This window comes from Enterobacter sp. 118C5 (assembly GCF_034107645.1).
In the GTDB taxonomy this organism is placed as follows: Bacteria; Pseudomonadota; Gammaproteobacteria; order Enterobacterales; family Enterobacteriaceae; genus Enterobacter; species Enterobacter nematophilus.
Window position 1 is genome coordinate 230,687 of sequence record NZ_JAWNEU010000003.1, and the last position, 225,428, is coordinate 456,114.

Genomic DNA, 225,428 nt, shown 5'->3' on the forward strand with positions numbered 1-225,428 from the left:
CCGGCTGCATCTGGCCGAGGTTTGGCTCGTCAATGTAGGCGCGCACCCAGACCGGACGGGTCAGGGAGAGCGTTAAGACGGTGCTGCCCGCGCTGAGCATGCTGCCCGGCTCCACCGCGCGGGTCATCAGCGTGCCGTCAGACGGGGCGGTTAAGGTGGTGTCGTGCAGATCCAGTTCCGCCTGAGCCAGCTGCGCCTGCGCCTGCTCAAGGCTGGCTTTCGCCTGGGCAATGTCCTGCTCGCGGTTACCGGAGCGGTACTGGCTTAATTTATCCTGCGCGGATTTCAGCGTTGCCTGCGCCTGGTCCCGGGATGACCGGGCGTTTTCCAGATCGTTGGCGGAAATGGTGCGGCTTTTCCACAGTCCCTGCTGGCGGTTGTAGAAGTTCTGCGCGTAGTCGTAGGCGGCCTTGGCCTGCTTAACGGCGGCAGCGGCCTGGGCAATCTCTTCATCGCGATAGCCCGCCAGCATCAGGTCATACTGCGCCTGCGCGACGGAAACGCCGGCTTTGGCCTGCATCAGCGCGTTCTCAAAGGGGGCTTTATCCAGCATCCCCAGCGTCTGCCCGGCTTTGATGGCATCGCCTTCGTCAACGTTCAGCGAGGCGAGACGCCCGCCAACCCGGAAGCTCATATTCACAGTACGAATATCCACGTTACCGTACAGCGTCAGGCCCCGATCCTGCTGGCTCTGATACCACAGCCAGCCACCGATTCCCGCGGCAAGCAATACAACAACCACCAGAACGATGGCGACAGGTTTTTTCATGACTTCAGGCTCCTTTGCGTTAAGCCTTGCAGGATCAGATCGAGATGACAGGTGATGACCTGGATAATCTGCGCGGCTTTATCCTCATCGAATTGTGTCCAGCCCGTGCGTAACAGGATGGTCTCACGCCCCAGACGGAAGGCGAGAATTTCGCCCAGCAGGGCGTGGGTATGCAAAATGGTGTCGGTATCGCTCGCGTCCCGTCCGGTGTAGGCGGCAATCAGCCGGGTCAGATGGGTGTGCATTGGGGCAATCACCTGATCGTGTACCAGCTGGTAGGCGGCGGTGGGGGAGAGCTGCTCGCGGGAGATAAACTTGCTCAGGTTGAGCGTATCGTCGTGCGTCAGCAGGCGGATCATATTGTGACAGGCATTGAGAATAAGCTGCCTGATAGCGGTACGATCCGGCGTCGGCTGGCTCAGCAGCCCGCTGGCCTCCTCAACGTGCGGGCGAAAGTTGGTGCCGATAAAATCGGCAATCCACTGGGCGCAGGCGAGGTATAAATCCTCTTTTGAGCCAAAATAGTAGGTAATGGCCGCAATGTTTTGCCCGGCCTGGGCGGCGATATCCCGCGTGGTGGCATGCAGGCCATACTCGCCAAACTGCGCCAGCGCGGCGGCGATAAGCTGGCTTTTGGCCTGTTCACCTTTGGTTGTCGTCGGTGTCGTATTCATGGTGGTATTAAAAATTAATCAATCGATTGATTAAAATTATACCTGAATCGCTAATCCGTCGAGGGATACGACAGGGATATTTTATGCGCCACGTCACAAAAGCTGCTACACTCCGCACCTTCGCGACATTGTGGTTTTTGTCCTTCTATTCGTGATATCTCCCTGAAAACTACACCTGTGATGGTCGGGGCGGTTCGGAGTTTTTATGTCTTTTGATTCCCTTGGCCTGAACCCGGAAATTCTGCGCGCGATCGCAGAGCAGGGCTACGTTGAGCCAACCCCTATCCAGCAGCAGGCTATTCCGGCCGTGCTTCAGGGCCGTGACCTGATGGCCAGCGCCCAGACCGGTACCGGTAAAACCGCGGGCTTTACGCTGCCGCTGTTAGAGCTGCTGGTAAAAAACCAGCCGCATGCCAAAGGCCGTCGTCCGGTGCGCGCGCTGATCCTCACCCCAACCCGCGAGCTGGCGGCCCAGATTGGCGAGAACGTGCGTGAGTACAGCCGCTACCTCAACATCCGCTCGCTGGTGGTTTTCGGTGGCGTGAGCATTAACCCGCAGATGATGAAGCTGCGCGGCGGCGTGGACGTGCTGGTGGCAACGCCGGGCCGTCTGCTGGATCTGGAACACCAGAACGCGGTGAAGCTTGATAGCATTGAAATTCTGGTGCTGGACGAAGCCGACCGCATGCTCGACATGGGCTTCATCCACGATATTCGTCGCGTGCTGGCTAAGCTGCCGCCGCGTCGCCAGAACCTGCTCTTCTCCGCGACCTTCTCCGATGAGATCAAGGCGCTGGCGGAAAAGCTGCTGCATAACCCGCTGGAAGTGGAAGTAGCGCGCCGCAACACCGCCTCCGAGCAGGTGACGCAGCACGTTCACTTTGTGGATAAAAAGCGCAAGCGGGAGCTGCTCTCCCAGATGATCGGCCAGGGTAACTGGCAGCAGGTGCTGGTCTTCACCCGCACCAAGCACGGCGCGAACCACCTGGCGGAACAGCTGAATAAAGACGGCATCCGCAGCGCGGCGATCCACGGCAACAAGAGCCAGGGCGCGCGTACCCGCGCGCTGGCGGACTTCAAATCCGGCGACATCCGCGTGCTGGTGGCGACCGACATCGCTGCCCGCGGCCTCGATATTGAAGAGCTGCCGCACGTGGTGAACTACGAGCTGCCGAACGTCCCGGAAGATTACGTTCACCGTATCGGCCGTACCGGCCGTGCGGCGGCGACCGGTGAGGCGCTCTCTCTGGTCTGCGTGGACGAGCACAAGCTGCTGCGCGACATCGAACGTCTGCTGAAGAAAGAGATCCCGCGCATCGAAACCCCGGGCTACGAAGTGGACCCGTCCATCAAAGCCGAGCCGATTCAGAACGGTCGTCAGGGCGGCGGTCGCGGTCAGGGCGGCGGCGGTCGCGGCCAGCAGCCGCGTCGTGCCGAAGGCGGCGCGCCGAAGTCATCGGGCAAACCGCCGCGTCGTAACAGCGACGGCAAGCCGGCCGGTGAAAGCCCGTGGCGCAGCGGGGAAGGGAAACCGGCAGGGGAAGGGCAGCGCCGACGCCGCCCGCGCAAGCCTGCTAACCCGCAGTAATCTGGAAGCCCGGTCGTAAAGCCGGGCTTTTCTTTTTGCCGCAGCGAAGAGAAAGTGCCACAATAGTGGCTGTTTATACAGTATTTCAGGTTTCCCGATGGCTTTAACCGCGGCGCTGAAAGCGCAAATTGGCGCATGGTATAAGGCGCTACAACAGCAGATCCCCGATTTTATCCCCCGAGCGCCGCAGCGGCAGATGATTGCCGACGTAGCAAAAACGCTCGCCGGGGACGACGGGCGACATCTGGCGATTGAAGCCCCGACCGGCGTCGGGAAAACCCTGTCGTACCTCATTCCCGGCATCGCGATAGCGCGGGAGGAGGACAAAACGCTGGTGGTCAGCACCGCCAACGTGGCGCTGCAGGACCAGATCTTCAGCAAAGATTTACCCCTGCTGCGCAAAATCATCCCCGACCTCCGGTTTACCGCCGCCTTTGGACGCGGGCGCTACGTATGCCCGCGTAACCTGGCGGCGCTGGCCAGCAGCGAGCCCTCGCAGCAGGATCTGCTCGCCTTTCTGGATGATGAGCTGACGCCAAACAACAAGGCAGAGCAGGAGCAGTGCGCAAAGCTCAAAGCCGAACTCGACGGCTATAAGTGGGACGGGCTGCGGGATCACACCAGCCTGGCGATTAGCGACGACTTATGGCGCAGGCTCAGCACCGATAAAGCGAGCTGCCTGAACCGCAACTGTCACTACTACCGCGAGTGCCCGTTCTTTGTCGCCCGGCGCGAGATCCAGGAAGCCGAAGTGGTTGTCGCCAACCACGCGCTGGTGATGGCCGCGCTCGAAAGCGAAGCGGTGCTGCCGGAACCCAAAAACCTGCTGCTGGTGCTCGACGAAGGCCACCATCTGCCGGACGTGGCGCGGGACGCGCTGGAGATGAGCGCTGAAATTACGGCGCCGTGGTTCCGCCTGCAGCTCGATCTCTTCTGCAAGCTGGTGGCGACCTGCATGGAGCAGTTCCGCCCGAAAACCACGCCGCCTCTAGCGGTCCCTGAGCGGCTGAGCGAGCACTGCGAAGAGGTCTATAGCCTTATTTCGTCCCTGAACAACATCCTGAACCTCTATCTTCCCGCCGCCCAGGAAGCGGAACACCGCTTTGCGATGGGGGAGCTACCGGAAGAGGTGATGGAGATTTGCCAGCAGCTGGCAAAGCATCTGGAAAAGCTGCGCGGACTGGCGGAGATGTTCCTGAACGACCTCAGCGAGAAAACCGGCTCGCACGACGTGGTGCGTCTGCACCGCATCCTGCTGCAGATGAACCGCGCGCTGGGGATGTTCGAAGCGCAGAGCAAGCTCTGGCGGCTGGCCTCGATGGCGCAGGCCTCGGGCGCGCCGGTCACCAAATGGGCCACCCGCGAAGTGCGGGACGGGCAGGTGCACCTCTTTTTCCACTGCGTGGGCATCCGCGTGGCCGATCAGCTCGAAAAGCTCATCTGGCGCAGCGTGCCGCACGTGGTGGTCACCTCCGCGACCCTGCGCTCCCTGAACAGCTTCTCCAGGCTACAGGAGATGAGCGGCCTGAAGGAGAAAGCGGGCGACCGTTTTGTGGCGCTGGACTCGCCGTTTAACCACTGCGAGCAGGGCAAGCTGGTCATTCCGCGCATGAAATTCGAGCCGCTTATCGACAACGAAGAGCAGCACATTGCCGAGATGGCGGCCTACTTCCGCGAGCAGGTCGAGAGCAAAAAATACCCCGGCATGCTGGTGCTGTTTGCCAGCGGGCGCGCGATGCAGCGTTTCCTCGAACACGTTACCGATCTGCGTTTACTCCTGCTGGTGCAGGGCGACCAGCCACGTTACCGGCTGGTGGAAACCCACCGCAAGCGCATCGACAGCGGCGAGCGCAGCGTGCTGGTGGGACTACAGTCTTTTGCCGAAGGTCTGGATCTGAAGGGTGACTACCTGACGCAGGTGCATATCCATAAAATCGCCTTCCCGCCCATCGACAGCCCGGTGGTGATCACCGAAGGCGAGTGGCTGAAAAGCCTCAATCGCTATCCGTTTGAGGTGCAGAGCCTGCCTGCGGCGTCGTTTAACCTGATTCAGCAGGTGGGGCGTCTTATTCGTAGCCACGGCTGCTGGGGCGAGGTGGTGATTTACGACAAGCGTCTGCTCACCAAAAACTACGGTCAGCGTTTGCTGAACGCGCTGCCTGTTTTCCCGATTGAACAGCCGGAGGTGCCGGAGGTAAAAAAACGCCCGGCAAAACTGACCGCCGGGCGTGGAAAAAGCATCCGTGCTAAGAGGCGCGTTCCTACTGGTAAGTGAAGGTCACCTGAATCACGCTGCTGAACGTGCCGGCGGTGACGGGCATGGCGGTAGCGTAATAGCGTGCAGACAACGGAAACGTGGCCGTGTGGTCACTCGGGTTAATGGCGACGTTAAAGGCCGCCTGCGGGGCAATCAGTATTTTGTCCTGACGGTCTGCCAGCTCCAGCGCCAGCCCTTTTGCGCTGCCGATATTGGCGAACTTAGTCGGGTGCGCGCTGTCGGGCTGGCCGTAGAAAAAGGCCGTGGCGAGAGCAAGCGTGGCCGGGCAGTGCGACACAGAAAGGGAAAAGTCTTTCCACTCGCCGGTATCGCCCACGTCTTTAAAGCTGCCCGACACCGCCTGGCCCAGATCCACCGTCAGGTTTCGGCTGGCGCTGTCGATGACGCAGGTGTTGGCGTAAATATTCCCCGTCATCTGGATCTGAATGTCGTCAGCGTGAGCCTGGGCAATCAGCCCCAGCGCCAGAATCGCAATGGTCTTTTTCATGTTGGTCACTTATAGGCGAGAGTGATGGTAGCAACGGTGTTTGCAGGACCGGGTGTGACCACATCGCTGACCTGCTCGTACCGCACCTCAAACGGTATGGTCAACGTTTCGTTGGCGATGGCTTCGCTTCGGGTATTGACGTAGGTATCGAAGGTAGCAATGTTGTTGTCGAACAGCATCCTGACGCCGACTCCCGTTGCGGCTCCGGGCTGCTGCGTGAGTTTCAGCACTCCTTCAAACGCCGTTTCATAGCCGTTTGAGCTGGTGATCTTTACTTCGGGCTGCACGGTGCTGTCGCAGTGCACCGTGACGTCAAAATTCTGCGCTGGAGAGGAGAGCATCCCCACGCTGACAAAGTCGCTGACCGGGAAATCTCCAAGGTTAACCGTCAGGTTTTTTGGCAGGACGGAGCAGGTGACCTCTTTAAGGATGACGTTGCCCGCATAGGCGATGTCGTTAGGGTTGCCGATCCCTTCGTGGTGATACACCCCGATACCAAAACGAGTCTGGCTCTGATCGAGCGTGCCAGACGCTACCGTATCGCTGGTTTTGACCAGCTCCAGCGTAACGTCAAAATTAAAGCTCTGTTTGCCATCGCTGGAAACATACCCCACCGGCGTTCCCGTTGAGATGCAGTTAACGCCGCCTGCTCCGCTGATGCGCTGCCCCCGATCGTTCATCAATGCCACCCCAACGCCGGGAACACCAGAGTCGTAGACACCTTTTAGTCCTGGGATCTCTGCTCCCGTACCGTAGTAGCAGGATACGATCTCCAGGCCGCTATCTGCGGCCTGATCGCAGTTACCGGCGACATGGGCAACCTGTTCTGTTCCAGGAATGGTCTCACCTACCGCCAGCGTTGTCGGAACGGAGATTGACGCCACGTTAATCATCTTCGGCAGGTCCGGCGTTGTACAGGTCGCCTTCGCATGCGGCATAAATAACGCGGCGGTTCCCAGAACCAGTAAGTAAAAGCACTGTTTAATCATTTGCATAATCGTTAGCCTGAACGGTAGATCAATGACACTGCGCGGCAGCGTTAATGATGCTGGTTTTCTCTTTCTCATCCGTTAGCGCATAGTCAGCGACGCAGTGCTCGCTCGCCTCCTGTCCCCAGGAAACGTTGAGATGCCCTTGCTGTGGCAGACCCGACAGGTAGGTCTGGCCGTCGTTCCCGACAATAAATTCGCTGTCTTTATCCTCGGTGGTGACCGTTGCGCCGAAGGGCAGCGGTTTACCATTTTGTGTCAGCGTCATCAGCACGCGGTTACCTACGCGGGTATTAAAGCTGGCGCGCACCACGGCCCCGCGGGTTGGGGTGACGATCTGCGCCGCGTGGGTGACGTCGGCGTCGTCCGGCAGCGTTTCGGTATCCAGCGCAATGGTGTTGTGGCGATACGCGGTAACAAACGGCACGACGGTGTAGCCGCGGAAGTCGGTCTCAACGCCCGTCTGGTTCGCGATGTGCGTCCCGTGGGTTCCCGGCGCTTTTACCAGCGCGATGGTCTCACCGAGCGGCTGGCTCAGGGTTATCCCGTTAGCATGGGCAACCACGCCGCCCTGCAAACCGACGTTCACGGTCTGCTGATATTTGTCCTGACTGACCCCTGCGCTCACTTCGCCATAGGTCGCTTTGTAGTCGGCGTTGATGCTGGTGGAGTTACCGCTGCCGGTGCTGCTCAGCCCTTCCTGGATGTTCCAGTTCAAGTTGTCTTCTTTCAGCGCCGTGCCGTTCAGGCCGATATTCTGCGTCGTGCCGTCTTTGGTGTTGTTCAGGTTGTACGTGGCCCAGGTGTTATGCATCCAGTGGTCCAGCGGCACCGAGACGCTCAGCGAGAACTGGTTGTCGTTCGTGACCTCATTACCGTCTTCATCGCTGTCGCTGGTGTTTTTGTTCATGCTGTAGCTGAGGCTGTAGCTCACGCCGTGCCAGCTGTTGTTGTAGCTGACGCTCAAGGAGGTCATGTTCTGGCTCTGGCTCCAGTACGTCTCTTTCACCATGCTCAGGGTGACGGACCCCCAGCCTTCCGGCAGCGTCTGGTCGATGGTGGCTTCGGTTCGGGCGCGGCGCTGCTGAGGTGCAGACCAGTCGTCAGAGTGGGTATAGGACTCCATGGTGTCTTCGAGGGTGTAAAACCCCTTGCTGTTATAGCGGTAGCCCGCCAGCGTGAAGTTGGTGCCAGAGCGGGCGATATCTTTGCTGTAACGCACGCGCCACGACTGGCCTTTGCTGGCCTGCTGTTTTTTCAACAGGGCTTTGGCGCGGGTGACGTCGATCGAGAACGCCCCTAAATCGCCCATGTTTTTCCCGATACCTGCCGCCTGAGACTGATAATGGCTGCTCTGCTGCACGCCACCGTAGGCGGTAAAACCGTAGGGTAAACCGTAGATGGCGCTGCCCTGGGCAAACGGGGTCTTTTCCACGTCTTTGTCATAAGAACGATAGCGCCCGGCGGTCACGCTGTAGCGCAGGTTTTTTTCACGCTGCAATACCGGCACGGAGGCAAACGGCACCACGAAATGGCTTTCGCTGCCGTCGGTCTCTTTCACGGTGACCTGAAGATCGCCGCTGCTGCCGGTGGGGTAGAGATCGTTAATTTCGAACGCGCCCGGTGCGACCGTGTTCTGATAAATGATGTACCCGTTCTGGCGTACCACCACCAGCGCGTTACTGTGGGCGGTGCCGCGAATAATGGGAGCGTAGCCTTTTTCACTGTCCGGCAGCATGTCGTTATCGGATTTCAGCTCCACCCCGGTGTAGGGGACGCTGTCAAAAACGTCGGAAGGGGAGGAGCTCTGGCCGACGGTGAGGTCGCTTTTCATCGCCACAATGTCGCGCTGCGCGTAGGTATAAACGGAGGTGAATTTCTGGTCCTCCTCCTTACCCGTGGTGCTGCGATTCCAGGTGGAATAGTTGCGAACGCGCCACGCGCCAATGTTCAAACCTGGACGCAGGTTAACGTACTGGCTGCTGGTGTCCTGTTCACCCTGCTGGCGCGCATGGCTTTGGCTGGCGTTTGCGCTGTAGTTAAGCAGGCCCGCGTTGATCCCTTCGTCAAATTCTTTTGGGTCAATGTAACCGCGAGGCACCTGACCGAGCGCCGACTGGGGAATGCTCAGCAGCAGCTGCTGGTTGCGAACGCGGAAAGTCGCGGATGCGGCAGGGATGGCGTGTAAATCGGCGCACTGGCCTTTGGCCATCAGCTGCGTATATTTTTTGGTTTTGATGCCGAGGCTTTTTAAATCGTCCAGGGTAAAGCAAGGTTGCAGCGTGCTGTTGCCCTGAGCGTCTTTTTGCAGAGTAAAGGTGACATCGCGGGTATCAATTTTATTGTTATTGATAAATATCGCGACCTGATATTTACCCGGCGCCTGGCCTGGGCCTTTTTCATAGACGGACAAATCGGTTTTCCCCTGCTGGGGATTATCAATATCCAGCAGGGCCGGGTTAAAATAATCATCAGCCATAACCTGCTGCGCAAAGATCGCCATTGCCAGGCCACAAAGAATGACCAGCAATGACGAAAATCGGCAGGTGAACGGCTTTTTATCGCTGTACATGATTATTTTATTACCGGGGAAGTATTAATGAACGGATTTCGACCAGGTATGGCTGATGCTGCCGTAATCAGTAATAATGGAATACGTGACGCTTGAGCCCCCGACATTGCCAGGTAGAGCAAAATGCGTTTCCGTTTTCGGCACGGCCCAGGTGGCTTTAGTGATTTTATGACCATTCAGCGTAACGGTCTGGAAATTCATATAGAACGGCGTAGGGTTATTCACCACCAGCTCATTACCTTCGCGGCGCCATTCAAGTTTATCGGCCACATCTTCTGGTCTGCCTTTTACCGCAGACGGGCGATACAGTAATTTGATTCGAGTATTAATGGCGATTTGCAGCGTATTTATCCCCTCAACGTGTTTTGAGGAAGGGATGGCTTTAATATTCAACCAGTACAGGGATTCCCTGTCTTCCGGTAAATTTCCGCCCGTACGCACCACGCGCAGAACGTTATCTTCTTTTGCATCCAGACGGAAAAGCGGCGGGGTGATCAGGAACGGGGCTTTGGCCGGGTTTTTACCGCCGGAATCAACCCAGGACTGCACCAGATAATCCGTCGCATCTGGATTTGAAAGACCAAGAGAGGATTCCTTTTTATCTCCCTGATAGACCAGACGGGTGCCATTAATAATGACGCCCGCATGTGCAGTGGCGGCTACCAGTAAAAGAGTGCTCAGTAAATAACCGTGGCGCATAAAGATTTCTCAATAAATAGATGAGATATTAATGCCCGCAAAAGCATTAATATCTCAGGATTGATAAGATCAGTTATAAATAACGGTGAAGGTCGATACAGAGTTAGCAGGGCCTGCGGTAATCGCAGCGCCGGTTTGGATATAACGAGCGCCGAACTCAAGATCGTTAACCGCCGTGCCGGAGGCTAATGGATATTGCTGAGACGGCGTATACAGGGTGACTGGCTGCTCTGACGCGTCAACCAGCTGAATAGCGACACCCGTAGCCGCATCGGTATCCGGCGTTAAGGCCAGCGTGGCGTTGTTATTCGCATCCGGCGTACCGCCGAAGTTAATCGCAGCGGAAGTGACCGTTTCCGGGCAATTCGTTAACTGAATATCAAACTTCGTTAATGTGCTGGTAGAGCCTGCGCCGGTAAATACCGTTTTAGACACTTTACCCAGCTGAACATTTAATGGGTTACTTAACCCATTCACGACCTGACAAGCAGAATCGATAATTTCACCGGTGAAATTGATCTGACCTTCACCGTTTGTTGTCGCAAATGCGGATGCAGAACATCCTATCATTGCGGCGATGATTAAACCTAAAGCAACCTTGTTCATAACAAATCCTGGTATGTTTCTGGTGATAGCGTTGCCTGGACGTTTTCACCGTTGACCCTTAATGACTTTCCGCTGGTTATTTAATCAAATATTGATGCGTTAAGAATCTTCTGTAGAAATCACAAATAATTGAAATAATGCTTGAGTTTCATTTTTCGCCATAAAAACAGAGCGTTGATTGTGTCGAAAAAAACTAACGTCCAGACGTTCAACGGGGCTATATTGTTAACAAGATGATATTTTCAGGAGAGATGTCGTGGATTATCGCAAGATTATCAAAGAGGTAGGCCGGGGCAAAAACCACGCCCGCGATCTGGACCATGAGACCGCTCGCGCCCTGTATACCCGTATGCTCAATGGCGAGGTACCGGACCTGGAGATGGGCGGAATCCTGATTGCGCTGCGCATCAAAGGTGAAGGCGAAGCGGAGATGCGCGGTTTCTACGAGGCGATGCAGGCGCAAACGCTGCGCTTAACGCCGCCGGTGGCAAAACCGATGCCGATCGTAATCCCGAGCTATAACGGCGCGCGCAAGCAGGCAAACCTGACCCCGCTGCTGGCGATCTTATTACATAAGCTGGGGTTCCCGGTGGTGGTACACGGGGTCAGCGAAGATCCCACGCGCGTGCTGACAGAAACCATCTTTGAACTGCTGGGCATTGAACCGACTCTTCATGCCGGCCAGGCGCAGGCAAAGCTGGAGGGGAACCAGCCGGTCTATATTCCCGTGCGCGCGCTCTGCCCGCCGCTGGAAAAGCAGCTGGACATGCGCTGGCGCATGGGCGTGCGCAACAGCGCGCATACTCTGGCGAAGCTGGCGACGCCGTTTGCTGAAGACGCCGCACTGCGACTTTCCAGCGTCTCACACCCGGAATACGTGGGGCGTGTTGGGAAATTTTTTGAGGAGATTGGCGGCAGGGCGCTGCTGATGCACGGTACGGAAGGTGAAGTTTATGCCAATCCACAGCGCTGCCCTCAGCTGATGCTGATCGATCCTGCCGGTACGCGCGTTGTGCTCGAGCGTGGGGAAGACAACAGCGATGTTCTCCTGCCGGAGTCGAAAGATCCGCAGGTTACCGCGCACTGGATTACGCAGTGCCTGGCCGGGAATGTGCCGGTTCCACAGTCCATCAAGCTGCAAATGGCCTGCTGCTTGCTGGCGACAGGGGAGGTTGAGACGGTGGAAGCGGGGTTACAGCGCGTGGCGCAGTCGTTTTAGGCAAAAAAAAGCCCGTCCAGTGGCGGACGGGCAAACAAGGGTAACAACAGGGTCAATGAGGGTTGGAGCAGCTCACCAGAGGGTTTGGCGAGGGTACAGCATTCATTCAGGCAATTATTTATAGATAACCGCAGTACCGCTCAGTTTGTTATTGGTGTTAGCGGAGGTGATGGTGTATCCGCTTGCACCGGCAGCCGCCGCTTTCTCAGCCAGCTTAGCTTCCAGACCGTCCAGCGTGGTTGCGCCTTCTGCACTCACCACACCGATTTTATTCATGCTCTGGGCCTGAGTTGATGAAACAGGCTCTGCGGCGAATGCGCCAAAAGACAGAGCGGACAGGGCAACAGCAGCTACAGCATATTTGATGGTTTTCATAATTAATCTCTCGCAGGTGTTTTCTGTTAAGGGGACGATGTTCCGTCGATGTGATAAGTATCACGTTTTTTTCGGGGGGATAAAATCGAAGAGAATTGACGTGGTCAATCAAAAAAATTGAATGACAAATAACTTATTGATTATTAATTAAATCAAAGTTGCGCTTTACACTTCTTGTTGCTGCGCTTTACAGAAGATAGATGAAGGGCACATTTTGCTACGCGGTTCGCTAAAATTCGTGAGCGTAAAGGTAAGCGCCCACGCGGTTAACTTAGGTAAAGGAAAGTCAACGTAGCTGGCTGTCTTTCGATCCTCTGCGATTATAACCTGAATGTGAAGCATTTTTTGAATCTTTATCCTGCTGGCAGCTGATGCATAACCTTACGCCGGGAATGGCTTTACGCCGCGCCTCAGGGATCAGCTCTCCGCACTCTTCGCACTCCTTCAAACTTTCGCCGCGCGGAATCTCCCCGCGAGCGCGCGCAACCGCATCTTCAATAGTACTGTTGATCTGTTCGTTAACGGCGTCATCATTCGCCCAGCCGGAAGCCATAGCATCCTCCTGCAATCGGTATATACCCTGCTTTTAATATGGGGTTAAAAAATGAACAATCAAGATAAAGGGGAAAACGAACTGCATCCGGCAGGCAGATGCAGTCTTATAAAGAGGGAAATTATTTATAGATGGTTGCCGTGCCGTACATATGGTTATCTCCGCCTGCGGAGTTCACCACAAAGCCTTTCGCACCTTCCTGGCGGGCTTTCTCGGCCAGTTTGTTTTGCAGATCGTCCAGGTTACTTGCGCGGCTAACCGAGACGGTGCCCGCCGGACGCAGCTGGCTGGTATCGGTACTTTCATTCAGTGACTGAACGGCCATTGCAGAAAATGAAGCGGTCGCCAGGGCGCCGGCGATAACAGCAAGGGTCAGGTACTTTTTCATAATCACATCCTCATGAGGAAACAACAGGTGATTCCCTTTAAGTTTAGAAGCCTGACGAGTGTGACTTAGCGCAAATATTTGATGATGATCTGCTTATTTTTTGAACGATAAAAACTGACAATTCGCTGACAGATCATAGACGTAGAGGTGTTTGATTTACGGCGTTTTTTTAAGCGCCGCAGAGAAAGATTTACCGCTGGGCCAGCACAGGGTATCTTACGCCGCTGTTTAAAGGAGAATGCCATGACTTCCCAAAAGCCGGGATTGCACCCGCGAAACCGCCACCGTAGCCGCTACGACATGAGCGCCCTGTGCCAGAGCTGCCCTGCGCTGCAGGACTACATTGTCCAGACCCCAGCGGGTGAGCCGACCGTCAACTTTGCCGATCCGCAGGCGGTGAAAACGCTGAACAAAGCGCTGCTGGCGCATTTTTACGGCGTGGCGCACTGGGATATCCCGGAAGGCTTTCTCTGTCCTCCCGTTCCGGGCCGGGCTGATTACGTCCATCACCTTGCCGATCTTCTCGCCGAAGATCGTGACGGCGCGATCCCACCGCAGGCTTCCGTCCTGGATATTGGTACCGGGGCAAACCTGATTTACCCGCTGATTGGCGTGCATGAGTATCGCTGGCGCTTTACCGGGAGCGAAATCGGCGCCGAGGCCTTTGCCAGCGCGCAGGCGATCGTCAGCGCTAACCCCGGCCTGAGCCGCGCCATTCGTCTGCGTCGTCAGAAAGATGCGGCGTCGATCTTCAACGGCATTATTCATAAAAACGAAAGCTATGACGCCACGATGTGCAACCCGCCGTTCCATGATTCGGCGGCAGCGGCCCGCGCGGGCAGCGAGCGTAAACGCCGCAACCTCGGTCAGGCGGAAGACGCCGCGCTGAACTTTGGCGGGCAGCAGCAGGAGCTGTGGTGCGAGGGCGGTGAAGTTGCCTTTATCCTGCGCATGATTGCGGAAAGCAAACAGTTTGGCCGTCAGGTGAAGTGGTTCACGACGCTGGTTTCCCGCGGGGATAACCTGCCGCCGCTCTACCGCGCCCTGAGCGAAGCGGGCGCCGTAAAAGTCGTGAAAAAAGAGATGGCGCAGGGCCAGAAGCAGAGCCGCTTTATCGCCTGGTCGTTTATGGACGATAACAAACGTCGCAAATAGTACCCCCTCGTAGGCCGGGTCAGGCGAAGCCGCCACCCGGCTCGGTTACAGCGTCGGTTCCTGCGGAGGGAGCGGCGAGGCGGGCGGCGACAACACCTGATACGTCTGCACCGGCGTTCGCACGTTCGCCAGATCGAAGTGCTTTTTCACCATGCTGTCGAGGGCAAAGCGTACCGTCCACTGCTTCAGCGGCTGCGTGGTGAACGACACGCGCAGGGTGAACGCCGTGTTGGTCAGCCCAACGATGCCGGCAAACGACGGTTCGCCAATCACCAGCCCGCGAATATCCTCCATCTCCATCAGTTCGCTGACCGCATCCCTCAGCGCCTGCTTCGCTTTATCCGCATCCTCATGACGATCCACATCGTAGTTCGCCACAACGGAGCCAATGCCGCGCACAAAGTTGGCGAAGGTGGTGATCGATGACCACGGAATGATGTGGTACGCCCCGGTATCCTGACGCACGCCCACCGAGCGAATCGACATCCTCTCCACGGTGCCGGTCAGCGGCCCGATGGTCACCAGATCGCCCGTATTCATTCCGTTCTCAAACTGGATAAAGATGCCGGTAATAATATCCTTCACCAGCGTTTGCGAACCGAAGGAGATCGCCAGCCCCAGCGCGCCGGCACCCGCCAGCAGCGGGGCGATATTCACGCCGATTTCCGACAGCACGATCATGATGGTGATGGTGCTGATGATCACCGCCAGCGCATTACGGAACAGGGTCAACAGCGTGCGCGCGCGGGCGCTGGGGAGCGGTCTGCCGTGAATATCCGATACCAGGCGGTTCTCGATAAGGCTCGCCAGCAGCGTCCAGCCAACGGTGGAGAAGAACAGAATCAGCGCGATACGAATTAAAATATCGACGGTCTTCTCGCCGGCGCCGTTATGCAGCCAGTTCCAGAAATCAAACAGGCTCCACGCGTTCAGCAGCAGCATGATCGCCACGCAGACGGTCAGAATGCGCGCCACCTTGAGCGACACCGACATCCAGCCGTTCACCCGTTTTTGCAGTTCCGGGTAATTACGCTGCACCTGCGGCGACAGGGTGATGGTTTTCGAGATCCAGCGGGACAACAGCCCGGACACAAATGCCGCGATGCCGATAATCGCCAGGCTTTTAAACGTCGCCCCCATCATAAATTTCAGGCTGTTTCCCGGGTCGAACAGCGAGAAGAAGCACAGCACAATAAAGTACGCGCTTGCCAGCCAGTGCCACACCAGCGCGAAGGCGCGGATAAACAGGCTGAAAAAAGAGAGGGAACGGTCGGCCAGATGCAGCAGACTCTCGGTGATCGCCCTTTTATTGTGAAAGATAAGGTACAGAGACCAGACGGTTATACAGAGCATAATCAGCACGTTCGCCAGCGCGCCAAACTGCACGTTAACCTGGTTGGAGATAATCGGCACGGCAACCAGCAGGCCGTAGCCTATCAGGCCGCTGAGGACGCTTAGCCGCACGGCCCAGTATTTCGCGCTGTCGTCGTTGATATTGAAAGGGCGAAGCTCAGGCACGCGCGGGCAAAAGATGACGCGCAGCACCGCTTTAAAAAATTCGATGAGCGCAAACGCGTTCAGGAAGAGCGCCTGCTGGAAGGCAATGGTTTTGTTGCCCGTATTGAGGCGGTCCGCCAGCACCTGACCGACAAACAGCGTTAACGCCAGCAGCAGTAAATCGATGATAAACGCCCCGGCAACCATAGCGGGGAGGTGCAGCCAGCTGTTTTTATGCTGGTTCTTTTTTCGCCCCCAGTGGCCCATCCTGCGGTACAGCGGCCAGGCGCACAGGCGCACCAGCCAGTAAAAAATAAACACGGCCGCGGCCAGCATCAAAAACTGGGTGGCGGCGGCGGTAAAGGTATGCGGGTTAAACGCCTTGTGCTGGGATCCCATCAGGTTGCGGTAAAGCTGGGCAAAGCGTGAGGAGAGCGCTTCCCCATAGTGGCGGCTCACGTCGGTGATGTTTTCCAGCACCGTTTTTTGTTCTTCCACTGGCGGCGGGGTGAGGGTCGGAACGGTTTCCTGCGGCGGCGTGGCGGCGGCTTTGCGCAATTGCTCGATGAGCTCTTTTCTGGAGGCGTCGTTTTCAAGGACGTCGGCAAGCGCGCTGTAAGCCGCCTTTTTTTGTTCAGCATCCGGTTCCGGAGGCGGCGTGCTTTGCTGGGTAGCGGTCGTTCCGGTGGTGACACCGGGGATCGCCACGGCGAGCGATGGCGCACTAAACAGGCTTATCAACAGCAGCAGGATCCACGGCACGGCGTCCTCCGACAAAAAATATCGTGCAAAATGATAAGTATAGAGGGCAAGGGGCGCAGGAGAGTTTTTGGGAACAATCTGGCGTAAAAAAGCCGGGCAAGCCCGGCTCGGTATGAAGCGAGGGATCAGGAGACGTGCTGCAGGAACTCCTGCAAACGCTGGCTCGGCGGATTCGCGATCAGCGCCTGCGGATTGCCGTCTTCGGCGATGCGGCCTTTATCAATAAAGATCAGGCGGGAGGCCACCTTCTCAGCAAAGCCAATTTCGTGGGTCACGATCACCATCGTCATCCCTTCTTCCGCCAGATCCTGCATGACTTTCAGCACCTCGTGGCGCAGCTCCGGGTCGAGTGCGGACGTCGGCTCATCAAACAGCATCATCTTCGGCTTCACCGCCAGCGCGCGCGCAATCGCCACGCGCTGCTGCTGGCCGCCGGAGAGCTCGGAAGGATAGTGGTGCGCACGCTCCGCCAGACCAACCTTCGCCAGCAGGTCTTTTGCCAGCGCTTCCGCCGCCGCTTTGTTGGCACCGCGCACGCGCAGTGGGCCAAACATCACGTTTTCCAGCGCCGTCAGGTGCGGGAACAGGTAGAACTGCTGGAACACCATGCCCGCTTCCTGGCGAATCAGACGCTCGTCCACCTTCGGGTCGTTCACCTTCAGGCCGTCGACGATCAGATCGCCGCTGGTGATCTCTTCCAGCTTGTTGATGCAGCGCAGCAGGGTCGATTTACCGGAACCGGACGGCCCGATAATCACCACCACTTCACCCTGCCTGATGTTCAGATCGATATTGTGCAGCACCTGGGTTGGGCCAAAGTGCTTGGAAACGTTTTTAAATTCAATCACAGGATTTTCATCCTTCTTTCAAGACGGCGCAGAACGAAGCTCAGTACCAGCGTAATGATCAGGTAGACAACGGCGACCGCACTCCAGATTTCCAGCGCGCGGAAGTTGCCCGCAATAATTTCCTGGCCCTGACGGGTCAGTTCGGCCACGCCGATAACGATGAACAGCGACGTATCTTTAATGCTGATGATCCACTGGTTACCCAGCGGCGGCAGCATGCGGCGCAGCGCCAGCGGGAGAATAACGTGGCGGATCGTTTCGCGACGAGACAGACCTAACGCCAGACCGGCTTCGCTGAAACCTTTATGAATCGACAGCACCGCACCGCGGGTAATTTCCGCGATATAGGCGCCCGAGTTGATCATAATGGTCACGACGGCCGCGCTGAACGGATCGATGCGCAGGTCGGTAAAGGCCATTGGCAGGGCGAAGTAGATGAACATGACCTGCACGACAATCGGGGTGCCGCGGATCACTTCGATGAAAACCAGTGCGATGTGGTTTGCAATCCAGCCGCCGTAGGTGCGGGCGAAACCGGCGACAAGACCGATAATCAACCCGCCAACCAGACCGAGGACCGAAATCCACAGGGTCATTTTAGCGCCTTCAAGCAAGAGTGGAATGGCAGGCCAGATGGCGCTCCAGTCAAACTGCATGATAATTTCCTGTTACTGTTACCGTGTTTCAAAAATAGCAGGGGCGAAAGGTCGCCCCCGAGTGAACGTCATTTTTACGTCTTATTATTTAGGCTCAGTACCGAACCATTTTTTATAGATTTCGTTGTAGGTGCCGTTCTCTTTCAGGGTTTTCAGCGCGCCGTTAACCTTCGTGCGCAGATCGTCGCTGCCTTTCGGGAACGCGATACCGTACTGCTGCGCTTCCAGAGAGTCGCCCACGGCTTTGAACTTGCCGTTACCAGCCGTTTTGATGAAGTACAGGATGTTCGGGGTGTCGTGCAGAACGGCGTCAGCACGGTTGGTGCCGAGCTCCATGTACGCGTTGTCGATGTTCGGGAACTGGCGCAGGTCTTTGGTTTTGATGTTCGCTTTCGCGTAATCCACGGAACCGGTGCCGCTCTTCACTGCCACCACTTTACCGTCGAGGTCTTTCACGCTTTTAACATCGTTATTGTCCGCTTTCACCATCACCAGCAGGCCGCTTTTGTAGTAGCCGTCGGAGAAGTCGATCGCTTTTTTACGTTCTTCGGTAATGGTGATGCCCGCCAGCGCCAGATCGACGTTTTTGGTTTGCAGCGCCGGGATGATGCCGCTGAAGTCCATCGGCTTCAGGGTGTAGTCCAGTTTGAGTTCTTTGGCGATAGCGGCCCACAGATCAACATCAAAACCAACGTATTTGTCACCCTGTTTGAATTCAAACGGAACGAACGCCGTGTCGGTCGCCACAACCAGTTTGTCGGCAGCCTGAGAGGACACCGCAAAAGCCAGGGTAAGTGCAGCCAGTGAAACTTTTAATACAGACTTCATAGCATTTCCTTTTATATCCACGGGGCGATCCCCTGCGAGAACGACTGGTACAATGAAAAAATCGTGCCAACTTTACAAGCTGTTGTTTTGCAAAGGGGATGGAATCATGCATTGCACAAAAAGCGTGGCAATGATGTCGTGTTGCACCAGCATGGAGCACCATTTTGGTGCGCTTCGTTTGGGTCAACTGACGGGGAGATATTTAGCGTAAATTCTGACGAAAAAACAATCTTCCATTAACGGTTGTGTGAGGTGATTATTACAATTTCTTCACTTTTGCACCGTCTCAGGCAAAATCTGTGCACCATAAATGTGCAAAACCCTCACCAGAGGCGAGGGTTTGATAGGAAAGTCGTATGGATTACTCGATGTTAGATTCGATAAACCACAGGAACTGATCCAGGTCGCGGGACGCGGCGGTGAAGATGTCTGCGGTATCTTCATCCTTCGCTTCGCTAATCGCTTTGCGCACGTCATTGGCCACAATCGCGTAGCGGTCCGCCAGCTCTTTCAGGTGATCCTGAACGGTGTGAATATCCAGCGGGTAGCTTTTCAGCGGCGTTTTGCTGTTGATCACCTGCGTGGTCCCAAGCGCGACACCACCCAGCTGTACGGCACGTTCAGCCATCGTATCGAGGTGTGTCACCAGTGCTGTGCGGAAGCCATCCAGCATTTCATGGACGGCAATAAAGTTTGCACCGCGCATATTCCAGTGGGCCTGTTTGGTGATCAGCGAAAGATCGATGAACTGGATCACCTGGCGATTCAGCAACTCAATGGTCGCTTTTTTGTCGCTATCCGATACATCGTTACGGGTATAAAGCAGATTAGACGCTTTCGTTTTCACCAGTTTAGCGGTACTCATAATCTCATATCCTCTTGATGTTTATGTCCCAGGTAATTACGGAACTAAGTATAGCACCGGATTTTTTCTCTGCGGTCTGGCTGTGCCTATCGGTTTAATAGCGAGAAGGAGGTTGATAATTTAAATGATTGAAATTAGTAGAAAATTTTAAAATTGATACAGATCAATCTTAATTCACCGTAAGGGAAATAGACGGGGCAGGATATTTCGATAATATGACAAACTATGTAAGGAATTATAACGGATGGCGCTTTGGCCTTTATTCTGCATGGCCGTGAAGCCATGCAGAATATATGGCATTAGCCGATGTCGATTTTCTCAACTTTGGGCTCAGGGCGCATGGTGAGCGTTGACCCCATCGACGCCGCGATAATTGAGCAGAGCGCCAGCGTCTGGGTAAACGTCAGCGTTTCGCCCAGGAACACCATCCCGGAGATTGCCGCAAGGGCGGGCTCCATGCTCATCAGGGTGCCAAATATGCGCGTCGGCAGACGCGTCAGGGCGATCATCTCCAGAGAATAGGGGAGAGCCGTTGAAAGAATAGCGACCGCCAGCCCAATGGGCATGACTGACCATTGCCAGATAGACTCCGTGGCCTGCGCCATACCGATCGGCACAAAAACGATAGCCGCAATCACGGAACCCAGGGCGACCGTTGCCGGGCCATGCTCTTCACCCGCGCGCTGCCCGGTGAGGATATAGACTGCCCAGCACGCTCCTGCTCCCAGAGCCAGCGCTGCGCCCGTGAGGTCAATCTCAGAGACATTCTGACCGAGCGGCAGCAGGAACCATAAGCCCAGAACGGCCAGCACGACCCAGATAAAATCCACCGGACGACGTGATGAGAAAAGCGCCACCGCCAGCGGGCCGGTAAACTCCAGCGCGACGGCGATCCCGAGCGGGATGGTCTGGATGGAGAGGTAGAACATATAGTTCATTGCCCCGAGGGACAGGCCATAAAAAAGCAGGGGGAGCCGTTGCTCTTTTTTGAAGCGCAGACGCCAGGGTTTGAAAATGGCAACGAGTATCGCCGTGCCCAGCACGATACGCAGGGCTGTCACCCCGGGCGCACCCACCAGTGGAAAAAGCGATTTTGCCAGCGAAGCACCGCTTTGGATGGACAGCATGGCAATAAGTATGACGGCTACCGGCAACCAGACCGACGACGTGCGAGATAACCCAGGCATCCTTTCTCCTGTAAGCTAATGTCAAATGGAGTAAAGGTTGCAGTGTAAAGGAAATATACAGCTACGGTTGAGACTACGTTGAAAAAAAAGACCCGTGAAATCCGTAAAATGGTTAAGCGCTGGTGGATTTATCACCTGAAAGATTAGGAATAATCTGGATGAATATAACGGCGCAGACGCGCAATATGGGCGTTTAGTAGGAAAAATCGCATGTGATTTGAAAGAGTTAGCTGAGGTTGGAAACGTTCTGTTACAGGAAAGGCCTCGTTAGACATCACGAATCACAAAGAGTTTCGCAAATTTTTTTGATATATTTAAAACTTACGGACTTACTTGAAGCACATTTGAGGTGGTTATGAAAAAAATTGCATGTCTTTCAGCACTGGCCGCTGTACTGGCTGTTTCCGCAGGTACCGCTGTAGCTGCTACTTCTACCGTAACTGGTGGTTACGCTCAGAGCGATATGCAGGGCGTGATGAACAAAACCAACGGTTTCAACCTGAAGTATCGTTACGAGCAGGATAACAACCCGCTGGGCGTGATCGGTTCTTTCACCTACACCGAGAAAGATCGTACTGAAAACGGCGCATACAACAAAGGCCAGTACTACGGTATCACTGCTGGTCCAGCTTACCGTCTGAACGACTGGGCAAGCATCTACGGTGTTGTAGGTGTTGGCTACGGTAAATTCCAGCAGACCGAAAACCAGGGTCTGAACCGCACTGCAAGCAACAGCGACTACGGCTTCTCCTATGGCGCGGGTATGCAGTTCAACCCAATCGAAAACGTTGCTCTGGACTTCTCCTATGAGCAGAGCCGTATCCGCAACGTTGACGTTGGCACCTGGATCGCGGGCGTAGGTTACCGCTTCTAATCACTTCGGTGAGCTAATAAAAAATCCGCCCAATGTGGCGGATTTTTTTTTGTTTGTACCCTCTCCCAGTGGGAGAGGGCCAGGGTGAGCGCATCAGACCGCACAGCTTACTTACTCTTAATATCAAAAATATCCGTACCCAAATGGTTGTAGTCAACTTTCTGTAACTTGAAGTTGGTAACGTACACTGGGGGCGCTTTCTTGTTGGAGATAAACGGGTAACTATTTTTTATCTCTTTGGCCTTAATCCCCGTCCACTGCGAGAAGAACTGCAGGAAATCATTCGCCGAGCGCCGCGCTTTGATAACGCGATGCGTTTTATCATCACTCGACAGCACCATAAACGGCACCTGGAAATTCTGCTGGAACTGGTCGTCGTGCGCCAGATACTGCACTTCTTTACCACGCTCTTTGAACGCCAGCCCGTGATCCGAGAAATAGACCACGGAGAAGCTTTCGCCCGTGTTGCGCAGCTGATCGTAAAGCTTGCTGAGCAGTTCGTCAGTTTGAGTCATGGTGTAGAGATAGCAAGAGGTCTCTTTAGACTGCACAAACTCCGCGTATTTCCCGCCAGTGCGATCGCAGGCCTGCGGGTGCGACCCCATCAGGTGCAGGACAATCAGCTGCGGCTGGGTGCGCGGGGTAGCAAAGACCTGCGCCGTCATCTTCAGCAGCGCCTCGTCTTTGGTGTTTTTGTCGGCTTCAAAGTCGCCGCTCTTCAGGAACTGCACTTCGTCAGCACGCTTGGCAATACTGGCGATGGCCGTGTCGTATTCGCCAATTTGCCCCTGATTGGAGAACCACCAGGTCTGAAAACCGGCGCGGTTGGCAAGGGTGACGAAATTATCCTGAAACTGAGGTTTGCCATCCACCACGCGGTTCAGCGTCAGGCCGAGCGATTTCTGCGTTGAACCGCTGGCCGCCACATAATCGGTAAACAGGGTACCGTTGACCGAGCTGGCAAACGGCGTGTTATTCCAGTGCCCGCCGAAGGCGCCCAGTGCGTCGCGACGTGCGCTCTCGCCAATCACCACCACATAGGTATGGTATTTCGGCTTAACCGCCAGCACGTTCCAGGTGTCTTTCATATTGGAAAGTTCAGCCATGCGCGCCTGCTCGTCGAGAACCTCTTTATTGTTCACGACGACGTCTTTCACGAAGCGGAAAACCGGATAGCCGATATTGATGAGCCTTAGCTTACCGTCCCAGGGAATATTCTGGATGGGGGCGACGAACGCCACGGCAAGGCTGAAGACCAGACAGAGTATTTCGATTTTACCCCAGGATTTTTTCTCGCCCGACCGACGGCGGATGGCGATAACGCCCAACGCGAAGATAAATAACCCTACCACGTAGCTGTACCAGGGGAAGATCGTCAGGATCTCCGTCGACTCTTCCATATTGGTGGAGTGCAGCGCGAGAAGGGTATTAAAGTTTGGCGAGCCGTAGGCCTGGCCAAACGGGAAATACATCGCAGCAACCAGCGAGCAGACCCCCACCAACGCTTTCTGCACGCGCGGGGCCGCTCGCCACAGCACATGCAGGATGCAGGTGAAAGCCACTGCATAAAGCAGGCTGAAGGGATAGCCGAGCGCAAAGTTAATCAGCAGCGACTGCAAAAAGTAAAATCCCGTCCACGGGCTTAAGGCCCGGCTGCGGGTAACGATGGTATCTAACAGGGTTACATTCATAGGTCACTATCACAAAAACGCCATGTGCTCACCCTGGCGCCAAGGGTCAAAGCCTGCCGGACAGTGCGTGGAAAGGGAATGAGTGGTCCGCTTCAGCGAGCCGCAAATTGTGCAGGGCTGCAAGAAGATAGTGCGAGCGTGAATTAAGGTCAACAGTTGCTAAACAGATGTTTTGCGAGGGGGGCTGCAAATCCGCAAAAATTATCGGGAATTGGTCAGTTTACAGCGGAAGTGTGACAGAAAAATGAAGCGGCGTACCGCAACGCCGCTTAGTGGGAAGGTTTGTCGTCCTGATGCGGTTTGTTGTTAAACATATCGCACAGCATGTTCAACAGCATTAAGCGCACTTTAAAAGGAGAGTGGGTAAACACGGTCATACACCTCTTGAATTCGTTCATAAGACCTCCTGATGTTTGATCCCTTCGATCCGTGAAGGGTGACTGCATTACATACAGATATAGCACAGGCTATATTGTATAGCTATGGCTATTTCGTTAATTTTTTGTGCTTGCAGAGCTATGGTTTACAATGTGCGCTCTCGATACCGGGCGCTGGAAGCGTCACCCCACTGAGGAAGTACAATGAACCGTCGCGCAGGTAAGCCAACCATTAAAAAAACGACGCAACTGGTGAATGTTGAAGAACATGTCGAAGGTTTTCGCCAGGTCCGTGAAGCGCACCGGCGTGAACTGATTGATGATTATGTTGAGCTGATTTCCGATCTGATCCGCGAGGTTGGGGAAGCGCGTCAGGTTGATATGGCCGCCAGGCTGGGGGTTTCGCAGCCAACGGTCGCTAAAATGTTAAAACGTCTGGCCTCGGTAGGCCTGATCGAAATGATCCCCTGGCGCGGCGTGTTTCTGACGCCGGAAGGGGAGAAGCTTGCGCAGGAGAGCCGCGAGCGCCATCAGCTTGTCGAGAACTTTTTGCTGGTGCTGGGCGTCAGCCCGGAAATTGCCCGCCGGGATGCGGAAGGAATGGAGCACCACGTTAGCGAAGAGACGCTGGTGAAGTTTCGCGAATTTACCCTTAAATATGGTCCCTCCGCTGAATGAAAATCCCTGGACTGCAGGCCCTGTCACGCGATCGTTTCTTCCATCTCTTATTAATTACTGGCGCCGGGTTAAGCCTGTTTGTGCCGTTTGCGCCACAGGCCTGGTCTGCGGCGATTGACTGGCGAACCATCATCACCCTGAGCGGGTTAATGATGCTGACCAAAGGGGTCGAGCTGAGCGGCTATTTTGACGTCCTGGGGCGTAAAATGGTGCGCCGTTTTGCCACCGAGCGCAGGCTGGCCCTGTTTATGGTGTTCTCCGCCGCGGTGCTGTCGACGTTTCTGACCAACGATGTGGCGCTGTTTATCATCGTGCCCCTCACTCTCACCCTGCGTAAGCTCTGCGAGATCCCTGTCAGCCGCTTGATCATCTTTGAAGCGCTCGCCGTTAACGCCGGTTCTCTGTTGACGCCCATCGGTAACCCGCAAAATATACTTCTCTGGGGACGTTCCGGCCTGTCATTCGCCGCCTTTACCTGGCAGATGGCGCCTCTGGCGCTGGTGATGATGCTGTCGCTGCTGGCGGTCTGCTGGTTCGCGTTTCCGGATAAAAAGCTGCAATACCATAGCGGGACCACGGGCCCGCAGTGGCAGCCGCGGCTGGTCTGGAGCTGTCTCGGGTTATACATCGTCTTTCTGTTCGCCCTGGAGCTGAAGTATGAGCTGGCGGGCGTCCTGCTCGTCGCCGCGGGCTTTGTCGTGCTGGCGCGGCGCGTGCTGGTGAGCGTGGACTGGACGCTGCTGCTGGTCTTTATGGCGATGTTCATCGACGTGCATCTGCTTATTCAGCTTCCGGTGCTGCAAAACGTTCTGCACAGCGTCAGCGGTCTGTCGCAGCCGGGGCTGTGGCTCACGGCGATTGGCCTGTCGCAGTTTATCAGCAACGTGCCTGCCACCATTCTGCTGCTCAACTACGTTCCGCCGGACACGCTGCTGGCCTGGGCGGTCAACATCGGCGGGTTTGGGCTGCTGCCCGGCTCCCTGGCAAACCTGATCGCCCTGCGGATGGCCAACGACCGCCGCATCTGGTGGCGCTTCCACCTCTGGTCGATTCCGATGCTGCTCTGGGCTGCGGCGATTGGTTTCGGACTATTCCTTCTCATATAGTGCGCAATTTGTCAGTTTTTCCTGGCAAATGTATAGCAACGTCCTAGCTTTAGTGAACGGCATACTGTGATGCCGCTCACTGACAGGACCGTTGCTGAACTATGGCAGAAGAACAAAATCCGCCTGCTGACGAGCAGGAAAAAAACAATAACGAGCGTAAACGCCCGGGCAAAAAACCGTTAATTATCCTCGGCATTGTCGTGGTGGTGATGGTTGTTGTGGCGCTGGTCTGGTGGTTTTTAACCCGTAACGAAGAGACCACCGACGACGCCTTTACCGACGGCGACGTGGTGACGATTGCCCCCAAAACGGCGGGCTACGTTACCGAGCTTCGCGTGCGCGATAACCAGCGCGTGAAAAAGGGCGACCTGCTGGTGGTCATCGATCCTCGCGATACCACCGCCCAGCGCGATCAGGCTCAGGCCCAGCTTGGGCTGGCTATCGCACAGCTGCACCAGGCCCAGGCGCAGCTGGCGCTCTCAAAAGTGCAGTATCCCGCCCAGCGTGACGAAGCCAAAGCGCAGGTGCTGAAAGCGCAGGCCGATCTGGCGAACGCGCAGGCAGAGTACCGGCGCCAGCGCGGCGTCGACCCGCGCGCGACCACCCAGCAAAGTATTGATTCCGCGAACGCTCAGCTGCGCAGCGCCCAGGCCGGTCTGGCCAGCGCCCAGGCACAGCTGGAAGTGGCGGAGCAGATACAGCTGCAGATTCGCCAGCAGGAGACCAACGTGGAAGCCCGCGAGCGTCAGGTCGATCAGGCCAAAGCGCAGCTGGAAACCGCGAACCTGAACCTCTCTTATACCGAAGTCCGCGCCCCGTTCGACGGCTTTGTCACCAAACGCAACGTGCAGCCCGGCACGCTGGTGCAGGCGGGCACCGCGCTGTTCTCGCTGGTTTCCCCGAACGTATGGGTCGTGGCGAATTTTAAAGAGTCCCAGCTTGAGCGCATGAAGCCCGGCGATAAGGTCAGCGTCTCCGTGGATGCCTGGCCGGATATGGAGCTTGAAGGCCATATCGACAGCATCCAGCAGGGCAGCGGCTCGCGCTTCTCCGCCTTCCCGTCGGAAAACGCCACCGGTAACTTCGTGAAGATTGTTCAGCGCGTGCCGGTAAAAATCGTCATTGATAAAGGTCTGGATCCGAACAAGCCGCTGCCGCTGGGGCTGTCGGTTGAACCGAAGGTTACCGTGGAATGACGGATCACAGCCACGATAACTGGAAGCCCGCCAGTAACCCGTGGGCGGTGGCGATTGTCGTCACCCTGGCGGTGTTTATGGAAATTCTGGACACCACCATCGTCAACGTCGCGCTGCCGCACGTGGCGGGGTCGCTTTCGGCCAGCTATGACGAATCCACATGGGTGCTGACCAGCTACCTGGTGGCGAACGGCATCGTGCTGCCCATCTCGGCGTTCCTGAGCCGGCTGTTTGGCCGCAAGCAGTTCTTCCTCATTTGCATCGTGATGTTCACCATCTGCTCGTTCCTGTGCGGCATTGCCACCGAGCTTTGGCAAATCATTCTGTTCCGCGTGATGCAGGGCTTCTTTGGCGGCGGGCTACAGCCCACCCAGCAGTCGGTGCTGCTCGACTACTTCAAGCCTGAGGACAGGGGCAAAGCGTTTGGGCTTTCCTCCATTGCCATTATCGTTGCGCCGGTGCTTGGCCCGACGCTGGGGGGCTGGATCACCGACAACTACTCCTGGCGCTGGGTGTTCTTTATCAACATCCCGGTGGGGATTGTGACGGTGCTGGCGATCTACCAGCTGCTGGAAGATCCGCCGTGGGAGAGCAAATCAAAAGAGAAGCTGACGATCGACTGGACGGGGATCGGCCTGATCGCCCTCGGTCTCGGTTGTTTGCAGGTGATGCTCGATCGGGGCGAGGATGACGACTGGTTCTACTCGAACTTTATCCGCACCTTCGCGGTGCTGACGCTGGTCGGCATTATCGGCGCAATCTACTGGCTGATGTATGCCAAAAAGCCGGTAGTTGACCTCCACTGCATGAAAGACCGCAACTTCGCGATCTCCAGCCTGCTGATGGCGGGGATGGCGATGATCCTCTACGGCAGCTCGGTGGTGATTCCGCAGCTGGCGCAGCAGGATCTGGGCTATACCGCCACCTGGTCCGGGCTGGTGCTGTCGCCCGGCGCGGTGCTGATCGTGCTGACCATCCCGCTGGTGCTGAAGCTGATGCCGGTGGTGCAGACGCGCTGGATCATCGCCTTTGGCTTTACCTGCCTGGCGGTGTCGTTCTTCTGGTCGCGCACGCTGACGCCGGATATAGACTTCGAAACGCTGGTGCTGTTCCGCAGCGCCCAGTCGATTGGTCTGGGGTTCCTGTTTGTGCCGCTCACCACCATCGCCTTCATTTCTATACCGAGGCGGCTTAACGCCGATGCGGCGGCGCTGTTTACCATGTTCCGCAACGTGGCGGGGTCCATCGGTATTTCGCTCTCGACGGCCGCCATCACCGAACGTGCGCAGGCGCACAGCGCGCACCTTGCGTACCACGCCTCGCCGTTTAACGAGCAGTTCCAGCTGGCGATACGCGAAAGCGCCCAGGCGATCCAGGACTTCACCACCCAGGTGGGCGACCCGACCGGGATTGCCACCGGGCGGATGTACCAGACGATGATCGAGCAGTCGCGCTTTCTGGCCTACATCGACGTCTTCACCATCCTGAGCGCGGTGGCTTTGTTACTGATTCCGTTTTGTTTGTTGCTCTCGCCGGTTAAGAGCGAGGGGAGTGCAGGAGCACACTGATGATACACAGACGTTTACACCCCCTGATGATTATGATGCTGCTGGTGGGCTGCGCCGTCGGGCCGGACTACCAGCAGCCTGCGCCGCCCGCCGTTACGCACTGGAACGATAAGGGCGACAGCGGGGTGAAATCGCAAACCACCTCCGCCGCGACGAACCCGCGCTGGTGGAAAACCTTCGGCTCGCCGCAGCTCGACAGCCTTGTCGAGCGCGCCATCGCCGGGAACCTGACGCTGCAGCAAACGGTGCTGCGCATAGCCGGGGCGCGTGAACAGATTAACCAGGCGGGCGGGGCCTTTTTCCCGTCGGTGAACGGCAATCTGCAGGCGACGCGCCAGCAGCTCGGGCTGGAAGGGGAGCTAAAATCCCACGGCGTGTACGACCAGCTGGATAATGTCGATCCAGAACTGAGAGGCGCGCTGGGCCCGCTGACGCAGCCGATTCACCTCTACCAGGGCAGCTTCGACGCCCAGTGGGAAATCGACCTCTGGGGCAAGGTGCGCCGTCAGGTGGAAGCCGCCGAGGCGCAGCAGAAAGCCGCTATCGAGCAGCGCAACGACGCGCTGGTATCCCTGGAAGCGGAAGTGGCGCGCGCGTGGCTCCAGCTGCGCGGGGCGCAGAGCATTATCGCCACCCTGAACACCCAGATTAAAAGCGCGCAGCAGACGCTGGACCTCACCGAAAGCCGCCAGCGCGGCGGGCTGTCTCCGCAGATGGACGTGGAAAACGCCCGGGCGCAGCTGGGCAATCTTGAAGCGCAGCTGCCGCAGTATCAGGCGCAGGAGCGCCAGGCGATGAACGGCCTGGCGATCCTGCTCGGCAAGCCGCCGGGGGCGCTGGATGCAGAACTACAATCCGCGCAGCCGATGCCCGCGCTGCCGGATATCGTGCAGACCGGCATTCCGTCCACGCTGGCGCGCCGTCGCCCGGACGTGCGCGAAGCGGAGGCGAACCTTCATGCCGCCACGGCGCAAATCGGCGTCTCGGTGGCCGAGCTGTTCCCAAGCTTTACCCTCTCCGGGCAGTTTGGCCTGCGCAACAGCGAAAGCAGCTGGCTGACCGACTGGAGCAGCCACTTCTACAGCTTCGGCCCGCAGGTTTCCATTCCCATCTTCCAGGGCGGGCGGCTAGTCTCCAGCGTCAAGGTGGCGCGCGCGCAGCAGGGCGCGGCGGTGCTGGACTATCGCCAGACGGTCCTGACGGCGCTCGGGGACGTGGAAAATGCGCTGGTGAGCTATCGCACCGACCAGCAGCGTGAAGCGGGCCTCGCGAAAACCATCGACGCCCTGCAAAACGCCTTTGATTTAGCCAGCGACAGTTACCGGCAGGGGATCGCCAGCTTTATCGACGTGCTGGACGCCCAGCGGCAGCTGGCGCAGGCCGAGCAGCAGCGCGCGCAGGCGCAGGTGCAGAGCGCGCTCGATCTGGTGGCGCTTTACAAGGCGCTCGGCGGCGGCTGGGAGCCCTATCAGCAGGTGCAGCTCCCGGACTACAGCGTCTTTGGTGATGCCCCGCGCGGATAAATTCAGAGGATTGGGCAAGAAACGGACAGGAACGCCACATTCGCGATGGCTGAGGGGCGGGTATAACTAACAGGCACCCAATCGACATGCGAGGAATGACTTATGCGTTATCAAAAACTGGGCAATACCGGTCTGTTTGTTTCTGAACTCTGCCTCGGCACCATGACCTTCGGCGGTGAAGGCGGCATGTGGGGCAAAATTGGCCAGCTGCAGCAGAGCGAAGCCGAGCAGCTGGTGGGCCGCGCGCTGGATGCCGGGATCAACTTCATCGACACCGCCGACGTTTACTCGGAAGGGCGCTCGGAGGAGATCCTCGGGCGGGCGCTGAAAAACCTCAACGTTCCGCGCGAAAATGTGGTGGTTGCCACCAAAGTGTTCGGTGAAACCGGCACCGCGGGAGTGAACTCGCGCGGCAGCTCGCGGTATCACATTATCAGCGGCGTGAAGGAGAGCCTGCGCCGACTGCAGCTCGATCATATCGATCTCTACCAGCTTCACGGCTTTGACCCCGCAACGCCGATTGAAGAGACGCTCTATGCGCTGGATAACCTGGTGCAGCACGGCCACGTGCGCTACATCGGCGTCTCGAACTGGGCGGCATGGCAGATTGCCAAAGCGCTCGGTATCTCTGAACGCCTCGGGCTGGCGCGTTTCGCGTCGCTGCAGGCGTACTACACCATCGCCGGGCGCGATCTTGAGCGCGAGCTGGTGCCGATGATGCAAAGCGAAGGCGTTGGGCTGATGGTCTGGAGCCCGCTGGCGGGCGGCCTGCTGAGCGGAAAATATGGCCGCGACGGGCAGAGCGAAACCGGAGGCCGCCGTCTGGAGTTCGACTTCCCGCCGGTGAATAAAGAGCGCGCCTTCGACTGCGTGGACGTAATGCGCACGATTGCCGAAGGCAAAGGCGCCTCCGTCGCGCAAATCGCCCTGGCGTGGCTGCTGCATCAGAAAGCGGTAACCAGCGTGATTATTGGTGCGAAACGCGTCGATCAGCTGGACGACAACATTGCCGCGACCAGGATCCGCTTAAGCGAAGACGAGCTTAAGCAGTTGGATGCCGTCAGCGCATTGCCGCGCGAATATCCGGGCTGGATGCTGGAGCGGCAGGGCGAATATCGCCGCAGCCAGCTGGCGCAACAATAACCCTCCTCATCCCCGGTGGCGCTTCGCCTGCCGGGGCTTTTTTTCCCGCACTGCTCACAAAAAACGATCCTTACCTTTGATCCAAATTTCATCTTCGCCTATATGACTAGTCATGAAATTTTAAATGACTAGTCATATAGGGAGAGAGCATGAATAAATCGCTGCCGGCCAACTTTTTATGGGGCAACTCGGTGTCCAGCATGCAGACGGAAGGGGCCTGGAACGAGGGCGGGAAGGGCATGTCGGTCTACGACATTCGCGAAGCCGGGGAGAATATCTCCGACTGGAAAGTGGCAACCGACTCCTACCACCGCTACCGGGAAGATTTCGACCTGATGCAGGATCTGGGCATGAACTGCTACCGCTTTCAGATCTCGTGGAGCCGCGTCTGTCCGCAGGGTGACGGCGCGTTCAACGACGAGGGCATCGCGTTTTACGACCGCTTTATCGACGATCTGATTGCCCGCGGCATCGAGCCGATGGTCTGCCTCTACCACTTCGACATGCCGCTGGCGCTGGCGCAGGAGTACAACGGCTTCAACGACCGCCGCGTGATGGAGGCCTTTATCCGCTACGGCAAAAAGATGATCGACTGCTTCGGCGACCGCGTGAAGTACTGGCTGACCTTTAACGAGCAGAACATCTTCCATATGCCGGAAGCGTTCCGCATTTCCGGCTACATGAAAGGGGAGCAAACCCTGCGCGAGCTTTATGAGCTTCAGCACCATGCGATGGTGGCGCACATGGCGCTGACCGAGTACCTGCACCAGACAAAACCGGGCCAGCTGATGGGCGGCATGCTGGCGCACCAGCTGATCTATCCGGCCACCTGCAAGCCGCGCGATATCTTCTGCGCCCAGCAGTATGACGAATTCCTCAACCAGAACCTGCTGCGCGTCTTTGCCGGTCAGGGCTACAGCCCGGCGGTGATGGCGGTGGTGGAGCAGGAGGGTTTTGGCGATATCTACCGCGCCGAGGATTTAGCACTGCTGGCGCGCACCAGAAACGACTTTATGGCCTTCAGCTACTACGCCAGCAAAACGCTGGACAGCGACGCCATACCGGAAGGCACGCCGGTGAACTATTACCTGCTGCACGGCGAGAAAAATAACCCGTACCTGAAGGCCACCGAGTGGAACTGGCAGATCGATCCGCTGGGCTTTCGCACCATCATCACCCGCTACGCCAACGACTGGCGCATGCCGGTCTTCCCGATCGAAAACGGCATAGGGGTGATTGAGTCCTGGGACGGCGTGAACCCGATTGAGGACACCTACCGCATTGACTATCACCGGGCGCATATCGAGGCCATGAAGGAGGCGATGTTCGAGGACGGGGCAGAGGTGATCGGCTACCTCGGCTGGGGGTTAATCGACATTCTCAGCTCCCAGGGCGACATGCGTAAGCGCTACGGCGTTGTGTACGTCAACCGGGAAAACCACGACCTGAAAGACCTCAGGCGCGTGCCGAAGAAAAGCTACGCGTGGTTAAAACAGGTTATTCATACCAACGGACGCGAGATGTAAGCCGTACGCTGCCGGGCCGTTTTTGTGACTGATTGATGGGAACTATCCGCTATGTCTGAAGCAAAAATAACACCGCACATGCAGTCTTTTGTCGATAAATTTGTTGAGTTCTCGGCGCGCCTGGCAAACCAGGTGCACCTGCGCTCCCTGCGCGACGCCTTCGCCACGGTGATGCCGATTTTCATCCTCGCCGGTCTGGCGGTGCTGGTGAACAACGTGGTGTTCCCGTGGATTTTTGAGGGCGACACGCTCACACAGTTTAAGGTGTGGGGCGAGGCGATCGTCAACGGCACGCTGAACATTGCCGCGCTGCTGCTGGCACCGATGATTGCCTGGTCGCTGGCGCGCAACAAAGATTTCGACAATCCGGTCTCGGCAGTGGTTATCGCCGTCAGCAGTTTTATCATCATGATGCCGATGCGCTTACAGATTACGCCCGTCGGCAGCGACGCCGCGGTGAGCGTCACCCAGGTGCTGACGTTCGCCAATATCGGCTCAACCGGGATTTTCGCCGGGGTGCTGATCGGGCTGCTCTCAACGGAGCTGTTTATCGCCATTTCGCGGCTGAAGGCGCTGCACATTTCGCTGGGGGAGAACGTGCCCCCGGCGGTCAGCCAATCCTTTACCGCGCTGATCCCAACCATTCTTACGCTGTCGGTGTTCGCCGTGCTGGCGGCGCTGCTGGCAAACGTGCTGCACACGGATCTGATCCACCTGATCACCACCTTCATCCAGCAGCCGCTGCGGCTGATCAACACCAGCCTGCCGGGGACGATTTTCATCTACAGCTTCGGCAACTTCCTGTTCACGCTCGGTATTCACCAGTCGGTGGTGAACAGCGTGGTGCTGGAGCCGTTCCTGCTGATCAACACCAACGAGAACATGCTGGCCTTCGCCAACGGACAGCCCATCCCGCATATCATCAACAACATTTTCGTGCCGACGTTTGGCATGGTGGGCGGCACGGGCAGCACGATCTCGCTGCTGATCGCCATCTTTATCTTCTCGCGGCAACAATCGGCGAAGCAGGTGGCGCGTCTGTCGCTGGCGCCTGGCCTGTTCAACATCAACGAGCCGGTGATTTTCGGCCTGCCGATCGTCTTTAACCTGCCGCTGATGATCCCGTTTGTGCTGCTGCCCGCCATCGGTATTTACTTTGCCTGGCTCTGCACCACGCTGGGGCTAATGTCCCGCTGCGTGGTGATGATCCCGTGGACCACGCCGCCGATCCTTAGCGCCTGGCTGGCGACGGCGGGGGACTGGCGGGCGGTGGTGGTGCAGTTGGCAATCATCGTATTTGGTGTATTCTTCTACCTGCCTTTCCTCAAGATTGCCGAGCGAGTGGCGTTGAAAAACAGCGGGATAGAAACTAACTGAAAGGAAGGACGATGGCGGCGAAGTACATCACCATAGCGCGGGAAATTAAGAAACGCATTATCAGCCAGCAGTACGCCGCCAACGAACCCCTGCCGGACCAGTTTGCGCTGGCGGCGGAGTTCAGCACCAGCCGGATGACCATCCAGCAGGCGATGCGCCAGCTGATCGTCGAAGGGCTGGTCTACACCCGTCAGGGCCAGGGCACGTTCATCCGTAAAAATTTCCTCCAGCTCTCGCAGTGGGACCTCTCCGGCAGCGACTACTTCGGTGCCACCAAAACCTGGGAACATCTGGGCACGGTCACCAGCCAGGTGGTGCATTTTGAGCTGCGCTTCCCGAACGAGAAAGAGCAGGCGTCGCTGATGATTAACGCCGATGCGCCTGTCTATGACTTTATTCGCCTGCGCTTATTAAACGGTGAACCGATGTCGCTGGATTCCACGGTGATGCCGATGAATCTGGTGCCCGGCCTGACGAAAAGCCATCTTGAAGGTTCGGTGTTTCAGTACGTTCAGGAGACGCTGGGGCTGAAAATTATGGGGTCGTACCGGGTGGTGCGGGCGCTAAAGCCAAACGCGCTGGACAGGGAGCATCTGGTCTGCGAGCAAACCGATCCGGTGCTGGAAGTGGAGCAGGTGATTTATCTGGAGGACGGCACAGCGCTGGAGTATGCCCACTGCCACTATCGGTACGACCACGGCGGGGTTGTTATCGTGAATAACGGGTAAAAAAAAAGCGGGTATCGAAACCCGCTTTTTTAATGTTTCTCTGTTAATTCAAACGAACCGGCATACCGGAACGGTTTTGAATCGCCTGGTCGACGATGGTGGTTTCGACGTCAGGCTGAGAGGTCACGGACTGCACCGCGCTGTTCAGCGTAATCGGGACGATCTCGTTGTTGTTGATCTGGTCTTCGCTGGTAGACAGCGGGTTGTGTACTTCAATGTAGCGGCTGCCGTCTGGCTCAGAGGTCGCTTTCACCGGTTCGTTGATGAACTGCACGCGGGTACCGACCGGCACGTTTTCGAACAGGAACTTAATGTCGTCGTTACGCAGGCGCACGCAGCCGTGGCTTACGCGCAGGCCGATACCGAAGTTGGCGTTGGTGCCGTGGATGGCGTACAGGCGGCCAATGTACAGCGCGTACAGGCCCATCGGGTTATCCGGGCCGGCTGGTACAACGGCGGGCAGCGGCTCACCCGCAGCGATGTATTCCGCGTGCATTTTGGCGGTCGGCGTCCAGGTTGGGCCCGCTTTCTTACGCTCTACTTTGGTGGTCCAGTTCAGCGGTGTGTCTTTGCCCAGCTGGCCGATACCGATTGGCAGCACGATAACGGTGTTGGTGCCTTTCGGGTAGTAATACAGACGCATTTCGGCGCTGTTGATCACGATGCCTTCATGAACGGTATCCGGCAGGATCAGCTGCTGAGGAATATTCAGCACGGTACCCGCTTTTGGCAGATACGGGTCAACGCCCGGGTTCGCTTCCAGCATGTTAGACAGGCCCAGCTGGTACTGCGCGGCGAAATACTCCAGCGGCTGAGAGTTACCCTCAGGCACCGTCACCACCTGGTTTTGACCCACCAGACGGCTTCCGTCTGTCGGCAGGGGATACGTCACCGCAGACGCGGTCTTACAAAAACCTACTACGGCTAACGCCGCCGCAAAAAGCGTTGTTAATTTCATGTTCATGTTGTGCGAGGTATCTAAGCCATTCTGGCGATGAGTTGATAAGTCTGAATCTGTGATGGGAGCGCATTATATGTGCATTCCCGCTCACAGGGAATTCAGATGTGTACGAAATCACATTTTTTTCGATTTTGTTAAAGTTTAGTGGATTGCCGCAACACGGGATCTCAATTCGGAATTGTGGCATAATGCCGTGTTTATCACACTTTTCGCAGGAATCTCCCCGTGTTAGTTACCAGCAACGTCACTATGCAGTTTGGCAGTAAGCCGCTGTTCGAAAACATTTCCGTCAAATTTGGCGGCGGCAACCGTTACGGCCTGATTGGCGCCAACGGTAGCGGAAAATCCACCTTCATGAAGATCCTCGGCGGTGACCTGGAGCCAACGCTCGGCAACGTGTCGCTCGACCCTAACGAGCGCATCGGTAAGCTGCGTCAGGATCAGTTCGCCTTTGAAGAGTTCACCGTACTCGACACCGTGATCATGGGGCACGCGGAGCTGTGGGAAGTGAAGCAGGAGCGCGATCGCATTTACGCGCTGGCCGAAATGAGCGAAGAAGACGGCTATAAAGTGGCCGATCTGGAAACCCAGTACGGCGAAATGGACGGTTACTCTGCGGAAGCGCGTGCGGGCGAACTGCTGCTGGGCGTGGGCATTCCGGTTGAACAGCATTACGGCCCGATGAGCGAAGTCGCCCCAGGCTGGAAGCTGCGCGTGCTGCTGGCGCAGGCGCTGTTCTCTAACCCGGACATCCTGCTGCTTGACGAACCGACGAACAACCTGGACATCGACACCATCCGCTGGCTGGAGCAGACGCTGAACGACCGCGACAGCACCATGATCATCATCTCGCACGACCGTCACTTCCTGAACATGGTCTGTACGCACATGGCGGATCTGGACTACGGCGAGCTGCGCGTGTATCCGGGCAACTACGACGAATACATGACGGCGGCCACCCAGGCGCGTGAGCGTCTGCTGGCGGATAACGCCAAGAAGAAAGCGCAGATTGCGGACCTGCAGTCCTTCGTCAGCCGCTTCAGCGCCAACGCCTCTAAATCGCGTCAGGCGACTTCCCGTGCCCGTCAGATCGACAAAATCAAGCTGGAAGAAGTGAAAGCCTCCAGCCGTCAGAACCCGTTCATCCGCTTCGAGCAGGACAAGAAGCTGTTCCGTAACGCGCTGGAAGTGGAAGCGCTTACCAAAGGCTTCGATGAAGGCCCGCTGTTTAAAAACTTCAATCTGCTGCTGGAAGTGGGCGAGAAGATTGCCATTTTGGGCGCCAACGGCGTGGGTAAATCTACCCTGCTGAAAACCCTGGTGGGTGAACTGCAGCCGGACAACGGCACCGTGAAGTGGTCTGAAAACGCGCAGATCGGCTACTACGCGCAGGACCATGAGTACGAGTTCGAAAACGATCTGACCGTCTTTGACTGGATGAGCCAGTGGAAGCAGGAAGGCGACGACGAGCAGGCGGTGCGCAGCATTCTGGGTCGCCTGCTGTTCAGCCAGGACGACATCAAAAAGCCGGCTAAAGTGCTCTCCGGTGGTGAGAAGGGCCGCATGCTGTTCGGCAAGCTGATGATGGAAAAACCAAACATCCTGGTGATGGACGAACCGACTAACCACCTGGACATGGAATCTATCGAATCGCTGAACATGGCGCTGGAGATGTATCAGGGCACCCTGATCTTCGTCTCTCACGACCGTGAGTTCGTCAGCTCGCTGGCGACCCGCGTGATCGAAATTACGCCAGAGCGCGTGGTGGACTTCACCGGTAATTACGAAGATTATCTGCGCAGTAAAGGTATCGACGGCTAATTTCCCGTCGTCTTTCACGCTGCAGATGCGTTGGCTTCACCTGTTCACCCCGGTCACTTACTTATGTAAGCTCCCGGGGATTCACAGGTTTGCCGCCTTCCTGCAGCGCGAAATACTTAGGGAAAAGCGTCGTGCCTTTATTCCCTCTCCCCGTGGGAGAGGGTTAGGGTGAGGGCATCAGGCCGCACTACACCACCCACTCTCCCCCTTCAGCCCCGTTCACCCGCAGCGTACGTTTTTCCCCTACAGGCAGCGACACCTTCAGCGCCTTCCACGCCGGACGATAATCCCCGCGCGCGTTGACCTTCAAATTGATGGTTGTACCGTCGCACACCATTTCCCACTCCACCCACAGCGCATTGCCGTTCTGGTAGCCCCAGCTTTCGCCGTCGTCTTCAAACAGCAGCCCGGAGGTTGTGCCCACGCCTTTCACCGGGAACAGCTTCAGTTCGCGGGTATTGTCTTTTTCAGCGGAGACGTGGGTAATGCGCTCGCTCAGCGGCAGACCGGCACCGGCGCGCACCAGCAGCGGCAGTTTTTCCAGCGGCGCGTCGAGAACGATCGACTGGCCGCCCGCATACCACGCGTGAGTGTAAAAATCGTACCAGCCGGTGTCGTTATCCGGCAGCCACACGCGGCGCTCGCGCTGCCCGGCTTCAACGACGCTTGCCACCAGCAGGTCGCGGCCCAGCAGGAAGTCATCGCACTCTTCGAAGGTCTGCGCGTCGTGCTCGTGGTCGAGGAAGGTCGGGCGCAGCATCGGCTCGTCGTCGGCGTGCGCCTGCCAGAGCAGGGTGTAGAAGTACGGCAGCAGGCGATAGCGTAGCTCAATCGCGCCGCGAATGGCTGGTGTGACGCCCGGGTACATCCACGGCTCGTTCACGGTGTGGTCATCGTTCCACGAGTGAATGGTAAAGCGCGGGTGCATCACGCCGTTCTGCACCCAGCGCACGAACAGCTCGGCGTCCGGCTTGTCGCCGGAGAAACCGCCCACGTCGTGGCCGACGTTGAACAGCCCGGACAGGCTCATGCCCAGCCCCATGCGGATGTTATAGCGCAGGGTGTCCCAGTTAGTGCGGTTATCGCCGCTCCAGGTCTGGACGTAGCGCTGCATCCCGGCGCAGCCGGAGCGGGAGATGAGATACGGACGTTTTTCCGGCGCGAAACGCTGCTGCGCTTCCAGCGAGGCGCGCATCATCAGCAGCGGCATCACCGGGCGAATGTGCTTGATGGCGATCTCTTTGCCGAAGCCGTAACAGCGCGCTTCCCCGTCCCACACTTCATACTCGTTGTTGTCGTTCCAGGTGGAGTCGATACCCATCTCCAGCAGCTGGGTAGTGACGCCGTTCTGCCACCACTGCACCGTCTGCGGGTTGGTAAAGTCGAGGTGCGAGCCTTCGTCATCCCAGAAGCTGGAACGTTCAGGCGCGTCGGTTTCTGAATCACGGATGAACAGGCCGCTCTCCGCCACTTCGCTATAGCGCGGATGATCCTGCAGCAGGCACGGCTTGATGTTGGCCGCAAGCTTCAGCCCCGCGTCGTGGAAGGCCTGACTCATCACCTTCGGCTGCGGCACCTTGTCATAGTTCCAGTTGAAGACGTAGCGCTTGCCGTTGATGGAGGTATAGCCGGAGGAGAGCTGGAACGAGTCGCATGGAATGGCGTGCTCTTCGCACAGGCGGATGAAGTTCATCAGCTGGTTTTGCGCGTCCGGCGCGTCGGTGTAGTGCATGGTCGAGCCGCTGTAGCCCAGGCTCCACTTCGGCCCGAACAGCGTTTTCCCGGTCAGGCGCACGAAGGCTTTGGTCACGTCCAGCAAGCGCTTGCCGGTAAAAATGTAGTAATCAATATCGCCCGCTTCCGCCTGCCAGCGGCGGTAGGCGGTGTGGTAGTTGTCGATTTCGTTGCCCAGATCCAGCCAGCAGCTGCTCAGGTTGTCGTAGAACAGGCCGTAGCTCACATCGTCGCGGCGGGCGATAGTGAACGGGATGTGCTTGTAGAGCGGGTCGGTGCTGGCCGCGTTGTACCCCATTGCGTCGAGGTTGCGCATCTCATAGCGCTTGCCGTTGCGCTGCAGATCGCCCGCTTTCTCGCCCAGGCCGTAGAAACGCTCGTCCTTGCGGCGGCTCAGATAGTGCGCCACGCCGTCGCCGTGGGCGTTCAGCAGGTAGGCGCTGGTCGGGCGGTCGTTGACCAGCGGCTGCCACTCGCCTGCGTCATTGCGGTAGTGCCACTCCATCCACAGCGGCTGGTGGACGGTCACGCGCAGCTGCTCCGTTGCCACCGTCACTGCGTCATCCTGCTGCGTCAGGGTCCATGCCGGGCAGGAGAAACCGCTTAAGTCGTCACGACGGCGTCCTTCCCACGGCACGTCTTTTTCCGGCGCGATGCTCCAGGTGCGGTCCAGCGCCAGCTCGCCTTTGCGCTTAATCAGCACGCGGAACAGGTTCTCTTCCAGCACATACAGGCACAGGCGGTGCTGGTTATCCACCAGCAGCTCAAGATGGTTTGCCGACTGCGTGTCAACGGTCCAGTTTTTCAGGGTTTTCATATGCAATACATCCACTATCAGGCGCGCTTGGCGCGACGTTCAGCAATAAATGCTACCAGGAAGAGAGCGCCAATCAGGTCAAAGAAGCCCATGGCAATAAAGAGCGGGTTAAAGCCGATCTTGTCGGCGGTCACCCCGATTAACAGCGAGAACAGGAAGCTGGCGATCCACGCCGCCGAGCCGCGCATGCCGTTGACGGTCGCCATCTGGCCTTTGTCGAACGACTCCACGACCAGGGCGCTCAGCATGCAGGAGATGATCTGGTGCCCGAAGCCGCCGATGGAGATCAGCACGATGGTGATATACGGATCGCGGGTCACGGCGACGATGGCCAGAGAAATCATCAGGAACGCGCCGGTGACGGAGCTTGCGACGACCGAGTTCACGCGGGAGCAGCCGAACCAGCGGGTGTACAGGCGCGTCAGGTAGCCGCTTGCCACGCTGCCGAGGTCGGCGGCGAGGAACGGCAGCCAGGCAAACATCGCAATCTGCTTCAGGTCCATGCCGTGCTCTTTGGCGAGGTACAGCGGCACCCAGAAGCTCAGCACTGCCCAGGCGGGTTCTGCCATAAAGGCCGGGATGGCGATACCGTAGAAGCGTTTGTTTTTCGAGACGGTTTTCAGCGCGGTCAGGAAGGGCAGCTTGACCGGTGCGGGTTCGTTATCCTGTTTGATAAACGCCAGCTCGTCCTTACTCAGGTTCGGGTGCTGCTCCGGGTTGTGGTAAAACGCCCACCAGAGGATCACCCACAGCAGCGCCAGCACGCCGGTAAACATAAACGCGCCCTGCCAGCCGAACGACGCGTGAGCAAAGTAGATGATAGGCGGGGCCAGCATCGCGCCGATGGAGAAGCCCACGCCCGCCCAGCCGGCGGCAACGGGGCGTTCGGATTTCGGGAACCATTCGCCGATGGTTTTGGCGTTCGCCGGAGTGGCGGCGGCCTCAGAAGCCCCCATAAAGAAGCGCAGAATTGCCAGGTGCAGCCAGCTTCCGGCGCCCGCGTGGAAGATACACATCAGCGCCCAGATCCCGGCGCAGACCATAAAGCCAATCTTCAGGCCGATAACGTCAATCAGCCAGCCGCACAGGGGCTGGAAAATGGTGTAGGCAATCTGGAACGCGCCGACTATCCAGGAGTACTGCTCGGTGGTGATGCCGAGGCTCTCTTTCAGCTCCGGGGCGAGGATCCCGAGCGAGTTTCGGGTAATGTAGTTAACGGTGACGCCAAGTAAGAACAGCACCAGCACGTACCAGCGCAGGTTCTTGATGACGCGACGGGTTTTGCTTGTCGCAACGGTGTTATTGATGTCCTGACTCATTTTACTCTCCACAAGACGGACGGTAAGGGGACGGAGGTTCAGGTGTCACACAGATTGTTATGCCTTTGATTTCTATCCGCTTAGAATGCTTAAGTTGCTATACAACTAGTATGGAAGCTGTGTGACAAGTTCACCTTAGGGAAGAAAATGAGAGGGCAAAAGTGGATTTTGTGCAAAATTTCTCATAACTGACGCAAACCCTCTGGCATGATGGCCTTTATGTCAGCTATTGCCTGACGAATACGCTATGAAAAATTTTTCATTTCGCAAATGGAGCCAGATCACAAAATGGACAAAAGGCTAAAAATCACCGAAATCGCGGCCCGTACGCAGCTCTCCATCAGCACGGTTTCCCGCGTGCTGGCAGGCAAAGCGAATACCAGCGAAAAGGCGCGGGCTAAGGTGCTGGCGTGCGCGCGAGAGCTGGGGGTGATGGACGGCATGGCGGCAGGGCGTCTGCTGCTTAACAGCCTGGTGGTTTTTGCCCCTCAGCGTGCCTTCGACGAGCGGTCCGACATCTTTTACTATCGCGTGATCCAGAGCGTGAGCAAAGGGCTTGCCTCGCACGAGGTTCGGCTGCGCTACTGCGCGCTGGAGGAGAACGACAGCGACGCCCAGATTTTTCTGGCACGCATGAACGAGCCGGATACCCAGGCGGCCATTCTGCTCGGTATCGACGATCCGCATATCCACGATCTGGCGGTGGACGTGGGGAAACCCTGCATGCTGATTAACTGCCGGGACCGCCGCATGCGCCTGCCTGCCGTCGCCCCGGATCATCGCGCCATTGGCGAGCGGGCGGCGGAGTACCTCTTCGAGATGGGGCACCGCGAGGTGATGAACGTGCTGTGCCTGCGTCGCTACACCATGGAGCTGCGCCTGGCGGGGATCCGCGACGCGTGGCACGCCCATAATCTCAGGTTTAACGACAGGCGCGACCTGCTGGTGGTGCCAAGCTTCAGCGCCAGAGAGACGGAGCAGCTGGTAAGCGAGTGGCTTAAACAGCAGCAGGGAAAAGACCTGCCGACGGCGTTTCTGGTAGGCGGGGACTTTATGGCGGCAGGCACCATCAGCGCGCTGCAAAATCACAGTCTGCGCGTGCCGCAGGACGTCTCGGTCATGAGCATCGACGGCTTTAATCTGGCGGCGATTCAGGATGTGCCCTTAACGGCGGTGCATGTTCCCCGCGACGAGCTGGGAACGGAAGCGGTGCATATGCTCCAGCAGCGGCTGATGCGCCCGGACGCGCCGGTAGGGACACTGCTGCTAAACGGCACGCTGGCCGTGCGGGAGTCGGTACGGCGGATACGTCAGGGGAAACGACGCACCGCCGTGGAGCGGGAAGGGCTGTACGACAGTTAAGCCATGCCCAGCGCGCGCTTGCCGTGGATGTTGAGATCGTTCACGGTAAAGCGGTCCTGCCAGCTTTTTTCATAATCCTCGCGCGGGAAGTCTCCCGGCGACGCGCCGGTTTCCAGCGCTTCCTTGACCTTTTTCGCGTAGGCGAGGTTTTTCTCGCACATTGGCGCGGCGGGGATGTACATCACGTTGCCCCAGCCCTGCTGATTTTCCACCGGCGCGACGGAGTGGATCACGTCGCAGTGCCACCACACGGAATCGCCCGCCTCCAGCGCCGGAATGCTGGTCAGCGCCTCGACAAGCAGCGGGTGCCATTTCTCGGAAATCGGCAGCACGCGCCCCGGCGCGACGCCGCAGAGTTCATCTTCCGGCACGTCGTCCAGCAGCGGACGCAGCAGTATATAGGCCATCGCTTCCGGGATCGGCACCACGTGCAGCAGCCCCTGGCCGGGGATCATGTCCGACAGCGCCGTCCAGCCCTGGAAGGTGCGGAACACTGAGCACTTGGTGGTGTTATCCACGGTGTACTCTTCCACTTCGGTGCGGTGCGCGGCGTTCCACGGATCGTATTTCTCGACGTTGCCGTCAAACACGCGGGCAAACACCTGCTGATAGGCCGGCAGCAGCCAGCGCTCCAGCGCGCCGGAGTCGGTGTGCGCGCCCAGCCCTTTTGAGGTGGTTCCCGGCGGGCGGCGGCGGATGCGGTCCGGGTAAATCACGCTCACGTCCGGGTCGAACCACCGTTTGCCGTTGCTCTCGAATGTCCATAAACGGTTCAGAAACGACTGCACCTGCGCCATCTCTTCACTCTGGCGCGCCTGCATTTGCGCCTGGGACCAGTAAATGGGGTAAATCTCCGGACGGGAGGCGGTTAAGGTGCCGAAGAAGTTGTCGCCCGGCCCTTTGTACACCTCGTCAAACTTGTTCAGGTCGAGGTAGTCGAGCATCGACCGATCCCACGCCAGCGCCTGCTCGCGCGGGAAGTGACCTTTAATCACCGCGCAGCCGCGGCGCTTAACGGCCTCGCGCTGTGCGTCGGTAATCGTGCCGTTTTTCACATCTGCAAACGGAATCACCGGCCAGACGGATTCACCTTTGTTTTTAAGGGCGTTGATCTCCGCCACGCGGGTGGCAATTTTATCGCTGAGCTTATTAAACACCGCCTGCACGTCGCCGATCTGCGCGCGTAACTCACGTTTTAACTGACGGATTGCCGCTTTGTGGTCCGCTGGCAAGGTTTCACTGGTAAAGGTCATAGCTGCCTCGCATCTTTCATTCGAAAGTAAAAATGTCTACAAGTGATACTTTAAGTTAAAAATAAGTTAATGCAAGTTTAAAAACTTGACGCAAGCCACAGGACGGAAAAAGAGTGAGAGGCCGGAGCGAGGCTCCGGCGAGGAAAGGATCAGACGTCGAAAGGAGAGTGGTTGTCGAGCACGGCTTGAATCACGTTCAGCGCGCCCTGATGGTTGTTGTCGTCGGTGCTGTAGCGGCTGATTTCTTTAATGCTCTGCGCCGCGTTGCCCATGGCAAAAGAGTATTTTACCAGCTTCAGCATCTCGGCATCGTTGCCGCTGTCGCCAATGCCGACGCACTCCTGTGGGGAGATTTTCCAGCGTTTCAGCAGGCGGCTAATGCCGTTGGCTTTGTGCAGGCCGGGGATAATCAAATCGACAAAACCAAAGCCGCTGGTAACCGGCTTCATGATGCCTTCCAGGGAGACGTGCAGTTTATCGACCAGGTTGGGGATATCGCTGTCCGGCAGGTTCAGGGAGAACTTAAACAGCACGTCGTCAATTTCGCGGTAATCGCTGATGCGCTTTAAGCGGTGATAGTGCTTTGACATCAGCGCCACGAAGGCGTCCGGGGCTTTGTCGCTCACGTAGGCGCTCTCCAGACCGCAGGCTACAAAGTTCAGCCCTTTGTCTTTCAGCAGTTCGCCAATAACGATCTGCGACTCATGGCGGGTCAGCTCGCCGTGGAACACCTGTTCGCCGTGGTCGAACACCAGCGCGCCGTTTTCCGCCACGAAGGAGATCTGATCTTTCAGCTCGGGGAAGAAGGAGATGAGCTGGTAATACTGGTTGCCGCTGGCGACAACGAATTCGATACCGCGGGATTTAAGCTGCTCAAACTGTGCCTGGAAGCGGTCACGATCGTACTGCTTGGCATCATCAAGGAAAGTTCCGTCCATATCGGTGACGATAACTTTAACGGTCATACTGTGCTCCTGGGTCACTGCGTTTTGAAACATTCTAATAACAAGGTGACGGGGAGCACAAATTTATTTCGAATGAAAGTCAGAAAGCCGGGTGGCGGCTTCGCCTTACCCGGCCTACGGGGAGAATTGTAGGCCCGGTAAGCGCAGCGCCACCGGGCGTTTTTTTACAGCGTATGCTCAGTACGCGCAATAATATCGTCCTGCGCATCCGGCGACAGGGCGGTGAAGAACGCCGAGTAGCCCGCCACGCGCACGACCAGGTCGCGATACTGGTCCGGGTGTTTTTTCGCTTCCAGCAGCGTTTCGCGGGAGACAATGTTGTACTGAATATGCCAGCCCTTATGCACCTCGAAGAAGGTACGCAGCAGCACCATCAGCTTCTGGCGATCGCTGTCGTTTTCCAGCGTCGACGGGTTCAGCTTCTGGTTTAGCAGCACGCCGCCCAGGATCGCCTCGGTAGGCAGTTTACCGACCGAGCCGATCACCGCCGTCGGGCCGAGGTGGTCCGTACCGGAGGCCGGGCTTGCCCCTTCCGCCAGCGGGGTATGCGCCTTACGTCCGTCCGGGGTCGCCATCGTTGCCGCGCCAAACGGCACGTTTGCGGAAATCGAGGAGGTGCCAGCATAGTAGTTACCGCCAATCGGGCCGCGGCCGTAGCGCGGGTTGTGGTACTGCTTCAGCTCCTCGAAGTAGGTCTGGTAGGCGCGCGTCAGCAGCATGTCCACGCTGTCGTCGTCGTTGCCGTACTTCGGCGCGCCGTTGATCAGACGCTGACGCAACTGCTCGTGGGTCAGCCCGTCGAAGTCATCCGCCAGGGCGGCCGCCAGCTGCTGCTGACCGATAGCGCCCTGCTCAAACACCAGCTTTTTCACCGCCGCCAGGCTGTTGCCAAGGTTGGCGATACCCACCTGCAGGCCGGAGACCCAGTCATACTTCGCGCCGCCCTGCTTGATGCTTTTCGCACGCTCGATGCAGTCGTCCACCAGCGCCGAGCAGAGAATGTCATGGACGTTCTCCTCCAGCATGGTGTCCACCACGTACTCGATCTCGATGGATTTGCGGGTGTAGTAGCGGATCTGGCTGTCCCACGCCGCCATCACTTCCTCGAAGTTATTGAAGTTGCCGGCAGAGAGCGCTTTCTCCTGCGGCAGGAACACCTTGCCGCTGGTGGCGTCGCGGCCGCCTTCCAGCGCGGCGAGCATCACGCGGGCAAAGTTGATAAAGCTCATGCCGGTGCAGCGGTAGCCCCACTTGCCTCCCACCGCGGTTTCGATACAGCCGATGGCCGCGTAGTCATAGGCGTCGTCGCGTTCAACGCCGAGCTTGATGAATTCCGGGATCACGATTTCATCGTTGTTGAACGCCGGCATCCCGAAGCCGCAGCGGATCACCTGCACGCAGGCGTCGAGGAAGTCGTTGCTCATGCCCGCGTGGTAGCGCACGCTCAGGTTCGGCTGGGTGGAGCGCAGGCGACCGCAGGACTCCAGAATCGCGTAGGAGAGCGGGTTGACCGCGTCCATCGGCTCACCGTTGACCAGCTTCTGGCCGCCGATGGTGACGTTCTGGTACAGCGGGCTACCGGCGGAGGCCTTGGAGTGCGAGCCGGAGCGGATCTTGTTCACTTCCAGCAGCTTCAGCCAGCAGCTGTGCAGCAGCTCGATGGCGTGCTCGCGGTCCAGGCTCTGGTCCAGCTCCACGTCGCGGCGGTAGAACGGGTACAGGTATTGGTCCATACGCGCGAAGGAGACGGAGTGGCCGTTGGACTCAATCTGCAGGATCAGCTGAATGAAGTAGCACAGCTGCAGCGCCTGCCAGAAGGTTTTTGGCGGCTCGTGGGCAATCACGTCGCAGTTTTCCGCCATCGCCAGCAGCTCGTCGCGGCGGCTTTCGCGGGTTTCCGTAGACGCCATCTCACGCGCCAGGTCGGCGAAGCGTTTGATGTGCAGGCTGACGGCTTCCAGCACGATATCAATTGCCTTCAGGAACTGATCGCCGTGCAGGTCTTCCAGCACCGTCAGGTTGATGCGCGAGCGGCGCTCGGCCACTTTGGCGCGCAGGCCGTCGAGACCTTTTTCCAGCACCAGCGGGAAGTTCACAGCCAGGTGCGCGTCGCCGGAGGTCATATTGCCTTCGGCTTTAATGATGCCGGTTTCCAGCAGGCCTTTCTGCTCGTCGGTGAACATGCCGTAGCAGCGGTCCTGCACCGTCTGGCCGCGCCACCACGGGCAGATTTCATGCAGCACGCGCTTGTTCTCTTCGCTCACCGCAAAGCCCGCGCCCGGACGGTCCGCCAGATCGTCAATCTCTTTCTCAATCCAGGAGACGGTGTATTCCGGGAAGATCGGCGCGGCGCGCACTTCGCTTGCCTGGTTGCCGATAATCAGCTCGTCGTGCTTGATCCAGATGGTACGTTCCGCCAGGTGATGCGCCAGCGCCAGGGCGCGACGCACCGGGATCGGTTTGTCCATGTGCTGCTGGTACATTTCGGTGTAATGCTGCGCGCGCTCGGTGCAGACCGGCGGCTTGACGATATGCACCAGCGCCATTTTATGCGCTTTAATACGTTCGCTGAGAGTGTTGAGATTCAGGGTGGTCATAGGTTTATCCTCGTAAGGTCGCGGTTAACCCTTTCTGGCAGGCGTACTGCTGCGCGAAGTCCAGCAGGGCAGGGTTATCCAGCGGTTTGTCAGGGGCAGAGTAGGGTTGGCCGAGCAGGGTATATTTGTTCATGCCCAGCGTGTGATACGGCAGAAAATGAATATCGTCGACGCCAAGTTCATCGGCGGCGAAGTTGGTAATGGCGGTGATGGACGCTTCATCAGCGTTAAAGCCCTGGATCAGCGGCACGCGAATGGTGATCTTTTTCCCGGCGGCGGCGAGGCGCTTCAGGTTGTCCAGGATCCGTTTGGCCGAGCCGTCCGTCCACTGCTTGAACACTTCACCGTCGACGTGCTTCAGGTCGGCGAGGAACAGATCGACGTACGGTAATGACGGCTCAATATAGTGCCACGGCACGTGAAGGCAGGTTTCCACGGCGGTGTGGATCCCCTGTTCGTGGCTGGCCTTAAACAGGGCGTGCGCCAGCGCCGGGTTCATAAACGGTTCGCCGCCGGAGAGGGTGATCCCGCCGCCGCTGCGGTCGTAGAAAGGTTTGTCGCGCAGCACGGTGGCCATTATCTCGTCCACCTGCTGCTCTTCACCGCAGACGGTAAGCGCCTGCGTCGGGCAGCAGTCGGTGAGGGCATTAAGCGTCTCTTCACTCAGCTTTTCGCGGTGGATAACCAGGCCATTGAGCGCGCGTTCGATACAGCCCGGCGCCGCCAGCTGGCACAGGTCGCAGCCTTCCAGACACAGGCGTGCGTCAAACAGCACGTCCCGGCTGCGGGAGCGGCTTTCCGGGTTCTGGCACCAGCGACAGCCCAGCGAGCAGCCTTTCAGGAACACCACGGTTCGAATACCGGGGCCGTCGTGAGTGGAGTAACGCTGAATATTGAAGATCATACTTTTGCCCTCAGGTTGCATATGAAGATTAAATTACTTTCGAATGAAAGTTATCTTGATGCAGGTCAACTCTTGAGCAGGTTTTATCGTGCTAGGGTAAGTGCAGGCTAATTTTGAGGGTGACATCATGGAACTTTATCTCGACACATCTGACGTTGCGGCAGTCAAAAAGCTGGCGCGTATCTTCCCGCTGGCGGGCGTGACCACCAACCCAAGCATTGTGGCGGCAGGTAAAACGCCGCTCGACGAGCTGCTGCCCGCGCTGCATGACGCGATGGGCGGTAAGGGTCGTCTGTTTGCACAGGTAATGGCAACCACCGCCGAAGGGATGGTGGAAGACGCGCGCAAGCTGCGCGCTATCATTAACGACCTGGTGGTGAAGGTGCCGGTGACCGCGGAAGGGCTGGCGGCCATTAAAATGCTGAAAGCGGAAGGGATCCCGACGCTGGGCACGGCGGTGTACGGCGCCGCGCAGGGGATGCTGTCAGCCCTGGCGGGAGCAGAGTATGTCGCCCCTTACGTCAACCGCGTGGACGCGCAGGGCGGGGACGGGATTCAAACCGTGATTGAGCTGCAGCAGCTGTTGACGCTGCACGCGCCGCAGTCAAAGGTGCTGGCCGCGAGCTTCAAGACCCCGCGTCAGGCGCTGGACTGCCTGCTGGCAGGGTGCGAGTCCATCACGCTGCCGCTGGACGTGGCGCAGCAGTTTATTACTTCCCCTGCGGTGGATGCGGCGATCGTGAAGTTTGAGCAGGACTGGCAGGGGGCGTTTGGACGGACGTCGATTTGATGGGTGCGGCCTGATGCCCTCACCCCAACCCTCTCCCACAGGGAGAGGGAGCAAACACTAAAACGGCAACCTTAAGGTTGCCGTTTGCTTTAACCTCCACAAACCTCACACCCCGGATTACGCATCAGCTTCATCTCGCGGAACTGGCAGGTCATCGCGTCATACATCACGATTTTCCCCGCCGCTGGCGTGCCGTAGCGCGCCAGGACTTTGATCGCTTCCATCGCCTGTAACGAACCAATTACGCCAACGAGCGGCGCCATCACGCCCGCCTCGACGCAGGTGAGTGCATTCTCGCCGAACAGGCGGCTCAGGCAGCGGTAGCAGGGTTCACCGTCGGCGTAGGTAAAGACGCTGATTTGCCCCTCCATACGGATGGCCGCGCCGGAAACCAGCGGGGTTTTATGGGCAAAACAGCCCGCGTTCAGCTGGTTACGAATCGCCACGTTGTCGGTGCAGTCCAGCACCAGGTCGTGCTGCACAATCTGCGCGGACAAGGCGTCGTCATCCAGCATGGCGTCAATCAGGGTGAATTCACAATGAGGGTTAATGCGCGCCAGCGCCGTGCGGGCGGATTCCACTTTTGGCTGGCCCACCGTCGCGTCGCAGTGCAGCGTCTGGCGCTGCAGGTTGGACACCGACACGGTATCGAAATCCAGCAGCGTCATTCTGCCAACGCCCGCTGCGGCAAGGTACTGCGCGGCCGCGCAGCCCAGCCCGCCGAGACCGACGACCAGCACATTGGCTGCCTTAAGCGCTTCCTGGCCCTCAAAGTCAAACCCGCGCAGCACGATCTGGCGGTTGTAGCGCATCATCTCCTGGTCGCTCAGCTCCACCGTCATGTTAGCCTCCGAAAAGGTGGTTAAAGCGCTCGACCTCAACCCATTCACCTGCTTCCACGCTGCCGCGCTCGCGCTCCAGCACGATAAAGCAGTTGCCCTGGCTGAAGGAGCTGAAAATATGCGAGCCCTGGTGGCCGGTGGTGCTCACTTCAAGCTCGCCGTCCGCGTTGCGCGCCAGAATGCCGCGCTGGAAATCGAGACGGCCCGGTGATTTTTTCAGACGCGTGGCGGCACGCACGCGCAGGCGTTCCGGTAGCGGGCTGGCTTTGTTGCCGGAAAGCTTCGCCAGCAGCGGGATCGCCAGCTGGTAGAAGGTGAGTGCCGCAGAGACCGGGTTACCCGGCAGGCCGCAGAACCAGCTGTGCGGAAGCTTGCCAAAGGCGAATGGTTTACCCGGCTTGATCGCCAGCTTCCAGAAGGCGATTTCGCCCAGCTCTTCAAGAAGGGTTTTGGTGTAATCCGCTTCGCCAACCGATACGCCGCCGGAGCTGATGACTACGTCGGCGGCATTATCCGCCTCGATAAACGCGGCGCGCAGTTTTTCCGGATCGTCTGGAATAATGCCGAGGTTAATCACCTCGCAGCCCAGCTGCTCCAGCATCAGGTGCACCGCCAGACGGTTGGTATCGTAAATCTGACCATCCTGCAGCGGCTGGCCCGGAAGCTGCAGCTCGTCGCCGGTGGAGAAGACCGCCACGCGGACCTTACGGAAAACGTCGACTTCGGCGATGCCGAGCGATGCCAGCACCGGCAGTTCACCTGCCGTCAGCTTCTGCCCGGCGGCAAAGACCGTTGCGCCAAGGGTAATGTCCTCGCCGGTACGGCGGATATTCTGACCCGCTTTGACGCTGGCGGTAAAACGCACCCCGTCGTCGGTCTGTTCGGTCTCTTCCTGCATCACCACGGCGTCGCAGTCAGCCGGAACCGGCGCGCCGGTCATAATGCGCACGCAGGTGCCCGCCGGCCATTCGCCGCTAAACGGCTGGCCCGCAAAGGCTTTACCCGCCACCGGCAGGGCGTTGTCCGTCTGGAGATCCGCCAGGCGCACCGCGTAACCGTCCATCGCGGAATTATCGAACCCCGGCACGTTCATCGGCGAGACGATATCGCGCGCGGCAATACGACCAAAACAGCGCACAAGCGGCAGCGTCTCAACGTCATGCAGCGGAGAAATACGGTCAAGCATCTGCGAGAGTGCCGTCTCAAGCGGCATAAGTCCGGCGGTAAAATCCATGGTGGGCTCCTGCGGAGTAACAACGAAAGCGTCCATTATGGCAGAAAAGTGCGGCTAACTGTATGACCCGATGGGTGTACGCTTTACATCACTGTTGCGTCTTTCTATATTCAAAAATCATCTGAAGTTTCATCGACGATAATGATATTTATAGAAAAAGCCGCGAATCAGGCTAACGGGTGATGCGAATGGTTAATGCGGTAATCGCAATTCATGGCGGCGCAGGGGCAATCACCCGTGCACAGCTCAGTCCCGAGCAGGAAAAACGCTACATTGACGCGCTGTACGCCATTGTGGAAACGGGCCAGAAAATGCTGGAAGCGGGCGAGAGCGCGCTGGATGTGGTCACCGAGGCGGTGCGTCTGCTGGAAGAGTGTCCGCTCTTTAATGCCGGAATCGGTTCGGTCTTTACCCGGGATGAAACCCACGAGCTGGACGCCTGCGTGATGGACGGCGTCACCCTGAAGGCGGGCGCCGTGGCGGGCGTGAGCCATCTGCGAAATCCGGTGCTGGCGGCGCGTCTGGTGATGGAGGAGAGCCCGCACGTTCTGCTGGCGGGCGCCGGGGCGGAAAAATTTGCCTATGAGCACGGAATGGAACCGGTATCGCCGGAGCTGTTTTCCACGGAAGAACGCTATCAGCAGCTGCTGGAAGCCCGTACGGCGGGCATGACGCAGCTTGACCATGCTGCGCCGCTGGATGAAACCACCAAAATGGGCACGGTCGGCGCGGTGGCGCTTGATAAAGCCGGCAACCTCGCGGCGGCCACGTCAACGGGCGGCATGACCAACAAGCTCCCCGGACGCGTCGGCGACAGCCCGCTGCCGGGCGCGGGCTGCTATGCCAATAACGCCACGGCAGCGGTGTCCTGTACCGGCACCGGGGAAGTGTTTATTCGCGCCCTCGCGGCCTACGACATCACCGCGCTGATGGATTACGGCGGTTTAAGCCTGAGCGAGGCCTGCGAGCGGGTGGTGATGGAAAAATTACCTGCCCTGGGCGGCGTCGGCGGGCTGATTGCGGTCGATCGTGAGGGCAACGTGGCCCTGCCGTTCAACAGCGAAGGGATGTATCGCGCCTGGGGTTACGCCGGTGATGAGCCGAGCACGGGCATCTATCGTGAATAAGGGGGCAGCGCGTGCCGCACACTGAAGAACTGGACAACCGCGAGGTACTGGCTGTCCATCAGCTGAATATTGCGTTTCAGGAAGAGCGGCAGTTCATCCCCGCAGTACAGAATTTATCGTTCTCGCTCAGGCGCGGCGAGACGCTGGCGATTGTCGGCGAGTCCGGTTCCGGTAAATCGGTCACCGCGCTGGCGCTGATGCGCCTGCTGGAACAGACGGGCGGGCAAATCAGCAGCGAGAAAATGCTCCTGCGCCGCCGTAACCGTCAGGTCATCGATTTAAACGAGCTAAGCGACGCGCAGATGCAGGGCGTGCGCGGGGCGGATATCGCGATGATCTTCCAGGAGCCGATGACCTCGCTCAACCCGGTTTTCCCGGTCGGGGAGCAAATTGCCGAGTCCATCCGGCTGCATCAGGGGCTGAGCGGCGATGAGGCGCTCAAAGAGGCCCGACGGATGCTGGAGCTGGTGCGCATTCCAGAGGCGCAGGCCATTCTGGGGCGCTACCCGCATCAGCTTTCCGGCGGCATGCGCCAGCGGGTGATGATTGCCATGGCGCTCTCCTGCCGTCCGGCGGTGCTGATCGCCGATGAGCCAACGACGGCGCTGGACGTGACGATTCAGGCGCAGATCCTGCAGCTCATCAAAGTGCTGCAGCAGGAGATGGAGATGGGGGTGATTTTCATCACCCACGATATGGGCGTGGTCGCCGACATCGCCGATCGGGTGCTGGTGATGCACAAGGGCAATGCTGTGGAAACCGGCGCGGTCGAGCAGATTTTCCATGCTCCCGTGCATCCTTACACCAAAGCGCTGCTGGCGGCGGTGCCGCGCCTTGGGGCGATGAACGGCAGCGATTTGCCGCGCCGCTTTCCGCTGATTTCCCTGGAGGCGACAGAGCCGCAGGAGGATGAACGCGAGCAGGACACCGTGGTGCCGGGCAAACCGATACTCGAAGTGCGCAATCTGGTAACCCGCTTTCCGCTGCGCAGCGGAATTTTCAACCGCCTGAAGCGCGAAGTGCATGCGGTGGAAAACGTCAGTTTCGATCTCTGGCCGGGTGAAACGCTGGCGCTGGTAGGGGAGTCCGGCTGCGGGAAATCCACCACCGGGCGGGCGCTGCTCCGGCTCGTGGAGACGCAGGAGGGGACGATAACCTTTAACGGTGAACGTATCGACACCCTGCCGGATAATAAATTACAGGCGGTCCGCCGGGATATTCAGTTTATCTTCCAGGATCCGTATGCCTCTCTCGACCCGCGCCATACGGTAGGGTACTCAATTATGGAGCCGCTGCGGGTGCATAACCTGCTCGACGGCGAGGCGGCGCAGCGTCGCGTTGCCTGGCTGCTGGAGCGCGTTGGCCTGAAGCCGGAACACGCCTGGCGCTATCCGCACGAGTTTTCCGGCGGGCAGCGGCAGCGTATCTGCATCGCCCGCGCGCTGGCGCTGAACCCGAAGGTGGTGATTGCCGATGAGTCCGTCTCGGCGCTGGATGTCTCGATCCGGGCGCAAATTATCAACCTGTTGCTGGATTTACAGCGGGATATGGGGATTGCCTTCCTGTTCATCTCGCACGATATGGCGGTGGTCGAGCGCATCAGCCATCGCGTGGCGGTGATGTTCATGGGGCAAATCGTGGAGATTGGCCCGCGAAGGGCGGTGTTTGAGAACCCGCAGCACCCTTACACCCGCAAGCTTATTGCGGCGGTCCCGGTTGCCGATCCCGCGCACCGCCACGGCCAGCGCGTGCTGCTGCAGGATGAGATGCCGAGCAACATACGTAAACGCGGCGAAGCCATGGAGCGCGTCACGCTGCGTGAGGTTGGTCCGGGCCACTTCGTGGCTCCCCCGCGCCAGGACAATGCCTTCTCACGGTTATAACTTACAACAGGCAGGAGAACACAATGGTTACATTTGTAGCGCGTAGATGGTTGTTAGCCGCGAGCGTGACGGCAGCCCTGGCCGCTGCCCCCGCGTTCGCCGCCAAAGACGTGGTGGTTGCCGTCGGCTCCAACTTCACCACGCTCGATCCGTACGACGCCAACGACACGCTCTCCCAGGCGGTGGCGAAATCGTTCTATCAGGGGCTGTTTGGCCTCGACAAAGAGATGAAGCTGAAAAACGTGCTGGCGGAGGGTTACACCGTTTCCGACGACGGGCTGGTTTATACCATCAAGCTCCGTTCCGGCGTGAAGTTCCAGGACGGGACAGATTTCAATGCGGAGGCGGTAAAGGTCAACCTTGACCGTGCCAGCAATCCTCAAAACAGCCTCAAGCGCTATAACCTGTATAAAAATATCGCCAGCACCGAGGTCGTCGACCCGGCGACGGTAAAAATCACCCTGAAAGAGCCATTCTCCGCGTTTATCAATATTCTGGCGCATCCGGCGACGGCGATGATCTCGCCCGCCGCGCTGAAAAAGTACGGTAAAGAGATCGGCTTCCACCCGGTGGGAACCGGGCCGTACGAGCTGCTCACCTGGAACCAGACCGATTTCGTGAAGGTGAAAAAATTCGCGGGATACTGGCAGAAGGGGCTGCCGAAGCTGGACACCATTACCTGGCGTCCGGTGGTGGACAACAACACCCGCGCAGCGATGCTGCAAACCGGCGAGGCGCAGTTTGCCTTCCCGATCCCGTACGAGCAGGCCGCCATTTTGCAGAAAAACAGCAAGCTGGAGCTGGTTGCCAGCCCGTCAATCATGCAGCGCTACATCAGCATGAACGTCACGCAGAAGCCGTTCGATAACCCGAAGGTGCGTGAAGCCATCAACTACGCCATTAACCGTCAGGCGCTGGTGAAGGTTGCTTTTGCCGGCTATGCCACCCCGGCGACCGGCGTGCTGCCCCCGGCCATCGCCTATGCGCAAAGCTATCAGCCGTGGCCGTACGATCCGGCCAAAGCGCGCGAGCTGCTGAAAGAGGCGGGCTTCCCGAACGGCTTCAGCACCACGCTGTGGTCGTCGCATAATCACAGTACCGCCCAGAAGGTGCTGCAGTTCACCCAGCAGCAGCTGGCGCAGGTGGGAATTAAGGCGCAGGTCACCGCGATGGATGCCGGACAGCGTGCGGCAGAGGTTGAGGGGAAAGGGCAGAAAGAGAGCGGCGTGCGGATGTTCTACACCGGTTGGACGGCCTCGACCGGGGAAGCCGACTGGGCGCTGTCGCCGCTGTTTGCTTCGCAGAACTGGCCGCCAACCCTGTTCAACACCGCGTTTTACAGCAATCCGCAGGTCGATAAAGACCTGGCCGATGCCCTGAAGACGACCAAACCGGAAGAGAAAGCCCGCCTCTACAAAGACGCGCAGGACATTATCTGGAAAGAGTCACCGTGGGTGCCGCTGGTGGTGGAGAAACTGGTCTCAGCCCATAACAAAGCGCTGACCGGGTTCTACATCATGCCGGACACCGGCTTTAGCTTTGACGATGCGGATCTAAAATAAACCTCATGCTGAATTATGTTTGTAAACGCCTGCTGGGGCTTATCCCGACGCTGCTGATAGTGGCGGTGCTGGTGTTTTTGTTTGTCCATATGCTGCCGGGCGATCCGGCGCGCCTGGTAGCCGGGCCCGAAGCGGATGCCACCGTCATTGAGCTGGTGCGTAAACAGCTGGGCCTCGACCAGCCGCTGTATATGCAGTTTCTGCACTATATGTGCAACGTTCTGCAGGGCGACTTTGGTATCTCGATGGTGTCGCGGCGTCCGGTGTCGGAGGAGATTGCCAGCCGCTTTATGCCCACGTTCTGGTTAACAATTGCCAGCATGGGCTGGGCGGTGGTGTTTGGGCTTGGCGCGGGGATTATTGCGGCCGTCTGGCGCAACCGCTGGCCGGACAAGCTCGGCATGGCGCTGGCGGTGACCGGCATCTCCTTCCCGGCGTTCGCGCTGGGTATGCTGCTGATGCAGATCTTCTCCGTTGAACTGGGCTGGCTGCCGACCGTCGGGGCCGATACCTGGAAGCATTACATTCTGCCCTCCATGACGCTGGGCGCTGCCGTGTCGGCGGTAATGGCGCGCTTTACCCGCGCCTCGTTCGTGGACGTGCTGAGCGAAGATTATATCCGCACCGCGCGGGCGAAAGGGGTCAGCGAGAAGTGGGTCATTCTCAAGCACGGGTTCCGCAATGCGATGATCCCGGTGGTGACGATGATGGGGCTGCAGTTTGGTTTCCTGCTGGGTGGCTCTATCGTCGTGGAAAAGGTCTTCAACTGGCCGGGGCTGGGGCGCCTGCTGGTCGATTCCGTCGAGATGCGCGACTACCCGGTGATTCAGGCGGAAGTCCTGCTTTTCTCGCTGGAGTTTATTCTTATCAACTTAGTGGTGGACGTGCTCTACGCCGCCATTAACCCGGCCATCAGGTATAAGTAAGATGCGATTGTTGAACTGGCGGCGTCAGGCCGTTTTGAACGCGATGCCGGGGCTGAAACCGGAGCATGTCCGCACGCCGTGGTCCGAATTCTGGCGACGTTTTCGCCGTCAGCCGGTCGCGATGGCGGCGGGGCTGTTCGTGCTGGTGCTGATTGCGGTGGCGATCGTTGCGCCGTGGGTAGCGCCGTTTGATGCGGAAAACTACTTTGACTACGACCGCCTGAACGACGGCCCCTCAATGATGCACTGGTTCGGCGTGGATTCTCTCGGGCGCGATATCTTCAGCCGCGTGCTGGTGGGGGCGCAGATTTCTCTCGCCGCCGGGGTAGTCGCGGTGCTGATCGGTGCGGCCATCGGCACCGTGCTGGGGCTCGTCGCCGGGTATTATGAAGGCTGGTGGGACCGCATCATCATGCGCATCTGCGACGTGCTGTTTGCTTTCCCCGGCATTCTGCTGGCGATTGCCGTGGTGGCGATCATGGGGAGCGGTATGGCGAACGTGATTATCGCGGTCGCGGTCTTTTCGATTCCGGCCTTCGCCCGTCTGGTGCGCGGCAACACGCTGGTGCTGAAGCAGCAGACGTTTATCGAGTCCGCCCGCAGCATGGGGGCCAGCGATGCTACCATCCTGTTCAGCCATATTCTGCCGGGGACCGTATCGTCCATCGTGGTCTATTTCACCATGCGTATCGGCGTGTCGATTATTTCGGCGGCGAGCCTGTCGTTTCTGGGGTTAGGGGCGCAGCCTCCGACGCCGGAGTGGGGCGCGATGCTGAACGAGGCGAGGGCGGATATGGTGATTGCGCCGCACGTGGCGATCTTCCCGAGCCTGGCGATTTTCCTGACCGTGCTGGCGTTTAACCTGTTGGGGGACGGACTGCGCGATGCGCTGGATCCGAGGATAAAGGGGTAGTGCTGTCAAATGTGCCGGGTGGCGGCTACGCCTTACCCGGCCTACAACAGAGGGGTGAGATTAAACCCGGCTACCCCACAGGTCATACTCGTCGGCGTTTTCAACCTTCACGCGAATAATATCACCCGGCTTAACGTTGGTTTCGCCGTTCAGGTACACCGCGCCGTCGATTTCGGGGGCATCCGCCATGCTGCGGCCAATCGCGCCTTCTTCGTCCACCTCGTCGATGATAACCATGATCTCACGGCCCACTTTCTCCTGCAGACGCTCGGCAGAGATCTGCTGCTGCAGCTGCATGAAACGGTTCCAGCGCTCTTCTTTCACCTCTTCCGGCACCTGATCCGCCAGCTCGTTGGCGGTTGCGCCTTCTACCGGGCTGTACTTGAAGCAGCCTACGCGGTCAAGACGCGCTTCTTTCAGGAAGTCGAGCAGCATCTGGAAATCTTCTTCGGTTTCACCCGGGAAGCCGACGATGAAGGTGGAGCGCAGGGTCAGTTCCGGGCAAATCTCGCGCCACTGCTTGATGCGCGCCAGCTGGCGGTCAACGGAGCCAGGACGCTTCATCAGCTTGAGGATACGCGGGCTGGCGTGCTGCAGCGGGATATCCAGGTACGGCAGGATTTTGCCTTCTGCCATCAGCGGGATCACGTCGTCAACGTGCGGGTACGGGTAAACGTAGTGCAGACGCGTCCAGATACCGAGCTTAGCCAGCTGCTCGCACAGGCCGACCATGCTGGTTTTCACCGGCTCGCCGTTGTGGAACCCGGAGCGGTGCTTAACGTCCACGCCGTAAGCCGAGGTGTCCTGGGAAATCACCAGCAGCTCCTTCACGCCTGCGTCGGCCAGACGTTTAGCTTCCGCCAGTACTTCGCCAATCGGACGGCTCACCAAATCGCCACGCATGGACGGGATAATGCAGAAGGTGCAGCGATGGTTGCAGCCTTCGGAAATTTTCAGGTAGGCGTAGTGACGCGGCGTCAGCTTCACGCCCTGTTCCGGCACCAGGCTCAGGAACGGGTTGTGCTTTGGTTTTGGCACGTAGTGATGAACATGTTCCAGCACCTGCTCGTAGCTGTGCGGGCCGGTGATCTCCAGCACCTTCGGGTGCACTTCGCGGATTTGGTCCACTTTCGCGCCCAGGCAGCCGGTAACAATCACTTTGCCGTTTTCCGTCAGGGCTTCACCGATGGCTTCCAGTGACTCCTGCACCGCGCTGTCGATAAAGCCGCAGGTGTTAACGATCACCATATCGGCGTTGTCGTAGCTTGGCACCACGTCATAGCCTTCGGTGCGCAGTTCGGTCAGGATGCGTTCGGAATCCACCAGGTTTTTCGGACAGCCCAGGGAGACGAAGCCGATTTTCGGCTGGTGCGTAACATTGCTCATAGGTTAAAAATTCATCAATTATGGAGTTATCAGGGCGGGATTTTACAGCGTATCGCGTGGGATTTATACACTCTTTGCAAGCCGGATGGGCCGGGTAGAGGTTGTAACATTGTAAATAATGTTAATCGGTTAAGAATAATTGATCTCAGGCATTAAACTGTACAAAAAATGAACTTATTCTGAATGTGCAACATGGCTGACAGAGGAGGAAATAGCATGTCCGTTGACAGACTGAAACGCGATCTGCTTAACAAGCTGATCAACGCCCGCATCGACCTGGCCGCCTATCTGCAGCTCAGGAAGGCAAAGGGCTATATGTCAGTCAGCGAAAGCGAACATCTGCGTGATAATCTGTTTGAACTGTGTAATTTCATGCGTGAAAAAGCACCGACCCTGAAGGCGGAATACGATGAATGCGAGCTGATAGCGCTGCGTCGCGCCGCTGAGGTGCTCTCCATTGCAGGGGTATGTTTGATGAACGGACGCCACGACTGCCCGAATTTTATCGCTGTTAACGCGGAGAAGCTTGAAAACTGCCTGACAACGCTCTCTCTTTGCATCATGTGTCTTAACAAGCACGAGACGCTTGCACAGCACTGAGTTCGGGGGGAGGCAACTCCCCCCATCTGATTAAGCTTTTGTAAAAGTGGTAACGCGCCCGGAGGTAATGGCTAATCTTTATGCCATATGCCGAAAAAGGAGCGCGTTATGCCTCGATCCTCGTTGATTTTCCTGCCTGCATTGTTCATTCCGTTTTCGCTTCTTGCTGCGCCAGAGGCGGTAAAGGTTGAGGTGCTGCAAAACCGACTCGATCACCCCTGGTCGATGGCGTTCCTGCCGGGCAATGACGGTTTACTGGTCACGCTTAAGGGCGGGCAGCTCAAGCGCTGGCAGGCCGGGAAAGGGCTTTCCGATCCCATTGTCGGCGTGCCGAAGGTGTGGGCGAACGGCCAGGGAGGACTGCTGGACGTGGTGCTGGCACCGGATTTTGAAAAGTCGCGCCGCGTCTGGCTGAGCTACGCCGAAGCCGGGCATGACGGCAAGGCCGGAACGGCGGTGGGCTATGGCCGCCTGAGCGACGATCTTTCCCGCATCGAGGGATTCCAGGTGGTGTTCCGCCAGATGCCGAAACTCTCTACCGGTAACCATTTTGGTGGGCGACTGGTGTTCGACGGCAAAGGGTATCTCTTTATCGGACTCGGCGAGAACAACCAGCGCCCGACGGCGCAGGATCTGGACAAGCTGCAGGGTAAAGTGGTGCGCCTCACCGAAGACGGCAAAATCCCTGAGGATAACCCCTTTGTGAACACCTCCGGCGTGCGGCCTGAAATCTGGTCTTATGGCATTCGTAACCCGCAGGGGATGGCGATGAACCCGTGGAGCGACACGCTGTGGCTGAACGAGCACGGCCCGCGCGGCGGGGATGAAATCAACGTCCCGGAGAAGGGCAAAAATTACGGCTGGCCGCTGGCGACCCACGGCATCAACTACAGCGGCCTGAAAATTCCTGAAGCCAAAGGCGAGCACGTTGAGGGCGCCGAAAAGCCGCTGTTTGTCTGGAAAGTGTCGCCCGCGGTCAGCGGCATGGCGTTCTACAACAGCGACGTGTTCCCGCAGTGGAAAAACAAGCTGTTTATTGGGGCGCTGAAGGAAAAGGACGTGATCGTGCTGAGCGTGGACGGCAATAAGGTTACGGAGGACGGGCGGATCCTGGGCGACCGGGAGCAACGTATTCGCGATGTGCGGGTGGGGCCGGATGGCTATCTGTATGTCCTGACCGACGAAACGGACGGGCAGCTATTAAAAGTTAGCCCGTCCGGTGCGTAATCAGGTTACCGGGATCATCACCACGTTACGGTACGCCGGGCGCTCGCTAAGCTGCTTAAGCCAGCGGTCAAGGTTAGGGCGCGGCGTCCATTTCAGACCGAGGTTAGTCAGGTTCCAGACGAACGGCGCTACGGCGATATCGCCCACGCCGAACGCCTCGCCGGAGAACCAGGCGTGCTTGGCCAGTTCGTCATCCATCATGGCAAACAGGTTTTCGCAGGCATCCTGCGCGGCATGAATAGCGGGGTAGTCGCGCTCGGCTTTAGGGGTTCTGACTAACCCCATAAGGATCACGCGGTGGGTGGGTGAAAGCGTCTGGTTCGCCCAGTCCATCCACTTCTCACCCTGCGCGCGCTGCGCCGGGTTTTCAACCCACAGTCGGCCAAGACCGTACTGGGCGGCGAGGTAACGCACAATGGTGTTGGACTCCCAAAGCGTCGCGTCTGTTTCGTCATCGCGCAGCAGCGGCACCAGGCCGTTCGGGTTCATCGCCAGATAGTCGGCCTCTTTGTTCACGCCGAACGACATGCCAGCCATGATTTGGTTAAACGGTAAATCCAGTTCCTCCAGCGTCCAGAGCACTTTCTTAACGTTGGTCGAATTGTTTCTGCCCCACAGCGTAATCATATTTACTCCTGATGAGTGTGAATCCGGGTCGGCTTTTTGCCATGGTGAGATAAACCTAACAATTACGCAACAGAAGACAAAAAAATCGCCTGAATCAAAGCGTAAATGAATGTTATTGCATAAACTTTAATAACTTTACCCTCGTTGGGTTTCTTTAACCGTTTTAGTGCGCTATTACTCATCGCTTCTTGCGACACGGTGATGTGACGTAATTTTTGAATGGACACTCGGGTGGCATTTATGACGCGAAAAATGACTTCTCTGCGCAGCCTGGCGGCAGGCTCTGCGCTCCTTTTCCTGTTTGCACCAACACTCTACGCGGCTGAACAGGCTGCGCCCGAAGCGCCGCCTGTGGACGCGCGCGCCTGGATCCTGATGGACTATTCCAGCGGTAAGGTGCTGGCGGAAGGCAATGCGGATGAGAAACTCGATCCGGCCAGCCTGACCAAAATCATGACCAGCTATGTGGTCGGGCAGGCGTTAAAAGCGGGCAAGATCAAGCTGGACGATATGGTCACCATCGGGAAGGATGCCTGGGCGACCGGCAACCCGGCGCTGCGGGGCTCGTCGGTGATGTTCCTGAAGCCTGGCGATCAGGTCTCCGTCTCCGATCTGAACAAAGGGGTAATCATTCAGTCGGGAAATGATGCGTGCATCGCGTTGGCCGACTACGTTGCCGGCAGTCAGGATTCTTTCATTGGTTTGATGAATGGCTATGCGCAGAAGCTCGGCTTAACCAACACCACCTTCAAAACGGTTCACGGCCTGGATGCGCCGGGACAGTTCAGCACCGCGCGCGACATGGCGCTGCTGGGGAAAGCGCTGATCCACGACGTGCCGGATGAATACGCCATCCACAAAGAGAAAGAGTTTACCTTCAACAAAATTCGCCAGCCGAACCGCAACCGCCTGCTGTGGAGCAGCAACGTTAACGTGGACGGAATGAAGACCGGCACCACGGCGGGCGCGGGCTACAACCTGGTGGCCTCCGCGACGCAGGGCGACATGCGCCTGATCTCGGTGGTGCTGGGTACCAAAACCGACCGCATCCGCTTTAACGAATCAGAAAAACTCCTGACCTGGGGCTTCCGCTTTTTTGAAACCGTGACGCCGATTAAACCGGACGCCACGTTCGTCAGCCAGCGCGTCTGGTTTGGTGACAAGAGCGAGGTGAATCTGGGGGCGGGTGAGGCCGGTTCCGTGACCATTCCGCGCGGGCAGCTGAAAAACCTGAAGGCCAGCTATACCCTGACCGAGCCGCAGCTCACCGCGCCGCTGAAAAAAGGCCAGGTGGTCGGGACGATTGATTTCCAGCTAAACGGTAAGTCGATTGAACAGCGTCCGCTGATTGTGATGGAAGCGGTGGAAGAGGGCGGCTTCTTCAGCCGGATGTGGGATTTCGTGTTGATGAAATTCCATAGCTGGTTTGGCAGCTGGTTCAGTTAAACCGGTTTTCTCCCTCTCCCAGTGGGAGAGGGCCGGGGTGAGGGCGTCAGGCCGCACCCCTCTTAATACATTAACTTCACCTGCTGCGCCTTTGCATGGGCCACAATCTCGTCGTCCGGGCGACAATCGCTGACGATGGCGTCAAACTGCGCCAGCTCGCCCATTCTTGCCGAACGCACCTTGCCAAATTTACTGTGATCGACCACCAGCACATGGTACTGCGCGGCATTTAGCGCCCAGTGCTTCACCGGCAGCTCCTCCAGATTAAAGCAGGTTGCACCCTGGCGGACGTTCACGCCTGCGGCGGAATAAAACGCGATGTCCGGGCAGAGATTGCTGAGCGTGTCCTGCAGGTTAAGCGGCTTAAAGATGGCGTTGCTGGCGTGAAACTCGCCGCCGCAGAGGATCACCCGGCACTCGGGTTTCTCCTGAAGCGCCAGAAAGGTGTTCAGGGAGTAGCACACGGCGGTAAAGGGAATGCTGCTGTCGATGGCTTCGATAATCCACGGCGTGGTGGTGCCGCAGTCAAAAAACAGCGTCTGGTGTGGCTGGACCAGCGTGGCCGCAAGGCGCGCGGCTTTGCGCTTCTCTTCAACCAGCCGCGTCTTCTGATCGCTGATCAGATAATGGCTGGCGCTGCGCGGCTCAAGGACGATGTACCCGCCCAGCAGCACCACGGGGGCGCTGTCGCTGTTCAGATCGCGACGGATGGTCATCTCTGAGACGCCGAGGAGGTTGGCGGCTTCCTTCAGATGCAGCTTATCGCTGCGCTTCAGCGCCTGCAGCAGCTGAGCAATGCGGTCATCGCGTCGTGTTTCCATAGTTCCTCGGGATAAAAAAGTGAGCCCCCGCAGGGCGGGGGCTCAGTGTAACCTGTCCGGTTGGGGTTAGTCACGTATCCAGCCTTTGCGGATCGGGATGGCAAAAATGGCGCGATACAGCGAAGAGAGCCCCCGGTAGAGCGCTTCACCGAAGAGATTCCACAGGATAGCCGCGCTCACGCAGCCAATCAGTCCCACCAGGAAACCGCCGACCATATCCAGCGGCCAGTGGACGCCGAGATAGACGCGCGACCAGGCGATAGCCACAGCGATCATCATCAGCACCGCACCGGACCACAGACGATGCCAGAACAGGAAAGCCAGCGCGAAGGTGAAGATCACCGTACCGTGATCGCTCGGGAAGGAGTCATCCGGCGCGTGGTGCAGGAAGGTGTAGCCAACGCGATCGACAAAAGGACGATCGTGCGGGAACGCGTGGCCGAGAATATAGCTGACCAGCACGCTAACCCCGAGCGCCATCGCGACTTTGATCACCAGCTGGCGCTGCGCCTTGACCTGGCTGCGGGGCCCCCACAGCCAGAGAATGGCTGCCAGCGCAGGCACGATGCTGATAAGGTCTTTCGCCAGAAAGGTGGCAAAATCAATCATCCACTCTGGCGAGGCAGGGGTGGCGTTGATTAGATAAAACAGCTGATAATTCAGATTCTCTAGCATAGCGTAATCACTCTTTTGCAAACCGGGTGGAAACCAGCCCGTAGACCGCCACCTGGGAAAACCAGACCCACCACCCGGCCCACAGGTTGTGAGAGAAAAAATGTGCCCCGCGCATCACCTGGCCGAAGCCCATCGCCAGGCCCAGAACCGCGCCAAGGATCACAAAGCTCCAGGCGAGACGCGGACGCTCGCGCCAGAAGGCAAAAAACAGCCCCATCACCATAAAGCCGCTGGAGGAATGACCGCCGGGGAAACAGCGCCCCGGGCCGCTGTCTGCCGGGACGGCGCTGAACAGGGGGTAAGACACGGCCTTACCGCCATATTCCACCAGATCCCACGGGCAGCTGTGGTGGCTGATGCTTTTCAGCACGCCGACCACCAGCGCGCCAAGCCCCATCAGCAGCGCGGCGGTAACCAGCCTTGCGTTGCGTTTGTAAGCGCCGTAAAGCAGCGCCACGGCGCTTAAGGCAATCGCAATGTACTTCGCCAGACGATGGTTAAGCAGATCCAGCAGGTGGTCTTTCTGCAGCGGGAAAGTCTGCGTCGCCGCGTCATACCAAAAACCGGTGATCCATCTGTCGAGCGCTTCATCGCGCGAAAGCCACGTAAACGCGACGGCAAGGGCTAACAGCACTAAAAGCTGATAACCATAAAAGCGGGGCGGTAAGCGGTAAAGTCGTTTTGTCTTATTTGTCTGTAAGTTAGACAATTCTGAGCGGCTGGAGGTGAGTGCCATAATATGAGGTCGTTGACGAATAATCGGGCTATCATAAATCTGTCAACTTAAGGAAACCTTAAACGAAGACGATATGTGCTTTATTTCTGTTTCTCCTCGATAAATCACTATCTCGGGCAGCGGCATTTCATTACACTCGTCGCGATTTTGTCATTATAAAGAGATTGCATGTTAAACCGTTCTACTTCTGGTTCACGTCTGGGTCGTCAGGCGTTGCTTTTCCCCCTGTGTCTGGTGCTCTACGAATTCTCTACCTATATCGGCAACGATATGATCCAGCCCGGTATGCTGGCCGTTGTGGAGCAGTACAACGCGGGAATTGAGTGGGTGCCGACCTCCATGACCGCCTACCTGGCCGGCGGCATGTTTTTGCAGTGGCTGTTAGGCCCGCTGTCGGATCGTATTGGCCGCCGCCCGGTAATGCTGACGGGCGTGGTGTGGTTTATCGTCACCTGCCTCGCCACGCTGCTGGCGCAAAACATTGAACAATTTACCCTGCTGCGCTTCCTGCAGGGGGTGAGCCTGTGCTTTATCGGCGCCGTGGGGTATGCCGCCATTCAGGAGTCGTTTGAAGAGGCGGTGTGCATCAAAATTACCGCGCTGATGGCGAACGTGGCGCTGATCGCCCCCTTACTCGGGCCGCTGGTGGGCGCCGCGTGGGTGCACGTTGCGCCGTGGGAAGGGATGTTTGTGCTGTTTGCCGTTCTCGCCGCCATCGCGTTCTTCGGCCTGCACCGGGCGATGCCGGAAACGGCTACCCGTCTGGGTGAAAAACTCTCGCTCAAAGAGCTGGGCCGGGATTACAAAGCAGTGCTGAAAAATGGCCGCTTTGTGGCGGGCGCGCTGGCGACCGGGTTCGTTAGCCTGCCGCTGCTGGCGTGGATCGCGCAGTCGCCGGTTATTATCATCAGCGGCGAACAGCTCAGCAGCTACGAGTACGGCCTGCTGCAGGTGCCGATCTTTGGTGCGCTGATAATCGGTAACCTGGTGCTGGCCCGTCTGACGTCTCGCCGCACCGTGCGTTCCCTGATTATCATGGGCGGCTGGCCGATTGCGGCAGGGCTGATTCTGGCGGCGGTAGCGACCGTTGCGTCATCCCACGCCTACCTGTGGATGACGGCGGGGCTGAGCATTTATGCCTTCGGGATTGGCGTGGCGAACGCGGGCCTGGTGCGCCTGACCCTGTTTGCGAGCGAGATGAGTAAAGGTACAGTCTCCGCGGCGATGGGCATGCTGCAGATGCTGATTTTTACCGTCGGTATTGAGGTGAGCAAGCACGCTTACGCGCTGGGCGGCAACGGTCTGTTCAGCCTGTTTAACCTCGCCAACGGCGTGCTGTGGGTTGGCCTGATGGTGGTGTTCCTGAAGGACAAACGCGTCGGAAACGCCTTGCAGCCCTGATCTTTTTTCCCTCTCCCCTTTGGGGAGAGGGTTAGGGTGAGGGGCCAGAGTGAGGTCACCAGACCGAACGCTATCAATTAAACGGCGCCTCTCCCTCCAGCACCTTATCAATCACGTTTAAAACGCCTTCCTCGTTATTGTTCGGCGCTTCAAAGCGCGCCTCCGTCTTAATATGCGGCCTGGCATTCGCCATCGCAAAGCTGAACCCGGACTGGCGCAGCATCTCCACGTCGTTGCCGCTGTCGCCAAAGGCCACCACCTCGCTGTCCTCAATGCCCCAGCGCGCTTGCAGGATCCGCAGGCCGTTGGCTTTATGCACGCCGGGGATAATCAGGTCAATGCTGCCGTGACCGGTGGTGACGGGCACCATAATGTCACTCAGCTTTTCATGCAGCAGCGCCTGAATGCGCGGAATTTCGTCATCGGAAACGTTGAGCCCGAACTTGAAGAAGATGTCGTTCAGGCTGTCGAAATCCTGCACCCTTTCGAGGCGGTGGTAATATTTTGACGCGATATCAATGAAGGCATCGTCATAGGCCTTAAGCGTGTAGGCGCTGCCTTTCCCGCAGGCGATAATTTCAATGCCGGGAACATCGTTTAAGACGGTGGCCACGGTGGCGAAATGCGCTTTTGTCAGCTCGCCGTTGAACACGTCTTCCCCGGCATCGACCACCCAACCGCCGTTTTCGGCGACGAACGCAATTTCATGCGCAATCTCCGGGAAAAAGGAGATCAGCTGGTAATACTGGTTGCCGCTGGCGACCACGAAGCGAATGCCTTGCTCCTTCATGCGCGCATACTGCGCCAGAAAGCGCGGGCGGTTATAGGTCTTGGCATCACTCAGGAATGTGCCATCCATGTCGACGGCGATCAGTTTAACGCTCATATCCCTTCTCCATTGACGTTTGTTCCGTTTCCGGCTTTGCCACCGCGCGCGCCACCAGCGCCGCGATGATGACCAACCCTAACACCACCAGCATGGCGCTGCGCAGCCCGTAGTGCTCGCCGAGGAAGCCGAGCAGCGGCGGCCCGACCAGGAAGGCGAGGTAGCCTGTGGTTGCCACCACGCTGACGCGGGTCGGGGCATCCGGACCGGTGTCGCTGGCAGCTGAAATGGTCAGCGGGAAGCCGAGCGACGCGCCCAGTCCCCAGAGGATCACCGAGACCCCGGCAATCCAGTCCACGTCGACAAAGACGATCATCGCAATGCCCAGGCCGCCCAGCAGGGCGCTGGCGCGCACCACCGCCACGCGGCTGTAGCGGTCGATAAACCAGCCGCCGGTGAAGCGACCCACGGTCATCCCCAGCGTGAACCCGGCGTAAATCAGCGAGCCGGATGTCGGACTAAAGCCGTGACCGTCCACCATCAGCAGCGGCAGCCAGTCGTTGGCGGAACCTTCCGCGAAGGCCATCGCCAGCACCACCACGCCGATGAGCATTAGCTGGAAATCTCGGTAGAAGGGCAGCCCTTTTTCCGTCGAATGCTGTTCTTCAGCGGAATTCTTGCCGGTACCGTTCGGGATCGCCCGGATGCCGGTCAGGATCGGAATGATGCACACCAGCGCCGCCAGCAGGATATGCAGATTCGCGCTCACGCCAGTGGCCGTCAGCGCCATCCCCACGCCCGCGCCGGCGAGGGTGCCGAGGCTGTAAAAGCCGTGCATCATGGGCAGAACGGTTTTGTTCATCTCGCGCTCGACCGCCGCCCCTTCAACGTTAATCGCAACCTCTGCCGAGCCGAAGCTGCCGCCAAATACCGTCAGCCCCAGGGCAAACAGCACCGGCGAGGCAAACCACAGCGCCACGCTCAGCACCACCATCCCGAAGACCGCGAAGCACATGGTGGTGCGGATCACCGCCCGCGTGCCAAAGCGCTTCACCAGCCACGCGGAGCAGAGAATACCGCTCATGGAGCCTATCGACAGGCCGAACAGCACGATGCCCATCTCCGCGGTGGAGACGGACAAAATATCGCGAATGGCGGGAGTGCGCGTGGCCCAGGAGGCCATCAGCAGACCGGGAATAAAGAAGAACATAAACAGCGCCCACATGCGGAGCTGCAGGGCTTTGCGGGGAGAGGTCAGCGTCATCGGGGTAGCACCAGAAGTACAACAGTAGCGACAACACTAGCAAATTTGTGTACATTTGTACACAAACCACGTGAGGAATTTATGAGCAGACCACCGAACGATCCGCATCGCCGGGAGAAGATCCTGCAGGCGACGCTGGATACCATTGCTGAGCACGGGATTCACGCCGTTACGCACCGTAAAATCGCCACCTGCGCGGGCGTGCCGCTGGGGTCGATGACCTACTATTTCGACGGCATGGAGCCGCTGCTGGAGGAGGCCTTCACGTGGTTTACCCGGCAGATGTCGCAGCAGTATCGGGATTTCTTCGCGGGCGTCACCGGACCGGAAATGGCGTGTGAATCCATCACCACCCTGATCCACAGCTCGCAGGTGACCACGCCGCACAACATGGCGCTGATGTATCAGCTCTACGCCTTTATGCACCGCAGCGCGGCGCTTAAAACGGTAATGCAGGACTGGATGAAGATGAGCCAGACCACGCTGGAGCAGTGGTTCGACCCGGTCACCACCCGCGCGCTGGATGCCTTCATCGAAGGGATGACGCTGCACTATGTGACCGACCGGGCGCCGTTAACCCGCGAAGAGATCCGGGCGATGGTGGGGAGAATTGCGGGCGAGGAAAACCCTTAGGCATCACTCGCCCTGCCTGTTTTACCTGCGTTCGATTTTTTTCCCGCTGGCGTCCACGACGGCTTCGCCATCCTCTTTGGTAAACGCTCCTTTCTGCGCGTCCGGCAGGATGTCGAGGACGACTTCAGACGGGCGGCACAGGCGGGTGCCCAGCGGCGTCACCACAATCGGACGGTTGATCAGGATCGGGTATTGCAGCATGAAGTCGATAAGCTGGTCGTCGGTGAAATTATCTTCAGCAAGACCGAGCTGTTCATACGGCTCCACGTTTTTGCGCAGCAGATCCCGCACCGAAATGCCCATATCGGCAATCAGGGTGGTCAGCCTATCGCGCGACGGCGGGGTTTCCAGATAGAGGATAATCTCCGGCTCCGCGCCGCTGTTGCGGATCATCTCCAGCGTGTTGCGCGAGGTGCCGCATGCCGGGTTGTGATAAATGGTGATGTGGCTCATATCAGTGGCTCATTACAGTGTGAAGGAGAGACGTAGCGCCAGTGCGGCGAGCGTCACAAACAGGACCGGCAGCGTCATGATGATGCCCGTCCGGAAATAGTAGCCCCAGGTTATCGTCATATTTTTCTGCGCCAGCACGTGGAGCCAGAGCAGGGTAGCGAGGCTGCCGATAGGCGTGATTTTTGGCCCCAGATCGCAGCCAATCACGTTGGCGTAAATCATCGCGTCCTTGATCAATCCCGTCGCCGTGCTGCCCTCAATAGAGAGCGCGCCAATCAGCACCGTGGGCATATTGTTCATTATGGATGACAGGAACGCGGTGATGAACCCGGTTCCCAGCGTGGTGGCCCACAGCCCGTGTCCGGCCAGACTATTCAGCACGCCTGTGAGAGAGTCCGTCAGCCCGGCATTACGCAGGCCATACACCACCAGATACATACCCAGCGAGAAGATAACGATCTGCCACGGTGCGCCGCGCAGCACTTTTCCGGTGTTTATTGCATGTCCCCGCTTTGCGACAGCGAATAAAATCAGCGCGCCGACGGTCGCGATGGCGCTGACCGGAATGCCGAGAGGTTCAAGCACAAAGAAGCCGACGAGCAGAAGCAGCAGCACGACCCAGCCCGTCCTGAACGTCGGGAGATCGTGAATGGCCCGCGCGGGCTTCTGAAGTTTCGCCAGGTCATATTCCGGGGGAATTTCCTTGCGGAAGAAGAGATGCAGCATCACCAGCGTTGCGGCAATCGCGGCGATATCAACGGGGATCATCACCGAGGCGTATTCGCTGAACCCCAGCTTAAAGAAGTCTGCCGACACGATGTTGACCAGGTTCGACACAATCAGCGGCAGGCTGGCGGTATCGGCGATAAAACCTGCCGCCATCACAAACGCCAGCGTGGCCTGCTTGCTGAACCCCAGCGCCAGCAGCATGGCAATGACGATAGGCGTCAGGATCAGCGCCGCGCCGTCATTGGCAAACAGCGCCGCCACGGCCGCACCCAGCAGGACGATATAAGTAAACAGCAATCGCCCGCGACCGTTTCCCCAGCGGGCGACGTGCAGCGCCGCCCACTCGAAAAAGCCGGACTCATCCAGCAGCAGGCTGATGATAATGACGGCGATAAACGTTGCCGTGGCGTTCCAGACGATATTCCAGACCACCGGAATATCATTAATGTGAATCACGCCGCTGACCAGCGCCAGCACGGCGCCGATGGTCGCGCTCCAGCCGATACTGAGCCCCCTGGGCTGCCAGATGACCAGCACCAGCGTAAACAGAAAAATTGCCCCTGCCAGAAACATCGCTTACTCCGTTATATCTGTTTTTGTGAATGTGTTTTGTTTAGCACGAACCCGGAAGCCGGTTTTTCAGCTTCATGCGCGTCTCTTCCCGCAGGCAGTTCCAGCTGTTGTCGATAACGGTTGCCGCCCAGGCCGGCATGTTGGGAGAGAGGCGGTAATGGACCCATTTCCCCTCGCGACGGTCGATAACCAGCCCGGACTCGCGCAGCAGAGCCATGTGGCGGGAGACCTTCGGCTGCGGTTCGTTGGTGGCGGAGCAGAGATCGCAGACGCACAGCTCGCCGGCTTCGCGAAGCAGCATGACGATGGCGAGCCGCGTTTCGTCGGAGAGGGTTTTGAAGAGCTGGAGTGGGTGGAGCATGATCAAACCTGCGAGTAGTTAATACATATTCTATAAATCATATATGTTTGATGTGGGGGATGGAAGAGGGGAGGAGACCAGGCTGCTTTTAAACTTAAAAAATCGTCTGGAATCGCTAATGAGCTTTGGATATTCTTTGTGCGGGACAGGATGACTAAGAATGAGATATGGACGCTAAACAGGTTGCATTAGGGATTCTCGATGGGATCTCCTCCATACCAAATACCGCTTACCTGGGTGTTGTAAGAAGCTGGGAGGGAAGCGGATTTGCCGGGGATAGCGCTAAACAAAGAAACCAGGCTGAGACGGAGCGTTTTTTCTATATGCTCAAAAGTCTGGGTAATGCTGAGTCACCTTTACGCAGACTAATTACTATTGTTTTCACATCCTTTTATAAAAAACTCAATGATGAAGGTAAAAAGGCTGTAAACAATAAATTGGGTTACGGAGCCGGAAGTGTTGGTGGGCGAACAGCTGGACAGATCGTACTGGCGCAGACAACTGCGAGTCTTATGTTGAATCGTCTGGCAATCGATCAGGCGTACAAACATTTTATCCGGTTTAGTGCTTCAGCAGCGTTAAACGTCGTGCTGTTCCAGGGGATTATTGAAGAGTCAGCCAGAGCATCAAGAAGGATGAAAACCAAATATCCCTCTACGTACGCCATGGTGTCAAAAGAGAATCTGGATATGGTCTACTTCCTCGTCGAACAACAGCTAGAGCCTTACCTCGTGTTCATTGAAGGGCATCCTATTGATTGCAAAGGAATACAGAATGAAATTTGTAAAATCGTTAATGTCCCACGCAATTGAGGGAACTATCACCTTTCTGGCTGTGATTTTTGCTTTGGGGTCTTTCTTCTGGTTTGAAAGTACATGGTTGAAGCTCGCCGGATGTTTTGTGGCGTTGATAGCTGGCTATCTGCTTTCATACGCAGCGGCCAAAATTAGAGGTAGCTGAGCCTGGACTTTCGTGATGTGAAATTAAAACATTTTCCCTCCATTTTTGTCGGAATGGAGCCAACCGAATCGATTGAAAATCGTTTGCTATTTTCAGGCAACAAAAAACCCATCAACCTTGAACCAAAACGGCGGGGTTGATGGGCTCCACAAATTGGGGACATCAAAGAAAAGCAGTGGCACTAGTTATGACTGCCCCCTGCTAAAAAAGTTCTGCGCGTTACAAAAATTTTTTCATTACGCGCAAACTTAGGAGTTATCCGAGTCCAGGCCAGATGATGATAATCAGCGTACCCGCCAGCGTCAGCAGTACGTTGGCGATAGCGTACGTGCCAGCATAACCCAGCGCCGGGATGTTGCTGCGCGCGGTATCGCTGATGATTTCCATTGCCGGCGCGCAGGTTCGGGCCCCCATCATTGCCCCGAACAGCAGGGCGCGGTTCATGCGCAGCACGTAGGCGCCGAACAGGAAGCAGATCACCACCGGCACCAGGCTGACGATAAGGCCGGACACCAGCATCTGCCAGCCGACGGCGCCCAGGCTGTGGCCGATGCCGCTGCCCGCGCTTAGGCCAACGCCCGCCATAAACACCATCAGACCGAACTCTTTCACCATGTTCAGCGCGCCCTGCGGAATATAGCCGAAGGTCGGGTGGTTGGCTCGCAGGAAGCCCAGCATGATCCCGGCGAACAGCAGCCCGGCGGCGTTACCGATGCCGAAGCTAAAGTTGCTGAACTGGAAGGTGATCATCCCGATCATCAGGCCAACAATGAAGAAGGCGCAGAAGGCCAGCAGGTCGGTGACCTGGCTGTGAATGGAGATAAAGCCGATGCGGTCGGCAACGGTTTTTACGCGTCGCGCGTCGCCGCTGACCTGCAGAACGTCGCCTTTGTTGAGCACGACATTGTCGTCGATAGGCATCTCAATCTGGCTGCGGATCACGCGGTTGAGGAAGCAGCCGTGGTCGGTCAGCTTCAGCTGCGCCAGACGGCGGCCAACGGCGTTGTGGTTTTTCACCACAATTTCTTCGGTGACGATGCGCATGTCGAGCAGGTCGCGGTCGAACACCTCTTTGCCGTTACGGAAGCTCGGGTCGAGACGGGCGTGGGCGTCCGGGTAACCCACCAGCGCGATGTCGTCGCCCATCTGCAGCACCGCGTCGCCGTCCGGGTTCGCCAGAATGCCGTTGCGGCGGATACGTTCGATATAGCAGCCCGTCTGGCGGTAAATCCCCAGCTCGCGAAGATTTTTGCCGTCTGCCCATGCCACCAGCTCCGGCCCGACGCGGTAGGCGCGGATCACCGGAAGATAGACTTTACGTTTGGAATCGGTATCCAGGCCGCGCTCGCGCGCGATTTGCTGGGCGCTGGTCTGCAGATCCTGGTGCTGCAGTTTTGGCAGGTAGCGCGCGCCAACGATCAGGCTCACCAGACCAATCAGATAGGTCAGGGCGTAGCCCAGGCTCAGATGGTCGAGGGCGGTAGAGAGCTGCGCGCCCGCCATGCCGGAATGGCGCAGGGTGTCACCGGCGCCCACGAGCACGGGGGTGGAGGTCATGGAGCCAGCCAGCATACCGGCCGTAAGCCCGATATCCCAGCCAAACAGTTTGCCCAGCCCCAACGCGATCAGCAGCGCGCTGCCGACCATCACCAGCGCCAGCATCAGATAATTTTTGCCGTCGCGGAAGAAAATTGAAAAAAAGTTAGGTCCCGCTTCTACGCCAACGCAAAAAATAAACAGCATAAAACCTAAGTTCAGCGCGTCCGTGTTAATGCTGAAGTGCTGCTGGCCTAATAATAAGGAGACGACTAAAACGCCAATGGAATTACCGAGTTGAACCGAACCCAGGCGCAATTTACCCAGGCAAAGACCCAGCGCCAGTACCACAAATAATAACAGGATGTAATTCCCATTTAACAAGTCTGCGACGTTTATATTCACGGAGGCTAACTTCTTGTTTACCAGTAAGTTGTTGAATGAAAGGACTTTTTGGGCTACTGTTTTCTGGGTCAGGGAAAGGCGTTAACGCTCCCTGTTTCCTGCTTTATTCCCTAAAACATTAGCTGGCGTGTAGTTTAATCGCATTAGCTACTGACAGCTACTGATTATCGCATCACCCTGTGCGTACTTTGGCATGGATTGCCGCACTGCTTTATCTGACTGGGCGTCTACCCGACGAATGTGTATTTGATAGAGATAAGTCAGGAGGATAGTTTGAATATGAAACGAAACTGGGCGGGGGTGATCAGCTGTTTTTTGCTGTTCACGGTCGTGTGTATGTCGCTCGCATTTAATGTGAAGGGCGCGTTCAGGGCGTCCGGGCATCCCGAGCTGGGGTTGCTCTTCTTCACGCTGCCGGGTGCCGCTGCCAGTTTTCTCTCCCGTAAAGGGGAGGTGGTGAAACCGCTTCTCGGTGCCATACTCGCAGCGCCGCTGTGTCTGCTCATGATGCGCCTGATGTATATCTCAACGCGGAGTTTCTGGCAGGAGCTGGCGTGGCTGCTGAGCGCCGTGTTCTGGTGCGCGCTTGGCGCGCTCTGCTACCTGTTTGTGCGCAGCCTGGTTCAGCACCGACGACACCACAAATAAAAACGCCCTCACGGTGAGGGCGTCCTTTCATTACTGAGCGGCAAACAGGCCCAGATGTTCTTTAGCGTAGGTTTCAAAGTCGGTGCAGCCGCCGATGTGTTTCTGATCGAGGAAGATCTGCGGTACGGTTTCAACCGGCTTACCGACGGTTTTTTCCAGATCGGCTTTGGTGATGCCTTCCGCGTGGATGTCCACATAGCGGAAGTTGAAGTCATCGCGCTCTTCGGTCAGTTTCTCAGCCAGCTCTTTTGCGCGAACACAGTAAGGGCACCCTGGACGACCAAAAATTACTGCAAACATTTCTCTCTCCTCAAAAAACAAGCCTGACGGCGAATAGCAGGTATAGTGCCCCATAACCCGCCGTCATTAAAGAAGGTTTCGCCTGTCGTTATAATATCTATGAGCTATGTTTCGCCAATTACACCGCGCGCATCATTGCCTATACTGGCTGCCATACGTATTAAGCAAGACAAAGAGAGACAAGATGACGCCAACCATAGACCTGCTCCTTTCCCACCGTTCCATTCGCCACTTCACCGATGAGCCGATTACCGAGGCGCAGCGCGAAGCGATTATTAACAGCGCAAGAGCCACCTCCAGCTCCAGCTTTCTGCAGTGCAGCTCCATTATTCGCATTACCGATCCGGCTATGCGTGAACAGCTGGTGACGCTGACCGGCGGGCAGAAGAATGTGGCTCAGGCAGCCGAGTTCTGGGTGTTCTGCGCCGACTTTAACCGCCACCTGCAGATCTGCCCTGAGGCCGAGCTGGGGCTGGCGGAACAGCTGCTGCTGGGCGTGGTGGATACCGCGCTGATGGCGCAAAACGCCTTTACGGCGGCGGAGTCGCTGGGGTTAGGCGGCGTCTATATCGGCGGGCTGCGTAACAACATTCAAAGCGTGACCGACCTGCTGAAGCTGCCAAAACACGTGCTGCCGCTGTTTGGCCTGTGCCTCGGCTGGCCGGCGGATAACCCGGATCTGAAGCCGCGCATTCCTGCCGCCATGCTGGTGCACGAAAACCACTACCAGCCGGTCGACCAGGACGTTCTGAATCACTACGATGAAGAGCTGGCCAACTACTACATGACGCGCGGCAGCAATAACCGTCGCGACACCTGGACTGACCATATTCGCCGCACCATCATTAAAGAAAACCGCCCGTTCATTCTTGAGTATCTGCACAAGCAGGGCTGGGCAACGCGATAGTCCATTTAACCTGCGCCTGCCTGCGTATATGATATGCAGGCTTTTTCCATGTCTTCAGAGAGGTGCAGGGTGAAAATTGCCATATTGTCCCGGGACGGAACGCTCTATTCATGTAAGCGCCTGCGAGAAGCGGCGGCGAAACGCGGGCATCAGGTTGAGATCCTCGACCCGATGTCCTGCTATATGAACATCGACCCCGCCGCGTCGTCGATTCACTACAAAGGCCGCAAGCTGCCGCACTTCGATGCGGTGATCCCCCGCATCGGCTCCCAGATTACCTACTACGGCACCGCCGCGCTGCGCCAGTTCGAGATGCTGGGCAGCTATCCGCTCAACGAATCCGTCGCTATATCCCGCGCCCGCGACAAGCTGCGCTCGCTGCAGCTGCTCGCCCGTCAGGGAATCGATCTTCCCGTCACCGGGATTGCCCATTCCCCGGACGACACCAGCGATCTCATCGACATGGTGGGCGGCGCGCCTTTAGTGATCAAGCTGGTGGAAGGCACGCAGGGCATAGGCGTGGTGCTGGCGGAAACGCGTCAGGCGGCAGAAAGCGTGATTGACGCCTTTCGCGGCCTGAATGCGCACATTCTGGTGCAGGAGTACATTGAAGAGGCGAAAGGGCGCGACATTCGCTGCTTTGTGGTGGGTAACGAGGTCGTGGCCGCGATTGAGCGCCAGGCCAAAGAGGGCGATTTCCGCTCTAACCTTCACCGCGGCGGCGTAGCGCGGGTAGCCGATATTAGCGAACGCGAGCGGGAAATAGCCGTTAAAGCGGCGCAAACCCTGGGGCTGGACGTGGCGGGCGTGGATCTTCTGCGCGCGACGCGAGGGCCGCTGGTGATGGAGGTGAACGCCTCCCCGGGGCTGGAAGGCGTGGAAAAAACCACAGGGGTCGATATTGCAGGTAAAATGATCTCATGGATCGAGCGTCATGCCACGCCGGGCTACTGTCTTAAAACGGGCGGTTAAATGGATTACCGGGCGCTTTTTGAGTACCCTATGCGAAGTTTTTACTAAAGAGGCTGCACCGCGATGGATTTACAGGTCGTACCTACACTGGATACGTTACGTCAATGGCTTGATGATGCCGGGATCACGTTCTTCGAATGCGATTCCTGCCAGGCGCTGCATCTGCCTCATATGCAGAATTTCGACGGCATTTTCGATGCTAAAATCGATCTGATTAACGACGTGATCCTTTTCTCCGCGCTGGCCGAAGTGAAGCCTTCTGCGCTGCTGGCGCTGGCCTCCGACCTGTCGGCGATCAACGCCAGTTCTTTGACGGTGAAAGCATTTCTCGATATACAGGACGATAATCTGCCAAAACTGGTCGTTTGCCAGTCTTTATTCTCCGGGGCAGGGCTTTCGTTCAAGCAGTTCGCCTGGTTTATGCGCTTGAGTGAAGAGCAAATTTCCATGGTTATGATGGAAGCCAATGCACATCATCTGCTGTACAGCGCGGAAGACGATGCAGAGAATAATGATGCATCTCCCAATTTTCTTCACTAAGCCTGTCTGACTTTTGCGCAGTCGCTGCCATAGCGGCTGCAGAAGGCCATTTTTTCTGCTGCTTTTAACCTTTCTTTAAAGAATATTTCACCTCCCTCAAGGCCATTTCGGCTTATCACGTAGACTTAACCTGCATAAAAAATTGATAAAAGGCGTTTTTTCGTCTGGGCTATAGCCGGAGACACGGGCTACAGTTATTCTTGCGATGCTTAAAAAAGCGAGCGGAAACTGCCGGGTAAAGAGGTTTCTTTTTATTTTGAGCAGAGCGACAAACTATGCATGATTTTTGCATATATCCAGATTGCACAGTTTAGCTCGTTTGTTAACGAGCTTTCAGAAGGAATAACACTATGATCGCCTTGAATAAAAAATGGTTATCGGGTCTGGTTGCGGGTGCTCTGATGGCCGTCTCTGCCGGCACGCTCGCTGCGGAACAAAAAACGCTGCACGTTTACAACTGGTCTGACTATATTGCGCCGGACACGGTCGCTAATTTTGAAAAAGAGACCGGCATCAAAGTGGTCTATGACGTTTTCGATTCCAACGAAGTGCTGGAAGGAAAGCTGATGGCGGGCAGCACCGGTTTTGACCTGGTGGTACCTTCCGCAAGCTTCCTGGAGCGTCAGCTGACGGCGGGCGTCTTCCAGCCGCTGGACAAGAGCAAGTTATCGAACTGGAAAAACCTCGACCCGGAAGTGCTGAAGCTGGTGGCGAAGCACGACCCTGACAACAAATACGCCATGCCTTACCTGTGGGCGACCACCGGTATCGGCTACAACGTGGATAAAGTCAAAGCCGCGCTGGGCCCGGACGTGAAGCTGGACAGCTGGGACGTGGTGCTGAAGCCGGAAAACCTTGAGAAGCTGAAAAGCTGCGGCGTCTCCTTCCTCGATGCGCCGGAAGAGATTTTCGCCACCGTGCTGAACTACCTGGGCAAAGACCCGAACAGCAATAAAGCCGATGATTACACCGGCCCGGCGACCGATCTGCTGCTGAAGCTGCGTCCAAACATTCGCTACTTCCACTCGTCCCAGTACATCAACGACCTGGCGAACGGCGACATCTGCGTGGCGATCGGCTGGGCAGGGGACGTGTGGCAGGCGGCGAACCGCGCGAAAGAGGCGAAAAACGGCGTGAACGTGTCTTACTTCATTCCGAAAGAGGGGGCGCTGGCCTTCTTTGACGTCTTCGCGATGCCTGCCGATGCGAAAAATAAAGAGGAAGCGTACCAGTTCCTTAACTACCTGATGCGTCCGGAAGTGATTGCCCATATCAGCGACCACGTCTACTACGCCAACGGTAACAAGGCCTCCTTGCCGCTGATTAGCGAAGAAATTCGTAATAATCCGGCTATCTATCCGCCGGCGGACGTGTTCGCCAAGCTGTTCACCCTGAAGGTTCAGGATCCAAAAATTGACCGCGCGCGTACCCGCGCGTGGACCAAGGTGAAAAGCGGTAAATAACCCTTTGTCGTAGGCCGGGCAAGCGTTAGCGCCCCCGGCAACAGGCGCACCGTTCTGGTGCGCCTGCACCATGATTTGATCTCTACCGGAGAACACCCCGTGAATGACGCGATCCCCCGCCCGCAGGCGAAAGTTCGTAAAGCGCTGACCCCGCTTCTTGAAATTCGTAACCTCACCAAATCTTTCGATGGCCAGCATGCCGTGGACGACGTCAGCCTGACTATCTATAAAGGCGAAATATTCGCGCTACTGGGCGCATCGGGCTGCGGTAAATCGACCCTGCTGCGTATGCTGGCCGGTTTTGAACAGCCTACCGCCGGGCAGATCATGCTCGATGGCGTGGATCTCTCCAGCGTGCCGCCGTATCAGCGCCCGATTAACATGATGTTCCAGTCCTACGCGCTGTTCCCGCACATGACGGTGGAGCAGAACATTGCCTTTGGCCTGAAGCAGGACAAGTTGCCGAAAGCCGAAATCACCGCGCGCGTGGCTGAAATGCTGGGCCTGGTGCACATGCAGGAGTTTGCGAAGCGTAAGCCGCACCAGCTCTCCGGCGGCCAGCGTCAGCGCGTGGCGCTGGCCCGAAGCCTGGCGAAACGCCCGAAGCTGCTGCTGCTCGACGAGCCGATGGGCGCCCTGGACAAAAAGCTACGCGACCGCATGCAGCTGGAAGTGGTGGATATCCTCGAGCGCGTGGGCGTGACCTGCGTGATGGTGACCCATGACCAGGAAGAGGCCATGACCATGGCCGGGCGTATCGCGATCATGAACCGCGGGAAGTTCGTGCAGATTGGCGAGCCGGAAGAGATTTACGAGCATCCGACCACCCGCTACAGCGCGGAGTTCATCGGATCGGTCAACGTCTTTGAAGGGCTGCTGAAGGATCGTCAGGAGAATGGCCTGGTCATTGAATCACCGGGGCTGCAGCATCCGCTTAAGGTCGATCCTGACAGCTCGGTGGTGGATAACGTGCCGGTCTACGTGGCGCTGCGCCCGGAGAAGATCATGCTTTGTGACGATCCGCCTGCCGACGGCTACAACTTTGCCGTCGGGGAAGTGGTGCACATTGCCTATCTGGGCGATCTCTCCATCTACCACGTGCGCCTGAAAAGCGGGCAGATGCTCAGCGCCCAGCTGCAGAACGAACATCGCTATCGCAAAGGACAGCCGACCTGGGGCGACGAAGTGCGCCTGTGCTGGGACGCGGACAGCTGCGTCGTGCTGACGGTATAAGGAGCGATCATGAGCACACTTGAACCTCCAGCCCGCGTCAAAAAACCGGGCGGCTTTGCCCACTGGCTGACGCGTCTTAAAATGAACCACGGCCGCAAGCTGGTGATCGCCATGCCGTACGTGTGGCTGATCCTGCTGTTCCTGCTGCCGTTTCTGATTGTCTTTAAGATTAGCCTGGCGGAGATGGCGCGGGCGATCCCGCCGTATACCGATCTGTGGGAGTGGGCCGACGGGCAGCTGACGCTGACCTTGAATCTGGGTAACTTCCTGCAGCTCACCGACGATCCGCTCTATTTCGAAGCCTACCTACAGTCCCTGCAGGTAGCGGCGATCTCGACGCTCTGCTGTCTGGCGATGGGCTACCCGCTGGCGTGGGCCGTGGCGCACAGCAAGCCGTCGACGCGCAACATTCTGCTGCTGCTGGTGATTTTGCCGTCCTGGACCTCGTTCCTGATCCGCGTTTATGCCTGGATGGGGATCCTGAAGAACAACGGCGTGCTGAATAACTTTCTGATGTGGCTCGGGGTTATCGACCAGCCGCTGACGATCCTGCACACCAACCTCGCGGTTTATATCGGCATCGTGTACGCCTATCTGCCGTTTATGGTGCTGCCGATCTATACGGCCCTGACGCGGATTGACTACTCGCTGGTGGAAGCGTCGCTCGATCTTGGCGCGCGTCCGCTGAAGACCTTCTTCAGCGTGATTGTGCCGCTGACCAAAGGCGGCATTATCGCCGGGTCGATGCTGGTCTTTATTCCGGCGGTCGGGGAGTTTGTGATTCCGGAACTGCTCGGGGGGCCGGACAGCATCATGATTGGCCGCGTGCTGTGGCAGGAATTCTTTAATAACCGCGACTGGCCGGTGGCGTCGGCGGTGGCGATTATCATGCTCCTGCTGCTGATCGTCCCGATCATGTGGTTCCACAAGCATCAGCAGAAACAGATGGGAGATCGCGGATGAACAACTTACCGGTAGTGCGCTCCCCGTGGCGAATTCTGATCCTCATTATCGGCTTTACCTTCCTGTATGCGCCGATGCTGATGCTGGTGATCTACTCGTTCAACAGCTCCAAGCTGGTGACGGTATGGGCGGGCTGGTCGACGCGCTGGTACAGCGAGCTGTTCCACGACGACGCGATGATGAGCGCGGTGGGGCTGAGCCTGACCATTGCCGCACTGGCGGCCACGATGGCCTGCGTTCTGGGCACCATCGCCGCGCTGGTGATGGTCCGCTTCGGGCGTTTTCGCGGGTCGAACGGGTTCGCCTTTATGATCACTGCCCCGCTGGTGATGCCGGACGTCATCACAGGCCTGTCGCTGCTGCTGCTGTTCGTGGCTCTGGCGCACGCCATCGGCTGGCCGGCGGATCGCGGTATGCTCACCATCTGGCTGGCGCACGTCACCTTCTGTACCGCGTACGTGGCGGTGGTGATCTCCTCGCGCCTGCGCGAGCTGGATCGCTCTATTGAAGAGGCGGCGATGGATCTCGGCGCCACGCCGCTGAAGGTCTTTTTCATCATTACCCTGCCGATGATTATGCCGGCGGTGATCTCCGGCTGGCTGCTGGCGTTCACGCTTTCGCTCGACGATCTGGTTATCGCCAGCTTTGTCTCCGGGCCGGGCGCAACGACGCTGCCGATGCTGGTCTTCTCCAGCGTGCGCATGGGGGTTAACCCGGAGATCAACGCCCTGGCCTCTATCATCCTCGGCGTGGTCGGAATTGTCGGATTTATCGCCTGGTATTTGATGGCGCGCGCGGAAAAACAGCGCGTGCGCGATATCCAGCGTGCAAGACGCGGCTGAAGCATTTAAAATTTCCAGTGATGTGCCGCGCGTGACGCGGCACTGTTTTTCAGGGAAGTAAAACATTGGGACTATTAAAAAAATCACGTCTTACGCACGCCCGTCCTAACGTTCCTGCGCTGGTTCAGGTGGCGGCGCTCGCCATTATTATGATCCGCTGCCTGGACGTGCTGATGATTCTGAATACCCTGGGCGCGCGCGGCATCGGGGAATTCATTCACCGCAGCGTGCAGACGTGGAATCTGACGCTGGTCTTTTTAAGCAGCCTGGTGCTGGTGTTTATCGAGATCTACTGCGCGTTTTCGCTGGTCAAAGGGCGCAACTGGGCGCGCTGGGTCTATCTGCTCACGCAGGTGACCGCCGCCAGCTATCTGTGGGCCGCCTCGCTGGGCTACGGCTACCCGGAGCTGTTCAGCATTGCCGGAGGCTCAAAGCGCGAGATTTTCCATGCGCTGGTCATGCAGAAGTTGCCGGATATGCTGGTGCTTCTGCTGCTGTTTGCGCCAGCCTCCAGTCGGCGGTTCTTCCGCCTGCAATAATGTGTATAATCGCAGCCCTCGTGATTCTTAAGGTTTTCATATGCAGTGCGCACTCTATGACGCCGGACGCTGCCGCTCCTGTCAGTGGATAGAACAGCCGGTCTCTCAACAACTCACCGCCAAAATGGCCGACCTGCAACAGCTGCTGGCAGCGCGCGCGGTGGGCGAGTGGTGCGCACCCGTCAGCGGGCCTGAGCAGGGCTTTCGCAACAAAGCCAAAATGGTGGTCAGCGGCAGCGTTGAAAAACCGCTGCTGGGGATGCTGCACCGCGACGGCACGCCGGAAGACTTGACCGACTGCCCGCTCTATCCTCCCTCCTTTGAGCCGGTCTTTGCCGCACTTAAGCCGTTTATCGCTCGCGCGGGGTTAACGCCTTACAGCGTCGCCCGCAGGCGCGGCGAGCTTAAGTACCTTCTGCTGACGGAAAGTCAGGAAGACGGCGGCATGATGCTGCGCTTCGTGCTGCGTTCGGAGGCCAAGCTGGAGCAGCTGCGCGCGGCGCTGCCGTGGCTGCAGGAACAGCTCCCTCAGTTAAAGGTCATTACCGCAAACATTCAGCCAGTGCATATGGCGATCATGGAAGGGGAGAAAGAAATTTTCTTCACCGACCAGCACGCGCTGGCGGAGAGCTTCAACGGCGTGCCGCTGTGGATCCGCCCGCAAAGCTTCTTCCAGACCAACCCGACCGTGGCAAGCAGCCTGTACGCCACCGCCCGCGACTGGGTGCGCGCGTTAAACGTCCATCATATGTGGGATCTGTTCTGCGGCGTGGGCGGTTTTGGCCTGCACTGCGCCACGCCTGAGATGCAGCTCACCGGAATTGAGATCTCCGCCGAAGCGATTGCCTGCGCAAAGCAGTCCGCCGCTGAGCTGGGGTTAACCAATCTGCACTTCCAGGCGCTGGACTCCACGCAGTTCGCGACCGGGCAGGGCAACGTGCCGGAGCTGGTGCTAGTCAATCCGCCGCGTCGTGGCATCGGAAGCGCGCTGTGCGACTACCTGAGCCAGATGGCGCCGGAATACATCGTCTATTCAAGCTGTAACGCACAGACCATGGCGAAAGATATCGCTAATCTGCCTGGCTACCGCATTGAACGCGTTCAGCTTTTCGATATGTTCCCGCATACCGCGCATTATGAAGTGCTGACGCTGCTCGTGAAATCTTAAACAAAATGTGAACTCTGCCGGCCCATAAAATCAGGTAAGCTTATGTCATAAGAGATGAATTAAGGCTTACCCATGAAGCAGATCCTGCTGGTGGAAGACGACCACGATATCGCGGCGCTTCTGCGGCTCAATTTAGAAGACGAAGGCTACGCCATCACCCACGAGCCCGACGGGGGCAACGCCCTGCAGCGCCTTGAAAAACAGCCGTGGGATGCGGTGATCCTCGACCTGATGCTGCCCAACGTTGACGGCCTGGAGATTTGCCGCCGCATTCGTCAGATGACCCGCTACCTGCCGGTTATCATCATCAGCGCCCGCAGCAGCGAAACCGACCGCATCACCGGGCTGGAAACCGGCGCCGATGATTATCTCGCCAAACCCTTTTCAGTCCAGGAACTGATTGCCCGCATCAAAGCGCTGTTCCGCCGCCAGCAGGCGATGGGGCAGGCGCAGGCTGACGGGCAAATTCAGGCCCACGGCCTGACGATCGATCCCCTGGCGCGCAGCGTGCTGCTGCACGGCCAGGTGGTGGATCTCACCCCGCGCGAATTCGAACTGCTGTACTTCTTCGCCCGCCATCCAGGCGAGGTGTTTTCCCGTCTGGCGCTGCTGGAGCAGGTGTGGGGCTACCAGCACGAAGGCTACGAGCACACCGTCAACACCCATATCAACCGCCTGCGCATCAAGATTGAGAAGGACGCCGCCGAGCCGGAGATTATTCGCACCGTCTGGGGCAAGGGCTATAAATTTGCGGAGCCAAACCATGATGCGCCGCTTTAGCCTGAGCCAGCGCCTGACGCTGCTGTTTGTCCTGCTGATGATGCTCTGCGCCACCGTCGCCTGCGCTGTGCAGCTCTACAGCAGCATGCAGTACGGCAACGCGATGGTGCAGCGGCTGTCGGGCGGCCTGGCGCAGCAGATCGTTCAGCGGGAACCGATTCTGGACGCGCAGGGCAGGGTCGACCGCAGCGCGCTGAAACCGCTGTTTGACCGACTGATGACCTTCAACCCGAGCGTTGAGCTGTACGTTATCTCGCCGGACGGCGATATCCTGGCCGATGCCGCACCGCCGGGCCATATTCAGCGGCAAAAAATCGACCTGGCACCGGTTCAGACCTTCCTGAGCGGTACCGCCATACCGGTACTGGGCGACGATCCGCGCAGCCAAAATAAAAAAGTGTTCAGCGCCACGCCGCTGCGGCAGGACGGCGAGCTTAAGGGCTACCTGTACATTATTTTGCAGGGCGAGGAGTCGAACGCGCTGGCGGAAATGGCCTGGCATAAGGCGCTCTGGAGCACGGTGCTCTGGTCATTGCTGTGGGTTGCACTGTTTGGCCTGCTGGCGGGACTGCTGGTCTGGTACTGGGTGACGCGTCCGGTTAAACGCCTGACGGAAGAGGTCACCGGCCTGGAGCAGGACAGCATGAGCGCAATCAGGCTGCTCGCAGCACAGCCGCCGGACGCCGCGGCCAATGACGAAGTGGCCCTCCTGCGCAACAGTTTCATCGAGCTGGCGCGGAAAATCACCCGCCAGTGGGACCAGCTGGCCGACAGCGATCGCCAGCGCCGGGAGTTTATCGCCAATATTTCGCACGATCTTCGCACGCCGCTCACCTCGCTGCTGGGCTATCTGGAAACCCTGTCGCTCAAATCCGCCACCCTGACCCCGCAGGAGCACCAGCAGTACCTCGCCACCGCGCTGCGTCAGGGACAAAAGGTTCGTCATCTTTCCCAGCAGCTTTTCGAGCTGGCGCGCCTGGAGCACGGCGGCATTAAGCCGCAGCGCGAGCGTTTCGCGATGGCAGAGCTGATTTCCGACGTGGCGCAGAAGTTTGAGCTCACCGCTCGCACGCGCGAGGTGAATCTGCATATTGACGTGCCGGGACCCCTGCCGCTGGTCAATGCCGATGTGTCGATGATCGAGCGCGTGGTGACCAACCTGCTGGATAACGCGATGCGCCACACGCCCATCGGCGGGGAAATTCGTCTGGCGGTCTGGCAGGAGAATGAACGGCTTCAGGTCGAAGTGGCAGACTCCGGAACGGGCGTGGATGCCTCGCTGCGCGACGATCTGTTCCAGCGGCCTTCGGCGCTGAATACCCAGGCTGCGCGTGAGAACCGCGGCGGGTTAGGGCTGTTAATCGTTAAGCGAATGCTGGAGCTGCACGGCGGCGGGATCGCGCTAATGGAGTCGGTGAGCGGGGCGCGGTTCAGGTTTTTTGTGCCGCTGTGAGAAATTGCCGGGTAAGGCGAAGACGCCACCCGGCAAAAACCATTACTGCGGGAACCACTGGTCGCTGATTTTCTGGTACGTGCCGTCCGCTTTAATCGCCTTCAGCGCGCCGTTCAGTTTTTCCAGCAGGGCTTTGTTATCCGGACGTACCGCAATGCCGAGGCCTGTACCAAAGTACTGCGGGTCGGTCACTTTCTCGGTTGCCGTACCCAGCTGCGGGTTGGTTTTCAGCCACTCGTTCACCACGGCGGTATCGCCGAATACGCCGTCGATACGGCCGTTTTTCAGGTCGATAATCGCGTTCTGGTAGCTGTCATAGGCCACGGTCTTCACTTCAGGATGCTTGTCCTGCAGGTATTTCTGGTGCGTGGTGCCGTTTTCCATCCCGATGCGTTTGCCTTTCAGCTCGTCAAAGGACTTATAAGCCCCTTTCTTCGCAATCACTACCGCCGAGTTGGCGTAGTACGGGTCGGTAAATGCCACCTGCTTGCTGCGCTCCGGCGTGATGTCCATCCCGGAGATCACCGCATCGTATTTCTTAAATTTCAGCGACGGGATCAGGCTGTCGAACGCGTGGTTGGTAAAGGTGCAGTCGGCCTGCATCTGCTTGCACAGCGCTTTCGCCAGGTCGATATCGAAACCGACGATCTGGTTGCTGGCGTCCAGCGATTCAAACGGCGGATAGGTGGCCGAAACGCCAAAATTGATTTTATCAGCGGCGGATGCGCCAGCGGCGAAGGTGGCGAGTAGTGCGGCCAGAACTAACTTTTTCATGGTAATGCTCCCGTCTGTCTATCTTGTCATTATGCGCCGTGTCTGCGGCATGGATGTACAATGCCAGTTAATGAATTTATATGCAATAAATATGAGTAAATATTATGTTGGGTATAAAAAAAAGCGGATAAGCCATCAGGTTATCCGCTCTGGTAATTACGTTTTATGCACTCTTGTGATTAATTTCTGCGCTCAAACGCTAACGCCTTACGCTCAATCAGGCGCATCATCAGCGTCAGCAGACCGTTCACCACCAGATAGACCACCCCTGCCGCGCCGAACACCATCACGTCATAGGTGCGCCCGTACAGCAGCTGCCCGTGACCCATCACTTCCATCAGGGTGATGGTGTAGGCCAGAGAGGTACTCTTGAACACCAGCACCACTTCGTTGGAGTAAGAGGAGAGCGCGCGCTTAAAGGCGTACGGCAGCAGGATAGCCAGCGTGTCTTTCTTGCTCATGCCCAGCGCCCCGCAGGACTGCCATTGTCCTTCCGGAATGGCGCGGATCGCCCCGTAAAACAGCTGGGTGGTATAGGCCGCGCTGTTCAGCGAAAGGGCAATCAGGGCGCACAGCCACGGCTCAGAGAGCAGGTGCCAGATAACCGTATACTCCTGCAGCGACGGGAACTGTCCCGGGCCGTAGTAAATCAGGAAGATCTGCACCAGCAGCGGCGTACCGGTAAACAGGGTGATGTAGCCGCGCACGATCCACACCAGCACCGGCGTTTTCAGCGTCAGGATGATGGTGAAGATGAGTGCCAAAACCAGCGCCACGATAATGGACGCCACGGTCAGCGTCAGGCTGGTGTGCAGCCCTTTCATCAGCTCCGGAAAATATTCAAGCATCAGCCTGGTCTCCGTTCAAAGCGCGTCGCACGCAGGTCAATACGCTTGAGGATGTACTGACTGAGCAACGTGATCACCAGGTAGATAGCCGCCGCCACGATGTACCAGGTAAACGGCTCCTGAGTGCGGGTGGCGATACTTTTGGTTTGCAGCATCAAATCGTTCACGCTGATCAGGCTCACCAGCGCGGTATCTTTCAGCAATACCAGCCACTGGTTGCCCAGCCCCGGCAGGGCGTGGCGCCACATCTGCGGCATCACCAGACGGAAGAAGATAGCTGCTTTCGACATGCCCAGCGCCTGGCCGGATTCCCACTGCCCCTGCGGTACCGCTTTCAGCGCGCCGCGCAGGGTTTGCGACGCGTACGCGGAGTAGAGCAGGGAGAGGGCAATCACGCCGCAGAGGAACGGGCTGACGTCAAAGTTTTCAATCTGCATCTGCACCGGGATCTGCGCAAAGCCAAGATTGATGGTGAAGCCGTCCGACAGCGTAAGCAGCAGCTGGGAGGAGCCGAAATAGATGAACAGGACCACCAGAATTTCCGGTAGCCCACGCAGCACGGTGACCAGCGCGGAGCCTGCCCAGGCGACGGGGAACCATTTTGCTGATTCCCACACCGCAAAGAACATCGCCAGCACCAGGCCGATAATCAGTGCGCAAACGGCAAGGCCGACGGTCATCCCGGCGGCGCTTGCTAAAGGAAAAATTTCATTCATCAGGAATTACTTCTGGAACCATTTTTTGTAGATGGTTTCGTAGGTGCCGTCTTTCTTCACTTTTTCCAGCGCAGCGTTGAATTTCTGCTGCAGCTCGGTGTTGCCCTGACGAACGGCAATCCCCAGACCGGTACCGAAGTAGTCCTTATCGGTCACTTTGTCGCCCACTGGCGCCAGTTTGTCGTTGGCTTTCAGCCACTCGGTCACCACAGCGGTATCACCAAATACGCCGTCGATACGGCCATTCTGCAGATCCAGCTTCGCGTTCTGGTAGCTGTCGTACGGAACGGTGGTGATTTCCGGATGTTTATCCATGATGAATTTCTGGTGCGTGGTGCCGTTCTGCACGCCTACTTTTTTGCCTTTCAGCTGATCGACAGAGGTGAATTTACCTTTCTGACCAATGAACAGGGCGGAGTTATCGTAGTAAGGGGTAGTGAACAGCACCTGCTTTTCGCGCTCAGGGGTGATGTCCATACCGGCCATGACGGCGTCGATGCGGCGGAACTTCAGGCTTGGGATCAGGCTGTCGAACGCCTGGTTGCTGAAGGTACAGGTTGCGTCGATCTCTTTACACAGGGCGTTTGCCAGGTCTACGTCGAAGCCAACAATTTTATTGTTCGCATCAATGGACTCAAACGGAGGGTAAGAGGCTTCCGTGGCGAAACGAATGGTCTGGGCTGCGGTAGCGGAAAGGGTAACGCCAGCAAGCAGCACGGCAAGTAATACTTTTTTCATTATATTTCCCCTGACACAATCAATGAGATAAATAGTTTTTGAAGGCATCGGTTTGCGGGTTCGCGAAGCAGCTCGCGTCACCTTGCTCGACGATATACCCGTTTTCCATGTAGACCACACGGCTGGCAGTTTTACGCGCCACTTCCACTTCGTGGGTAACGATGACCTGCGTGATATTGGTTTCCGCCAGCTCGCGAATAATGCTGACGATCTGGGCGGTGATTTCCGGGTCCAGCGCCGCGGTCGGTTCATCAAACAGCAGTACCGCGGGCTCCATCATCAGCGCGCGGGCAATCGCCACACGCTGCTGCTGACCGCCTGAGAGGTGCAGCGGATAGCGGTCGCTGTAGGGCTTAAGGCGCAGACGCTCCAGCAGCTTTTCGGCGCGCGCGATGGCCTGATCTTTACTTAACCCCAGCACGCGGCACGGGGCTTCAATCAGGTTTTGCAGCACCGTCAGGTGCGGCCAGAGATTGTATTGCTGGAAGACCATGCCGACGTTTTGACGCAGTTCGCGAATCGCTTTATCTGACGGGGTTTTCGCGAAATCAAAATGGTTACCGGCGATAGCCAGCGTACCGGAACGGGGCATTTCAAGCAGATTAAGGACGCGCAGAAGGGAGCTTTTGCCTGCACCGCTTGGGCCAAGTAAAACCAGCGTTTCGCCTTCCGGGCAGTTCAGCGTGATGTCAAACAGCGCCTGGTGTGCGCCGTAGAAGCAGTTAATGCCGTTTAGTTTAATACTCATCGGGGCAGTCTTTACTCATCCAGGCAATCTATAGCAATTGAGGCCGCAGATAGTACCGTTGACAGAATAGTTATGCAATATTTCTGCGTTAAAAGTTAAATATAACCCGCATTTCCTCTTAAACATAGCACAAAATAGCGAACGGCAAGGTCGGCGAGTATAAATGTCGGCATTCCGCATGAAATGCCGGACATTTTACGGGGGTAACATTTTTATCACTGATGATTTAGCGGTTCTCAATCGACTGGCGCAGCGTGCCGGCCGGGGCATGAACGCTGCCGCCGATATAGCGCACGTCGTCCACCGCCCAGCACTGGCCTTCACGGATCATCAGCACTTCATCCTGCCAGGTCTGGGTGCCCTGGGTCAGCTTCACGCGCAGCGGAATATTCCGCGCATCGATGTTCGGGATGGTTGACGCGCTGGCCACCGCGGCGCTGTCCGGCAGCGTGGCGCGGCTGGAGAACGGATCGGATTTCAGCAGGGCGTTATGCTGCGGATCGCGGGTGGCATCGTTGAGCAGTTTTGCCAGATTATCGCTCAGGTACGGGCGCAGGGCGGTCAGGTCATTTCCGCGATGCTGAATGCGGTAATCATAAAATTGTTGCGCCACGGCGTCCGGGCCGCCCTCTATACAAGGGCCGCTGCGGGTACCGATATCCTTAAAGGCTGGCGTGACCGTGGTGGTACAGGCGCTGAGCACCAGCGCGCAGGGCACCAAAAGCGTTAAAGCAGAGTAGCGCATGTTGATTTCCTTATTTATTAACTATCCTTTCAATCATAGCGTAACGAACCGATAATGCTGTTGCTAACGCATTGAACGCTAAAGAAGGAGATAAAGTATGCAGTTTTCAACAACGCCAACCCTGGAAGGGCAACCTATTACCGAGTACTGCGGCGTGGTCACCGGCGAAGCGATTCTGGGCGCGAACATTTTCCGGGATTTCTTTGCCGGCATTCGTGACATCGTCGGTGGACGCTCCGGCGCGTACGAAAACGAGCTGCGTAAAGCGCGCGAAATTGCGTTTAAGGAGCTGGGCGAGCAGGCAAAAGCGCTGGGCGCAGATGCCGTTGTAGGAATCGATATTGATTATGAAACCGTCGGCAAAGATTCGAGCATGCTGATGGTGAGCGTAAGCGGCACGGCGGTGAAAACCCGTCGATGAAGCGTTCGCTTTCAACGCTCCTGCTGGCGATGTTGCTGGCAGGATGCGCCTCGGAAAAAGGCATCGTTGATAAAGGTGCCTACGAGCTGGATACCCGCCATCAGGCGCAGGCGGCCTACCCGCGCATAAAGGTGCTGGTGATCCACTACACCGCCGACGACTTCGATACCTCGCTTGCGACCTTAACCGACAAAAACGTCAGCTCGCATTATCTGATCCCCGCGAAGCCGCCGACGCCGGACGGCAAGCCGCGCATCTGGCAGCTGGTGCCGGAGAGCGAGCTGGCCTGGCATGCGGGCATTAGCTTCTGGCGCGGCACTAACCGTATTAATGACACGTCTGTCGGCATTGAGCTGGAAAATCGCGGCTGGCAGAAAACGGCCGGGGTGAAACATTTTACGCCGTTCGAGCCTGCGCAGATTGCAGCGCTGGTGCCGCTCGCGAAAGACATCATTGCCCGCTATAGCATCAGGCCTGAAAACGTGGTGGCCCATTCGGACATTGCGCCACAGCGCAAGGACGATCCTGGCCCGCTGTTCCCTTGGCGGGAGCTGGCTCAGCAGGGGATAGGCGCATGGCCCGACCCCGCGCGCGTGGCTTTCTATATAAACGGACGGCCGCGCTTTCAGCAGGTAGATACCGCCGCGTTACTCGATTTACTCGCGCGCTACGGCTATGAGGTGCCGGTAAACAGCACCCCGGCGCAGCAGAAACGCATCATCATGGCATTCCAGATGCACTTCAGGCCTGACCTGTGGAACGGCATCGCCGATGTTGAAACGATGGCCATTGCCGAAGCGCTATTAGAAAAATACGGGCAGGGGTAATCCTTCGGAATACCCCCGAATGAGTAGTTTTTCCTGAAAACCCTTCAGATTAATCTTAAGTACAAACTCAATTCATTTTTAGTTAATTGACTTAAAATTATCCGCATTTAAGATAGACACATAGCTTGCTAACTAATGCAGCAGATAAATATATCGCATTCAGCTTTTATTTTTTCTCCTTGAGAACTTCTTCAGCAAAATATTCTGAGGGTAAGGCTTTCTTTTGCCTTATTCCTGTAAATTAAAATTTCATATCTTAAATCGGGTATAACAATGTTAAGCATCTACGCAAAAAAATTACGTCCGCAACATGAAATGGAAGCCATTATTTCAGCCACCTCAGGTTTTGAAGAAAAAACCTTAAAGAAATGGCAAAAAATATCCACATCTGATTCGCAATATATTCATATTATCGTCAGCGGCGAAGTGGAATTCCGACGCGAATCCGACGAGCTGTGCATGTTCACGGTAACGGGCCAGTGCATCTTTGGTCTATCGTCGATGTACTACAACGCAACCCATATGTACGGACTGGTTCGCGCCAACACCGTGGTGCGTTCAATCAAAAAAGAGGTCTTCGCGCAGCTGATGACCGACAACAATTTATGGCCTCAACTGACCAAAGTTCTCTCCTGGTACATCTGCATGCTGAGCAAACGCGACGATGTCCTGGTTGCCCGCAGCGCTTATTCTGTCGTACGTGAATTTTTGTACGAAATTAACGATTTGATTGTTCATCATCAGCGCGATATCAATATTTATGATTATATTCAGGAATACACCAACCTGGCGCGCAGTACCATTATTAAAATTCTCTCCGATCTGAAAAAAGGGGAGTACATTGTCGTCGAGAAGGGTCGACTCCTTAACCTGACAACATTGCCTGAAAAATATTAACTACTCCAGCCGGTCTCCTTTCTTACTCAAAGGAGGCCGGGTGTCTACTTTCTGTAATGCACCTTCCTGCGAATTAGCCTGCGTCTCGTCAACCGGCGGCGAGGGAATTTTTCCTTGCGAATAATCTTGTTCTTGTTCTTTTAATGCCTGCTTAAATAACTCGGTTATTGAGGCATCGTCACCGCCTGCGCTGGCGGGTACCGCATCATGCGCTTCGGTTCCGGGTAAAGTATCCCGCGACGTATCGTGCGGCACGCCGCCGTCAGGTGCCTGCTGCCAGTCGGCATCATCGCTGTTGATGGGCAGATCCTGCATGGCCGGAACATCCGCGTGCACCGGCGCGGGTTTTGGATGCGGATGCGGGAAAGGCTTGCTTACATACACGTAGTGCATATCTGAAAGCTGCGTTTCGGGTTTCGCGACGCTCGCTTTAACCGGTTCCGGCGCCGGATGGCGCAGGTTCCAGTAAACGTGCGCGTACAGCCCTGCCATGACCATGGCGCACAGACCTAACGCCCACAAAAGGGTATTTCCAAAGATTTTTCTCAGGCTTGGGATGCGGTATGAAAACCAGACCGCCTCCCCGGTAACGTAGCTGCGCTGAGCCGCAAGACAGATGGTAGACATTAGGAATGCTTCTCCTGCGTTTTGGCGTCTGGCGTGGCCTGGAGCAATACGCTCGGCGTGGTATGGGTTTCACGCATCAGCTGCATCAGCGTGTCTTCCCCCGGAATACCGTCCACGTGCAGATTCATTTTTTGCTGGAACTCGCGGGTGCGTTTCATCATCTCCGCCGTCCAGGTTTGTGAATGGGTTTCAGGCTCGGCAAGCGCCAGACTCAGCTGCTGATCCAGCCAGCCCAACTCTTTCGCATCGCTGGCGGCGCTGATGGCGTCTTTACCTTCCGGCGTCAGGCGGTGCAGCTGGGTATAGTTTCCGGTCGCATGCTGGTTAAACCAGCGGCGGCTTACCTGCCAGGTGCGGTTGTTCATCAGCAGGTCGATAGAGGTATCCCCAACGCGGGCGACCACGGCGTAGTTAAGATGGTCACCGGTTTTAAGTTCACTGACCCACGGATAACCCTCTCGTGCCAGCGCATCCGGCGAGGCGTTGCCCTGTTTACACATCAGGTTCACCTTGGCGGCGTTTTGGCACAGAGCGTCATCCGCCGAGGCGTCATACCCCCACATCAGGTAAAGCTGATGCATCGCATCCGGCTGATTAACCATTTCTTTGTCGATAACCGGCACCGCGGGCGCCTCAACTTTTGGCGCCTGCTGTTTCCAGCTGACGGGGACCGGCAGCTGAACCGGAAGTTTTGCGGCGATCGAGGAGGTCAAATACCAGCCGCAGGCGGCGAACAGCACGGAAGCGAACAGTCCCACGGTTGCCAGGCGCTTACCGTGTTTTTTCGCAGGAAGGATCTCACCGGCCGCCAGGCGTAAATGACGCGGGCTGACCTGTAGGGCACGTTCAGTCCAGGCGGCCAGCATCGACAGGTGTGCCAGTTCATTCAGCTTGCTGATATTCCCCTTGGTCAGCGCGTGCATCTTGCGCACGCGCGCCGGGGTGAGCGGCGAGTTCTCGCACCCGTGCTCTTCACACTGCGCCTGGACATAGCTGAGAAATTCCCGGCAGGTCAGGGGGCGTAGCGTGTGGCGGGTATGCGCATATTCACGCAGTTCAGACTGCTGCATCAGAACGGCGTCCAGATCCGTCGTGCCCATCAGCACCACGGCCAGGCGAAACTCCAGCTCCTGGGCGCGTGCAAGCAGCATGCCCAGCACCTCGTGGCAGCTCTCTTTCATGGCTTCGGCATGGTTAATCACCAGCACTTTCGCTTTGGCTTTCCCGCTCTGCCACTGCTGCAGCACGGCATCCACCGCCTGAATTCGGTTCTTGTTCTCTTTCGTTCCCGGGTTGAGCTTGTACAGCAGGCTACTGGCACTCAGTTTTGGAAACGCGTTGATGGCAAGCACGCCAGGCATAGCGGATTTCAGCGCATGGCTGAACTGACCTGACAAACGGGCGTCGTCACAAAAGAGACCGCTCACGCCCGCCCGTTGGGTTTTCTCTTTCAGCAGGTTAAACACGTCCTGATGATAGGGCACCAGAAAATCCCCGGTTGAACGGGTAATCTCCCTGAACGGCGGGTTTTTAAAATGAAAGTGGCTCTGATACATAACGACTTACCGTCTCTGATTAGGAATAGCAACAGGACGAGAAAGTAAAGTAACGCTACAGGGTGGTCAATTTGCGCGCAGGGTAAAAATATCCACCGGGCCACGCCTAACATCTGGATTTTATACGGTCAATATTTTTCTTTATGAAAGTTAGCGGCAAAGTCAGTGGTCGCATTTACAGCAGCTAATTACTATTTTCTCACATATTGGCGCAGCACGACGCTGCTTATTTTCGCTTTGTTAAAGGCCAGATGAAAAATGAGGTTCTCATTTCTGTCACGGTGGATAACGCCCTGCATTATGTTTGCGCTGTTAATTTTTTGCGGCCAGCAAGGCTATCTGACGTTTAAAGATTATAAAAAAGTTACGAATAAGTTGGCTAAATCTGATGAACAGCCGCTGAAAAATCGCCGTGAAGAAAAAAAATTCACTCTTTTCACGGCTGCGGTGCGTCAGGACAACTTACCGACTGCGACGAAAGCCCCGCTGGCAGCGGAGATCGAAGGTATCGTGCGCAGCGATGACGCCTGGCTTTCCTTCGCGGTGATCAAAACGCCGGGAGGTCAGAAGAGCTACCGTGAAGGTGAGCCGCTGACCGGTTTTAACGATGCCTTTATTCAGGAAATTAACAAAGACAATGTGGTGGTTAATTACGAAGGTGCTACGCAGGTACTGGCTTTAAATAAGCCTGACTATTTTAAGGGCGGCGTTGACAGCGGCCCGGTAACCAAATCGACGAAAGATGCAGGCGCGGAAAGCGTGCATCTGGATGATTATCTGGTGCTCAAACCGTTAATCGAAAAAGGCCAGCTGGAAGGCTACAACATCAATCCAAGGAATGCCTCCTCGTTCTATAGCCATTCCGGGCTACAAAAAGGCGACGTGGCAGTAGAAGTCAATTCTGTCGATATGACCGATGAAGCAAAGGCAAAAAGTATTATTGCCAGCTGGTCGAAGATGAAAGAAGCGGAGGTCGTCGTCAGACGTCACGCTCACCTTGAAAATATTCGGGTCAATGTTCTAAACAATTAACAAGTGTACAGACATGAAGAAATTTCCTTGGGCGTGCGTGGCGCTGACCGCATTGTCGTTATATTCCGGTTCGCTGCTTGCAGCCAACTTTAGCGCGAGCTTTAAAAATACCGATATCCGCGAGTTTATCGATACGGTAGGCCGCAATCTGAACAAAACTATTCTCGTCGACCCGTCCGTTCAGGGCACAGTGTCGGTCAGAACCTATAACGTGCTGACGGAAGATGAGTATTACCAGTTCTTCCTGAGCGTGCTGGATCTGTACGGTCTGTCGGTGATCCCGATGGACAACGGTATGGTGAAAGTGGTGCGCTCAAGCGTCGCCCGCACCGCGGGTGCGCCGCTGGCCGACAGCAAAAACCCGGGCAAAGGCGATGAGATTATCACCCGCGTGGTGCGCATGGAAAATGTGCCGGTGCGCGAACTTGCCCCGCTGCTGCGTCAGCTGAACGATGCCAGCGGTATCGGTAACGTGGTCCACTTCGAACCGTCCAACGTGCTGCTGTTAACCGGTAAAGCCTCGGTGGTTAACCGCCTGGTAGACCTGGTGCAGCGCGTCGATAAAAACGGTATTCAGCGTCGCGAAATCGTGCCGCTGCGTTTTGCTTCCGCCAAAGATCTGTCGGATATGCTGAACAACCTCAGCAACGAGGAGCAGAAAGGGCAGAACGCGCCGCAGCTGGCCACCAAAGTGGTGGCCGATGACGAAACCAACAGCCTGGTGATCAGCGGCCCGGAAGACGCGCGCGCGCGTACCCGTTCCCTTATTCATCAGCTGGATCGCGAGCAAAACAACGAGGGGAACACCCGCGTCTTCTATCTCAAATATGCCAGCGCCACCAAAGTGGTTCCGGTCCTCACCGGGATTGGCGAGCAGCTGAAAGACAAGCCGGGCACCTCTAAAGCGAAAACCGCGAGCGCCTCAACGGATCTGAATATTACCGCCGACGAGTCAACCAACTCCCTGGTGATCACCGCGCAGCCTAACGTGATGAACTCCCTGGAGAAGGTGATCGACAAGCTGGATATTCGTCGGCCTCAGGTGCTGGTGGAAGCGATCATTGCTGAAGTGCAGGACGGCAACGGCCTGGATCTTGGCGTGCAGTGGACCGGCAAGCACGGCGGCGTGCAGTTCGGCTCCACCGGTCTGCCCATCAGCCAGATTAAAAACGGCACCATGAAAGGGGCGAGCTTCACCGGCCTGGCGACCGGCTTCTTTAACGGCGATTTTGGCGCCCTGATGACCGCGCTCTCTACCGACGGTAAAAACGACATTCTCTCCACGCCAAGCGTGGTCACGCTGGATAACAAAGAGGCGTCGTTTAACGTCGGTCAGGACGTGCCGGTCCTTTCCGGTTCGCAGACCACCAGCGGCGACAACGTCTTTAACTCCGTTGAGCGTAAGACCGTCGGTACCAAGCTGAAAATTGTGCCGCAAATCAACGATGGCGACATGATCCACCTCAAAATTGAGCAGGAAGTGTCCAGCGTAGACAACAGCGCGACGGAAGACGCCAGCCTCGGCCCAACCTTTAACACCCGCACCATCAATAACGAAGTGATGGTGCACAGCGGCCAGACGGTGGTGCTTGGCGGCCTGATGGAAAACGTCACTAAGCAGTCGGTTTCGAAAGTGCCGCTGCTGGGGGATATCCCGCTGGTCGGGCAGCTGTTCCGCTACACCTCGCAGGATACGTCCAAACGCAACCTGATGGTGTTTATCCACACCACCGTCCTGCGCGACGACGAAAATTACAGCGCGGCGTCGAAAGAGAAATATGACCAGATCCGCGTTCGCCAGATGCAGCGCGTGGAGGAGAAAAAGCTCGGCATTCTTGAACCGGCGGATAACGCCATTCTGCCCGCGTTTCCTTCTGCCAGCACCAGCGCCGCACCGGTGAAAACCAGCGCGACGCGCAATCCGTTTAAAGAGTAAGGCGGAGGGATAACGTGGATGAACTGAGTAAAACGCTGTGTAGCAGCAGCTACGCAAAAGATAACGGCGTGCTGTTCTACAACAATGACGTCTATATCCGTGATGACACCCCGGCATTTGCACTGCTGGAGGTGCGCCGGGTGCTGGGACGCGCGTTCGTCCCGGTCACCCTGACGCCGGAAGCCTTCGACGAGATGCTGGCCAAAATCTGGCAGCAGAGCAGCGGCGTGTCGCAGCAGCTGGTGGACGACATGGACGCGGACATAGACCTGATGGCGTTAACCGAGGAGATCCCGGATAACGAAGATCTGCTCGATAACGACGAAAACTCGCCGGTGATCCGCCTGATCAACGCCATTCTCGGCGAGGCGGTGAAGGACGGCGCGTCGGATATTCATATCGAAACCTTCGAGCGCACGCTGAGCATTCGCTTCCGCGTCGACGGCGTGCTGCGTCCCGTTCTGCAGCCCGCGCGCAAGCTCGCGCCGCTGCTGGTGTCGCGTATTAAGGTCATGTCAAAGCTGGACATCGCCGAGAAGCGTCTGCCGCAGGATGGCCGTATCTCCCTGCGCATTGGCCGCAAGGCGATTGACGTGCGCGTCTCGACCATTCCGTCCCAGTACGGCGAGCGCGTGGTCATGCGTCTGCTCGACAAAAGCAACCTGAAGCCCGACATCAACAAGCTGGGGCTGATTGATGAAGAGCTGGAGAAGTTGAAAGAGCTGATTGACCGCCCGCACGGCATTATCCTGGTCACCGGGCCGACAGGTTCCGGTAAAAGTACCACCCTGTACGCCATTCTTTCGGCGCTGAACGGCCACGAGCGCAACATCCTCACCGTTGAAGACCCGATTGAATACGAGCTGGAAGGGGTGGGGCAGACGCAGGTTAACCCGCGCGTGGACATGACCTTTGCCCGCGGGCTGCGCGCCATTCTGCGTCAGGACCCGGACGTGGTGATGATCGGGGAAATTCGTGACGGCGAAACCGCGCAAATTGCGGTGCAGGCGTCGCTTACCGGTCACCTGGTCATGTCTACGCTGCACACCAACAGCGCCGCAGGGGCGATCACCCGCCTGCGGGATATGGGGCTGGAATCCTTTTTAATCGGTTCATCGTTGCTCGGTGTCATTGCCCAGCGTCTGGTGCGTCGGCTGTGCACGCACTGCCGGACCACCAGTCCGCTGGACGCCAATGAAAAAGCGCTGTTCAGCTTTATGGAGGCGCCGCCAAAAGCAATCTACCGCGCGGTAGGCTGTGAACACTGCCGCCAGAGCGGCTACCAGGGCCGGGCCGGTATTCATGAGTTTCTGGTGGTGGACAGCACCATGCGCCGCGCCATTCATGAAGATAAAGACGAAATGTCCATCGAAACGCAGCTCTTTAAGCAGGCCTACAGCCTGCGTGAAAACGGGCTGCTGAAGGTGATTAGCGGCGTGACCTCTCTGGAAGAGGTGATGCGCGTCACCGCCGAGCGTGGGGGGGATGCGTAATGGCCTTCTACGCCTGGACGGCGACGGATGCCGCGGGGAAAACCCAGCGCGGCACGCTGCAGGCCGAGGGGCAAAAGCAGGTTCGCCAGATGTTGCGCGAGCAAAAGCTGATGCCCGTCAGCATCACCGAAACCCGCGAGGCGGCGGCGTTCGGTAAGGCAAAGACCGGGGCAAAGCTTTCCACGCCGGTGCTGTCGATGTTTACCCGCCAGCTTTCGACGCTGGTGAACGCCGCGCTGCCCCTGGAGAGCGCCCTGAAAGCGATTTCGAAGCAGACGGAAGACAAAAAGCTGGCGTCGATGGTCGTGGAAATTCGCGAGAAGGTGGTGGAAGGGCACACGCTGTTCGACGCCTTCAGCCAGTTCCCGCGCACCTTCGACAAGCTCTACTGCACCCTGGTGATGGCCGGCGAAAAAACCGGCCACCTGGGCGACGTGCTGGAGAAGCTGGCGGAGTACAACGAGCAGCGCCAGAAGATGAAAAGCAAGCTGACGCAGGCGATGGTCTACCCGATCACCCTGACGGTGGTAGCCATCGCGGTCATCAGCATCCTGCTGGTGGCGGTGGTGCCGCAGGTGATTGAGCAGTTCACCCACATGAAACAGCAGCTGCCGATCACCACCCGCACGCTGATTGCGGTGAGCGATTTCCTGCAGGCGTACGGCATCTATATTGCGGGCATCCTGGGGGGCGGCTTTATTGGCTTTAAAACCTGGCTCAGGAACGCCAAAAACCGTTTTCACTGGAACAGCTGGCTGGTGAACGGCTCGCCGATTAAAAAGCTGGTGTGCGCTATTAACAGCGCCCGCTATATCCGCACCCTGAGCATTTTGCAGGCCAGCAGCGTGCCGCTGCTGGAGGGGATGTACATCGCGATGGACGGTATCGAAAACCTCTACGCCCGGCAGGTGCTGGAGCAGGCGGCGGATACCGTGCGCCAGGGGGCATCCCTTTACGCGGCGCTGGAACAGGCGAAATTATTCCCGCCGACCATGCTGTATATGATTGCCTCCGGCGAAGAGAGCGGGGAATTGGGTAATTTAATGGACCGCGCGGCGGAAAACCAGGAATCGGCATTACAGCACCGAATTACATTAACGCTGTCGGTATTTGAACCGGCGCTGGTGGTATCCATGGCAACGATTGTTTTATTCATCGTACTGTCAATATTACAACCGCTTCTGCAACTTAATAATATGGTAGGTTAAATCATGGCTTTAAAACGTAAAAACCTGGCGCGCCAGGCGGGCTTTACCTTGCTCGAATTAATGGTGGTTATCGTTATTCTCGGCGTTCTGGCGAGCATGGTGGTGCCGAACTTAATGGGCAATAAAGAGAAAGCGGACGAACAAAAAGCGACCAGCGATATTGTCGCCCTCGAAGGCTCGCTGGATATGTATAAGCTGGATAACCACCGTTATCCGACCACCGAGCAGGGCCTGCAGGCGCTGGTGACCAAGCCTGAAATCGCGCCAATCCCGAACGGCTACCGTGCCGACGGCTATATTCGTCGCCTGCCGCAGGACCCGTGGGGTGGGGATTATATTCTGGTGAGCCCGGGCGAACATGGCGCGGTGGACGTTTTCTCAGCCGGTCCGGACGGTGAAGCCAATACCGCTGACGATATTACGAACTGGTCTCTGGATAAGAAAGAGAAATAATGATTAAACAACGCGGCTTTACGTTGCTGGAAATTATTCTGGCGCTGGTGATATTTGCCAGCTGCGCCATGATGGTGGTGTCAACAATACCCTCGCGCAGCGGTGCGGATATATTTGGCCAGCAATTAAAAGCGCTCGTTGATTATGGTTCAGACCGTGCGGTGATGGACGGAAATATCGTCGGGCTGGTAATAACCACGGATAACTATCAGCTGGTCACGCTCGACGATAAAAACGGCGAACGTCGCTGGGTGCCGTTATCCGCAGGACGTATTACCACCAAAGGCGATTTCCCGGAGGAGATGCACGTGTCGCTCTCGCCGCAGCGCCTTGCCGCCACGGTAACCTCCGACCCGCAGGTCCTCTTTTTACCGGACGGTGAAATCAGCCGCTTCACGCTGACGCTGCAAAGCTACGACAAACAGCACCATTTCCGCGTGGTGTCGCAAGGCGCGGCCCCGGTATCGGTAGAAAACGATGGCTAACGGCAATAAAAAGCAAAAGGGGATGACGCTGCTGGAGGTGATGGTCGCGCTGACGATCTTCTCCACCGCCGCGCTGGCCCTGATGAACTCCGTCTCCCTGAACGTGCGTTTCACCCACGGCCTGGCCGACACGCTGCAGGCCAGCTGGGTGGCGGAAAATCAGCTGGCGGAAGCGCAGCTCACGAAAACCGACTTCCCGGACGCCGAGGCGCAGGGGACGGAAATCATGGGCGGGCGCGGCTGGAACTGGCGCAAGCAGCGGGTAAAAACCGCCGACGGCGTCTGGGCGAACGCGATCCGCGTCTACGCGGAAGGCGACGACAGCCAGCCGGTGATTGCGCTGCACATCATTCCGCCGGGAGAGAGCAAGTGAAGAAAACGCGACGCCAGCGCGGCTTTACCCTGCTGGAGATCATGATTGCCCTGACCATCTTCGCGGTGATCAGCACGCTGGCCTGGCAAATTCTGGACGGCGCGATGCGCACCAGTTCGGCGACGGATGCCAGCGCCGCAAAGCTAAACCAGCTGCAGCGGGCCTGGAATCTGATGGAGCGCGATTTTTATCAGCTTCAGGCGCGCGCGCCGCGCAACGAGTCGGAGCTGTTTCGTCAGGAGGGCGATGCCCTTGAGCTGACCACCCTGAACGGGGTGAGCGGAACGGTCCAGCTGGAGCGCGTGCGCTGGCGGCTGGAAGAGGGGCGTCTGTACCGTGACGTCTGGCCGGTGATTGACGGCCCGGCGGACGTCAAACCCGATGAAGTGCCGATTGTCGGCGAGGTGAAATCCCTGCAGTGGCGTTTTTACCGGCAGGGCTGGCAGAAAAGCTGGAGCGACCCGGCGCATCTGCCGGACGGCGTGGAGCTGACGCTGACCATGGAAAACGGCGACACCTGGCGCTGGGTCTTCACGACCCCGGGCGATATGCCTGAAGCGGCTGCGCCCGCGCCCGCCGCTGCGCCAGAGGCCGCGCCTGCACCGTCGCCAGCACCAGCACCGGAAGCAAAATCATGAGTGCATTACGTAAACAGAAAGGGGTCGCGCTGCTGGTGGTGCTGATCCTGCTGGTCATGATATCGGCGCTGGCCGCCAAAATCAGCCAGCAGTTCTGCCGCAACCTGCAGAAAACCCATTACCAGGTAAGCCAGCAGCAGCTGCGCTGGGCGATGCAGGCGCAGGAGAAGGTGGTGAAAGACCGGCTGCAGACCGACGCCAGCGGTGAAAACAAGGCCCTGAACCTTGACGGCGACTGGCACCAGCCGCTGGAAACCCGGGGCGAAGATTACACGGTGGTCAGCCAGGTGGAAGACGCGCAGGACTGCTTTAACGTCAACAACCTGCTGGCCGCAGAGAAAATACCGCAGGGGCAGAACGCGCCCGCCGTGCCGGAAAAACCGCGCAACGAGCAGATTGTTGAACAGATCCTGACGGAAAGCGGCATCAGCCACGCTGCGGCGGAAGAGGTTTATCAACAGCTGGTGGACTATCTCGATGGCGACGCGACGACCGCCAAAGACGGTGCAGAGAGCGATGCCTGGGCGGGCGTTGTGCCCGCCCGCCAGCCCGCGAACCAGATGATGCGCACCATTGCTGAGATCAAACAGCTGCCCGCGTTCCCGGTAGCGGCATACCCGAAGGTGAGCAAGCTGCTCTGCGCGCTGCCGGACTCTGCCAGCAAGGTGGATGTGAACACCCTGAAACCGGAGCAGGCCGCCTTACTGGCCGCCCTGTTTCCCGGAAAATTAACGGAAGATGACGCCGTTCGCCTGATTGATTCGCGTCCTGAAACCGGCTGGGAAAATATGGAAACCTTCAGCAAGGCGCTGGAGCAGACCTTCCCGCAGTTGAAAGACGATCTCCCGCAGGTGGCCGAGCTTCTCTCCACCAGCAGCCGGTATTTCCGCGTGAACTATACCGGCAATACCGATGAGTTAACGCTTCGCGTGGTTAGCCAGCTTCAGGTCAATAACGAGGCCGGTGAGATCGTGACGTGGCAACGTCGTTACCGAATGATTGAATAAGAAAAGTAGATCGCTATGAAACAGGTGCTTTTAGTTCGTCCCGATAACCGCGAGGGCGGGAAAATAATGGTCTGTGTCTCCGGCAGCCAGCAGGTTGAGACGCTGGAGAGCCTGGACGCGCTGGCGGACCATCCGCTGGCGGCCCGTGTTTGTCTGCTGCTGCCCGCCAGCAGCATGATCTTCCGCCATTTTACGCTGCCGAAGAAAGTCGCCTCTCAGGCGACGGCGTTCTCGTGGATGGCGGAAGAGACGCTGATTGGCGACGTGGATAATCTCCACTGGACGGTGCTGAACAAAAAAGGCGCCGAGGTGGATGCGGTGGCGATAGACGCCGACCTGCTGCGCGGGTGGTTAAGCCGCTGCCAGGAGGCGGGGCTAAAGGTGATCCAGGTGCTGCCGGATGCCTGGCTGCTCCCCGTGTCGGCGGGCGGAAGTACCCTTGTTGCCGTGGATGACGGCTACTGGCTGCGCTTATCACCGCACGTGGCCAGTGAGATGGAGGCGAGCCTGCTGCCGCTTCTGATGCAGAAGGCCGGAGGGGGGGAAGTGTGCTGTTACGGCGAAGCGCCTGCTGGTGTGGCCGTCGACATTGCCCAGGCATGGCAGCATCCGCTGGTGCTGATCCAGCCCCAGTGGCAGGCCTGTCGCGTCACGCTCCTGCACGGTGAGTTCAGCCCTAAAGCGGGTAACGGTAAAGCCTCGAAAGGCGTTAAAGCGGCGCTCGCCGCAGCGGGCCTGCTCTCTCTCGGCCTGTTGCTGGGCCCGCGCGTCGCTATGGCCTGGATGCTGGTGCAGCAGGAGAATCAGCTTCAGCAGGAGATCCTGCAGGTTTACCAGCACCATTTCCCCAGCATGCGCCAGCAGACCAATATCAAATACCACTTTGGTCAAAATATGAAAAAGCAGAGCAAAGGGGTGTTTCTGCAGCTGGAAGACCTGGAAAAAGCCAGGCAGGCCGTGCCCGCGCTGGAGATCGCGCTGCTCGAATACGATGCTCAGCAAAACACGCTGACGCTGAGCGCCAGTTCGCAAAGCCAATCCGCGTTGCAGACGTTTGTAAACCAGGCGGGGGAGTATTTCGATTTCACCTTACAGCCTGTTTCGACCTCCGCTCCTTATACCGCCATGATCGCAGGGAAATATAAATGAAAGAGCGAATCACGCAGCTTAAGTCTCGTTACCAGAATTACAGCGCCAGGGAAAAAATTATTCTGAAAATATGTGCCGCCGCGATAGCGGGGGCGGTTATTTATTATGCGGGCATGATCCCGCTGGATAATATGATTCAGAACAGCAAGGCCACGCTGACCAGACAAAAAGAGACGCTGAACTGGATGCGCAGCGAAATAGATAAAAACCATCTTCAGGTCCAGATTGTCAAAACGGATAATCCACGCACGGTGGTAGAGAACAGCGCCCAGGAAATTCATCTCCCTCTGGCGGATGTGCGTCAGGATGGGCAAACCTTATCGTTCGTGGTCAGCCGCGTAAACGTCTACGAATTGAAAAACTGGCTGCGGGAAATCAACCAGACTTCCGGCGTCAGGCTGCAGAAAATGAACCTCACGCCGGTGGATCATCTCAGCGATGTGAAAGCGGAAGTCCAGCTCACCTGGAGCAAAAACGCATGAGTACGTTCGCGCTGATGCGGGACGTTTACCCGGTGGGGTTCCCGTTAATGAGTGCGATCTTCGGCGGCATTGTCGGAAGCTTTCTTGGGGTGGTTGCCGAACGCGTGCCGGGCATGGTCATGCAGGAAGAGGGTGGCGGTAATCTGCTCTTTCCGGTCTCGCATTGCCCGGCATGTCAGCACACGCTGGCCGCCTGGGAGAACATCCCGCTGGTCAGCTGGCTTGTATTACGCGGGCGCTGCCGGGAGTGCAAAACGGCTATCCCCCTGCGGCTATTTTTAATCGAGCTTTTTTCCGCACTGTTTTGCGGCATCACCGCCTGGTGGATGCCGGACATCCAGTCACTCTTTGCCGTGTGGCTGCTGGCCGCCTTTTTGCTGCCCCTGGCGATAATCGACTGGCGATATCAGCTCCTGCCGGATTGTCTGACGCAGCCGCTGCTGTGGGCAGGATTATTGTTCCATGCGTTTGACCACACGCTGTTGCTGCGCGATGCGCTGTTCGGTGCGGTAGCGGGCTACCTCTCCCTCTGGCTGCTCTACTGGGCATTTCGGTTGTTTACCGGACGGGAAGGGCTGGGATATGGCGATTTTAAGCTGCTGGCGGCCTTAGGCGCCTGGTGCGGCTGGCAGGCGCTGCCTTCGATTGAACTCGCGGCAGCGCTGAGCGGTATTGTGGGTTATTTCACCGTAAATAATTTAAATAAAAATAACCTCACTATTTCTTTCGGACCGTATCTCTCATTTGCTGGAATAGTGGTGTTTATTGGACAGCAGTTTGCTTTCATATTTTAAATATACGGGTCAAGTTTTTTTATAAATTTTTTTGACGGTGGAAGAGAAGGACGCCTCTTTGCGCTCAGTGTATCGTAAGAGATATAAGCTACACGGAATTTGGGCTTGTATCTTTTTATGGAGGAATACAACGCAGCAAAACGTTTTTTATTGTCACGGTTTTCAGGTTGGTTAAATAAGCTTTACGCAAATAGACTCCATGCTCTCAAGGAAGACATGGATTATTACGTTACGTATAAATTTATCAGGAAATAAAAATGAAATTTATGAAGCCTAAATATCTGGCGCTCTTTATTGCGGCGGCAACCAGCTCCGCATTTGCAGCGGCGCCAGGCGCACCGACTCTCGGCTACGGCAACGACAAATTTGCCCTGGTTGAAGTGGATCAGAATGCTCAGGATTATAACAATCTGGTCAAAGTGCATAACGATGGCGTGGATGTCAAAGTGGAATGGAACGTCTGGAGCGGCGATGCACCGACTTCAGCTAAAGTTCTGCTGGACGGACAGACCGTGTGGACCGGTGCAGGCGGCGCGACGGGCTCTGCTACGTTCAAAGTGAAAAAAGGCGGACGCTATCAGGAGCAGGTAGAAGTGTGTAATGCCAGCGGCTGTGCGAAAAGCGCCAGCAAGCTGATTATCGTCGCTGATACCGACGGTAGCCACCTGCTGCCGCTGAATGCGCCTCTGCAGGAAAACAACAAAACCTTCGCGAAGCACACCGACAAGGTGGTTGCAGCCTACTTCCCTGAATGGGGCGTTTACGATCGTAACTTCACGGTAGATAAAATTCCTGCGGCCAACCTCAACCACATTCTGTACGGCTTTATTCCAATCTGTGGCGGCGACGGCATTAACGACGGCCTGAAAACCATTGAAGGCGGCAACAGCTTCCGCGTGCTGCAGAACGACTGTAAAGGCCGTCCTGACTTCACCGTGGCAATTCACGATCCATGGGCCGCGCTGCAAAAATCTCAGGCAGGCGTCTCCAACTGGGACGACCCGTATAAAGGTAACTTTGGCCAGCTGATGGCGCTGAAAAAAGCGCATCCGGACCTGAAAGTGCTGCCATCCATCGGCGGCTGGACGCTCTCCGATCCGTTCTTCCACATGGGCGATCCGGCAATTCGCGCCCGCTTCGTCTCCTCTGTGAAAGAGTTCCTCCAGACCTGGAAATTCTTTGACGGTGTGGATATCGACTGGGAATTCCCGGGCGGCGGCGGTGTAACCGAAACCCTGGGCAATCCGCAGCAGGATAAAGCAACCTATACCGCGCTGATGCACGACCTGCGCACCATGCTGAACGAGCTGTCTGCTCAGACTGGCCGTACCTATGAACTGACCAGCGCCATCGGTGCAGGCCGCGATAAGATTGAAGACGTGGATTACACCACTGCTCAGCAGTACCTCGACCATATCTTCCTGATGAGCTACGACTTCTACGGCGGCTGGAGCAACACCGTTCTGGGTCACCAGGCTGCACTGCGTGCGCCAGCATGGCGTCCAGACACCGACTACACCACTGAAAATGGCGTTAACGCGCTGCTGTCACAGGGCGTACAGCCAGGCAAGATCGTGGTGGGTGCGGGCATGTATGGCCGCGGCTGGACCGGCGTGCATGGCTACACCGGCGACAATCCATTCACCGGTACCGCTACCGGGATGGTGAAAGGCACCTGGGAACCTGGCGTGGTTGACTATCGTCAGATCGTTAATGAGTACAAAGGCAAGCCAGGCTGGGAATATGGTTATGACGCGGACGCAGAAGCACCATATGTCTTCAATAAGTCTACCGGCGACCTGATCACCTATGAAGATGCACGCTCTACCGCCGCTAAAGGCAAGTACGTGCTGTCTAAAAACTTGGGTGGTCTCTTTGCCTGGTCCATCGACTCTGATACCGGCGACATCCTGAACGCGATGAACGAAAGCCTGCTGGGCGGTTCTACCCCGGTTGATCCGGTGGTCACCAACCACGCGCCAATCGCTTCCTCTGCGGATCAGAACGTCTCTGGCCCGGCAACCGTCACGCTTGATGGCTCTGCTTCCAGCGATCCGGATGGCGATGCTATTACCTACAAATGGACCCAGGTTTCTGGCCCATCTGTGACCATCACCAACAGCACCAAAGCGAAAGCGACCTTCAACATTCCGGCAGCGACCAGCGACCAGAGCATGACGTTCCGCCTGACGGTTACGGATGCAAAAGGCCTGAGCAACGCAATTGATGTGCAGGTTGTGAACAAAGCGCCGAAAGCGAACCAGGCTCCTGTTGTGAACGCAATGGAAGCGGTAACGCTGCAGGCAGGGGAAACCTATTCTCTGCATGCGCAGGCTGCGGATCCAGACGGTGATGCACTGACCTACGCCTGGAGCGTTCCAGCGGATATGCACGCCACCGGTACTGATACCGCGAACGTAAGCATCACTGCGCCAGACGTTGCCTCTACGTCGACTTACACCCTGAGCGTGGTCGTAGGCGATGGTAAAACCAGCGTGCAGTCTAACGTGCAGGTTACCGTGAATCCGAAACCGGCTGACGTTACGCCACCGGCTGATGACGTAACTCCTCCGGCTGATGATGTGACGCCTCCATCTGATGATGTCACTCCACCGTCTGACGAAGGTTCTGCAACCGGTAGCTGCGACGCGCCTGTCGATGCTAACGCCAGCAAATATGCCGCGTGGGATGCCAGCAAAATCTACAACAATGGCGATACCGTAAGCTTCGACCATCTGGTGTGGAAAGCGAAGTACTGGACGCAGGGCAACCAGCCTGGCTTCGGTGTGGATGCCTGGGAACTGGTCAGCGACGTGAAGATGAACTGGCGTTCTGACCTCGTCTACAACGGCGGCGAAACCACAACCTACCAGGGCAACGTTTACCGTGCCAAATGGTGGACCCGCGGTGATAACCCGGCCAACAGCGATGTATGGGTGAAAGAAGGTCCTTCAACAGACTGCAAATAATCTAGCCCAATAAACACTCACCATTCCCGCTGGGGATGGTGAGTGATTCAAACTTCATTTTACAGGATGTTGCTAAGGAGAAATCACTGACGCTTACAGCAGGTAAAAATGAAAAAGTTAATATTGTTGTTATTGATAATAAGCCAAAGCGCGCTGGCAAATTGTTGGAACAGAGCCGCGCACTATTATCATGTCGATCCCTATTTATTGTATGCCATTGCTAATGTTGAATCCGGTATGAATCCATATGCGATTGGGAAAAATCATGACGGCACGCGTGATGTCGGGCTAATGCAAATTAACAGTACACATTTTACGGAGCTGGAAAGCAGAGGCATTGACGAATATCGACTGATGACCGAGCCCTGTACGTCCATCATGGTCGGCGCCTCGATCCTTTCCGGGATGATCAAGGTGTATGGCTATAACTGGGAAGCGGTAGGCGCCTATAACGCCGGGTTAAAAAAAGAGAATTATCCGCAGCGAATGATGTATGCCCATAAGGTCTGGAAAAAATATCAGCAGTTGAAATTAGCGGCGCAATAAAAAGGTTTTTTATTTTTGAAGAATTCCCAAGGGTGTTCTTCGAAAAGTGAAAACAGCTGTCTGTGGTTTATTTATTAAAGGATTAATACATAAGCCGGGATTTAACTTTAACTTCAATTAACAGGAATACTGAAATGAATAAAAGGACGTTACTGAGTGTACTCGTTGCCGGCGCATGCGTAGCACCGTTTATGGCGCAGGCTGCCTCGCTGCAGGCGACCACCAGTGAACCATACACCATGAAAGCCAGCGATCTGGCGAAGAAAGAGAAGGAATTGACGGATTTCCCGCTGATGGCTTCGGTTAAAGAGACCATCAAGACGCTGGATAACGCCCAGGTAGAACTGATTGAACCAGGCCGCGCGGCGAACCCGGACAACGTGAAGCGCGTTGAAGGGATCGTGAAGGCCAGCGACTGGGAATATCTCTTCCCGCTGCGCGCTCAGGCATATACCTACAGCAACTTCCTGAAAGCGGTGGGTAAATTCCCGGCGCTGTGTAAGACCTACAACGACGGTCGCGACAGCGATGCCATCTGCCGCAAAGAGCTGGCAACCATGTTTGCACACTTTGCTCAGGAAACCGGCGGGCACGAAAGCTGGCGTCCGGAAGCCGAGTGGCGTCAGGCGCTGGTTCACGTGCGTGAAATGGGCTGGAGCGAAGGCCAGAAGGGCGGCTATAACGGCGAATGTAACCCGGACGTGTGGCAGGGGCAGACCTGGCCGTGCGGTAAAGATAAAGACGGCGACTTCCTGAGCTACTTCGGTCGCGGTGCGAAGCAGTTGTCCTACAACTACAACTACGGTCCTTTCTCTGAAGCGATGTACGGCGACGTGCGTACGCTGCTCGACAAACCTGAGCTGGTGGCGGACACCTGGCTGAACCTGGCGAGTGCAATCTTCTTCTTCGCCTACCCGCAGCCGCCAAAACCAAGCATGCTGCAGGTTATCGACGGCACGTGGCAGCCGAACGATCATGATAAAGCCAACGGTCTGGTCCCCGGCTTCGGCGTGACCACCCAGATCATCAACGGCGGCGTAGAGTGCGGCGGCCCGACTGAAATTGCCCAGTCTCAGAACCGCATCAAGTACTACAAAGAGTTCGCGAACTACCTGAAAGTGCCTGTTCCGGCCAACGAAGTGCTGGGCTGCGCCAACATGAAGCAGTTTGACGAAGGTGGTGCTGGTGCCCTGAAGATTTACTGGGAACAGGACTGGGGATGGAGCCCGGATACGCCGACGGGTTCAACCTATGCGTGCCAGCTGGTGGGTTATCAGACGCCGTTCAGCGCCTTTAAAGACGGTGACTACACCAAGTGCGTGCAGAAGTTCTACAACGTCAACATCGTAAACGATGACGGCTCTGCCGTAACGCCGGACGAAACCCCGGTAACGCCAGCGCCTTCAGAAGATGAAACGCCGGCACCGGCTCCAGCGCCGACGCCGGATGAAACCCCGGCTGAGCCTGTTGCGGTGAACCATGCACCGGTTGCGCATATTGCGGGCCCAATAGGCGCCGTTGAAGCGGGCGCACAGGTTTCTCTGAGCGCGGAAGGTTCTACCGATGCGGATGGCAACAAGCTGACCTACACCTGGCGTTCTCAGGATGGTCAGACCGTGACCGGCGAAGACAAAGCGGTGGTAACCTTTACTGCACCAGAGTTTGCAGCGGCGCAGCAGATTGAAGTGAGCCTGACCGTCAGCGATGGCGAGCTGAGCAGCACCACTTCCTATCTGCTGAACGTGAAGGCGAAAGCATCAACGCCTTCTCAGGATGACGGTGCTTACCCGGCGTGGAGCGCGAACAGCAAGTACAACGCAGGTGATATCGTGAACAACCACGGTAAACTGTTCCAGTGCAAACCGTTCCCGTACAGCGGCTGGTGTAACAACGCCCCGGCATACTATGAACCAGGCGCAGGTCTGGCATGGGCTGATGCCTGGACGGCTCTGTAAAAGCGAAACGGCAACCGAAAGGTTGCCGTTTTTGTATTTGCACTTTCCCCTCACCCTAACCCTCTCCCCGGAGGGGCGAGGGGACCCAGGCAAAAAGGCTAACGGTGCAACTTCCCGTGATCCCGTAACCACGCCGCCGTGCGCACAATGCCTTCATCCAGGGTCACAATTGGCTTATATCCCAGTTCAGTCTCAGCGCGCGTGATATCCAGCGTAAAATCAAAGTTAAGCTTCGATACGCCGTAGTGCGTCAGCGCGGGCTCCTTGGCGGATTTACTGCCAAAACGCTCCATGCTGCGGGCGATCATGTCCAGCATCGGGTAGGGCACGGAACGGATACGGCAGTCGATCTGCAGTTCATCAATCAGCCGCTGCACGATGCTGCGCAGCGTGCACGGTTCACCGTTGGTGATGTTATAGGCGCGGCCGGAGATCAGCTTATCGCAGTCCGGCTGGCTTGCCAGCCACATGGCGTGGACGGCATTTTCGTAATAGGTCATGTCCACCAGCGCATCGCCGCCGCGCGGCAGCAGCACGCTGCCGTAGTGGTGCATCATCTGCGCCAGACGCGGAATAAACACTTTGTCGTGCGGTCCGAACAGGCTCTGCGGGCGCAGGACGGTAAAGCGGGTATGCGGGTTTGACTGCGCCAGCAGGTCGATCACCTCTTCGCTGGCCGCCTTGCTGCGGGCAAACTCGCAGGCAAAGCGAGCAGGGCGGAAATCTTCCTGCACGTCGCGATGGTGGTGATAGTCGAAGTAGAGCGACGGGGAAGAGATATGGATAAAGTTACGCACGCCCCAGGCGACGGCCCATTCGCCCAGACGACGCGTGGCGCGCACGTTGGCGAGATCGAAGGCTTCCTGGGTTCCCCACGGGGAGGTAAAACTGGAGCAGTGCCACAGCGTGTCGATACCGGCGAGCATCACCTTCGCCTGCGAGGAGACCAGCTCCGTCAGGTCGGCATGGACGAATTCCGCGCCCATTTTTTGCAGCAGTTTACCCATCGCTTCGTTGCGACCGGTGGCCCTGACGCTGATGCCCTTGTTGCGCAGAAATTCGACCGCATTTCGGCCTAAGCCGCTGGTCGCCCCGGTAACCAGTACCTTCATATCAATCCACTGTGTTGAAAAGAATTTCGTGCGCATTCTTTCGTGAATTACGATGTGTTGCAATGGGAAAGGTGAAAGAAAGAGGGTTTTATTAACTTATTTTCGTCTTTTGTTCTGCCAGTAGCGCAATGCGTTTTGCCATTCCCCGGAAGATAAACAGATGGGCGGGGATCATAAACAGCCAGTAGAACAGACCCGGCATCCCGTGCGGGTGCCACCAGGCGCGAACGTCCAGCTCCCGGTGGTCGCCTTTGTCCTTGAGGGTAAAGCAGAGTCGCCCCAGCCCCGGCGCCTTCATGCCGAACAGCAGCGCCAGCTGTTTTTCCGGCTCGACGATGATCACCTTCCAGCTGTCGACCGCATCGCCTGGCTTAAGATACGGATGCGCCGGGCGACCTTTCGCCAGACGGTGGCCGACCAGCAGGTCCAGTGCGCCGCGCGTTTGCCAGAGAATATTGCCGAAGAAATAGCGCTCTTTGCCGCCGATCTGGTTCACCACTTCCCACAGCGCGTGAAGGCTGGCAGAGGTTTTTACCGTGCAGCCCGCCTGCTTCGGGTAATAGCCGTACTCGGGGCGCCAGCGGGCAAAGGCCTGCGCGTCGTAGCCCCAGTCGCTGGAGTTCACCAGCTTCTCTTCTTCCTTCAGCGTATGGCGCACCGCGTCGTCAAAGCGGATCAATTCCTGGGGGATCAATGCGCGCAGCGCCCGATCGTCCGCCAGCAGATCGTGCTTTAGCCCCTGGATCAGCGCTTTCGCGGTCGTCGGGGGAACCGAGGTGATCACATTCAAAAACCACACCGAGATCCACCGGGTCGGGAAGGGGATGGGCACCAGCCAGCGTTTGCGGCCGCTCACCCGCATAAAATGTTCGAACTGCTCCTGATAGCTCAGCACTTCCGGGCCTGCCGCCTCCAGCACGCGGTGCTGCTCTGCCGGGCGATCCAGCAGGGCCACCAGATAGTGGAGAAGGTTCTCCAGCGCAATCGGCGTGGTGCGCGAGCGCACCCAGCGCGGCGGGGTCAGCACCGGCAGGTTGTAGACCATATCGCGCATCACTTCGAAAGCGGCGGAACCCGCGCCGACGATGATCCCGGCGCGCAGTTCGGTAACGGGAATATTCGCCCCGCGCAGCGTGTCGGCCGTCAGCTGGCGGGCGCGCAGATGGTCGGACTGCTCGTGTTCGGGCGCCTGGAGCGAGCTTAAAAAAATCACCTGCTTCACCGGGGTTTGCAGCAGGGCATCGCGGACGTTCATCGCCACCTGCCGCTCGTGGGCGATAAAATCCCCCCCTTCGCCCATGCTGTGAACCAGGTAGTAAAGCGTGTCGACCCCTTCCAGCAGCGCGGGAAGTTCCTTCGGCCAGTTGAGATCGACGTTGTGACAGGTCACGCAAGGCAAAGCGAGTTTTTGCAGACGCTCGGTGCTGCGTGCCGCTGCCCGCACCTGATGCCCCTGCTGGCTTAACGCAGTGGTGAGATGCTGACCAATATATCCGCTGGCGCCAAGCACCAGAATGCGTTGCGGCACGTGATGCTCCTTAGCGCTGTAAAAACGCCTGCCAGTGTTTCACCACGTCCGCCAGCTGTTCGCGGCTCACGTCGAGATGCATCACCAGGCGCACGACCGGGGAGGCGTTGATCAGCACGCCACGGGCTTTCATAAATTCGCCCAGCGCAGCGGCGTGCTCGTCGCCCACGCGCACGAACAGCATGTTGGTGTCGTGACGCATCACGTCCGCGCCTATCTCGCGCAGCTGCGTTGCCATCCACGCGGCGTTATCGTGATCGTCCTTAAGGCGCGCCACGTTGTTTTTTAACGCGTACAGTCCCGCAGCGGCCAGAATGCCCGCCTGACGCATGCCGCCGCCGGTCATTTTACGCCAGCGGTTGGCGCGCTTGATGTAGTCCGCATTGCCGACCAGCAGAGAACCCACCGGCGTTCCCAGACCCTTAGAGAGGCAAATGGTGAACGAGTCGCAATATTGCGTTATCTCTTTCAGCTCGCAGCCGTACTCCACGACGGCGTTGAAAATGCGCGCGCCGTCGACGTGCAGGCCGAGTTTACGCTCGCGGGTGAATTCCCACGCGGCTTTCAGGTATTCGCGCGGCAGCACTTTGCCGTTGTGGGTGTTTTCGAGGCTGAGCAGCCTGGTGCGGGCGAAGTGAATATCGTCGGCTTTGATTTTCGCCGCGACTTTATCCAGCGGCAGGGTGCCGTCCGGCGCGGCGTCAATCGGCTGCGGCTGGATGCTGCCAAGCACCGCCGCGCCGCCGGCTTCGTACAGGTAGTTATGCGCGCCCTGGCCGACGATATACTCTTCGCCGCGCTCGCAGTGGCTGAGCAGCGCCACCAGGTTCGCCTGCGTGCCGGTCGGCAGGAACAGCGCGGCCTCCTTGCCGCTCAGCTCTGCCGCATAGCGCTGCAGTTCGTTGACCGTCGGGTCATCGCCGTAGACGTCGTCCCCGACCGGGGCGGCCATCATCTCTTCGAGCATGGCGCGGCTCGGGCGGGTAACGGTATCACTACGCAAATCAATCATTTCACATCCCTTTATTTTAAGAGGTCATGCGAAATGTTTTACCTGAGCCAGTTGGTTTTTGCCAGTTCGATCACTTCGTCACCGCGCCCGCTGATGATGGCGCGCAGCATGTAGAGGCTAAAACCTTTAGCCTGTTCCAGCTTGATCTGCGGCGGGATGGCCAACTCTTCTTTGGCGACGACCACGTCCACCAGTACCGGACCGTCGATGGAGAAGGCGCGCTGCAGGGCTTCATCGACCTCGGAGGCTTTTTCCACGCGAATACCGGTGATACCGCAGGCCTCGGCAATGCGGGCGAAGTTGGTGTCGTGCAGCTCGGTGCCGTCCGTGAGATAGCCTCCGGCCTTCATCTCCATCGCCACGAAGCCCAGCACGCTGTTGTTAAAGACCACAATTTTCAGCGGAAGCTTCATCTGCACCACCGACAGGAAATCCCCCATCAGCATGCTGAACCCGCCGTCGCCGCACATCGCCACGACCTGACGCTCCGGGGCCGTCGCTTTTGCGCCCAGCGCCTGCGGCATGGCGTTAGCCATCGAGCCGTGGTTGAACGAGCCGAGCAGGCGACGTTTGCCGTTCATCTTCAGGTAGCGCGCCGCCCAGACCGTAGGCGTGCCCACGTCGCAGGTGAAGATGGCGTCGTCGTCCGCAAAATGGCTGATCTGCTGCGCCAGATACTGCGGGTGGATGGCTTTGTCGCTCGGTTTGGCGAGATCGTCCAGCCCCTTGCGCGCGTCGCGGTAGTCGCTCAACGCCTTATCAAGGAACTTGCGGTCGGTTTTCTCTTCAAGCAGCGGCAGCAGCGCGGCAAGGGTGGATTTGATATCGCCCACCAGCGCCATATCGACCTTGCTGTGCGCGCCGATGCTGGCCGGGTTGATATCAATCTGAATAATTTTGGCATCCGTCGGGTAGAACGCGCGATACGGGAACTGGGTGCCGAGCAGGACCAGCGTATCGGCGTTCATCATGGTGTGGAAGCCGCTGGAAAAACCAATCAGCCCGGTCATGCCTACATCAAAGGGGTTGTCGTACTCGACGTGCTCTTTGCCGCGCAAGGCGTGGACGATGGGCGCTTTGAGCTTGCCGGCGAACTCAAGTAGCTCTTTATGCGCGCCCGCGCAGCCGCTGCCGCACATCAGGGCGATGTTGCTGGAGTAGCGCAGCAGCTGCGCCAGCTTTTTCAGCTCCTCTTCGGCTGGCGTCACCACCGGCTGCGGGGCGTGATACCAATGGGTGCTTGCCCCTTCCGGCGCGGCCTTGAGCGCCACGTCGCCGGGGATGACGACAACTGACACGCCGCGGTTCAGCACCGCCTTGCGCATGGCGATAGCCAACACCTGCGGGATCTGCTCCGGGGATGAAACCAGCTCACAGTAGTGGCTGCATTCACGGAACAGCTCCTGCGGATGCGTCTCCTGAAAATAGCCGCTGCCGATTTCGGAAGAGGGGATATGGGCGGCAATCGCCAGCACCGGCACGTGGTTACGGTGGCAGTCGAACAGGCCGTTGATCAGATGCAGGTTGCCTGGCCCGCACGAGCCCGCACACACGGCCAGTTCTCCTGTGAGCTGCGCTTCAGCACCTGCGGCGAAGGCGGCGACCTCCTCGTGACGGGTCGGCATCCATTCAATGGTTTTCATCTTGTTCAGGCTGTCGCTGAGTCCGTTCAGGGAATCGCCGGTCACGCCCCAGATACGTTTTACGCCAGCCTGTTCGAGCGTTTTCGCTATATATGCAGCCACGGTTTGTTTCATGGTTGTCCGTCTCCTTTTTGTGATATCGCTTACAAGCTTAGAAGAAAGTCGCCGCATTGCCCGTCGAATCCCTCCAATTAAAAGGTGCTTTTCAGGCGTAATTAAGCGGTATGCCGATGGGAAAAGGGGGCCGGAATTAATCGCCTGAGGGGGAGATCGGCGAAGTAGTGGTTGAGCTGTTGTTGGTCGGGTAAATGCGGTGCCACCCAATAAAAAGCCCGGTGGCGCTAGCGCTTACCGGGCCTACGATCGAACATTTACCGCTTATGCGAGGACCAGGTCACCCTGCGGATGACACGAGCACGCCAGCACGTAACCCTCGGCAATTTCCGCGTCGGACAGCGTCATGGTGCTGGTGACGGTATACTCCCCGGAAACCACTTTCGTTTTACAGCAGCCGCACACGCCCGCGCGGCAGGCCGCTACTACCGGCACCTTGTTGCTTTCCAGCGCCTCCAGCAGCGTGGTGCCGACGCGTCCAAAGAAGGTCTGGGCGGGCTGCAGTTTGGTGAACTGAATCCCGCTGGTTGCCGCTTCTGCAACAGGCGTGAAGAACTGCTCTTTGAAGAAGCGGGTCACGCCAAGCGCTTTCACTTCTTTCTCCGCGATATCCATGTACGGCGCCGGGCCGCAGGTCATCACGGTACGGTTCGCGATATCCGGCACGCTTTGCAGCAGCTCGCGGCTCAGGCGGCCGGGCACAAAACCGTGCGTCGCGTTGTGTTCCGCCACCAGCGTCACCGGGTAATCACGCCACTCCCCGGCAAAAATCACATCTTCCGGAGAGCGCACGCTGAAGATCGTCTGCACGTCGGCCTGCGGGCGGTTCTTCGCCAGCCAGCGGCGCATCGACATAATCGGCGTTACGCCACAGCCCGCCGCCAGCAGCAGGAATTTATCGTCTGCCTTGTCGTCACAGGTGAAATCACCCTGCGCGTCGGACAGCCAGATGTAATCCCCGCGCTTCACGTCACGGGTCAGCCACTGCGAGCCTGCGCCGTCATCAATGCGGCGGATAGTGAGCGTAATGTACTCGCTCACGCCCGGCGTGGAGGAGATCGTGTAGGCGCGCAGCGTGTCCGCCGAGTTGCGAACGCTAACCAGCGCATACTGGCCCGCACGGTACGGATAGTAGTCGTGGCAGAGCAGCGACAGCGTCCACACATCCGGCGTCTCCTGATGGATGTGATGAACCTGCATCCGCCACGGACATTGTGAGGTTGGCATGGTCATGAATCGCTCCTTATGCGCTCAGCAGCTGCTTCATATCATCTTCAACGTTGGTGACTGAACGCAGACCGAATTTATCGTTCAGCACCGCCAGCAGGTCCGGCGTCAGGAAGCCTGGCGCGGTCGGGCCGGTCACGATGTTGGTCACGCCGAGCGAGAGCAGGGTAAGCAGGATGACAATCGCCTTCTGCTCAAACCAGGAGAGCACCAGGGACAGCGGCAGGTCGTTGACGCCGCAGCCGAGTTTTTCCGCCAGCGTGACCGCCAGAATGATGGCCGAGTAAGCATCGTTACACTGGCCTGCGTCAATCAGGCGCGGCAGGCCTTCAATGTTGCCGAAGTCCAGCTTGTTGAAACGGTATTTACCGCATGCCAGGGTCAGGATCAGGCAGTCTTCCGGCACGCTGGTGGCGAAATCGGTGAAGTAGTTACGCTCGCCGCGCGCGCCGTCGCATCCGCCAACCAGGAAGATGTGGCGCAGCTTTTCACGGCTGACGAGGTCAATCAGAGAATCTGCGGCGCCCAGCAGCGTTTCGCGACCGAAGCCGACGGTGATCAGGTGCGGAATTTCGCTGTACGGGAAGCCCGCCATCTGCTGCGCCTGCGCAATGACCGGACCGAAATCGTCGCCTTCAAGGTGGCTCACGCCCGGCCAGCCGACGATGCTGCGGGTCCAGATGCGGTCGTCATACGCGCCCACGGTAGGGTCGATGATGCAGTTAGAGGTCATCACGATAGGGCCAGGGAAGCGGGCAAATTCAACCTGCTGGTTCTGCCAGCCGCTGCCATAGTTACCGATCAGATGTTTGAATTTACGCAGCTCAGGGTAGCCGTGCGCCGGCAGCATTTCGCCGTGGGTATAGACGTTAACGCCGGTGCCTTCGGTCTGCTTCAGCAGGTTGTAGAGATCTTTCAGGTCATGGCCCGAAATCAGGATGCACTTGCCTTCGGTCGCTTTCACGTTGACCTGCGTTGGCGTCGGGTGGCCGTAGGTGCTGGTTTCACCGGCATCCAGAATGCTCATCACTTTGAAGTTCATCTGGCCGATTTCCATGGAGCACTCAAGCAGGGCGTTCATATCGGCAGGCCAGGTACCCAGCCACGCCATGATTTTGTGGTACTGGGCGTAGATGTCGTTATCGTACTGGCCAAGAACGTGCGCGTGCTCCATGTAGGCCGCAGCGCCTTTCAGGCCGTACAGGCACAGCAGGCGCAGGCCGAGGATGTTCTCGCCAATCGCCGCTTTGTCTTTATTCGGGGTGAATTCTGCCGCCTGACGCTGCAGGTCACCCAGATCGTCGCTCACCAGCTGAAGCTCTGACATAGGATTGTCCACATGAGCGTTAGCATCCACCTTCAGGCACTGCGCCTTCAGCGCTTCGCGCAGGGCAATCGCTTCGCGGGCGTAGCCGACGATGCGCGGAGAATCGAAGTTAACGTTCGTTAGCGTGGAGAAAAAGGCGCGCGGCGCGAAGCTGTCGACGTAATGGTCGACGATGCCGTACTCGCGGGCTTTAAAGGCCCAGGCGGAAAGCCCCTGCAGGGCGGCTATCAGCAGATCCTGCAGGTCTGATGTTTCTGCGGTTTTACCGCACATACCCTGCGCGTAAGAACAGCCATTGCCTGCCGGGGTACGGATAGTTTGTTCACATTGCACACAAAACATAATCACACCTGTTAAAGTTATATTTGATATACATGTTTAAGGTTATGCCTGTGCCAGAACGGTGAAAAGGGGTTTCTGCTACAAAATAGAGGGAGATTGATTTAGCGCAATTTTGGCGGCAGGCACCCTACCGCCATGGAGGTATCAGGCGGAGAAAAACGCCATCAGGACGGGAACCAGCAGACTTAAAATAAAGCCGTGTACGATGGCGGCGGGCACCATCTCCAGCCCGCCCGAACGCTGGAGGACCGGCAGGGTAAAGTCCATCGACGTCGCGCCGCACAGGCCCAGCGCCGTCGAGCGGCTGCGGCGAACCAGACCCGGGATCAGCATGATGGCAATCAGCTCTCGCGCCAGATCGTTAAAGAAGGCGGCGCTGCCGATCACCGGGCCGAAGGATTCGGTCAGCAGAATACCGGAGAGGGAGTACCAGCCAAACCCGGAGGCCATCGCCAGGCCGGTCTTCAGCGGCAGATCGAGAATAAAGGCATTAATCACGCCCGCCACCATTGAGCTGGCGACAACCATAACGGCAACGATCATTCCCCGACGGTTAAGGACGATCTGTTTCAGCGTCATGCCGTTATTTCGCAGCTGAATACCAATCAGGAACAGCAGGAAAATCAGGGTATATTCGCTGGCGTCCGTCGCGTGCTGTAAAAATGTCCATCCTGTAAGGCCCAGAAGAAATCCAAGCACCACGACGCCGCAGAGCTTTAATGATTCCAGCGCCATTGCAATTCGGGAGGGGAGCTTCTCCTGATGATGATTATTTTTCCACGGAATAGTGCGTTCCAGCCAGAGCAGGGTGGCAATATTGCACAGCAAAATAACCACCACGGTGACCGCAGAATAATGCAGGATGGAAAGTAAATTCGTCGCCAGATTATCCAGGAAGGCCAGGCTTATCCCCATAAAGAACAGAATGACGTAAACAATCCAGCTGAGAAAACGGTTAATAAGCTTTAAGGCCGATTCATGACGCAGCGGAATAAGATAGCCCACGATCAGGGGCAGCAGAATAATGAGGAGTCCTGAAAACATGAACAGCCGGTCCTTTTGAGTATTCGTTAAGCGCCAGAGACACTACCCAATAAAGGCTGTACAGTAAAGCGGCAAAAGAAAGCCGGGTGGCGGCTGCGCCTTACCCGGCTTGTATGTGCGGCCTGTTGCCCTCTCCCACGGGGAGAGGGAGAAAACCATTAATCGCGTTTTTCCAGCAGGGTGCGGTACAGCACGCCGCCCAGAATACCGCCCACGATCGGCATCACCCAGAACAGCCACAGCTGCTCAAGCGCCCAGCCGCCCTGGAAAATGGCGACGGCGGTGCTGCGCGCCGGGTTAACGGAGGTGTTGGTCACCGGAATGGAGATCAGGTGGATCAGCGTCAGCGCCAGACCGATGGCAATAGGCGCAAACCCTGCTGGCGCGTATTTGTCGGTTGCACCGTGGATCACCAGCAGGAAGCCTGCGGTCAGCACAATTTCAATTACGATGGCAGAAAGCATGGAATAACCGCCCGGAGAGTGTTCGCCGAAGCCGTTAGAGGCGAAGCCGCTGGCCGCCGCGTCAAAGCCCGCTTTACCGCTGGCAATGACGTACAGAACGCCCGCCGCAATAATGCCGCCAACCACCTGCGCCACGATGTAGCCAATAACCTCTTTCGCCGGGAAACGCCCGCCCGCCCATAAGCCTAATGTCACCGCCGGGTTAAAATGACCGCCGGAAATATGCCCCACGGCGAAAGCCATGGTTAATACGGTTAAGCCAAATGCCAGCGCGACGCCGACAAAACCAATACCTAATTCCGGGAATGCTGCTGCCAGAACGGCGCTACCGCAGCCACCAAATACCAGCCAGAATGTACCAAAGCATTCTGCTGCCAATTTTCTAAACATAACCACCTCAAAATAATTTTCCACGCGTTTCCCGCGCGCGGGATATATCGCCATAAAGGGATGACGACTCAAAGAGCCCGTATTTTAGAAACCAACAACATCCCTTCGCCACTTAAATAAATTCGATTAATTTGATTTAAGGCAATGTGATGTCAATCCTTGTTCAAGTCAGCGGTAAATAGAGCATAGTTCAAATCTCGCAAGCGCGAATGTTCTGCTGTCGTGCCAGGGTTCCTGCCGCTATACTGCTGATAACTTAAAGGAAAAAGTGATCATTTCGCGGGGGATTTATGCTTCTCGAACGTGTGGAAATTGTCGGGTTTCGCGGTATTAACCGCCTGTCGCTGCAGCTGGAGCAGAACAACGTCCTGATCGGCGAGAACGCGTGGGGTAAGTCCAGCCTGCTTGATGCGCTGACGCTGCTGCTCTCACCCGAAGACAAGCTGTATCACTTCGTCCACGATGATTTTTGGTTCCCGCCCGGCGATATCGCAGGCCGCGAGAAGCACCTGCATATCATCCTGACGTTCCGCGAATCCGAGCCCGGCCGTCACCGCGTGCGTCGGTTCCGCCCGCTATCGCCCTGCTGGGTGCCCTGCGACGACGGCTTCCACCGGATTTTCTATCGGCTGGAAGGTGAGATGGCGGAAAGCGAGGGGGTGCTGACCCTGCGTGAATTCCTCGATGAGAAAGCCAACCCGATCCCGCTGGAGAATATCGACGATCTGGCGCGTCACCTTATCCGCCTGACGCCGGTGTTACGCCTGCGCGATGCGCGCTTTATGCGCCGTATCCGTAACGGCACCGTACCGAATATGCCGGAAGTGGAAGTCACCGCCCGCGAGCTGGATTTCCTGGCGCGCGAGCTGGTGTCGCGTCCGCAGAACCTCACCGATGGTCAGATTCGTCAGGGGCTGTCCGCGATGGTGCAGCTGCTGGAGCACTATTTTTCCGAGCAGGGCACGTCGGAGTCGCGCCATCGTCTGATGCGCCGTCGTTCTCATGATGAGCAGCGCAGCTGGCGCTATCTTGACATCATCAACCGGATGATCGACCGGCCCGGCGGGCGTACCCATCGGGTGATTTTGCTGGGGCTGTTTTCAACGCTTCTGCAGGCGAAGGGCACCGTCCGTCTTGACCGGGATGCCCGCCCGCTGCTGCTGGTGGAAGACCCGGAAACGCGCCTGCACCCCATCATGCTCTCCGTGGCGTGGCACCTGCTGAATCTGCTGCCGCTCCAGCGGATTACCACCACCAATTCCGGCGAGCTGCTATCGCTGACGCCGGTGGAGCACATCTGCCGTCTGGTGCGCGAGTCCTCCCGCGTATCCGCGTACCGCCTCGGGCCCGGCGGGATGAACGCCGAGGACGGGCGGCGTATCGCGTTTCATATCCGCTTTAATCGCGCCTCGTCGCTCTTCGCACGCTGCTGGCTGCTGGTGGAGGGGGAAACGGAGACCTGGGTCATCAACGAACTGGCGCGCCAGTGCGGACACCATTTTGATGCCGAAGGCATTAAGGTGATCGAGTTTGCCCAGTCGGGATTAAAACCGCTGATAAAATTTGCCCGCCGAATGGGAATTGAATGGCATGTGCTGGTGGACGGTGACGAGGCGGGGAAAAAATATGCCGCAACCGTGCGCGGCCTGCTGAACAACGAGCGGGAAGAAGAGCGCGACCACTTAACGATGCTGCCCGCGATGGACATGGAGCATTTTATGTACCGTCAGGGCTTTGACGACGTATTCCACCGCATTGCGATGGTGCCAATCGACGTCCCGATGAACATGCGCCGCGTGATCGCCAAAGCTATTCACCGCTCGTCAAAACCGGATTTAGCCATTGAAGTGGCGACGGAAGCGGGAAGGCGGGGCGTGGAGGCCGTTCCGACGCTGCTGCGGAAAATGTTCTCCCGCGTGCTGTGGCTGGCACGCGGAAGGGCGGATTAACGTTCGGTCGCCTGTTCCACCTGCTGAATCAGGCTATCCAGCAGCGCGTAGCGGCGACGGTATTCAGAACGTTTTTTGCTCGCGATCTCTTCTACGGGTTTACGCGGCATGGCAAGCGGCAGCATAAAATGGCCGCTCTCCTGCTTTTCCCCACCGAGGGAACTCCAGAAGCTGTCGTAATCGGCCAGCAGTTTCCCCTCTTTTTTCTTGCGGTAGCGCCAGCTGCGATAAATATGGGTGGCGTTACTGACGGCGACAATCTGCGCGACCGGGAATGCGGCGCCGAACGTCATGGCGGCTTCAACCAGCAGGCGTTTCGGGAACAGCCCGTGGCAGGCCTTCGTCGCTTTCTGGATCAGCTCATGGGGAACATGCGCTTTCGCACCCTGCAAGCCGCCGATGAACAGCGTAGATTTTCCTTCAAACTGGCAGAGCGTAAAGGTTAGCTCCGCCAGCACCGTATTCTGACCGTCGCAGAAGGTGAGGGTGGCCTCGCCCTCTTTATCCAGGAACGCATCGGCACACAGGCGGACGGTAAACTGCTGTTCATCTTTCCCGGTTAAGGTCAGCAGCGTAGTCCCCTGCGCCGAAAGATAGCCCTTCAGGAGCGTGGCCGGGAGCTGGCGGCTCATGGCCTGGTAGTGCCAGTTCAGGGATTCCAGCGCGTGCTGGCGATCCATCTTCACCGTCAGCCAGGGACGATGAAGCCGACACGGCAGCCCGGGCTGCACCTGCAGCATCTGCATCAGACGCGGCTGCTTAGCGAGGTTTGTTAACAGGCGAGACGTGCTCACGGGCGTCGCCAGCGAACGCAGCATGAACTTACGGCGATAGGCGGGGTTCTGCCATGCAAGGCCGGGCGCGATCTTGCCGAACGCCAGGTTTTTGAAGAGCTGCCAGCCGGATGTCGGCTGCGTCAGGTTTGAAAGAGGTGTATCGACGATAGAAGACATGATAAATCCTGAGCCTTTTGGAATACCGCTATTTCAGCAGGGGAAATATCAACGTCTTGTAAACAAATTAGGGTGATTTCGGAGAACGGGGGTTTCGTTAAGGAGTCGTTTAGATAGAATCAACGTTTATTATTGCCAGAACATTTATTTGGAATATTTATGAACCTCAAGGGAAAACGCAGAACGCTGTTTCTGCTGCTGGCGCTGGTGATTGTAGCCGGTGGATTCTGGTTATGGCAGGTGCTTAATGCGCCTGTACCGCAGTACCAGACGCTGATCGTTCGCCCGGGCGAACTGCAGCAAAACGTCCTTGCGACGGGCAAACTGGATGCGCTGCGCAAGGTTGACGTCGGCGCTCAGGTCAGCGGCCAGCTGAAAACGCTGTCGGTAGAGATTGGCGACAAGGTAAAAAAAGGCCAGCTGCTTGGCGTTATCGACCCTGAACAGGCCGAGAACCAGATCCGCGAAGTGGAAGCGACGCTGATGGAGCTGCGCGCGCAGCGTGCGCAGGCGCAGGCAGAGCGTAACCTGGCGCAGGTGACGCTGACCCGCCAGCAGGCCCTGGCGAAAACCCAGGCTATTTCAAAGCAGGATTTAGACACCGCCGCGACTGAACTGGCGGTGAAACAGGCGCAGATTGGTACGATTGATGCGCAAATCAAGCGTAATCAGGCCTCGCTGGATACGGCGAAAACCAACCTTGATTACACAAAGATTGTCGCGCCGATGGCCGGGGAAGTGACGCAAATTACCACCCTGCAGGGCCAGACTGTAATTGCCGCCCAGCAGGCGCCAAACATTCTGACCCTGGCGGATATGAGCACCATGCTGGTGAAGGCCCAGGTCTCCGAGGCGGATGTGATCCATCTTAAGCCGGGGCAGAACGCCTGGTTTACCGTACTCGGCGATCCGCAGACCCGCTACGAAGGCGTGCTGAAAGACATTCTGCCGACGCCGGAAAAGGTTAACGACGCCATTTTCTACTATGCCCGTTTTGAAGTGCCAAACCCGAAGGGCGTGCTGCGCCTGGACATGACCGCCCAGGTGCACATCCAGCTGACCGGCGTGAAAAATGTGCTGACCGTTCCGCTCTCCGCGCTGGGTGAATCCGCCGGGGACAATCGCTATAAGGTGAAAGTGCTGCGCAACGGCGAAACGCGCGAGCGCGAGGTGGTGATTGGCGCGCGCAACGACACCGACGTGGTGGTGGTGAAAGGGCTGGAAGAGGGCGAGGAGGTTGTTGTCAGCGAAAGCCTGCCCGGAGCCGCGAAATGACCGCGCTGCTTGAGCTGAACGACATTCGCCGCAGCTATCCGTCCGGCGACGGCCCGGTGGAGGTGCTGAAGGGCATCTCCCTGCGCGTGGAGGCGGGCGAGATGGTGGCGATCGTCGGCGCGTCGGGTTCCGGTAAATCGACGCTGATGAACATTCTCGGCTGTCTGGATAAGCCCACCAGCGGCACGTACCGCGTGGCCGGGACGGACGTCTCGACGCTGGACGGCGACGCCCTGGCGAAGCTGCGCCGGGAACACTTTGGCTTTATCTTCCAGCGTTACCATCTGCTCTCGCACCTGAGTGCGGCCCAGAACGTGGAGGTTCCCGCGGTGTATGCGGGCGTTGAGCGGAAGAAACGCCTTGAGCGCGCGAAGGCGCTGTTAACGCGTCTGGGGCTGGCGGAGCGGGTGGAGTACCAGCCGTCGCAGCTTTCCGGCGGCCAGCAGCAGCGCGTGAGTATTGCCCGCGCGCTGATGAACGGCGGGCAGGTGATCCTCGCGGATGAACCGACCGGGGCGCTCGACAGCCACTCCGGCGAAGAGGTGATGGCGATCCTGCACCAGCTGCGCGACCAGGGCCACACGGTGATTATCGTTACCCACGATCCGCAGGTGGCGGCGCAGGCCGAACGGATTATTGAGATCCGCGACGGCGAGCTGGTGAGCAACCCGCCGCCGCGCGAGGCCAGAACGGCGGCAGCGAAGGAAGCGCTGCCAGCGTCGACCGGCTGGGCGCAGTTCTCCAGCGGCTTTCGTGAAGCGCTGACCATGGCCTGGCTGGCGATGGCGGCCAATAAAATGCGCACGCTGCTCACCATGCTCGGCATCATTATCGGTATCGCCTCGGTGGTGTCGATTGTGGTGGTGGGCGACGCGGCCAAGCAGCTGGTGCTGGCGGATATCCGCGCCATCGGGACCAACACCATTGACGTCTATCCCGGCAAAGACTTCGGCGACGACGAGCCGCAGTATCAGCAGGCGCTCAAGTATGACGATCTGGCGGCCATCCAGAAGCAGCCGTGGGTGAACTCCGCCACGCCTGCGGTCTCGCAAAACCTGCGTCTGCGCTACGGCAACATCGACGTGGCGGCCAGCGCCAACGGCGTGAGCGGCGACTACTTCAACGTCTACGGCATGACCTTCAGCGAAGGCGCCACCTTCAACGCCGAACAGCTGGCGGGGAGGGCGCAGGTGGTGGTGCTGGACGCCAACTCGCGCAGGCAGCTTTTCCCCAATAAAGCGAACGTGGTGGGGGAAGTGATCCTCGTCGGCAACATGCCTGCCACGGTTATCGGGGTGGCGGAAGAGAAGCAGTCGATGTTCGGCAGCAGCAAGATCCTGCGCGTCTGGCTGCCGTATACCACCATCTCCGGGCGGATTATGGGCCAGTCCTGGCTTAACTCTATCACCGTGCGCGTTAAGGAGGGCTACGACAGCGCGCTGGCGGAACAACAGCTGGAGCGGCTGTTAACGTTGCGCCACGGGAAGAAGGATTTCTTCACCTGGAACATGGACGGCCTATTGAAAACCGCGGAAAAGACCACACGTACTCTTCAGCTGTTCCTCACGCTAGTGGCGGTGATCTCGCTGGTTGTCGGCGGTATCGGGGTGATGAATATCATGCTGGTGTCGGTAACTGAACGTACCCGGGAAATTGGCATCCGCATGGCGGTCGGGGCCCGGGCCAGCGACGTGCTTCAGCAGTTTTTAATTGAAGCGGTGCTGGTATGCCTTGTGGGCGGCGCGATGGGCATTGCGCTCTCGATGATGATTGCCTTTGCGCTCCAGCTCTTTTTACCCGGCTGGGAGATTGGCTTCTCGCCGATGGCGATACTCACCGCGTTTTTGTGTTCCACCTTTACCGGGATTTTGTTTGGCTGGCTGCCTGCGCGCAACGCGGCGCGGCTGGATCCGGTGGACGCGCTGGCTCGGGAATAACCCGAAAATAAAAATGCCAGCCGATCGGGCTGGCATTTTGACTGCGTGATGTACACAATAAAACAGAGAGCTATGCAACCGTTTCTGCTTCAACGGGTACGATTAGGCTTGCATGATTGCCTTTTGGTCCCTGGTGTACATCGAACCGGACGGACTGCCCGGCTTTGAGCGTCCTGTAACCATCCATCTGAATGGTGGAATAGTGAGCGAAGATATCTTCGCCGCCGCCTTCGGGGCAGATGAAGCCAAACCCCTTGGCGTTGTTGAACCACTTAACAGTACCCATTTCCATGCTTCGACATCCTTCGTAAATCTTATAAATTAAGATGGAATGAACCGGTGGTGGAGTGGGGGCTGTTCAAAACCTCGCCATCTCACGCTTGTACAATTTAGATAAACGAAAGACGTCGTCAAGCGTTTGGCGCTGGAGTTGGGACAATAATCAACCAAAGTTTGAAGCAGTTAACGCTATTGCAACAGTTTGTGACAGACATCGCGGATGACAGTAATAGATGATTGTTATCTAACATCTGAGGTAGATTCAAAGTGGTTATGCAAAATGGGTAAGACCAACGACTGGCTGGATTTTGACCAGCTGGCGGAAGACAAAGTGCGTGACGCGCTAAAACCGCCATCTATGTATAAAGTTATGTTAATGAACGATGATTACACGCCGATGGAATTTGTTATTGACGTGCTACAAAAGTTCTTTTCTTATGATGTAGAACGTGCAACGCAACTGATGCTTACCGTTCATTATCGTGGCAAAGCTATCTGCGGCATTTTTACCGCCGAGGTGGCGGAAACCAAAGTGGCGATGGTGAACGACTATGCGAGGGAGAACGAGCATCCGTTGCTGTGTACGCTGGAAAAGGCCTGATAAGGCATAAAATTGGGGGAGGTGCCTATGCTCAATCAAGAACTGGAACTCAGTTTAAACATGGCTTTCGCCAGAGCGCGTGAGCACCGACATGAGTTTATGACCGTCGAGCATTTACTGCTCGCACTGCTTAGCAACCCATCTGCCCGCGAAGCGCTGGAAGCCTGCTCCGTGGATCTGGTGGCGCTGCGTCAGGAACTCGAAGCCTTCATCGAACAAACCACACCGGTGCTGCCGGCCAGTGAAGAGGAGCGCGACACGCAGCCGACGCTCAGCTTCCAGCGCGTGCTGCAGCGCGCGGTATTTCACGTCCAGTCTTCCGGACGTAGCGAAGTGACTGGCGCAAACGTCTTAGTCGCCATCTTCAGCGAGCAGGAGTCACAGGCTGCCTACCTGCTGCGCAAACATGAAGTCAGCCGCCTCGACGTGGTTAACTTTATTTCTCACGGAACGCGCAAAGACGAGCCTAACCAGGCATCGGATTCCAGCAATCAGGTCAATAACAATGAAGAGCAAGCAGGCGGGGAGGATCGTATGGAAAACTTCACCACCAACCTTAATCAGCTTGCTCGCGTTGGCGGCATCGACCCGCTGATTGGCCGCGATAAAGAGCTGGAGCGCGCGATCCAGGTGCTGTGCCGTCGCCGCAAGAACAACCCGCTTTTGGTGGGGGAGTCCGGCGTGGGTAAAACCGCGATTGCCGAAGGGCTTGCCTGGCGCATTGTGCAGGGCGACGTGCCGGAAGTGATTGCCGACTGCACCATCTACTCGCTGGATATCGGCTCGCTGCTGGCGGGCACGAAATACCGCGGTGATTTCGAAAAACGCTTCAAGGCGCTGTTAAAACAGCTGGAGCAGGACACCAACAGCATCCTGTTTATCGATGAGATCCACACCATCATCGGTGCAGGTGCGGCTTCCGGTGGCCAGGTAGATGCGGCAAACCTGATCAAACCGTTGCTCTCCAGCGGCAAGATCCGCGTGATTGGCTCCACGACGTATCAGGAGTTCAGCAACATCTTTGAGAAAGACCGCGCGCTGGCGCGTCGCTTCCAGAAAATCGACGTGACCGAGCCGTCCGTTGACGAAACGGTGCAGATCATCAACGGTCTGAAAACCAAGTACGAAGCGCACCACGACGTGCGTTATACCGCGAAAGCGGTACGTGCGGCGGTGGAGCTGGCGGTGAAATACATCAACGACCGTCATCTGCCGGATAAGGCGATTGACGTGATTGATGAGGCAGGGGCGCGTGCGCGTCTGATGCCGGCCAGCAAGCGTAAGAAAACCGTTAACGTGGCGGATATTGAGTCCGTGGTGGCCCGCATCGCGCGTATCCCTGAGAAGAGCGTTTCTCAGAGCGACCGCGACACGCTGCGCACCCTCGGCAACCGCCTGAAAATGCTGGTCTTTGGTCAGGATAAAGCCATTGAGGCCTTAACCGAAGCGATCAAGATGGCCCGTGCCGGACTGGGGCATGACCACAAGCCTGTCGGTTCCTTCCTGTTCGCTGGCCCGACCGGCGTGGGGAAAACCGAGGTGACGGTTCAGCTCTCCAAAGCGCTGGGCATTGAGCTGCTGCGCTTTGATATGTCCGAGTATATGGAGCGCCACACCGTCAGCCGTTTGATTGGTGCGCCTCCGGGCTACGTGGGCTTTGACCAGGGCGGCCTGCTTACCGACGCGGTGATCAAGCATCCGCACGCGGTACTGCTGCTCGATGAAATCGAGAAAGCGCACCCGGACGTGTTCAATATCCTCTTGCAGGTGATGGACAACGGGACGCTGACCGACAACAACGGGCGCAAGGCGGACTTCCGCAACGTGGTGCTGGTGATGACCACCAACGCCGGTGTGCGTGAAACCGAGCGTAAATCCATCGGCCTGATCCACCAGGATAACAGCACCGATGCGATGGAGGAGATCAAGAAGATCTTCACGCCGGAGTTCCGTAACCGTCTGGACAACATTATCTGGTTCGATCACCTGTCTACCGAGGTGATCCATCAGGTGGTGGACAAGTTTATCGTCGAGCTGCAGGTTCAGCTGGATCAGAAAGGCGTGTCGCTGGAAGTGAGCCAGGAGGCCCGCAACTGGCTGGCCGAGAAAGGCTACGACCGCGCGATGGGTGCCCGTCCGATGGCGCGCGTGATTCAGGACAACCTGAAGAAACCGCTGGCGAACGAGCTGCTGTTTGGCTCGCTGGTGGACGGCGGCCAGGTCACCGTGGCGCTGGACCAGGCGAAGAACGAGCTGACGTACGATTTCCAGAGTGCGGCGAAGCACAAGCCGGAAGCGGCTCACTGAGTTGTTTTAGTTCAAAAGCCGGGTTTTTAACCCGGCTTTTTTGTGCCCGCTTTTCTCCCTCTCCCCGTGGGCTGAGGGTTCCCCACAAATTAATGCGAGCGGTGAACAATCCCCTCGCCCCTTTGGGGAGAGGGTTAGGGTGAGGGGAACAGGCCGCAGAGGAATTTTGCGAGGCGCTTTCCAGTTTCTTTCGAAGTTTGTTGCTGGATAAATCCACAGTAATAAAATGGCGGCGCACCTGCAAAATCAGGTGCCGGGATTGGCGTCCTGATTGCACACATATGGAAAGATGTTGCTCACAGCAACGTCACTAGTTTCGTTCACTCTTTTTTTAGCTGCGGTATAATCCGTACCTTCAAATATGGTGGGCTGAACCGGGGCTTCTTTTGAAGCGCCGATTTTCCATATGGTCGGTACGCCAAACCGGTTCAGTCTGCCACCCGAAGTTGGCGTTTCTGGTGGTAGTTTTCAGCCTCTAATATGGAAATTATGAATATGGAAAACCAGTCTATCTCCCAGCTTTACAGCGAACTCTCCCTCAACCCCGATCTCCCAACCCTCGCAGAGCGCTGCAAATTGCTCACCGAAATCCTCCTCGACTGCAAATCACTCCCACAAACGCAGCCCGTTTGCCGTTGTCTCGGCGCCTGGCTGGAAGAAATGAAATCCGGTCTCACAGAATCCATGCGTGATTTTCAGGTGGTGGAATTTGAGGACGAAGCGGAACAACCGCGACAAAAAGAGTGGTTGCTGGAAGATACAGAAACGAAATGCGACTACTGCCGGGCGCTAAACCACGTGCTGCTGGTTTCGCATTTTGACCGCGATATGCTGCCGCACCTGACGGGGCTACTTCATGACATGGCTCATTCTATGGCGGAGGATTTAATCACTCCTGTACAGCCGTGGACCACAATACATCTACCGGTACAGCCGCACTAAGCCATAAATAAAAAAGGCCGGGATAATCCCGACCTTTTAAATATTCATCTGCCATTACAGGCGAAAACAATTAGCGACTACGGAAGACAATGCGGCCTTTGCTCAGGTCGTACGGGGTCAGTTCAACAGTCACTTTGTCGCCCGTCAAAATGCGGATGTAGTTTTTGCGCATTTTACCGGAGATGTGCGCAGTTACCACGTGACCGTTTTCCAGCTCTACGCGAAACATGGTATTAGGCAACGTATCAAGTACGGTACCCTGCATTTCAATATTGTCTTCTTTGGCCATCTAATCCTCTGGGGTATCACTACCAAGTTTTGAACCGGCAAGATAATGCCGAAATTCATCAATTAAGTAAAGAATTGCGCGATTAAAACGCAGCAAAACAGTTTCGGCGCATTGCCCAAGCGTCACGGTACAACCGAACAGGAAGCGCATTCGTAAAGGGGAGACGACAGGATAAACGTCAGGACGTTATCTGAAGCGAGGGTCCCAAACGGCGGCGGGGCAACAGGCAGAAGCTACTCTGCGGCATAATTATAACACCCTCACAAAAAATATGCGGAAAACATTTAAGCATTGGGCATAAAGAGCGTTCTGGGGATCCAGAAGTCGCGCGGGAGCTTCTCCTGACGGCAGGCCTCCAGATGCTCGATATACTGTCGTCGCGGGATGTCAACTGCACCGAGGGAGGCCGTGTGTTCATTGAGCACCTGGCAATCAATCAGGCGTCCACCGCGTTGGGCAAAGGCCTGGCAGAAGACCAGCAGCGCGGTTTTCGAGGCGTTGACCGCACGGGAGAACATCGACTCGCCGCAAAACAGCGTCCCTTGCGCCACGCCGTACATGCCGCCAACCAGTTCCCCGTTTTCCCAAACCTCAATGGAGTGGGCGTAGCCAAGCTCATGGAGCTGGTGATAGGCGTTGACGATATCGCGGGTGATCCACGTCCCTTCGTGGCGATCTTCGGCACAGCCTTCGATCACCTGCCCAAAGGCGTGATTCAGCGTTACGCGGTATGGTGATTTGGCATGGAATCGCTTCATGCTGCGGCTCAGATGGAACTGCTCTGGCCACAGCACGGCGCGCGGGTCGGGAGACCACCATAAAATCGGGTCGCCGGGAGAAAACCACGGGAAGATGCCGCGCTGGTACGCCATTAATAGCCGCGCAGGGCTAAGGTCACCGCCAAGGGCCAGCAGCCCGTTGGGCTCACGCAGCGCTCCCTCCGGCGAAGGGAACGCGATGTTATGACGAGAAAGCTGGACCAGGCGCATGACAGCAAAACTCCAGTACGCGAGTGAGGACGCTACAAATATAGTCTACAGACGCTGTTTGAACTGATAGTAGCGACCCTGTTTCGCCAACAGCTCTGCGTGACTACCTTGCTCAATAATGTGCCCGTTGTCCATCACAATTATCCGATCAAAACTTGCCAGCCCGCGCAGGCGGTGCGTCACCATCAGGACGGTTTTTCCTGCCATCACGTTCGCCAGTAAATCAAGGATTTGACTCTCGGTTGTCGCATCAAGCCCTTCTGTAGGTTCGTCGAGCAACATCAGCGGCGCATCATGCAGCAGCGCGCGCGCAATGGCCAGACGGCGTAGCTCGCCGCCGGAAAGCTGACGACCGCCTTCACCCAGCCAGCTGTTGAGCCCTTCGTCCTCAAGCAGCTTGTGCAGTCCGACCTGCTCCAGTACGGCGCGAAGATCATCGTCCGAAGCCTCTGGCGCGGCCAGCAGCAGGTTATCGCGCAGGGTTGCGCTAAACAGATGCACGCGCTGTGGAACGACGCTCACGGTCTTGCGCAGGGCCTGCTCGCTGAAATCAGTCAGCAACGTGTTATTAAAACGAATCTGACCGTGCTGTGGATCCCAGGCGCGCGTCAGCAGCTGCAGCAGCGTCGACTTACCGCAGCCGGTACGGCCGAGGATCGCAATTCGCTGCCCTGCATTAATGGAAAGGTTGATACCGTCCAGCGCGTTCTGCGCCTGTTTGTCATAGGCGAAGGTCACGCTATCAAGCGTCAGCGCCACCTGCTCAGGCACGGTGGTCTGCCCGGCGCTGAACGTGACTTCAGGCTCCTGTTCGGCAATCTGGGTGATGCGCAGGGCAGAGGCGATCACCTGTCCAAGATGCTGGAAGGCGCCCGTCACCGGGGCCAGTGCCTCAAAAGCGGCCAGCGCGCAGAAAACGAAGAGGGCAATAAGAGGGCCTGGCTGGGTGTTGCCGCCAATCCCGCCGGATGCCAGCCACAGCATGGCGATCACCGCCACGCCGCCGATTAACACCATCAGCGCCTGCGAGAAGGCCGTCAGTTCTGACTGGCGGCGCTGGGCCTCATGCCAGTTCAGCTCCGTACTTTCCATTCGGGCACGGTAGCGCTTGCTGGCACCAAAAATGGTCAGCTCTGCCTGGCCCTGAAGCCAGGAGGTCAGCTGCTGGCGGTAATCGCCGCGCAGCCGCGTCAGGTTTTCCCCGGTGGATTTCCCGGCGCGGTAAAACAGCGGCGGCAGAATAAGGAGCGTCAGCAGCATGATCCCGCCGAGCGTCAGCGCAACGGGAACATCCAGAACGGATAGCCCCAGCGTGACCACTACAATCACCACAAACGCGCCCACTATCGGGGAGATCACCCGCAGGTAAAGGTGGTCCAGCGTGTCGACATCCGCAACGACGCGGTTAAGTAATTCACCCTGACGAAAACGCGCCAGCCCGGCAGGGGAGAGGGGCAGCAGTTTGCTGAAGGTGTAAATGCGCAGGTGCTGCAGGACGCGGAACGTCGCGTCGTGGCTGACCAGCCGCTCGAAATAACGTCCGGCAGTACGGGTAATGGCGGTACCCCGCACGCCTGCCGCCGGCAGCATATAGTTGAAGCTGTATAATCCGGCGAACCCGGCAACGGCGGAGGCCGACAGGAACCAGCCGGAAAGCGTGAGCAGGCCGATGCTGGCGAGCAGCGTCACAATCGCCAGCACGATCCCCAGCGTCAGCATCCATTTGTGTCGTTTATAGAGCGCAAGATAAGGCAGCAGAGCACGCATCAGATGTCCTCCTGACGGTTCGCCAGCAGGGCGGCGAACGGCCCCTGCGCGGCAACGAGAGCGGCATAATCGCCTTGCTCAACAATACGGCCGTTCTCCATCACCCAGATCTCGTCCCAGTCAGCAAGGCCTTCCAGCTGATGGGTGACCATCAGGGTGGTTTGCTGCAAGGAAGCGGCGTTCAGGGCCGCCATGACGCGCTGCTCGCTGTGTGAATCCAGACTGGCAGCGGGCTCATCCAGCAGCATCAGCTGGCACGGGTTCAGCAGCGCACGGGCGACGGCCACGCGCTGTGCCTGGCCGACAGACAGACCGGCAGACTGATCGCCTACCACGGTATCGACACCCTGCGGGAGCAGCGGCAGAAATTCACTGACCCACGCGCGGTCGAGAACGGACTGCAGTTCATCTTCACGGGCATCCGGGCGCGCCAGGAGCACGTTTTCACGCAGCGTGGAAGCAGGAAGCTGCGGGTTTTGTCCGACCCAACTGAGCTGCTTACGCCAGGCGTCGGGATCGAGATTACGCAGTTCAGCTTTGTTTATCCGCAGCGAACCGGTGTAGGCCATAAAACCGGATAACGCATTCAGCAGTGAACTCTTCCCGGAACCGCTGGTTCCGACGAGCACCACGCGTTTTCCGGCTGGCAGGGTAAAGTTCAGCGGACCCGCCAGCACTTTGCCTTCAGGTGACAGAATGGAAAAGTCCTGCGCTTCAATGGTCACGGGGTCTTTAGCATTCAGCGTCACGTCACCGCGCTCCGGGTGCGCCAGCGGCGTCTCCAGGAAGGTTTTCAGGCTGTCGGCCGCGCCAACGGCCTGCGCTTTGGCATGATAGAAGGTCCCCAGGTCGCGAAGCGGCTGGAAAAACTCCGGGGCCAGGATGAGCGCGAGGAAACCGGCAGAGAGGGTGACTGCCGTGCCGTAGTGGCCGAAATCCAGCGCGCCGAGATAGGAGAAACCGAAATAAACCGCCACGAGGGCAATCGACAGCGAGGTAAAGAATTCCAGCACGCCGGACGAGAGGAACGCCAGGCGTAACACTTCCATCGTGCGCTGGCGGAAGTCCTGTGATGCCAGACGAATATTCTCGGTTTCCGCTTCACCGCGACCAAAAATACGCAGGGTTTCCATCCCGCGCAGACGATCGAGGAAATGTCCGCTCAGCCGGCCCAGCGCCAGGAAGTTGCGGCGGTTGGCATCAGCCGCACCCATGCCAACCATCGCCATAAACAGCGGGATCAGCGGGGCGGTGCCCAGCAGGATCAATGCCGCCACCCAGTTAACGGGGAAAATGGCGATAACAATCAACAGCGGCACAAAAACCGCCAGCGCCATCTGCGGAAGATAGCGCGCGTAGTAATCGTGCATATCGTCGATCTGCTCAAGGATCAGCGTCGCCCAGCTTCCGGCGGGTTTACCCTGGATCCACGCGGGCCCGGCTTCCTGCAGGCGATCGAGCACCTGACGACGGATCTCGTAGCGGATATGCTGTCCGACGTGGAAGCCGACACGTTCACGCAGCCACACCACCCAGGCGCGCAGGACAAAAACCAGGATCAGAACAATAAAGGGCAGCAGGAGCGCCTCGCGGGGAATGTTCTCCATGATCATGTGATTAAGAATGCGGGCCAGCAGCCATGCCTGGGCAACAATCAACAGACCGCTAACGAACCCCAGAAGACGGGAGATCGTAAGCCAGCGGCGGGAAATAACGCTTTGCTGTTTCAGCCAGCGTGTTAACTCTTGTTGACGGGTTTTTTCCATTGCGTATTTTGCAGGTGACGTTATAAGAAATTAGACATCTGCATGTTACACGCGAGCAAAAATAAAGGCGACCTGTGGCCGCCTTTATTTACGTTTGTTACTGACTTGTAAAGATTATTTACCTTGTTCAGCCAGTCCGTCGAGGTAGCGTTCAGCGTCCAGCGCGGCCATACAGCCGGTGCCCGCAGAGGTGATCGCCTGACGATAGATATGGTCCATCACGTCACCGGCAGCGAACACGCCCGGGATGCTGGTCTGGGTCGCGTTACCGTGAATGCCGGACTGCACTTTGATATAGCCGTTTTCCAGCTCCAGCTGGCCTTCGAAGATCGCGGTGTTAGGGCTGTGGCCGATTGCCACAAACAGGCCCGCCACTTCCAGCGTTTCGACGTTATCGGTGTTCTGGGTATCACGAATGCGCAGACCCGCAACGCCCATCTGATCGCCCGTGACTTCTTCCAGGGTACGGTTGGTGTGCAGCACGATGTTGCCGCTCGCCACTTTATCCATCAGGCGCTTAATGAGGATCTTCTCCGCGCGGAAGGTGTCACGACGGTGAATCAGATGCACCTCAGAGGCGATGTTCGCCAGGTACAGCGCTTCTTCCACCGCGGTGTTACCGCCGCCAATAACCGCGACTTTCTGGTTACGGTAGAAGAAACCGTCGCAGGTCGCACAGGCAGAGACGCCGCGGCCTTTGAACGCTTCTTCAGACGGCAGGCCGAGGTAGCGGGCAGAGGCCCCGGTGGCAATGATTAGCGCATCGCAGGTGTACTCGCCGCTGTCGCCCGTCAGGCGGAACGGACGGTTTTGCAGGTCAACCTTGTTGATGTGGTCGAACAGGATTTCGGTTTCGAATTTAGCAGCATGCTCGTGCATGCGTTCCATCAGCAGCGGCCCGGTCAGGTCGTTCGGGTCGCCCGGCCAGTTTTCCACTTCCGTGGTGGTGGTCAGCTGACCGCCTTTTTCCATGCCGGTGATCAGTACCGGCTGCAGGTTTGCGCGTGCAGCATAGACCGCCGCGGTATATCCCGCAGGTCCAGAACCAAGGATTAACAACTTACTGTGTTTGGTCGTGCCCATGAGATCCCCATTGTTGTTGGCAGGCAATGGGCTGGATTGTAGGGAATTTGTTGCCGTAAAAAAAGAGCACTGGGATTTTGCTTTCGATATATGCAATAGCTGCGCCCGATGAATCTAGCGCCGTTACATCACGTTTTCTACTGAAAACCGCTCGTTTATAAGGCAGTAAAATGAGGATTAATACCCCTCCGTAATGAATATCCGGCATCTTGTACTAAAAAACGATGTTTTGCTTTGACAATCCCCTGCGCATTTGCGAAAACATTCAAGGAAGAAAAAAAACCGCGTTAACCGTATGCCGCATAGGCATGCACGTAAATGCCATTTTTACCGTGTCAGTGAAATCTACGCATGGCGTGGACAGACGCCATACGTGATGTCGGTGACAGCCTTCGGGCAGCGGTCTTCTTACCAACAGAACCCGAATCCGCATCGCGTCTAATACATAACCAGGCGATGTGATGACTAACGGGTACAGGCTCTGAACAGTGATGTGCACAGGGTCCAGGCAGGAGTAGGGAAGGAATACAGAGAGACAATAATAATGGTAGATAGCAAGAAGCGCCCTGGCAAAGATCTCGACCGTATCGATCGTAACATTCTTAATGAATTGCAAAAGGATGGGCGTATTTCCAACGTCGAGCTTTCAAAACGTGTGGGACTTTCCCCGACGCCGTGCCTTGAGCGTGTGCGCCGACTGGAAAGACAGGGTTTTATTCAGGGCTATACGGCTCTGCTAAACCCGCATTATCTGGATGCCTCACTTCTGGTATTTGTTGAGATTACTCTGAATCGTGGTGCGCCGGATGTGTTTGAGCAATTTAACGCCGCTGTACAAAAACTTGAAGAAATTCAAGAGTGTCATCTGGTGTCCGGTGATTTCGACTACCTGTTGAAAACCCGTGTGCCTGATATGTCCGCCTACCGTAAGCTTCTGGGGGAAACCCTGCTGCGTCTGCCAGGCGTGAACGACACCCGTACCTATGTGGTGATGGAAGAGGTCAAACAGAGCAATCGTCTGGTTATTAAGACGCGCTAACACGGAACAGGTGCAAAATCAGCGTAGTTTGATTACACTCCTGTTAATCCATACAGCAACAGTGCCGGGGAGCCCCGGCGCTGTTGTCCGTTTTAGCAAACAGGCAGGATATGCCTGATACCTGGAGAGCCTTTCTTGAGCCAGGAATACACTGAAGACAAAGAAGTCACACTATCGAAGCTAAGCAGCGGACGTCGTCTCCTCGAGGCTTTGCTGATTGTTATTGCCCTTTTTGCCGTCTGGCTGATGGCAGCCTTACTCAGTTTCAACCCCTCCGATCCCAGCTGGTCGCAAACCGCGTGGCATGAGCCTATCCATAATTTAGGCGGCGTACCCGGAGCCTGGCTTGCGGACACGCTCTTTTTCATTTTCGGTGTGATGGCCTACACCATTCCCGTCATTATTATTGGCGGATGCTGGTTTGCATGGCGTCATCGTCAGAACGATGATTACATCGACTATTTCGCGGTTTCCCTGCGCCTGATTGGCGCGCTGGCACTGATCCTCACCTCCTGCGGGCTGGCGGCGATTAACGCCGATGATATCTGGTACTTTGCCTCCGGTGGGGTGATTGGCAGCCTGCTGAGCTCTGCGCTACAGCCGATGCTTCACAGCAGCGGCGGCACGCTGGCGCTGCTCTGCATCTGGGCGGCCGGGCTGACGCTGTTTACCGGCTGGTCATGGGTGAGCATTGCCGAGAAGATCGGCAGCTTTATTCTTACGATCCTGACCTTCGCGAGCAACCGTACCCGCCGCGACGACACGTGGGTCGATGAAGAAGAATATGAAGACGAGTACGAAGAAGAAGACGATGCCCCGGTGCAGCGTCGTGAATCTCGTCGTGCCCGTATTCTGCGCGGTGCCCTGGCGCGTCGCCAGCGCGTTGCTGAGAAATTTGCTAACCCGCTTGGACGTAAAACCGATGCGGCGCTCTTCTCCGGTAAGCGTATGGATGAAGACGAGCAGGTGGAGTACCGCGCAGCGGGTAACGCAGTAGATCCTGATGATGTGCTTTTCTCCGGCAACCGTGCTATGCCGGGTGATTTCGATGAATACGATCCGCTGCTTAACGGCCATACCGTTACCGCGCCGGTTGCCGCGGCCGCAGCCGCAACGACAGCAGCCCAGGCGTATGCCGCGCCTGTCGAAGCCGTGATGCCATCCGCGCCGGTTTCGCCTCCGGAATCCGCTATTCAACAGCCTCAGGTTGCGTGGCAGACCGCGCCGGGTGTCCACACGCCGGAGCCTGTTATCGCCCCTGAACCAGAAAGCTATATCCCTGTGCAGCAGGAGCAGTGGCAGCAGCCTTACCAGCCGCCGCAACCTGAGTATGAACCGCAGCAGTATGAGCAGCCCGTGGCCCAGCCGTATCAGGAGTACGTGCCTGAACCGGTTGAACCTGTGCAGCCTTATGTCGAGCCTCAGCCTGAACCTGAGGTGGTGGAAGAGGTGAAACCGTCTCGTCCGCCAATGTACTACTTTGAAGAAGTTGAAGAGCGCCGGGCTCGTGAGCGCGAGCAACTGGCGGCATGGTATCAGCCTGTGCCTGAACCGGTGCAGGAACCTGCTCCGAAAGCCCCGTCTGTTTCGGTTCCTCCGGTCGACCCGACGCCTGCTGTTGCCCCCGTAGCGGAAAGCGTGAAGCAGGCTACCGCGGCCGCAGCAGCGGCGGCACCTGTCTTTAGCCTGGCAACGGGCGGTGCGCCGCGTCCTCAGGTAAAAGAGGGAATAGGTCCGCAGCTGCCTCGCCCTAACCGCGTCCGCGTTCCAACCCGTCGTGAGCTTGCCTCCTATGGGATTAAGCTGCCTTCCCAGAGGATGGCTGAAGAAAAAGCGCGTGAGATGGACTACGAGGATGACGCTGATGAAATGCAGCAGGACGAGCTGGCCCGCCAGTTCGCCGCGCAGCAGAATCAGCGCTACGGTGAAGACTATCAGCACGATGAACCGATGCTGGAAGACGAAGATGACGCCGCTGAAGCCGAATTAGCGCGTCAGTTCGCGGCAACCCAGCAGCAGCGTTACTCTGGTGAACAGCCTGCTGGCGCGAACCCGTTCTCATTATCGGATTTCGAGTTCTCGCCAATGAAAGATCTGGTGGATGATGGTCCGAGCGAGCCTCTGTTCACCCCAAGCGTGATGCCGGAAGCAGAGCCTGTACGCCAGCAGCCAGCGCCGCAGGCACAGACATACGCGCAGCCGCAGCAACCTGTTCAGCAGCCGTATGCGCAACCGCAGCAGCCACAACAACAGCCGCCGCAGTTCCAGCAGCCAGCGCCACAGCCGCAGGAGAGCCTCATTCACCCGCTGCTGATGCGTAACGGTGACAGCCGTCCGCTGCAGCGTCCGAGCACGCCGCTGCCGTCGCTGGATCTGCTGACGCCGCCACCGGCTGAAGTCGAACCGGTTGATACGTTTGCCCTGGAGCAGATGGCCCGTCTGGTGGAAGCCCGCCTGGCAGACTTCCGCATCAAGGCGGATGTGGTGAACTACTCACCCGGTCCTGTGATCACCCGTTTCGAACTGAACCTGGCGCCGGGCGTCAAAGCCGCGCGTATTTCTAACCTGTCCCGCGACCTGGCGCGTTCTCTGTCGACCGTGGCGGTACGTGTGGTGGAAGTGATTCCGGGTAAACCGTACGTTGGCCTTGAGCTGCCGAACAAGAAACGTCAGACCGTTTACCTGCGTGAAGTGCTGGATAACACCAAGTTCCGCGATAACCCATCCCCACTGACCGTGGTGTTGGGTAAAGATATCGCCGGCGACCCGGTGGTGGCAGACCTCGCGAAAATGCCTCACCTGCTGGTAGCGGGTACTACCGGTTCCGGTAAGTCCGTCGGCGTGAACGCCATGATCCTCAGCATGCTCTATAAAGCGCAGCCGGAAGATGTGCGTTTCATCATGATCGACCCGAAAATGCTTGAACTGTCGGTCTACGAAGGTATTCCGCATCTGCTGACAGAAGTGGTCACCGACATGAAAGACGCCGCCAACGCCCTGCGCTGGAGCGTCAACGAGATGGAGCGCCGCTACAAGCTGATGTCGGCGCTGGGCGTGCGTAACCTGGCCGGCTATAACGAGAAGATCGCCGAGGCGGCGCGCATGGGCCGCCCAATCCCGGATCCTTACTGGAAACCGGGTGACAGCATGGATGCCCAGCATCCGGTGCTGGAGAAACTGCCTTATATCGTCGTGCTGGTGGATGAATTCGCCGACCTGATGATGACCGTTGGTAAGAAAGTGGAAGAGCTGATCGCGCGTCTGGCACAGAAAGCGCGCGCGGCAGGTATTCACCTGGTTCTGGCGACCCAGCGTCCGTCCGTGGACGTTATCACCGGCCTGATTAAGGCGAACATTCCGACCCGTATCGCGTTTACCGTTTCGAGCAAAATTGACTCGCGTACCATTCTTGACCAGGGCGGCGCTGAGTCGCTGCTGGGAATGGGTGATATGCTCTACTCCGGCCCGAACTCCACCTCTCCGGTGCGCGTACACGGCGCGTTTGTTCGCGACCAGGAAGTACACGCCGTGGTGCAGGACTGGAAGGCGCGCGGGCGTCCGCAGTACGTTGACGGCATTACCTCCGACAGCGAAAGCGAAGGCGGCGGCGGTGGCTTTGACGGCGGCGAAGAGCTGGATCCGTTATTCGATCAGGCGGTTAATTTCGTGACTGAAAAACGTAAAGCCTCCATCTCTGGCGTGCAGCGTCAGTTCCGTATCGGCTATAACCGCGCGGCGCGTATCATTGAGCAGATGGAAGCGCAGGGTATCGTGAGCGAACAGGGGCACAACGGTAACCGCGAGGTGCTGGCTCCGCCGCCGTTTGATTAACCTTCAGCGATTGCAAAGAAGGGTAAATCAGCAAAAATTAAGCATATTCTTCTGTCGCCTGCCTGCGGGCAGGTCCAGAATAGAAACGGAAACCCCATTTTCGGGAAGACGTATTTTAAGGAATAACAATGAAAAAAATCGCCATCGCCTGTGCATTACTCACCAGTTTTGTAGCCAGCAGCGTCTGGGCTGATGCAGCCAGCGACCTTAAAAGCCGACTGGACAAAGTAAGCAGCTTCCACGCCAGCTTCACGCAAAAAGTGACAGACGGCAGCGGCAACGCGGTGCAGGAAGGACAGGGTGATTTGTGGGTGAAACGCCCCAATCTGTTTAACTGGCATATGACCCAGCCTGATGAAAGCATTCTGGTTTCTGACGGTAAAACCCTGTGGTTCTTCAACCCGTTTGTTGAGCAGGCCACTGCGACCTGGCTGAAAGACGCGACCAGCAACACACCGTTTATGCTGATCGCCCGCAACCAGACCAGCGACTGGCAGCAGTACAACATTAAACAGAATGGTGATGAATTTGTCCTGACGCCAAAAGGCAGCAACGGCAACCTGAAGCAGTTCACCATTAACGTAAGCACCAACGGTACCATTAATCAGTTCGGCGCGGTTGAGCAGGACGATCAGCGCAGCAGCTACCAGCTTAAGTCTCAGCAGAACGGCGCCGTTGACGCATCGAAATTCACCTTTACCCCGCCGCAGGGCGTGACGGTGGACGACCAACGCAATAAGTAAGAGGCATGAGTGGGCAATCTGTCGCTCGATTTTTCAGATAATGCGTTTCAACCTCTGGCCGCCCGTATGCGGCCAGAAAATTTAGCGCAGTACATCGGTCAGCAGCATCTGCTGGCTGCGGGGAAACCCTTGCCGCGCGCCATTGAGGCGGGGCATTTACACTCAATGATCCTTTGGGGGCCCCCAGGTACCGGCAAGACCACGCTTGCAGAAGTCATTGCCCGGTATGCTAACGCGGACGTTGAACGTATCTCGGCGGTAACGTCCGGCGTAAAGGAGATCCGCGAGGCGATCGAGCGCGCGCGTCAGAACCGCAATGCCGGGCGCCGCACCATTCTCTTTGTCGATGAAGTCCACCGCTTCAACAAGAGCCAGCAGGATGCTTTCCTGCCGCATATTGAAGACGGCACGATCTTTTTCATCGGCGCGACCACCGAAAACCCGTCGTTTGAACTCAATTCCGCGCTGCTTTCCCGCGCGCGCGTCTACCTGCTTAAATCCCTGACCACCGAGGATATCGAAAAGGTCCTCACGCAGGCGATGGACGACAAAGCGCGTGGCTACGGCGGGCAGGATATCGTTCTGCCTGACGACACGCGACGTGCGATTGCGGAGCTGGTCAACGGCGATGCGCGCCGCGCGCTGAACACGCTGGAAATGATGGCCGACATGGCCGAAGTGGATGATGCCGGAAAGCGCGTGCTGAAGCAGGAGCTGCTGACCGAAATTGCCGGAGAGCGCAGCGCGCGTTTCGATAATAAAGGCGATCGTTTCTACGACCTGATCTCGGCGCTGCATAAGTCCGTGCGCGGCAGCGCCCCGGATGCAGCGCTCTACTGGTACGCGCGTATCATCACCGCGGGTGGCGATCCGCTATACGTTGCGCGCCGCTGCCTGGCGATTGCGTCAGAAGATGTTGGCAACGCCGACCCGCGCGCCATGCAGGTTGCGATCTCGGCCTGGGACTGCTTCACCCGCGTAGGCCCGGCGGAAGGGGAGCGCGCCATTGCGCAGGCGATTGTTTACCTGGCCTGTGCGCCGAAAAGCAATGCCGTCTATACCGCGTTTAAAGCCGCGATGTCGGACGCGCGCGAACGCCCTGACTACGATGTACCGGTCCACCTGCGCAACGCGCCAACCAAGCTGATGAAAGAGATGGGCTACGGGCAGGAGTACCGCTACGCGCATGATGAACCCAACGCCTACGCCGCTGGCGAAGAATATTTCCCGCAGGAGATGGCACAAACCCGCTATTATCACCCCACAAACAGAGGTCTTGAGGGCAAGATTGGTGAAAAGCTCACCTGGCTTGCCGGACAGGATCAAAATAGCCCTATAAAACGCTACCGTTAGCGCTATCGTTGCGGTAATGTTGGCGTAGTATCCCTGTGGCCGCAGGCTGTGGTCACATTTTCCTATTTTAATTCGATAAGCACAGGATAAGCATGCTCGATCCCAATCTGCTGCGTAATGAGCCAGACGCAGTCGCTGAAAAACTGGCACGCCGGGGCTTTAAGCTGGATGTAGATAAGCTGCGCGCTCTTGAAGAGCGTCGTAAGGTTCTGCAGGTACAAACTGAAAATCTGCAGGCAGAGCGTAACTCTCGATCGAAATCCATTGGCCAGGCGAAAGCGCGCGGGGAAGATATTGAGCCATTACGCCTGGAAGTGAACAAGCTGGGCGAAGAGCTGGATCAGGCTAAAGCGGAGCTGGACGTTCTTCAGGCCGAAATTCGTGATATCGCCCTGGCGATCCCGAACATTCCTGACGACAGCGTGCCTGTCGGAAAAGACGAGAACGACAACGTTGAAGTGAAACGCTGGGGCACGCCTCGCGAGTTCGACTTCGAGGTGCGCGATCACGTGACGCTGGGCGAAATGCACGCGGGCCTGGACTTTGCGGCAGCGGTCAAGCTGACCGGTTCTCGCTTCGTGGTAATGAAAGGCCAGATTGCCCATCTGCACCGCGCCCTGGCGCAGTTCATGCTGGATCTGCACACCGAGCAGCACGGCTATAGCGAAACCTACGTTCCGTATCTGGTTAACCACGATACGCTGTACGGTACGGGCCAGCTGCCGAAATTTGCCGGCGATCTGTTCCATACCCGTCCGCTGGATGAAGAAGCAGACAGCAGTAACTATGCGCTGATCCCAACCGCGGAAGTGCCGCTGACCAACCTCGTGCGTGATGAGATCATTGACGAAGACGACCTGCCAATCAAGCTGACGGCACACTCTCCGTGCTTCCGCTCGGAAGCAGGTTCTTACGGTCGCGATACCCGCGGTCTGATCCGTATGCACCAGTTCGACAAAGTTGAGATGGTGCAGATCGTACGTCCTGAAGAATCCATGGACGCGCTGGAAGAGATGACCGGCCACGCGGAAAAAGTGCTGGAGCTGCTGGGTCTGCCGTATCGCCGCATGGCGCTGTGCACCGGTGACATGGGCTTTGGTGCCTGCAAAACCTTCGACCTGGAAGTCTGGGTGCCTGCGCAGAACACCTACCGTGAAATCTCCTCCTGCTCTAACGTCTGGGATTTCCAGGCGCGCCGCATGCAGGCACGCTGCCGCAGCAAATCTGACAAGAAAACCCGTCTGGTGCATACCCTGAACGGTTCTGGTCTGGCTGTTGGCCGTACGCTGGTTGCCGTGCTGGAAAACTACCAGCAGGCAGATGGCCGCATCGAGATCCCTGAAGTGCTGCGTCCATACATGAAAGGCCAGCAGTACATCGGCTAATTCTTTGCCTCACAACAAAAAAGCGCCTTCTGGCGCTTTTTTTATGCCTCTGAATTGACACGACGCAATACCCCCTCCCTCTAAAGTAGTAATACTCCTCCGAATGAAAGTTAGCATAAAACGCTGATAACGAAGTAATTCGTTATTTATAAAACTATATAGCGGTTCGTGCCGCCTCTCTTTTCTTTGTGAGCAACCAAAGTGAGTCTCTATGAAAATCAAAGCGCCTGAAGCGTTAATGGCTGCCGAGGTCACTCGCCGTGGGTTGATGAAAACCACGGCAATAGGCGGCCTGGCTGTAGCCAGCAGCGCCTTCACGCTCCCTTTTACCCGGCTGGCGTCGGCGGCGGATGCACTATCCTCAGCCGCAGCTCCGGAAAAAGTGGTGTGGAGTGCGTGTACCGTAAACTGCGGTAGCCGTTGTCCGCTGCGTATGCATGTGGTGGATGGCGAAATTAAGTATGTCGAAACCGACAACACCGGGGACGATAACTACGAAGGGTTACACCAGGTTCGCGCCTGCCTGCGCGGTCGCTCCATGCGTCGCCGCGTCTATAACCCGGATCGTCTGAAATACCCAATGAAGCGTGTCGGTAAACGTGGGGAAGGGAAGTTCGAGCGCATTAGCTGGGATGAAGCCTACGACATTATCGCCACCAACATGCAGCGCCTGATCAAAGAGTACGGCAACGAGTCCATCTACCTGAACTATGGCACCGGGACCCTGGGCGGCACGCTGACCCGCTCCTGGCCACCGGGTAAAACGCTGGTCGCGCGTCTGATGAACTGCTGCGGCGGTTATCTCAACCACTACGGCGACTACTCTTCCGCACAGATTGCCGCGGGCCTGAACTATACCTACGGCGGCTGGGCCGACGGCAACAGCCCGTCCGATATCGAAAACAGTAAGCTGGTCGTCCTGTTCGGTAACAACCCGGGCGAAACCCGGATGAGCGGCGGCGGGGTGACGTACTACCTCGAACAGGCCCGAGCCAAATCTCATGCCCGCATGATTATTATCGATCCGCGCTATACCGACACCGGTGCCGGGCGCGAAGATGAGTGGATCCCCATTCGTCCCGGTACCGATGCGGCACTGGTTTCCGCGCTGGCGTGGGTGATGATTACTGAAAACCTCGTCGATCAGCCGTTCCTTGATAAATACTGCGTCGGTTATGACGAGAAAACGCTGCCAGCCAGTGCTCCTGCCAATGGTCACTACAAGGCCTATATTCTCGGCCAGGGTAGCGACGGCGTGGCGAAAACGCCGGAGTGGGCCTCCACCATCACCGGTATTCCGGTTGAGCGCATTGTTCAGCTGGCGCGTGAGATTGGCTCAGCTAAACCGGCCTACATCAGCCAGGGCTGGGGACCGCAGCGTCATGCGAATGGCGAAATCGCCACCCGCGCTATCTCCATGCTTTCTATTCTGACCGGAAACGTCGGTATTCATGGCGGTAACACCGGCGCGCGCGAAGGTTCTTATGAAGTGCCGTTTGAGCGTATGCCGACGCTGGATAACCCGGTTCAGACCAGCATCTCCATGTTTATGTGGACGGATGCGATTGAACGTGGCCCGGAAATGACCGCCCTGCGCGACGGCGTACGTGGCAAGGACAAGCTGGATGTACCGATCAAGATGATCTGGAACTACGCCGGCAACTGCCTTATCAACCAGCACTCGGAAATCAACCGCACCCATGAAATCCTGCAGGATGACAAGAAGTGCGAGATGATTGTGGTGATCGACTGTCACATGACCTCCTCGGCAAAATATGCCGATATTCTGCTGCCGGACTGCACCGCGTCTGAGCAGATGGATTTCGCGCTGGATGCGTCCTGCGGCAATATGTCCTACGTGATCTTTACCGACCAGGCCATCAAGCCGCGCTTCGAGTGCAAAACCATCTATGAGATGACCTCCGAGCTGGCGAAACGTCTTGGCGTTGAGCAGCAGTTTACCGAGGGACGCACGCAGGAAGGGTGGATGCGCCATCTGCATGAACTCTCTCGTAAAGCGATTCCTGACCTGCCGGACTTCGATACCTTCCGCAAGCAGGGCATGTACAAGCAGCGTGACCCGGAAGGGCATCACGTGGCGTATAAAGCGTTCCGTGAAGATCCGCAGGCGAATCCGCTGACCACGCCGTCGGGCAAAATCGAAATCTACTCCGAAGAGCTGGCAAAAATCGCCTCTACCTGGGAGCTGCCGGAAGGCGATGTTATCGATCCGCTGCCGATCTACACGCCGGGGTTCGAAAACTATAACGATCCGCTGACGGCGAAATTCCCGCTGCAGCTGACCGGTTTCCACTACAAGGCGCGCGTGCACTCCACCTACGGTAACGTCGACGTACTGAAGGCCGCCTGCCGCCAGGAGATGTGGATCAACCCGATGGATGCCAAAGCACGTGGTATCAGCAATGGGGATCGCGTGCGTATCTTTAACGGTCGCGGCGAGGTGCACATTGAAGCCAAAGTAACACCGCGCATGATGCCAGGCGTAGTGGCGCTGGGGGAAGGGGCCTGGTACAGCCCGGATGCCAACCGCATCGACCAGGCAGGCAGTATTAACGTCCTGACCACGCAGCGTCCGTCGCCGCTGGCGAAAGGCAACCCGTCTCACACAAACCTTGTCCAGGTTGAAAAGGTTTAAGGAGTAACCGATGACAACCCAGTATGGATTTTTCATTGATTCCAGCCGTTGCACCGGGTGCAAAACCTGCGAGCTGGCCTGTAAAGATTACAAAGATCTCACTCCGGACGTGAGCTTCCGCCGCATTTACGAATACGCCGGGGGCGACTGGCAGGAAGATAACGGCGTCTGGCATCAGAACGTCTTTGCCTATTACCTGTCGATTGCCTGTAACCACTGTGAAGATCCGGCCTGCACGAAGGTGTGCCCGAGCGGGGCGATGCACAAGCGGGAAGACGGTTTTGTGGTGGTGGATGAAGATGTCTGCATTGGCTGTCGCTACTGCCATATGGCGTGCCCGTACGGTGCGCCGCAGTACAACGCAGCCAAAGGGCATATGACCAAGTGCGACGGCTGCCACAGTCGCGTGGCGGATGGCAAAAAGCCAATCTGCGTCGAGTCCTGCCCGCTGCGCGCCCTGGATTTTGGTCCGATTGAAGAGCTCCGTCAGAAACACGGCCAGCTTGCCGCAGTGGCGCCGCTGCCGTCCGCGCACTTCACGAAGCCGAGTATTGTCATTAAACCTAACGCCAACAGCCGTCCGACGGGTGACACCACCGGCTACCTGGCTAATCCGAAGGAGGTGTGAGATGGGAAGTGGATGGCATGAATGGCCGCTGATGATCTTCACGGTCTTTGGGCAGTGCGTAGTGGGCGGCTTCATTGTTCTCGCGTTGGCGCTGTTAAAAGGGAACCTCAATGCTGAACAGCAGCAGCGTTTAGTGTTGAGCATGTTTGGCCTGTGGGTGCTGATGGGGATTGGATTTATCGCCTCTACGCTACACCTGGGCTCACCGATGCGCGCGTTCAACTCCCTGAACCGCGTGGGGGCCTCATCCCTCAGTAACGAAATTGCCAGCGGGGCAATCTTCTTTGCCGTCGGCGGGCTGGGTTGGCTGCTGGCTGCGCTCAAGAAATTGTCTGCGGGCCTGCGCAGCCTGTGGCTGATCGCCACCATGATACTGGGCGTGGTGTTCGTGTGGATGATGGTGCGCGTCTACAACACCATCGATACCGTCCCAACCTGGTACAGCGTCTGGACGCCGATGAGCTTCTTCCTGACGATGTTTATCGGCGGGCCGCTGCTGGGCTACCTGCTGCTGCGCGTGGCGCGGGTAGACGGTTGGGCAATGCGTTTGTTGCCAGCCGTTTCGCTGCTGGCGCTGGTGGTGAGTGCGATGGTCGCCCTGATGCAGGGTGCCGAACTGGCAACCATTCACAGCTCTATCCAGCAGGCTTCTGCGCTGGTGCCGGACTACGGCTCGCTAATGGCCTGGCGCGTGGCGTTGCTGGCGGCTGCGCTGGTATGCTGGATTGCCCCTCAGCTTAAAGGTTACCAGCCCGCTTTGCCGCTGCTATCCCTGGCCTTTGTGCTGGTGCTGGCGGGCGAGCTAATTGGTCGCGGCGTGTTCTATGGCCTGCATATGACGGTCGGTATGGCAATCGCCAGCTAATTCTATTTTTGGTTATTAAAAGCCGGGACATAGCGCCCGGCTTTTCTTTTTTTCATTCATGAAATTTTTCGACTGTCGTTTTGTTTTAATTTTGGTCATTAATAAATAAAAACAGATACATAATTAATATCTCTAGCAGGCGCTGCATTAGCAGGATAAGTTTTTTAAATCGACAGGGAACATATTGTGCGAGCCGGCTAAATCTGTGGATTGACTTTGTTTTTGCCAGTGGCATGATGCGCACGAAATCTGAACTTCCTCACGGTTTTTAATCCATGACCACCTATACCCGGCCAGTGCTCCTGTTGCTCTGTGGCCTGCTTCTGTTGACCCTGGCGATCGCCGTGTTAAACACGCTCGTCCCGCTGTGGCTCGCCCATGAAAACTTACCGACCTGGCAGGTGGGTATGGTCAGCTCGTCCTTTTTCACCGGGAACCTGCTGGGCACATTATTAACCGGTAGCCTGATTAAGCGTTTTGGCTTTAATCGCAGCTATTATCTGGCCTCGCTGATTTTCGCTGCCGGGTGCGCCGGTCTGGGTCTGATGGTCGGCTTCTGGAGCTGGATGGCATGGCGCTTTATCGCCGGCGTCGGCTGCGCGATGATTTGGGTGGTGGTTGAAAGCGCGCTGATGTGTAGCGGCACCTCCCGCAACCGCGGACGCCTGCTGGCGGCCTATATGATGGTTTACTACGTCGGTACCGTTCTGGGTCAACTGATGGTCAGTAAACTGCCAACCGACCTGATGAGCGTACTGCCGTGGGTAACCGGTATGGTGCTGGCCGCGATCCTGCCGCTGCTCTTTACGCGCATTGTGAACCAGAACAGCGAACATCAGGAAGCGACCCACGTCTGGCCGATGTTGAGGCTCCGTCAGGCGCGTCTGGGCGTTAACGGCTGCATTATCTCGGGAATTGTACTGGGCTCGCTCTATGGCCTGATGCCGCTCTACCTGAATCATCAGGGCGTGAGCGATTCCGGAATTGGTTTCTGGATGGCGGTGATGGTCAGTGCGGGTATTGTGGGGCAATGGCCGATTGGCCGCCTGGCGGACCGCTTTGGTCGTCTGCTGGTACTGCGCGTTCAGGTTTTCGTGGTGATCATGGGATGCCTTGCGATGCTCAGCAACGCCGCGATGGCACCCGCGCTGTTTATTCTCGGAGCCGCAGGTTTCACGCTCTATCCGGTCGCGATGGCCTGGGCCTGTGAGAAAGTAGAACATCACCAGCTCGTGGCAATGAATCAGGCGCTGTTATTAAGCTACACCATCGGTAGCCTGCTGGGACCGACATTTACCGCGATGCTGATGCAGAATTATTCCGACAATTTGCTGTTTATCATGATTGCCAGCGTGTCGTTTATTTATCTCTTAATGCTGCTGCGTAAAGCGGGCGAGCATCCAACGCCTGTGGCACACGCCTGATTAAATAAAAGCCTGTCGATGACAGGCTTTTTTGTCCCTGTCACATATAAGACTTTTACTCATTGTTTGTTTTTCCCGCCTGGCGATAATTCAAGTGAGTTCTACCACTAAAAGGCAACAATCATGTCTATACGTCGTTTTTCCACTACCGCACTTGCCGTAGTGTTGTCTTTAACGTTTGCAACGGCTCCGGTCATGGCTAACCCTGGAAACGGGAACGGCGGTGGTCACGGAAACGGTGGCGGACAAGGTAATGGCGGCAATCATGGTAACGGGAATTCTGGTAATTCCGGTAACCATGGTAATAAGCAAAATAGCGGAAAGGATAATCCTGGGAAATCGGATAAGAGCTTCAAAAACAGCAAAGATGTCGGTAATGACGTTGATGCTCGCGTGAGCTTCGATCATGCCCGCCACCTGGCACTGAATTACGGCTTAACGGGCTATGAGTCTCTGCCTCCGGGTATTGCGAAAAACCTCGCCCGTGGTAAACCACTTCCTCCGGGCATTGCGAAGAAAACCGTGCCAGCGTCCATGCTCGGCCAGCTTCCTTCCTACCCTGGCTATGAATGGCGCGTGGTGGGTGACGATCTGGTCTTAATTGCACTGAGTACGGCGATTGTGACCTCCGTTATTAACGGCGTCTTTAAATAGAATATAAAAAGGCCCGGTTCTTACCGGGCCTTATCTTTAATACATGACCTTGTGGCCATACTGCTCAAGAATACCTTTCACGCGTTCCATCGTCTCTTTTTTCGGCGGCTTCACGCCATCAAGCTTGTACTCTTCGCCCATCGCCACCCATTTATGTTTACCCAGTTCGTGATAGGGCAGAAGCTCAATTTTCTCGACGTTGCCCATGTCGCGGGTAAATTCACCCAGGCGGTGCGCGGAGTCATCGTCATCTGACCAGCCGGGAACAACAACGTAGCGGATCCAGGTTTTGATGCCTTTGTCGGCGATGTATTTGGCAAACTCCAGCGTACGGTGGTTTGAAACGCCAACCAGATTCTGGTGGATCTCATCGTTCATCTGTTTGAGATCGAGCATCACCAGGTCGGTCACCTCGAGCAGTTCATCAATGACCGGATCGTAGCGGCGCACAAAGCCGTTGGTGTCGAGACAGGTATGAATGCCTTCTTTATGGCAGGCGCGGAACCAGTCGCGGACAAACTCAGCCTGAAGAATAGCTTCACCGCCGGACGCGGTCACGCCACCGCCGGACGCGTTCATAAAGTGGCGGTAGGTCACCACCTCTTTCATCAGATCTTCCACGGTGACTTCTTTACCGCCGTGCGTGTCCCAGGTGTCGCGGTTATGGCAGTACAGGCAGCGCATCAGGCAACCCTGGAAAAAGGTAATAAAGCGGATCCCCGGGCCATCGACGGTGCCACAGGATTCAAAGGAGTGAATGCGACCAATAGTTGACATTGCGGTGATATCTCCGAATTTGGCCCATCCGGGGGCCTATGTAGTTGCACAGCTCAAAGGCTATGTCGAGTCTGTTTTGGCTGTTATCCATAAAGTATAGATAGCGGACAAAAGAGACTGGTGAAGCGAGGGTGTTAAAAAGGCCCCACTTGCGTGGAGCCTTTATTGTACGCTTTTTAACGCGTGATTTCAGTCAATTCCACTTACATGGATTGAGTGAAAGTACGGGTGATAACGTCCTGCTGCTGTTCTTTAGTCAGGGAGTTAAAACGCACTGCGTAGCCAGATACGCGGATGGTCAGCTGAGGATATTTCTCAGGGTGTTCCATCGCATCGAGCAGCATTTCACGGTTCATTACGTTCACGTTCAGGTGCTGACCACCTTCGATGGACGCTTCGTGGTGGAAGTAACCATCCATCAGACCCGCGAGGTTAGTTTTACGCACTTCGTCGTCTTTACCCAGCGCGTTTGGCACGATAGAGAAGGTGTAAGAGATACCATCTTTCGCGTAAGCAAACGGCAGTTTAGCAACGGAGGTCAGAGAGGCAACAGCACCTTTCTGGTCACGACCGTGCATTGGGTTAGCACCTGGGCCGAATGGCGCGCCAGCACGACGACCGTCTGGGGTGTTACCGGTTTTCTTACCATACACAACGTTAGAGGTGATGGTCAGAACAGACTGAGTCGGGATAGCGTTACGGTAGGTAGTGAGTTTCTGAATTTTCTTCATGAAACGTTCTACCAGGTCAACCGCCATGTCATCAACGCGAGAATCGTTGTTACCAAACTGCGGGTATTCGCCTTCGATTTCGAAGTCTACGGCCAGGCCGTCTTCGTCACGAATTGGTTTAACTTTCGCATATTTGATTGCAGACAGGGAGTCAGCAGCCACGGACAGACCAGCGATACCACACGCCATGGTGCGGATAACGTCACGGTCATGCAGCGCCATCAGAGAGGCTTCGTAGCTGTACTTGTCGTGCATGTAGTGGATAACGTTCAGCGCGGTCACGTACTGCTTAGCCAGCCAGTCCATGAAGTGGTCCATGCGCTCCATGACTTCGTCATAGTTCAGCACGTCGCCTTTGATTGGCTCAGACTTAGGACCAACCTGCATTTTCAGTTTTTCATCAACGCCGCCGTTGATAGCGTACAGCATGGTTTTCGCCAGGTTTGCACGCGCACCGAAGAACTGCATTTGTTTACCAACAACCATTGGGCTCACGCAGCAAGCGATAGCGTAGTCGTCGTTGTTGAAGTCCGGACGCATCAGGTCATCGTTCTCGTACTGCAGAGAAGAGGTGTCGATGGACACTTTAGCGGCGAATTTCTTGAAGTTCAGAGGCAGTTTTTCAGACCACAGAACGGTGATGTTCGGCTCCGGAGAAGGACCCATGGTGTACAGGGTGTTCAGGAAGCGGAAGCTGTTTTTGGTAACCAGCGTACGGCCGTCAACGCCCATACCGCCGATTGATTCTGTTGCCCAGATTGGGTCACCAGAGAACAGTTCATCATATTCTGGGGTACGCAGGAAGCGAACCATACGCAGTTTCATGACCAGGTGGTCAATCATTTCCTGAGCGTCTTGCTCGGTGATTTTGCCTGCTTTCAGGTCACGTTCGATGTACGCATCCAGGAAGGTAGACACGCGACCGAAGGACATTGCTGCGCCGTTCTGAGACTTAACCGCGGCCAGGTAGCCGAAGTAGGTCCACTGGATAGCTTCCTGAGCGTTGGTTGCAGGACCAGAGATATCGCAGCCATATTTCGCAGCCATCTCTTTGATCTGACCCAGCGCGCGGTGCTGTTCAGCAATTTCTTCACGCAGACGGATAGTCGCTTCCAGGTTTACGCCGTTTTCCAGATCGGACTGCAGGGAAACAAACTGCGCGTACTTGTCTTTCATCAGGAAGTCGATACCGTACAGCGCAACGCGACGGTAGTCACCGATGATACGGCCGCGGCCATACGCATCTGGCAGACCAGTCAGAACGCCAGATTTACGGCAGTTCAGAATGTCTTTGGTGTAAACATCGAATACGCCCTGGTTATGGGTTTTGCGGTATTCGGTGAAGATTTTTTTCAGCATTGGATCCAGCTCGCGGTTATACGCTTTGCAGGAACCTTCAACCATTTTGATACCACCGAACGGGATGATTGCGCGTTTCAGTGGTGCTTCAGTCTGCAGACCAACGATTTTCTCAAGGGCTTTGTTAATGTAGCCAGCATCGTGAGAAGTGATGGTGGAAGCAACGGAGGTGTCAAAATCAACTGGCGCGTGAGTGCGGTTTTCCAGTTTAACGCCTTCCATTACGCTGTCCCACAGCTTGGTGGTCGCGTCAGTTGCGCCAGCCAGGAAGGATTCGTCACCTTCATACGGGGTATAGTTTTTCTGAATGAAGTCACGGACGTTTACTTCATTCTGCCAGTCACCTTTCGCAAAACCTTCCCAGGCTGTGGCTAACTTTTCATTAAGCTCGGACATGTAACACCTACCTTCTTAAGTGGATTTTTTATTTACTGCCTGAGACAACCATTAATGATGGTCGCCGCCACGCAGGTAAATGACCCAGTATGTCAACCCAACTAATAGACCCCCACCGATAATGTTCCCGATAGTAACGGGGATCAGGTTATCAGTAATGAAATTCATAATAGTCAGGTGAGAGAAACTTTCCGGGGATGAACCAACTGCGGTCCAGAACTCCGGGCTTGCAAAGTTGCGGATAACAATCCCCATCGGGATCATGAACATATTCGCAATACTGTGCTCGAAGCCGCTGGCAACAAACATCGCAACCGGCAGAACCATAATCATGGCTTTATCCATCAGACTACGACCGGAGTAGCTCATCCAGACCGCCAGGCAGACCATCAGGTTTGCGAGGATGCCGAGAGCAACGGCTTCGATAAATGTGTGGTGCATTTTGTGGTCAGCGGTTTGCAGGACATTAAGCCCCCAGCCGCCGTTGGCGGTCATATACTCGCCAGAGAGCCACATCAACAGAACAAAGAGCAGACAGCCAATCAGGTTACCAACGTAGACGTTAAGCCAGTTGCGCGCCAGTTGACCCCAGGTAATTCTTCCGCTGGCTTTCGCCACAACAATCAGCACCGTTGAGGTGAAGAGGTCGGCGCCGCAAATGACGCAGAGAATCAGACCCAGTGAGAAGCAAATGCCGCCAATCAGTTTGGCCATGCCGAAAGGCATTCCGGCAGTACCGGTGGTGGCGGTGATGTAGAAGACGAAAGCGATAGAGATGAACACACCTGCGGTGATCGCCAGATAGAACGTCTTCATCGGGTGTTTCGTTGCTTTATAGACACCCGCTTCTTCGGCAACTTTTGCCATCGCGGCGGGGAGTAAAAGATCAAAAGGGTTGTCAGCTTTCACACTAACTCTCTCTTTATTAAGTCGGCGACGAGATACTAACAAAGCATTATAGAAGAGAAATTGATATAGATCATATCTCGCCTGGCTTATAGGCCCGCAGTATGTATGGTTTTACAACAAATGCGGAGTAAGTATTTGATTATCCGTATAAAAATAAATTTTAAAAGTTATGAAAAGAGTTGAATTTTTTCGTTCGGCCCCCTTCGAAACAGTTAATTAATATGGAGTATTTACCATAAAAAGTAACAATAAAGCCCAGGCAAATATTATTATATTTACCCGTATTTAACTTAATTATTACAACCAACACTCATTGCCGAAGAGAATAAAAAACGGGGCAATGAAATTGCCCCGTAATATAGCCCAGACGATTGAATACGCCTACTGCCGTTAATGTTATATGCGCTTATTTTGACCAGTAAGCGGCTTTTGCTTTCTGCAGCTTTTCATAGGCCTTCAGCAGAGACTGATGCGCCGGGAAGGCTTTCAGATCGCTGTCAACCGCCTGCAGACCGTAGAACGGCTCTTCACCGCTCAGCGCCGCGCTGGCGGCTTCAACCGCTTCAGCACCGTACATACGTACGAAAGCGTTGAGGTACTGCAGTGGCTCGCGATCCTCTTCCTGTGCAAGCAGCAACAGGGTTTGCAGACAGCGGTAATAGTTAGTGCGCTCGGCGGAGAAGACCGACTGGTTAAACTCCATGGTCCATTCGGTCCAGGCCAGAGCCTGATCCAGATCGCCGCCCGCGAGGGCCAGCATCGCTTTCAGCTCACCGATGCGCAGGGTGTACCAGCCGTTGTCTTTACCGGTCGCCAGACCCAGCAGCTCGCGCACGCGGGTGAAGTCATCGTGGCCTTCATCGTCCAGCTGGGCAATCAGGTTGAGATAATCTTCTTTTTCCCACTCGCTGCCCGGCAGGGAGAGCAGGGTTTCACGCAGGTGCGCGCCCATGCTGTTGTTTGCGAGCCACAGATCTTCCGCAGGGTAGATATCGGACATGCCAGGTACGATGATGCGGCACGCGTAAACGCCCAGGTGTTCGTAGTCGGCAATGTAGACTTCCTGATCTTCAGCGTTGAAGATGGCCATCAGTGTGGCGAACTCTTCTTCGGTGGTACCGGCAAAGCTCCAGTCCACGAACGGATAGTCCGCGTCCTGCTTGAACATATCCCAGGAGATCAAACCGCTGGAGTCGATGAAGTGGGTTTCGAGGTTAGTGTGCTCGGCCACTTCTTCATCGTCAAACGTTGGCGGGGTGAAGACGTCGAGATCTTTCAGGCTACGGCCCTGCAGCAGCTCGGTCACGGTACGCTCCAGCGCCACGCCGAAGTCAGGATGCGCGCCGAAGGAGGCGAAGCAGGTTCCGTTAGTCGGGTTAAACAGCACGACGCAGATAACCGGATATTTACCGCCCAGCGAGCCGTCATACGCAAAGATTGGGAAACCTTCCGCTTCCAGCTTCGCGATGGATTCCACCACGCCCGGGTAGCGCGCCAGCACGTCAGCCGGGATCTCCGGCAGGCTGATGGATTCAGCGATGATGCGGTTTTTAATGTGACGCTCGAACACTTCAGACAGGCCCTGCACGCGCGCTTCATTGCGGGTGTTACCGGCGGACATGCCGTTGGACACATACAGGTTGCCGACGATGTTCATTGGAATATATACGGGCTGCTCGTCAGACTGACGGGTGAACGGCAGGGCGCAGATACCGCGATCTTCGTTACCCGACTGCAGATCGATCAGCATGCTGGCGGTCAGTTCGTTTTCCGGATCGTAGAAGGCACGCAGGCGCCCATCGAGGATCCCTTCCGGCAGTTCGTCGTCTTCGGTCAGCGGGAACCATTTTTCGTTCGGATAGTGAACGAACGGACCGTTGGCGATGGTTACACCCAGCCAGAAGTCAGCGAAGAAATAGTTGGTGGACAGACGCTCAAAATACTCACCCAGCGCAGAGGCCAGTGCCGCTTTTTTCGTCGCACCTTTACCGTTGGTAAAGCAGAGCGCGCAGTCTTTGTCGCGAATGTGCACGGACCAGACGTGAGGCACCGGGTTCAGCCAGGAGGCTTCTTCGATGTTAAAGCCCAGGTCGGTCAGTTTCTGCTGGAAGCGAGCGATGGAATCTTCCAGAGCGGCGTCTTTGCCGGGGATAAACGTTTGAGTCATGGCGTTCACTTTTATCGTACGTAAAGCGCGCAATGATACGGGTTTTGCGTGACGGGTGCTATCTCCGGCGAAAATAAATGGCTGGGCTATGCTTAGTAGCAGTAACTGACTGTTAAGGCATAGAAAAATGAAAGCATTTGATCTCCAGCGGATGGCGTTTGATAAAGTTCCACCTGAATTTCTGGGCGAAGTGGCGCTGCGCAGCCTTTACACTTTCGTTCTGGTCTTCCTGTTTCTCAAAATCACCGGCCGTCGCGGCGTTCGGCAGATGTCGCTGTTTGAAGTATTGATCATTCTGACGCTGGGCTCGGCGGCGGGGGACGTCGCGTTTTATGACGACGTGCCGATGGTGCCGGTGTTTATCGTTTTTGTTTCCCTCGCCTTGCTTTACCGGCTGGTCATGTGGCTGATGTCGAAAAGTGAAAAGCTGGAAGATCTGTTCGAAGGGAAGCCGGTGGTTATCGTCGAAGACGGGCAACTGGCCTGGGAGAACGTTCAACGCGCCAATATGACGGAGTTCGAGTTCTTTATGGAGCTTCGCATCAGCAGCGTTGAACAGCTGGGGCAGGTGCGTCTGGCGATTATGGAAACGAACGGCCAAATCAGCGTCTATTACTATCCCGACGAGGAAGTGAAGCCCGGGCTCTGTATCCTGCCGGATATGCTCATCGAACGATACAAAACCGTACCGGAAGTGGGCGAGTATGCCTGCATAAAATGCAGCCATGTGGTTGTCATGCAGGCTGGCGATCATCAACTATGCCCCCGCTGTACAAATCCAGAATGGACGAAGGTTAGCCGGGCTAAACGTATTACCTGACAGCCATTTTGTCGGTTTTGTCGTATCGAGGCGGCAGATTGTTTTGTGTGACGAAGGGCACATTTCCCCGGTCATAAGTTTTAGACATTGCGGCGCGTGTCACTGAATGATAAAACCGATATCCACAGTTATAACTTATGGCTTTTAGCGTGGTGAGGGGAAATGGCTCAAGTCTTTAATTTCAGTTCAGGTCCGGCAATGTTACCGGCAGACGTGCTCAAACAGGCTCAGCAGGAGCTGTGTGACTGGAACGGTCTGGGTACGTCGGTGATGGAAATCAGCCACCGTGGTAAAGAGTTTATTCAGGTGGCCGAAGAGGCAGAAAAGGATTTTCGCGATCTTCTGAATATTCCCTCGAACTACAAAGTATTGTTCTGCCACGGCGGCGGTCGCGGTCAGTTTGCAGGCGTACCGCTGAATATCCTTGGTGACAAAACGACGGCTGACTATGTTGACGCGGGTTACTGGGCGGCAAGCGCCGTTAAAGAAGCGCACAAATACTGCACGCCGAATGTTATCGACGCCAAAGTGACCGTTGACGGTCTGCGCGCCGTGAAGCCAATGCGCGAGTGGCAGCTTTCTGATAACGCCGCCTATCTTCACTACTGCCCGAACGAAACCATTGACGGGATCGCCATCGACGAGACGCCTGACTTCGGCAAAGACGTTGTGGTTGCCGCCGACTTCTCCTCCACCATTCTGTCTGCGCCACTTGACGTCAGCCGTTACGGTGTTATCTATGCGGGCGCGCAGAAAAACATCGGTCCTGCGGGCCTGACTATCGTCATCGTGCGTGAAGACTTGCTGGGTAAAGCGCATAAGTCCTGCCCGTCGATTCTCGACTACACCGTGCTGAACGATAACGACTCCATGTTCAACACCCCGCCAACGTTTGCCTGGTACCTTTCCGGCATGGTCTTTAAATGGCTGAAGCAAAACGGCGGCGTGGCGAAGATGGACAAGGTTAATCAGCAGAAAGCCGAGCTGCTCTATGGCGTCATCGACAAGAGCGATTTCTACCGTAACGATGTGGCGAAAGCGAACCGTTCCCGCATGAACGTGCCGTTCCAGCTGGCGGACAGCAGCCTGGACAAAGTGTTCCTGGAAGAGTCCTTCGCGGCAGGCCTGCATGCGCTGAAAGGCCACCGCGTGGTGGGCGGTATGCGTGCTTCCATTTATAACGCGATGCCGCTGGAAGGGGTTAAAGCCCTGACCGATTTCATGATCGACTTCGAACGTCGTCACGGTTAATTTGCGGTTTTTCACCCCCGCAGCGTCCCTGCGGGGTTTTTATTATGTTGAGTTGAGAGTTTAGTTTTCATGGAATCCCTGACGTTACAACCTATCGCGCGGGTAGATGGCACCATCAATCTGCCTGGTTCAAAAAGTGTCTCGAACCGCGCTCTGCTGCTGGCAGCTCTGGCAAACGGCACCACCGTCCTCACCAACCTGCTGGACAGCGATGACGTGCGCCATATGCTCAATGCACTGAAAGCGTTGGGCGTTCATTACACACTCTCTGACGATCGTACCCGCTGCGAAGTGACCGGCAACGGCGGCGCGCTGCAGGCGAATGAAGAGCTTGAGCTGTTTCTGGGTAACGCGGGTACCGCGATGCGTCCGCTGGCGGCGGCCCTGTGCCTGGGGAACAATAATATCGTGCTGACCGGCGAGCCGCGCATGAAGGAGCGTCCGATCGGACATCTGGTGGATGCCCTGCGTCAGGGCGGCGCGCAGATTGAGTATCTGGAGCAGGAAAATTACCCGCCACTGCGTCTGCGCGGGGGCTTTACCGGCGGTACCGTCGAGGTTGACGGCAGCGTCTCCAGCCAGTTCCTGACGGCGCTGCTAATGGCCGCGCCGCTGGCCCCGCAGGATACGGTTATCACGATTAAAGGTGAGCTGGTCTCCAAACCGTATATTGATATCACGCTGCACCTGATGAAAACCTTTGGCGTTGAGGTGGAAAACCAGTCTTATCAGCGTTTCGTGGTTCGCGGAGCGCAGCAGTACCAGTCGCCGGGCAACTACCTGGTTGAAGGCGATGCTTCATCCGCGTCCTATTTCCTTGCCGCTGGCGCGATTAAAGGTGGTACGGTAAAAGTGACCGGCATCGGCCGCAATAGCGTGCAGGGTGATATTCGTTTTGCTGACGTGCTGGAGAAAATGGGCGCAGTTGTCACCTGGGGCGATGATTTCATCTCCTGTACCCACGGCGAGCTGAACGCCATCGACATGGACATGAACCATATCCCGGATGCGGCGATGACCATTGCCACGGCAGCGCTGTTTGCCAAAGGCACCACCACGCTGCGTAACATCTACAACTGGCGCGTAAAAGAGACGGACCGCCTGTTCGCGATGGCAACCGAGCTGCGTAAAGTTGGCGCTGAGGTAGAAGAGGGCGAAGATTACATTCGCGTTACCCCTCCGGCAAAACTGCAGTTTGCAGAAATTGGCACTTACAACGATCACCGTATGGCGATGTGTTTCTCGCTGGTGGCGCTGTCCGATACCCCTGTGACCATTCTCGATCCGAAATGTACGGCGAAAACCTTCCCGGACTATTTCGAACAGCTGGCGCGCATTAGCACCCTGGCATGATGAAGACTTGCCGCATCACCTGATGCGGCATTTCCTTACGCTTCCTGACGATCTTTCCCGCTCATTTCTTCTACACTCTGCTTCTATCATTCCGTAATTTGCACGCAAAGGTAACAGTTGCGCACGTTGGCGCGTATAATGCGCGGCGTTCATGTTAACGGTATGCCTTATTTAAGGAGAAAAAGATGACGGCAGTTGCCCCGGTAATCACCATTGATGGGCCGAGTGGCGCAGGGAAAGGTACTCTGTGCAAAGCGATGGCGGAAGCATTGCAATGGCATCTTTTAGATTCGGGAGCAATCTATCGCGTGCTGGCGCTGGCTGCGCTGCATCATCACGTGGATGTCGCCTCTGAAGAAGCGCTGGTACCGCTGGCTGCGCATCTGGATGTGCGTTTTGTTTCCACCGATGGCAACCTGGAAGTGATTCTGGAAGGGGAAGACGTAAGCGGCGAAATCCGTACGCAGGAAGTCGCTAATGCGGCCTCCCAGGTGGCCGCTTTCCCACGCGTTCGCGAGGCGCTGCTGCGTCGTCAGCGAGCGTTTCGTGAAGCCCCGGGTCTGATCGCTGACGGACGCGACATGGGAACCGTCGTATTTCCTGATGCGCCAGTAAAAATTTTCCTTGACGCCTCTTCGGAAGAACGTGCTCAACGCCGTATGCTTCAGTTGCAGGAAAAGGGGTTTAGTGTTAACTTTGATCGCCTTTTATCCGAGATAAAAGAGCGCGATGACCGCGATCGTAACCGCGCCGTCGCACCGCTTGTTCCTGCAGAAGATGCATTAGTTCTGGATTCAACCAGTTTAACTATTGAGCAAGTGATTGAAAAAGCGCTACAATATGCGCGCCAAAAACTGGCACTCGCGTAATCGCGACCGATTTAGCAGTACCCCCGCTGCAATGGATTGACGGCGGGTATGTGAAACAACCCCATCCGGCACGGAGCCAGGTGGACGTTAATATTAACCTGAAGATTAAACATGACTGAATCTTTTGCTCAACTGTTTGAAGAATCCTTAAAAGAAATCGAAACCCGTCCGGGTTCCATCGTTCGCGGTGTTGTTGTTGCTATCGACAAAGACGTAGTACTGGTTGACGCCGGTCTGAAATCTGAGTCCGCCATTCCGGCTGAGCAGTTCAAAAACGCCCAGGGCGAGCTGGAAATCCAGGTTGGTGACGAAGTTGACGTTGCTCTGGACGCAGTAGAAGACGGCTTCGGCGAAACCCTGCTGTCTCGTGAGAAAGCTAAACGTCACGAAGCATGGATCACGCTGGAGAAAGCTTACGAAGAAGCTGAAACTGTGGTCGGTGTTATCAACGGCAAAGTTAAAGGTGGCTTCACTGTTGAGCTGAATGGTATTCGTGCGTTCCTGCCAGGTTCACTGGTAGACGTTCGTCCAGTCCGTGACACCCTGCACCTCGAAGGCAAAGAGCTTGAGTTCAAAGTAATCAAGCTGGACCAGAAGCGTAACAACGTTGTTGTTTCCCGTCGTGCCGTTATCGAATCCGAAAACAGCGCAGAACGCGATCAGCTGCTGGAAAACCTGCAGGAAGGCATGGAAGTCAAAGGTATCGTTAAGAACCTCACTGACTACGGCGCATTCGTTGACCTGGGCGGCGTTGATGGCCTGCTGCACATCACCGACATGGCGTGGAAACGCGTTAAGCACCCAAGCGAAATCGTGAACGTGGGCGACGAAATCACTGTTAAAGTGCTGAAGTTCGACCGCGAGCGTACTCGTGTATCCCTCGGCCTGAAACAGCTGGGCGAAGATCCATGGGTAGCTATCGCTAAGCGTTACCCAGAAGGTACTAAACTGACTGGTCGCGTAACCAACCTGACCGACTACGGCTGCTTCGTTGAAATCGAAGAAGGCGTTGAAGGCCTGGTGCACGTTTCCGAAATGGACTGGACCAACAAAAACATCCACCCATCCAAAGTTGTTAACGTTGGTGACGTAGTGGAAGTTATGGTTCTGGATATCGACGAAGAACGTCGTCGTATCTCCCTGGGCCTGAAGCAGTGCAAAAACAACCCATGGCAGCAGTTCGCGGAAACCCACAACAAGGGCGACCGTGTTGAAGGTAAAATCAAGTCTATCACTGACTTCGGTATCTTCATCGGCCTGGACGGCGGCATCGATGGCCTGGTTCACCTGTCTGACATCTCCTGGAACGTTGCAGGCGAAGAAGCAGTTCGTGAATACAAAAAAGGCGACGAAATCGCTGCAGTTGTTCTGCAGGTTGACGCAGAACGTGAGCGTATCTCCCTGGGCGTTAAACAGCTCGCAGAAGATCCGTTCAACAACTGGGTTGCACTGAACAAGAAAGGCGCAATCGTAAACGGTAAAGTGACTGCAGTTGACGCTAAAGGCGCAACCGTAGAGCTGGCTGACGGCGTTGAAGGTTACCTGCGCGCTTCTGAAGCTTCACGTGACCGCGTTGAAGATGCCACTCTGGTTCTGAACGTAGGCGACGACGTTGAAGCTAAGTTCACCGGTGTTGACCGTAAGAACCGTGCAATCAGCCTGTCTGTTCGTGCTAAAGACGAAGCTGATGAGAAAGATGCAATCGCAACTGTTAACAAACAGGAAGATGCAAACTTCTCTAACAACGCAATGGCTGAAGCTTTCAAAGCAGCTAAAGGCGAGTAATATCAGGTTCTCAGCATCATTTGAGCTGTAACGCATTTACAGCGCGAAGGATGAGGAGCAGACTTGACAGATTGCAGGATTCGTCCTGTAATCAATAACAAAGGGCGGCTACGGCCGCCCTTGTTTAATGAGCTGTTCAGCTAATTGGTTTGAAAGGAACCGGAGGAATCATGACCAAGTCAGAATTGATTGAAAGACTTGCCAGTCAGCAACCGCATATCCCTGCCAAGGCAGTGGAAGATGCCGTAAAAGAGATGCTGGAGCATATGGCCTCCACTCTTGCCCAGGGCGAGCGCATTGAAATCCGCGGTTTCGGTAGTTTTTCTCTGCACTATCGTGCTCCACGTACCGGGCGTAACCCGAAAACTGGTGATAAAGTCGAGCTGGAAGGGAAGTACGTTCCACACTTTAAGCCGGGTAAAGAACTGCGCGATCGCGCCAATATTTACGGCAACTGAGTTTAGCCAGCCGGTTAAACTGGGTTCGAAAGAAAGCACCTGCGGGTGCTTTTTTTGTGCCCGTCGCTTTCTTTTTGAAGGTGCCCCGCATTTTCCGTTTCGTTTTGTGTAACGCATAAAATACATTGCTGCCCTTGCTGTAAATCGCATCCTTCATACCTGGCGACCCACATCACCCGCGAGCATACTGCCACCCTGAAACAGGGAGGTAGCAATGGGAATTCCCGCTTTAGGTATCTGCGCCATTCTGGCGATAGCCCCGTTACTCTGGTTACCCGAACTGCCATCGCGTTATACCGTGTGGATAATGGTTGCTGGCGGGGTTGCACTGGCCGCACGCCAAAACGTACGGCTGAAGTATGTGGGGATTACGCTGCTATTTTGCGCGTGGGGCATTCTGGCCGCGCAAGAGAGCGTCTGGCCGATGCAGCATTTAACCGCAGGTGCCGTGCAGGCCGAAGTAGAGATCGCCGCGACTGATGGTGCCACTGTGCATCAGGCAAAAATACTCAAAGTTGATGGTCAGCGCTGGTGGGCGTCAACGGGCGTAACGCTTTATGGTCATTATCTGCCGCAGAAAGCGTGTGCCGGTCAGCGCTGGGCGATGACGCTCCGGCTCAGGCCTGTACACGGCGAACTGAACGACGGAGGGTATGACCCCCAGCGCAGCGCTATCGCCCGCCATCAAACGCTGAGCGGGCGCTTTACCCATGCAGAACTTGTCGATGGACGCTGCAGCCTGCGAGCGCAATACCTGACGTCGCTGCAAAACCGGCTTTCAGCTTATCGCTGGGGAGCGGTTATCCTCGGGCTGGGGATGGGGGAACGTCTGGATGTCCCCAGAGAAATAAAAGACCTGATGCGTGAAACCGGCACGCTGCATCTGATGGCGATTTCGGGACTGCATATCGCGCTGGCGGCTTCTATCGTCTGGTTGCTCGCGCGCGGGCTTCAGTTTTTATTACCCTGCCATCGGGTCAACTGGCAAATGCCTCTGCTGGCAGGGTTATTCTTTGCTGCTTTCTACGCCTGGCTGACCGGATTGCAACCTCCAGCGCTTCGAACGGTGATTGCCCTCGCCGTGCTGGCGGCGCTGCGAATCGGTGCCCGGCAATGGTCTCCCTGGCAGGTGTGGATCTGCTGTGTCGCGGCGATTCTGATAAGCGATCCCTTAGCCATACTTTCGCAGAGCCTGCTTCTGTCTGCATTTGCCGTCGCCGCGCTGATTTTCTGGTTTCAGTGGCTGCCACTTCCTCACTGGCGGCAGGTGCGTCGGGTACGTCCGCTGCTGAACCTTCTCTATCTGCAGGTCGGCATGCTGTTACTTCTCATGCCGCTACAGGTTCTGATTTTCCATGGCTTCAGCATTTCCTCTCTGATTGCGAACCTCTTCGCCGTTCCGCTGGTGACGTTTGTCTGCGTACCGCTTATTTTGCTCGGCATGCTGCTCCATCTGCTGCCGCTGGCGGGGCTGGAAAGCGGTATCTGGTATGCAGCCGATAAGACGCTTGCCGGGTTGTTCTGGCTGCTGATGCGCCTGCCAGACGGCTGGCAGAGTGTGGATCAACGCTGGCAGTACATGACGTTACTGCCCTGGCTTATCCTCATCGGCTGGCGTTTTCGTGCCTGGAAAACCGTTCCTGCCGCTTGTCTGGCTGGAAGTGTCTTACTTGCATTTCCCCTCTGGCGAACGGCGAAAAGCGACGCCTGGACGCTCCATATGCTGGATGTAGGGCAGGGGCTGGCAATGGTCATTGAACGGCAGGGAAAAGCCATTCTCTATGACACCGGGCTTGCCTGGCCGGGCGGGGATAGCGCACAGCGGTTAATTATTCCATGGCTGAGCTGGCATCACCTGCAGCCAGAAGGCGTTATTCTCAGCCATGCGCATCTCGACCATGCGGGAGGCCTTGCATCGCTGCAAAAAGCGTGGCCTGAGATGTGGGTAAGAAGTCCGTTGCGCCTGGCGGGGCATCGTCCCTGTTTTCGTGGGCAGAAATGGCGATGGCAGGGGTTAACCTTCACCGTCCACTGGCCCCCTGAAAATTATCCGGCTCAGGGGAACAATCACTCCTGCGTGGTAAAAATTGACGACGGCGAGCAGAGCGTTTTGCTGACGGGTGACATTGAAGCACAGGCAGAACAGGCTATGCTTAGCCATTACTGGAAACATCTGACGTCCACACTCATACAGGTACCTCACCATGGCAGCAATACCTCGTCGTCATTGCCGCTGGTACAGCGGGTGGAAGGAGAGATAGCTCTGGATTCTGCGGCCCGCTATAACGCATGGCGATTTCCGTCGCCTAAAGTGGTCCGGCGCTATCGAAAAGAGGGATATATCTGGCACGATACCCCCCATTCCGGGCAAATATCGGTGACATTTTCGCACCATCGCTGGCAAATCCGGCGCGTGCGGGATCAATTTTTACCCCCCTGGTATCATCAGTGGTTTGGCGCGCCCGTAGATAACGGGTAGAATATGCGGCTATTTCAACAAATGCTGGTTTTTTGAATGCATAACGACAAAGATCTCTCCACGTGGCAAACCTTCCGCCGACTCTGGCCGATGATTGCACCTTTTAAAGCAGGCCTGATCGTGGCGGGTGTAGCGTTAATCCTCAACGCAGCCAGCGATACTTTTATGCTATCGCTCCTCAAACCGTTACTGGACGACGGTTTTGGTAAAACGGATCGCTCAGTGTTGCTATGGATGCCTCTGGTGGTTATCGGGCTGATGATCTTACGTGGTATCACCAGCTATATCTCCAGCTACTGCATTTCCTGGGTTTCCGGGAAAGTGGTTATGACCATGCGCCGTCGACTGTTCAGCCACATGATGGGCATGCCGGTCTCATTCTTTGACAAGCAATCCACCGGGACGCTGCTCTCTCGTATTACCTACGATTCAGAGCAGGTTGCCTCCTCCTCTTCAAGCGCGCTGATTACCGTCGTGCGTGAAGGAGCATCGATCATCGGTCTGTTCGCGATGATGTTCTATTACAGCTGGCAGCTGTCGCTGATCCTTATCGTTCTGGCACCGGTCGTGTCCATTGCTATCCGTGTCGTCTCAAAGCGCTTCCGCAATATCAGTAAGAATATGCAGAACACGATGGGGCAGGTGACGACCAGCGCAGAACAGATGCTGAAAGGCCACAAAGAAGTGTTGATCTTCGGCGGTCAGGAAGTCGAAACCAAACGCTTTGATAAAGTCAGCAACAAAATGCGTCTGCAGGGGATGAAGATGGTCTCGGCCTCTTCCATCTCTGACCCGATCATTCAGCTGATTGCCTCACTGGCGCTGGCGTTCGTTCTTTATGCGGCAAGCTTCCCGAGCGTAATGGATACGCTGACGGCGGGTACCATCACCGTAGTCTTCTCCTCTATGATTGCCCTGATGCGCCCGCTGAAATCCCTGACGAACGTGAACGCCCAGTTCCAGCGCGGTATGGCCGCCTGCCAGACGTTATTCAGCATTCTGGATTCCGAACAGGAAAAAGACGAAGGTACACGCGAGGTTGAGCGCGCCCGTGGCGACGTGGAGTTCCGCAACGTGACCTTTACCTATCCAGGCCGCGAAACGCCGGCTCTGCGCAATATCAACCTGACGATTCCGGCAGGTAAAACCGTTGCGCTGGTAGGCCGCTCCGGCTCCGGTAAATCCACCATTGCCAGCCTCATCACTCGTTTCTACGATATTAACGAAGGTGAGATCCTGCTGGATGGTCACGACCTGCGGGAGTACACCCTGCAGTCGCTGCGTAACCAGGTTGCGCTGGTTTCTCAGAACGTGCATCTCTTCAACGATACGGTCGCCAACAACATTGCTTATGCGCGCACTGACGAGTACAGCCGCGAGCAGATTGAGAACGCCGCGCGTATGGCGTATGCAATGGACTTTATCAACAAGATGGATAACGGTCTGGATACGATAATCGGTGAAAACGGAGTACTGCTCTCCGGCGGTCAGCGCCAGCGTATCGCCATTGCGCGTGCGCTGCTGCGCGATAGCCCGATACTGATCCTGGACGAAGCAACCTCTGCACTGGATACGGAATCTGAACGCGCGATTCAGTCAGCGCTGGATGAACTGCAGAAGAACCGTACTTCGCTGGTGATTGCGCACCGTCTGTCCACTATCGAGCAGGCAGATGAGATCGTCGTGGTTGAGGACGGCATCATTGTTGAACGCGGAAGCCATGCCGATCTGCTGGAACACCGCGGCGTTTACGCCCAGCTTCATAAGATGCAGTTCGGCGAATGATTGCACGCATCTGGTCCGGTGAATCCCCGCTGTGGCTGCTGCTTTTGCCGCTCTCCTTGCTGTACGGCCTGGTGAGCGGCATTATTCGCCTGTTTTATCGTCTGGGGATCAAGCGTGCCTGGCGCGCCCCGGTTCCGGTTGTGGTGGTGGGTAACCTCACGGCGGGCGGCAACGGCAAAACGCCGGTGGTGATCTGGCTGGTGGAGCAGCTGCAAAAACGCGGCATCCGCCCCGGCGTAGTGTCGCGTGGGTATGGTGGCAAAGCGGCGCATTACCCGTTACTGCTGACGACGCAAACCACGACCGCAGAAGCGGGTGATGAGCCAGTATTGATTTTCCAGCGCACCGGCGCGCCGGTTGCGGTCTCCCCGGTGCGTAGCGATGCCGTGCAGGCCCTGCTTGCTGAACACGCGGTACAAATCATCATCACTGATGATGGCCTGCAGCATTACGCTCTGGGGCGTGATAAAGAGATTGTAGTTATCGACGGCGTTCGCCGTTTCGGCAACGGCTGGTGGCTGCCCGCTGGCCCCATGCGTGAACGGGCTTCGCGTCTTAAGTCCGTTGATGCGGTGATTGTTAACGGCGGTGAAGCAAAGCAGGGTGAAATTCCTATGCGTCTGTTACCGGGAAGGGCGGTCAACCTGGTGACGGGTGAACGCCGGGCGGTTGCCGAACTGCCTTCGCTGGTGGCAATGGCGGGTATTGGTCATCCGCCGCGCTTCTTCGCGACGCTGGAGCAGTGTGGAGCCCGGCTTGAAAAACGCGTTCCGCTGGCCGACCATCAGGCGCTGGTGGCAGAGCAGGTTGAGGCGCTTACCGCGCCTGGCCAGACGCTCATTATGACCGAAAAAGATGCGGTGAAATGCCGTGCCTTTGCGAAAGATAACTGGTGGTATCTGCCGGTTGACGCTGAACTCAGCGGCGAACAGCCGGAACAATTGCTCAAGGAACTGATTGCGTTGGTGCAGTAGAGGCTTACGCGGTTCTGGTGGCGCTTTGACTGACAGGAAAACGCATGTCTTTACCGCAACTCTCGCTTTCAGCCGCACGTCATTTACACCTTGCCGCGCAGGGGCTGCTCAAAAAGCCCCGTCGCCGAGCGCAGCCTGCCGATATCCTCTCGACCGTCCAGCGCATGTCGCTGCTCCAAATCGACACCATTAACATTGTCGCCCGTAGCCCTTACCTGGTGCTGTTTAGCCGCCTGGGGAGCTATCCCTCGCAGTGGCTGGATGAAGCGCTCTGCAAAGGGGAACTGATGGAGTACTGGGCGCACGAAGCCTGCTTCCTGCCCCGCAGCGATTTCGCCCTGGTGCGGCACCGCATGCTTGCCCCGGAAAAGATGGGCTGGAAATACCGGCAGGCGTGGATGGAGGAACATGAGGCCGAAATTGAGCAGCTTATCAGCCATATTCAGGAAAACGGTCCCGTTCGTTCCGCCGATTTTGAACATCCGCGCAAAGGTGCAGGCGGCTGGTGGGAGTGGAAGCCGCACAAGCGCCATCTTGAAGGGTTGTTCACGTCAGGCAAAGTCATGGTCATTGAACGACGTAATTTTCAGCGCGTCTACGACCTGACGCATCGGGTGATGCCCCACTGGGACGACGAGCGGGATTTGCTTACCCAGGAGGCGGCCGAGGCCATCATGCTGGAGAATAGCGCCCGCAGCCTGGGCATTTTCCGTCCGCAATGGCTGGCAGACTATTACCGCCTCCGGCAGCCTGCGCTGAAGCCGCTGCTGGAGATATGGCAGCGCGAACAGCGAGTCATTCCCGTCACGGTGGAAACGCTGGGTGAAATGTGGCTGCATGCGGATCTCCTCCCTCTGCTGCCCGAGGCCCTGGAGGGGAAACTCCGGGCGACCCACAGCGCGGTGTTATCACCTTTCGATCCGGTGGTCTGGGACAGAAAGCGCGCCGAGCAGCTGTTCGATTTCAGCTACCGGCTGGAATGCTATACCCCGGCGCCAAAGCGGCAATACGGCTACTTTGTTTTACCCCTGCTGCACAAGGGGCAACTGGTTGGGCGCATGGATGCCAAAATGCACCGCAAGACCGGCACGCTTGAAGTCATTGCCCTTTATCTTGAAGAGGGCGTCAGGGTGACGGCGAGCCTGGAAATAGGGTTAACGTCCGCCTTGAGCGAGTTCGCGCGCTGGCAGGGGGCTCGCGACGTGACGCTTGGCCGGGTACCTGACAGGTTATTCACATCCTGTCGAAGTGGCTGGGAAACAGGCACGTCCTGAAAAGGGAATGTGTTAAGCTTTAGCGATTACCCATACGGAGGAACTATGGATCACCGTTTACTTGAAATTATTGCCTGCCCGGTATGCAACGGCAAACTTTACTACAGCCAGGATAAACAGGAGCTGATCTGCAAACTGGACAGTCTGGCCTTCCCGCTGCGTGACGGCATTCCGGTGCTGCTGGAAAATGAAGCTCGTTCCCTGGTGGCAGAAGAGAGCAAACCATGAGTTTTGTTGTCATTATTCCTGCGCGTTATGCCTCAACGCGTCTGCCGGGTAAACCGCTGGTCGATATCAACGGCAAGCCGATGATTGTGCATGTCCTTGAGCGGGCGCGTGAGTCCGGTGCCGATCGCATTATCGTTGCAACCGATCATCCTGACGTCGCCCGTGCGGTTGAGGCCGCTGGCGGTGAGGTGTGCATGACCCGCGCCGATCACCAGTCCGGCACCGAACGTCTGGCGGAAGTGGTTGAGAAGTGTGGCTTCAGTGACGATACGGTCATCGTAAACGTGCAGGGCGACGAGCCGATGATCCCGGCCGTTATTATCCGTCAGGTGGCGGAAAACCTGGCGCAGCGTCAGGTCGGTATGGCGACGCTCGCGGTTCCCATTCACCACGCTGAAGAGGCATTCAATCCGAATGCGGTGAAGGTGGTGATGGATGCCGAAGGCTACGCGCTCTATTTCTCCCGCGCGACGATTCCGTGGGATCGCGATCGCTTTGCGCTCTCTAAAGAGACCATCGGTGATACCTTCCTGCGTCATATTGGGATCTACGGCTATCGCGCCGGCTTTATTCGTCGCTATGTTGCCTGGGCGCCGAGCCCGCTGGAGCATATCGAAATGCTGGAGCAGCTTCGCGTCCTCTGGTATGGCGAAAAAATCCACGTTGCCGTTGCCCGCGAAGTGCCGGGAACGGGCGTTGATACGCCGGAAGATCTTGAGCGCGTCCGCGCCGAGCTGCGCTAATCCCGCCTGCATCCCTCCTTTCGGGGGGATGCCCTCTCCCCGCAAATTCCCCTTTCTTTACCCTAATTGATCTCTTCCGGGTGACATCTTCACGCTGTGCGCTCATTATAAAAGCAGTAGTCTTAATGGGGGTAATCTCATATGGAACAGCTGCGTGCCGAACTTAGCCATCTGCTGGGTGAGACGTTAAGCCGGGTCGAGTGCGTGAGTGAAAAGGTCGATACCGCGCTCTGGTCGTTGTATGACAGCCAGGGCAACCCGATGCCGCTGATGGCACGAAGTTTCTCGTCGCCGGGCGTGGCCAGGCAGCTTGCCTGGAAAATGTCGATGCTGGCTCGGGAGGGAACCGTCCGTATGCCGACCGTGTACGGCGTGATGACCCACGAGGAACACCCCGGCCCGGACGTACTGCTGATTGAGCGTTTACGCGGTGTGCCCGTTGAAGCGCCCGCGCGCACGCCGGAACGCTGGGAACAGCTCAAAGACCAGATTGTCGAGGCGCTGCTGGCCTGGCACCGTCAGGATAGCCGCGGGCTTGTTGGTCCGGTCGACAGCACCCAGGAAAACCTGTGGCCGCTGTGGTATCGCCAGCGGGTTGAAGTGCTGTGGGGGACGCTTAACCAGTTCAACAACACCGGTTTGACCATGCAGGATAAACGTATTCTGTTTCGTACCCGCGAGTGCTTGCCGGCGCTGTTCGACGGCTTTAACGACAACTGCGTGCTGATCCACGGCAATTTTACTCTGCGCAGCATGCTGAAAGACTCCCGCAGCGATCAGCTCCTGGCGATGCTAGGGCCGGGGATCATGCTCTGGGCACCGCGGGAATATGAGCTGTTCAGGCTCAGCGACAGCGGGGCGGCGGAAGGTTTACTGTGGCACTACCTTCAACGCGCACCCGTTGCAGAGGCGTTTCTCTGGCGTCGCTGGCTTTATCTGCTCTGGGATGAAGTGGCGCAGCTGGTCAACACCGGACGTTTCAATCGTGCCAACTTCGATCTGGCGGCTAAATCACTCTTGCCCTGGCTCGCCTGACGATCCTTTCAGCCACTGCCAGAGGCGTCCGAGCGTCTCGTAGCCGACGCGATCGCTATGCATCAACCACATTGGCGAAGGGATCACCCGTTCCCATGGGTTGAGCGGCGCGCTGATGGCCATCTGGTTTGCCGGTGCGGGAAGCGGGTGCAGGCCCTGCTTCTCGAAGAAAATCATCGCGCGTGGCAGGTGCGAGGCGGAGGTCACCAGTAAGAACGGAACATCGCCAATCGCCTGCTTCACCGCTGCGGCCTCTTCCTCGGTATCCTTTGGGCTGTCCAGCGTGATGATAGAGGAACGCGGTACGCCGAGCGATTCCGCGATTCTGGCCCCCGCTTCGGCCGTGCTCACCGGGTTGGATTTGGCCGCCGCGCCGGTGAAGATCATTTTTGAACCCGGATTCGCCAGCCACAGGCGAATGCCTTCGTTTAACCGCGGCAGGCTGTTGTTGATCAGGTTCGAGCTGGGAGCCCAGTCAGGATCCCAGGTATACCCGCCGCCCAGCACCACGATGTACTCAACTTTCTGGTTTCCCTGCCATGTCGGGTACCTGTTTTCGATGGGGCGCAGCAGTCCATCCGCCACCGGTTGCAGGCTCAGCAGCAGCAGGACAAGCCAGCCGAACGTAATAAGCGTTTTGCCACTTTTCTGAAAGCGACTAAACCACACCAGCGCCAGCCCCAGCGCGATGATGATAAGCAGCAGCGGAAGGGGAAGCATCATCCCTCCAACGTATTTCTTAAGGGTAAAAAGCATCCTTTTTGGTTCCTTTTTTGACCATACAGCAGATGATTACCGGTGATATTACACCAGAGAGGTTCATTCTCCGCGCGGGTGTGACAAAATAGCGGTTTTGCAGTTAGCGAGTGGAACTCTCCCAATGCGGGATCGCAATTTTGATGACATCGCGGAAAAGTTTTCGCGCAACATTTATGGCACCACGAAAGGGCAGCTCCGTCAGACGATCCTCTGGCAGGATCTGGACACTATTCTGGCGACCTTTGGCGGCCAAACGTTGCGCGTGCTGGACGCAGGAGGCGGTGAAGGGCAGACGGCGATAAAAATGGCCGGGCTCGGTCATCACGTCACGCTTTGCGATCTTTCTGCTGAAATGGTTGCCCGCGCGACGCGTGCCGCAGAGGAGAAAGGTGTGAGCGACAACATGCATTTTATACAATGCGCCGCTCAGGACATCGCGCAGCATTTGGAAACCCAGGTTGATCTGATATTGTTTCATGCGGTGCTGGAGTGGGTTGCCGATCCGCAAAGCGTGTTACAAACCCTGTGGTCGATGTTACGCCCGGGCGGTACGCTGTCGCTGATGTTCTACAATGCTAACGGCTTCCTGATGCACAACATGGTGGCAGGTAACTTCGACTATGTTCAGGTCGGGATGCCTAAAAAGAAAAAACGCACGCTTTCCCCGGACTATCCGCGCGATCCGCAGCAGGTTTACGGCTGGCTGGAAGAGATTGGCTGGCAGATCGTCGGGAAGACGGGCGTCAGGGTGTTTCATGATTATCTGCGTGAAAAACACAAACAGCGTGACTGTTTTGACACCTTAACAGAATTAGAAACGCGGTATTGCCGCCAGGAGCCGTTTGTCAGCCTTGGCCGCTATATTCACGTCACCGCGCACAAGCCGCAGATGCAAGGATAACCTATGAGTGAATTTTCCCAGACAGTCCCCGAACTGGTTGCCTGGGCCAGGAAAAACGATTTCTCCATCTCGCTGCCGGTAGACAGACTCTCTTTCCTGCTGGCGGTTGCCACGCTGAACGGCGAACGGCTGGATGGTGAAATGAGCGAGGGTGAACTGGTGGATGCGTTCCGCCACGTCAGTGATGCGTTTGAGCAAACCAGCGAAACCATTAGCGTGCGTGCCAACAACGCAATCAACGATATGGTGCGTCAACGTCTGCTGAACCGCTTTACCAGCGAGCAGGCGGAAGGAAACGCCATCTATCGCCTGACGCCGCTGGGTATCGGCATTACCGATTACTACATTCGCCAGCGCGAATTTTCCACGCTGCGTCTCTCCATGCAGCTCTCGATCGTGGCGGGTGAGCTTAAGCGTGCCGCCGACGCGGCCGATGAAAACGGTGACGAATTCCACTGGCACCGCAACGTTTACGCGCCGCTGAAATACTCGGTGGCCGAGATTTTCGACAGTATCGATCTTACCCAGCGCCTGATGGACGAGCAGCAGCAGCAGGTGAAAGACGATATCGCGCAGCTGCTGAATAAAGACTGGCGTGCGGCCATCTCCAGCTGTGAACTTTTATTGTCAGAAACCTCCGGTACGCTGCGTGAACTGCAGGATACGCTGGAGGCCGCAGGGGACAAGCTGCAGGCCAACCTGCTGCGCATCCAGGACGCGACCCTGGCGCACGACGATCTGCATTTTATCGACCGTCTGGTGTTCGATCTGCAGAGCAAACTCGACCGCATTATCAGCTGGGGCCAGCAGTCGATCGACCTGTGGATCGGCTATGACCGTCACGTGCATAAATTTATCCGTACCGCGATTGATATGGATAAAAACCGCGTCTTTGCTCAGCGTCTGCGTCAGTCGGTACAGACCTACTTTGATGCACCGTGGGCGCTGACCTATGCCAATGCCGATCGTCTGCTGGATATGCGCGACGAAGAGATGGCGCTGCGCGACGAAGAGGTGACCGGTGAACTGCCGCCGGATCTGGAGTACGAAGAATTCAACGAAATTCGCGAGCAGCTTGCGGCGATGATCGAAGAACAGCTCGCCGTCTACAAAACCAGACAAGCGCCGCTGGATCTTGGACTCGTGGTGCGCGACTATCTGGCGCAATATCCTCGCGCGCGCCACTTCGACGTTGCCCGCATTGTGGTAGACCAGGCGTTGCGCCTGGGTATCGCGCAAGCAGACTTCACCGGACTGCCGCCGAAGTGGCAGCCAATTAACGATTACGGAGCCAAGGTACAGGCGCATGTCATTGACAAATATTGAACAAGTGATGCCAGTTAAGCTGGCACAGGCGCTGGCGAATCCGTTATTTCCGGCGCTGGACAGCCAGCTGCGTGCCGGTCGTCACATTGGCCTGGACGAGCTGGATAATCACGCCTTTTTGATGGACTTCCAGGAGTATCTGGAAGAGTTTTACGCCCGCTATAACGTGGAGCTTATCCGCGCGCCGGAAGGCTTTTTCTACCTGCGTCCGCGTTCCACCACGCTTATTCCGCGCTCCGTGCTTTCCGAGCTGGACATGATGGTCGGCAAAATTCTTTGCTATCTCTATCTCAGCCCCGAGCGTCTGGCGAATGAAGGCATCTTCACCCAGCAGGAGCTGTACGATGAGCTGCTGACGCTGGCGGATGAGAGCAAGCTGCTCAAGCTGGTTAACAACCGTTCGACGGGATCGGATCTAGACCGTCAGAAATTACAGGAAAAGGTTCGCTCTTCCCTGAACCGTCTGCGCCGTCTGGGGATGGTCTGGTTTATGGGCCACGACAGCAGCAAATTCCGCATTACGGAATCGGTCTTCCGCTTCGGCGCCGACGTGCGTGCGGGCGATGACGCGCGTGAAGCGCAGCTTCGCATGATTCGCGACGGTGAAGCGATGCCGGTGGAAAACCATTTGCAGCTCAATGACGAGCATGAAGAGAATCTGCCGGATAGCGGGGAGGAAGAGTAATGATTGAACGCGGTAAATTTCGCTCACTAACGCTGATTAACTGGAACGGCTTCTTTGCCCGAACCTTCGATCTGGATGAGCTGGTCACGACGCTCTCCGGCGGTAACGGGGCGGGGAAATCCACCACCATGGCGGCGTTTGTTACGGCGCTGATCCCCGACCTGACGCTGCTTCACTTCCGTAATACCACCGAAGCGGGCGCGACAAGCGGCTCCCGCGATAAAGGCCTCCACGGTAAGCTGAAAGCGGGCGTCTGTTATTCCGTGCTGGACGTCATCAACTCCCGTCACCAGCGCGTGGTGGTGGGCGTGCGCCTGCAGCAGGTCGCCGGTCGCGACCGTAAAGTGGATATCAAACCGTTCGCCATTCAGGGGCTGCCAACCTCCGTGCAGCCGACCGCGCTGCTCACGGAAACCCTGAACGAACGCCAGGCGCGCGTGCTGACGCTGCAGGAGCTGAAAGACAAGCTCGAGGCCATTGAGGGCGTGCAGTTCAAGCAGTTCAATTCGATTACCGACTATCACTCCCTGATGTTCGATCTGGGCGTGGTGGCGCGCCGTCTGCGCACCGCATCAGACCGTAGCAAATACTACCGTCTGATCGAAGCCTCCCTGTACGGCGGTATCTCCAGCGCCATTACCCGCTCCCTGCGCGACTACCTGCTGCCGGAAAACAGCGGCGTGCGTAAGGCCTTCCAGGACATGGAAGCGGCGCTGCGTGAAAACCGCATGACGCTGGAAGCGATTCGCGTTACCCAGTCTGACCGCGACCTGTTTAAACACCTGATCAGCGAAGCCACCAACTACGTGGCGGCGGACTACATGCGTCACGCCAACGAGCGCCGCGTCCATCTCGATCAGGCATTAGAATACCGCCGCGAGCTGTTTACCTCCCGTAAACAGCTGGTGGCCGAGCAGTATAAGCACGTCGAGATGGCGCGCGAGCTGGGCGAACACAACGGTGCCGAAGGCGATCTGGAAGCCGATTACCAGGCTGCCAGCGATCACCTGAACCTGGTGCAAACCGCGCTGCGCCAGCAGGAAAAGATCGAACGCTACGAAGCGGATCTCGATGAGCTGCAGATTCGTCTCGAAGAGCAAAATGAAGTGGTGGCCGAAGCCGCCGAGATGCAGGAAGAGAACGAAGCCCGCGCCGAAGCCGCCGAGCTGGAAGTGGACGAGCTGAAAAGCCAGCTTGCCGATTACCAGCAGGCGCTGGACGTGCAGCAGACGCGTGCGATCCAGTACAACCAGGCGCTGCAGGCGCTACAGCGTGCAAAAGAGCTGTGCCATCTGCCAGACCTGACGCCGGACAGCGCCGACGAGTGGCTGGACACCTTCCAGGCCAAAGAGCAGGAAGCCACCGAGAAACTGCTCTCGCTTGAACAGAAAATGAGCGTCGCGCAAACGGCGCACAGCCAGTTTGAGCAGGCTTATCAGCTGGTGGTTGCCATTAATGGCCCGCTGGCGCGTAACGAAGCCTGGGAAGTCGCCCGTGAACTGCTGCGCGACGGCGTCAACCAGCGCCATCTTGCCGAACAGGTGCAGCCGCTGCGCATGCGCCTGAACGAGCTGGAACAGCGCCTGCGCGAGCAGCAGGAAGCCGAGCGTCTGCTGGCCGAGTTCTGCAAGCGTCAGGGCAAACAGTACGATTTCGACGAGCTTGAGGCGCTGCATCAGGAGCTGGAAGCGCGAATTGCGGCCCTGTCCGATACCGTATCAAATGCCAGCGAGCAGCGTATGACGCTGCGTCAGGAGCTGGAGCAGCTTCAGTCTCGTTCGAAGACGCTTCTGGAGCGTGCGCCGGTCTGGCTGGCCGCGCAAAGCAGCCTGAACCAGCTCAGCGAACAGTGCGGCGAGGAGTTCGAATCCAGCCAGCAGGTGACAGAATACCTGCAGCAGCTGCTGGAGCGCGAGCGCGAAGCCATTGTTGAGCGTGACGAAGTGGGTGCCCGCAAGCGTGACGTCGATGAAGAAATCGAGCGCCTAAGCCAGCCGGGCGGGTCAGAAGATCCGCGTCTGAACACCTTAGCCGAGCGTTTTGGCGGCGTACTGCTGTCTGAGATTTACGATGACGTTGGCCTGGACGATGCGCCGTACTTCTCCGCGCTGTACGGTCCATCCCGCAACGCAATCGTGGTGCCGGACCTGTCGCTGATTTCTGAGCAGCTCGCAGGGCTGGAGGATTGCCCGGAAGATCTCTATCTGATCGAAGGGGATCCGCAGTCGTTCGATGACAGCGTGTTTAGCGTTGACGAGCTGGAAAAAGCGGTGGTGGTTAAAATCGCCGACCGCCAGTGGCGCTATTCCCGCTTCCCGGAGCTGCCTCTGTTTGGCCGCGCCGCGCGCGAAAGCCGCATTGAGAGCCTCCACGCCGAGCGTGAAACGCTGTCTGAACGTTTTGCCACCCTGTCGTTTGACGTACAGAAAACCCAGCGTCTGCACCAGGCGTTCAGCCGCTTTATCGGCAGCCATCTGGGCGTGGCGTTTGAAGCCGACCCGGAAGCGGAAATCCGCAAGCTCAATACCCGTCGTGGCGAGCTGGAGCGCGCGATTGCCAGTCATGAAAGTGACAACCAGCAGAGCCGCGTCCAGTTCGAACAGGCGAAAGAGGGCGTCGCTGCCCTTAACCGCATTCTGCCGCGCCTGAACCTGCTGGCGGATGACACGCTGGCCGACCGCGTGGATGAAATCCAGGAACGTCTGGATGAAGCCCAGGAAGCCGCGCGTTTCGTGCAGCAGCACGGCAACCAGCTGGCGAAGCTGGAGCCCGTCGTGTCTGTACTGCAGAGCGACCCGGAACAGTTCGAGCAGTTAAAAGAAGATTATGCCTGGTCACAGCAGGTGCAGCGCGAAGCGCGTCAGCAGGCGTTTGCCCTGACGGAAGTGGTGCAGCGTCGTGCGCACTTCGGCTACTCCGATTCGGCTGAAATGCTGAGCGGCAACAGCGACCTGAATGAAAAACTGCGTCAGCGCCTTGAGCAGGCGGAAGCGGAACGTACCCGCGCCCGCGAAGCGATGCGCAGCCACTCGGCTCAGCTGAACCAGTACAACCAGGTGCTGGCCTCGCTGAAAAGCTCCTTCGACACTAAGAAAGAGCTCTTAAACGACCTGCAGAAAGAGCTGCAGGACATAGGCGTCCGTGCCGACAGCGGGGCGGAAGAGCGCGCGCGCATTCGTCGTGATGAGCTGCACAGCCAGCTCAGCAATAACCGCGCGCGTCGTAATCAGCTGGAAAAAGCGCTCACCTTCTGCGAAGCGGAAATGGATAACCTGACCCGTCGGCTGCGCAAGCTGGAACGCGACTACCATGAAATGCGCGAGCAGGTGGTGACGGCGAAAGCGGGCTGGTGCGCCGTAATGCGGATGGTGAAAGACAACAACGTTGAGCGTCGCCTGCACCGCCGCGAGCTGGCATACCTCTCTGCCGATGAACTGCGTTCGATGTCGGATAAGGCGCTGGGTGCGCTGCGTCTGGCGGTGGCGGATAACGAACACCTGCGCGATGTGCTGCGCATGTCAGAGGATCCGAAGCGTCCGGAACGTAAAATTCAGTTCTTCGTGGCGGTTTACCAGCACCTGCGCGAGCGTATTCGTCAGGACATCATCCGTACCGACGATCCGGTCGAAGCCATCGAACAGATGGAAATCGAGCTGGGGCGTCTGACGGAAGAGCTGACATCCCGCGAGCAGAAGCTGGCGATCAGCTCCCGCAGCGTGGCGAATATCATTCGCAAAACCATTCAGCGCGAGCAGAACCGTATCCGCCAGCTGAACCAGGGGCTGCAGAGCGTGTCGTTTGGTCAGGTCAACAGCGTGCGTCTTAACGTCAACGTCCGTGAAGCCCACGCGACGCTGCTGGAAGTGCTCTCTGAGCAGCACGAGCAGCATCAGGATCTGTTCAACAGCAACCGTCTGACCTTCTCCGAAGCGCTGGCGAAGCTGTATCAGCGCCTGAATCCACAGATTGATATGGGCCAGCGTACGCCGCAAACCATCGGTGAAGAGCTGCTGGACTACCGTAACTACCTGGAAATGGAAGTTGAGGTTAACCGTGGCTCAGACGGCTGGCTGCGTGCGGAGTCCGGGGCGCTCTCTACCGGTGAAGCGATCGGTACCGGGATGTCGATTCTGGTGATGGTGGTGCAGAGCTGGGAAGATGAAGCGCGTCGCCTGCGCGGGAAAGACATTTCCCCATGCCGACTGCTGTTCCTCGATGAAGCGGCGCGTCTCGATGCCCGCTCGATTGCCACGCTGTTTGAGCTTTGCGAACGTCTCGATATGCAGCTCATCATTGCGGCACCGGAAAACATCAGCCCTGAAAAAGGCACCACCTATAAGCTGGTGCGTAAAGTGTTCCAGAACAGCGAACACGTGCACGTTGTCGGGCTACGGGGTTTTGCGCCGCAGCCGCCTGAGTCATTGCCGGAAACCACGGCAGACGCTTCCTGAGGCGTTTTGTTACAAAGAGCGGCGCAAAAGCGCCGCTTTTTTTATTCACTTAACTTGTGCTCAGGGCTGCGTTATCTTTAAACTTCTTTACATAAGGTAAGGCAACAGCGTTGTCGTCTACCTATAATAAAAGAAAGCCCCACCGTGATGGGCATGTCGTAAAAACAGGGGGCAAGGGATGTTGCTAAAGAAAGAATGTGGTCGTCAGCTGTCAGCGCTGAGTTTATGTCTGGCAGTGATGTTTGCTCCACTGTTAACCGCCCAGGCCGACGAGCCTGAAATTGTGCCGACTGACAGCTCCGCAACGACAGGCGCGCAGCCGACGTCATTGTCTCAGCCGCTGGAACAGTCTCCGGCAACGGCCATCATGGCCGGAATTAAGCCATTGCCGGAAGGCATCGACGTTGAATCGCTCAGCCAGCAGCTCCAGACAGGCCTGCCTTCAGGCTACACGCCCGCCTATATCAATCAGCTCACGCTGCTTTATGCTGCCCGGGATATGAAACCCATGTGGGAAAACCGCGAAGCCGTGCGCGCCTTCCAGCAACAGCTGGCGGAAGTGGCGATTGCGGGCTTCCAGCCGCAGTTTACGAAGTGGGTTGAGCTGTTAACCGATCCTGCGGTCACCGGTCAGGCGCGGGACGTGGTCCTTTCCGATGCCATGATGGGCTACCTGCAGTTTGTGGCGGGAATTCCGGTCAATGGTAACCGCTGGTTGTACAGCGACAGGCCCTATAAGCTGGCGACGCCAGCTCTGTCGGTGATTAACCAGTGGCAATTAGCGCTGGATAACGGCGACCTGCCGCGCTTTATTGCCAGCCTCGCGCCGGCGCATCCACAGTATGCCACCATGCACCAGTCGCTCCTCGCGCTGGTGGGGGACTCGCGTCCATGGCCGCAAATGCGGGGGACCGCAACGTTGCGTCCGGGTCAGTGGAGCAGCGATGTGCCAGCCCTGCGCGAGATCCTGAAACGCTCCGGTATTCTTGATGGCGGGCCGAAGATTGCCCTGCCGGGCGACGATCCGCAAAGCGCGGCGGTCAGCCCGTCAGCGCCCGTAAAAGAGAACAAGGCCACTACCCTGAGTAACAAGCCCGAGGCTTACGATCGCGAGCTGGTCGCCGCGGTTAAACAGTTCCAGGCCGCTCAGGGGCTGGGAGCCGATGGCGTTATTGGACCGTCAACGCGTGACTGGCTTAACGTATCGCCTGCGCAGCGGGCAGGGGTGCTGGCGCTTAATATTCAGCGTTTGCGTTTGCTGCCGGGCACGCTGTCCACCGGCATTATGGTCAATATCCCGGCCTATTCCCTGGTCTATTATCAGGATGGTAGCGAGAAACTGGCCTCGCGCGTGATTGTCGGGCGTCCGGATCGCAAAACGCCGATGATGAGCAGCGCGTTAAATAACGTGGTGGTTAACCCACCGTGGAACGTGCCGCCGACGCTGGCGCGTAAGGACATTCTGCCTAAGGTCTGGAACGATCCGGGTTATCTGGAACGTCATGGCTATACGGTGATGCGTGGCTGGAACAGTAAAGAGGCCATCGATCCTTACATGGTCGACTGGTCGACGATTACGGCTTCCAATCTGCCGTTCCGCTTCCAGCAGGCTCCCGGAGCGCATAACTCTCTGGGACGCTATAAATTCAACATGCCAAGTTCAGATGCAATCTATCTGCACGATACGCCGAACCACAATCTGTTCCAGAAAGATACCCGGGCACTGAGTTCAGGCTGCGTGCGCGTGAATAAAGCCTCGGAGCTGGCCAACATGCTGTTGCAGGATGCGGGCTGGAACGATACGCGTATCTCTGACGCCCTGAAGCAGGGGGATACGCGCTACGTGAATATTCGCCACAACATTCCGGTTAATCTTTATTATCTGACGGCGTTTGTGGGTGAAGACGGTCGCACTCAGTACCGTACAGATATTTACAATTATGATCTCACCGCGCGATCCGGCGCACAAATTTTGCCAAAAGCGGAACAATTAATCAGGTAAATGAAGCAGTTCGGGAAAAATGATTGTCGTAAGTTATGGTGAATCGGGGCCAATATCGCTGTAAGCCGCGTATTCACTGGGGTTGGGCGCCTTGACGTACTCTGTTTTGCCAGTTAAGGTGCCCTTCGTGCGCTAAGCATATTACGATTTCTTTGACCTGTAGACCTGATTATCATGGACAAATTTGACGCTAATCGCCGCAAGCTGCTGGCGTTAGGTGGTGTTGCGCTTGGCGCAGCGGCCATCTTACCGACGCCAGCATTTGCCACCCTCTCGACACCTCGTCCGCGCGTTTTAACGCTCAGCAATCTTCACACCGGTGAGTCGCTAAAAGCGGAGTTTTTCGATGGCAGAGGCTATATTCAGGATGAATTAGCAAGACTCAACCATTTTTTCCGTGATTTCCGCGCGAATAAAGTAAAAGCCATCGACCCAGGACTGTTTGATCAGCTTTTCCGCCTTCAGGGCCTTCTGGGCACCAGCAGGCCGGTGCAGCTTATTTCTGGTTATCGCTCAATTGATACCAACAATGAACTGCGCGCCCATAGCCGTGGTGTAGCGAAAAAGAGCTACCACACGAAGGGACAGGCAATGGATTTCCATATTGAAGGCGTTTCGTTAGCCAATATTCGCAAAGCCGCGTTATCTATGCGCGCTGGTGGTGTAGGATATTACCCACGTAGCAACTTTGTGCATATTGATACCGGGCCGGTTCGGCACTGGTAATAACGAAACACAGGAGCAGTATGAACTATCGTATTATTCCGGTTACCGCGTTCTCCCAGAACTGTTCATTAATCTGGTGCGAGCAAACCAAACTGGCCGCGCTTGTCGATCCCGGCGGTGACGCTGAGAAAATCAAGCAGGACGTTGCCGACAGCGGCGTGACGCTGATGCAGATTTTACTGACGCATGGTCACCTCGACCATGTAGGCGCAGCGGCTGAACTGGCTAAACACTACGGTGTGCCGATTATCGGCCCGGAAAAAGAAGATGAGTTCTGGCTGCAGGGGTTACCCGCCCAAAGCCGCATGTTTGGCCTTGATGAGTGTCAGCCTTTGACGCCCGATCGCTGGTTGAACGAAGGAGAGCGCGTTAACGTAGGGAATGTGACTTTACAGGTGTTGCATTGTCCTGGGCATACGCCAGGCCATATCGTCTTCTTTGATGACCAGTCCCGTCTGCTGATTTCCGGCGATGTGATTTTCAAAGGTGGCGTGGGACGCAGCGATTTTCCGCGCGGCGATCACGGGCAGCTGATTCAGTCGATCAAACAGAAGTTGTTGCCGCTGGGTGATGACGTAACGTTTATCCCTGGACACGGTCCGACGTCGACGCTGGGCTATGAACGGCTCCATAACCCGTTCCTTCAGGATGAAATGCCTGTCTGGTAACCAGCATAAAAAAAGCCTGCTTAACGCAGGCTTTTTTGTGGGCGCAAATTACAGGACGGCGACAATCGCTTCGCACAGTGGCGCCATGTTGTCAGGGGTCATGCCTGCAACGTTCACGCGGCCAGAGGCCACGGCGTACACGCCGAACTCTTCGCGCAGACGCAAAACCTGCTCTTTGGTCAGGCCGCTGAACGAGAACATGCCGTTCTGTTTGATGATGAAGCTGAAGTCGCGGTCAGCGCCTTTCTCAGCCAGGGTATTCACAAACAGCAGGCGCATGCGCTGGATACGCTGACGCATATCGTTCAGCTCTTGTTCCCAGATCGCGCGCAGCGCATCGTTGCTCAGAATGGTCGCAACAACAGACGCACCGTGTGCCGGCGGGTTAGAGTAGTTAGCGCGGATAACGGACTTCATCTGGCTGAAGGCGCGATCGGCGGTTTCATCGTTAGCCGCAACCAGCGTACAGGCACCTACACGCTCATTGTACAGACCAAAGTTCTTGGAGTAGGAGCTTGCAACGATCAGCTCCTGATGCACGGCTGCGAACGCGCGCAGGCCTTCGGCATCTTCTTCCAGACCGCGGGCGAAGCCCTGGTAAGCAAAGTCAAACAGCGGCAGCCAGCCTTTCTCAACGGAGAGCTTCGCCAGGTGTTCCCACTGCTCAAGCGTTGGATCGATACCGGTTGGATTGTGGCAGCAGCCGTGGAACAGCACCACGTCACCCGCCTGCGCTTCGCTCAGGCTTGCCAGCAGGCCGTCAAAGTCCAGAGCGTGGTTTGCCGCGTCGTAGTAAGCATATTCGCGCACTTCCAGGCCCGCAGAGTTAAAGACGCTCTTGTGGTTCGGCCAGCTTGGGTTGCTCACCCATACGCGCTTAACAGAGGTGTTTTTCGCAAGGAAATCCGCCGCCACGCGCAGCGCGCCGGTACCGCCAGGGGTCTGCGCCGTGCGCGCACGTTTGTCACTCACAATTGCGCTGCCTTTACCGAACAGCAGCTCCTGGGTGCAGCGACCAAATTCAGGGATACCATCAATACCGAGGTAGTTTTTGGTGGTTTCATTTTCCAGCAGATACTGCTCAGCTTTCTTAACGCTGGTCAGTACCGGAGTTTTGCCGGTTTCATCTTTATATACACCAATACCCAGGTTGATTTTGCCAGGGCGGTCGTCGGCACGAAACAGATCGGCCAGGCCCAGAATAGGGTCGGCAGGAGCGGCGGTAATGTTCTCAAACATGACGAAGTTCCATTGTGATTACAGAAGTGAAATCCGCTATCAGGTTAACGGTAGATTTACAAAATGCCAACCGTTTGCGACGAAAAGCGTGCGGCTTTTCAAAAGTCGCCATTATTTTCTGTCAGGCATAAAAAAACAGGGCCGAAGCCCTGTTCATTATGCATATAACAAAGTGGTGTACTGATTAGAACTGGTACACTGCAGCCAGACCCAGCTGGTCGTCGGTACCAACCCAGCCGCCGCCAGTGCGCTTGGCCTGATCTTCGTCGATCAGGTTGATACGGTAGTCAGCAGACACGTTGAAGTTTTTATTGAAGTAGTAAGTTGCGCCAACTTCAACGTATTTAGCCAGATCTGCATCGCCGCCAGCTACGGTGTTCAGGTTTTTACCTTTACTCTGCACGTAGGACAGGGATGGACGCAGGCCGAAATCGAACTGGTACTGAGCGATAACTTCGAAGTTCTGGGTTTTGTTCGCTACGTTGAACACGTCACCAGCATCATCCGGAGTATTGGAACCGGTGCTGTTACCCAGGATGCTCATGTTGCGGGTTTCTGCGTACACGGCTGCCAGATACAGGCTGTTGGCATCGTACTTACCACCGATTGCCCATGCTTCAGCTTTGTCGCCTTTGCCATCAGCTTTCTGGTCAAGAGTACGGTTAGCATTGCTGTATGCGCCGGTCAGACCAAAGCCACCGCCGAAGTCGTAACCCACAGAGTAACCAACGCCGTCGCCGTTGGCACGACGCAGGTCAGCACGCTCGTTTTTAGCCTGGTACTGGATACCGAAGCTCAGACCATCAACCAGGCCGAAGAAATCGCTGTTACGGTAGGTCAGCAGGCCAGTAGAACGGCTGGTCATGTAGTTATCAACATAACCACCACCCCAGGTTTCACCGGACCAGGTTGGCGCCATATCGGTGTAAGACTCTACATCGTATACGATGCCGTAGTTACGGCCGTAGTCGATGCTGCCAGCGTCAGCCATTTTCAGGCCAGCGAAAGCCAGACGAGTACGGGTAGAGTTGTTTGCAGACTGTTCACCTTCAGCTGAGCTGGCCAGTGCACGATATTCCCACTGACCATAACCGGTCAGTTGGTCGTTGATCTGAGTTTCGCCTTTGAAACCGATCTGCGCGTAGGTGGAATCTGAGTTGTTGGTGTTATCGCCGTTGGTAACGAAATCACGCTCAGCGTTAATTTTCCCGTACAGATCCAGTTTGTTGCCGTTCTTGTTATAGATTTCTGCAGCGTTAGCTGCACCGGCTACCAGCAGGGCAGGGATTACCACTGCCAGAATATTGCGCTTCATCATTATTTATTACCCTCATTGGTTTTTTTATGACACTCGCCACCGCCGCCAATAAATTCTGTCAATAAATATTTCCGGAACTATTGATGAGAGTTTGGTGTCTTTATGTATCTGACAGGCATCTTTCCATTCACCGAAGCGTTTCGCTAGCCTGAAAGTGCTACAATTCTCAAGATTGAGTTACAGAAAGAAAATATGTGTAACTAAATGTGTATTTTTGGGAACTTTGTGAACCATCTCAAATTTCGGAACCCCCTGGCGAATTAAGCATCAGTTTGTTTCCTATATATATGAATTCCTTATGTTTAATTTGGATAAAGGCAATTCCTATAAACGGATGTTAAACGACTCGTTTTTTCTTATGACCGAAAAAAGACTTCTGGATGGCTGAAAAATTGGTTGAAATTTGTGCTATTACTTCAGGGTGTAATAATCGCAATAAGACTGAGGTTTATTTTTTGTGGCTGGATATTTCGCGGAAACAAAACGTAACAGGTAGTGGTTGTGACGGGGTGGTGGTTTAAAAAGGCTGACTTTACGCTGACAAAAACTGACAAGAAAGAATAAAATAATGGCCAGCAAATGCTGGCCATTGTCTGTGGTGTTACTTAGAAGCTGGCGTTGCGTGGTGTGCGCGGGAATGGGATCACGTCACGCACGTTCTGAACGCCGGTAACGTAGGCGATCAGACGCTCGAAGCCCAGACCAAAACCAGCGTGCGGAACGGTGCCATAACGGCGCAGGTCGCGATACCAGCTGTAGTCCGCAGGGTTGAGACCCATCTCTTCCATGCGCGCATCGAGCACGTCCAGACGTTCTTCACGCTGAGAACCACCGATGATTTCACCGATGCCCGGCGCCAGTACGTCCATCGCTGCCACGGTTTTACCGTCTTCATTAAGGCGCATATAGAAGGCTTTAATGTCTTTCGGGTAGTTTTTAACAACAACCGGCGCTTTGAAGTGTTTCTCGGCGAGATAGCGTTCGTGCTCAGACGCCAGATCGACGCCCCAGTAAACCGGGTTCTCAAACTTCTCACCGCATTTTTCGAGGATCGCTACCGCGTCGGTATAGTCCACCTGCGCAAAGTCGGCAGAGACGAAACGCTCCAGACGCGCCACAGCATCGCTGTCAACGCGCTCTGCGAAGAATTTCATGTCGTCAGGACGCTCTTCCAGAACCGCTTTGAAGACGTACTTCAGCATCGCTTCTGCGAGACCTGCAACGTCATTCAGATCGGCAAACGCCACTTCCGGCTCCAGCATCCAGAACTCCGCCAGGTGGCGGCTGGTGTTGGAGTTTTCGGCGCGGAAGGTTGGGCCGAAGGTATAGATTTTAGACAGCGCACAGGCGTAAGTTTCGCCGTTGAGCTGTCCGGATACCGTCAGGAAGGCTTCTTTACCAAAGAAGTCTTTGTCATAGTCCACTTTACCTTCCGGCGTGCGCGGCAGGTTTTCCATGTCCAGCGTCGAGACGCGGAACATTTCGCCTGCGCCTTCCGTATCGGACGCGGTGATCAGCGGGGTAGACACCCAGAAATAACCCTGCTCATCGAAGAAGCGATGCAGCGCCTGGGCCAGCGTATGGCGCACGCGAGCCACCGCACCAATCAGGTTGGTACGCGGACGCAGGTGTGCGACTTCACGCAGGTATTCGATGCTGTGACGTTTTGCCGCCATCGGGTAGGTGTCCGGATCTTCAACCCAGCCGGTGACTTCAATGGCAGAGGCCTGGATCTCGAAACTCTGACCCTGGCCAGGTGATGCGACAACCACACCGGTAACGATAACGGAACAGCCCGTCGTCAGGCGCAGAACGTCATCATTGTAATTGGGCAGAGAATTATTAATGACGGCCTGTACAGGATCAAAGCAGGAACCGTCATAGACGGCAAGGAAGGAGATGCCAGCTTTAGAATCTCGGCGAGTACGCACCCATCCGCGCACGGTGACCTCCTGGTCAACGGCGACACGGCCCTGGAGTACGTCGGCTACAGGCACAACGCTCATAATATTCTCTCTGTTAATAGTCGGAAAAAATAAACACTTGTCCACCCTAAGACGGGGGGATATCTATGTTACCTGCCATCCGCTATCAGACAAGTAAATTTCGCAGTCAAAAGAGAAGAATTGAGAAATAAATAAGGGAAGGGAGCCCTGAAGGCTCCCGTAAGCGCTTAACTGGCTTTTTTGATCTGAGGGAGATCGAACGCTTTGCGCAATGCGCGGACAAACGCTTTGTCATGGCAGATGGTTTTACCCGGGCTGTCGGAGAGCTTTGCCACCGGCTTGCCGTTACATTCCACCAGCTTTATCACGATATTCAGAGGTTTTACCTGAGGAATGTCGCAGGTCAACCGGGTACCGATCCCGAAGCCCAGATTAATTCTGGTATTGAAATGACGATACAGTTCGACGGCTTTCGCCAGGTCGAGATTATCGGAGAAGACCAGCACCTTGCTCATCGGGTCAATGCCGAGTTTTTGATAATGGACAATCGCCTTTTCGCCCCATTCAACCGGATCCCCGGAGTCGTGGCGTAACCCCTGGTAACGCTCTGCGAACTCGGGACCAAAGTCGCGCAGGAAGGCATCCATCGTAATGCAGTCGGTCAGGGCGATCCCGAGTTGATTCGGGTACTCTTCAAGCCAGGCGGCCAGCGCCGCACGCTGGCTGTTGGCCAGGTCAGGGCTAATTTGCTGATGCGCCTGGAACCACTCGTGCGCCTGAGTGCCCATTGGCGTCAGGTTGAGGCGACGCGCAAGATCGTAGTTGCTGGTGCCCACGAACCACGGCTCCTGCTGCAAACGTTCAACGATAGCCTGCTGAACCTCGCGAGAGAAGCGGCGACGGGTGCCGAAATCCATCAGGCGGAAGCGGGACATATCCAGCCCTTCGGTCAGCGTTGAGAATGCCTCAAGTTTGTTTTCCAGCGAGGCGACCGCCTGTTCAACGCCCGTTTCAGGCGAACGGTAGCGCTGAGCCAGCTCGCTGATGACGGCCAGAAGCGGCACTTCCCACATGATCACTTCCCGCCACGGACCTTCAAGACGAATATCCAGCTTGCCGTTCTCGTTGGTCACGGTGACCTGTTCAGGCTTATAGCGGAAGTCGCGCAGCCAGTTCAGATAGTCCGCTTTGAAGAAAGGCAGGCCTGAAAGCCACTGGTATTCGTCGTCCTGCAGCGTCAGATGCTGCATCGCATCGACCTGTTCACGAATGGAGTCTGCGTAGATACCGAGCAAGTCGTCACCACGGCAGCGGAATTCCGCCGCGACGTTAACGTCATAGTAATGGTGGAAAACGGCTTGCTGCATATGCAGTTTATACGCGTCGGTATCCAGCAACGTATGCAGAACCGGAGAAGCGAATTGAGTCATAGGTGCGCTGTAGCATCCTCTCACGGGAGCGTTTAGTACAATAAACAACTCCGGAGTATACCTTGTTTAGTGATTTATTGAACCCCGATCACAACATAAGCACACTTTATGGTCGAGAGCATTTCGTGCCCCGTGTTATACAAATGTAGCAAAAAAGGTGTTTCTGCCTGAAAAGATGAACATTCTGCATAGCGCGTTTTACGCAACAGGAATATATTGAAACGTTACTCGACAAACGATGCATAAGGTTTTCTATGACACAACAGCCACAAGCCAAATACCGCCACGACTACCGTGCGCCGGAATACCTGATTGGCGATATCGATCTGACTTTTGACCTGGATGCCACAAAAACCGTTGTGACGGCGGTAAGCCAGGTGACGCGCCACAGCGCGACTGCCGTACCGCTGCGTCTGGATGGCGAAGACCTGACGCTGGTCTCCCTGCATATTAACGATGAACCCTGGTCAGACTATAAAGAAGAAGGCAACCAGCTGGTCATCGACAACCTGCCGGAACGCTTTACGCTGCGCATCGTGAATGAAATCAGCCCTGCCGCAAACACGGCGCTGGAAGGGCTTTACCAGTCAGGCGTGGCCCTGTGTACACAGTGTGAAGCAGAAGGTTTCCGCCACATTACCTGGTACCTCGACCGCCCGGACGTGCTGGCGCGCTTTACCACTAAAATCATTGCCGATAAAACGCTCTATCCGTTCCTGCTCTCCAACGGTAACCGCGTCGGCGAGGGCGAACTGGAAAATGGCCGTCACTGGGTGCAGTGGCAGGACCCGTTCCCGAAACCATGCTACCTGTTTGCGCTGGTAGCGGGTGATTTCGACGTGCTGCGCGATACCTTCAAAACCCGCTCTGGCCGCGAAGTGGCGCTGGAGCTGTTCGTTGACCGCGGCAACCTTGACCGCGCGCCGTGGGCGATGACTTCACTCATTAATTCCATGAAGTGGGACGAAGAGCGCTTCGGCCTCGAATACGATCTCGACATCTATATGATCGTCGCCGTCGACTTCTTCAACATGGGCGCGATGGAGAATAAAGGCCTTAACATCTTTAACTCCAAATACGTGCTGGCGCGTACCGATACCGCCACCGATAAAGACTACCTTGATATCGAACGCGTCATCGGCCACGAGTATTTCCATAACTGGACCGGTAACCGCGTCACCTGCCGCGACTGGTTCCAGCTGAGCCTGAAAGAGGGCCTGACCGTCTTCCGCGATCAGGAGTTCAGCTCCGATCTCGGCTCGCGGGCGGTCAACCGCATCAACAACGTGCGTACCATGCGCGGTCTGCAGTTTGCGGAAGATGCCAGCCCAATGGCGCACCCGATCCGTCCGGACAAAGTCATTGAGATGAACAACTTCTACACCCTGACGGTGTACGAGAAGGGCGCGGAAATTATTCGCATGATCCACACCCTGCTGGGCGAGGAGAACTTCCAGAAAGGGATGCAGCTCTATTTCGAGCGCCACGACGGCAGCGCGGCCACCTGCGACGACTTCGTGCAGGCGATGGAAGACGCGTCCAACGTTGATCTCTCTCATTTCCGCCGCTGGTACAGCCAGGCCGGGACCCCGATCGTCACCGTGAAGGACGACTACAACCCGGAAACCGAGCAGTACACGCTGACCATCAGCCAGCGCACGCCGCCAACCGCCGAGCAGGAAGAGAAATATCCGCTGCACATTCCGTTCAGCATTGAGCTGTACGACAACGAAGGCAACGTCATCCCGCTGCAGAAGGGCGGCCATCCGGTGCACAACGTGCTGAACGTGACCCAGGCAGAGCAGACCTTTATCTTCGATAACGTCTACTTCCAGCCGGTTCCTGCATTGCTGTGCGAATTCTCCGCGCCGGTGAAGCTGGAGTACAAGTGGAGCGACCAGCAGCTGACGTTCCTGATGCGCCATGCGCGCAATGATTTCTCTCGCTGGGACGCCGCGCAGAGCCTGCTCGCAACCTACATCAAGCTGAACGTGAACCGCTACCAGCAGGGCCAGCCGCTGACGCTGCCGGTGCACGTGGCAGACGCGTTCCGTGCGATCCTGCTGGATGAGAAGATTGACCCGGCGCTGGCGGCTGAAATTCTGACCCTCCCGTCCGCAACCGAAATTGCAGAGCTGTTCGATATCATCGACCCGATTGCCATCGTGGCCGTGCGTGAAGCGCTGACCCGCACGCTGGCGACCGAACTGGCGGATGAATTCCTGGCGCTCTACAACGCCAACAGGCTTGACGCCTATCGCGTGGAGCATGCGGATATCGGCAAACGTACTCTGCGCAATACCTGCCTGCGCTATCTTGCGTTTGGTGAGGCCGGGCTGGCGAACACGCTGGTGAGCAAGCAGTATCACGAAGCGGATAACATGACCGATGCGCTGGCCGCGCTGTCGGCAAGCGTTGCCGCTGAACTGCCGTGCCGCGATGCGCTGATGCAGGAGTATGACGACAAGTGGCACCAGGATGGTCTGGTGATGGACAAGTGGTTTATTCTGCAGGCGACCAGCCCGGCGGCCGATGCGCTTAGCAAGGTTCGCAGCCTGCTGAAGCACCGTTCGTTCACCATGAGCAACCCGAACCGCGTTCGCTCGCTGATTGGCGCATTTGCCAGCAGCAACCCGGCCGCGTTCCACGCCGAAGACGGCAGCGGATACCAGTTTATGGTGGAAATGCTGACCGAGCTGAACAGCCGTAACCCGCAGGTTGCATCACGTCTGATTGAGCCGCTGATTCGCCTGAAACGCTATGATGCGCAGCGCCAGGCGAAGATGCGCGCCGCGCTTGAGCAGCTGAAAGGGCTGGAAAATCTGTCTGGCGATCTGTACGAGAAGATTGCTAAAGCACTGGCCTGATAGAAAGCTTAACCCTCCCTCTCCCTGTGGGAGAGGGCCGGGGTGAAGGCATCAGGCATTAGCCGTAATCAACGCACGCTCATTTACCCCACGCTTCATCACCCGCTCCAACACCGCCCCCTCCAGCTCCGCCAGTCTCGCCGACCCTACGCGACGAGGGCGCGGGATATCCACCGTCAGATCCAGACCGATTTTCCCGTCTTCTATAAGCAATACCCGGTCCGCCATCGCCACGGCTTCGCTGACGTCATGCGTCACCAGCAGGACCGTAAAGCCGTGCGCCTGCCAGAGGGATTCAATCAGATCCTGCATTTCGATCCGCGTCAGGGCGTCGAGCGCGCCGAGCGGCTCATCAAGCAGCAGCAGGCCGGGACGGTGAATCAACGCTCGCGCCAGCGCCACGCGCTGCTTCTGCCCGCCCGACAGCGCCGCAGGCCATTCACCTGCGCGGTTTTCCAGCCCGACGGCGGCCAGCGCCCGACGGGCTTCATCCCGCCAGTTGCCTTTGAGCCCCAGCCCGACGTTATTAATCACCGTCTTCCAGGGCAGCAGCCGCGCGTCCTGAAACATCATGCGCGTATCGTCCTGAATATTCGAAAGCGGCGTTGTTCCTGCCAGAATCTCTCCACCGTTGGGGGCTTCCAGCCCGGCTAAAAGACGCAGAAGCGTGCTCTTGCCGCCGCCGCTGCGCCCGACTAGGGCCACAAACTGGCCGGCGGGAATGTGCAGATCCAGCCCGTTAAGAATGGTGTTTTCGCCGTAGCGTTTGGTTACGCCGTTCAGCAGCAGCGGCGTGCCCTGGTTCAGTCGTGCCGTATTCATGCTTTCGCCTCCTGAAGGGTATAGGCCGGGTTCCAGCGCAGCCAGCTGCGCTCAAGCCACTGGGCGCTGACGTCCGCGAGTTTGCCAAGCAGGGCATAGAGGATGATGGCAACCACCACCACGTCCGTTTGCAGGAATTCGCGGGCGTTCATCGCCAGATAGCCGATGCCTGAATTGGCCGAGATGGTCTCCGCCACAATCAGCGTCAGCCACATCAGGCCGAGCGCAAAACGCACCCCGACCATGATGGAGGGCAGGGCGCCCGGCAGGATCACGTGTATAAAGAGAGAAAAGCCGGACAGGCCGTAGCTGCGCGCCATCTCCACCAGACCGCGATCGATATTGCGGATGCCGTGCCAGGTGTTGATGTAGATCGGGAACAGCGTGCCAAGCGCCACGAGAAAGATCTTGGCGCTCTCGTCAATCCCAAACCACAGAATCACCAGCGGGATCAGCGCCAGATGCGGCACGTTGCGCAGCATCTGAATGGAGGTATCCAGCAGCCGCTCGCCCCAGCGGGAAAGGCCGCTGATCAGACCCAGCAACAGACCAATGCTGCCGCCGATGGAAAACCCAATCACCGCGCGCCAGGAGCTGATCGCCAGATGCTGCCACAGCTCGCCGCTGACGCTCAGCGACCAGAACGCTTCTACGACGCCCTCCGGAGAGGGCAGTATGCGGCTCGACAGCCAGCCGGTGGTCGACGCGAGCTGCCAGAGCGCCACGATGCCGACGGGCAAAAACCACGGGGCGGCGCGCAGCAGCCATTTTTGTGAGGTGGCAGACATGGTCACTCCTTAGCTCTGCGCGACTTTGCGCGGAATAAACTCGTTCGCCACGGCTTCGCCCTGCAGCTGGAGCCGCTGCGGCTGTGGAATTTCCGGAACGGCGACGTCCAGATGCGGGAATAACAGCTCGCCCACCTTGTACGCCTCTTCCAGGTGCGGATAGCCGGAGAGAATAAAGCTGTCGATGCCCAGGTCAGCGTATTCATTAATCCGGGCGGCTACGGTCGGGCCGTCGCCGACCAGCGCCGTGCCCGCGCCGCCGCGCACCAGGCCGACGCCCGCCCACAGGTTCGGGCTGATTTCCAGATTCTCGCGCCTGCCGTTGTGCAGAGAGGCCATGCGGTGCTGCCCGACGGAGTCGGTTTTGGCAAACGCGGCCTGCGCCTTCGCGATGGTCTCATCGTCTAGATGGGAGATCAGGCGGTCTGCCGCCTGCCAGGCTTCTTCATTGGTTTCGCGCACAATCACGTGCAGGCGAATGCCGAAGCGCACCCTGCGGCCATGGGCGGCGGCTTTGGCGCGGACCTGAGCAATTTTCTCTTTCACCAGCTCGGGCGGCTCGCCCCAGGTCAGATAGAGATCGACCTGCTCGGCGGCCAGATCCTGAGCCACATCCGACGATCCGCCAAAATAGAGCGGGGGACGCGGCTGCTGCACCGGCGGGAAGTAGAGCTTCGCGTCGCGAACGTGAATATGCTTGCCTTCAAAGGTGACGGTTTCGCCTTCCAACAGGCGTCGCCAGACGCGGGTAAACTCGGCGGAGGCTTCATAGCGCTCGGTATGGTCGAGGAACACGCCGTCGCCCGCCAGCTCCTGCGGATCGCTGCCCGTCACCAGGTTGAACAGGGCCCGGCCGTTGGAGAGCCTGTCCAGCGTTGCCGCCTGACGCGCCGCCACGGTGGGGGAAACGACGCTCGGGCGCAATGCAACCAGGAATTTAAGGCGCTGGGTGACCGGGATCATCGACGCGGCGACCAGCCAGGCATCCTCGCACGAGCGTCCGGTCGGGATCAGCACGCCGGTAAAACCGATTCGGTCCGCCGCCTGCGCAATCTGCTGCAGATAGCCGTGGTCAACCGGGCGCGAACCCTCTTCTGTGCCAAGATAGTGCCCATCGCCGTGGGTGGGTAAAAACCAGAAAAGATTCAGACTCATGATTTAGCTCCTTCTTTGCCAGCGGGCTGCCAGATGCGTTCGCGAATATCGACCTGTTTTGGGACCAGGCGGTTTTGATAGAAGAGGTCAGCGGTCTGTTGCTGAAGCGCGGCGACGTGCGCGTCTACCGGTGAAATGGTGGTGGGTGGACGGTGGCTGAGATAGCTCGCAATCACCGGTTCAGGCAGGCCCATGGTTTTTGCCAGCAGGGCAATGCTCGCCTGAGGCTGGCTTTGGGTCAGCGCATCTGCCTGCGTGAAGGTATCCAGCACGCCCTGAATAAACGCGCCGTTTTTTTCCGCGTAAGGGCGTGCGGCGAGGTAGAACGAGCCGGTCTGTTTGAGCGTGGTACCGTCCTTCAGCACCCGTACGCCGCCTTGCAGTAATGCCGCTGAGTAGTACGGATCCCAGATAGCCCAGGCATCAACGTTTTTCTGCTGGAACGCGGCGCGCGCGTCGGCAGGCGTCAGGTAAATGGGTTGAATGTCGGTGAACTTTAGCCCGGCTTCCTGTAAGGCGCGCAGCAGCAGGTTGTGCGAGCTGGAGCCTTTCTGGAAAGCGACCTTACGTCCTTTAAGGTCGGCGACGCTTTTAATGTCGCTGTTTTCAGGTACCAGAATCACCTCGGCTTTCGGTTTCGCGGGTTCTACGCCGACGTAGACAAGGTCTGCCCCGGCAGCCTGAGCAAAAATAGGCGGGATGTCGCCCGTGCTGCCCAGATCGATACTGCCGACGTTCAGCGCTTCAAGCATCTGCGGCCCTGCCGGGAACTCCACCCAGGAGAATTTGGTGTCCGGGAAGCGTTTTTCCAGCAGATGGTGGCTTTTTGCCAGCACCATGCTGACGCTGCCTTTTTGGTAGCCAATGCGTAAGCTGTCCGGTGCGGTTTCTGCGGCATGCGCCAGCGCGGTAAACGCCATCAGGCCAGCCAGTCCGAGACGGGTTAAGGTTTTAAACATGTGCGACTCCCTGAGGCGGAGTAAAAGAAGGAACCTGGATATCCCGGCGATGCAGGGCGTGCCAGAAGGTTTCCAGCGCGGCATCAAGGCGCGTTTGCAGATTCGGCGTGAAGTGCGGCTTATGCTGGTAGTCAATGACCTGCGAATCATCCGCGAAAACGCCGTGGAGGATCTCCTGCGCCTTCAGGGCGTTCAGCACCGGCTTCAGGGCGTAATCCACCGCCAGTAAATGTGCCACCGTGCCGCCCGTTGCCAGCGGCAGCACCACTTTGCCGTCCAGCGCGCGCTCGGGGAGAAGATCGAGCAGGGTTTTCAGCGCGCCCGAAAAAGAGGCTTTATAAATCGGGGTCGCAACGATGAGGCCGTCCGCTTCCTTGAGCTGCTCGGTGAGGGTTTTCAGCGCGGGGCTGTCGAAGCGGGCATACAGCAAATCTTCAGGCTCGAAGTTATGCAGATTCCAGTGGCACACTTCCACGTCCAGGGCGTTGAGCTTTTCACGGGCATATTCCAGCAGGGCGCTGGAACGCGAAGGGAATCGTGGACTTCCGGCCAGGGTAATGACGCGCATACTTCCTCCTTATAACTAATTGTTTGCTTTTGTCTAACATTCATAACAATTTTCAGGAGTGTGACACCGCGCGGTTATTCCACTAAATGATTTATCCGCAATTAAAATGCGAAAAACTGCATAAGAAAGGGAAAGGCAGGAAAACGATTGCGTTTTACGCCGTTTTTTTTGCCGCAGGTCAATTCCCTTTCGCGACGGGATCGCCCATAATCCCCTCCCGGTTTGCACACCGGGAATCCAGGAGAGTTCATGTACTACCCCTTCGTTCGTAAAGCCCTTTTCCAGCTCGACCCCGAGCGCGCTCATGAATTTACATTTCAGCAATTACGTCGCATTACAGGCACGCCTCTGGCGGCACTGGTGCGTCAAAACGTGCCGGAAAAGCCTGTGCAGTGCATGGGTCTGACCTTTAAAAATCCGCTGGGTCTGGCGGCCGGTCTGGACAAAAATGGCGAGTGCATCGATGCCCTGGGCGCGATGGGCTTTGGCTCCATCGAAATTGGTACCGTCACGCCGCGCCCGCAGCCGGGAAATGACAAGCCGCGCCTGTTCCGCCTGGTCGAAGCCGAAGGGCTGATCAACCGCATGGGCTTTAATAACCTCGGCGTTGATCATCTGGTGGAGAACGTGAAGAAAGCCCATTTCGATGGGGTGTTAGGCATCAATATTGGCAAAAATAAAGATACGCCGGTTGAGCAGGGTAAAGATGACTATCTGATTTGTATGGAAAAAGTCTACGCCTATGCCGGGTATATCGCGGTGAATATTTCCTCACCTAATACCCCGGGTTTACGCTCGTTACAATATGGCGAAGCGCTGGACGATCTTCTGAGTGCCATTAAAAATAAACAAAATGAACTCCAGGCGATCCACCATAAATATGTTCCGGTCGCGGTGAAGATCGCGCCGGATCTTTCTCATGAAGAATTGATCCAGGTTGCCGACAGTTTGGTTCGCCATAATATCGATGGGGTGATTGCAACGAATACCACGCTCGATCGTTCCCTCGTTCAGGGAATGAAAAACTGTGACGAAGCGGGTGGGTTAAGTGGCCGTCCGGTACAATTAAAAAGCACCGAAATTATTCGCGCTCTGTCTGCAGAATTAAATGGCCGTTTACCGATTATTGGCGTCGGCGGTATCGACTCGGTGATTGCTGCGCGCGAGAAGATGGCGGCCGGTGCGTCACTGGTGCAAATCTATTCCGGCTTTATTTTTAAAGGCCCGCCGCTGATTAAAGAAATCGTTACTCATATCTAATCTTTTCTCTTAATCAGACAACCAGGGCTTTATTTCCAGCCCTGGTTGTTTTATATTCCGTCACTGTTGCTTATTTAGACATTATAGTCTTTTATTACTAGTGTTATAAACGAAGCGGCCAACAGGACATTTTTAGTACAGGACGTTTGGGGACGGGAGAGAAACATGCGAATTAAACCTGACGATAACTGGCGCTGGTATTTTTGCGATGAGCACGATCGCATGATGCTCGATTTAGCCAATGGCATGTTGTTTCGTTCTCGTTTTGCCCGCCGAATGTTAACCCCGGACGCGTTTTCTCCATCGGGCTTTTGTGTTGATGATGCGGCGCTTTATTTCTCCTTTGAAGAAAAATGCCGCGATCTGATGCTCTCAAAAGAGCAGCGTGCCGAACTGGTATTAAATGCGCTGGTGGCTATCCGTTTCCTGAAGCCGCAAATGCCGAAAAGCTGGCATTTCCTGCCTCACGGCATGGACTGGACGCCAGCAACGGGCGATGCAGCCAGCGTTAACCTGAGCGATACCGCCGAAGAGGTGAGCCTGTTAGTGGTTGAGCCGGGCGAAAACGCCGCACTTTGTCTGCTGGCGCAGCCCGGCGTGACGATTGCCGGGCGCGTAATGCAGTTAGGTGATGCGATCAAAGTCATGAATGACAGGCTGAAGCCGCCGCTGCGCGTAGATTCCTTCAGCCTCGAACAGGCGGTTTAAGCTTCCAGCTGTACCGACGTTTTCGGTACGCAGCTACAGCACAGGATTGTGCCGTCATTTCCAATTGCAGATTTTTTCAGCGCACTCACTTCACCCTCCAGTAGCTTGATGCGGCAGCATCCGCAAATTCCCGCGCGGCAGGAATACGGTACGCGAATACCGGCTTGCTCCAGTTGCTCCAGCAGCACCTGCTGATTGTTGCCACGAATAATCTTGCCCTGCCAGTGAATATCCACCGCAGAGGCGACGTTTGTCACAACGTCGACCATTTCTTCTTCCTGGCCTGAGCCGTACACTCTCGCCGGCCCGCGGGCGAGAATTTCAACCTCATCGCCTACGCGGATCGCGCCGCTGGAGCGCGGGATCAGGTTCTGGCCGAAATCGACATCGCCGTTGTCCTGTGCGGTACGGAACGATTGCAGCGTTTTCAGCGGCTCGCCGGAAGGATGCTTCTGGCCTTTCTCGGGGCTTACCGTGGTGAAAATGCAGCGGCTGCAGGGTTTGACGACATCAAAGATGACGCTGCCGATGCGAATGACTTTCCAGGTGTCTTCATCCCAGGCGTCGGCGCCCGTCACCACCAGGTTCGGACGGAACTGTTCCATCTGTACGCTGGCTTTACAGCGATTCTGTAAATCACGCAGCGACGCTTCGTTGGTGAGCAGGAACGGGAAGCCATCCGCGAAGGAGAGGGGAACGGCGTCGTGGCGCTTGACGCGACGCGTCAGTTCCGGCCCAACCCAGCGCAGCTGCACGTCGCGGGAGAAGAAGCCGCTCAGCCAGCGGTTAATTTCATCCGGTGCGATGCGGGCGGTAAAATGGTTGCCCCATACTTCCGTTGGCGCGTCGACAGCCGCAAAATCAGCAAAGCGAATCACCGCGCTGGAACCGTCCGGCGCGGTCAGATGCAAACCATCATGAAGCGGTGAAGGGGTGAAGCGAACCATCTGCGGGAACTGGCGTGCGGTGATAAACGTCCCGTCAGGCTCGGTGACCATAAAAATACGATCGAAGGCGAACCCGCTCATGTCTGCCAGCGCGTGAGAGACGCCGATGCCGCGCATGGATTTCACCGGATGAATAAAAAGCCTGGATAACGTCGCCACTGCACACTCCCGCAAATGAAAATAAGCCTTCAACTTTATGACATACACGCCATATTAGCTATAATGCGCGACAATTTTCTAAGAGTAAAAGTGACGATATGAATTCTCTGTTTGCCAGTACGGCCCGTGGGCTGGAAGAGCTGTTAAAAACTGAACTGGAAGCCCTCGGCGCGCAAGAGTGCCAGGTGGTTCAGGGTGGTGTCCATTTTGAGGGCGACACGCGGCTTATTTACCAGAGCCTGATGTGGAGCCGTCTGGCGTCGCGCATCATGCTGCCGATGAAGGAGTGCAAGGTCTATAGCGACCTGGATCTCTACACCGGCGTACAGATGATCGACTGGACAGAGATCTTCACTCCTGACGCCACCTTCGCGGTGCATTTCAACGGCGTGAACGACGAGATCCGCAACAGCCAGTACGGCGCTCTGCGCGTAAAAGACGCGATTGTTGACTGCTTCACGCGTAAAAATAAGGAACGTCCGAACGTCGATCGCGAAAATCCGGACCTGCGTATCAACGTCTGGCTGAACGGCGACACGGCAAGCATCTCCCTCGACCTGAGCGGCGCCGGTCTGCACCTGCGCGGCTACCGCGATCGCACCGGTATGGCGCCGATCAAAGAAACCCTGGCCGCCGCCATCGTGATGCGCTCCGGCTGGCTGCCGGGCACGCCGCTGCTCGACCCAATGTGTGGCTCCGGTACGCTGCTGATTGAGGCCGCAATGCTGGCAACCGACCGTGCGCCGGGGCTGCACCGCGGCCACTGGGGCTTTAAGGGCTGGGCACAGCACGACGAAGCGCTCTGGAAAGAGGTTAAAGACGAGGCGCAGACCCGCGCGCGTAAGGGCCTGGCGGAGTACACCTCTCACTTCTACGGTTCGGACAGCGACCCGCGCGTGATTGAACGCGCCCGCAGCAACGCCCGTCGCGCCGGTATCGGCGAGCTGGTCACCTTCGAGGTGAAAGACGTGGCGAACCTGACCAACCCGCTGCCGAAAGGCCCGTACGGAACCGTGATCAGCAACCCGCCGTACGGCGAGCGTCTGGACAGCGAGCCTGCGCTGATTGCCCTGCACAGCCTGCTGGGCCGCAATATGAAGGACTATTTCGGCGGCTGGAACCTGTCTCTGTTCAGCGCCTCGCCGGAGCTGCTGAGCTGCCTGCAGCTGCGTGCCGATCGCCAGTTTAAAGCGAAAAACGGCCCGCTGGACTGCGTGCAGAAAAACTACCATCTGGCAGAGAAAGCGGCGGACAGCAAGCCAACCGGCGTGGCGGAAGATTACGCCAACCGCCTGCGCAAAAACCTGAAGAAATTTGAAAAATGGGCGAAGCAGGAAGGGATCGAGTGCTATCGCCTGTACGATGCCGACCTGCCGGAGTACAACGTGGCGGTTGACCGCTACGCGGACTGGGTGGTGATTCAGGAATATGCTCCGCCGAAAACCATTGATGCGCAAAAAGCGCGTCAGCGTATGCTGGACGTCATTGCGGCCACCATTGCCGTGCTGGGGATTGCGCCGAACAGGCTGGTTCTGAAAACCCGCGAGCGTCAGAAGGGTAAAAACCAGTACCAGAAGATGGGCGAAAAGGGCGACTTTATCGAAGTGGGCGAATACAACGCCCGCCTGTGGGTGAACCTGACCGACTATCTTGATACCGGCCTGTTCCTCGACCACCGTATCGCCCGCCGCATGCTCGGCCAGATGAGCAAGGGCAAAGATTTCCTCAACCTGTTCTCCTACACCGGGAGCGCCAGCGTGCACGCCGGTCTCGGCGGCGCGCGCAGCACCACCACGGTGGATATGTCCCGTACCTATCTGGAGTGGGCCGAACGCAACCTGCGCCTGAACGGTCTGACCGGACGCCAGCATCGCCTGATGCAGGCCGACGTGCTGGGCTGGCTGCGCGATACCGACGAGCAGTTCGACCTGATCTTTATCGATCCGCCGACCTTCTCTAACTCCAAGCGCATGGAGGATAGCTTTGACGTTCAACGCGATCACCTGCGCCTGATGACCGACCTGAAGCGCCTGCTGCGCAAAGGCGGCACCATTATGTTCTCGAACAACAAACGCGGCTTCCGTATGGATCATGACGGCCTGGCAGCCCTGGGACTGAAAGCACAAGAAATCAGCCAAAAAACGCTGTCTCAGGACTTCGCCCGTAACCGTCAAATTCATAACTGCTGGTTGATTACCGCGGTCTGAAAGGAAAAATAAATGTCATTAATTAGTATGCACGGCGCGTGGCTCTCTTTCAGCGACTCACCGCTTCTCGATAATGCAGAGCTGCATATCGAAGATAACGAGCGCGTCTGTCTGGTGGGCCGTAACGGCGCGGGTAAATCCACGCTGATGAAAATCCTCAACCGCGAGCAGGGGCTGGATGACGGCCGCATCGTGTACGAGCAGGATCTGATCGTCTCCCGCCTCCAGCAGGATCCGCCGCGTCATGTGACCGGCAGCGTGTACGATTTCGTGGCGGAAGGCATCTCCGAGCAGGCGGAGTACCTGAAGCGCTATCACGAGATTTCGCATCTTGTGATGACCGACCCGAGCGACAAGAATCTCAACGAACTGGCGAAAGTGCAGGAGATGCTCGATCACCACGGTCTGTGGCAGCTGGAAAACCGCATTAACGAGGTGCTGGCCCAGCTTGGTCTCGAAGCGGATATGGAACTGTCCGCGCTCTCCGGCGGCTGGCTGCGTAAAGCGGCGCTGGGCCGCGCGCTGGTCAGTGGCCCTAAGGTACTGCTGCTGGACGAACCAACCAACCACCTGGATATTGAAGCGATTGACTGGCTGGAAGGGTTCCTGAAAACCTTCAGCGGCACCATCATCTTCATCTCGCACGACCGTTCGTTTATTCGCAATATGGCGACGCGCATTGTCGATCTCGACCGCGGCAAGCTGGTTACCTATCCTGGCGATTACGATACGTATCTGCTGGAGAAAGAAGAAAACCTGCGCGTGGAAGAGCTGCAGAACGCCGAGTTCGACCGCAAGCTGGCGCAGGAAGAGGTGTGGATCCGTCAGGGCATCAAGGCGCGCCGTACCCGTAACGAAGGCCGCGTGCGTGCCCTGAAGGCGATGCGACGCGAGCGCAGCGAGCGCCGCGAAGTGATGGGCAGCGCCAAAATGCAGGTGGAAGAGGCGTCCCGCTCCGGCAAGATTGTCTTCGAAATGGAAAACGTTAACTACCAGGTTGACGGCAAAGTGCTGGTGAAAGATTTCTCCGCTCAGGTTCAGCGCGGGGACAAAATTGCGCTGATTGGCCCGAACGGCTGCGGCAAAACCACGCTGCTGAAGCTGATGCTGGGCCAGCTGCAGGCCGACAGCGGCCGCATTCACTGCGGCACCAAGCTGGAAGTGGCCTACTTCGACCAGCACCGCGCGGAGCTGGATCCGGAACGCACGGTGATGGATAACCTCGCCGAAGGTAAACAGGAAGTGATGGTAAACGGCAAGCCGCGGCACGTGCTGGGCTATCTGCAGGACTTCCTGTTCCACCCGAAACGCGCGATGACGCCGGTGCGCGCGCTGTCCGGCGGGGAGCGTAACCGTCTTCTGCTGGCCCGTCTGTTCCTGAAGCCAAGCAATTTGCTGATCCTCGATGAACCGACGAACGATCTGGATGTCGAAACGCTGGAATTACTGGAAGAGCTGATCGACGGTTATCAGGGAACCGTGATGCTGGTTAGTCACGATCGTCAGTTCGTGGATAACACCGTGACCGAGTGCTGGATCTTCGAAGGTGAAGGGCGAATTGGTCAGTACGTGGGCGGTTATCACGACGCAAAAGGGCAGCAGTCGCAGTCTCTGGCGCAGAAACAGTCAAAGTCCAGAACAAGTTCTGAACCTGCTGTAGCAAAAGCAGAAACTGTCAAGAAAACCTCGGCTAAACTAAGCTATAACCTGCAGCGCGAACTGGAGGGGCTACCTCAGCGTCTCGAAGAGCTGGAGGCCGCGCTTGAGGGGCTGCAAGCACAGGTTGCTGATGCATCATTCTTTACCCAATCGCATGACTATACTCAGAAAGTACTGGCTGAAATGTCCGCGGCTGAAAAAGCCCTGGAAGAAGCATTTGAGCGCTGGGAGTACCTTGAGTCTCTGAAAAACGGCGCATAAACAGGGATTAAATATGTGTGACCAGCACCATGCCGACAGGCATATATTATGCTCGCAATGCGATATGCTCGTGGCGTTGCCAGAGCTTGGTCACGGACATAAAGCCCTGTGTCCACGCTGTGGCGCGACGTTGACAACCGAGTGGGACGCGCCGAGGCAGCGTCCCACTGCCTACGCGCTGGCAGCCTTGTTCATGCTGCTGCTCTCCAATCTCTTCCCCTTCATCTATATGAAGGTCGGTGGGATGACAAGCCAGGTGAATCTGCTTGAAATCCCGGGCGTGATGTTCTCGGAAGATTACGCCAGCCTCGGCACCTTTTTTCTGCTGTTCGTCCAGATAGTCCCGGCGTTTTGCCTGGTCGTCATCCTGCTGCTGGTTAACCGCGTCAGGATGCCGTCATCGCTGAAAATCCGGCTTGCGCGCATCCTTTTTCAGCTCAAAAGCTGGGGGATGGCCGAGATCTTTCTGGCGGGGATACTGGTCAGTTTCGTGAAGCTGATGGCGTACGGCGACGTGGGGATAGGCAGCAGCTTTATTCCCTGGTGTCTGTATTGCGTCCTGCAGCTGCGTGCTTTCCAGTGCGTGGACAGGCGCTGGGCCTGGGACGATATCGCCCCGGCCCCGACGCTTGCGCAGACGGTGAAGGTCGGCGTGCCGGGTATCCGCCAGGGGCTTCGTTCCTGCCCGTGCTGCACCGCCGTGCTGCCCGCCGATCTTGAGGTTTGTCCGCGCTGCGAAACAAAGGGCCACGTTCGCCGTAAAAACAGCCTGCAGTGGACGATGGCGCTGCTGGTCACGTCCGTCATGCTGTATCTGCCCGCCAATATTCTGCCGATTATGATCACCGATTTGCTCGGCGACAAAATGCCCTCGACGATCCTTGCCGGGGTCATACTGCTGTGGGGCGAAGGATCCTATCCTGTCGCCGGCGTGATTTTTATCGCCAGTATTATGGTGCCCACCTTAAAAATGATCGCCATTGCCTGGCTCTGCTGGGATGCAAAAGGCCACGGAAAGCGCGACAGCGAACGCATGCACCTGATTTACGAAGTGGTCGAATTTGTCGGTCGTTGGTCAATGATCGACGTGTTTGTGATTGCCGTTCTCTCTGCGCTGGTGCGGATGGGCGGTTTGATGAGTATTTATCCCGCGATGGGGGCTTTAATGTTTGCACTGGTGGTGATTATGACCATGTTTGCGGCCATGACCTTCGACCCTCGTTTATCGTGGGATCGTGAGCCTGAATCAAGCCATGAGGAAGAGTAAGAGCATGGAAAATAAGAGTGGAGAGGCGAAAGTGCAGAAGGTCAAAAACTGGTCGCCGGTGTGGATTTTCCCCATCGTGACCGCGCTGATCGGTGCATGGATCCTGTTTTATCATTACAGCCATCAGGGACCGGAAGTGACGCTGATTACCACCAATGCCGAAGGAATTGAGGGCGGTAAAACGACCATCAAAAGCCGCAGCGTGGATGTGGGCGTGGTGGAAAGCGCAACCCTGACCGACGATTTAACCCATGTGGAGATTAAGGCGCGTCTTAATGCCGGCATGGAAAAACTGCTGCACGGCGATTCTGTTTTCTGGGTGGTTAAACCTCAGGTGGGGCGCGATGGGATCAGCGGCTTAGGAACGCTGCTCTCAGGTGCCTACATCGAGCTGCAGCCGGGTGCAAAAGGCAGCCAGCCGGCGCAGTACCAGCTTCTGGATTCACCTCCGCTTGCCCCGCCTGATGCAAAAGGTATCCGCGTGATCCTCGACAGTAAAAAAGCGGGCCAGCTCACGGCGGGCGATCCGGTTCTTTTCCGCGGCTATCGCGTGGGTTCGGTGGAGAAAAGCACCTTCGATCCTCAGAAAAGAGCCATCAGCTATCAGCTGTTCATCAATGCGCCTAACGATCGTCTGGTCACCAGCAACGTCCGTTTCTGGAAAGACAGCGGCATCGCGGTGGATCTGACCTCGGCGGGCATGCGTGTAGAAATGGGCTCGCTGACAACGCTGTTTGGCGGTGGCGTGAGTTTTGACGTACCCGAAGGGCTGGACCTGGGGCAGCCGGTTGCGGAGAACACCGCTTTCCGCCTGTTCGACGATCAAAAAAGCATTCAGGATGCACTCTATACCGATCATATCGACTATCTGATGTTCTTTAAGGATTCGGTTCGCGGCCTGCAGCCTGGGGCGCCCGTTGAGTTCCGCGGTATTCGTCTGGGGACGGTGGGACAAGTGCCTTACTTTGTTCCTGGCCTTAAGCAGATGCTTGATGATGATTACCGTATTCCGGTGCTGATCCGCATTGAGCCTGAGCGCCTGATCAACCAGATTGGTGAGAATCAGGATATCGGCGAGCACATCACCGACCTGATGAATCGCGGTCTGCGCGGCTCGCTGAAAACCGGTAACCTGGTGACCGGCGCACTGTATGTCGATATGGACTTCTATCCAAAAGCGCCGCCGATTACCGGTATGCGTGAATTTGGTGGTTACAAGATTATCCCAACGGTAAGCAGCGGTCTGGCCCAGATCCAGCAGCGTCTTATGGAAACGCTGGATAAAATTAACAACCTGCCTCTGAACCCAATGATTGAGGCGGCGACAGGTTCGTTACATCAAAGCCAGGCGACAATGCAGCGCCTGCAGACTACGCTGGACAACATCAACAAGATCACAGCCAACCAGAGTATGCAGCAGCTGCCGCAGGATATGCAGAAAACGCTGCGCGAGCTGAACCGCAGTATGCAGGGCTTCCAGCCTGGCTCGGCGGCGTACAACAAGATGGTGGCAGATATGCAGCGTCTCGATCAGGTCTTGCGTGAACTGCAGCCGGTTCTGAAAACGCTCAACGAGAAGAGCAATGCGCTGGTGTTCGAAGCGAAAGATAAAAAGGATCCTGAGCCGAAGAGGGCGAAACAATGAAAAAATGGCTAGCGATTGCAGGAGCGATGGTACTCACGGCCTGTAGCTCCGGGAGCGAAACGAAAAGCTACTACCAGCTGCCGCTGGTGACGCAGGCGGTTACGCAAACTACCGCCTCGCAGGGCAACCGTCTGCTGTGGGTTGAGCAGGTCGCCGTGCCAGATTACCTGGCCGGCAACGGGGTGGTCTATCAGACCAGCGATGTACAGTACGTTATCGCCAACAACAACCTGTGGGCCAGCCCGCTGGATCAGCAGTTACGCAATACGCTGGTGGCGAATCTGGGCAGCCAGCTTCCGGGCTGGGTTGTTGCCTCCCAGCCTTTGGGAAGCGATCAGGACACGCTGAACGTCACTGTAACGGGCTTCCACGGCCGTTATGACGGTGCCGTTGTCATCAGCGGCGAGTGGCTGTTGAATCATCAGGGACAGCTGATTAAGCGTCCTTTCCATCTGGAGCTGAAGCAGCAGAAGGATGGCTATGATGAAATGGTGAAAGTGCTGGCTCAGGGTTGGGCGCAGGAGTCAGCCAGTATCGCCAGGGAAATTTCCCGGCTGCCATAAGTAAAATTCATCGTCAAAAACCGCAATCGGCCTGGTGCTGATTGCGGTTTTTTTTTCGTTTTTGCGTCAGGTTGTTACTTGTGCCGGGTCACAATTTTTGTACAAATGATCTTCCAGCTAGCTCACAAATATGACACCCGTATGAATTTTGAACATTGACGCTGAGAGTAAATCGGGGTATTCGTTATCTGTGCCTGCGCATCTGGCGCAGACACTGTTTTCTTTCCACCAGACAAAAGAATGAGGGAAACGAGGCATGAAGAGACAGAAACGAGATCGCCTGGAACGGGCTCATCAACGTGGTTATCAGGCCGGCATCGCTGGACGTTCGAAAGAAATGTGTCCTTATCAGACGATAAATCAAAGGTCACAATGGCTTGGAGGCTGGCGAGAAGCCATCGGCGACAGGGCACTATTAGCCTGATAACGTCTCTTTAAAAAAAGAAACCTCCGCATTGCGGAGGTTTCGCCTTTCTGAACGGGCTAAAAGCCGTTATCAGAAAGCAGAGGTATCCTGGAACAGACCCACTTTCAGGTCGTTCGCGGTATAGATCAGACGACCGTCTACCAGCACTTCGCCATCCGCCAGGCCCATAATCAGGCGACGGTTAACGATGCGCTTGAAGTGAATACGATAGGTCACTTTCTTCGCCGTAGGCAGAACCTGACCGGTGAATTTCACTTCGCCCACGCCCAGCGCGCGGCCTTTACCTTCACCACCCAGCCAGCCCAGATAGAAGCCAACCAGCTGCCACATGGCATCCAGGCCCAGGCAGCCAGGCATTACCGGATCGCCAATGAAGTGGCAACCGAAGAACCACAGGTCCGGGTTGATATCGAGTTCTGCTTCTACGTAACCCTTATCGAAGTTGCCGCCGGTTTCGGTCATTTTCACGACACGGTCCATCATCAGCATGTTCGGGGCCGGTAACTGTGGGCCTTTCGCGCCAAACAGTTCACCGCGACCAGAGGCAAGAAGATCTTCTTTTGTATAGGATTCGCGTTTATCTACCATGTTCTCAGTAAGCCTTATTTTAGTGAAGGACGCAGGATAGCTAACACGTGTACGCTGAACAAGTCCGATCAGTTCGAACTGAACCAACCCATCCAGCGTAACGGCCATGGATAACGATGACGAGCATCCTGCTGTGTCGCCTGAGCAATGCGCTCCTGGATAGTCTGCATCAGGGTTGTCTGACCTTCGCCATCCCAGACCAGGTTTGTCAGTAAGGGTAGTGCATCCTCAATCCCTTCGATGGCCCAGATGGCGAACTGTTCCTGTTCAACCGCGTCCAGAATATCCTGGCACAGGCTGAGATGGCGTACGTTGGGCGCAGGAATAATCACACCCTGTTTGCCGTTTAAACCGCGCTGCTGGCAGACAGAGAAGAAGCCTTCAATTTTTTCGTTCAGACCGCCAACGGGCTGAGCACGACCAAACTGATCGACCGAACCGGTAATCGCGATGTTCTGGTTGATCGGCACGTCCGCCAGGGCGCTGATTAAGGCGCACAGCTCCGCCATAGAGGCGCTATCGCCATCCACTTCGCTGTAGGACTGTTCGAACGTCAGCGAGGCGGAGAAGGGGATTTGCTGCTCAAGCTGCAGCTCAGACATCAAAAACGCCTGCATGATCATCATGCCTTTGGCGTGAATATTGCCGCCCAGTTCGGCCTTGCGTTCAATATCGGTAAACTCGCCATCGCCAATATGCACAACGCAGCTGATTCGCGAGGGTTCACCGAACGCCCGCGGATGGCCAGGAAACTCGATCACCGAGAGGGCGTTGATCTGCCCAACGCGTTCGCCTTCTGTCTCGACCAGAATTTGTTCCAGCAGAATTTCATCCTGCATGCGGTCAGCAAGATAGCCTTCGCGCCACTCTCGCTGCGCCAGCATCTGCGTGAGCTGTTCGCCGGTGAACGCACCGTTACCGCTGATCGTACCCACTTCACGCAGCTGCTTGCCGATCCAGAGCGGGCAGAGCGGCAGGGTTTCCTGGTCACCGGTATAGCGAACGGCTTCGCGGATTAAACCCGGCCACGCGTCAGCGGCAGGCGCTGGCAATGCAAAACGTTCCGCCACGGCCATTACCCACTGACACCACTGCGCCATGTCGTCCGCATCGGCAATCTGAATGTTGTCTTCATATTCGCTGTAAACCACCTGCTCGGCCAGCTCCGGCTCCATCTCCTGGAAGTCCGCCAGCGATTCGCGGTCACCCGTCAGCACGACGGTCAGCGACAGCGGCATGGACGGCACGGAGACAGGAAGAGGACGAGACTCGTCATAGCCGACCCAGTCAAAGCGCTGTTGGGTCACAACGGTTTTCAGGCGCATCCACAGCAGCGGCTGCGAGAGGAGGGTGCGCAGAGAGATGATGAGCACGCCACCGTTTGCCCGATGCACCAGCCCCGGCTGCAGGGAAAGCTCACCGTTAAACTGGCGCAGACAGCCAAAGAGCTGTTCAGCCTCGACCCAATTAGCGGTAATCACCTCGCCTTTAGCAGCAAAACGACCGTCTGCCTGGTCCGCCGGTTCGAAGGTAATATTATGCTCCGCGATACGATACTGGCCGCCAAATACCGCGTTGGTTTCCGGCCGCAGCTGGCGCATGGCATCCCCAAGCAGCGTCAGATATTCCGCTTCTTCCGGGGCTTTCAGCAGCATGAAGGGCGATGTCGCCCACGGGCTTAACGTCTGCTCCAGCGCATAATGTAAGCGTGGTTGCGTATCGCTAAGGATGAATTCGTGTTCTTTTGCGAGATCGGGCTGTGCAAACAGTTCCTGATAGCTCTCGGCATCCGGAACAAGGTCACGCCATGCTAGTTTCGTAATGGTCAAAGTTGATGTTTTTTAGTCAGATGTAAAAGCGTGGAGTATACCGTAAGCGAGGGGCTCTACCCAAGCAGGATTGGGTATTTCAGCAGGCGGATTGGCTGCACTCACTCACAGGATATGATTTCTTTTCAGCAGATTGCTAAAAAACTGATATTCTGAACAGAGTTACGTGGTAACACTGAGATCGCAATGAAATATCAACAACTGGAAAATCTCGAAAGCGGCTGGAAATGGAAGTACCTGGTCAAAAAGCACCGTGAAGGGGAGCTGATCACCTGCTACATCGAAGCCAGCGCTGCGCAAGAAGCCGTGGATATTTTGCTGACCCTCGAAAATGAACCGGTACAGGTTAATGGCTGGATTGAGAAGCACATTAATCCCGCGCTGTTAAACCGGATGAAGCAAACTATCCGCGCGCGACGTAAACGGCATTTTAATGCCGAGCATCAGCATACCCGGAAAAAATCCATCGACCTGGAGTTCGTGGTCTGGCAGCGTCTGGCCGGGCTGGCGCAACGGCGTGGTAAGACCCTGTCGGAAACCATCGTGCAGCTGATTGAGGATGCCGAACATAAAGAGAAGTACGCCAGCCAGATGTCGTCGCTGAAAAACGACCTTCAGGCGTTGTTGGGCAAAAAATAGATTTTTGTTTTCTTCAGACAATAAAAAACCCCGCATGGCGGGGTTTTTTTATAAGACGATAACTTATGCCGCTGGCTGAGTTACAACGTCTTTAACGCCTTTAACTTCGATCTCTACGCGACGATCTGGTGCCAGGCAGTCGATCAGTGCAGCGCGAGCTTTAACGTTGTCACAGGTGTTGCCAGTAACTGGGTTAGATTCGCCCATACCACGTGGGGAGATCTTGTTAGCTGGGATACCTTTAGAGATCAGGTAATCAACAACAGACTGAGCACGTTTCTCAGACAGTTTCTGGTTGTAAGCGTCAGAACCGATGCGGTCGGTGAAGCCCAGAACCACTACAGAACCGTCTTTAGGATCCAGGTTGCTCAGCTGGGTGTACAGCTGATCCAGTGCCTGCTGACCTTCTGGTTTCAGGGTCGCTTTGTTGAAGTTGAACAGAACGTCAGACTTCAGAGTGAAGTGCTTGGTCTGTACTTCTGGAGCTGGAGCCGGCGCTGGAGCAACAACTGGTGCTGCATCTTCCTGCTGGCCGAAACGGTAGGAAACACCTACGCTCAGCATGCCGTTGTCTGGACGAACGCCAACGGTAGCACCGTCACCGATGTTGTTAACCCACTGGTATTCCAGACGGGTAGCGATGTCACGGGTCATAGCCCACTCAACGCCACCAGCGAATACTGGGGAAACGCCAGTGTCATGGTCGTCGCCAGCGATGTTGTTGCTGGAGTCTGCACGCCATACCATGCCGCCCAGACGGGTGTACACGTCCAGATCGTCAGTTACTGGGTAACCCAGTTTAGCGGTCAGCTGAACGCCCTGAGCTTTGAAAGCGCCATTGATGGTGTCGCCTTTGTATGGCATACGACCTAACCAGTCGTAACCCATTTCAAAACCAACATACGGGTTAACCTGATAGCCACCGAACGCACCTGCACCAAGCTGGCTCTCGTGAGTAGGGCCATCGTTGTTCAGGCTGCTGTTGTACCAGCCAGTGTCGTGGAACTGAGACCAGCCCAGTTTACCACCTGCATACCAGGTATTATCTTTCGGAGCGGCCTGCGCTACGGTAGCGAAGCCAGCCAGTGCCACTGCAATCGCGATAGCTGTCTTTTTCATTTTTTGCGCCTCGTTATCATCCAAAATTCGCCATGAAGGTCTCAAGAGAGAATCACGGTTAAATCCTTCACCGGGGGGCGTGGTCAAATATAAATCTACCGATATCTTCGGCTTAGGCCGAGCACCCCTGGCGATGTAAAGTCTACAACGTAGCTGAAAACTTACAAGTGTGAAGTCTGTCAGGCATATGAAAAAAAAAGTTCCGTATACCTATTATTTAACATTTTTAGAACGAATTTTGTGCAATAAAATTAAGGAGAACCGCACCAGACAAGCCTTGCCGCAATTTTGAGGCCGGGAACTAAAACCGCATCTTGCGGTCAAAAAAAATTCCAGGAAAAATCTTAATTTCACTCAATGATACAAATTTGAGTGAATTTTTAGCCCAGAAAGTTGTCCTCTGCGATAAGAATCTGGACGAACCGGGCGCATGATAAACCCGATCGCATTCCCTTCTTCAGCCGCTTCGGTCAGACGAAAATGTTCCTCTTCCGTCAATTCTTCCGGTAACCACCCGATCACCACGCTGTAATTTCCGGTACGTAACGCGCGAATCATCGACTCGACGGTATCGCAGGGAGAAAGCTGGTTGATCTGCATCACCTTTGCCAGGGGCAGGCCTGCGGACTGCACCCATTGACGGCTCAGTTTCTGCTGTGGCGTCAGCCAGAGCTGCCAGCGCGATTGCTGACCAAGCTGCTGTAATAACGGAAGCAGCAGGAGTTGGGTCAACAGAGGCTGGTCTTCACGGTAAACCACTTCACTAATAAGCCCCGTCGAAGCACCCCCAACGGTGTTCTGCGCGACAGTGCCCGCGGTAGAGGAGAGAGAAGTTGAGCGATTTGCATAGCCTGAAGTGTACATATTCATTCCAGCCCTGTAGTTACTGTATGGATATACAGTAACCCCTGTGTGCATAAAGATCAACCTCATTTTCGGAAAGCGACTCGCAAAATTCATTCAATGTTGATGCCCTTCGAAAAATCATCTTGCTCAACGACGCTAAGTTGCCTATTTTCCTGCTAACGGATCCGCTAGTAAGAAATTTCGTTGTTACTTTATGATTTTGAAGGGAAATATCATGAAAAAGATATCTTATGAACGGATTTATAAATCCCAGGAATACCTCTCACCGCTGGGTGAAATTCATCATCGCGCGCTGTTCGGCGGCTATACCCTGGCGGTGGATGATGCGGTTTTTGCCATGGTGTCAGACGGTGAGCTCTATCTCCGCGCCTGTGAAGAAAGCGCAAAATACTGTGTGAAAAATGCCGCTTCTTTTTTGACCCTGATGAAGCGGGGCCGGCCGGTGCTTCTCAACTATTACCGGGTGGATGACGGGCTGTGGCAGGACAGGGAGCGTCTGCTTCAGCTCTCCTCTTTCGCACTCAATGCGGCAAGAAAAGAGCGTTACCAGCGCCATCAGCGCAATCGACTTAAGGACCTGCCAAACCTGACCTTTCAGCTGGAAGTACTGCTCTTTGAAGCGGGCATAACCAACGAAGAAACGCTGCGGGCGCTTGGCGCCAGGGAGTGCTGGCTGAAGATGCGGGCAAAAAATAAAGCGCTGAGTATTAAAGTGCTCTTCGCGCTGGAAGGGGCGATCGAGGGGCTGCATGAGGCGGCACTCCCGGCCGGCATTCGCCGGGAGTTGACGGAGTGGTTTAATGCGCTGCCTGAGCCACAGGAGAATCACTCCTCCAGGTAGCGATTTGCTGTTGCAGACGGCAAATTTCTGGCAGCAGGGCGATGAGCAGGCCAATCTGCTGAAGCACCAGAGGCGCTTTGCTGTCGTTTCCGGGCTCAAGATGCGCAATACGTTGGGTCAGTTCATCCAGCGCCTGCCTCACGCGCGGTTCATCGGCTGGCCGGTGATGCAAAGCATCATCGACATAACAGACCGCGTCATCCAGCAGGTTGAGGATGCCCGGGTTGGTGAGTTTTTCACGGTGGGCGCCCAGCGTGGAAATGTAGCTGGTGAAGGTATGGTTCAGGCAGAGCAGCCGGAAAGCCGTCTCACGAATCTCGGCCGTGGCGCGAGGCTCCGTTGACATATTAGAGACTACCGAGGCCAGTTCCGCATCGCTGTTGTGCGCATCGCGGCGCGCTATCCGGTAAGCCAGTCGGTTATCGCGGCCCTGATGATACTGCTCAAGGATGGCATCCAGGTATCGGCAGTTGGCGTTCATGGCCCTGTCCAACACGCGCGGTAGATTACGGAAACGCCAGTCCGGCCAGATAAAGCTGACGGCGGCCCAGGCGATAGCGCAGCCAATCAGGGTATCGAGCACGCGGGGCAGGGCGACCTCGAACCCTTCACCCAGCAGGTTAAAGCAGAGCAGAACCAGCAGCGTGATGAACATGGTGGCATGGGCGTACTGCACGTTGCGAAACGCGAAGAACAACACGCCGGTAATCACGATCAGGATCAGCTGTCCTTCAATGGACGGCACGAAATAGAGTACCGGAAGGCCGATCGCGACGCCCACCAGCGTGCCGATAATACGCAGCGCCAGGCGGTGTCGGGTGGCGTTATAGTTCGGCTGACAGACAAACAGGCTGGTCAGCAGGATCCAGTAGCCGTGGTGCAAACCGGTTATCTGGATAAAAGCATACCCCACGCATAAGACCAGGGACATTCGCACCGCGTGGCGAAACAGCGCCGACTCCGGCGTGAAGTTGCGGCTCAGACGTAGCCACATATCGCTCACGCTGTGCACGCTGTCATCTGCAAGCTGGTTATCCATCTCGCTGCCCGGCAGCGCCATCGCCTGCTCGGACTCAATCGTCGCCAGCTGAGCATCAATCGCCCGCAGGTTGTTGAGCAGAAAACCCAGCGCTTTGATCTGTTCCGGTGACGTTCCGCTGGCCTGCACGCGGTCGAGTGCCGCATCAAGATGGCTAAACACGCGTTCGAAGCGGGAGTCGTGCTGATAGGGCGTGCGCAGAAGAATGGAGCGCGCGAGCTGCTGGCATGCCTGAGACTGCATGGAAAGCAGGCGCTGGAAGCGGAACATGACGTCGCTGTAGCGGAACTTCTCGCGCAGGGCGGCATACTGAACGTGCGAGGAGCTGGCGCGTTCATGAATGTCCTGAGCGGCAAAATAGTAGTGTAAGGTTCTGCGCGTTCCTCGCTGGCCGCGATCCCCGCGCAGTCGGGTAAGCAGCGAGGCTTTCGTCTGGTTTAGGGTGGCGACCAGCTGGCCGTTTGCCAGCGCCAGATCGTAAAGCGGCGCCTGGCTTTCTTCTTCGATATCCGGGTCGAACAGCCGGGACTTCAGTTCCAGATAGTGGGCTAGCTGCTCATAGCTGCGGGCAAGGTTATCCTGCAAAGGGCGAACCGGGAAGATCAGATGACCGGTTAACGTCAGCAGGTTATACCAGATGGCGCCCAACAGCAGCAGCACAGGCTGCTGGTACCACTGGTCGTACAGGGAAACGCCCAGCATGGTATAGATGGCGATCAGCAAGGCACCGAAGGCGATAGTGGCGTAGCGCTGCCCCAGACCGCCCAGCAAAATAAACCCGCTGGTGGAGAGCGTCAGGCCCAGGGCAAACAGCCACGGCCAGGGGAAAAGTAACTCAACGGACGCGGAGGCGATAAAGAAACAGACCAGCGTAATGACCAGGTTCCGCAAACGCCCGGCCAGGCGATCGTCCAGATCCGCAAGCGCCCCGGCCACCACCCCCAGCGTGAGCGGGATGGTGAGCTTGACATCATTCAGCCACCACGGCAGGGCAGCCGTGCCGCAAAGAGCGATAAAAATCCTGACGTTGTAGAGCCAGGCGCTGTTCCAGGTATAACGGCGAAGCAGTGGGCTTAGCATAAACGCGGCCAGTCCTTTTTACTGAAAACGACGACGTGCGTTCGCTTCACGCGCCGCCTGGGCTACCTCGACCGGAACCACCCTGCGCCCGACGGGCCAAAGGGCGATGGCGGCGATCTTAAAGTTCGCGAGCCCGACCGGAATACCAATTATTGAGATGCACTGCGCAATACCGGCAAAAATATGCATGATGCACAGCCACCAGCCGAAGAAAATCAGCCACAGAATGTTCAGCAAAGTACCCCCCGTATTCATCAGGGCGCTTTTGCTCTCCGGGTTCAGCTCGTTAACGTGGATAGCTTCGTTACCGTAGGGGATGAACGACAGTTTCGTGATTTCCCAGCAGGAGCGGGTCAGGGGAAGCGTGAAAATCAGGACGATGCTCACCAGCGTGGCAAAAAGCCAGGAAAGGGTGGTGGCAAAACCGCCCAGCACAAAATTCAACACATTCAGAACGGTACGCATAAACCCTCACTTCCTTTCGATAAAATTAACGCCCAATGATTGTAACGTTTTTTTAGGCTGGAGCACCTTAAAACTGGCAGTTAAACTGTCAGGTAAATTATCTCTTCGTGGATTTGGCGGGACATGGAACTGAAAGCAACTTCATTAGGCAAACGCCTGGCGCAACACCCCTATGACAGAGTTGTTCTGCTCAACGCCGGGGTGAAAGTCTCCGGAGAACGCCACGAATACCTTATTCCGTTTAATCAGCTTCTGGCTATTCACTGCAAGCGCGGGCTGGTGTGGGGCGAGCTGGAGTTCGTTCTGCCTGACGACAAAGTCGTGCGCCTTCACGGCACCGAGTGGGCGGAAACCCAGCGTTTCCATCATCACCTGAACGCGCTCTGGCAGCAGTGGAGCCATGACATGAGCGTGATTGCCGCTCAGGTGCTGCAGCAGGTGCTGGACGATATTGCGCAAAGCAACGCGCAACAAACGTGGCTGACTCGCCAGCAGACCGCCGGGCTGCAGCAAAAGATCAGGCAGGCACTCTCGGCGCTGCCGCTCTCCGTAACGCGTCTTGATGAGTTCGACAATTGTCGCGACGCCTGGCGTCAGTGTCAGGCCTGGCTGAACGATATGGATAAAAGCCGGCTGGCGCATAACCAGGCCTGGACGGACGCCATGCTCACCCAATACGCCGACTTTTTCAGTACGGTGGAAACTTCACCGCTCAACCCTGCGCAGGCGCGCGCGGTGGTCAACGGCGAGCAGTCGCTGCTGGTGCTTGCGGGGGCCGGAAGCGGTAAAACGTCGGTGCTGGTGGCGCGTGCGGGCTGGCTTCTCACGACCGGGGAGGCCGTTGCCGATCAGATCCTGCTTCTGGCCTTTGGCCGTAAGGCGGCGCAGGAGATGGACGAACGCATTCAGGAACGCCTGCACACCCGGGACATCACCGCCAGAACCTTCCATGCCCTCGCGCTGCATATCATTCAGCAGGGCAGTAAAAAAGTACCTGCCATCAGTAAGCTGGAAAACGACGCGCAGGCGCGGCAGGCGCTGTTTATTAAAACCTGGCGCCAGCAGTGCAGTGAGAAAAAGGCGCAGGCGAAAGGGTGGCGCCAGTGGCTGGAGGAGGAACTCGCCTGGGAGGTGCCGGAGGGCAGCTTCTGGCAGGATGAAAAACTGGCGCGTCGGCTCGGCTCGCGTCTTGACCGCTGGGTCAGCCTGATGCGGATGCACGGCGGCTCGCAGGCAGAGATGATTGAAAGCGCGCCGGAGGCGATCCGCGATCTGTTTTCAAAACGGGTCAAGCTGATGGCTCCGCTCTTGAAAGCCTGGAAAATCGCGCTGAAAGAGGAAAATGCCGTTGATTTCTCGGGTCTTATCCATCAGGCAATCGTCATTCTGGAGAAGGGGCGCTTTGTCAGCCCGTGGAAGCATATTCTGGTGGATGAGTTCCAGGACATCTCTCCCCAGCGTGCGGCACTGCTCTCGGCGCTGCGGGCGCAGAACAAACATACCTCGCTGTTTGCGGTGGGGGACGACTGGCAGGCCATCTACCGCTTCAGCGGGGCGCAGCTCTCGCTGACGACCGCCTTCCATAACTATTTTGGCGAAGGCGACCGCAGCGATCTGGACACGACATACCGCTTCAATTCACGGATTGGTGAAATCGCCAACCGCTTTATCCAGCAGAACCCGCATCAGCTGGCCAAGCCGCTAAACAGCCTGCGGGCAGGGGATAAAAAAGCGGTCACCCTGCTGGCGGATGACCAGCTGGAGCCGCTGCTGGACAAGCTCAGCGGCTACGCGAAGCCCGATGAGCGTATCCTGGTGCTGGCGCGTTATCATCATCTTAAGCCTGCTGCGCTGGAAAAAGCCGCTACCCGCTGGCCGAAACTGCAGCTCGAATTTATGACCATTCACGCCAGCAAAGGGCAGCAGGCCGATTATGTGATTGTGGTGGGGCTGAAAGAGGGCAGCGACGGTTTTCCGGCCCCGGCCCGCGAGTCGGTCATGGAAGAGGCCCTGCTGCCGGTGCCGGAAGACTTCCCGGATGCCGAAGAACGGCGTTTGCTGTACGTGGCCATCACCCGCGCGCGGCACCGCGTGTGGCTGCTGTTCAACAAAGAGGAGCCATCCGTGTTTGTCGATATTTTGAAGAGTATTGACGTGCCGGTGGCGAGAAAGCCATAACAGCGTCAGGCAAGATTTCCAGGCCGGGTAAGGCGTAGCCGCCACCCGGCAAAAAAGCTACTTCAGTCTCTTGGAAAGATAGCGCTGATAGTCCGGAATAAGGATCTCAACCGGCGAGTTAAACTGCGGGGATTCAATGATGAAATCCGCCGTCGACAGGTTCGTCGCCACCGGAATATTCCACACCGTTGCCAGACGCAGCAGCGCTTTGACATCCGGATCGTGCGGAACCGCATTCAGCGGATCCCAGAAGAAAATCAACACATCAATTTTCCCTTCGGAAATCTGCGCTCCGACCTGCTGATCCCCGCCCATCGGGCCGCTCAGCATCGCATTCACCTCCAGACCCGTTTCGCGCTGGATCAGGTTACCGGTGGTGCCGGTCGCCGACAGGGCGTGCTTTTCCAGCAGCGGCTGATGGCGGCGAACCCAGTTAAGCAGCATTTGTTTACAGTGATCGTGCGCCACCAGCGCAATGTGTTTGCGTTCGGGCAGCGTGCGTGTTGTCAGTTCCATAATCATATCCATCAGGTTAACTGACTACACGATGACGGGAACCGTCTGACGCTGCAAGAGAAAGGCGTAAAAAATGTGGCTTATGATGAAGGTTGTTGCTTTGCCCACTGTAAAAACCGGGCCCGCGTGTCGGGATCGGCCTGCTGGAACCAGAATTTAAGGCGCTGTTCCGTCAGGCTCTGGGACTGCGGCGGAATGACGTCCAGTTCCGAGACGCCGGATAGCAGCGTACTGTCGTCCGCCATCATGGTGGCAAACTGCGGAAGGGAGGCGCGTTTTCCGGCTTTGTTATAGACCTGCGTCGCGGCCTCGTAGTCCAGGCTTTTCGGGGTGCTGGTCAACGCCAGAATATCCAGCTTCACCGGGATCGGCATCGCGTTCCCGTCCAGCAGCTCAACGCGCGGCTCGGCGTCAAAGGCCGCAGCCTCCTTCTCCGTTTCAAGGCGAGGCAGGGTAATGTTCACCTGACTGACTTGCCGGGTATTAAAGCTGACAATCAGCGGCGGAGAGATGTACATCCGCTGCTCATGGTTAGACAGGCCGATTGATTTTTCGACCCGGAACACCAGCTGATGCGGCCCGTTATCTAACTCAATGCTGTCAGCCCCGCGCAATAACGAGCTTGAAACTTTTTTCCCGTCCAAAACCAGAAGATCAATGTCGCCAGAGAGCCGAAGCGTGGTGGCAAAAACGCAAACCGGCATCACTAACGCAATCAGAGCAGTGGCAATACCGGTTTTCATAGAAGGCTCCCGTCAGACATATTTTCGCCGCATTAATGTATCTAAATCTTTCGGTAATCACGTTTACTAACATATAGACATATTTTGCCGTTTTGCCCTCATACATCTGTATGGGATGGATGGTTGAGATGTGCGCTTTGGCGTACACTTTTAAAAAAGCCAGGAGAAAAACCATGAAAGAGAACGATATTGCCGAGATTCTGACATCCACGCGTACCATTGCGCTGGTGGGCGCGAGCGATAAACCCGATCGTCCTAGCTATCGGGTGATGAAATACCTTCTCGATCAGGGCTATCACGTCATCCCGGTGTCGCCAAAAGTGGCGGGAAAAACGCTGCTGGGTCAGCAGGGTTATGCCACGCTCGCAGAGGTGCCGGAAAAAATTGATATGGTGGATGTCTTCCGTAATTCCGAGGCTGCATGGGGCGTGGCGCAGGACGCGATTGCCGTAGGGGCGAAAACGCTGTGGATGCAGCTGGGCGTGATTAACGAGCAGGCCGCCGTGCTGGCGCGGGATGCGGGATTGAAGGTGGTCATGGATCGCTGTCCTGCGATCGATATTCCCCGGCTGGGTCTGGCGAAGTAATAAAAAAAAGCCCGTCATCGGGCTTTTTTTACACGCTTAGTTCCGCAGGCGCGGAGCCTGTAACTGTTTGCGGATAGTCTGAGCAAGTTCATCCATCGTGGGTTGTTCCGGATGCTCTTCCTGCAGCTCGCTACTCAGCTGCGCTTCGGCAAGATAGGTATGAACGGGTTGTCCGTCGTCACCTTCCATCACCACATGATACCAGGGCGCAGCGCGAAGCTCTGCGTTCACCGCCAGCTCGTCCGCTGACGGTTCATCAAGGGAATACTCCGGGTCGATATCCACGACCACACCCAAATACCCTAGCAAAGTGTGGCGGACCTGCTGGCCGATACCGAATTTGCTGGCAATCATAGTCACCTCCCGGGAAACACTACTTACACATTAAGTGTGGGCAATATTTCTCTTTTCAAGTTACATGACGCGACAGGCAAACCCTTTCAGATACAGTCCTTCCGGGTAGGTAGCAATCACGGGGTGATCGGCTGCCTGACGGAACTGCTCTATAAATTGTACATCACGCCCGGCATCTATTGCGGCATCGGCGATGATTTTTTGGAATAAATCGGTGGTCATCAGCCCGGAGCAGGAGAAAGTGAGCAGCACTCCGCCCGGGTTCAGCAGCTGGATGGCCAGCATGTTGATATCCTTATACCCACGGCAGGCGCCCATCAGCTGACTTTTGTTCTCCACAAACTTTGGCGGATCCATCACGATGACGTCGAACTTCTCGCCCCCATCGCGATATTTACGCAGCAGCTTGAAGACGTCATCGCGTACAAACTCCGCTTTGCTCAAATCCAGCTTGTTTAGCTCGACGTTCTGTTTTGCCACGTCCAGTGCTTCCTGTGAGGTATCCACGCTCACCACCTGAGCACAGCCGCCCATCAGTGCCGAAACGGCGAAGCCGCCGGTATAGGAGAAACAGTTCAGGACGCGTTTGTCGGCAACGTACTGGCGGGTCGCCAGACGGCTGTCGCGCTGGTCAAGGTAATAACCCGTTTTATGGCCGCTCTGAATATCCACCAGCAGCTTCATGCCGTGCTCTTCAATCGGCAGAAGGGCAGGCGGCAGCTCGCCGGTAACCGGACCCAGGGTCAGCTCCATGCCCTCTTTTTTGCGCACCGCCACGTCGCTGCGATCGTAAATAGCGCATTCCGGGAACAGGGTTTGCAGCGCGCTAATCAGCGCGGCACGCTGATACTCCGCCCCTGCGCTCAGAAGCTGCAGCACCAGAAAATTACCGAAGCGGTCAATGGTGACGCCCGGCAGGCCGTCGGATTCACCGGCAATCAGGCGGTAGCTGTCCAGCCCGTCGCGCTTTGCCAGCCATTCGCGCCACTGCTGCGCCTGCTGCAGGCGGCGGACGAAGAAGTCGATGTCGATGGTTTCATCTTTATCAAAGGTCCAGACGCGCGCGCGGATCTGGGACGCTGGCGAGTAGGCGCCTCGCGCTAACCATTTCCCCTGGTGGTCAACAATATCAATGGTTTCACCGAGGCTGGCTTTGCCTTCCATACGGGCAACCGCGCCGGAAAAGACCCAGGGATGACGGCGCAGTAATGATTTCTCGCGCCCTTTGGATAACACTAAATGGGGAAACCTTGTAAAATCTTTTTTTTGGCTTTCTTCTGATGTGTTCATTAGGTACTCCCATGGAAAAACGCAAACTGTACAGTTATATACGTTGGTCAAGTGATAAACATGCAAAAGGTTTATCATTGCAACGACAGTTGGAAACGGCGCGTAGGGTAGCACATGAAAACGGTTTAAAGCTTGTTGAAATCATCGATGCTGGATTGTCTGCGTTTAAATCTAAGCATCTTGAAAAGGGCAGTTTAGGCGCATTTATCGAGGCAGTTAAAGAGGGGGAGGTCGCTAACGATTCATGGCTTACAGTCGAAAGTTTAGATCGGATAAGTCGCGATACAATTTTCCGGGCCTGATCGGTTCTTATTGTCGCCGGATAGCCCCTAAACAGCGCCTGCTGTCCAGAATACGCGTGACCTGAACGCCTGAAATACCGAAAGCAGCGGTGATCGTCAGACACTCCTTCGTGAAATCATCCACACAGGTCAGGCAATTGATCCTCCGACCGTTGGCCAGTGCGTCCATAACGAAATCCATCGACCATGTCCGGTTCGGCGCATCCGGGCGCAGAACCGGAAACCGTTCGGTTGCCAGCCCTTTACGGCGTCCTCTGCGTTTTACGCTCAGTCCATTAAGGTGGTAAATACGGTAAACCCGCTTGTGATTGACGTGAAGGCCCTCCCGGCGCAACAACTGCCGAACGCTGAGCCTCATAGTGGCAGGTCGAAAGGGACAAACCTGTAAGCCTGCAGGCACGACGTTGCGACAGACCGGTCGCATCACACATAAACTCAACGGCTTCCCGTTTCTGGCCTGTCGTCAGTACTTTCGCCCCAGAGCCACCTGAAGTGCCTCCTTATCCAGCATGGCTTCGGCAAGTAGCTTCTTGAGGCGGGCGTTCTCCTCTTCAAGAGATTTGAGCCGCTTCAACTCAGGAAATTCCATGCCACCAAACTTCTTGCGCCAGGTGTAGAAAGTGGCGTCGGAAAAACGCTTCTTCTTGGGGATGTCCTCATGTGGCTTATGAAGACATTACTAACATCGGGGTATATTAATCAACGGGGAGTAGATTAGCTTCATTTACATTTATTTACATAAATTCACTTTATCCATACATTTCTGTCGTGTGATAGTGAAATAGCATTTTATGTTAAAATGTAAAAGAGGGATTTTTATGCCAAATATCAGAGAATTATCTTTAAGTGAAATAGAACTGGTCAGCGGTGGTGGAAACTCTGGCGACCATGAACACAACTACAACAAACAATCTCAAACTGGAGCACGTAACACTCTGGGACGGAATGCACCGACACATATTTATAGTGACCCAAGCACAGCTAAATGTGGTGATGCTGTCTTTAGTGGGATGGTAGGTGGTGCAATCAAAGGTGGTCTTGTTGGAATGGCCAGAGGAACTATTGGTGGAGCAGTTGTTGGCCAGTGTCTCTCCGGTGGTGGAAATGGTAACGGAGGTGGAAACAAAGCTGGTTCCAGTAATTGTTCAGGAGGTAACTTTGGTGGTACCTGTAGCCGATAAGTAAGTATCAACGGAGGATGCTGCAATGGTTATTAAAATAATATCTTTTATCTTAAGTTTATTACTGGGTTTTGCGCTATTAAGTGGCTCCTCCATTATTGACCTATCTT

Annotated in this window: 196 protein-coding genes and 1 pseudogene (1 of these 197 cut by a window edge); 109 read left to right on the top strand and 88 right to left on the bottom strand. The window is 56.9% G+C overall.

The annotated features are described in order from the left end of the window. Window positions 1–769, bottom strand: the 5' portion of a protein-coding gene (gene hlyD, locus UTO39_RS08755) for a secretion protein HlyD (protein ID WP_320726969.1). It extends 227 nt beyond the left edge of the window; 769 of the gene's 996 nt are visible here — the first part of the coding sequence; its start codon is at window positions 767–769; the stop codon falls past the left edge of the window. Then, on the bottom strand, window positions 766–1,443 hold the full coding sequence (gene cecR, locus UTO39_RS08760; RefSeq protein ID WP_320726970.1) for a transcriptional regulator CecR: 678 nt from the start codon (window positions 1,441–1,443) through the stop codon (window positions 766–768). Before cecR ends, hlyD begins: the two co-directional genes overlap by 4 nt. Window positions 1,444–1,648: 205 nt before the next feature. Between cecR and rhlE the strand changes: the two genes are divergently transcribed. Together rhlE and dinG are read left to right on the top strand one after the other, a co-directional pair. Next, the gene (gene rhlE, locus UTO39_RS08765) at window positions 1,649–3,031 is read left to right on the top strand and encodes an ATP-dependent RNA helicase RhlE (protein WP_061098803.1); all 1,383 of its coding nucleotides are present in this window, start codon (window positions 1,649–1,651) and stop codon (window positions 3,029–3,031) included. A gap of 97 nt (window positions 3,032–3,128) precedes the next feature. Then, complete coding sequence (gene dinG / locus UTO39_RS08770; protein WP_320726971.1) at window positions 3,129–5,306, top strand: ATP-dependent DNA helicase DinG; 2,178 nt, start codon at window positions 3,129–3,131, stop codon at window positions 5,304–5,306. Here dinG and UTO39_RS08775 read toward each other — a convergent pair. From UTO39_RS08775 to UTO39_RS08795, 5 genes are all read right to left on the bottom strand, one after another. Continuing rightward, complete coding sequence (locus UTO39_RS08775; protein ID WP_320726972.1) at window positions 5,293–5,796, bottom strand: fimbrial protein; 504 nt, start codon at window positions 5,794–5,796, stop codon at window positions 5,293–5,295. The genes dinG and UTO39_RS08775 overlap by 14 nt on opposite strands. A 5-nt stretch (window positions 5,797–5,801) precedes the next feature. Next, window positions 5,802–6,791: a fimbrial protein gene (locus UTO39_RS08780; RefSeq protein ID WP_320726973.1), complete on the bottom strand. Its 990-nt coding sequence runs from the start codon at window positions 6,789–6,791 to the stop codon at window positions 5,802–5,804. 22 nt (window positions 6,792–6,813) lie between these two features. Then, window positions 6,814–9,357 carry a fimbria/pilus outer membrane usher protein gene (locus UTO39_RS08785; RefSeq protein WP_320726974.1) on the bottom strand — a complete coding sequence of 848 codons (2,544 nt, stop codon included), beginning with the start codon at window positions 9,355–9,357 and terminating at the stop codon, window positions 6,814–6,816. A 24-nt stretch (window positions 9,358–9,381) separates the two neighbouring features. Next, on the bottom strand, window positions 9,382–10,056 hold the full coding sequence (locus UTO39_RS08790) for a molecular chaperone (protein ID WP_320726975.1): 675 nt from the start codon (window positions 10,054–10,056) through the stop codon (window positions 9,382–9,384). Between the two features lie 69 nt (window positions 10,057–10,125). Next, a complete protein-coding gene (locus tag UTO39_RS08795; protein WP_320726976.1) occupies window positions 10,126–10,662 on the bottom strand; it encodes a fimbrial protein in 537 nt (178 codons plus the stop codon). A gap of 256 nt (window positions 10,663–10,918) precedes the next feature. Between UTO39_RS08795 and ybiB the strand changes: the two genes are divergently transcribed. Next, a complete protein-coding gene (gene ybiB, locus UTO39_RS08800; RefSeq protein WP_061098797.1) occupies window positions 10,919–11,881 on the top strand; it encodes a DNA-binding protein YbiB in 963 nt (320 codons plus the stop codon). A 114-nt stretch (window positions 11,882–11,995) separates the two neighbouring features. Here the strand turns inward: ybiB and ybiJ are convergent, their stop codons facing one another. The 3 genes from ybiJ to mcbA all read right to left on the bottom strand — a co-directional run bounded on the left by ybiJ (window position 11,996) and on the right by mcbA (window position 13,197). Beyond that, window positions 11,996–12,256 (bottom strand): DUF1471 family protein YbiJ, encoded by a 261-nt coding sequence (gene ybiJ / locus UTO39_RS08805; RefSeq protein WP_237991935.1) that lies wholly within the window; start codon window positions 12,254–12,256, stop codon window positions 11,996–11,998. A gap of 286 nt (window positions 12,257–12,542) precedes the next feature. Then, window positions 12,543–12,809 carry a DksA/TraR family C4-type zinc finger protein gene (locus UTO39_RS08810; RefSeq protein WP_320726977.1) on the bottom strand — a complete coding sequence of 89 codons (267 nt, stop codon included), beginning with the start codon at window positions 12,807–12,809 and terminating at the stop codon, window positions 12,543–12,545. A 121-nt stretch (window positions 12,810–12,930) separates the two neighbouring features. Next, complete coding sequence (gene mcbA / locus UTO39_RS08815; RefSeq protein ID WP_028012443.1) at window positions 12,931–13,197, bottom strand: DUF1471 family periplasmic protein McbA; 267 nt, start codon at window positions 13,195–13,197, stop codon at window positions 12,931–12,933. Window positions 13,198–13,440: 243 nt separating this feature from the next. Here mcbA and rlmF point away from each other — a divergent pair, with 243 nt between their 5' ends. Then, the gene (rlmF, locus tag UTO39_RS08820) at window positions 13,441–14,352 is read left to right on the top strand and encodes a 23S rRNA (adenine(1618)-N(6))-methyltransferase RlmF (protein WP_320726978.1); all 912 of its coding nucleotides are present in this window, start codon (window positions 13,441–13,443) and stop codon (window positions 14,350–14,352) included. Window positions 14,353–14,397: 45 nt separating this feature from the next. Here rlmF and ybiO read toward each other — a convergent pair whose 3' ends face one another. From ybiO to rhtA, 6 genes are all read right to left on the bottom strand, one after another. Beyond that, the gene (gene ybiO, locus UTO39_RS08825) at window positions 14,398–16,611 is read right to left on the bottom strand and encodes a mechanosensitive channel protein (protein WP_320727075.1); all 2,214 of its coding nucleotides are present in this window, start codon (window positions 16,609–16,611) and stop codon (window positions 14,398–14,400) included. Window positions 16,612–16,736: 125 nt separating this feature from the next. Next, complete coding sequence (gene glnQ / locus UTO39_RS08830) at window positions 16,737–17,459, bottom strand: glutamine ABC transporter ATP-binding protein GlnQ (protein WP_061098794.1); 723 nt, start codon at window positions 17,457–17,459, stop codon at window positions 16,737–16,739. Continuing rightward, window positions 17,456–18,115: a glutamine ABC transporter permease GlnP gene (gene glnP / locus UTO39_RS08835; RefSeq protein ID WP_003858462.1), complete on the bottom strand. Its 660-nt coding sequence runs from the start codon at window positions 18,113–18,115 to the stop codon at window positions 17,456–17,458. The genes glnQ and glnP overlap by 4 nt, the downstream gene beginning before the upstream one ends. 84 nt (window positions 18,116–18,199) lie before the next feature. Continuing rightward, window positions 18,200–18,943: a glutamine ABC transporter substrate-binding protein GlnH gene (glnH, locus tag UTO39_RS08840; protein ID WP_014831177.1), complete on the bottom strand. Its 744-nt coding sequence runs from the start codon at window positions 18,941–18,943 to the stop codon at window positions 18,200–18,202. Window positions 18,944–19,304: 361 nt separating this feature from the next. Beyond that, complete coding sequence (dps, locus tag UTO39_RS08845; RefSeq protein WP_008501171.1) at window positions 19,305–19,808, bottom strand: DNA starvation/stationary phase protection protein Dps; 504 nt, start codon at window positions 19,806–19,808, stop codon at window positions 19,305–19,307. Window positions 19,809–20,107: 299 nt separating this feature from the next. Then, entirely contained in the window at window positions 20,108–20,995 is an 888-nt protein-coding gene (rhtA, locus tag UTO39_RS08850) for a threonine/homoserine exporter RhtA (protein WP_266178471.1), read from the bottom strand. 355 nt (window positions 20,996–21,350) lie between these two features. On the opposite strand from rhtA, the gene ompX reads away from it, so the two are divergent. After that, window positions 21,351–21,869: an outer membrane protein OmpX gene (gene ompX / locus UTO39_RS08855; RefSeq protein ID WP_061098792.1), complete on the top strand. Its 519-nt coding sequence runs from the start codon at window positions 21,351–21,353 to the stop codon at window positions 21,867–21,869. Window positions 21,870–21,976: 107 nt separating this feature from the next. On the opposite strand, the gene UTO39_RS08860 is transcribed toward ompX, so the two are convergent. Both UTO39_RS08860 and mntS read right to left on the bottom strand, forming a co-directional pair. Beyond that, window positions 21,977–23,560: a phosphoethanolamine transferase gene (locus UTO39_RS08860; protein WP_151412781.1), complete on the bottom strand. Its 1,584-nt coding sequence runs from the start codon at window positions 23,558–23,560 to the stop codon at window positions 21,977–21,979. Window positions 23,561–23,829: 269 nt separating this feature from the next. Further along, a complete protein-coding gene (gene mntS, locus UTO39_RS08865; RefSeq protein ID WP_014831181.1) occupies window positions 23,830–23,958 on the bottom strand; it encodes a manganase accumulation protein MntS in 129 nt (42 codons plus the stop codon). A 183-nt stretch (window positions 23,959–24,141) separates the two neighbouring features. Between mntS and mntR the strand changes: the two genes are divergently transcribed. The 9 genes from mntR to UTO39_RS08910 all read left to right on the top strand — a co-directional run bounded on the left by mntR (window position 24,142) and on the right by UTO39_RS08910 (window position 34,782). Beyond that, on the top strand, window positions 24,142–24,615 hold the full coding sequence (mntR, locus tag UTO39_RS08870; RefSeq protein WP_008501176.1) for a manganese-binding transcriptional regulator MntR: 474 nt from the start codon (window positions 24,142–24,144) through the stop codon (window positions 24,613–24,615). Next, window positions 24,612–25,721, top strand: coding sequence for an anion transporter (locus UTO39_RS08875; protein ID WP_253541309.1), 1,110 nt, complete (start codon window positions 24,612–24,614; stop codon window positions 25,719–25,721). The genes mntR and UTO39_RS08875 overlap by 4 nt, the downstream gene beginning before the upstream one ends. A 101-nt stretch (window positions 25,722–25,822) precedes the next feature. Beyond that, window positions 25,823–26,917 carry an HlyD family secretion protein gene (locus UTO39_RS08880; protein ID WP_253541312.1) on the top strand — a complete coding sequence of 365 codons (1,095 nt, stop codon included), beginning with the start codon at window positions 25,823–25,825 and terminating at the stop codon, window positions 26,915–26,917. Next, window positions 26,914–28,485: a DHA2 family efflux MFS transporter permease subunit gene (locus tag UTO39_RS08885; protein ID WP_320726979.1), complete on the top strand. Its 1,572-nt coding sequence runs from the start codon at window positions 26,914–26,916 to the stop codon at window positions 28,483–28,485. Before UTO39_RS08880 ends, UTO39_RS08885 begins: the two co-directional genes overlap by 4 nt. Further along, window positions 28,485–30,008, top strand: coding sequence for an efflux transporter outer membrane subunit (locus tag UTO39_RS08890; protein ID WP_320726980.1), 1,524 nt, complete (start codon window positions 28,485–28,487; stop codon window positions 30,006–30,008). Before UTO39_RS08885 ends, UTO39_RS08890 begins: the two co-directional genes overlap by 1 nt. A 102-nt stretch (window positions 30,009–30,110) precedes the next feature. After that, window positions 30,111–31,151 (top strand): aldo/keto reductase, encoded by a 1,041-nt coding sequence (locus UTO39_RS08895; RefSeq protein ID WP_320726981.1) that lies wholly within the window; start codon window positions 30,111–30,113, stop codon window positions 31,149–31,151. Between the two features lie 149 nt (window positions 31,152–31,300). Continuing rightward, window positions 31,301–32,677, top strand: coding sequence for a glycoside hydrolase family 1 protein (locus UTO39_RS08900; protein ID WP_320726982.1), 1,377 nt, complete (start codon window positions 31,301–31,303; stop codon window positions 32,675–32,677). A 51-nt stretch (window positions 32,678–32,728) separates the two neighbouring features. Then, a complete protein-coding gene (locus tag UTO39_RS08905; protein ID WP_320726983.1) occupies window positions 32,729–34,054 on the top strand; it encodes a PTS transporter subunit EIIC in 1,326 nt (441 codons plus the stop codon). A gap of 11 nt (window positions 34,055–34,065) precedes the next feature. After that, window positions 34,066–34,782 carry a GntR family transcriptional regulator gene (locus UTO39_RS08910; protein ID WP_253541322.1) on the top strand — a complete coding sequence of 239 codons (717 nt, stop codon included), beginning with the start codon at window positions 34,066–34,068 and terminating at the stop codon, window positions 34,780–34,782. 43 nt (window positions 34,783–34,825) lie between these two features. Here UTO39_RS08910 and ldtB read toward each other — a convergent pair whose 3' ends face one another. Further along, on the bottom strand, window positions 34,826–35,746 hold the full coding sequence (gene ldtB, locus UTO39_RS08915; protein WP_008501186.1) for a L,D-transpeptidase: 921 nt from the start codon (window positions 35,744–35,746) through the stop codon (window positions 34,826–34,828). 222 nt (window positions 35,747–35,968) lie between these two features. Between ldtB and UTO39_RS08920 the strand changes: the two genes are divergently transcribed. Then, window positions 35,969–37,564 (top strand): ABC-F family ATPase, encoded by a 1,596-nt coding sequence (locus UTO39_RS08920; RefSeq protein ID WP_047073790.1) that lies wholly within the window; start codon window positions 35,969–35,971, stop codon window positions 37,562–37,564. Between the two features lie 187 nt (window positions 37,565–37,751). Here UTO39_RS08920 and UTO39_RS08925 read toward each other — a convergent pair whose 3' ends face one another. Together UTO39_RS08925 and UTO39_RS08930 are read right to left on the bottom strand one after the other, a co-directional pair. Further along, window positions 37,752–40,115, bottom strand: a complete 2,364-nt coding sequence (locus UTO39_RS08925; RefSeq protein WP_320726984.1) for a glycoside hydrolase family 31 protein — start codon at window positions 40,113–40,115, stop codon at window positions 37,752–37,754. 17 nt (window positions 40,116–40,132) lie between these two features. Further along, window positions 40,133–41,434, bottom strand: a complete 1,302-nt coding sequence (locus tag UTO39_RS08930) for an MFS transporter (protein ID WP_320726985.1) — start codon at window positions 41,432–41,434, stop codon at window positions 40,133–40,135. Window positions 41,435–41,722: 288 nt separating this feature from the next. Between UTO39_RS08930 and UTO39_RS08935 the strand changes: the two genes are divergently transcribed. Continuing rightward, complete coding sequence (locus UTO39_RS08935) at window positions 41,723–42,796, top strand: LacI family DNA-binding transcriptional regulator (RefSeq protein WP_320726986.1); 1,074 nt, start codon at window positions 41,723–41,725, stop codon at window positions 42,794–42,796. On the opposite strand, the gene UTO39_RS08940 is transcribed toward UTO39_RS08935, so the two are convergent. The 4 genes from UTO39_RS08940 to UTO39_RS08955 form a co-directional block, all read right to left on the bottom strand. Further along, window positions 42,793–44,049 carry a DUF1479 domain-containing protein gene (locus UTO39_RS08940; RefSeq protein ID WP_320726987.1) on the bottom strand — a complete coding sequence of 419 codons (1,257 nt, stop codon included), beginning with the start codon at window positions 44,047–44,049 and terminating at the stop codon, window positions 42,793–42,795. The two genes, UTO39_RS08935 and UTO39_RS08940, sit on opposite strands and share 4 nt — an antisense overlap. Window positions 44,050–44,198: 149 nt before the next feature. Then, complete coding sequence (locus UTO39_RS08945) at window positions 44,199–45,014, bottom strand: Cof-type HAD-IIB family hydrolase (RefSeq protein WP_320726988.1); 816 nt, start codon at window positions 45,012–45,014, stop codon at window positions 44,199–44,201. A 164-nt stretch (window positions 45,015–45,178) separates the two neighbouring features. Further along, the gene (locus tag UTO39_RS08950) at window positions 45,179–47,611 is read right to left on the bottom strand and encodes a formate C-acetyltransferase/glycerol dehydratase family glycyl radical enzyme (protein ID WP_320726989.1); all 2,433 of its coding nucleotides are present in this window, start codon (window positions 47,609–47,611) and stop codon (window positions 45,179–45,181) included. A 4-nt stretch (window positions 47,612–47,615) separates the two neighbouring features. Further along, complete coding sequence (locus UTO39_RS08955) at window positions 47,616–48,515, bottom strand: glycyl-radical enzyme activating protein (RefSeq protein WP_320726990.1); 900 nt, start codon at window positions 48,513–48,515, stop codon at window positions 47,616–47,618. 127 nt (window positions 48,516–48,642) lie between these two features. On the opposite strand from UTO39_RS08955, the gene fsa reads away from it, so the two are divergent. After that, complete coding sequence (fsa, locus tag UTO39_RS08960) at window positions 48,643–49,305, top strand: fructose-6-phosphate aldolase (RefSeq protein ID WP_151412788.1); 663 nt, start codon at window positions 48,643–48,645, stop codon at window positions 49,303–49,305. An 89-nt stretch (window positions 49,306–49,394) separates the two neighbouring features. Here the strand turns inward: fsa and moeB are convergent, their stop codons facing one another. Further along, on the bottom strand, window positions 49,395–50,147 hold the full coding sequence (gene moeB / locus UTO39_RS08965) for a molybdopterin-synthase adenylyltransferase MoeB (protein WP_320726991.1): 753 nt from the start codon (window positions 50,145–50,147) through the stop codon (window positions 49,395–49,397). Between the two features lies 1 nt (window position 50,148). After that, window positions 50,149–51,381 carry a molybdopterin molybdotransferase MoeA gene (gene moeA, locus UTO39_RS08970; RefSeq protein WP_320726992.1) on the bottom strand — a complete coding sequence of 411 codons (1,233 nt, stop codon included), beginning with the start codon at window positions 51,379–51,381 and terminating at the stop codon, window positions 50,149–50,151. Between the two features lie 188 nt (window positions 51,382–51,569). On the opposite strand from moeA, the gene iaaA reads away from it, so the two are divergent. Genes iaaA through gsiD form a run of 5 tightly spaced genes read left to right on the top strand, consistent with a single transcriptional unit; the run spans window position 51,570 to window position 57,792 of the window. Next, a complete protein-coding gene (gene iaaA / locus UTO39_RS08975) occupies window positions 51,570–52,508 on the top strand; it encodes a beta-aspartyl-peptidase (RefSeq protein ID WP_151412790.1) in 939 nt (312 codons plus the stop codon). 11 nt (window positions 52,509–52,519) lie between these two features. Further along, a complete protein-coding gene (gene gsiA, locus UTO39_RS08980; RefSeq protein ID WP_266178457.1) occupies window positions 52,520–54,391 on the top strand; it encodes a glutathione ABC transporter ATP-binding protein GsiA in 1,872 nt (623 codons plus the stop codon). Between the two features lie 23 nt (window positions 54,392–54,414). Further along, window positions 54,415–55,953 (top strand): glutathione ABC transporter substrate-binding protein GsiB, encoded by a 1,539-nt coding sequence (gsiB, locus tag UTO39_RS08985; protein ID WP_061098771.1) that lies wholly within the window; start codon window positions 54,415–54,417, stop codon window positions 55,951–55,953. A gap of 5 nt (window positions 55,954–55,958) precedes the next feature. Continuing rightward, complete coding sequence (gene gsiC / locus UTO39_RS08990; RefSeq protein ID WP_061098770.1) at window positions 55,959–56,879, top strand: glutathione ABC transporter permease GsiC; 921 nt, start codon at window positions 55,959–55,961, stop codon at window positions 56,877–56,879. Between the two features lies 1 nt (window position 56,880). Next, window positions 56,881–57,792, top strand: coding sequence for a glutathione ABC transporter permease GsiD (gene gsiD / locus UTO39_RS08995; protein WP_320726993.1), 912 nt, complete (start codon window positions 56,881–56,883; stop codon window positions 57,790–57,792). 60 nt (window positions 57,793–57,852) lie between these two features. Here the strand turns inward: gsiD and rimO are convergent, their stop codons facing one another. Next, window positions 57,853–59,178 (bottom strand): 30S ribosomal protein S12 methylthiotransferase RimO, encoded by a 1,326-nt coding sequence (gene rimO, locus UTO39_RS09000; protein WP_320726994.1) that lies wholly within the window; start codon window positions 59,176–59,178, stop codon window positions 57,853–57,855. Between the two features lie 216 nt (window positions 59,179–59,394). On the opposite strand from rimO, the gene bssR reads away from it, so the two are divergent. Further along, a complete protein-coding gene (gene bssR / locus UTO39_RS09005) occupies window positions 59,395–59,778 on the top strand; it encodes a biofilm formation regulator BssR (protein WP_320726995.1) in 384 nt (127 codons plus the stop codon). A 108-nt stretch (window positions 59,779–59,886) separates the two neighbouring features. Next, window positions 59,887–61,005, top strand: a complete 1,119-nt coding sequence (locus UTO39_RS09010) for a PQQ-dependent sugar dehydrogenase (protein WP_320726996.1) — start codon at window positions 59,887–59,889, stop codon at window positions 61,003–61,005. Here the strand turns inward: UTO39_RS09010 and UTO39_RS09015 are convergent, their stop codons facing one another. Further along, complete coding sequence (locus UTO39_RS09015) at window positions 61,006–61,632, bottom strand: glutathione S-transferase family protein (protein WP_320726997.1); 627 nt, start codon at window positions 61,630–61,632, stop codon at window positions 61,006–61,008. It lies immediately after the preceding gene. A gap of 240 nt (window positions 61,633–61,872) precedes the next feature. Here UTO39_RS09015 and dacC point away from each other — a divergent pair, with 240 nt between their 5' ends. Continuing rightward, window positions 61,873–63,078 carry a serine-type D-Ala-D-Ala carboxypeptidase gene (gene dacC, locus UTO39_RS09020; RefSeq protein WP_061098765.1) on the top strand — a complete coding sequence of 402 codons (1,206 nt, stop codon included), beginning with the start codon at window positions 61,873–61,875 and terminating at the stop codon, window positions 63,076–63,078. Window positions 63,079–63,140: 62 nt separating this feature from the next. On the opposite strand, the gene deoR is transcribed toward dacC, so the two are convergent. The 3 genes from deoR to UTO39_RS09035 form a co-directional block, all read right to left on the bottom strand. Next, entirely contained in the window at window positions 63,141–63,899 is a 759-nt protein-coding gene (gene deoR / locus UTO39_RS09025) for a DNA-binding transcriptional repressor DeoR (RefSeq protein WP_047368171.1), read from the bottom strand. Window positions 63,900–63,965: 66 nt separating this feature from the next. Beyond that, window positions 63,966–64,574: an undecaprenyl-diphosphate phosphatase gene (ybjG, locus tag UTO39_RS09030; protein WP_061098764.1), complete on the bottom strand. Its 609-nt coding sequence runs from the start codon at window positions 64,572–64,574 to the stop codon at window positions 63,966–63,968. A 7-nt stretch (window positions 64,575–64,581) separates the two neighbouring features. After that, window positions 64,582–65,310: a phosphatase PAP2 family protein gene (locus tag UTO39_RS09035; RefSeq protein ID WP_320726998.1), complete on the bottom strand. Its 729-nt coding sequence runs from the start codon at window positions 65,308–65,310 to the stop codon at window positions 64,582–64,584. A 168-nt stretch (window positions 65,311–65,478) separates the two neighbouring features. Here UTO39_RS09035 and UTO39_RS09040 point away from each other — a divergent pair, with 168 nt between their 5' ends. Then, complete coding sequence (locus UTO39_RS09040; protein WP_061098762.1) at window positions 65,479–66,711, top strand: MFS transporter; 1,233 nt, start codon at window positions 65,479–65,481, stop codon at window positions 66,709–66,711. 73 nt (window positions 66,712–66,784) lie between these two features. Here UTO39_RS09040 and UTO39_RS09045 read toward each other — a convergent pair whose 3' ends face one another. Together UTO39_RS09045 and UTO39_RS09050 are read right to left on the bottom strand one after the other, a co-directional pair. Further along, complete coding sequence (locus UTO39_RS09045) at window positions 66,785–67,597, bottom strand: Cof-type HAD-IIB family hydrolase (protein ID WP_320726999.1); 813 nt, start codon at window positions 67,595–67,597, stop codon at window positions 66,785–66,787. Next, a complete protein-coding gene (locus UTO39_RS09050; RefSeq protein WP_266178449.1) occupies window positions 67,587–68,801 on the bottom strand; it encodes an MFS transporter in 1,215 nt (404 codons plus the stop codon). Before UTO39_RS09050 ends, UTO39_RS09045 begins: the two co-directional genes overlap by 11 nt. Before the next feature lie 81 nt (window positions 68,802–68,882). Between UTO39_RS09050 and UTO39_RS09055 the strand changes: the two genes are divergently transcribed. After that, entirely contained in the window at window positions 68,883–69,434 is a 552-nt protein-coding gene (locus UTO39_RS09055; protein WP_045327381.1) for a TetR/AcrR family transcriptional regulator, read from the top strand. A gap of 21 nt (window positions 69,435–69,455) precedes the next feature. Here the strand turns inward: UTO39_RS09055 and arsC are convergent, their stop codons facing one another. Genes arsC through UTO39_RS09070 form a run of 3 tightly spaced genes read right to left on the bottom strand, consistent with a single transcriptional unit; the run spans window position 69,456 to window position 71,550 of the window. Further along, on the bottom strand, window positions 69,456–69,887 hold the full coding sequence (gene arsC, locus UTO39_RS09060) for a glutaredoxin-dependent arsenate reductase (RefSeq protein WP_266178447.1): 432 nt from the start codon (window positions 69,885–69,887) through the stop codon (window positions 69,456–69,458). A 12-nt stretch (window positions 69,888–69,899) separates the two neighbouring features. Further along, complete coding sequence (locus tag UTO39_RS09065; RefSeq protein WP_320727000.1) at window positions 69,900–71,189, bottom strand: arsenic transporter; 1,290 nt, start codon at window positions 71,187–71,189, stop codon at window positions 69,900–69,902. Window positions 71,190–71,229: 40 nt separating this feature from the next. Beyond that, window positions 71,230–71,550, bottom strand: coding sequence for a metalloregulator ArsR/SmtB family transcription factor (locus tag UTO39_RS09070; protein ID WP_320727001.1), 321 nt, complete (start codon window positions 71,548–71,550; stop codon window positions 71,230–71,232). Window positions 71,551–71,717: 167 nt separating this feature from the next. Here UTO39_RS09070 and UTO39_RS09075 point away from each other — a divergent pair, with 167 nt between their 5' ends. Further along, complete coding sequence (locus UTO39_RS09075) at window positions 71,718–72,362, top strand: hypothetical protein (RefSeq protein ID WP_320727002.1); 645 nt, start codon at window positions 71,718–71,720, stop codon at window positions 72,360–72,362. 403 nt (window positions 72,363–72,765) lie between these two features. Here UTO39_RS09075 and UTO39_RS09080 read toward each other — a convergent pair whose 3' ends face one another. After that, the gene (locus UTO39_RS09080; protein ID WP_014169303.1) at window positions 72,766–74,451 is read right to left on the bottom strand and encodes an aspartate:alanine antiporter; all 1,686 of its coding nucleotides are present in this window, start codon (window positions 74,449–74,451) and stop codon (window positions 72,766–72,768) included. A gap of 279 nt (window positions 74,452–74,730) precedes the next feature. On the opposite strand from UTO39_RS09080, the gene UTO39_RS09085 reads away from it, so the two are divergent. Beyond that, window positions 74,731–75,099 carry an inner membrane protein YbjM gene (locus UTO39_RS09085; protein ID WP_061098753.1) on the top strand — a complete coding sequence of 123 codons (369 nt, stop codon included), beginning with the start codon at window positions 74,731–74,733 and terminating at the stop codon, window positions 75,097–75,099. Window positions 75,100–75,129: 30 nt separating this feature from the next. Here UTO39_RS09085 and UTO39_RS09090 read toward each other — a convergent pair whose 3' ends face one another. Then, window positions 75,130–75,399: a GrxA family glutaredoxin gene (locus tag UTO39_RS09090; RefSeq protein WP_320727003.1), complete on the bottom strand. Its 270-nt coding sequence runs from the start codon at window positions 75,397–75,399 to the stop codon at window positions 75,130–75,132. A 184-nt stretch (window positions 75,400–75,583) separates the two neighbouring features. On the opposite strand from UTO39_RS09090, the gene nfsA reads away from it, so the two are divergent. From nfsA to UTO39_RS09145, 11 genes are all read left to right on the top strand, one after another. Further along, on the top strand, window positions 75,584–76,306 hold the full coding sequence (nfsA, locus tag UTO39_RS09095) for a nitroreductase NfsA (RefSeq protein ID WP_320727004.1): 723 nt from the start codon (window positions 75,584–75,586) through the stop codon (window positions 76,304–76,306). A gap of 69 nt (window positions 76,307–76,375) precedes the next feature. After that, a complete protein-coding gene (gene rimK / locus UTO39_RS09100; RefSeq protein WP_028012504.1) occupies window positions 76,376–77,278 on the top strand; it encodes a 30S ribosomal protein S6--L-glutamate ligase in 903 nt (300 codons plus the stop codon). Window positions 77,279–77,341: 63 nt separating this feature from the next. Beyond that, window positions 77,342–77,818, top strand: a complete 477-nt coding sequence (locus UTO39_RS09105; protein ID WP_003858385.1) for a YbjN domain-containing protein — start codon at window positions 77,342–77,344, stop codon at window positions 77,816–77,818. A gap of 350 nt (window positions 77,819–78,168) precedes the next feature. After that, window positions 78,169–79,281, top strand: coding sequence for a spermidine/putrescine ABC transporter substrate-binding protein PotF (gene potF / locus UTO39_RS09110; protein ID WP_320727005.1), 1,113 nt, complete (start codon window positions 78,169–78,171; stop codon window positions 79,279–79,281). Between the two features lie 99 nt (window positions 79,282–79,380). Further along, window positions 79,381–80,514 (top strand): putrescine ABC transporter ATP-binding subunit PotG, encoded by a 1,134-nt coding sequence (gene potG / locus UTO39_RS09115; RefSeq protein ID WP_320727006.1) that lies wholly within the window; start codon window positions 79,381–79,383, stop codon window positions 80,512–80,514. 9 nt (window positions 80,515–80,523) lie between these two features. Continuing rightward, on the top strand, window positions 80,524–81,477 hold the full coding sequence (potH, locus tag UTO39_RS09120; RefSeq protein WP_151412802.1) for a putrescine ABC transporter permease PotH: 954 nt from the start codon (window positions 80,524–80,526) through the stop codon (window positions 81,475–81,477). Further along, the gene (potI, locus tag UTO39_RS09125) at window positions 81,474–82,319 is read left to right on the top strand and encodes a putrescine ABC transporter permease PotI (RefSeq protein ID WP_061098748.1); all 846 of its coding nucleotides are present in this window, start codon (window positions 81,474–81,476) and stop codon (window positions 82,317–82,319) included. Before potH ends, potI begins: the two co-directional genes overlap by 4 nt. A gap of 65 nt (window positions 82,320–82,384) precedes the next feature. After that, window positions 82,385–82,858 carry a YbjO family protein gene (locus UTO39_RS09130; protein WP_020689898.1) on the top strand — a complete coding sequence of 158 codons (474 nt, stop codon included), beginning with the start codon at window positions 82,385–82,387 and terminating at the stop codon, window positions 82,856–82,858. A 40-nt stretch (window positions 82,859–82,898) separates the two neighbouring features. Next, on the top strand, window positions 82,899–84,026 hold the full coding sequence (gene rlmC, locus UTO39_RS09135; RefSeq protein ID WP_320727007.1) for a 23S rRNA (uracil(747)-C(5))-methyltransferase RlmC: 1,128 nt from the start codon (window positions 82,899–82,901) through the stop codon (window positions 84,024–84,026). Window positions 84,027–84,098: 72 nt separating this feature from the next. Next, window positions 84,099–84,806: a response regulator transcription factor gene (locus UTO39_RS09140; RefSeq protein WP_041912037.1), complete on the top strand. Its 708-nt coding sequence runs from the start codon at window positions 84,099–84,101 to the stop codon at window positions 84,804–84,806. Beyond that, on the top strand, window positions 84,790–86,259 hold the full coding sequence (locus UTO39_RS09145) for an ATP-binding protein (protein ID WP_320727008.1): 1,470 nt from the start codon (window positions 84,790–84,792) through the stop codon (window positions 86,257–86,259). Before UTO39_RS09140 ends, UTO39_RS09145 begins: the two co-directional genes overlap by 17 nt. Window positions 86,260–86,301: 42 nt before the next feature. Here the strand turns inward: UTO39_RS09145 and artJ are convergent, their stop codons facing one another. The 6 genes from artJ to UTO39_RS09175 form a co-directional block, all read right to left on the bottom strand. Beyond that, window positions 86,302–87,033, bottom strand: coding sequence for an arginine ABC transporter substrate-binding protein ArtJ (gene artJ, locus UTO39_RS09150; protein WP_028019301.1), 732 nt, complete (start codon window positions 87,031–87,033; stop codon window positions 86,302–86,304). Between the two features lie 179 nt (window positions 87,034–87,212). Further along, entirely contained in the window at window positions 87,213–87,881 is a 669-nt protein-coding gene (artM, locus tag UTO39_RS09155; RefSeq protein ID WP_320727009.1) for an arginine ABC transporter permease ArtM, read from the bottom strand. Continuing rightward, window positions 87,881–88,597 (bottom strand): arginine ABC transporter permease ArtQ, encoded by a 717-nt coding sequence (artQ, locus tag UTO39_RS09160; RefSeq protein ID WP_061098743.1) that lies wholly within the window; start codon window positions 88,595–88,597, stop codon window positions 87,881–87,883. Before artQ ends, artM begins: the two co-directional genes overlap by 1 nt. Window positions 88,598–88,603: 6 nt before the next feature. Next, the gene (artI, locus tag UTO39_RS09165; RefSeq protein WP_008500032.1) at window positions 88,604–89,335 is read right to left on the bottom strand and encodes an arginine ABC transporter substrate-binding protein ArtI; all 732 of its coding nucleotides are present in this window, start codon (window positions 89,333–89,335) and stop codon (window positions 88,604–88,606) included. Between the two features lie 19 nt (window positions 89,336–89,354). Continuing rightward, window positions 89,355–90,083 (bottom strand): arginine ABC transporter ATP-binding protein ArtP, encoded by a 729-nt coding sequence (artP, locus tag UTO39_RS09170; RefSeq protein ID WP_008500030.1) that lies wholly within the window; start codon window positions 90,081–90,083, stop codon window positions 89,355–89,357. Between the two features lie 226 nt (window positions 90,084–90,309). Next, window positions 90,310–90,828, bottom strand: a complete 519-nt coding sequence (locus UTO39_RS09175; RefSeq protein WP_320727010.1) for a lipoprotein — start codon at window positions 90,826–90,828, stop codon at window positions 90,310–90,312. Window positions 90,829–90,925: 97 nt separating this feature from the next. Between UTO39_RS09175 and UTO39_RS09180 the strand changes: the two genes are divergently transcribed. From UTO39_RS09180 to UTO39_RS09190, 3 genes are all read left to right on the top strand, one after another. Next, a complete protein-coding gene (locus UTO39_RS09180; protein WP_320727011.1) occupies window positions 90,926–91,249 on the top strand; it encodes a heavy metal-binding domain-containing protein in 324 nt (107 codons plus the stop codon). Next, window positions 91,246–92,076 (top strand): N-acetylmuramoyl-L-alanine amidase, encoded by an 831-nt coding sequence (locus tag UTO39_RS09185; protein WP_320727012.1) that lies wholly within the window; start codon window positions 91,246–91,248, stop codon window positions 92,074–92,076. The genes UTO39_RS09180 and UTO39_RS09185 overlap by 4 nt, the downstream gene beginning before the upstream one ends. Window positions 92,077–92,349: 273 nt before the next feature. Beyond that, on the top strand, window positions 92,350–92,973 hold the full coding sequence (locus tag UTO39_RS09190; RefSeq protein WP_061098739.1) for a helix-turn-helix domain-containing protein: 624 nt from the start codon (window positions 92,350–92,352) through the stop codon (window positions 92,971–92,973). Here the strand turns inward: UTO39_RS09190 and UTO39_RS09195 are convergent, their stop codons facing one another. Both UTO39_RS09195 and UTO39_RS09200 read right to left on the bottom strand, forming a co-directional pair. Continuing rightward, the gene (locus tag UTO39_RS09195) at window positions 92,974–93,600 is read right to left on the bottom strand and encodes a hypothetical protein (RefSeq protein WP_320727013.1); all 627 of its coding nucleotides are present in this window, start codon (window positions 93,598–93,600) and stop codon (window positions 92,974–92,976) included. Continuing rightward, window positions 93,600–95,156, bottom strand: coding sequence for a peptidoglycan-binding protein (locus UTO39_RS09200; protein ID WP_320727014.1), 1,557 nt, complete (start codon window positions 95,154–95,156; stop codon window positions 93,600–93,602). The genes UTO39_RS09195 and UTO39_RS09200 overlap by 1 nt, the downstream gene beginning before the upstream one ends. Window positions 95,157–95,456: 300 nt before the next feature. Between UTO39_RS09200 and gspC the strand changes: the two genes are divergently transcribed. The 15 genes from gspC to UTO39_RS09275 all read left to right on the top strand — a co-directional run bounded on the left by gspC (window position 95,457) and on the right by UTO39_RS09275 (window position 111,676). Beyond that, the gene (gspC, locus tag UTO39_RS09205; RefSeq protein WP_253541365.1) at window positions 95,457–96,188 is read left to right on the top strand and encodes a type II secretion system protein GspC; all 732 of its coding nucleotides are present in this window, start codon (window positions 95,457–95,459) and stop codon (window positions 96,186–96,188) included. A gap of 13 nt (window positions 96,189–96,201) precedes the next feature. Beyond that, window positions 96,202–98,124, top strand: coding sequence for a type II secretion system secretin GspD (gene gspD / locus UTO39_RS09210; RefSeq protein ID WP_061098735.1), 1,923 nt, complete (start codon window positions 96,202–96,204; stop codon window positions 98,122–98,124). A 14-nt stretch (window positions 98,125–98,138) separates the two neighbouring features. Beyond that, on the top strand, window positions 98,139–99,617 hold the full coding sequence (gene gspE / locus UTO39_RS09215) for a type II secretion system ATPase GspE (protein WP_320727015.1): 1,479 nt from the start codon (window positions 98,139–98,141) through the stop codon (window positions 99,615–99,617). Then, the gene (gene gspF, locus UTO39_RS09220) at window positions 99,617–100,825 is read left to right on the top strand and encodes a type II secretion system inner membrane protein GspF (RefSeq protein ID WP_320727016.1); all 1,209 of its coding nucleotides are present in this window, start codon (window positions 99,617–99,619) and stop codon (window positions 100,823–100,825) included. The genes gspE and gspF overlap by 1 nt, the downstream gene beginning before the upstream one ends. A 3-nt stretch (window positions 100,826–100,828) precedes the next feature. Then, window positions 100,829–101,278 (top strand): type II secretion system major pseudopilin GspG, encoded by a 450-nt coding sequence (gene gspG, locus UTO39_RS09225; RefSeq protein ID WP_006809430.1) that lies wholly within the window; start codon window positions 100,829–100,831, stop codon window positions 101,276–101,278. Then, window positions 101,278–101,763, top strand: a complete 486-nt coding sequence (gene gspH, locus UTO39_RS09230) for a type II secretion system minor pseudopilin GspH (protein WP_320727017.1) — start codon at window positions 101,278–101,280, stop codon at window positions 101,761–101,763. Before gspG ends, gspH begins: the two co-directional genes overlap by 1 nt. Beyond that, the gene (gene gspI / locus UTO39_RS09235; RefSeq protein ID WP_061098732.1) at window positions 101,756–102,136 is read left to right on the top strand and encodes a type II secretion system minor pseudopilin GspI; all 381 of its coding nucleotides are present in this window, start codon (window positions 101,756–101,758) and stop codon (window positions 102,134–102,136) included. Before gspH ends, gspI begins: the two co-directional genes overlap by 8 nt. Beyond that, window positions 102,133–102,774: a type II secretion system minor pseudopilin GspJ gene (gene gspJ / locus UTO39_RS09240; protein WP_320727018.1), complete on the top strand. Its 642-nt coding sequence runs from the start codon at window positions 102,133–102,135 to the stop codon at window positions 102,772–102,774. Before gspI ends, gspJ begins: the two co-directional genes overlap by 4 nt. Next, a complete protein-coding gene (gspK, locus tag UTO39_RS09245; RefSeq protein WP_320727019.1) occupies window positions 102,771–103,781 on the top strand; it encodes a type II secretion system minor pseudopilin GspK in 1,011 nt (336 codons plus the stop codon). The genes gspJ and gspK overlap by 4 nt, the downstream gene beginning before the upstream one ends. 15 nt (window positions 103,782–103,796) lie before the next feature. Continuing rightward, a complete protein-coding gene (gene gspL / locus UTO39_RS09250) occupies window positions 103,797–104,930 on the top strand; it encodes a type II secretion system protein GspL (protein WP_320727020.1) in 1,134 nt (377 codons plus the stop codon). After that, entirely contained in the window at window positions 104,927–105,412 is a 486-nt protein-coding gene (gene gspM / locus UTO39_RS09255; protein ID WP_151412811.1) for a type II secretion system protein GspM, read from the top strand. The genes gspL and gspM overlap by 4 nt, the downstream gene beginning before the upstream one ends. Continuing rightward, on the top strand, window positions 105,409–106,206 hold the full coding sequence (locus UTO39_RS09260) for an A24 family peptidase (RefSeq protein ID WP_320727021.1): 798 nt from the start codon (window positions 105,409–105,411) through the stop codon (window positions 106,204–106,206). The genes gspM and UTO39_RS09260 overlap by 4 nt, the downstream gene beginning before the upstream one ends. Window positions 106,207–106,463: 257 nt before the next feature. Continuing rightward, window positions 106,464–109,175 carry a glycosyl hydrolase family 18 protein gene (locus UTO39_RS09265; RefSeq protein ID WP_320727022.1) on the top strand — a complete coding sequence of 904 codons (2,712 nt, stop codon included), beginning with the start codon at window positions 106,464–106,466 and terminating at the stop codon, window positions 109,173–109,175. Between the two features lie 108 nt (window positions 109,176–109,283). Next, window positions 109,284–109,721 carry a type III secretion system invasion protein IagB gene (gene iagB / locus UTO39_RS09270; RefSeq protein ID WP_061098725.1) on the top strand — a complete coding sequence of 146 codons (438 nt, stop codon included), beginning with the start codon at window positions 109,284–109,286 and terminating at the stop codon, window positions 109,719–109,721. 134 nt (window positions 109,722–109,855) lie between these two features. After that, the gene (locus UTO39_RS09275; protein WP_320727023.1) at window positions 109,856–111,676 is read left to right on the top strand and encodes a glycoside hydrolase family 19 protein; all 1,821 of its coding nucleotides are present in this window, start codon (window positions 109,856–109,858) and stop codon (window positions 111,674–111,676) included. Between the two features lie 98 nt (window positions 111,677–111,774). Here UTO39_RS09275 and UTO39_RS09280 read toward each other — a convergent pair whose 3' ends face one another. From UTO39_RS09280 to aqpZ, 8 genes are all read right to left on the bottom strand, one after another. After that, window positions 111,775–112,788, bottom strand: a complete 1,014-nt coding sequence (locus UTO39_RS09280; RefSeq protein WP_028012536.1) for an NAD(P)-dependent oxidoreductase — start codon at window positions 112,786–112,788, stop codon at window positions 111,775–111,777. 91 nt (window positions 112,789–112,879) lie between these two features. Next, on the bottom strand, window positions 112,880–114,316 hold the full coding sequence (locus UTO39_RS09285) for a DUF2867 domain-containing protein (protein WP_320727024.1): 1,437 nt from the start codon (window positions 114,314–114,316) through the stop codon (window positions 112,880–112,882). A 10-nt stretch (window positions 114,317–114,326) separates the two neighbouring features. Next, on the bottom strand, window positions 114,327–115,328 hold the full coding sequence (ltaE, locus tag UTO39_RS09290; protein WP_320727025.1) for a low-specificity L-threonine aldolase: 1,002 nt from the start codon (window positions 115,326–115,328) through the stop codon (window positions 114,327–114,329). 38 nt (window positions 115,329–115,366) lie between these two features. Then, on the bottom strand, window positions 115,367–117,085 hold the full coding sequence (poxB, locus tag UTO39_RS09295; protein WP_061098721.1) for a ubiquinone-dependent pyruvate dehydrogenase: 1,719 nt from the start codon (window positions 117,083–117,085) through the stop codon (window positions 115,367–115,369). A 264-nt stretch (window positions 117,086–117,349) separates the two neighbouring features. Next, window positions 117,350–118,318: an NADH oxidoreductase gene (hcr, locus tag UTO39_RS09300; protein ID WP_320727026.1), complete on the bottom strand. Its 969-nt coding sequence runs from the start codon at window positions 118,316–118,318 to the stop codon at window positions 117,350–117,352. A 10-nt stretch (window positions 118,319–118,328) separates the two neighbouring features. Next, the gene (gene hcp / locus UTO39_RS09305) at window positions 118,329–119,981 is read right to left on the bottom strand and encodes a hydroxylamine reductase (RefSeq protein WP_320727027.1); all 1,653 of its coding nucleotides are present in this window, start codon (window positions 119,979–119,981) and stop codon (window positions 118,329–118,331) included. Window positions 119,982–120,125: 144 nt separating this feature from the next. Continuing rightward, window positions 120,126–121,025, bottom strand: coding sequence for a lysine exporter LysO family protein (locus tag UTO39_RS09310; RefSeq protein WP_320727028.1), 900 nt, complete (start codon window positions 121,023–121,025; stop codon window positions 120,126–120,128). Window positions 121,026–121,183: 158 nt separating this feature from the next. Continuing rightward, window positions 121,184–121,879: an aquaporin Z gene (aqpZ, locus tag UTO39_RS09315; RefSeq protein WP_014831264.1), complete on the bottom strand. Its 696-nt coding sequence runs from the start codon at window positions 121,877–121,879 to the stop codon at window positions 121,184–121,186. A 290-nt stretch (window positions 121,880–122,169) separates the two neighbouring features. Here aqpZ and UTO39_RS09320 point away from each other — a divergent pair, with 290 nt between their 5' ends. After that, window positions 122,170–123,828, top strand: coding sequence for an ATP-dependent endonuclease (locus UTO39_RS09320; RefSeq protein ID WP_061098718.1), 1,659 nt, complete (start codon window positions 122,170–122,172; stop codon window positions 123,826–123,828). Here the strand turns inward: UTO39_RS09320 and UTO39_RS09325 are convergent. Further along, complete coding sequence (locus UTO39_RS09325; protein WP_320727029.1) at window positions 123,825–124,781, bottom strand: VirK/YbjX family protein; 957 nt, start codon at window positions 124,779–124,781, stop codon at window positions 123,825–123,827. The genes UTO39_RS09320 and UTO39_RS09325 overlap by 4 nt on opposite strands. 159 nt (window positions 124,782–124,940) lie before the next feature. Here UTO39_RS09325 and macA point away from each other — a divergent pair, with 159 nt between their 5' ends. Then, window positions 124,941–126,056, top strand: coding sequence for a macrolide transporter subunit MacA (gene macA, locus UTO39_RS09330; protein WP_061098716.1), 1,116 nt, complete (start codon window positions 124,941–124,943; stop codon window positions 126,054–126,056). Beyond that, entirely contained in the window at window positions 126,053–127,993 is a 1,941-nt protein-coding gene (gene macB, locus UTO39_RS09335; protein WP_253541396.1) for a macrolide ABC transporter ATP-binding protein/permease MacB, read from the top strand. The genes macA and macB overlap by 4 nt, the downstream gene beginning before the upstream one ends. A 70-nt stretch (window positions 127,994–128,063) precedes the next feature. Here macB and cspD read toward each other — a convergent pair whose 3' ends face one another. Continuing rightward, window positions 128,064–128,285 (bottom strand): cold shock-like protein CspD, encoded by a 222-nt coding sequence (gene cspD / locus UTO39_RS09340; protein ID WP_006809408.1) that lies wholly within the window; start codon window positions 128,283–128,285, stop codon window positions 128,064–128,066. A 267-nt stretch (window positions 128,286–128,552) separates the two neighbouring features. On the opposite strand from cspD, the gene clpS reads away from it, so the two are divergent. The 3 genes from clpS to UTO39_RS09355 all read left to right on the top strand — a co-directional run bounded on the left by clpS (window position 128,553) and on the right by UTO39_RS09355 (window position 132,122). Next, a complete protein-coding gene (gene clpS / locus UTO39_RS09345) occupies window positions 128,553–128,873 on the top strand; it encodes an ATP-dependent Clp protease adapter ClpS (protein WP_006174393.1) in 321 nt (106 codons plus the stop codon). Window positions 128,874–128,900: 27 nt separating this feature from the next. Next, window positions 128,901–131,180 (top strand): ATP-dependent Clp protease ATP-binding subunit ClpA, encoded by a 2,280-nt coding sequence (gene clpA, locus UTO39_RS09350; protein WP_320727030.1) that lies wholly within the window; start codon window positions 128,901–128,903, stop codon window positions 131,178–131,180. Window positions 131,181–131,669: 489 nt separating this feature from the next. Continuing rightward, window positions 131,670–132,122: a hypothetical protein gene (locus tag UTO39_RS09355; protein ID WP_320727031.1), complete on the top strand. Its 453-nt coding sequence runs from the start codon at window positions 131,670–131,672 to the stop codon at window positions 132,120–132,122. A 70-nt stretch (window positions 132,123–132,192) separates the two neighbouring features. Here the strand turns inward: UTO39_RS09355 and infA are convergent, their stop codons facing one another. The 5 genes from infA to trxB form a co-directional block, all read right to left on the bottom strand. Next, window positions 132,193–132,411: a translation initiation factor IF-1 gene (infA, locus tag UTO39_RS09360; RefSeq protein WP_002211347.1), complete on the bottom strand. Its 219-nt coding sequence runs from the start codon at window positions 132,409–132,411 to the stop codon at window positions 132,193–132,195. 284 nt (window positions 132,412–132,695) lie between these two features. Continuing rightward, window positions 132,696–133,400 (bottom strand): leucyl/phenylalanyl-tRNA--protein transferase, encoded by a 705-nt coding sequence (gene aat / locus UTO39_RS09365; RefSeq protein ID WP_320727032.1) that lies wholly within the window; start codon window positions 133,398–133,400, stop codon window positions 132,696–132,698. A gap of 45 nt (window positions 133,401–133,445) precedes the next feature. Then, window positions 133,446–135,167, bottom strand: a complete 1,722-nt coding sequence (cydC, locus tag UTO39_RS09370; RefSeq protein WP_320727033.1) for a heme ABC transporter ATP-binding protein/permease CydC — start codon at window positions 135,165–135,167, stop codon at window positions 133,446–133,448. Then, window positions 135,167–136,933: a heme ABC transporter permease/ATP-binding protein CydD gene (gene cydD / locus UTO39_RS09375; RefSeq protein ID WP_320727034.1), complete on the bottom strand. Its 1,767-nt coding sequence runs from the start codon at window positions 136,931–136,933 to the stop codon at window positions 135,167–135,169. The genes cydC and cydD overlap by 1 nt, the downstream gene beginning before the upstream one ends. A gap of 114 nt (window positions 136,934–137,047) precedes the next feature. Continuing rightward, on the bottom strand, window positions 137,048–138,016 hold the full coding sequence (gene trxB, locus UTO39_RS09380; protein WP_028012555.1) for a thioredoxin-disulfide reductase: 969 nt from the start codon (window positions 138,014–138,016) through the stop codon (window positions 137,048–137,050). 544 nt (window positions 138,017–138,560) lie between these two features. On the opposite strand from trxB, the gene lrp reads away from it, so the two are divergent. The 10 genes from lrp (at window position 138,561) to UTO39_RS09430 (ending at window position 152,594) form a co-directional block, all read left to right on the top strand. Next, the gene (gene lrp / locus UTO39_RS09385; RefSeq protein WP_000228469.1) at window positions 138,561–139,055 is read left to right on the top strand and encodes a leucine-responsive transcriptional regulator Lrp; all 495 of its coding nucleotides are present in this window, start codon (window positions 138,561–138,563) and stop codon (window positions 139,053–139,055) included. A gap of 135 nt (window positions 139,056–139,190) precedes the next feature. Continuing rightward, window positions 139,191–142,886: a DNA translocase FtsK 4TM domain-containing protein gene (locus UTO39_RS09390; protein WP_320727035.1), complete on the top strand. Its 3,696-nt coding sequence runs from the start codon at window positions 139,191–139,193 to the stop codon at window positions 142,884–142,886. A gap of 128 nt (window positions 142,887–143,014) precedes the next feature. After that, a complete protein-coding gene (gene lolA / locus UTO39_RS09395) occupies window positions 143,015–143,629 on the top strand; it encodes an outer membrane lipoprotein chaperone LolA (RefSeq protein WP_028012557.1) in 615 nt (204 codons plus the stop codon). A 9-nt stretch (window positions 143,630–143,638) separates the two neighbouring features. After that, window positions 143,639–144,982, top strand: a complete 1,344-nt coding sequence (rarA, locus tag UTO39_RS09400; protein ID WP_320727036.1) for a replication-associated recombination protein RarA — start codon at window positions 143,639–143,641, stop codon at window positions 144,980–144,982. A gap of 92 nt (window positions 144,983–145,074) precedes the next feature. After that, window positions 145,075–146,367: a serine--tRNA ligase gene (serS, locus tag UTO39_RS09405; protein ID WP_008499983.1), complete on the top strand. Its 1,293-nt coding sequence runs from the start codon at window positions 145,075–145,077 to the stop codon at window positions 146,365–146,367. 211 nt (window positions 146,368–146,578) lie between these two features. Continuing rightward, window positions 146,579–149,023 carry a dimethylsulfoxide reductase subunit A gene (gene dmsA / locus UTO39_RS09410; RefSeq protein WP_320727037.1) on the top strand — a complete coding sequence of 815 codons (2,445 nt, stop codon included), beginning with the start codon at window positions 146,579–146,581 and terminating at the stop codon, window positions 149,021–149,023. A 10-nt stretch (window positions 149,024–149,033) separates the two neighbouring features. Further along, the gene (locus tag UTO39_RS09415; protein WP_014883208.1) at window positions 149,034–149,651 is read left to right on the top strand and encodes a DMSO/selenate family reductase complex B subunit; all 618 of its coding nucleotides are present in this window, start codon (window positions 149,034–149,036) and stop codon (window positions 149,649–149,651) included. 1 nt (window position 149,652) lies between these two features. Then, window positions 149,653–150,516 carry a dimethyl sulfoxide reductase anchor subunit family protein gene (locus tag UTO39_RS09420; RefSeq protein ID WP_320727038.1) on the top strand — a complete coding sequence of 288 codons (864 nt, stop codon included), beginning with the start codon at window positions 149,653–149,655 and terminating at the stop codon, window positions 150,514–150,516. Window positions 150,517–150,791: 275 nt separating this feature from the next. Continuing rightward, the gene (locus UTO39_RS09425; protein ID WP_045261768.1) at window positions 150,792–151,940 is read left to right on the top strand and encodes an MFS transporter; all 1,149 of its coding nucleotides are present in this window, start codon (window positions 150,792–150,794) and stop codon (window positions 151,938–151,940) included. A 123-nt stretch (window positions 151,941–152,063) separates the two neighbouring features. Then, a complete protein-coding gene (locus tag UTO39_RS09430) occupies window positions 152,064–152,594 on the top strand; it encodes an anti-virulence regulator CigR family protein (protein WP_061098704.1) in 531 nt (176 codons plus the stop codon). A gap of 36 nt (window positions 152,595–152,630) precedes the next feature. Here UTO39_RS09430 and pflA read toward each other — a convergent pair whose 3' ends face one another. From pflA to ycaO, 4 genes are all read right to left on the bottom strand, one after another. Then, a complete protein-coding gene (pflA, locus tag UTO39_RS09435) occupies window positions 152,631–153,371 on the bottom strand; it encodes a pyruvate formate lyase 1-activating protein (protein WP_045630022.1) in 741 nt (246 codons plus the stop codon). 203 nt (window positions 153,372–153,574) lie between these two features. Further along, window positions 153,575–155,857: a formate C-acetyltransferase gene (pflB, locus tag UTO39_RS09440; protein WP_023332542.1), complete on the bottom strand. Its 2,283-nt coding sequence runs from the start codon at window positions 155,855–155,857 to the stop codon at window positions 153,575–153,577. Between the two features lie 51 nt (window positions 155,858–155,908). Beyond that, window positions 155,909–156,766 carry a formate transporter FocA gene (focA, locus tag UTO39_RS09445; RefSeq protein WP_028012564.1) on the bottom strand — a complete coding sequence of 286 codons (858 nt, stop codon included), beginning with the start codon at window positions 156,764–156,766 and terminating at the stop codon, window positions 155,909–155,911. A gap of 406 nt (window positions 156,767–157,172) precedes the next feature. Then, window positions 157,173–158,933, bottom strand: coding sequence for a 30S ribosomal protein S12 methylthiotransferase accessory factor YcaO (ycaO, locus tag UTO39_RS09450; protein ID WP_320727039.1), 1,761 nt, complete (start codon window positions 158,931–158,933; stop codon window positions 157,173–157,175). 127 nt (window positions 158,934–159,060) lie between these two features. Between ycaO and UTO39_RS09455 the strand changes: the two genes are divergently transcribed. The 13 genes from UTO39_RS09455 (at window position 159,061) to UTO39_RS09515 (ending at window position 173,987) form a co-directional block, all read left to right on the top strand. After that, window positions 159,061–159,753 carry a DUF421 domain-containing protein gene (locus UTO39_RS09455; protein ID WP_320727040.1) on the top strand — a complete coding sequence of 231 codons (693 nt, stop codon included), beginning with the start codon at window positions 159,061–159,063 and terminating at the stop codon, window positions 159,751–159,753. 162 nt (window positions 159,754–159,915) lie between these two features. Further along, on the top strand, window positions 159,916–161,004 hold the full coding sequence (gene serC / locus UTO39_RS09460; RefSeq protein ID WP_320727041.1) for a 3-phosphoserine/phosphohydroxythreonine transaminase: 1,089 nt from the start codon (window positions 159,916–159,918) through the stop codon (window positions 161,002–161,004). A gap of 69 nt (window positions 161,005–161,073) precedes the next feature. After that, complete coding sequence (gene aroA / locus UTO39_RS09465; RefSeq protein WP_320727042.1) at window positions 161,074–162,357, top strand: 3-phosphoshikimate 1-carboxyvinyltransferase; 1,284 nt, start codon at window positions 161,074–161,076, stop codon at window positions 162,355–162,357. A gap of 185 nt (window positions 162,358–162,542) precedes the next feature. Continuing rightward, window positions 162,543–163,226 carry a (d)CMP kinase gene (gene cmk, locus UTO39_RS09470; protein ID WP_013097305.1) on the top strand — a complete coding sequence of 228 codons (684 nt, stop codon included), beginning with the start codon at window positions 162,543–162,545 and terminating at the stop codon, window positions 163,224–163,226. Window positions 163,227–163,337: 111 nt separating this feature from the next. Continuing rightward, on the top strand, window positions 163,338–165,011 hold the full coding sequence (gene rpsA, locus UTO39_RS09475) for a 30S ribosomal protein S1 (protein ID WP_008499966.1): 1,674 nt from the start codon (window positions 163,338–163,340) through the stop codon (window positions 165,009–165,011). 170 nt (window positions 165,012–165,181) lie between these two features. Further along, a complete protein-coding gene (ihfB, locus tag UTO39_RS09480; protein ID WP_008499965.1) occupies window positions 165,182–165,469 on the top strand; it encodes an integration host factor subunit beta in 288 nt (95 codons plus the stop codon). Window positions 165,470–165,683: 214 nt separating this feature from the next. Next, window positions 165,684–167,948 carry a ComEC family protein gene (locus UTO39_RS09485; RefSeq protein WP_320727043.1) on the top strand — a complete coding sequence of 755 codons (2,265 nt, stop codon included), beginning with the start codon at window positions 165,684–165,686 and terminating at the stop codon, window positions 167,946–167,948. 36 nt (window positions 167,949–167,984) lie between these two features. After that, a complete protein-coding gene (gene msbA / locus UTO39_RS09490; protein WP_253541411.1) occupies window positions 167,985–169,733 on the top strand; it encodes a lipid A ABC transporter ATP-binding protein/permease MsbA in 1,749 nt (582 codons plus the stop codon). After that, complete coding sequence (gene lpxK / locus UTO39_RS09495; protein ID WP_320727044.1) at window positions 169,730–170,707, top strand: tetraacyldisaccharide 4'-kinase; 978 nt, start codon at window positions 169,730–169,732, stop codon at window positions 170,705–170,707. The genes msbA and lpxK overlap by 4 nt, the downstream gene beginning before the upstream one ends. Before the next feature lie 44 nt (window positions 170,708–170,751). Beyond that, on the top strand, window positions 170,752–171,981 hold the full coding sequence (locus tag UTO39_RS09500) for a winged helix-turn-helix domain-containing protein (protein WP_320727045.1): 1,230 nt from the start codon (window positions 170,752–170,754) through the stop codon (window positions 171,979–171,981). Between the two features lie 45 nt (window positions 171,982–172,026). Further along, window positions 172,027–172,209: a protein YcaR gene (gene ycaR / locus UTO39_RS09505; RefSeq protein WP_006174474.1), complete on the top strand. Its 183-nt coding sequence runs from the start codon at window positions 172,027–172,029 to the stop codon at window positions 172,207–172,209. Next, window positions 172,206–172,952, top strand: coding sequence for a 3-deoxy-manno-octulosonate cytidylyltransferase (gene kdsB / locus UTO39_RS09510; RefSeq protein WP_061098694.1), 747 nt, complete (start codon window positions 172,206–172,208; stop codon window positions 172,950–172,952). Before ycaR ends, kdsB begins: the two co-directional genes overlap by 4 nt. A 141-nt stretch (window positions 172,953–173,093) precedes the next feature. Then, window positions 173,094–173,987: a YcbJ family phosphotransferase gene (locus tag UTO39_RS09515; RefSeq protein WP_061098693.1), complete on the top strand. Its 894-nt coding sequence runs from the start codon at window positions 173,094–173,096 to the stop codon at window positions 173,985–173,987. Here UTO39_RS09515 and elyC read toward each other — a convergent pair. Continuing rightward, entirely contained in the window at window positions 173,964–174,743 is a 780-nt protein-coding gene (gene elyC / locus UTO39_RS09520; protein ID WP_320727046.1) for an envelope biogenesis factor ElyC, read from the bottom strand. The two genes, UTO39_RS09515 and elyC, sit on opposite strands and share 24 nt — an antisense overlap. A gap of 124 nt (window positions 174,744–174,867) precedes the next feature. Between elyC and cmoM the strand changes: the two genes are divergently transcribed. The 7 genes from cmoM to UTO39_RS09555 all read left to right on the top strand — a co-directional run bounded on the left by cmoM (window position 174,868) and on the right by UTO39_RS09555 (window position 185,505). Continuing rightward, complete coding sequence (gene cmoM / locus UTO39_RS09525; protein ID WP_061098691.1) at window positions 174,868–175,647, top strand: tRNA uridine 5-oxyacetic acid(34) methyltransferase CmoM; 780 nt, start codon at window positions 174,868–174,870, stop codon at window positions 175,645–175,647. A gap of 3 nt (window positions 175,648–175,650) precedes the next feature. After that, window positions 175,651–176,973 (top strand): chromosome partition protein MukF, encoded by a 1,323-nt coding sequence (gene mukF, locus UTO39_RS09530; protein ID WP_320727047.1) that lies wholly within the window; start codon window positions 175,651–175,653, stop codon window positions 176,971–176,973. Then, window positions 176,954–177,658: a chromosome partition protein MukE gene (gene mukE / locus UTO39_RS09535; protein WP_008499954.1), complete on the top strand. Its 705-nt coding sequence runs from the start codon at window positions 176,954–176,956 to the stop codon at window positions 177,656–177,658. Before mukF ends, mukE begins: the two co-directional genes overlap by 20 nt. Beyond that, window positions 177,658–182,109 (top strand): chromosome partition protein MukB, encoded by a 4,452-nt coding sequence (gene mukB, locus UTO39_RS09540; protein WP_320727048.1) that lies wholly within the window; start codon window positions 177,658–177,660, stop codon window positions 182,107–182,109. The genes mukE and mukB overlap by 1 nt, the downstream gene beginning before the upstream one ends. 178 nt (window positions 182,110–182,287) lie before the next feature. Further along, window positions 182,288–184,111: a L,D-transpeptidase gene (ldtD, locus tag UTO39_RS09545; protein ID WP_320727049.1), complete on the top strand. Its 1,824-nt coding sequence runs from the start codon at window positions 182,288–182,290 to the stop codon at window positions 184,109–184,111. 174 nt (window positions 184,112–184,285) lie between these two features. Then, window positions 184,286–184,837: a YcbK family protein gene (locus UTO39_RS09550; RefSeq protein WP_061098687.1), complete on the top strand. Its 552-nt coding sequence runs from the start codon at window positions 184,286–184,288 to the stop codon at window positions 184,835–184,837. Between the two features lie 20 nt (window positions 184,838–184,857). After that, window positions 184,858–185,505, top strand: a complete 648-nt coding sequence (locus tag UTO39_RS09555; RefSeq protein WP_320727050.1) for an MBL fold metallo-hydrolase — start codon at window positions 184,858–184,860, stop codon at window positions 185,503–185,505. Window positions 185,506–185,553: 48 nt separating this feature from the next. Here the strand turns inward: UTO39_RS09555 and UTO39_RS09560 are convergent, their stop codons facing one another. The 4 genes from UTO39_RS09560 to pncB all read right to left on the bottom strand — a co-directional run bounded on the left by UTO39_RS09560 (window position 185,554) and on the right by pncB (window position 191,438). Further along, the gene (locus UTO39_RS09560; RefSeq protein ID WP_061098686.1) at window positions 185,554–186,744 is read right to left on the bottom strand and encodes an amino acid aminotransferase; all 1,191 of its coding nucleotides are present in this window, start codon (window positions 186,742–186,744) and stop codon (window positions 185,554–185,556) included. A gap of 184 nt (window positions 186,745–186,928) precedes the next feature. After that, window positions 186,929–188,062 (bottom strand): porin, encoded by a 1,134-nt coding sequence (locus tag UTO39_RS09565; RefSeq protein WP_320727051.1) that lies wholly within the window; start codon window positions 188,060–188,062, stop codon window positions 186,929–186,931. Between the two features lie 605 nt (window positions 188,063–188,667). Beyond that, complete coding sequence (gene asnS / locus UTO39_RS09570; RefSeq protein ID WP_048960458.1) at window positions 188,668–190,068, bottom strand: asparagine--tRNA ligase; 1,401 nt, start codon at window positions 190,066–190,068, stop codon at window positions 188,668–188,670. Between the two features lie 167 nt (window positions 190,069–190,235). Further along, window positions 190,236–191,438, bottom strand: a complete 1,203-nt coding sequence (pncB, locus tag UTO39_RS09575) for a nicotinate phosphoribosyltransferase (RefSeq protein WP_320727052.1) — start codon at window positions 191,436–191,438, stop codon at window positions 190,236–190,238. A gap of 254 nt (window positions 191,439–191,692) precedes the next feature. Between pncB and pepN the strand changes: the two genes are divergently transcribed. Then, window positions 191,693–194,305: an aminopeptidase N gene (gene pepN / locus UTO39_RS09580; RefSeq protein ID WP_320727053.1), complete on the top strand. Its 2,613-nt coding sequence runs from the start codon at window positions 191,693–191,695 to the stop codon at window positions 194,303–194,305. Window positions 194,306–194,356: 51 nt separating this feature from the next. On the opposite strand, the gene ssuB is transcribed toward pepN, so the two are convergent. Genes ssuB through ssuE form a run of 5 tightly spaced genes read right to left on the bottom strand, consistent with a single transcriptional unit; the run spans window position 194,357 to window position 198,597 of the window. Continuing rightward, a complete protein-coding gene (ssuB, locus tag UTO39_RS09585) occupies window positions 194,357–195,127 on the bottom strand; it encodes an aliphatic sulfonates ABC transporter ATP-binding protein (RefSeq protein WP_320727054.1) in 771 nt (256 codons plus the stop codon). After that, window positions 195,124–195,915 (bottom strand): aliphatic sulfonate ABC transporter permease SsuC, encoded by a 792-nt coding sequence (gene ssuC / locus UTO39_RS09590; protein ID WP_320727055.1) that lies wholly within the window; start codon window positions 195,913–195,915, stop codon window positions 195,124–195,126. Before ssuC ends, ssuB begins: the two co-directional genes overlap by 4 nt. 9 nt (window positions 195,916–195,924) lie before the next feature. Further along, window positions 195,925–197,070 carry an FMNH2-dependent alkanesulfonate monooxygenase gene (ssuD, locus tag UTO39_RS09595; RefSeq protein WP_320727056.1) on the bottom strand — a complete coding sequence of 382 codons (1,146 nt, stop codon included), beginning with the start codon at window positions 197,068–197,070 and terminating at the stop codon, window positions 195,925–195,927. Then, window positions 197,067–198,029, bottom strand: coding sequence for a sulfonate ABC transporter substrate-binding protein (locus UTO39_RS09600; RefSeq protein WP_320727057.1), 963 nt, complete (start codon window positions 198,027–198,029; stop codon window positions 197,067–197,069). Before UTO39_RS09600 ends, ssuD begins: the two co-directional genes overlap by 4 nt. Continuing rightward, window positions 198,022–198,597, bottom strand: coding sequence for an NADPH-dependent FMN reductase (ssuE, locus tag UTO39_RS09605; RefSeq protein ID WP_061098678.1), 576 nt, complete (start codon window positions 198,595–198,597; stop codon window positions 198,022–198,024). Before ssuE ends, UTO39_RS09600 begins: the two co-directional genes overlap by 8 nt. A 249-nt stretch (window positions 198,598–198,846) precedes the next feature. On the opposite strand from ssuE, the gene pyrD reads away from it, so the two are divergent. Next, window positions 198,847–199,857, top strand: coding sequence for a quinone-dependent dihydroorotate dehydrogenase (gene pyrD / locus UTO39_RS09610; RefSeq protein ID WP_061098677.1), 1,011 nt, complete (start codon window positions 198,847–198,849; stop codon window positions 199,855–199,857). A 165-nt stretch (window positions 199,858–200,022) separates the two neighbouring features. Beyond that, window positions 200,023–200,565 (top strand): cell division protein ZapC, encoded by a 543-nt coding sequence (gene zapC / locus UTO39_RS09615; protein ID WP_320727058.1) that lies wholly within the window; start codon window positions 200,023–200,025, stop codon window positions 200,563–200,565. On the opposite strand, the gene UTO39_RS09620 is transcribed toward zapC, so the two are convergent. Next, on the bottom strand, window positions 200,562–201,671 hold the full coding sequence (locus tag UTO39_RS09620; RefSeq protein ID WP_320727059.1) for a YcbX family protein: 1,110 nt from the start codon (window positions 201,669–201,671) through the stop codon (window positions 200,562–200,564). The genes zapC and UTO39_RS09620 overlap by 4 nt on opposite strands. Window positions 201,672–201,769: 98 nt before the next feature. On the opposite strand from UTO39_RS09620, the gene rlmKL reads away from it, so the two are divergent. The 6 genes from rlmKL to rmf all read left to right on the top strand — a co-directional run bounded on the left by rlmKL (window position 201,770) and on the right by rmf (window position 209,697). Then, complete coding sequence (rlmKL, locus tag UTO39_RS09625) at window positions 201,770–203,878, top strand: bifunctional 23S rRNA (guanine(2069)-N(7))-methyltransferase RlmK/23S rRNA (guanine(2445)-N(2))-methyltransferase RlmL (protein ID WP_320727060.1); 2,109 nt, start codon at window positions 201,770–201,772, stop codon at window positions 203,876–203,878. Window positions 203,879–203,890: 12 nt separating this feature from the next. Further along, window positions 203,891–205,798 (top strand): ABC transporter ATP-binding protein, encoded by a 1,908-nt coding sequence (locus UTO39_RS09630; protein ID WP_320727061.1) that lies wholly within the window; start codon window positions 203,891–203,893, stop codon window positions 205,796–205,798. 13 nt (window positions 205,799–205,811) lie between these two features. Continuing rightward, window positions 205,812–207,065: a membrane integrity-associated transporter subunit PqiA gene (gene pqiA / locus UTO39_RS09635; RefSeq protein WP_253541437.1), complete on the top strand. Its 1,254-nt coding sequence runs from the start codon at window positions 205,812–205,814 to the stop codon at window positions 207,063–207,065. 4 nt (window positions 207,066–207,069) lie between these two features. Then, the gene (gene pqiB, locus UTO39_RS09640) at window positions 207,070–208,710 is read left to right on the top strand and encodes an intermembrane transport protein PqiB (protein ID WP_320727062.1); all 1,641 of its coding nucleotides are present in this window, start codon (window positions 207,070–207,072) and stop codon (window positions 208,708–208,710) included. Continuing rightward, window positions 208,707–209,273 carry a membrane integrity-associated transporter subunit PqiC gene (pqiC, locus tag UTO39_RS09645; RefSeq protein WP_151412836.1) on the top strand — a complete coding sequence of 189 codons (567 nt, stop codon included), beginning with the start codon at window positions 208,707–208,709 and terminating at the stop codon, window positions 209,271–209,273. The genes pqiB and pqiC overlap by 4 nt, the downstream gene beginning before the upstream one ends. Window positions 209,274–209,529: 256 nt before the next feature. Continuing rightward, window positions 209,530–209,697, top strand: a complete 168-nt coding sequence (rmf, locus tag UTO39_RS09650; RefSeq protein WP_320727063.1) for a ribosome modulation factor — start codon at window positions 209,530–209,532, stop codon at window positions 209,695–209,697. 72 nt (window positions 209,698–209,769) lie between these two features. Here the strand turns inward: rmf and fabA are convergent, their stop codons facing one another. Together fabA and UTO39_RS09660 are read right to left on the bottom strand one after the other, a co-directional pair. Next, on the bottom strand, window positions 209,770–210,288 hold the full coding sequence (gene fabA / locus UTO39_RS09655; RefSeq protein ID WP_000227926.1) for a bifunctional 3-hydroxydecanoyl-ACP dehydratase/trans-2-decenoyl-ACP isomerase: 519 nt from the start codon (window positions 210,286–210,288) through the stop codon (window positions 209,770–209,772). 68 nt (window positions 210,289–210,356) lie between these two features. Beyond that, window positions 210,357–212,117, bottom strand: coding sequence for a Lon protease family protein (locus UTO39_RS09660; protein WP_320727064.1), 1,761 nt, complete (start codon window positions 212,115–212,117; stop codon window positions 210,357–210,359). A 186-nt stretch (window positions 212,118–212,303) separates the two neighbouring features. On the opposite strand from UTO39_RS09660, the gene matP reads away from it, so the two are divergent. Beyond that, on the top strand, window positions 212,304–212,756 hold the full coding sequence (gene matP / locus UTO39_RS09665) for a macrodomain Ter protein MatP (RefSeq protein WP_253541439.1): 453 nt from the start codon (window positions 212,304–212,306) through the stop codon (window positions 212,754–212,756). 63 nt (window positions 212,757–212,819) lie between these two features. Here matP and ompA read toward each other — a convergent pair whose 3' ends face one another. Both ompA and sulA read right to left on the bottom strand, forming a co-directional pair. After that, window positions 212,820–213,875, bottom strand: a complete 1,056-nt coding sequence (gene ompA, locus UTO39_RS09670) for a porin OmpA (protein WP_108780329.1) — start codon at window positions 213,873–213,875, stop codon at window positions 212,820–212,822. Window positions 213,876–214,229: 354 nt separating this feature from the next. After that, entirely contained in the window at window positions 214,230–214,739 is a 510-nt protein-coding gene (sulA, locus tag UTO39_RS09675) for an SOS-induced cell division inhibitor SulA (RefSeq protein WP_041910604.1), read from the bottom strand. A gap of 217 nt (window positions 214,740–214,956) precedes the next feature. Here sulA and UTO39_RS09680 point away from each other — a divergent pair, with 217 nt between their 5' ends. Further along, window positions 214,957–215,583 carry a TfoX/Sxy family DNA transformation protein gene (locus tag UTO39_RS09680; RefSeq protein WP_061098669.1) on the top strand — a complete coding sequence of 209 codons (627 nt, stop codon included), beginning with the start codon at window positions 214,957–214,959 and terminating at the stop codon, window positions 215,581–215,583. Here the strand turns inward: UTO39_RS09680 and yccS are convergent. Together yccS and UTO39_RS09690 are read right to left on the bottom strand one after the other, a co-directional pair. Further along, window positions 215,540–217,702, bottom strand: coding sequence for a YccS family putative transporter (gene yccS / locus UTO39_RS09685; protein WP_045261705.1), 2,163 nt, complete (start codon window positions 217,700–217,702; stop codon window positions 215,540–215,542). The two genes, UTO39_RS09680 and yccS, sit on opposite strands and share 44 nt — an antisense overlap. Before the next feature lie 18 nt (window positions 217,703–217,720). Further along, window positions 217,721–218,167: a YccF domain-containing protein gene (locus UTO39_RS09690; RefSeq protein WP_041910601.1), complete on the bottom strand. Its 447-nt coding sequence runs from the start codon at window positions 218,165–218,167 to the stop codon at window positions 217,721–217,723. A gap of 123 nt (window positions 218,168–218,290) precedes the next feature. Between UTO39_RS09690 and helD the strand changes: the two genes are divergently transcribed. Next, complete coding sequence (gene helD, locus UTO39_RS09695) at window positions 218,291–220,345, top strand: DNA helicase IV (RefSeq protein ID WP_320727065.1); 2,055 nt, start codon at window positions 218,291–218,293, stop codon at window positions 220,343–220,345. A 57-nt stretch (window positions 220,346–220,402) separates the two neighbouring features. Here helD and mgsA read toward each other — a convergent pair whose 3' ends face one another. Together mgsA and UTO39_RS09705 are read right to left on the bottom strand one after the other, a co-directional pair. Beyond that, window positions 220,403–220,861 (bottom strand): methylglyoxal synthase, encoded by a 459-nt coding sequence (gene mgsA, locus UTO39_RS09700; protein WP_320727066.1) that lies wholly within the window; start codon window positions 220,859–220,861, stop codon window positions 220,403–220,405. Between the two features lie 80 nt (window positions 220,862–220,941). Beyond that, window positions 220,942–221,604, bottom strand: coding sequence for a curli synthesis inhibitor (locus tag UTO39_RS09705; protein WP_320727067.1), 663 nt, complete (start codon window positions 221,602–221,604; stop codon window positions 220,942–220,944). A 173-nt stretch (window positions 221,605–221,777) separates the two neighbouring features. Between UTO39_RS09705 and UTO39_RS09710 the strand changes: the two genes are divergently transcribed. Next, window positions 221,778–222,191: a CoA-binding protein gene (locus UTO39_RS09710; protein ID WP_061098666.1), complete on the top strand. Its 414-nt coding sequence runs from the start codon at window positions 221,778–221,780 to the stop codon at window positions 222,189–222,191. Window positions 222,192–222,227: 36 nt separating this feature from the next. Here the strand turns inward: UTO39_RS09710 and hspQ are convergent, their stop codons facing one another. Both hspQ and rlmI read right to left on the bottom strand, forming a co-directional pair. Beyond that, window positions 222,228–222,545: a heat shock protein HspQ gene (hspQ, locus tag UTO39_RS09715; protein WP_008499919.1), complete on the bottom strand. Its 318-nt coding sequence runs from the start codon at window positions 222,543–222,545 to the stop codon at window positions 222,228–222,230. A 60-nt stretch (window positions 222,546–222,605) separates the two neighbouring features. Continuing rightward, window positions 222,606–223,835, bottom strand: coding sequence for a 23S rRNA (cytosine(1962)-C(5))-methyltransferase RlmI (rlmI, locus tag UTO39_RS09720; protein WP_320727068.1), 1,230 nt, complete (start codon window positions 223,833–223,835; stop codon window positions 222,606–222,608). Between the two features lie 11 nt (window positions 223,836–223,846). On the opposite strand from rlmI, the gene UTO39_RS09725 reads away from it, so the two are divergent. Beyond that, a complete protein-coding gene (locus tag UTO39_RS09725) occupies window positions 223,847–224,137 on the top strand; it encodes a recombinase family protein (RefSeq protein ID WP_320727076.1) in 291 nt (96 codons plus the stop codon). Here the strand turns inward: UTO39_RS09725 and UTO39_RS09730 are convergent. Further along, window positions 224,107–224,774, bottom strand: a pseudogene (locus tag UTO39_RS09730) (DDE-type integrase/transposase/recombinase); the annotation flags it as partial. The gene UTO39_RS09725 and the pseudogene UTO39_RS09730 overlap by 31 nt on opposite strands. Window positions 224,775–224,955: 181 nt before the next feature. On the opposite strand from UTO39_RS09730, the gene UTO39_RS09735 reads away from it, so the two are divergent. Further along, entirely contained in the window at window positions 224,956–225,318 is a 363-nt protein-coding gene (locus tag UTO39_RS09735; protein ID WP_320727069.1) for a hypothetical protein, read from the top strand. The last annotated feature ends 110 nt before the right edge of the window (window positions 225,319–225,428 follow it).

Excerpts from the sequence above, each read along its gene's own strand:
- poxB (WP_061098721.1), bottom strand. The coding sequence starts at position 117,085 with ATGAAACAAACCGTGGCTGCATATATAGCGAAAACGCTCGAACAGGCT.
- iagB (WP_061098725.1), top strand. The coding sequence starts at position 109,284 with ATGAAAAAGTTAATATTGTTGTTATTGATAATAAGCCAAAGCGCGCTG.
- iaaA (WP_151412790.1), top strand. The coding sequence starts at position 51,570 with ATGGTTAATGCGGTAATCGCAATTCATGGCGGCGCAGGGGCAATCACC.
- macA (WP_061098716.1), top strand. The coding sequence starts at position 124,941 with ATGAACCTCAAGGGAAAACGCAGAACGCTGTTTCTGCTGCTGGCGCTG.
- mcbA (WP_028012443.1), bottom strand. The coding sequence starts at position 13,197 with ATGAAAAAGTACCTGACCCTTGCTGTTATCGCCGGCGCCCTGGCGACC.
- UTO39_RS08795 (WP_320726976.1), bottom strand. The coding sequence starts at position 10,662 with ATGAACAAGGTTGCTTTAGGTTTAATCATCGCCGCAATGATAGGATGT.
- trxB (WP_028012555.1), bottom strand. The coding sequence starts at position 138,016 with ATGGGCACGACCAAACACAGTAAGTTGTTAATCCTTGGTTCTGGACCT.
- cmk (WP_013097305.1), top strand. The coding sequence starts at position 162,543 with ATGACGGCAGTTGCCCCGGTAATCACCATTGATGGGCCGAGTGGCGCA.
- dacC (WP_061098765.1), top strand. The coding sequence starts at position 61,873 with ATGACGCGAAAAATGACTTCTCTGCGCAGCCTGGCGGCAGGCTCTGCG.
- kdsB (WP_061098694.1), top strand. The coding sequence starts at position 172,206 with ATGAGTTTTGTTGTCATTATTCCTGCGCGTTATGCCTCAACGCGTCTG.
- hcp (WP_320727027.1), bottom strand. The coding sequence starts at position 119,981 with ATGTTTTGTGTGCAATGTGAACAAACTATCCGTACCCCGGCAGGCAAT.
- bssR (WP_320726995.1), top strand. The coding sequence starts at position 59,395 with ATGTCCGTTGACAGACTGAAACGCGATCTGCTTAACAAGCTGATCAAC.
- cydD (WP_320727034.1), bottom strand. The coding sequence starts at position 136,933 with ATGGAAAAAACCCGTCAACAAGAGTTAACACGCTGGCTGAAACAGCAA.
- UTO39_RS08945 (WP_320726988.1), bottom strand. The coding sequence starts at position 45,014 with ATGACCGTTAAAGTTATCGTCACCGATATGGACGGAACTTTCCTTGAT.
- ldtB (WP_008501186.1), bottom strand. The coding sequence starts at position 35,746 with ATGAACATGAAATTAACAACGCTTTTTGCGGCGGCGTTAGCCGTAGTA.
- arsC (WP_266178447.1), bottom strand. The coding sequence starts at position 69,887 with ATGAGCCACATCACCATTTATCACAACCCGGCATGCGGCACCTCGCGC.
- UTO39_RS09010 (WP_320726996.1), top strand. The coding sequence starts at position 59,887 with ATGCCTCGATCCTCGTTGATTTTCCTGCCTGCATTGTTCATTCCGTTT.
- gspL (WP_320727020.1), top strand. The coding sequence starts at position 103,797 with ATGAAACAGGTGCTTTTAGTTCGTCCCGATAACCGCGAGGGCGGGAAA.
- gspK (WP_320727019.1), top strand. The coding sequence starts at position 102,771 with ATGAGTGCATTACGTAAACAGAAAGGGGTCGCGCTGCTGGTGGTGCTG.
- serS (WP_008499983.1), top strand. The coding sequence starts at position 145,075 with ATGCTCGATCCCAATCTGCTGCGTAATGAGCCAGACGCAGTCGCTGAA.
- UTO39_RS08775 (WP_320726972.1), bottom strand. The coding sequence starts at position 5,796 with ATGAAAAAGACCATTGCGATTCTGGCGCTGGGGCTGATTGCCCAGGCT.
- UTO39_RS09550 (WP_061098687.1), top strand. The coding sequence starts at position 184,286 with ATGGACAAATTTGACGCTAATCGCCGCAAGCTGCTGGCGTTAGGTGGT.
- fabA (WP_000227926.1), bottom strand. The coding sequence starts at position 210,288 with ATGGTAGATAAACGCGAATCCTATACAAAAGAAGATCTTCTTGCCTCT.
- UTO39_RS09070 (WP_320727001.1), bottom strand. The coding sequence starts at position 71,550 with ATGCTCCACCCACTCCAGCTCTTCAAAACCCTCTCCGACGAAACGCGG.
- ycaR (WP_006174474.1), top strand. The coding sequence starts at position 172,027 with ATGGATCACCGTTTACTTGAAATTATTGCCTGCCCGGTATGCAACGGC.
- UTO39_RS09690 (WP_041910601.1), bottom strand. The coding sequence starts at position 218,167 with ATGCGTACCGTTCTGAATGTGTTGAATTTTGTGCTGGGCGGTTTTGCC.
- lrp (WP_000228469.1), top strand. The coding sequence starts at position 138,561 with ATGGTAGATAGCAAGAAGCGCCCTGGCAAAGATCTCGACCGTATCGAT.
- UTO39_RS09735 (WP_320727069.1), top strand. The coding sequence starts at position 224,956 with ATGCCAAATATCAGAGAATTATCTTTAAGTGAAATAGAACTGGTCAGC.
- ompA (WP_108780329.1), bottom strand. The coding sequence starts at position 213,875 with ATGAAAAAGACAGCTATCGCGATTGCAGTGGCACTGGCTGGCTTCGCT.
- rlmKL (WP_320727060.1), top strand. The coding sequence starts at position 201,770 with ATGAATTCTCTGTTTGCCAGTACGGCCCGTGGGCTGGAAGAGCTGTTA.
- yccS (WP_045261705.1), bottom strand. The coding sequence starts at position 217,702 with ATGCTAAGCCCACTGCTTCGCCGTTATACCTGGAACAGCGCCTGGCTC.
- mukB (WP_320727048.1), top strand. The coding sequence starts at position 177,658 with ATGATTGAACGCGGTAAATTTCGCTCACTAACGCTGATTAACTGGAAC.
- cspD (WP_006809408.1), bottom strand. The coding sequence starts at position 128,285 with ATGGAAATGGGTACTGTTAAGTGGTTCAACAACGCCAAGGGGTTTGGC.
- aat (WP_320727032.1), bottom strand. The coding sequence starts at position 133,400 with ATGCGCCTGGTCCAGCTTTCTCGTCATAACATCGCGTTCCCTTCGCCG.
- UTO39_RS09705 (WP_320727067.1), bottom strand. The coding sequence starts at position 221,604 with ATGAAAACCGGTATTGCCACTGCTCTGATTGCGTTAGTGATGCCGGTT.
- UTO39_RS09035 (WP_320726998.1), bottom strand. The coding sequence starts at position 65,310 with ATGGCACTCACCTCCAGCCGCTCAGAATTGTCTAACTTACAGACAAAT.
- aroA (WP_320727042.1), top strand. The coding sequence starts at position 161,074 with ATGGAATCCCTGACGTTACAACCTATCGCGCGGGTAGATGGCACCATC.
- mukF (WP_320727047.1), top strand. The coding sequence starts at position 175,651 with ATGAGTGAATTTTCCCAGACAGTCCCCGAACTGGTTGCCTGGGCCAGG.
- UTO39_RS09430 (WP_061098704.1), top strand. The coding sequence starts at position 152,064 with ATGTCTATACGTCGTTTTTCCACTACCGCACTTGCCGTAGTGTTGTCT.
- ssuD (WP_320727056.1), bottom strand. The coding sequence starts at position 197,070 with ATGAGTCTGAATCTTTTCTGGTTTTTACCCACCCACGGCGATGGGCAC.
- glnH (WP_014831177.1), bottom strand. The coding sequence starts at position 18,943 with ATGAAGTCTGTATTAAAAGTTTCACTGGCTGCACTTACCCTGGCTTTT.
- sulA (WP_041910604.1), bottom strand. The coding sequence starts at position 214,739 with ATGTACACTTCAGGCTATGCAAATCGCTCAACTTCTCTCTCCTCTACC.
- gspF (WP_320727016.1), top strand. The coding sequence starts at position 99,617 with ATGGCCTTCTACGCCTGGACGGCGACGGATGCCGCGGGGAAAACCCAG.
- UTO39_RS08905 (WP_320726983.1), top strand. The coding sequence starts at position 32,729 with ATGTCTGAAGCAAAAATAACACCGCACATGCAGTCTTTTGTCGATAAA.
- UTO39_RS09085 (WP_061098753.1), top strand. The coding sequence starts at position 74,731 with ATGAAACGAAACTGGGCGGGGGTGATCAGCTGTTTTTTGCTGTTCACG.
- clpS (WP_006174393.1), top strand. The coding sequence starts at position 128,553 with ATGGGTAAGACCAACGACTGGCTGGATTTTGACCAGCTGGCGGAAGAC.
- UTO39_RS09725 (WP_320727076.1), top strand. The coding sequence starts at position 223,847 with ATGGAAAAACGCAAACTGTACAGTTATATACGTTGGTCAAGTGATAAA.
- ybiJ (WP_237991935.1), bottom strand. The coding sequence starts at position 12,256 with ATGAAAACCATCAAATATGCTGTAGCTGCTGTTGCCCTGTCCGCTCTG.
- UTO39_RS08950 (WP_320726989.1), bottom strand. The coding sequence starts at position 47,611 with ATGACCACCCTGAATCTCAACACTCTCAGCGAACGTATTAAAGCGCAT.
- gspD (WP_061098735.1), top strand. The coding sequence starts at position 96,202 with ATGAAGAAATTTCCTTGGGCGTGCGTGGCGCTGACCGCATTGTCGTTA.
- potI (WP_061098748.1), top strand. The coding sequence starts at position 81,474 with ATGAACAACTTACCGGTAGTGCGCTCCCCGTGGCGAATTCTGATCCTC.
- UTO39_RS09355 (WP_320727031.1), top strand. The coding sequence starts at position 131,670 with ATGAATATGGAAAACCAGTCTATCTCCCAGCTTTACAGCGAACTCTCC.
- deoR (WP_047368171.1), bottom strand. The coding sequence starts at position 63,899 with ATGGAAACACGACGCGATGACCGCATTGCTCAGCTGCTGCAGGCGCTG.
- ssuC (WP_320727055.1), bottom strand. The coding sequence starts at position 195,915 with ATGTCTGCCACCTCACAAAAATGGCTGCTGCGCGCCGCCCCGTGGTTT.
- UTO39_RS09180 (WP_320727011.1), top strand. The coding sequence starts at position 90,926 with ATGCAGTTTTCAACAACGCCAACCCTGGAAGGGCAACCTATTACCGAG.
- UTO39_RS09455 (WP_320727040.1), top strand. The coding sequence starts at position 159,061 with ATGAAAGCATTTGATCTCCAGCGGATGGCGTTTGATAAAGTTCCACCT.
- ldtD (WP_320727049.1), top strand. The coding sequence starts at position 182,288 with ATGTTGCTAAAGAAAGAATGTGGTCGTCAGCTGTCAGCGCTGAGTTTA.
- UTO39_RS08935 (WP_320726986.1), top strand. The coding sequence starts at position 41,723 with ATGGACAAAAGGCTAAAAATCACCGAAATCGCGGCCCGTACGCAGCTC.
- UTO39_RS08925 (WP_320726984.1), bottom strand. The coding sequence starts at position 40,115 with ATGAAAACCCTGAAAAACTGGACCGTTGACACGCAGTCGGCAAACCAT.
- asnS (WP_048960458.1), bottom strand. The coding sequence starts at position 190,068 with ATGAGCGTTGTGCCTGTAGCCGACGTACTCCAGGGCCGTGTCGCCGTT.
- UTO39_RS09560 (WP_061098686.1), bottom strand. The coding sequence starts at position 186,744 with ATGTTTGAGAACATTACCGCCGCTCCTGCCGACCCTATTCTGGGCCTG.
- hspQ (WP_008499919.1), bottom strand. The coding sequence starts at position 222,545 with ATGATTGCCAGCAAATTCGGTATCGGCCAGCAGGTCCGCCACACTTTG.
- rimO (WP_320726994.1), bottom strand. The coding sequence starts at position 59,178 with ATGAGCAATGTTACGCACCAGCCGAAAATCGGCTTCGTCTCCCTGGGC.
- UTO39_RS09600 (WP_320727057.1), bottom strand. The coding sequence starts at position 198,029 with ATGTTTAAAACCTTAACCCGTCTCGGACTGGCTGGCCTGATGGCGTTT.
- UTO39_RS09140 (WP_041912037.1), top strand. The coding sequence starts at position 84,099 with ATGAAGCAGATCCTGCTGGTGGAAGACGACCACGATATCGCGGCGCTT.
- UTO39_RS09075 (WP_320727002.1), top strand. The coding sequence starts at position 71,718 with ATGGACGCTAAACAGGTTGCATTAGGGATTCTCGATGGGATCTCCTCC.
- cecR (WP_320726970.1), bottom strand. The coding sequence starts at position 1,443 with ATGAATACGACACCGACGACAACCAAAGGTGAACAGGCCAAAAGCCAG.
- UTO39_RS08890 (WP_320726980.1), top strand. The coding sequence starts at position 28,485 with ATGATACACAGACGTTTACACCCCCTGATGATTATGATGCTGCTGGTG.
- serC (WP_320727041.1), top strand. The coding sequence starts at position 159,916 with ATGGCTCAAGTCTTTAATTTCAGTTCAGGTCCGGCAATGTTACCGGCA.
- zapC (WP_320727058.1), top strand. The coding sequence starts at position 200,023 with ATGCGAATTAAACCTGACGATAACTGGCGCTGGTATTTTTGCGATGAG.
- artM (WP_320727009.1), bottom strand. The coding sequence starts at position 87,881 with ATGCTTGAATATTTTCCGGAGCTGATGAAAGGGCTGCACACCAGCCTG.
- UTO39_RS09200 (WP_320727014.1), bottom strand. The coding sequence starts at position 95,156 with ATGTATCAGAGCCACTTTCATTTTAAAAACCCGCCGTTCAGGGAGATT.
- pflB (WP_023332542.1), bottom strand. The coding sequence starts at position 155,857 with ATGTCCGAGCTTAATGAAAAGTTAGCCACAGCCTGGGAAGGTTTTGCG.
- ssuB (WP_320727054.1), bottom strand. The coding sequence starts at position 195,127 with ATGAATACGGCACGACTGAACCAGGGCACGCCGCTGCTGCTGAACGGC.
- dps (WP_008501171.1), bottom strand. The coding sequence starts at position 19,808 with ATGAGTACCGCTAAACTGGTGAAAACGAAAGCGTCTAATCTGCTTTAT.
- UTO39_RS09630 (WP_320727061.1), top strand. The coding sequence starts at position 203,891 with ATGTCATTAATTAGTATGCACGGCGCGTGGCTCTCTTTCAGCGACTCA.
- gspI (WP_061098732.1), top strand. The coding sequence starts at position 101,756 with ATGGCTAACGGCAATAAAAAGCAAAAGGGGATGACGCTGCTGGAGGTG.
- lolA (WP_028012557.1), top strand. The coding sequence starts at position 143,015 with ATGAAAAAAATCGCCATCGCCTGTGCATTACTCACCAGTTTTGTAGCC.
- pqiA (WP_253541437.1), top strand. The coding sequence starts at position 205,812 with ATGTGTGACCAGCACCATGCCGACAGGCATATATTATGCTCGCAATGC.
- moeB (WP_320726991.1), bottom strand. The coding sequence starts at position 50,147 with ATGACGGTGGAGCTGAGCGACCAGGAGATGATGCGCTACAACCGCCAG.
- macB (WP_253541396.1), top strand. The coding sequence starts at position 126,053 with ATGACCGCGCTGCTTGAGCTGAACGACATTCGCCGCAGCTATCCGTCC.
- UTO39_RS09045 (WP_320726999.1), bottom strand. The coding sequence starts at position 67,597 with ATGAGCGTTAAACTGATCGCCGTCGACATGGATGGCACATTCCTGAGT.
- gsiC (WP_061098770.1), top strand. The coding sequence starts at position 55,959 with ATGCTGAATTATGTTTGTAAACGCCTGCTGGGGCTTATCCCGACGCTG.
- ybjG (WP_061098764.1), bottom strand. The coding sequence starts at position 64,574 with ATGCTAGAGAATCTGAATTATCAGCTGTTTTATCTAATCAACGCCACC.
- UTO39_RS09015 (WP_320726997.1), bottom strand. The coding sequence starts at position 61,632 with ATGATTACGCTGTGGGGCAGAAACAATTCGACCAACGTTAAGAAAGTG.
- mntS (WP_014831181.1), bottom strand. The coding sequence starts at position 23,958 with ATGAACGAATTCAAGAGGTGTATGACCGTGTTTACCCACTCTCCTTTT.
- potF (WP_320727005.1), top strand. The coding sequence starts at position 78,169 with ATGATCGCCTTGAATAAAAAATGGTTATCGGGTCTGGTTGCGGGTGCT.
- rpsA (WP_008499966.1), top strand. The coding sequence starts at position 163,338 with ATGACTGAATCTTTTGCTCAACTGTTTGAAGAATCCTTAAAAGAAATC.
- pqiC (WP_151412836.1), top strand. The coding sequence starts at position 208,707 with ATGAAAAAATGGCTAGCGATTGCAGGAGCGATGGTACTCACGGCCTGT.
- UTO39_RS09515 (WP_061098693.1), top strand. The coding sequence starts at position 173,094 with ATGGAACAGCTGCGTGCCGAACTTAGCCATCTGCTGGGTGAGACGTTA.
- UTO39_RS09065 (WP_320727000.1), bottom strand. The coding sequence starts at position 71,189 with ATGTTTCTGGCAGGGGCAATTTTTCTGTTTACGCTGGTGCTGGTCATC.
- mukE (WP_008499954.1), top strand. The coding sequence starts at position 176,954 with ATGTCATTGACAAATATTGAACAAGTGATGCCAGTTAAGCTGGCACAG.
- UTO39_RS09500 (WP_320727045.1), top strand. The coding sequence starts at position 170,752 with ATGTCTTTACCGCAACTCTCGCTTTCAGCCGCACGTCATTTACACCTT.
- UTO39_RS09265 (WP_320727022.1), top strand. The coding sequence starts at position 106,464 with ATGAAATTTATGAAGCCTAAATATCTGGCGCTCTTTATTGCGGCGGCA.
- UTO39_RS09425 (WP_045261768.1), top strand. The coding sequence starts at position 150,792 with ATGACCACCTATACCCGGCCAGTGCTCCTGTTGCTCTGTGGCCTGCTT.
- UTO39_RS09680 (WP_061098669.1), top strand. The coding sequence starts at position 214,957 with ATGAAAAAGATATCTTATGAACGGATTTATAAATCCCAGGAATACCTC.
- UTO39_RS08785 (WP_320726974.1), bottom strand. The coding sequence starts at position 9,357 with ATGTACAGCGATAAAAAGCCGTTCACCTGCCGATTTTCGTCATTGCTG.
- pepN (WP_320727053.1), top strand. The coding sequence starts at position 191,693 with ATGACACAACAGCCACAAGCCAAATACCGCCACGACTACCGTGCGCCG.
- gspG (WP_006809430.1), top strand. The coding sequence starts at position 100,829 with ATGGCTTTAAAACGTAAAAACCTGGCGCGCCAGGCGGGCTTTACCTTG.
- artJ (WP_028019301.1), bottom strand. The coding sequence starts at position 87,033 with ATGAAAAAGTTAGTTCTGGCCGCACTACTCGCCACCTTCGCCGCTGGC.
- UTO39_RS09325 (WP_320727029.1), bottom strand. The coding sequence starts at position 124,781 with ATGTCTTCTATCGTCGATACACCTCTTTCAAACCTGACGCAGCCGACA.
- potH (WP_151412802.1), top strand. The coding sequence starts at position 80,524 with ATGAGCACACTTGAACCTCCAGCCCGCGTCAAAAAACCGGGCGGCTTT.
- UTO39_RS08810 (WP_320726977.1), bottom strand. The coding sequence starts at position 12,809 with ATGGCTTCCGGCTGGGCGAATGATGACGCCGTTAACGAACAGATCAAC.
- UTO39_RS09415 (WP_014883208.1), top strand. The coding sequence starts at position 149,034 with ATGACAACCCAGTATGGATTTTTCATTGATTCCAGCCGTTGCACCGGG.
- UTO39_RS09050 (WP_266178449.1), bottom strand. The coding sequence starts at position 68,801 with ATGACGCTGACCTCTCCCCGCAAAGCCCTGCAGCTCCGCATGTGGGCG.
- mntR (WP_008501176.1), top strand. The coding sequence starts at position 24,142 with ATGAACCGTCGCGCAGGTAAGCCAACCATTAAAAAAACGACGCAACTG.
- rmf (WP_320727063.1), top strand. The coding sequence starts at position 209,530 with ATGAAGAGACAGAAACGAGATCGCCTGGAACGGGCTCATCAACGTGGT.
- rhtA (WP_266178471.1), bottom strand. The coding sequence starts at position 20,995 with ATGCCTGGGTTATCTCGCACGTCGTCGGTCTGGTTGCCGGTAGCCGTC.
- UTO39_RS09175 (WP_320727010.1), bottom strand. The coding sequence starts at position 90,828 with ATGCGCTACTCTGCTTTAACGCTTTTGGTGCCCTGCGCGCTGGTGCTC.
- UTO39_RS09260 (WP_320727021.1), top strand. The coding sequence starts at position 105,409 with ATGAGTACGTTCGCGCTGATGCGGGACGTTTACCCGGTGGGGTTCCCG.
- helD (WP_320727065.1), top strand. The coding sequence starts at position 218,291 with ATGGAACTGAAAGCAACTTCATTAGGCAAACGCCTGGCGCAACACCCC.
- UTO39_RS09055 (WP_045327381.1), top strand. The coding sequence starts at position 68,883 with ATGAGCAGACCACCGAACGATCCGCATCGCCGGGAGAAGATCCTGCAG.
- lpxK (WP_320727044.1), top strand. The coding sequence starts at position 169,730 with ATGATTGCACGCATCTGGTCCGGTGAATCCCCGCTGTGGCTGCTGCTT.
- UTO39_RS09090 (WP_320727003.1), bottom strand. The coding sequence starts at position 75,399 with ATGTTTGCAGTAATTTTTGGTCGTCCAGGGTGCCCTTACTGTGTTCGC.
- hcr (WP_320727026.1), bottom strand. The coding sequence starts at position 118,318 with ATGACCATGCCAACCTCACAATGTCCGTGGCGGATGCAGGTTCATCAC.
- clpA (WP_320727030.1), top strand. The coding sequence starts at position 128,901 with ATGCTCAATCAAGAACTGGAACTCAGTTTAAACATGGCTTTCGCCAGA.
- moeA (WP_320726992.1), bottom strand. The coding sequence starts at position 51,381 with ATGGATTTTACCGCCGGACTTATGCCGCTTGAGACGGCACTCTCGCAG.
- gspC (WP_253541365.1), top strand. The coding sequence starts at position 95,457 with ATGTTTGCGCTGTTAATTTTTTGCGGCCAGCAAGGCTATCTGACGTTT.
- nfsA (WP_320727004.1), top strand. The coding sequence starts at position 75,584 with ATGACGCCAACCATAGACCTGCTCCTTTCCCACCGTTCCATTCGCCAC.
- cydC (WP_320727033.1), bottom strand. The coding sequence starts at position 135,167 with ATGCGTGCTCTGCTGCCTTATCTTGCGCTCTATAAACGACACAAATGG.
- dmsA (WP_320727037.1), top strand. The coding sequence starts at position 146,579 with ATGAAAATCAAAGCGCCTGAAGCGTTAATGGCTGCCGAGGTCACTCGC.
- UTO39_RS09195 (WP_320727013.1), bottom strand. The coding sequence starts at position 93,600 with ATGTCTACCATCTGTCTTGCGGCTCAGCGCAGCTACGTTACCGGGGAG.
- rlmC (WP_320727007.1), top strand. The coding sequence starts at position 82,899 with ATGCAGTGCGCACTCTATGACGCCGGACGCTGCCGCTCCTGTCAGTGG.
- rhlE (WP_061098803.1), top strand. The coding sequence starts at position 1,649 with ATGTCTTTTGATTCCCTTGGCCTGAACCCGGAAATTCTGCGCGCGATC.
- elyC (WP_320727046.1), bottom strand. The coding sequence starts at position 174,743 with ATGCTTTTTACCCTTAAGAAATACGTTGGAGGGATGATGCTTCCCCTT.
- pqiB (WP_320727062.1), top strand. The coding sequence starts at position 207,070 with ATGGAAAATAAGAGTGGAGAGGCGAAAGTGCAGAAGGTCAAAAACTGG.
- UTO39_RS08930 (WP_320726985.1), bottom strand. The coding sequence starts at position 41,434 with ATGAGTCAGGACATCAATAACACCGTTGCGACAAGCAAAACCCGTCGC.
- UTO39_RS08900 (WP_320726982.1), top strand. The coding sequence starts at position 31,301 with ATGAATAAATCGCTGCCGGCCAACTTTTTATGGGGCAACTCGGTGTCC.
- pyrD (WP_061098677.1), top strand. The coding sequence starts at position 198,847 with ATGTACTACCCCTTCGTTCGTAAAGCCCTTTTCCAGCTCGACCCCGAG.
- UTO39_RS08875 (WP_253541309.1), top strand. The coding sequence starts at position 24,612 with ATGAAAATCCCTGGACTGCAGGCCCTGTCACGCGATCGTTTCTTCCAT.
- UTO39_RS09145 (WP_320727008.1), top strand. The coding sequence starts at position 84,790 with ATGATGCGCCGCTTTAGCCTGAGCCAGCGCCTGACGCTGCTGTTTGTC.
- ompX (WP_061098792.1), top strand. The coding sequence starts at position 21,351 with ATGAAAAAAATTGCATGTCTTTCAGCACTGGCCGCTGTACTGGCTGTT.
- UTO39_RS09555 (WP_320727050.1), top strand. The coding sequence starts at position 184,858 with ATGAACTATCGTATTATTCCGGTTACCGCGTTCTCCCAGAACTGTTCA.
- UTO39_RS09105 (WP_003858385.1), top strand. The coding sequence starts at position 77,342 with ATGGATTTACAGGTCGTACCTACACTGGATACGTTACGTCAATGGCTT.
- UTO39_RS09710 (WP_061098666.1), top strand. The coding sequence starts at position 221,778 with ATGAAAGAGAACGATATTGCCGAGATTCTGACATCCACGCGTACCATT.
- gsiB (WP_061098771.1), top strand. The coding sequence starts at position 54,415 with ATGGTTACATTTGTAGCGCGTAGATGGTTGTTAGCCGCGAGCGTGACG.
- UTO39_RS09185 (WP_320727012.1), top strand. The coding sequence starts at position 91,246 with ATGAAGCGTTCGCTTTCAACGCTCCTGCTGGCGATGTTGCTGGCAGGA.
- pflA (WP_045630022.1), bottom strand. The coding sequence starts at position 153,371 with ATGTCAACTATTGGTCGCATTCACTCCTTTGAATCCTGTGGCACCGTC.
- rlmI (WP_320727068.1), bottom strand. The coding sequence starts at position 223,835 with ATGAACACATCAGAAGAAAGCCAAAAAAAAGATTTTACAAGGTTTCCC.
- artQ (WP_061098743.1), bottom strand. The coding sequence starts at position 88,597 with ATGAATGAAATTTTTCCTTTAGCAAGCGCCGCCGGGATGACCGTCGGC.
- gspM (WP_151412811.1), top strand. The coding sequence starts at position 104,927 with ATGAAAGAGCGAATCACGCAGCTTAAGTCTCGTTACCAGAATTACAGC.
- UTO39_RS09565 (WP_320727051.1), bottom strand. The coding sequence starts at position 188,062 with ATGATGAAGCGCAATATTCTGGCAGTGGTAATCCCTGCCCTGCTGGTA.
- fsa (WP_151412788.1), top strand. The coding sequence starts at position 48,643 with ATGGAACTTTATCTCGACACATCTGACGTTGCGGCAGTCAAAAAGCTG.
- dinG (WP_320726971.1), top strand. The coding sequence starts at position 3,129 with ATGGCTTTAACCGCGGCGCTGAAAGCGCAAATTGGCGCATGGTATAAG.
- aqpZ (WP_014831264.1), bottom strand. The coding sequence starts at position 121,879 with ATGTTTAGAAAATTGGCAGCAGAATGCTTTGGTACATTCTGGCTGGTA.
- UTO39_RS08885 (WP_320726979.1), top strand. The coding sequence starts at position 26,914 with ATGACGGATCACAGCCACGATAACTGGAAGCCCGCCAGTAACCCGTGG.
- UTO39_RS09310 (WP_320727028.1), bottom strand. The coding sequence starts at position 121,025 with ATGTTTTCAGGACTCCTCATTATTCTGCTGCCCCTGATCGTGGGCTAT.
- ycaO (WP_320727039.1), bottom strand. The coding sequence starts at position 158,933 with ATGACTCAAACGTTTATCCCCGGCAAAGACGCCGCTCTGGAAGATTCC.
- UTO39_RS08790 (WP_320726975.1), bottom strand. The coding sequence starts at position 10,056 with ATGCGCCACGGTTATTTACTGAGCACTCTTTTACTGGTAGCCGCCACT.
- matP (WP_253541439.1), top strand. The coding sequence starts at position 212,304 with ATGAAATATCAACAACTGGAAAATCTCGAAAGCGGCTGGAAATGGAAG.
- artI (WP_008500032.1), bottom strand. The coding sequence starts at position 89,335 with ATGAAAAAAGTATTACTTGCCGTGCTGCTTGCTGGCGTTACCCTTTCC.
- pncB (WP_320727052.1), bottom strand. The coding sequence starts at position 191,438 with ATGACTCAATTCGCTTCTCCGGTTCTGCATACGTTGCTGGATACCGAC.
- cmoM (WP_061098691.1), top strand. The coding sequence starts at position 174,868 with ATGCGGGATCGCAATTTTGATGACATCGCGGAAAAGTTTTCGCGCAAC.
- mgsA (WP_320727066.1), bottom strand. The coding sequence starts at position 220,861 with ATGGAACTGACAACACGCACGCTGCCCGAACGCAAACACATTGCGCTG.
- rlmF (WP_320726978.1), top strand. The coding sequence starts at position 13,441 with ATGACTTCCCAAAAGCCGGGATTGCACCCGCGAAACCGCCACCGTAGC.
- msbA (WP_253541411.1), top strand. The coding sequence starts at position 167,985 with ATGCATAACGACAAAGATCTCTCCACGTGGCAAACCTTCCGCCGACTC.
- infA (WP_002211347.1), bottom strand. The coding sequence starts at position 132,411 with ATGGCCAAAGAAGACAATATTGAAATGCAGGGTACCGTACTTGATACG.
- UTO39_RS08860 (WP_151412781.1), bottom strand. The coding sequence starts at position 23,560 with ATGAATGTAACCCTGTTAGATACCATCGTTACCCGCAGCCGGGCCTTA.
- gsiD (WP_320726993.1), top strand. The coding sequence starts at position 56,881 with ATGCGATTGTTGAACTGGCGGCGTCAGGCCGTTTTGAACGCGATGCCG.
- UTO39_RS08910 (WP_253541322.1), top strand. The coding sequence starts at position 34,066 with ATGGCGGCGAAGTACATCACCATAGCGCGGGAAATTAAGAAACGCATT.
- UTO39_RS09320 (WP_061098718.1), top strand. The coding sequence starts at position 122,170 with ATGCTTCTCGAACGTGTGGAAATTGTCGGGTTTCGCGGTATTAACCGC.
- UTO39_RS09485 (WP_320727043.1), top strand. The coding sequence starts at position 165,684 with ATGGGAATTCCCGCTTTAGGTATCTGCGCCATTCTGGCGATAGCCCCG.
- ihfB (WP_008499965.1), top strand. The coding sequence starts at position 165,182 with ATGACCAAGTCAGAATTGATTGAAAGACTTGCCAGTCAGCAACCGCAT.
- UTO39_RS08895 (WP_320726981.1), top strand. The coding sequence starts at position 30,111 with ATGCGTTATCAAAAACTGGGCAATACCGGTCTGTTTGTTTCTGAACTC.
- gspH (WP_320727017.1), top strand. The coding sequence starts at position 101,278 with ATGATTAAACAACGCGGCTTTACGTTGCTGGAAATTATTCTGGCGCTG.
- UTO39_RS08780 (WP_320726973.1), bottom strand. The coding sequence starts at position 6,791 with ATGCAAATGATTAAACAGTGCTTTTACTTACTGGTTCTGGGAACCGCC.
- UTO39_RS09190 (WP_061098739.1), top strand. The coding sequence starts at position 92,350 with ATGTTAAGCATCTACGCAAAAAAATTACGTCCGCAACATGAAATGGAA.
- UTO39_RS09040 (WP_061098762.1), top strand. The coding sequence starts at position 65,479 with ATGTTAAACCGTTCTACTTCTGGTTCACGTCTGGGTCGTCAGGCGTTG.
- glnP (WP_003858462.1), bottom strand. The coding sequence starts at position 18,115 with ATGCAGTTTGACTGGAGCGCCATCTGGCCTGCCATTCCACTCTTGCTT.
- ssuE (WP_061098678.1), bottom strand. The coding sequence starts at position 198,597 with ATGCGCGTCATTACCCTGGCCGGAAGTCCACGATTCCCTTCGCGTTCC.
- UTO39_RS09280 (WP_028012536.1), bottom strand. The coding sequence starts at position 112,788 with ATGAAGGTACTGGTTACCGGGGCGACCAGCGGCTTAGGCCGAAATGCG.
- ltaE (WP_320727025.1), bottom strand. The coding sequence starts at position 115,328 with ATGATTGATTTGCGTAGTGATACCGTTACCCGCCCGAGCCGCGCCATG.
- UTO39_RS08940 (WP_320726987.1), bottom strand. The coding sequence starts at position 44,049 with ATGACCTTTACCAGTGAAACCTTGCCAGCGGACCACAAAGCGGCAATC.
- UTO39_RS09420 (WP_320727038.1), top strand. The coding sequence starts at position 149,653 with ATGGGAAGTGGATGGCATGAATGGCCGCTGATGATCTTCACGGTCTTT.
- artP (WP_008500030.1), bottom strand. The coding sequence starts at position 90,083 with ATGAGTATTAAACTAAACGGCATTAACTGCTTCTACGGCGCACACCAG.
- UTO39_RS09275 (WP_320727023.1), top strand. The coding sequence starts at position 109,856 with ATGAATAAAAGGACGTTACTGAGTGTACTCGTTGCCGGCGCATGCGTA.
- UTO39_RS08955 (WP_320726990.1), bottom strand. The coding sequence starts at position 48,515 with ATGATCTTCAATATTCAGCGTTACTCCACTCACGACGGCCCCGGTATT.
- UTO39_RS08880 (WP_253541312.1), top strand. The coding sequence starts at position 25,823 with ATGGCAGAAGAACAAAATCCGCCTGCTGACGAGCAGGAAAAAAACAAT.